General features: G+C 61.9%; 201 protein-coding genes, 3 pseudogenes and 2 riboswitches (2 of these 206 cut by a window edge). Of the genes and pseudogenes, 96 read left to right on the top strand and 108 right to left on the bottom strand.

Going from position 1 to position 230,686, the window contains the following annotated elements; translation table 11 throughout:
* The 5 genes in view from HBO19_RS08395 to HBO19_RS08375 are tightly spaced (at most 31 nt apart) and all read right to left on the bottom strand, a layout consistent with a single transcriptional unit that may run on beyond the window.
* Positions 1-347, bottom strand: partial view of a DUF2797 domain-containing protein gene (locus HBO19_RS08395; RefSeq protein ID WP_178121140.1) — the beginning only. The gene continues 484 nt to the left of window position 1, outside the view; 347 of the gene's 831 nt are visible here — the first part of the coding sequence; it begins with the start codon at positions 345-347; its stop codon lies beyond the left edge, outside the window.
* Positions 344-604 (bottom strand): DUF1315 family protein, encoded by a 261-nt coding sequence (locus HBO19_RS08390; RefSeq protein WP_029291449.1) that lies wholly within the window; start codon positions 602-604, stop codon positions 344-346. Before HBO19_RS08390 ends, HBO19_RS08395 begins: the two co-directional genes overlap by 4 nt.
* A 31-nt stretch (positions 605-635) precedes the next feature.
* A complete protein-coding gene (locus tag HBO19_RS08385) occupies positions 636-1,505 on the bottom strand; it encodes a rhomboid family intramembrane serine protease (RefSeq protein ID WP_169951949.1) in 870 nt (289 codons plus the stop codon).
* The gene (locus HBO19_RS08380; protein WP_170041613.1) at positions 1,498-2,475 is read right to left on the bottom strand and encodes a metallophosphoesterase; all 978 of its coding nucleotides are present in this window, start codon (positions 2,473-2,475) and stop codon (positions 1,498-1,500) included. The genes HBO19_RS08385 and HBO19_RS08380 overlap by 8 nt, the downstream gene beginning before the upstream one ends.
* Positions 2,472-3,362, bottom strand: coding sequence for an NAD(+) kinase (locus HBO19_RS08375; RefSeq protein ID WP_010210870.1), 891 nt, complete (start codon positions 3,360-3,362; stop codon positions 2,472-2,474). Before HBO19_RS08375 ends, HBO19_RS08380 begins: the two co-directional genes overlap by 4 nt.
* Before the next feature lie 154 nt (positions 3,363-3,516).
* On the opposite strand from HBO19_RS08375, the gene HBO19_RS08370 reads away from it, so the two are divergent.
* Complete coding sequence (locus HBO19_RS08370) at positions 3,517-4,464, top strand: DUF1853 family protein (RefSeq protein ID WP_170057271.1); 948 nt, start codon at positions 3,517-3,519, stop codon at positions 4,462-4,464.
* Positions 4,465-4,490: 26 nt separating this feature from the next.
* Here HBO19_RS08370 and HBO19_RS08365 read toward each other — a convergent pair.
* The 13 genes and pseudogenes from HBO19_RS08365 to cobW all read right to left on the bottom strand — a co-directional run.
* Positions 4,491-5,075, bottom strand: a pseudogene (locus HBO19_RS08365) (type VI secretion IcmF C-terminal domain-containing protein); the annotation flags it as partial.
* Positions 5,057-5,233 carry a hypothetical protein gene (locus HBO19_RS28440; protein ID WP_262386243.1) on the bottom strand — a complete coding sequence of 59 codons (177 nt, stop codon included), beginning with the start codon at positions 5,231-5,233 and terminating at the stop codon, positions 5,057-5,059. The pseudogene HBO19_RS08365 and the gene HBO19_RS28440, both read right to left, overlap by 19 nt.
* A 648-nt stretch (positions 5,234-5,881) precedes the next feature.
* Entirely contained in the window at positions 5,882-6,034 is a 153-nt protein-coding gene (locus HBO19_RS08355) for a PAAR domain-containing protein (RefSeq protein WP_346266487.1), read from the bottom strand.
* A 273-nt stretch (positions 6,035-6,307) separates the two neighbouring features.
* The gene (locus HBO19_RS08350; protein ID WP_169951953.1) at positions 6,308-7,087 is read right to left on the bottom strand and encodes a hypothetical protein; all 780 of its coding nucleotides are present in this window, start codon (positions 7,085-7,087) and stop codon (positions 6,308-6,310) included.
* Positions 7,080-7,373, bottom strand: coding sequence for a hypothetical protein (locus tag HBO19_RS08345; protein ID WP_170057270.1), 294 nt, complete (start codon positions 7,371-7,373; stop codon positions 7,080-7,082). Before HBO19_RS08345 ends, HBO19_RS08350 begins: the two co-directional genes overlap by 8 nt.
* Entirely contained in the window at positions 7,333-9,126 is a 1,794-nt protein-coding gene (locus tag HBO19_RS08340) for a hypothetical protein (RefSeq protein ID WP_170057269.1), read from the bottom strand. The genes HBO19_RS08345 and HBO19_RS08340 overlap by 41 nt, the downstream gene beginning before the upstream one ends.
* Before the next feature lie 119 nt (positions 9,127-9,245).
* Entirely contained in the window at positions 9,246-10,133 is an 888-nt protein-coding gene (locus HBO19_RS08335) for a hypothetical protein (protein ID WP_170057268.1), read from the bottom strand.
* Positions 10,133-12,892, bottom strand: a complete 2,760-nt coding sequence (locus HBO19_RS08330; RefSeq protein WP_170057267.1) for a hypothetical protein — start codon at positions 12,890-12,892, stop codon at positions 10,133-10,135. The genes HBO19_RS08335 and HBO19_RS08330 overlap by 1 nt, the downstream gene beginning before the upstream one ends.
* Before the next feature lie 30 nt (positions 12,893-12,922).
* Positions 12,923-15,304: a type VI secretion system Vgr family protein gene (gene vgrG, locus HBO19_RS08325; RefSeq protein ID WP_170057266.1), complete on the bottom strand. Its 2,382-nt coding sequence runs from the start codon at positions 15,302-15,304 to the stop codon at positions 12,923-12,925.
* Between the two features lie 75 nt (positions 15,305-15,379).
* Positions 15,380-16,090, bottom strand: a complete 711-nt coding sequence (locus HBO19_RS08320) for a VWA domain-containing protein (RefSeq protein WP_262386251.1) — start codon at positions 16,088-16,090, stop codon at positions 15,380-15,382.
* A complete protein-coding gene (locus HBO19_RS08315) occupies positions 16,072-17,070 on the bottom strand; it encodes an ATP-binding protein (protein ID WP_170057265.1) in 999 nt (332 codons plus the stop codon). The genes HBO19_RS08320 and HBO19_RS08315 overlap by 19 nt, the downstream gene beginning before the upstream one ends.
* Positions 17,070-20,831 carry a cobaltochelatase subunit CobN gene (cobN, locus tag HBO19_RS08310; protein ID WP_170057264.1) on the bottom strand — a complete coding sequence of 1,254 codons (3,762 nt, stop codon included), beginning with the start codon at positions 20,829-20,831 and terminating at the stop codon, positions 17,070-17,072. The genes HBO19_RS08315 and cobN overlap by 1 nt, the downstream gene beginning before the upstream one ends.
* 3 nt (positions 20,832-20,834) lie before the next feature.
* Positions 20,835-21,902: a cobalamin biosynthesis protein CobW gene (gene cobW / locus HBO19_RS08305; protein ID WP_170057263.1), complete on the bottom strand. Its 1,068-nt coding sequence runs from the start codon at positions 21,900-21,902 to the stop codon at positions 20,835-20,837.
* A 90-nt stretch (positions 21,903-21,992) separates the two neighbouring features.
* Positions 21,993-22,195, bottom strand: a riboswitch (cobalamin riboswitch).
* 664 nt (positions 22,196-22,859) lie between these two features.
* On the opposite strand from cobW, the gene HBO19_RS08300 reads away from it, so the two are divergent.
* The 5 genes from HBO19_RS08300 (at position 22,860) to cobM (ending at position 26,063) form a co-directional block, all read left to right on the top strand.
* Complete coding sequence (locus HBO19_RS08300) at positions 22,860-23,570, top strand: hypothetical protein (protein ID WP_169953289.1); 711 nt, start codon at positions 22,860-22,862, stop codon at positions 23,568-23,570.
* Between the two features lie 51 nt (positions 23,571-23,621).
* Positions 23,622-23,829, top strand: a riboswitch (cobalamin riboswitch).
* A gap of 95 nt (positions 23,830-23,924) precedes the next feature.
* Complete coding sequence (locus tag HBO19_RS08295; RefSeq protein WP_131696627.1) at positions 23,925-24,113, top strand: CbtB-domain containing protein; 189 nt, start codon at positions 23,925-23,927, stop codon at positions 24,111-24,113.
* 11 nt (positions 24,114-24,124) lie between these two features.
* Positions 24,125-24,826 (top strand): CbtA family protein, encoded by a 702-nt coding sequence (locus tag HBO19_RS08290; RefSeq protein ID WP_170057262.1) that lies wholly within the window; start codon positions 24,125-24,127, stop codon positions 24,824-24,826.
* Positions 24,823-25,236 (top strand): cobalamin biosynthesis protein, encoded by a 414-nt coding sequence (locus HBO19_RS08285; RefSeq protein WP_169953285.1) that lies wholly within the window; start codon positions 24,823-24,825, stop codon positions 25,234-25,236. Before HBO19_RS08290 ends, HBO19_RS08285 begins: the two co-directional genes overlap by 4 nt.
* An 80-nt stretch (positions 25,237-25,316) precedes the next feature.
* Entirely contained in the window at positions 25,317-26,063 is a 747-nt protein-coding gene (gene cobM, locus HBO19_RS08280; RefSeq protein WP_170057261.1) for a precorrin-4 C(11)-methyltransferase, read from the top strand.
* 203 nt (positions 26,064-26,266) lie between these two features.
* Here the strand turns inward: cobM and nfuA are convergent, their stop codons facing one another.
* Both nfuA and HBO19_RS08270 read right to left on the bottom strand, forming a co-directional pair.
* Entirely contained in the window at positions 26,267-26,851 is a 585-nt protein-coding gene (nfuA, locus tag HBO19_RS08275) for a Fe-S biogenesis protein NfuA (protein WP_003190728.1), read from the bottom strand.
* A gap of 86 nt (positions 26,852-26,937) precedes the next feature.
* Positions 26,938-29,229: a fatty acid cis/trans isomerase gene (locus HBO19_RS08270; protein WP_170057260.1), complete on the bottom strand. Its 2,292-nt coding sequence runs from the start codon at positions 29,227-29,229 to the stop codon at positions 26,938-26,940.
* A 165-nt stretch (positions 29,230-29,394) separates the two neighbouring features.
* On the opposite strand from HBO19_RS08270, the gene metH reads away from it, so the two are divergent.
* Positions 29,395-33,105 (top strand): methionine synthase, encoded by a 3,711-nt coding sequence (metH, locus tag HBO19_RS08265; RefSeq protein ID WP_170057259.1) that lies wholly within the window; start codon positions 29,395-29,397, stop codon positions 33,103-33,105.
* A gap of 98 nt (positions 33,106-33,203) precedes the next feature.
* Here the strand turns inward: metH and HBO19_RS08260 are convergent, their stop codons facing one another.
* A complete protein-coding gene (locus HBO19_RS08260; RefSeq protein ID WP_170057258.1) occupies positions 33,204-40,274 on the bottom strand; it encodes an NEL-type E3 ubiquitin ligase domain-containing protein in 7,071 nt (2,356 codons plus the stop codon).
* Positions 40,275-40,388: 114 nt separating this feature from the next.
* Between HBO19_RS08260 and HBO19_RS08255 the strand changes: the two genes are divergently transcribed.
* Complete coding sequence (locus tag HBO19_RS08255) at positions 40,389-40,604, top strand: DUF2970 domain-containing protein (RefSeq protein ID WP_169953275.1); 216 nt, start codon at positions 40,389-40,391, stop codon at positions 40,602-40,604.
* A 6-nt stretch (positions 40,605-40,610) separates the two neighbouring features.
* Here HBO19_RS08255 and HBO19_RS08250 read toward each other — a convergent pair whose 3' ends face one another.
* Entirely contained in the window at positions 40,611-41,690 is a 1,080-nt protein-coding gene (locus tag HBO19_RS08250; RefSeq protein WP_170057257.1) for an ABC transporter substrate-binding protein, read from the bottom strand.
* 452 nt (positions 41,691-42,142) lie between these two features.
* Between HBO19_RS08250 and HBO19_RS08245 the strand changes: the two genes are divergently transcribed.
* Both HBO19_RS08245 and HBO19_RS08240 read left to right on the top strand, forming a co-directional pair.
* Positions 42,143-43,801, top strand: coding sequence for a nitrite/sulfite reductase (locus HBO19_RS08245; protein WP_170057256.1), 1,659 nt, complete (start codon positions 42,143-42,145; stop codon positions 43,799-43,801).
* Positions 43,785-44,279 (top strand): DUF934 domain-containing protein, encoded by a 495-nt coding sequence (locus HBO19_RS08240; protein ID WP_169953269.1) that lies wholly within the window; start codon positions 43,785-43,787, stop codon positions 44,277-44,279. Before HBO19_RS08245 ends, HBO19_RS08240 begins: the two co-directional genes overlap by 17 nt.
* 122 nt (positions 44,280-44,401) lie before the next feature.
* Here the strand turns inward: HBO19_RS08240 and HBO19_RS08235 are convergent, their stop codons facing one another.
* Positions 44,402-44,959, bottom strand: coding sequence for an NAD(P)H-dependent oxidoreductase (locus HBO19_RS08235; protein WP_170057255.1), 558 nt, complete (start codon positions 44,957-44,959; stop codon positions 44,402-44,404).
* Between the two features lie 215 nt (positions 44,960-45,174).
* On the opposite strand from HBO19_RS08235, the gene HBO19_RS08230 reads away from it, so the two are divergent.
* Complete coding sequence (locus tag HBO19_RS08230) at positions 45,175-45,399, top strand: hypothetical protein (protein ID WP_170041309.1); 225 nt, start codon at positions 45,175-45,177, stop codon at positions 45,397-45,399.
* A 92-nt stretch (positions 45,400-45,491) separates the two neighbouring features.
* The gene (locus HBO19_RS08225; RefSeq protein WP_169953263.1) at positions 45,492-46,382 is read left to right on the top strand and encodes a LysR substrate-binding domain-containing protein; all 891 of its coding nucleotides are present in this window, start codon (positions 45,492-45,494) and stop codon (positions 46,380-46,382) included.
* Positions 46,383-46,385: 3 nt separating this feature from the next.
* Here the strand turns inward: HBO19_RS08225 and HBO19_RS08220 are convergent, their stop codons facing one another.
* The 3 genes from HBO19_RS08220 to dnaQ form a co-directional block, all read right to left on the bottom strand.
* A complete protein-coding gene (locus tag HBO19_RS08220; RefSeq protein ID WP_169953322.1) occupies positions 46,386-46,937 on the bottom strand; it encodes a GNAT family N-acetyltransferase in 552 nt (183 codons plus the stop codon).
* A gap of 20 nt (positions 46,938-46,957) precedes the next feature.
* Positions 46,958-49,213, bottom strand: a complete 2,256-nt coding sequence (locus HBO19_RS08215) for an Orn/Lys/Arg decarboxylase N-terminal domain-containing protein (RefSeq protein ID WP_170041308.1) — start codon at positions 49,211-49,213, stop codon at positions 46,958-46,960.
* A 189-nt stretch (positions 49,214-49,402) separates the two neighbouring features.
* On the bottom strand, positions 49,403-50,143 hold the full coding sequence (gene dnaQ / locus HBO19_RS08210) for a DNA polymerase III subunit epsilon (protein WP_170057428.1): 741 nt from the start codon (positions 50,141-50,143) through the stop codon (positions 49,403-49,405).
* 201 nt (positions 50,144-50,344) lie between these two features.
* Between dnaQ and HBO19_RS08205 the strand changes: the two genes are divergently transcribed.
* Together HBO19_RS08205 and HBO19_RS08200 are read left to right on the top strand one after the other, a co-directional pair.
* Positions 50,345-50,650 (top strand): DUF2388 domain-containing protein, encoded by a 306-nt coding sequence (locus HBO19_RS08205; protein WP_170057254.1) that lies wholly within the window; start codon positions 50,345-50,347, stop codon positions 50,648-50,650.
* Positions 50,651-50,669: 19 nt separating this feature from the next.
* The gene (locus HBO19_RS08200) at positions 50,670-51,611 is read left to right on the top strand and encodes a glycerophosphodiester phosphodiesterase family protein (RefSeq protein WP_170057253.1); all 942 of its coding nucleotides are present in this window, start codon (positions 50,670-50,672) and stop codon (positions 51,609-51,611) included.
* Between the two features lie 3 nt (positions 51,612-51,614).
* Here HBO19_RS08200 and rnhA read toward each other — a convergent pair whose 3' ends face one another.
* Both rnhA and HBO19_RS08190 read right to left on the bottom strand, forming a co-directional pair.
* Positions 51,615-52,067: a ribonuclease HI gene (gene rnhA, locus HBO19_RS08195; protein ID WP_029291380.1), complete on the bottom strand. Its 453-nt coding sequence runs from the start codon at positions 52,065-52,067 to the stop codon at positions 51,615-51,617.
* Positions 52,068-52,152: 85 nt separating this feature from the next.
* Complete coding sequence (locus HBO19_RS08190) at positions 52,153-52,911, bottom strand: methyltransferase domain-containing protein (protein WP_169953256.1); 759 nt, start codon at positions 52,909-52,911, stop codon at positions 52,153-52,155.
* Between the two features lie 65 nt (positions 52,912-52,976).
* On the opposite strand from HBO19_RS08190, the gene gloB reads away from it, so the two are divergent.
* The 13 genes and pseudogenes from gloB (at position 52,977) to HBO19_RS08130 (ending at position 69,900) form a co-directional block, all read left to right on the top strand.
* On the top strand, positions 52,977-53,744 hold the full coding sequence (gene gloB / locus HBO19_RS08185) for a hydroxyacylglutathione hydrolase (RefSeq protein ID WP_170057252.1): 768 nt from the start codon (positions 52,977-52,979) through the stop codon (positions 53,742-53,744).
* Between the two features lie 98 nt (positions 53,745-53,842).
* Entirely contained in the window at positions 53,843-55,255 is a 1,413-nt protein-coding gene (locus HBO19_RS08180; RefSeq protein ID WP_169953252.1) for a lytic transglycosylase domain-containing protein, read from the top strand.
* A 235-nt stretch (positions 55,256-55,490) separates the two neighbouring features.
* Positions 55,491-57,320: an extracellular solute-binding protein gene (locus tag HBO19_RS08175; protein ID WP_170041305.1), complete on the top strand. Its 1,830-nt coding sequence runs from the start codon at positions 55,491-55,493 to the stop codon at positions 57,318-57,320.
* Complete coding sequence (locus tag HBO19_RS08170) at positions 57,317-59,155, top strand: extracellular solute-binding protein (RefSeq protein ID WP_170057251.1); 1,839 nt, start codon at positions 57,317-57,319, stop codon at positions 59,153-59,155. The genes HBO19_RS08175 and HBO19_RS08170 overlap by 4 nt, the downstream gene beginning before the upstream one ends.
* 1 nt (position 59,156) lies before the next feature.
* A complete protein-coding gene (locus tag HBO19_RS08165) occupies positions 59,157-60,230 on the top strand; it encodes a microcin C ABC transporter permease YejB (protein WP_169953246.1) in 1,074 nt (357 codons plus the stop codon).
* A gap of 1 nt (position 60,231) precedes the next feature.
* A complete protein-coding gene (locus HBO19_RS08160) occupies positions 60,232-61,251 on the top strand; it encodes an ABC transporter permease (protein WP_029291368.1) in 1,020 nt (339 codons plus the stop codon).
* A 1-nt stretch (position 61,252) separates the two neighbouring features.
* Positions 61,253-62,863, top strand: a complete 1,611-nt coding sequence (locus HBO19_RS08155; protein ID WP_170057250.1) for an ABC transporter ATP-binding protein — start codon at positions 61,253-61,255, stop codon at positions 62,861-62,863.
* Between the two features lie 626 nt (positions 62,864-63,489).
* The gene (locus HBO19_RS08150) at positions 63,490-63,879 is read left to right on the top strand and encodes a hypothetical protein (RefSeq protein ID WP_170057249.1); all 390 of its coding nucleotides are present in this window, start codon (positions 63,490-63,492) and stop codon (positions 63,877-63,879) included.
* A 103-nt stretch (positions 63,880-63,982) separates the two neighbouring features.
* A pseudogene (locus tag HBO19_RS28435) lies at positions 63,983-64,601 on the top strand (DNA adenine methylase); the annotation flags it as partial.
* 203 nt (positions 64,602-64,804) lie between these two features.
* A complete protein-coding gene (locus HBO19_RS08145; RefSeq protein ID WP_169953240.1) occupies positions 64,805-65,335 on the top strand; it encodes a sigma-70 family RNA polymerase sigma factor in 531 nt (176 codons plus the stop codon).
* Complete coding sequence (locus HBO19_RS08140) at positions 65,332-66,300, top strand: FecR domain-containing protein (RefSeq protein WP_170057248.1); 969 nt, start codon at positions 65,332-65,334, stop codon at positions 66,298-66,300. The genes HBO19_RS08145 and HBO19_RS08140 overlap by 4 nt, the downstream gene beginning before the upstream one ends.
* 133 nt (positions 66,301-66,433) lie before the next feature.
* Positions 66,434-68,902, top strand: a complete 2,469-nt coding sequence (locus HBO19_RS08135) for a TonB-dependent siderophore receptor (RefSeq protein WP_170057247.1) — start codon at positions 66,434-66,436, stop codon at positions 68,900-68,902.
* 176 nt (positions 68,903-69,078) lie between these two features.
* The gene (locus HBO19_RS08130; RefSeq protein WP_170057246.1) at positions 69,079-69,900 is read left to right on the top strand and encodes an AraC family transcriptional regulator; all 822 of its coding nucleotides are present in this window, start codon (positions 69,079-69,081) and stop codon (positions 69,898-69,900) included.
* 1 nt (position 69,901) lies between these two features.
* On the opposite strand, the gene HBO19_RS08125 is transcribed toward HBO19_RS08130, so the two are convergent.
* Both HBO19_RS08125 and HBO19_RS08120 read right to left on the bottom strand, forming a co-directional pair.
* Positions 69,902-70,489 carry a LysE family translocator gene (locus HBO19_RS08125; RefSeq protein ID WP_169953233.1) on the bottom strand — a complete coding sequence of 196 codons (588 nt, stop codon included), beginning with the start codon at positions 70,487-70,489 and terminating at the stop codon, positions 69,902-69,904.
* 105 nt (positions 70,490-70,594) lie between these two features.
* Entirely contained in the window at positions 70,595-71,191 is a 597-nt protein-coding gene (locus tag HBO19_RS08120; RefSeq protein WP_169953230.1) for an NUDIX domain-containing protein, read from the bottom strand.
* Between the two features lie 186 nt (positions 71,192-71,377).
* Here HBO19_RS08120 and HBO19_RS08115 point away from each other — a divergent pair, with 186 nt between their 5' ends.
* The gene (locus tag HBO19_RS08115) at positions 71,378-72,547 is read left to right on the top strand and encodes a GGDEF domain-containing protein (protein WP_170057245.1); all 1,170 of its coding nucleotides are present in this window, start codon (positions 71,378-71,380) and stop codon (positions 72,545-72,547) included.
* 74 nt (positions 72,548-72,621) lie between these two features.
* Positions 72,622-73,506 carry an alpha/beta fold hydrolase gene (locus HBO19_RS08110; RefSeq protein WP_170057244.1) on the top strand — a complete coding sequence of 295 codons (885 nt, stop codon included), beginning with the start codon at positions 72,622-72,624 and terminating at the stop codon, positions 73,504-73,506.
* 243 nt (positions 73,507-73,749) lie between these two features.
* On the opposite strand, the gene HBO19_RS08105 is transcribed toward HBO19_RS08110, so the two are convergent.
* Positions 73,750-73,959 carry a DUF3079 domain-containing protein gene (locus tag HBO19_RS08105; protein WP_170057243.1) on the bottom strand — a complete coding sequence of 70 codons (210 nt, stop codon included), beginning with the start codon at positions 73,957-73,959 and terminating at the stop codon, positions 73,750-73,752.
* 176 nt (positions 73,960-74,135) lie between these two features.
* Here HBO19_RS08105 and HBO19_RS08100 point away from each other — a divergent pair, with 176 nt between their 5' ends.
* Genes HBO19_RS08100 through HBO19_RS08085 form a run of 4 tightly spaced genes read left to right on the top strand, consistent with a single transcriptional unit; the run spans position 74,136 to position 77,208 of the window.
* Positions 74,136-74,666: an iron transporter gene (locus HBO19_RS08100; RefSeq protein ID WP_169953220.1), complete on the top strand. Its 531-nt coding sequence runs from the start codon at positions 74,136-74,138 to the stop codon at positions 74,664-74,666.
* Entirely contained in the window at positions 74,667-74,990 is a 324-nt protein-coding gene (locus HBO19_RS08095; protein WP_170057242.1) for a cupredoxin domain-containing protein, read from the top strand.
* A gap of 17 nt (positions 74,991-75,007) precedes the next feature.
* Positions 75,008-75,850, top strand: a complete 843-nt coding sequence (locus HBO19_RS08090; RefSeq protein ID WP_169953216.1) for an FTR1 family protein — start codon at positions 75,008-75,010, stop codon at positions 75,848-75,850.
* A gap of 32 nt (positions 75,851-75,882) precedes the next feature.
* The gene (locus tag HBO19_RS08085; RefSeq protein WP_170057427.1) at positions 75,883-77,208 is read left to right on the top strand and encodes a 4Fe-4S binding protein; all 1,326 of its coding nucleotides are present in this window, start codon (positions 75,883-75,885) and stop codon (positions 77,206-77,208) included.
* 196 nt (positions 77,209-77,404) lie between these two features.
* Here the strand turns inward: HBO19_RS08085 and HBO19_RS08080 are convergent, their stop codons facing one another.
* The 13 genes from HBO19_RS08080 to HBO19_RS08020 all read right to left on the bottom strand — a co-directional run bounded on the left by HBO19_RS08080 (position 77,405) and on the right by HBO19_RS08020 (position 94,686).
* Complete coding sequence (locus HBO19_RS08080) at positions 77,405-79,024, bottom strand: methyl-accepting chemotaxis protein (protein WP_170057241.1); 1,620 nt, start codon at positions 79,022-79,024, stop codon at positions 77,405-77,407.
* A 99-nt stretch (positions 79,025-79,123) separates the two neighbouring features.
* A complete protein-coding gene (locus HBO19_RS08075) occupies positions 79,124-79,819 on the bottom strand; it encodes an anaerobic ribonucleoside-triphosphate reductase activating protein (RefSeq protein WP_262376877.1) in 696 nt (231 codons plus the stop codon).
* Positions 79,816-79,971, bottom strand: a complete 156-nt coding sequence (gene nrdD, locus HBO19_RS08070) for an anaerobic ribonucleoside-triphosphate reductase (RefSeq protein ID WP_029291331.1) — start codon at positions 79,969-79,971, stop codon at positions 79,816-79,818. The genes HBO19_RS08075 and nrdD overlap by 4 nt, the downstream gene beginning before the upstream one ends.
* Positions 79,972-80,017: 46 nt before the next feature.
* Positions 80,018-82,018 carry a ribonucleoside triphosphate reductase gene (locus HBO19_RS08065; RefSeq protein WP_170057240.1) on the bottom strand — a complete coding sequence of 667 codons (2,001 nt, stop codon included), beginning with the start codon at positions 82,016-82,018 and terminating at the stop codon, positions 80,018-80,020.
* Positions 82,019-82,114: 96 nt separating this feature from the next.
* Complete coding sequence (locus HBO19_RS08060) at positions 82,115-83,167, bottom strand: PDDEXK nuclease domain-containing protein (RefSeq protein ID WP_170057426.1); 1,053 nt, start codon at positions 83,165-83,167, stop codon at positions 82,115-82,117.
* A gap of 133 nt (positions 83,168-83,300) precedes the next feature.
* Complete coding sequence (gene moaA, locus HBO19_RS08055) at positions 83,301-84,287, bottom strand: GTP 3',8-cyclase MoaA (protein WP_169901275.1); 987 nt, start codon at positions 84,285-84,287, stop codon at positions 83,301-83,303.
* Between the two features lies 1 nt (position 84,288).
* Complete coding sequence (locus HBO19_RS08050; RefSeq protein ID WP_170057239.1) at positions 84,289-85,203, bottom strand: peptidylprolyl isomerase; 915 nt, start codon at positions 85,201-85,203, stop codon at positions 84,289-84,291.
* 10 nt (positions 85,204-85,213) lie between these two features.
* Complete coding sequence (gene narI, locus HBO19_RS08045; protein ID WP_170057238.1) at positions 85,214-85,891, bottom strand: respiratory nitrate reductase subunit gamma; 678 nt, start codon at positions 85,889-85,891, stop codon at positions 85,214-85,216.
* Positions 85,884-86,639, bottom strand: a complete 756-nt coding sequence (gene narJ, locus HBO19_RS08040) for a nitrate reductase molybdenum cofactor assembly chaperone (protein ID WP_170041292.1) — start codon at positions 86,637-86,639, stop codon at positions 85,884-85,886. Before narJ ends, narI begins: the two co-directional genes overlap by 8 nt.
* 3 nt (positions 86,640-86,642) lie before the next feature.
* Positions 86,643-88,181: a nitrate reductase subunit beta gene (narH, locus tag HBO19_RS08035; RefSeq protein ID WP_029291316.1), complete on the bottom strand. Its 1,539-nt coding sequence runs from the start codon at positions 88,179-88,181 to the stop codon at positions 86,643-86,645.
* A gap of 1 nt (position 88,182) precedes the next feature.
* A complete protein-coding gene (locus HBO19_RS08030; protein WP_169953201.1) occupies positions 88,183-91,956 on the bottom strand; it encodes a nitrate reductase subunit alpha in 3,774 nt (1,257 codons plus the stop codon).
* 70 nt (positions 91,957-92,026) lie between these two features.
* Positions 92,027-93,424 carry a NarK family nitrate/nitrite MFS transporter gene (locus HBO19_RS08025; RefSeq protein WP_169953198.1) on the bottom strand — a complete coding sequence of 466 codons (1,398 nt, stop codon included), beginning with the start codon at positions 93,422-93,424 and terminating at the stop codon, positions 92,027-92,029.
* 20 nt (positions 93,425-93,444) lie between these two features.
* Complete coding sequence (locus tag HBO19_RS08020; protein ID WP_170057237.1) at positions 93,445-94,686, bottom strand: nitrate/nitrite transporter; 1,242 nt, start codon at positions 94,684-94,686, stop codon at positions 93,445-93,447.
* Positions 94,687-94,996: 310 nt separating this feature from the next.
* Here HBO19_RS08020 and HBO19_RS08015 point away from each other — a divergent pair, with 310 nt between their 5' ends.
* From HBO19_RS08015 to HBO19_RS07995, 5 genes and pseudogenes are all read left to right on the top strand, one after another.
* The gene (locus tag HBO19_RS08015; protein ID WP_170041289.1) at positions 94,997-96,802 is read left to right on the top strand and encodes an ATP-binding protein; all 1,806 of its coding nucleotides are present in this window, start codon (positions 94,997-94,999) and stop codon (positions 96,800-96,802) included.
* A gap of 11 nt (positions 96,803-96,813) precedes the next feature.
* Positions 96,814-97,461 carry a two-component system response regulator NarL gene (gene narL / locus HBO19_RS08010; RefSeq protein ID WP_169953316.1) on the top strand — a complete coding sequence of 216 codons (648 nt, stop codon included), beginning with the start codon at positions 96,814-96,816 and terminating at the stop codon, positions 97,459-97,461.
* Positions 97,462-97,896: 435 nt separating this feature from the next.
* Positions 97,897-98,148, top strand: a pseudogene (locus HBO19_RS08005) (LysR family transcriptional regulator); the annotation flags it as partial.
* 47 nt (positions 98,149-98,195) lie between these two features.
* Positions 98,196-98,876 carry a Crp/Fnr family transcriptional regulator gene (locus HBO19_RS08000; RefSeq protein WP_169953191.1) on the top strand — a complete coding sequence of 227 codons (681 nt, stop codon included), beginning with the start codon at positions 98,196-98,198 and terminating at the stop codon, positions 98,874-98,876.
* 49 nt (positions 98,877-98,925) lie between these two features.
* Positions 98,926-100,074, top strand: a complete 1,149-nt coding sequence (locus tag HBO19_RS07995) for a PatB family C-S lyase (protein ID WP_169953188.1) — start codon at positions 98,926-98,928, stop codon at positions 100,072-100,074.
* 56 nt (positions 100,075-100,130) lie between these two features.
* Here HBO19_RS07995 and HBO19_RS07990 read toward each other — a convergent pair whose 3' ends face one another.
* The 5 genes from HBO19_RS07990 to HBO19_RS07970 form a co-directional block, all read right to left on the bottom strand.
* The gene (locus HBO19_RS07990) at positions 100,131-100,346 is read right to left on the bottom strand and encodes a TOBE domain-containing protein (RefSeq protein WP_003173733.1); all 216 of its coding nucleotides are present in this window, start codon (positions 100,344-100,346) and stop codon (positions 100,131-100,133) included.
* 220 nt (positions 100,347-100,566) lie between these two features.
* Complete coding sequence (locus HBO19_RS07985) at positions 100,567-102,957, bottom strand: TonB-dependent receptor (protein ID WP_170057236.1); 2,391 nt, start codon at positions 102,955-102,957, stop codon at positions 100,567-100,569.
* A gap of 174 nt (positions 102,958-103,131) precedes the next feature.
* Entirely contained in the window at positions 103,132-104,067 is a 936-nt protein-coding gene (locus tag HBO19_RS07980) for a FecR domain-containing protein (protein ID WP_169953183.1), read from the bottom strand.
* A complete protein-coding gene (locus HBO19_RS07975) occupies positions 104,064-104,582 on the bottom strand; it encodes a sigma-70 family RNA polymerase sigma factor (protein WP_169953181.1) in 519 nt (172 codons plus the stop codon). The genes HBO19_RS07980 and HBO19_RS07975 overlap by 4 nt, the downstream gene beginning before the upstream one ends.
* 107 nt (positions 104,583-104,689) lie before the next feature.
* Entirely contained in the window at positions 104,690-105,634 is a 945-nt protein-coding gene (locus HBO19_RS07970; RefSeq protein WP_169953178.1) for a LysR family transcriptional regulator, read from the bottom strand.
* A 122-nt stretch (positions 105,635-105,756) separates the two neighbouring features.
* Here HBO19_RS07970 and HBO19_RS07965 point away from each other — a divergent pair, with 122 nt between their 5' ends.
* The 9 genes from HBO19_RS07965 to HBO19_RS07925 all read left to right on the top strand — a co-directional run bounded on the left by HBO19_RS07965 (position 105,757) and on the right by HBO19_RS07925 (position 115,232).
* Positions 105,757-107,052 (top strand): MFS transporter, encoded by a 1,296-nt coding sequence (locus HBO19_RS07965; RefSeq protein WP_169953175.1) that lies wholly within the window; start codon positions 105,757-105,759, stop codon positions 107,050-107,052.
* 16 nt (positions 107,053-107,068) lie between these two features.
* Positions 107,069-108,253: an L-rhamnonate dehydratase gene (rhmD, locus tag HBO19_RS07960; protein WP_170057235.1), complete on the top strand. Its 1,185-nt coding sequence runs from the start codon at positions 107,069-107,071 to the stop codon at positions 108,251-108,253.
* An 11-nt stretch (positions 108,254-108,264) separates the two neighbouring features.
* Complete coding sequence (locus tag HBO19_RS07955) at positions 108,265-109,065, top strand: HpcH/HpaI aldolase/citrate lyase family protein (protein WP_170057234.1); 801 nt, start codon at positions 108,265-108,267, stop codon at positions 109,063-109,065.
* A gap of 10 nt (positions 109,066-109,075) precedes the next feature.
* On the top strand, positions 109,076-110,509 hold the full coding sequence (gene aldA / locus HBO19_RS07950) for an aldehyde dehydrogenase (protein ID WP_170057233.1): 1,434 nt from the start codon (positions 109,076-109,078) through the stop codon (positions 110,507-110,509).
* A gap of 69 nt (positions 110,510-110,578) precedes the next feature.
* Complete coding sequence (locus HBO19_RS07945; protein WP_170057232.1) at positions 110,579-111,463, top strand: amidohydrolase family protein; 885 nt, start codon at positions 110,579-110,581, stop codon at positions 111,461-111,463.
* Entirely contained in the window at positions 111,463-111,783 is a 321-nt protein-coding gene (rhaM, locus tag HBO19_RS07940; RefSeq protein WP_170041283.1) for an L-rhamnose mutarotase, read from the top strand. The genes HBO19_RS07945 and rhaM overlap by 1 nt, the downstream gene beginning before the upstream one ends.
* 42 nt (positions 111,784-111,825) lie before the next feature.
* A complete protein-coding gene (gene rhaT / locus HBO19_RS07935; protein WP_169953169.1) occupies positions 111,826-112,884 on the top strand; it encodes an L-rhamnose/proton symporter RhaT in 1,059 nt (352 codons plus the stop codon).
* Between the two features lie 71 nt (positions 112,885-112,955).
* Positions 112,956-113,726: an SDR family NAD(P)-dependent oxidoreductase gene (locus HBO19_RS07930; RefSeq protein WP_169953168.1), complete on the top strand. Its 771-nt coding sequence runs from the start codon at positions 112,956-112,958 to the stop codon at positions 113,724-113,726.
* Positions 113,727-113,918: 192 nt separating this feature from the next.
* Entirely contained in the window at positions 113,919-115,232 is a 1,314-nt protein-coding gene (locus HBO19_RS07925; RefSeq protein ID WP_170057231.1) for a carbohydrate porin, read from the top strand.
* Between the two features lie 131 nt (positions 115,233-115,363).
* On the opposite strand, the gene HBO19_RS07920 is transcribed toward HBO19_RS07925, so the two are convergent.
* Entirely contained in the window at positions 115,364-116,440 is a 1,077-nt protein-coding gene (locus HBO19_RS07920; RefSeq protein ID WP_169953164.1) for a sigma-54 dependent transcriptional regulator, read from the bottom strand.
* Between the two features lie 403 nt (positions 116,441-116,843).
* On the opposite strand from HBO19_RS07920, the gene HBO19_RS07915 reads away from it, so the two are divergent.
* The 7 genes from HBO19_RS07915 (at position 116,844) to HBO19_RS07885 (ending at position 126,292) form a co-directional block, all read left to right on the top strand.
* Positions 116,844-117,902 (top strand): ABC transporter substrate-binding protein, encoded by a 1,059-nt coding sequence (locus HBO19_RS07915; RefSeq protein WP_169953162.1) that lies wholly within the window; start codon positions 116,844-116,846, stop codon positions 117,900-117,902.
* Between the two features lie 14 nt (positions 117,903-117,916).
* Complete coding sequence (locus tag HBO19_RS07910; protein WP_170057230.1) at positions 117,917-119,140, top strand: alpha/beta fold hydrolase; 1,224 nt, start codon at positions 117,917-117,919, stop codon at positions 119,138-119,140.
* A gap of 13 nt (positions 119,141-119,153) precedes the next feature.
* A complete protein-coding gene (locus tag HBO19_RS07905; protein ID WP_169953158.1) occupies positions 119,154-120,356 on the top strand; it encodes an LLM class flavin-dependent oxidoreductase in 1,203 nt (400 codons plus the stop codon).
* The gene (locus HBO19_RS07900) at positions 120,343-121,917 is read left to right on the top strand and encodes an ABC transporter substrate-binding protein (RefSeq protein WP_170057229.1); all 1,575 of its coding nucleotides are present in this window, start codon (positions 120,343-120,345) and stop codon (positions 121,915-121,917) included. The genes HBO19_RS07905 and HBO19_RS07900 overlap by 14 nt, the downstream gene beginning before the upstream one ends.
* Positions 121,918-122,046: 129 nt before the next feature.
* Complete coding sequence (locus HBO19_RS07895) at positions 122,047-124,608, top strand: TonB-dependent receptor plug domain-containing protein (protein ID WP_170057228.1); 2,562 nt, start codon at positions 122,047-122,049, stop codon at positions 124,606-124,608.
* 12 nt (positions 124,609-124,620) lie between these two features.
* The gene (locus tag HBO19_RS07890; RefSeq protein ID WP_170057227.1) at positions 124,621-125,715 is read left to right on the top strand and encodes an LLM class flavin-dependent oxidoreductase; all 1,095 of its coding nucleotides are present in this window, start codon (positions 124,621-124,623) and stop codon (positions 125,713-125,715) included.
* Between the two features lie 118 nt (positions 125,716-125,833).
* Positions 125,834-126,292, top strand: a complete 459-nt coding sequence (locus HBO19_RS07885) for a transposase (protein WP_170057226.1) — start codon at positions 125,834-125,836, stop codon at positions 126,290-126,292.
* Between the two features lie 34 nt (positions 126,293-126,326).
* On the opposite strand, the gene HBO19_RS07880 is transcribed toward HBO19_RS07885, so the two are convergent.
* From HBO19_RS07880 to HBO19_RS07850, 7 genes are all read right to left on the bottom strand, one after another.
* Entirely contained in the window at positions 126,327-128,105 is a 1,779-nt protein-coding gene (locus HBO19_RS07880) for an ABC transporter ATP-binding protein (RefSeq protein WP_170057225.1), read from the bottom strand.
* Positions 128,102-128,938 (bottom strand): ABC transporter permease, encoded by an 837-nt coding sequence (locus tag HBO19_RS07875; RefSeq protein ID WP_170057224.1) that lies wholly within the window; start codon positions 128,936-128,938, stop codon positions 128,102-128,104. The genes HBO19_RS07880 and HBO19_RS07875 overlap by 4 nt, the downstream gene beginning before the upstream one ends.
* The gene (locus tag HBO19_RS07870; RefSeq protein ID WP_170041272.1) at positions 128,935-130,005 is read right to left on the bottom strand and encodes an ABC transporter permease; all 1,071 of its coding nucleotides are present in this window, start codon (positions 130,003-130,005) and stop codon (positions 128,935-128,937) included. The genes HBO19_RS07875 and HBO19_RS07870 overlap by 4 nt, the downstream gene beginning before the upstream one ends.
* The gene (locus HBO19_RS07865; RefSeq protein ID WP_170057223.1) at positions 129,998-131,554 is read right to left on the bottom strand and encodes an ABC transporter substrate-binding protein; all 1,557 of its coding nucleotides are present in this window, start codon (positions 131,552-131,554) and stop codon (positions 129,998-130,000) included. Before HBO19_RS07865 ends, HBO19_RS07870 begins: the two co-directional genes overlap by 8 nt.
* A gap of 2 nt (positions 131,555-131,556) precedes the next feature.
* Complete coding sequence (locus tag HBO19_RS07860; RefSeq protein ID WP_170057222.1) at positions 131,557-132,744, bottom strand: LLM class flavin-dependent oxidoreductase; 1,188 nt, start codon at positions 132,742-132,744, stop codon at positions 131,557-131,559.
* Positions 132,745-132,904: 160 nt separating this feature from the next.
* Positions 132,905-133,636 (bottom strand): class II aldolase/adducin family protein, encoded by a 732-nt coding sequence (locus tag HBO19_RS07855; RefSeq protein WP_170057221.1) that lies wholly within the window; start codon positions 133,634-133,636, stop codon positions 132,905-132,907.
* A gap of 15 nt (positions 133,637-133,651) precedes the next feature.
* Entirely contained in the window at positions 133,652-134,695 is a 1,044-nt protein-coding gene (locus HBO19_RS07850) for an ABC transporter substrate-binding protein (protein ID WP_169953135.1), read from the bottom strand.
* A gap of 351 nt (positions 134,696-135,046) precedes the next feature.
* On the opposite strand from HBO19_RS07850, the gene HBO19_RS07845 reads away from it, so the two are divergent.
* The 3 genes from HBO19_RS07845 to HBO19_RS07835 all read left to right on the top strand — a co-directional run bounded on the left by HBO19_RS07845 (position 135,047) and on the right by HBO19_RS07835 (position 140,009).
* Complete coding sequence (locus HBO19_RS07845; protein ID WP_169953132.1) at positions 135,047-136,279, top strand: acyl-CoA dehydrogenase family protein; 1,233 nt, start codon at positions 135,047-135,049, stop codon at positions 136,277-136,279.
* 114 nt (positions 136,280-136,393) lie between these two features.
* Complete coding sequence (locus tag HBO19_RS07840; protein ID WP_169953129.1) at positions 136,394-138,160, top strand: ABC transporter ATP-binding protein; 1,767 nt, start codon at positions 136,394-136,396, stop codon at positions 138,158-138,160.
* Positions 138,153-140,009 carry an ABC transporter ATP-binding protein gene (locus tag HBO19_RS07835; RefSeq protein ID WP_170057220.1) on the top strand — a complete coding sequence of 619 codons (1,857 nt, stop codon included), beginning with the start codon at positions 138,153-138,155 and terminating at the stop codon, positions 140,007-140,009. The genes HBO19_RS07840 and HBO19_RS07835 overlap by 8 nt, the downstream gene beginning before the upstream one ends.
* A gap of 325 nt (positions 140,010-140,334) precedes the next feature.
* Here the strand turns inward: HBO19_RS07835 and HBO19_RS07830 are convergent, their stop codons facing one another.
* The 3 genes from HBO19_RS07830 to HBO19_RS07820 are packed head-to-tail and all read right to left on the bottom strand — an operon-like array spanning position 140,335 to position 141,879.
* Complete coding sequence (locus HBO19_RS07830) at positions 140,335-140,589, bottom strand: cytochrome C oxidase subunit IV family protein (protein WP_169953125.1); 255 nt, start codon at positions 140,587-140,589, stop codon at positions 140,335-140,337.
* Positions 140,553-141,119 carry a cytochrome c oxidase subunit 3 gene (locus HBO19_RS07825; protein WP_170057219.1) on the bottom strand — a complete coding sequence of 189 codons (567 nt, stop codon included), beginning with the start codon at positions 141,117-141,119 and terminating at the stop codon, positions 140,553-140,555. Before HBO19_RS07825 ends, HBO19_RS07830 begins: the two co-directional genes overlap by 37 nt.
* Complete coding sequence (locus HBO19_RS07820) at positions 141,103-141,879, bottom strand: CbbQ/NirQ/NorQ/GpvN family protein (protein WP_169953120.1); 777 nt, start codon at positions 141,877-141,879, stop codon at positions 141,103-141,105. The genes HBO19_RS07825 and HBO19_RS07820 overlap by 17 nt, the downstream gene beginning before the upstream one ends.
* 302 nt (positions 141,880-142,181) lie before the next feature.
* Here HBO19_RS07820 and nirS point away from each other — a divergent pair, with 302 nt between their 5' ends.
* The 11 genes from nirS (at position 142,182) to HBO19_RS07765 (ending at position 151,053) form a co-directional block, all read left to right on the top strand.
* Positions 142,182-143,750, top strand: a complete 1,569-nt coding sequence (nirS, locus tag HBO19_RS07815; RefSeq protein ID WP_262376912.1) for a nitrite reductase — start codon at positions 142,182-142,184, stop codon at positions 143,748-143,750.
* A 24-nt stretch (positions 143,751-143,774) separates the two neighbouring features.
* Positions 143,775-144,089, top strand: a complete 315-nt coding sequence (locus HBO19_RS07810; protein ID WP_169953116.1) for a c-type cytochrome — start codon at positions 143,775-143,777, stop codon at positions 144,087-144,089.
* 16 nt (positions 144,090-144,105) lie between these two features.
* On the top strand, positions 144,106-144,432 hold the full coding sequence (locus HBO19_RS07805; protein WP_170057218.1) for a cytochrome c: 327 nt from the start codon (positions 144,106-144,108) through the stop codon (positions 144,430-144,432).
* Entirely contained in the window at positions 144,429-145,601 is a 1,173-nt protein-coding gene (locus HBO19_RS07800) for a cytochrome D1 domain-containing protein (RefSeq protein ID WP_170041266.1), read from the top strand. Before HBO19_RS07805 ends, HBO19_RS07800 begins: the two co-directional genes overlap by 4 nt.
* Before the next feature lies 1 nt (position 145,602).
* Positions 145,603-146,061, top strand: coding sequence for an Lrp/AsnC family transcriptional regulator (locus HBO19_RS07795; protein WP_169864180.1), 459 nt, complete (start codon positions 145,603-145,605; stop codon positions 146,059-146,061).
* On the top strand, positions 146,058-146,573 hold the full coding sequence (locus HBO19_RS07790) for an AsnC family protein (RefSeq protein ID WP_169953109.1): 516 nt from the start codon (positions 146,058-146,060) through the stop codon (positions 146,571-146,573). Before HBO19_RS07795 ends, HBO19_RS07790 begins: the two co-directional genes overlap by 4 nt.
* Entirely contained in the window at positions 146,566-147,009 is a 444-nt protein-coding gene (locus tag HBO19_RS07785; RefSeq protein WP_169953107.1) for an Lrp/AsnC family transcriptional regulator, read from the top strand. Before HBO19_RS07790 ends, HBO19_RS07785 begins: the two co-directional genes overlap by 8 nt.
* Entirely contained in the window at positions 146,984-147,502 is a 519-nt protein-coding gene (locus HBO19_RS07780) for an Lrp/AsnC family transcriptional regulator (protein WP_169953105.1), read from the top strand. The genes HBO19_RS07785 and HBO19_RS07780 overlap by 26 nt, the downstream gene beginning before the upstream one ends.
* A gap of 14 nt (positions 147,503-147,516) precedes the next feature.
* The gene (gene nirJ / locus HBO19_RS07775; protein WP_169953103.1) at positions 147,517-148,695 is read left to right on the top strand and encodes a heme d1 biosynthesis radical SAM protein NirJ; all 1,179 of its coding nucleotides are present in this window, start codon (positions 147,517-147,519) and stop codon (positions 148,693-148,695) included.
* 67 nt (positions 148,696-148,762) lie between these two features.
* Entirely contained in the window at positions 148,763-149,596 is an 834-nt protein-coding gene (cobA, locus tag HBO19_RS07770) for a uroporphyrinogen-III C-methyltransferase (RefSeq protein ID WP_170057217.1), read from the top strand.
* Positions 149,593-151,053 carry a cytochrome D1 domain-containing protein gene (locus tag HBO19_RS07765; RefSeq protein WP_170057216.1) on the top strand — a complete coding sequence of 487 codons (1,461 nt, stop codon included), beginning with the start codon at positions 149,593-149,595 and terminating at the stop codon, positions 151,051-151,053. The genes cobA and HBO19_RS07765 overlap by 4 nt, the downstream gene beginning before the upstream one ends.
* A gap of 174 nt (positions 151,054-151,227) precedes the next feature.
* Here HBO19_RS07765 and HBO19_RS07760 read toward each other — a convergent pair whose 3' ends face one another.
* From HBO19_RS07760 to HBO19_RS07750, 3 genes are all read right to left on the bottom strand, one after another.
* On the bottom strand, positions 151,228-152,670 hold the full coding sequence (locus HBO19_RS07760) for an outer membrane protein transport protein (RefSeq protein WP_170057215.1): 1,443 nt from the start codon (positions 152,668-152,670) through the stop codon (positions 151,228-151,230).
* 98 nt (positions 152,671-152,768) lie between these two features.
* Positions 152,769-153,278: an alkane oxidation protein activator PraB gene (praB, locus tag HBO19_RS07755; RefSeq protein ID WP_169953093.1), complete on the bottom strand. Its 510-nt coding sequence runs from the start codon at positions 153,276-153,278 to the stop codon at positions 152,769-152,771.
* Between the two features lie 478 nt (positions 153,279-153,756).
* A complete protein-coding gene (locus HBO19_RS07750; protein ID WP_170057214.1) occupies positions 153,757-155,859 on the bottom strand; it encodes an EAL domain-containing protein in 2,103 nt (700 codons plus the stop codon).
* 432 nt (positions 155,860-156,291) lie between these two features.
* Between HBO19_RS07750 and HBO19_RS07745 the strand changes: the two genes are divergently transcribed.
* Positions 156,292-156,504 carry a hypothetical protein gene (locus tag HBO19_RS07745; protein ID WP_346266482.1) on the top strand — a complete coding sequence of 71 codons (213 nt, stop codon included), beginning with the start codon at positions 156,292-156,294 and terminating at the stop codon, positions 156,502-156,504.
* A 32-nt stretch (positions 156,505-156,536) separates the two neighbouring features.
* Positions 156,537-156,875, top strand: a complete 339-nt coding sequence (locus tag HBO19_RS07740) for a DUF6388 family protein (protein ID WP_169953087.1) — start codon at positions 156,537-156,539, stop codon at positions 156,873-156,875.
* 37 nt (positions 156,876-156,912) lie between these two features.
* On the opposite strand, the gene HBO19_RS07735 is transcribed toward HBO19_RS07740, so the two are convergent.
* On the bottom strand, positions 156,913-157,734 hold the full coding sequence (locus HBO19_RS07735) for an aldo/keto reductase (protein WP_169953085.1): 822 nt from the start codon (positions 157,732-157,734) through the stop codon (positions 156,913-156,915).
* A gap of 57 nt (positions 157,735-157,791) precedes the next feature.
* Positions 157,792-158,829, bottom strand: coding sequence for an AraC family transcriptional regulator (locus tag HBO19_RS07730; protein ID WP_170041262.1), 1,038 nt, complete (start codon positions 158,827-158,829; stop codon positions 157,792-157,794).
* A 217-nt stretch (positions 158,830-159,046) separates the two neighbouring features.
* On the opposite strand from HBO19_RS07730, the gene HBO19_RS07725 reads away from it, so the two are divergent.
* Complete coding sequence (locus HBO19_RS07725; protein ID WP_170057213.1) at positions 159,047-159,985, top strand: transporter; 939 nt, start codon at positions 159,047-159,049, stop codon at positions 159,983-159,985.
* A 56-nt stretch (positions 159,986-160,041) separates the two neighbouring features.
* On the opposite strand, the gene HBO19_RS07720 is transcribed toward HBO19_RS07725, so the two are convergent.
* From HBO19_RS07720 to HBO19_RS07700, 5 genes are all read right to left on the bottom strand, one after another.
* Complete coding sequence (locus tag HBO19_RS07720; RefSeq protein WP_170057425.1) at positions 160,042-161,253, bottom strand: DSD1 family PLP-dependent enzyme; 1,212 nt, start codon at positions 161,251-161,253, stop codon at positions 160,042-160,044.
* A 68-nt stretch (positions 161,254-161,321) separates the two neighbouring features.
* Positions 161,322-162,650 (bottom strand): D-arabinono-1,4-lactone oxidase, encoded by a 1,329-nt coding sequence (locus tag HBO19_RS07715; protein WP_170057424.1) that lies wholly within the window; start codon positions 162,648-162,650, stop codon positions 161,322-161,324.
* Between the two features lie 74 nt (positions 162,651-162,724).
* Positions 162,725-163,090: a c-type cytochrome gene (locus HBO19_RS07710; RefSeq protein ID WP_169953079.1), complete on the bottom strand. Its 366-nt coding sequence runs from the start codon at positions 163,088-163,090 to the stop codon at positions 162,725-162,727.
* A 154-nt stretch (positions 163,091-163,244) separates the two neighbouring features.
* A complete protein-coding gene (locus HBO19_RS07705; RefSeq protein ID WP_170057212.1) occupies positions 163,245-163,997 on the bottom strand; it encodes an outer membrane beta-barrel protein in 753 nt (250 codons plus the stop codon).
* 148 nt (positions 163,998-164,145) lie between these two features.
* The gene (locus HBO19_RS07700) at positions 164,146-164,979 is read right to left on the bottom strand and encodes an arylamine N-acetyltransferase (protein ID WP_169953075.1); all 834 of its coding nucleotides are present in this window, start codon (positions 164,977-164,979) and stop codon (positions 164,146-164,148) included.
* A 160-nt stretch (positions 164,980-165,139) separates the two neighbouring features.
* On the opposite strand from HBO19_RS07700, the gene HBO19_RS07695 reads away from it, so the two are divergent.
* On the top strand, positions 165,140-165,382 hold the full coding sequence (locus HBO19_RS07695) for a DUF6555 family protein (protein ID WP_169953073.1): 243 nt from the start codon (positions 165,140-165,142) through the stop codon (positions 165,380-165,382).
* Positions 165,383-165,456: 74 nt separating this feature from the next.
* Here the strand turns inward: HBO19_RS07695 and HBO19_RS07690 are convergent, their stop codons facing one another.
* Positions 165,457-165,663 (bottom strand): DUF6021 family protein, encoded by a 207-nt coding sequence (locus HBO19_RS07690; RefSeq protein WP_346266481.1) that lies wholly within the window; start codon positions 165,661-165,663, stop codon positions 165,457-165,459.
* A 150-nt stretch (positions 165,664-165,813) separates the two neighbouring features.
* Here HBO19_RS07690 and HBO19_RS07685 point away from each other — a divergent pair, with 150 nt between their 5' ends.
* The gene (locus tag HBO19_RS07685) at positions 165,814-166,335 is read left to right on the top strand and encodes a DUF3087 family protein (RefSeq protein ID WP_170041256.1); all 522 of its coding nucleotides are present in this window, start codon (positions 165,814-165,816) and stop codon (positions 166,333-166,335) included.
* Between the two features lie 28 nt (positions 166,336-166,363).
* Here the strand turns inward: HBO19_RS07685 and HBO19_RS07680 are convergent, their stop codons facing one another.
* Positions 166,364-167,227, bottom strand: coding sequence for a Dyp-type peroxidase (locus tag HBO19_RS07680; RefSeq protein ID WP_169953067.1), 864 nt, complete (start codon positions 167,225-167,227; stop codon positions 166,364-166,366).
* Positions 167,228-167,367: 140 nt separating this feature from the next.
* Here HBO19_RS07680 and HBO19_RS07675 point away from each other — a divergent pair, with 140 nt between their 5' ends.
* The gene (locus HBO19_RS07675; protein ID WP_170057211.1) at positions 167,368-168,993 is read left to right on the top strand and encodes an NADP-dependent glyceraldehyde-3-phosphate dehydrogenase; all 1,626 of its coding nucleotides are present in this window, start codon (positions 167,368-167,370) and stop codon (positions 168,991-168,993) included.
* Positions 168,994-169,132: 139 nt separating this feature from the next.
* Positions 169,133-170,197 (top strand): FUSC family protein, encoded by a 1,065-nt coding sequence (locus tag HBO19_RS07670; RefSeq protein WP_169953063.1) that lies wholly within the window; start codon positions 169,133-169,135, stop codon positions 170,195-170,197.
* Positions 170,198-170,339: 142 nt separating this feature from the next.
* Here HBO19_RS07670 and HBO19_RS07665 read toward each other — a convergent pair whose 3' ends face one another.
* Positions 170,340-171,095, bottom strand: coding sequence for a TetR/AcrR family transcriptional regulator (locus HBO19_RS07665; RefSeq protein WP_057445041.1), 756 nt, complete (start codon positions 171,093-171,095; stop codon positions 170,340-170,342).
* Between the two features lie 354 nt (positions 171,096-171,449).
* Here HBO19_RS07665 and HBO19_RS07660 point away from each other — a divergent pair, with 354 nt between their 5' ends.
* From HBO19_RS07660 to HBO19_RS07620, 9 genes are all read left to right on the top strand, one after another.
* Complete coding sequence (locus tag HBO19_RS07660; RefSeq protein ID WP_169953061.1) at positions 171,450-172,157, top strand: ABC transporter ATP-binding protein; 708 nt, start codon at positions 171,450-171,452, stop codon at positions 172,155-172,157.
* A complete protein-coding gene (locus tag HBO19_RS07655; RefSeq protein WP_170057423.1) occupies positions 172,154-173,353 on the top strand; it encodes an ABC transporter permease in 1,200 nt (399 codons plus the stop codon). Before HBO19_RS07660 ends, HBO19_RS07655 begins: the two co-directional genes overlap by 4 nt.
* Positions 173,346-174,827 carry a TolC family protein gene (locus tag HBO19_RS07650; RefSeq protein WP_169953059.1) on the top strand — a complete coding sequence of 494 codons (1,482 nt, stop codon included), beginning with the start codon at positions 173,346-173,348 and terminating at the stop codon, positions 174,825-174,827. Before HBO19_RS07655 ends, HBO19_RS07650 begins: the two co-directional genes overlap by 8 nt.
* Positions 174,817-176,076, top strand: a complete 1,260-nt coding sequence (locus HBO19_RS07645) for an HlyD family efflux transporter periplasmic adaptor subunit (protein WP_170057210.1) — start codon at positions 174,817-174,819, stop codon at positions 176,074-176,076. Before HBO19_RS07650 ends, HBO19_RS07645 begins: the two co-directional genes overlap by 11 nt.
* A 143-nt stretch (positions 176,077-176,219) precedes the next feature.
* Positions 176,220-177,404 carry an aminotransferase class I/II-fold pyridoxal phosphate-dependent enzyme gene (locus tag HBO19_RS07640; RefSeq protein WP_170057209.1) on the top strand — a complete coding sequence of 395 codons (1,185 nt, stop codon included), beginning with the start codon at positions 176,220-176,222 and terminating at the stop codon, positions 177,402-177,404.
* Between the two features lie 43 nt (positions 177,405-177,447).
* The gene (locus HBO19_RS07635) at positions 177,448-178,614 is read left to right on the top strand and encodes an MFS transporter (RefSeq protein WP_170057208.1); all 1,167 of its coding nucleotides are present in this window, start codon (positions 177,448-177,450) and stop codon (positions 178,612-178,614) included.
* A 1-nt stretch (position 178,615) separates the two neighbouring features.
* Positions 178,616-179,479, top strand: coding sequence for a CoA ester lyase (locus tag HBO19_RS07630; protein ID WP_170057207.1), 864 nt, complete (start codon positions 178,616-178,618; stop codon positions 179,477-179,479).
* Complete coding sequence (locus tag HBO19_RS07625; protein ID WP_170057206.1) at positions 179,476-180,012, top strand: MaoC family dehydratase; 537 nt, start codon at positions 179,476-179,478, stop codon at positions 180,010-180,012. The genes HBO19_RS07630 and HBO19_RS07625 overlap by 4 nt, the downstream gene beginning before the upstream one ends.
* Positions 180,013-180,019: 7 nt before the next feature.
* Entirely contained in the window at positions 180,020-180,952 is a 933-nt protein-coding gene (locus HBO19_RS07620) for an ornithine cyclodeaminase family protein (RefSeq protein WP_170057205.1), read from the top strand.
* Here HBO19_RS07620 and HBO19_RS07615 read toward each other — a convergent pair.
* Positions 180,926-182,359 (bottom strand): FAD/NAD(P)-binding protein, encoded by a 1,434-nt coding sequence (locus tag HBO19_RS07615; protein ID WP_170057204.1) that lies wholly within the window; start codon positions 182,357-182,359, stop codon positions 180,926-180,928. The two genes, HBO19_RS07620 and HBO19_RS07615, sit on opposite strands and share 27 nt — an antisense overlap.
* 92 nt (positions 182,360-182,451) lie before the next feature.
* Complete coding sequence (locus HBO19_RS07610; protein ID WP_170057203.1) at positions 182,452-183,411, bottom strand: AMP-binding protein; 960 nt, start codon at positions 183,409-183,411, stop codon at positions 182,452-182,454.
* Positions 183,412-183,727: 316 nt separating this feature from the next.
* Between HBO19_RS07610 and HBO19_RS07605 the strand changes: the two genes are divergently transcribed.
* The 4 genes from HBO19_RS07605 to nfsB all read left to right on the top strand — a co-directional run bounded on the left by HBO19_RS07605 (position 183,728) and on the right by nfsB (position 187,011).
* Positions 183,728-184,891 (top strand): L-dopachrome tautomerase-related protein, encoded by a 1,164-nt coding sequence (locus HBO19_RS07605; RefSeq protein ID WP_170057202.1) that lies wholly within the window; start codon positions 183,728-183,730, stop codon positions 184,889-184,891.
* 89 nt (positions 184,892-184,980) lie between these two features.
* Positions 184,981-185,832: a glycine betaine ABC transporter substrate-binding protein gene (locus HBO19_RS07600; protein WP_346266480.1), complete on the top strand. Its 852-nt coding sequence runs from the start codon at positions 184,981-184,983 to the stop codon at positions 185,830-185,832.
* A 127-nt stretch (positions 185,833-185,959) separates the two neighbouring features.
* On the top strand, positions 185,960-186,271 hold the full coding sequence (locus tag HBO19_RS07595) for an antibiotic biosynthesis monooxygenase (RefSeq protein ID WP_169953036.1): 312 nt from the start codon (positions 185,960-185,962) through the stop codon (positions 186,269-186,271).
* A gap of 86 nt (positions 186,272-186,357) precedes the next feature.
* A complete protein-coding gene (gene nfsB / locus HBO19_RS07590) occupies positions 186,358-187,011 on the top strand; it encodes an oxygen-insensitive NAD(P)H nitroreductase (protein WP_169953034.1) in 654 nt (217 codons plus the stop codon).
* Positions 187,012-187,064: 53 nt separating this feature from the next.
* On the opposite strand, the gene HBO19_RS07585 is transcribed toward nfsB, so the two are convergent.
* Positions 187,065-187,490: an ester cyclase gene (locus tag HBO19_RS07585; RefSeq protein ID WP_169953031.1), complete on the bottom strand. Its 426-nt coding sequence runs from the start codon at positions 187,488-187,490 to the stop codon at positions 187,065-187,067.
* 131 nt (positions 187,491-187,621) lie between these two features.
* Here HBO19_RS07585 and HBO19_RS07580 point away from each other — a divergent pair, with 131 nt between their 5' ends.
* The gene (locus HBO19_RS07580) at positions 187,622-188,515 is read left to right on the top strand and encodes a LysR family transcriptional regulator (protein ID WP_169953029.1); all 894 of its coding nucleotides are present in this window, start codon (positions 187,622-187,624) and stop codon (positions 188,513-188,515) included.
* Positions 188,516-188,519: 4 nt separating this feature from the next.
* Here the strand turns inward: HBO19_RS07580 and HBO19_RS07575 are convergent, their stop codons facing one another.
* Complete coding sequence (locus tag HBO19_RS07575; RefSeq protein ID WP_170057200.1) at positions 188,520-189,461, bottom strand: p-hydroxyphenylacetate 3-hydroxylase reductase component; 942 nt, start codon at positions 189,459-189,461, stop codon at positions 188,520-188,522.
* Between the two features lie 63 nt (positions 189,462-189,524).
* On the bottom strand, positions 189,525-190,694 hold the full coding sequence (locus HBO19_RS07570; protein ID WP_170041243.1) for a p-hydroxyphenylacetate 3-hydroxylase oxygenase component: 1,170 nt from the start codon (positions 190,692-190,694) through the stop codon (positions 189,525-189,527).
* A gap of 281 nt (positions 190,695-190,975) precedes the next feature.
* On the opposite strand from HBO19_RS07570, the gene HBO19_RS07565 reads away from it, so the two are divergent.
* Complete coding sequence (locus HBO19_RS07565; RefSeq protein ID WP_170057199.1) at positions 190,976-191,521, top strand: hypothetical protein; 546 nt, start codon at positions 190,976-190,978, stop codon at positions 191,519-191,521.
* 105 nt (positions 191,522-191,626) lie between these two features.
* Here HBO19_RS07565 and HBO19_RS07560 read toward each other — a convergent pair whose 3' ends face one another.
* Positions 191,627-192,718, bottom strand: a complete 1,092-nt coding sequence (locus HBO19_RS07560; RefSeq protein WP_170057198.1) for an NADH:flavin oxidoreductase/NADH oxidase — start codon at positions 192,716-192,718, stop codon at positions 191,627-191,629.
* 57 nt (positions 192,719-192,775) lie between these two features.
* Here HBO19_RS07560 and HBO19_RS07555 point away from each other — a divergent pair, with 57 nt between their 5' ends.
* A complete protein-coding gene (locus HBO19_RS07555) occupies positions 192,776-193,111 on the top strand; it encodes a helix-turn-helix domain-containing protein (RefSeq protein WP_169953015.1) in 336 nt (111 codons plus the stop codon).
* Between the two features lie 10 nt (positions 193,112-193,121).
* Here the strand turns inward: HBO19_RS07555 and HBO19_RS07550 are convergent, their stop codons facing one another.
* The 18 genes from HBO19_RS07550 to HBO19_RS07465 form a co-directional block, all read right to left on the bottom strand.
* Positions 193,122-193,967 carry a transporter gene (locus HBO19_RS07550; RefSeq protein ID WP_169953013.1) on the bottom strand — a complete coding sequence of 282 codons (846 nt, stop codon included), beginning with the start codon at positions 193,965-193,967 and terminating at the stop codon, positions 193,122-193,124.
* Between the two features lie 86 nt (positions 193,968-194,053).
* Positions 194,054-196,153, bottom strand: coding sequence for a PQQ-dependent dehydrogenase, methanol/ethanol family (locus HBO19_RS07545; protein WP_170057197.1), 2,100 nt, complete (start codon positions 196,151-196,153; stop codon positions 194,054-194,056).
* Between the two features lie 113 nt (positions 196,154-196,266).
* A complete protein-coding gene (gene feaR / locus HBO19_RS07540; RefSeq protein WP_169953010.1) occupies positions 196,267-197,208 on the bottom strand; it encodes a transcriptional regulator FeaR in 942 nt (313 codons plus the stop codon).
* An 80-nt stretch (positions 197,209-197,288) separates the two neighbouring features.
* Positions 197,289-199,853, bottom strand: a complete 2,565-nt coding sequence (locus HBO19_RS07535) for an EAL domain-containing protein (RefSeq protein ID WP_170041239.1) — start codon at positions 199,851-199,853, stop codon at positions 197,289-197,291.
* 126 nt (positions 199,854-199,979) lie between these two features.
* Positions 199,980-201,881 carry an acyl-CoA synthetase gene (locus HBO19_RS07530; protein ID WP_170057196.1) on the bottom strand — a complete coding sequence of 634 codons (1,902 nt, stop codon included), beginning with the start codon at positions 201,879-201,881 and terminating at the stop codon, positions 199,980-199,982.
* A 4-nt stretch (positions 201,882-201,885) separates the two neighbouring features.
* Complete coding sequence (locus HBO19_RS07525) at positions 201,886-202,104, bottom strand: hypothetical protein (RefSeq protein WP_170057195.1); 219 nt, start codon at positions 202,102-202,104, stop codon at positions 201,886-201,888.
* Between the two features lie 46 nt (positions 202,105-202,150).
* On the bottom strand, positions 202,151-202,822 hold the full coding sequence (gspN, locus tag HBO19_RS07520) for a type II secretion system protein N (protein WP_170057194.1): 672 nt from the start codon (positions 202,820-202,822) through the stop codon (positions 202,151-202,153).
* Positions 202,819-203,250 carry a type II secretion system protein GspM gene (gene gspM, locus HBO19_RS07515; RefSeq protein WP_169953005.1) on the bottom strand — a complete coding sequence of 144 codons (432 nt, stop codon included), beginning with the start codon at positions 203,248-203,250 and terminating at the stop codon, positions 202,819-202,821. Before gspM ends, gspN begins: the two co-directional genes overlap by 4 nt.
* The gene (locus HBO19_RS07510) at positions 203,247-204,356 is read right to left on the bottom strand and encodes a type II secretion system protein GspL (protein ID WP_170057193.1); all 1,110 of its coding nucleotides are present in this window, start codon (positions 204,354-204,356) and stop codon (positions 203,247-203,249) included. Before HBO19_RS07510 ends, gspM begins: the two co-directional genes overlap by 4 nt.
* A gap of 14 nt (positions 204,357-204,370) precedes the next feature.
* Entirely contained in the window at positions 204,371-204,961 is a 591-nt protein-coding gene (locus tag HBO19_RS07505; protein WP_169953002.1) for a prepilin-type N-terminal cleavage/methylation domain-containing protein, read from the bottom strand.
* Complete coding sequence (locus tag HBO19_RS07500) at positions 204,958-205,323, bottom strand: type II secretion system protein (RefSeq protein ID WP_170057192.1); 366 nt, start codon at positions 205,321-205,323, stop codon at positions 204,958-204,960. Before HBO19_RS07500 ends, HBO19_RS07505 begins: the two co-directional genes overlap by 4 nt.
* Positions 205,320-205,769, bottom strand: a complete 450-nt coding sequence (gene gspH / locus HBO19_RS07495; protein WP_169952998.1) for a type II secretion system minor pseudopilin GspH — start codon at positions 205,767-205,769, stop codon at positions 205,320-205,322. The genes HBO19_RS07500 and gspH overlap by 4 nt, the downstream gene beginning before the upstream one ends.
* Before the next feature lie 2 nt (positions 205,770-205,771).
* On the bottom strand, positions 205,772-206,215 hold the full coding sequence (gspG, locus tag HBO19_RS07490; RefSeq protein ID WP_070994271.1) for a type II secretion system major pseudopilin GspG: 444 nt from the start codon (positions 206,213-206,215) through the stop codon (positions 205,772-205,774).
* A gap of 44 nt (positions 206,216-206,259) precedes the next feature.
* Positions 206,260-207,462 (bottom strand): type II secretion system inner membrane protein GspF, encoded by a 1,203-nt coding sequence (gene gspF, locus HBO19_RS07485; RefSeq protein WP_169952997.1) that lies wholly within the window; start codon positions 207,460-207,462, stop codon positions 206,260-206,262.
* A complete protein-coding gene (locus tag HBO19_RS07480) occupies positions 207,462-208,910 on the bottom strand; it encodes an ATPase, T2SS/T4P/T4SS family (protein WP_169953306.1) in 1,449 nt (482 codons plus the stop codon). Before HBO19_RS07480 ends, gspF begins: the two co-directional genes overlap by 1 nt.
* A 5-nt stretch (positions 208,911-208,915) precedes the next feature.
* Entirely contained in the window at positions 208,916-210,859 is a 1,944-nt protein-coding gene (gene gspD / locus HBO19_RS07475) for a type II secretion system secretin GspD (RefSeq protein ID WP_169953303.1), read from the bottom strand.
* 13 nt (positions 210,860-210,872) lie between these two features.
* Positions 210,873-211,316 carry a pilus assembly protein PilZ gene (locus HBO19_RS07470; protein WP_170057191.1) on the bottom strand — a complete coding sequence of 148 codons (444 nt, stop codon included), beginning with the start codon at positions 211,314-211,316 and terminating at the stop codon, positions 210,873-210,875.
* Complete coding sequence (locus HBO19_RS07465; protein WP_170057190.1) at positions 211,289-212,941, bottom strand: lipoprotein UxpA; 1,653 nt, start codon at positions 212,939-212,941, stop codon at positions 211,289-211,291. The genes HBO19_RS07470 and HBO19_RS07465 overlap by 28 nt, the downstream gene beginning before the upstream one ends.
* 232 nt (positions 212,942-213,173) lie before the next feature.
* Here HBO19_RS07465 and HBO19_RS07460 point away from each other — a divergent pair, with 232 nt between their 5' ends.
* Positions 213,174-215,204: a PhoX family phosphatase gene (locus tag HBO19_RS07460; protein ID WP_169952994.1), complete on the top strand. Its 2,031-nt coding sequence runs from the start codon at positions 213,174-213,176 to the stop codon at positions 215,202-215,204.
* A gap of 47 nt (positions 215,205-215,251) precedes the next feature.
* Here the strand turns inward: HBO19_RS07460 and HBO19_RS07455 are convergent, their stop codons facing one another.
* A complete protein-coding gene (locus tag HBO19_RS07455; protein ID WP_170057189.1) occupies positions 215,252-215,986 on the bottom strand; it encodes a tellurite resistance TerB family protein in 735 nt (244 codons plus the stop codon).
* A gap of 295 nt (positions 215,987-216,281) precedes the next feature.
* On the opposite strand from HBO19_RS07455, the gene HBO19_RS07450 reads away from it, so the two are divergent.
* Positions 216,282-216,566, top strand: coding sequence for a hypothetical protein (locus HBO19_RS07450; RefSeq protein WP_170057188.1), 285 nt, complete (start codon positions 216,282-216,284; stop codon positions 216,564-216,566).
* Positions 216,567-216,616: 50 nt separating this feature from the next.
* Here HBO19_RS07450 and HBO19_RS07445 read toward each other — a convergent pair whose 3' ends face one another.
* Both HBO19_RS07445 and HBO19_RS07440 read right to left on the bottom strand, forming a co-directional pair.
* The gene (locus tag HBO19_RS07445; protein WP_169952991.1) at positions 216,617-217,048 is read right to left on the bottom strand and encodes an MAPEG family protein; all 432 of its coding nucleotides are present in this window, start codon (positions 217,046-217,048) and stop codon (positions 216,617-216,619) included.
* Positions 217,045-217,356 (bottom strand): DUF2834 domain-containing protein, encoded by a 312-nt coding sequence (locus tag HBO19_RS07440; protein ID WP_169952989.1) that lies wholly within the window; start codon positions 217,354-217,356, stop codon positions 217,045-217,047. Before HBO19_RS07440 ends, HBO19_RS07445 begins: the two co-directional genes overlap by 4 nt.
* A gap of 112 nt (positions 217,357-217,468) precedes the next feature.
* On the opposite strand from HBO19_RS07440, the gene HBO19_RS07435 reads away from it, so the two are divergent.
* Complete coding sequence (locus HBO19_RS07435) at positions 217,469-218,278, top strand: helix-turn-helix domain-containing protein (protein ID WP_170057187.1); 810 nt, start codon at positions 217,469-217,471, stop codon at positions 218,276-218,278.
* 10 nt (positions 218,279-218,288) lie between these two features.
* Here the strand turns inward: HBO19_RS07435 and HBO19_RS07430 are convergent, their stop codons facing one another.
* From HBO19_RS07430 to eutH, 5 genes are all read right to left on the bottom strand, one after another.
* Positions 218,289-221,126, bottom strand: a complete 2,838-nt coding sequence (locus HBO19_RS07430; RefSeq protein ID WP_170041229.1) for a TonB-dependent receptor — start codon at positions 221,124-221,126, stop codon at positions 218,289-218,291.
* A gap of 97 nt (positions 221,127-221,223) precedes the next feature.
* On the bottom strand, positions 221,224-222,189 hold the full coding sequence (locus HBO19_RS07425) for a FecR domain-containing protein (protein ID WP_169952983.1): 966 nt from the start codon (positions 222,187-222,189) through the stop codon (positions 221,224-221,226).
* Positions 222,186-222,692 (bottom strand): sigma-70 family RNA polymerase sigma factor, encoded by a 507-nt coding sequence (locus HBO19_RS07420; protein ID WP_169952982.1) that lies wholly within the window; start codon positions 222,690-222,692, stop codon positions 222,186-222,188. Before HBO19_RS07420 ends, HBO19_RS07425 begins: the two co-directional genes overlap by 4 nt.
* Positions 222,693-222,819: 127 nt before the next feature.
* On the bottom strand, positions 222,820-223,176 hold the full coding sequence (locus HBO19_RS07415) for a DUF1937 family protein (RefSeq protein WP_170041228.1): 357 nt from the start codon (positions 223,174-223,176) through the stop codon (positions 222,820-222,822).
* 57 nt (positions 223,177-223,233) lie between these two features.
* On the bottom strand, positions 223,234-224,478 hold the full coding sequence (eutH, locus tag HBO19_RS07410; protein WP_169952978.1) for an ethanolamine utilization protein EutH: 1,245 nt from the start codon (positions 224,476-224,478) through the stop codon (positions 223,234-223,236).
* Between the two features lie 387 nt (positions 224,479-224,865).
* Here eutH and HBO19_RS07405 point away from each other — a divergent pair, with 387 nt between their 5' ends.
* A complete protein-coding gene (locus HBO19_RS07405) occupies positions 224,866-225,645 on the top strand; it encodes a DeoR/GlpR family DNA-binding transcription regulator (protein WP_169952976.1) in 780 nt (259 codons plus the stop codon).
* A 4-nt stretch (positions 225,646-225,649) separates the two neighbouring features.
* On the opposite strand, the gene HBO19_RS07400 is transcribed toward HBO19_RS07405, so the two are convergent.
* The 3 genes from HBO19_RS07400 to HBO19_RS07390 are packed head-to-tail and all read right to left on the bottom strand — an operon-like array spanning position 225,650 to position 229,725.
* On the bottom strand, positions 225,650-227,065 hold the full coding sequence (locus HBO19_RS07400) for a glycerol kinase (RefSeq protein WP_169952974.1): 1,416 nt from the start codon (positions 227,063-227,065) through the stop codon (positions 225,650-225,652).
* A gap of 25 nt (positions 227,066-227,090) precedes the next feature.
* Positions 227,091-228,329: an FAD-dependent oxidoreductase gene (locus HBO19_RS07395; protein WP_170057186.1), complete on the bottom strand. Its 1,239-nt coding sequence runs from the start codon at positions 228,327-228,329 to the stop codon at positions 227,091-227,093.
* Entirely contained in the window at positions 228,316-229,725 is a 1,410-nt protein-coding gene (locus HBO19_RS07390; protein WP_170057185.1) for an NAD(P)/FAD-dependent oxidoreductase, read from the bottom strand. Before HBO19_RS07390 ends, HBO19_RS07395 begins: the two co-directional genes overlap by 14 nt.
* A gap of 591 nt (positions 229,726-230,316) precedes the next feature.
* Between HBO19_RS07390 and HBO19_RS07385 the strand changes: the two genes are divergently transcribed.
* Positions 230,317-230,686 carry the 5' portion of a sigma-70 family RNA polymerase sigma factor gene (locus HBO19_RS07385; protein WP_169952967.1) on the top strand. Its footprint extends 146 nt past the window's final position, so 370 of the gene's 516 nt are visible here — the first part of the coding sequence; its start codon is at positions 230,317-230,319; its stop codon lies off the right edge, out of view.

Raw genomic sequence — 230,686 nt, 5'->3', positions numbered from 1 at the left:
GAGTTCGCCAGGTACACCACATGGTCGGTCATGCAGAATTTTTCGCCCCAGGCCGGATCGCGGCAGGTGCCGGCATCGAAATGGCAGCGCTCGGGGCTCATGATGCACAGGTCGCACTGGGCCAGCTTGGTCATGCACGGGTAGCAATAGCCCTGGCTGAAGCTGGTCTTGGTCTTGCGCCCGCAGTGAGTGCAGTGGATCGCACCGAGGTATTCCAGGCGCACATGAGTGCCAATCAACGGGTTGACCGGCACCTCGGTGTCGCCCAGGCGAAAAGCGTATTGAACGGTCGGCGAACCCAGTTGCGCCGACATCTTGCTGACTGCACCACGGCCAATCTCAATCAATGGATGGCATCCGACTTGAACAGGATGTTTTCCACCGGGGTCGACTTCGATTGGCATTCCTGCGGGCCCATGTAGCCGGTGCGCTGGTCTTCCGGCAGGTTTTGCAGCTCCCAGGCGATCATCGCCTGCAACGACAGCTCACGCTGTTCGGCGGTGAGCTTGCGGCCATCGGACCATTTGCCGATTTCCACGGCGAGCTTGAGGCTCTGGTAGATATCCGGGGTGATGTTTTCGATCATTTCAGCAAAAGAGGACATAAGACTCTTCCTTTAAATAATGGGCAGAGATTCAAGCGTTACGTTTATGGCGGCTGTACAACCCGCCGAGCAAACCGGTGATGCAACCCGCCACCAGGCCGCCGACATGGGCCGCATTGGCGATTTCGCCGAAGCCGATCATCGAGACCAGGCCCGACAGGCACAGCACCAACCACACCAGCATCATCACCAGCACGCCACGCGGCAGGCGATACGCCGGGTTGGGCGCGAGCATCTGGTAGATCCAGCAATGGCCGAGCAAGCCGTACAACACGCCAGACAAGCCGCCGAACAGGCCCGGGCCGCCAAAGGTATATTGCGCGTAGTTGGAGGCCAGGCTGAACAGCAACGTCAGGCCCAGCAGGTTGATACTGCCTTGGCGCGCCTCGATCCGCCGCCCCAGTTCCCAGTACCACATGCCATTCATCGCCAGGTGGAGGATGCCGAAATGGATCAGCATCGGCGTCACCAACCGCCACCACTGCCCCGCCGCCAGGCTGTCGGCCAGGGGCGTGAAGTACAGGTATTCACCGGCCACGTGGAAATTCAGGAACGTCAGCCAGCTCATGGCTTGCAGGTTGTCGCCAAGCATCGTGACCGCACCGACGATCAGGCTCAGCAGCAACACACCCGCGGTCAGTGGGCTGTGGCGCAACTGCTGGAGAAAACCGGCGCGCTTGGCTACCGGTTCCTGGGGAATATCCAGCTGCTGGTGCGGATCGCCGGCAGGGAAACGCTGATACAGGCTGCGCACGTCTTCGCTGATCGCGTCCGGCACCCAGAGCACCTGCTCGCCGGCCTCTTCGCTGACGCGATGGGGCACCTGCATGCGCTGCAACAGTTTGACGAATCCAGCCAGGTCAACCGTCAGCGGCAAGCGTAAAACGGCCACGTTACTCATGAATCACCTCAGGGCGCTCGACATCGACCCATACGAACTTGTTGGGGTCCAGGCAGGTTTCCTGATCCAGGCGATACGCCACCAGCTTGCCGTAGAGCACTGCGCTGTAGTCCAGGCAGGCCAAGTTCGGGCGGATCGGCGCCGGTTTGCCGCTGCGCCAGTAGTGGCCGACAAACAGCAGCGGCTCATCCACGCCATAGCGCAGCAGGGAGTTTTTCTCGGTCGAGGACAACGGCGTACGGGCCACCGGGTCGGGCAAGGCATCGGGCTGGAACACAATATCGCCGTAGGTCTTCGGGTCGTCTTCCCAGAACTTGGTGCGAAAGAACGAACGGGTCAGGCCATCGCCACCGGTCAGCGTCAGGCCGTCCGGCAGGCGCATATCGGTACCGCGTAGCAGGCGATCGAAGGCATTGCAGGCAAAGCTGCCCGGCACCGCCGCCGCCTGTAGGAAATGCTCGTCGATACAGCCGTCGGGGAACTGCCCCCGCAGCGGTTCGATCAGCCCCGCATCCCAGCAGGCGTGCACCACGCGAAAACGCCCGGCATCGACAAACAACGGCATGTCGTAGAACCAGCCGAGGAAGTCATGCCAGTCGCCGGGGTGGTGTTCGAACTGGGTCAGGGTCTCGTGGATCAGCCGCGCGTGGCGTGGCGAATGTTCACGCACGTACTGCTTGCCACTGCCGGGCGGCGCCAGGGTGCTCCAGCCCAGGGCGTTGAACTCATGGTTGCCCATGATGCACAGCGCCTGGCCGGCTTCGGCCATGTCGTGGACGATATGCAGTGCCTCGCGGATGCGCGGGCCACGGTCGATGATATCGCCCAGGAACACCGCCATGCGGGAGGGATGGCGCCAGGTGCCGCCCTGCTTGTGGTAACCCATCTGGTCGAGCAGGTGCTCAAGGGTATGAGCGCAACCGTGCACGTCACCAATCAGGTCGTAGCTACGCGCGGGATCGAGCATCAGTCGCCTCCACCCCCCAAGCGGCTGCCCCAGCCCAGCTTGGTGCGGCACACTTCGTAGTAGTTGTGATCCAGCGGGTGGATCAACCGCAGCTTCTGCGCTTTTTTGCTCACGGTGATGGTGTCACCGGGGGCGCAGGTAAAGTGGTTCTGCCCGTCACAGGAGACTTGCGGGTAGATCTGCATGTCTTTGGAGACCACGATTTTCAGCTCACTGTTGCCATCGACCACAATCGGCCGACTCGACAACATATGGGGGTACATCGGCACGATCACAATGGCATCGAGCTTGGGATGCATGATCGGCCCGCCGGCTGACAGCGCATAGGCCGTGGAACCGGTGGGCGTGGCGACGATCAGGCCGTCGGCCTTCTGGCTGCAAACGAACTGGCCGTCGATATACAACTCGAACTCGATCATCCGCGTCGACTTGCCGGGGTGCAGCACCACATCGTTGAGGGCATCGCCCTGGCCGATGGCTTCGCCATGGCGGCGCACTTCGGCTTGCAGCAGGAAGCGGTTTTCTACCAGGTAGTGGCCGTCCAGCACCTTGGCCACTTCGACTTCCAGGTCGTCAGGGCGGATATCGGTGAGGAACCCCAGGCTGCCCCGGTTGATCCCCAGCACCGGCACGTTATGCCGCGCCAGGGCCCGGGCGGCGCCCAGCAGGCTGCCGTCGCCGCCGACCACGATCACCATATCGCAGACTTCACCGAGCATCTTGCGCGATGAGGTCTGCAGGCCGTGGCCCGGCAGAATCTCGGCGATGGTGTCTTCGAGGATCACATGCAGGTGGCGCTCAAGCAGAAACTTTTTCAGCCGGCGGACCGTGTCCAGAACCTGGGTACTGCCCAGGCGACCGATGATGCCGATATTGCGAAATTGCTCCATGGGGCTCCTGCAGGGTTTGGGTCTGGCAAAAAGAACGATTATGGGCGAAAGGCCGCATTAGACAAAATCCTTTGTCGCCACGGGGCCCAGACGACAACGGTTCTCAACACCCGCCACGGTCCCGCAGCGAGTAGGAAACAGCTATGCTCGGACCATGAATCCGTTTCCCGACCTGCAGTACCTGCCCCGTCAATTGCGTCATCCCGAAGTGCGGGACCTGGCGTGGGTGATCCTCGCCCCGCCGATGCTGGAACAAACACCCTGGCCGCAACGCCATCCCCTGGCCGGCAGCGATTGGGTGCAGCAACCCGCGGCACTGGAACAATGGCTGCGGCAACTGGACCAGGACAGCAGCCCCCTGCTGCACTGGCTGAGCCTGGCACGTACCCGGCGCCTGGGCCTGTATTACGAACGCCTGTGGCAATTTGCCGTGCAACACGCGCCCGGCGTGGAATTGCTCGCGGCCAACCTGCCTATCCGCCAGGCCGGCCATACCCTGGGGGAACTGGACATGCTGCTGCGCGACCGTGACGGGGTGCATCATCTGGAACTGGCGATCAAGCTCTACCTGGGCCCGCAAGAGGGCGACGGCCGTGATACCGCGCAATGGCTGGGCCCCGGTTGTCACGACCGCCTGGACCGCAAGCTGGCCCATCTGGCCGACCATCAACTGCCCATCTCGGCGAGCGCGCAAAGCCGGCAGATGCTGGCGGCCCTGGATATTAGGGATTTCACCGCCCATCTGTGGCTCGGCGGCTACCTGCTGTACCCCTGGCCCGGCGAGGCCGAACCGCCCCTCGGTGCCCATCCACAGCATTTGCGTGGGAGCTGGTTGCATCAGCGCGATTGGCTGGATTTTATCAAGGCCAGCCCTCCGGGCCGCTGGCAACCCCTGCCCCGCCATGCCTGGCTCGCGCCGGCGCATTACCCGGCAGGGGAAATCTGGAGTGAGGAGCAGATGCAGCGCTGGCTGGCCGACCTTGATCCGATGGCGCCGGCGCAACTGTTGGTGCGCATGATGCACAACGGTGGGGATTGGCAGGAAGCGGAGCGGCTGTTTCTGGTGGCGGATCTTTGGCCGAATGTACCGGGGACCACCTAAGCCCCACGGCACCATACTCAACGGGCTCAAGTGTCATTTGAGCTGAGAAATATCTGTTGCGGCAACTTGAAGCCTCTCAACTTGAGCACCGCCAGTGGTCCCGCATCCAATTCCGTGCGCAGGTGCCAGGTCAGGCTCAAGCCATCCGGCGCCTTGAGCAGCAGGCGATAGCGGCTGTGATTGTCGTCCAACGGCGTGACCTGGGCGTTTCCCAGCCAGCGGATCAGGTCCCAGGTATCAGAGTAGTCGCCGAACAGACGCTCGCCGGCATGCACGCTGGTCCAGCTCAGGCTCACGCCCGGATAGTCGCTGTGGCCCGGCCAGTGGAAGCGCTGCCAACTTTCCTTCTAGTTGAAATACTGGTGCCGGTCGCCGTTGAGGATGAAGGTGGTCTGCACCACATCGCGCACCGTTTTGCCTTGCAGCTCGAAACTCAGCCCCATGCCGCCGTCGGTGTAGAGCACATCGGCGAGGTCGCTGAGCTGGTTGATGGCGCTGAGAAACGCCGGGTTGAAACGTAACTCTTGGCGATGACGTGGGTCCACAACCCACTGACTGCCCTCCTTGCGCAACACGCCGCTCAATTGCCGCTTTAGAAACTGCTCGATGCGCCAAGCGGGGTTGGCGGCCAGGTGCTAGCCATAGAAATGCCAAAGCGTGGGTGACAGGGTTTGCCAGAGGCCTGGCACAACACCAGGGCGGAGGATTCGACGTTGGCCAGGGTTTTGACCAGCAGATCAGCGTCGGCTTTGTCCGGACGGGCCAGCATCAGGTGGGCCTTGAGCTGGTCGTAGGTCTGCCGGGCGCGTTCAGCGCGCTCGGAATGGTCCGGTTGCAGCTTGACCAGCGCGTTGAGTTGCTGACGAAGATCGGCGGTGGTTGGATCGCGAATCAGACGCTTGCTTTAATAGCCTTAGTAACGCCTGCTCAAGAGTGTCATCCGCATCGCCTGCTATCCGGCTGTGACGCGACACAGTTTGACCTTTCCTGGACGGCTGGGCCGTGATCGCCTTGACCTCGCCGCGCAAGGAACCGAGTAGTGTCGTTACCGACGCATCCAGTTCGCTCAAAGCTGTGTGTAGACTTACACCCAGTACCTGCAGCACACGCCGACCGCACCAAATTTTTTGGATTAAATCCTCTTCACGTGCCTTATCCCACCATCAGCGACCTGCTGTTGAACGAAATACAGCAACACACGCCCGAAGCTCAGTAAGCACCAACACAAGAGCGGCTACACCAAAGCCATGCCCCAGAAATTCGCGGGATGCTCCCGTAACGATTGAGTACCGAACAAAAACGTCCTAAACACCAAGCAGCAAAAGCAGCAGTGGCAGTAGGCCTAACCAAAGCCAACCCCTAGGCTGCGAAGGTCGTGGCGACGGTGCTGGGACTTGATCCAATCTGACCGGCATTACTAACTCGCACTCACTTGAGGCAAAGAAGAAATCAAGGTGCAGCCACACGCGCAACGATGCCCATGAAACGCGACCGGAATGCCGTGGTCGTGAAACGCTGGATGGCCCTCGGCAATCTCCGTTCGACCATGGCCGGGGATCAGACAGTCCACCGGGTCGGGCACCAATGCCTCTGAAATTCATGACAGTGGATCCTGATAGAACAGTGTCGCCGCCAGTTGTTTTGTCACCTATGCGGATAACGTTTTTCATGTTTAATCTCTCTCACGAAGCAATTAAATTACTTACCTTGCGCAGGAGCCACATCTGTCAAACACATTTAAAACCCAAGAGCAATCATCGTTATACGCTTTTAAACATATTGCTTGGCGCATACCATTACGAGCCGAAAACAGCCACCAAACTAACCTCACAGAGCCTACAAATCATTGTCTTTCCGAAAAAGCTATTGACTTACATTGCATCCATTTTTGGACCCTTTTTACTTTTGTGACAAATGAAACTTTGCACCAACCTGCCATGGATTGCTCCACTGCTACCTCATCACCCTTAATCAAGTACACTCTGCTCGGCTCCTGTATCACGGGCTCAGTATCAGAACCATATAAAAACGACTTTTCTTTAACCACACCGCTAATGGGCACAGGCATTCCTGCCACCTCAAACAAAATTGATCGCACAGCTTTACTGACTGAAATCTTATCCTTATAAGGGTATACGTAAGATAACTCCCCAACATTATCTTTCATATCTCCACCCATATCAAAAAAACCTGACCGCAACTCGTCTCTAACTAAAGCGCCGCCTTCAAAAACAAACACACTCACATCATAAACATCACTTATAACATCCCATGCTCTCGGCGCTTCCACACTGTGTATTACAAAAAACATTTCTTCGCTCGCTGCACTCACAAAAATAGCGAAGGCATCATTGATTTTTCCTTTTGTTCCTGCGTATGGAAACTCATACACCAGCCTTGATTTTTCAGATTTGGATAATGAGTAAATTGCGATACCATCAGGATCGCGTGACAACTGCCCCTCCTCCGTAGGAGTCTTTGTAAAAACGAAGCATACTGTTGAACCATTAAAATCCATAGGTTGATAAGCTTGCCCGCCCCCAAGATCATCGCATGTGCGGCCAAACACCGCAGCCGGCAAAACTAAAACACAGAGAATCATAAAAGTTAGTAACTTAAACATTTTTAGTACACTCAGTTTCAAAGTGATGAAAGAAAATAGGTGTAATATCTCGTTTGTATTGTTGCCGCTCAGGCAAACCCGCCAATCCGACATTAATAGGTCGCGTCACAGCAATTACGGCAGCGCTCTCAGACAGAGAAGTATCTTCGGCAATTAACGCAATATTTTTTCCTTGCCAAAACCATAGAGCAGTCTCTATAGCTACCGCAAAGTCGCTCTCTAAAAGTTCCGGCATTACATCAATTTTAAGCCCCGTTTCTTTGGCGCACTTTTTTGTACGTCTCATAATGAGTAAGATGTATCAATCCTCGCCCTCTAAAATCCTTTCCTGGCTGTTCGGTGCTTCCGTAGCAGTGCACACCATATGCAGCATCGTTCCCCAGCAAATTCTCATCTATCCACTTTAACTTCTCCTCTTTACTGACAAAGCTGAGTCCCACCCTAGAGAAACCTGCATTGATTACCGTCGGAGAAAGCTTATAAAGCTTATCAGCTGTGTAGGTTCTTCTTGAGTAATTCAGCGACTCTCGAAAACTCACAACCCCCCCTGTCTCCTTCTTTGCTTGAGCCAATAAATGTGTGATTTGGGCGCAACTATTTACACCATATTTATTGAACATACTCCTGGAAGCACCCACCATTGCACTAATGAATTCAGGATTGACAGCATTGCCGCATATATCCTCAAAAAATCCTCTCGTTAAATTGATCATGGCGCCGCATTTTTTGCAATTCAGAACCCCCTGCACACTAATAAATAAGTGATTAACTAATCCCACCGGATGCAAGTGATAAACCCGGCCATCCACCGGCAACCCCACTTCCGGTGCCACCTCATTCCACCAACTGATCTCCTTGATCCGCTCCTTCTCCGCCACCCAGTTCAAAAGTGGAGTCGAGCCGCTATGCCCCAGTACATCGTCCAGTGCATCCCACTTGTAAGGTTCGTGGCGCCACTCGCTTTCGTAGTGGATGATCAGTTGCGACAACGATTGCGCGTGCGCCGGTAAAGCAATCGCTGCCTGTAACTCTTCAGCCGTCACCACTCCATCACGGTCTCGATCGATGATGTCGTACAGGCGATTTTTCATCCGTCCTTCATCCGACTTATCGGCCAAGTTACCGTAGCGTTCGAGTTGCTCCTGACTGAAACGGCCTACGGCCCGAAAAAAGGACGCCAGGGTTTGCCGAGGGGAGTCATAGTTGAAGACGACGTCGTAGCCCTCCCACGACCATGGACTGAACCACGGTGTAACGCCCACTTCTTCACGCACCCAACCATCGAGTAACACACCGTTCTCGTCGTGGAATAGCCCATCAAGTCGATACCAGTTGCAGGCGCTTCGATCTGGCATTGCGGTGACTACGATTTTTTTGTCTGCCGGCAGGCCATCAATCAGGCTTTTGGGCACCCGCAGATCAGCATCACTGGGCGTGCTGGCAGCGCTGAGTGTGGGTGGTTGTGTGCCGTTGAAACGCTCCTGATGCGTCACCACTGCGGTGCCCTTGGAGAATTTCAGCCAGGTCTTGCTGGCGGCGGGCAGTCGATGGGCCCAGGCACGGCTTGCCTCGATAAATGGCTCCACGTGGTCGGCACTGAACACTTCCAGGTGCAGCTTCTTTTCCGGGTGCTCGGCATTGCCGCCTTGATACTCGCCAATGTGTCCGATCAAATCGCCCGCCTTGATCGGGAAGGGCTGATCGAGCACCACGATGCGGTCAGTTAGCGGTTCCGGGGCGCCTTCCAGCGAGTTGAAATGAACGTATTGATTAACACGCTCCAACTTGCGGAACGGACCTTCACCGCTCACGGTAACTTCCGTGCCGTCGGGTAACTCCATAAGGACGGCGCTTCTGGTGTTGGCTTCTGCGCGGACGCGCAGTGAAGGCGTCGCTTTGACCCGATACTCATCTCCGACGACGGGGACCAGATAATCAACCGAAAGGAAACCGAGCAGTGAGCCGTCGGCTTTTTTCAGCACATCTGGCCCATTAGTGCTTTCCAGCTTGCGGTATTCACCCTCCCCACTGACGGTCACTTCGGAATCCTTTCAAAAACTCCAGACTCATCAAACCGCGTCTACAATACGCACCACTAAAAAGCGCCAGCACCAACCGCTCCTGCAACACGAGGCAAAAACTTAGCCATTTCACACCATCAATTAGAATTAATACGCTCAATCACTCTTAACGGAATTAACCTTTCCTTTCCAGCCTCCCCCATCAAACTAACATATTGCTTATAGTATACCCTCGACTGTTTTTTGTCGGACGACCATAATACATCAGCAATATTTAACTTGAGAACAACTCTACCAGGAGCAACTGCCTCTACCCTTTTCAATATTTCATACGCCATCACTTCCTCACCAGCGAACGCCAACGCGTAGCCAATATCATTGTACGCAACTACAGTAGATCTGCCGACAGGAGAATCCACAAGCAATTGCTGGATTCGCTCACCCCCAAGATAGGCCTTTATTGCATCTACATCTGCATCACTCAGGCGATCTCGAACAACACTACTTGCCAGAGATATAGAGTCCATCGACTTTCCAGCCTCAAGCTCAAGCATTTTCACACTGGCAATTTTACGCTTTGAGTACCAAAAGTGGCTTCTACCTCCACCCTCTAAACGCCCTTCATAACCGGACAAATTTCTGGAGAATTCCGCCTGCCTTACTATTAAGCCTGGATTTCCCTGAGTATAAACGAAAGTCTCATATTGGGCCCCCTCAATACCAACACCAGAATGCTGAACGTTCCAAGCACAAGTAAATAGAAAATAACTTTCCTTTCCTTTTACAGTATAAGCATCAACTAGCGCAGCTTCCCCACCCTCAGGCTCGCACACATCGGGAATATGGTACTGCACTCCATTTTTACCTGACAGGCGGCCTTTTATAGTTCGGCCACGCTCGCCATCCATCGACACGAACTCAACTGTCTGGGCATCATGGAAGCTTGGATTTAAAGAATAGCTCCCACCTTCAGCACAAATTGACGCCGAACATCCAAACAGCACGAATAAAAAAAGCTTACCCATTAAGAATTCAGCTCCAACTCAACCATGCTCCGCAACTCATTAAAAAGAGAAACACGTTCCTCCAACCCAATCACACCCCCATTCACTCGTCTCGAAACATCTGCAACATGCTCAGCAATTCTTTCTTCAGTCCTCAATATGTACGAACGCTCAATCACATCATTCATTCCACTCATGCTCCACCAGACAAAAGCTGACTCAACCCCATACTTCAAATCGGTGACTATTAAATCTGGGTTATCCAGAAAATCTCTAGGATCGGAAGGGTCTTTTTGATTATGTATACGAGAATACTCACGATAATTGTTTTTTCCAGTCAACTGAATAATTCCTCGTCCGCGATATTTATATCCTTCTTGGCTTGCCTCATCTCCATTACCATTCCTATTGGCATAAACATAACTTCCTAAATTAGTTGGATTATTGGCATACATGCCTGAATCACTCCAAAGTTTAGGGCGAAGTCTCGGCAAAGAAACACACTCATCCGTTGAATCATCGTAGCCGGCTTGATTATTTCGACAGCCAAAAATTTTCCTCATGCGAACTGGTGTATAGCTCAAGTTTTCTTCCCGCACCTTAAACCCACTTTCGTGACCAACCTGCGCCAACAGATGCGAAACTCTAAGAGGAGTATTAACACTATATAATTTTGCATATTTATTTAAGATAGGCAATATTGCATCACAATAAGAGTCTTCTATAGTAGATCTCGCTTTTTTTAGCATGGCACGGGTTATTAGTTGACGTTCAGAGGCTGCAGCAAAGTAACTAAGCATGCCTATCGGATGCAGATGATAAACTTGGCCGTGTTTCGGCAATCCAACTCCCTCCGCCACCTCATTCCACCAACTGATCTCCTTGATCCGCTCCTTCTCCGCCACCCAGTTCAAAAGTGGAGTCGAGCCGCTATGCCCCAGTACATCGTCCAGTGCATCCCACTTGTAAGGTTCGTGGCGCCACTCGCTTTCGTAGTGGATGACCAGTTGCGACAACGACTGCGCGTGCGCCGGTAAAGCAATTGCTGCCTGTAACTCTTCAGCCGTCACCACTCCATCACGGTCTCGATCGATGATGTCGTACAGGCGATTCTTCATTCGTCCTTCATCAGACTTATCGGCCAAGTTACCGTAGCGTTCGAGTTGCTCCTGACTGAAACGGCCTACGGCCCGAAAAAAGGACGCCAGGGTTTGCCGAGGGGAGTCATAGTTGAAGACGACGTCGTAGCCCTCCCACGACCATGGACTGAACCACGGTGTAACGCCCACTTCTTCACGCACCCAACCATCGAGTAACACACCGTTCTCGTCGTGGAATAGCCCATCAAGCCGATACCAGTTGCAGGCGCTTCGATCTGGCGTTGCGGTGACTACGATTTTTTTGTCTGCCGGCAGGCCATCAATCAGGCTTTTGGGCACCAGCAGATCAGCATCACTGGGCGTGCCGGCAGCGCTGAGTGTGGGTGGTTGTGTGGCGTTGAAACGCTCCTGATGCGTCACCACTGCGGTGCCCTTGGAGAATTTCAGCCAGGTCTTGCTGGCGGCGGGCAGTCGATGGGCCCAGGCACGGCTTGCCTCGATAAATGGCTCCACGTGGTCGGCACTGAACACTTCCAGGTGCAGCTTCTTTTCCGGGTGCTCGGCATTGCCGCCTTGATACTCACCAATGTGTCCGATCAAATCGCCCGCCTTGATCGGGATGGGCTGATCGAGCACCACGATGCGGTCGGCTAGCGGTTCCGGGGCGCCTTCCAGCGAGTTGAAATGAACGTATTGATTAACACGCTCCAACTTGCGGAACGGACCTTCACCGCTCACGGTAACTTCCGTGCCGTCGGGTAATTCCATAAGGACGGCGCTTCTGGTGTTGGCTTCTGCGCGGACGCGCAGTGAAGGCGTCGCTTTGACCCGATACTCATCTCCGACGACGGGGACCAGATAATCAACCGAAAGGAAACCGAGCAGTGAGCCGTCGGCTTTTTTCAGCACATCTGGCCCGTTAGTGCTTTCCAGCTTGCGGTATTCACCCTCCCCGCTGACGGTCACTTCTGCGCCCTGTGGCAGCAGCGCCAATACCTTGCCGACCCGCGCCTGGTTACGCACATTCAGGCCACGTTGCTCAGGAGGACCTGTGCGTACATCACTAACCGTCATCTTGACCCGCCGAGTCTGCCCCTCGGGCCAAAATGCCGGACGGAGGATGGAAGGGTCATTCCGATAAACCGCCCAGTCCTGCAAGTGCATATACAGGCTATAAAAGATTAGGCTCGGCGGTACGTCGGGGCTCCCTTCAATCTGGGGTGCTTGGAGGCGATGGCGGACCAGCACAAAGTTACGTGAAAATGGCTTGGGTACACACAGTTCTTCAGTGAAGTAAGTGGTGGTCGGCGAGCGTTCATCGATGCGGTAGGCCACCACGTCGCCGTCGGCCAGGCAATGCACGCTGGATTGATCCAAGGTACCGGCCGTGCCGCCGTCGAAATGCACCCCGCCGTGCCACAGGCCATTGCGGCCCAATGGGTAGTAGCCCGTAGCGGCCTTGGCCATTTGGGTTAATTGAAGCAGTGAGTTGCTTTTGCCCTTAAAGGGATGGCACCAATTTTTCAACGGTTGCAGTGTATTGGCATTTGTTTGCGTTAACGCGGGAGCCTCTTCCAACGGTATCTGCGGCGCTGTTGAAGTCAATGCAACCGGCACATAAGCCTGCGCCTTGCGGCCAGGGTTTAGAAGGTTAAAAAACACAGAGAACAAGTTAGCCATGATGTGATTCGCTCCTGGTTCGCAAAGGGATCAGCCAGAGAAATCCACAGGCCCGTTGGCCTTGGATTTATGCTCGGTCAATTGAGGGAGCTGCGGCATATCCAGAGCTTGTTGGGCTGGGGCCAGTAAGTCGAAGTACGCCGACTTGACGAGGTAGTCCCCCTGAGTCCCGTACTCGATGCTGCTCGGATTGAGGGTGATGTAGCTGCCCCCTGCGTTGAGGGTGATCTCCTTTTTCGCCGTGATATGAATCTCGTCCTCGGTACTGGTGATCTCCAAGCCGTGACGCGCGAGTAACTCCAGCTTGTCGTTTTGCGCCTGGATCTTTACCGCCCCCTGATTAGCGATCAGCTTGATCCCCAGCTTGCGCACAAACAGGCTCATCCCTTGACCCACGCCGATAAACAGCCGCTTGACCACGCTGATATCTGCCTCGGCCCCGGCGTTGATCATGAGGTTGTGTTGCGCGGCCAGTTGCAGGTGCTGGCCGCTGGTCATGGCAACACCATCAGGCGCGCTGATCATCAGCACGGACGACTTGAGTTGCTCCAGGTGTTGCTTGAGAAACTTCAACTGCGCCTGTACATCGGCGGGATCTGCGTGGGCTTCCTGGGCGTCTACCGACAACCCATCCAACTGTTCGCCCGCCTGCTGGAGTCGACCAACCGCTGCGCTCATTTCAAGCATTTGGCCCTGCGCTTTGGGCTGTGCGTCAGCGCTGATGAAGATGCCGCTGCCCGCACGGATGGCGGCATGACCATCGGTACGCAATTCGGCTCCCTGGCCTCGCGGTTGGCGCTCACCATCCACCAAATGCCCAAGGTTGAGCTGGCTCTTGCCACTGTGCTCGGTACTCAGCTGGACGTGCTCCTGCCCCCGCGTGTCGTCCATGCGCAGTTTGTTGTTCGCCGGGGTGCGCAGGACGTTGCGTTTGTAGTTGCGCAAGGTCACGTGGTCGACGTGCTGGCTGTCGTGCAGGGCGTGGGCGATGTAGGGGCGGTCGGGGTCGCCTTGTTCGAAGGCCACCGCCACTTCGGTGCCGGCAATCAGCGGTAGGTGCAAGCCGTGGGTGTCGCCGGCATAGGACCGGGCCAGGCGTAGCCAGAGGCTTTCCTGACCCGGCGTCCAGCTGTCGCGGTCGAACAGGAACTGCACCCGGTAGCGCCCTTCCAAGTCGATATGAGCATAGGGGTCGTTGGCCTGGTTGCTGGTGACGCGGGCGGGGATACTGCCAGCGATCAGAGGTTTGTCCTTGAGTGCCGGGCGAAAGCACACGTTTTCTGAGTAGGGGATGGCCTCAAAGGTGGCGATGAAGCTGCTGTCACGGGCGGCGGTGGTTGTCAGGCCGGTGATCACCGCTCCAGGTGTAAAAGCCTGGGGCGCGCCGCCGGTGACTTTGAGCACCTGGCCCGGCGCCAGGGTGGCGCTGCTGGTGACGCCGCTGAGTTGGGTCTGATCGTTGAGGTAGCGTTCGTGGCGCAGGCGCGCGTAGAAATAGCCGCTTTCGCTGAGCAGGTCTTCGTCCTGATCCAGCCGGTCGCCGAGGGCTTTGTAGGGTTCGGCGTAGTGGTAGGCCTCGCCGTAGGTGGTTTTGGCGCCGCGGGTCTGGTCAATGTCGCCGTTCAGGTGCGCGCGGGCGTCGCGGTGGTGGTAGGCGCGAAAATGCACCTGTTGCTCGACTAGCTGATGGTTGGATTGCAGGTTCCACACGCTGTCCTGGTCGCTGCTGCTGAGGCCGGATTGTGGGTGGTAAGGCAGTTCGACGTTGAACTGGTAGAGGCGTTGATCGTCGCAGAACTCGACCACATCAATGCGCAGGCGCTCGTCACTGGTGAAGCGGTACCAGATACCCACTTCCGCCAGCAGGCGGGTGATGAAGGCCAGGTCGCTTTCGCCGTATTGCATGACCTGTTCGCGCTTGGGGTAGTCGCGTTTGAGGCTGAAGAGAAAGTCTTGGCCTTCAAAGTCGTGGCGGCTGCGCAGGATGCTTTCGACGATTTGCGGCACCGATTGGTGCTGGTAGATGCGGAACTGGCGGCTGCGCGCGAGCAGGGCCAGGCGTGGTTGCAAGGTGATTGCATAACCGGCCTGGTCGTTGGAGCCGGACTGGCGCTTGAAGCTGGTGATCACGCCGTGCAGGGTGCGCAGGGGTTTGATCGGGGGTGGCGTCAAAACTAACAAGGGCAGCTTTTTCGGCGGCGCGTGCAGGCTGAAACAGACGTCTTGGCCGAGCAGGGTTTCGGCGGGGAGGTCGCGTTCGGTGCTGGTGAATTCGATGTGATAGGAGAATGGTTCGCTTAGCCGCTCCTGACCTTCGAAGGCGAGGACGTCCAGCGAGGCAGGAACGTTGCGCACCCATAGCGTGTGTCGGCAGTGATCGAAAAAAACGCTCGGTAATACGCTGGAAGTCATCCCTTTACTCCTGAACGCGAGAGAGCTCAGAGAGTAAAGATTTGTTATCGGCGAATAATGTCGGAAGATTCGACTTTACAAGAAGGGTGCTTCCGGAATCTGATTGAGCGTCGACAGGCTATCGATATGTCGATACTCCACCTGCAACCCGGCCGCCAGCTCCTGAGCCTTGCCCAACCGAATCGGCCCACGTTCGATATCAATCAGCAGCCCTGGGCAATCCAATTGCGGCCATCCGGCAATCGCTTTCAGCCGCCCATCCGTAATCACTAACACACGCTGCTGCTCAGCCGGATACCGCTTGCGTCGCGCCACCAGCCAATGCTGCGCCTCGGTCAGCGCCGCCAGCAACGGCGTACCACCGCCCGCGCCCAACTGATCCAGCCAGCCCGCCAAGCCTTTCGCTGCTTTCAACCCCTGAACCTGCCACTTCGGCGCCAACCCGCTGGCCGTCAGCAATGCCATACGTGCGCGCTGTCGATAAGCATCGTCAAACAGCTGGGCCAGCAAGCCCTTGGCGTCGGTTAATGCACAATGCCACCGAGTGGACGCTGACGCATCGACAACTACCAACCAAAGCTCATGGGCCGAGCGGCTGCGCAGGTGATAGCGCAAGTCTTCACGGGATTGCGGCCGCCCACCGAGCAAGGTGCCCGGCCAGTTGACCGAGCCCTGCTGTGCGCTGCGCGCCTTGCCCTGGCGGCCCCTGTCCAGTCGCCCTGCTTTGGGACGGGCATCCGCCCCCGTATCAGGCCGGGGGCGGATGCCTAGGGCTTTTTTGGCCAGCTAGGCACTTCTCGGCGAGCACCCGTGGGCAATGCGGGTGCGGGCATGTTGCCCCATTGGCCCTGGCCGGACGCGCTATCTGAAGGCTGGGGCGCCTGGCCCTGATCGGACCTGCCTGCAGGCGGTGCTTGCTCCTGGCGACGATGGCGCAGGGCAAATTCGGCAACGGCCTCTATATCCTCTTCGGCGATGGCCGCAGCCCCGCGCCACGCCGCATGGGCCCGCGCGCCGCGCAACCACACCAGATCGGCACGCAGGCCGTCGACACCGGCGGCAAAGCAGCGCTCGGTAATCTGCGCCAGGGCCTGGTCATCCAGGGCGATGCTTTCCAGGCGTGCACGGGCCTCGGTGCAACGCGCACGCAGCGCCGCTTGCTGGTCAGCCCACTGCGCGCAGAACGCCCCAGGGTCGCTATCGAAATCCAGGCGCCGGCGAATGATCTGCCCGCGCTCGGTCGGCAAAGTCTGCCCGCTCAATGCCACGTTGAAACCAAACCGATCCAGCAACTGCGGGCGCAACTCGCCCTCTTCCGGGTTCATCGTGCCGATCAGCACAAAACGCGCCGAGTGCCGGTGGGAGATGCCATCGCGCTCGATCAGATTGGTGCCACTGGCGGCGACGTCGAGCAACAAGTCCACCAGGTGATCGGGCAGCAGGTTGACTTCATCCACGTACAACACGCCGCCGTCAGCCTTGGCCAGCACGCCCGGGGAAAACTGCGCACGGCCTTCGCTCAGCGCCGCATCCAAGTCCAGGGTGCCGACCAAACGCTCTTCGGTGGCGCCCAACGGCAAGGTGACGAACTGCCCGCTGGCCAACAGGTCCGCCAAGCCACGGGCCAGGGTGGACTTGGCCATGCCGCGCGGGCCTTCGATCAGCACGCCACCGATCTTCGGGTCGATGGCGGTCAGGCACAGGGCAAGCTTCAGGTCGTCGGCGCCGACCACTGCCGACAGTGGGAAATGGGGGATGTCAGTCATCAACTGTCTTCTTCTATGTCCAGCAACAGGTTTTCCAATGCCGCGCGGTAGGCCCCCGGCTCCTGCCACATACCACGCTGCTGGGCTTCCAGCATGCGCTCGGTCATGTCGCGCAGGGCGTCGGGGTTGTGCTGTTGCACAAACGCCCGGGTGTCGGGGTCGAGCAGGTAGGCATCGGCCAGCAGTGCATATTGGTGATCGTCGATCAGCGCAGTAGTGGCGTCAAAGGCAAACAGATTGTCCACCGTTGCCGCCATCTCGAACGCGCCTTTGTAGCCGTGGCGCTTGACCCCTTCGATCCACTTGGGATTGGCCGCGCGGGAGCGGATCACCCGGTTCAGCTCTTCCTTCAGCGTGCGGATCTTCGGCAGGTCCGGCTGGCTGTGATCGCCATGATAGCTGGCAGCCTTGCTGCCACTGAGGGTTTCCACGGCCGCGAGCATGCCGCCCTGGAATTGGTAGTAGTCATTGGAGTCGAGCAAGTCGTGCTCGCGGTTGTCCTGGTTCTGCAACACGGCCTGCACCTGGCTCAGGCGCTGGGCGAACTGTTCACGGGCCGCAGTGCCTTCATCAGAGCCACCATAGGCGTAGCCACCCCAATTGAGGTAGACCTCGGCCAGGTCTGCGCGGCTTTGCCACAGGCGAGCGTCAATGGCGCCCTGCACGCCCGCGCCATAGGCACCGGGCTTAGCCCCGAAAATGCGCCAGCCGGCCTGCCTGGCCGCAGCCTCTTCATCCAGGCCAGACTTGCGCAGCGCCTCGCGCTCGCTGCGCACCTTAGCCGCCAGGGGGTTTAGGTCGTCCGGTTCATCCAGCGCCGCGACCGCCTGCACCGCAGCATCGAACAAGCGGATCAGGTTGGCGAAGGCATCGCGGAAGAACCCGGACACCCGCAACGTAACGTCAACTCGCGGGCGGTCAAGCAAGCTGATGGGCAGGATTTCAAAGTCATCGACACGCTGGCTGCCCGTGGCCCATACCGGTCGCACGCCCATCAACGCCATGGCCTGGGCGATGTCGTCACCGCCGGTGCGCATGGTCGCGGTGCCCCACACCGAAAGCCCGAGCTGGCGCAGATGGTCACCATGGTCCTGCAGGTGCCGCTCAAGCATCAGGTTGGCGGACTGGAAGCCGATACGCCAGGCAGTGGTGGTGGGCAGGTTACGCACATCGACGGTGAAAAAGTTACGCCCGGTCGGCAGCACATCGAGGCGCCCACGGCTCGGTGCGCCGCTAGGCCCCGCCGGTACGAAACGACCGTCCAAGGCATCCAGCAAGCCGCGCATTTCCGCCGGGCCACAGGCATCCAGGCGCGGTGCGACGACGATGCGCAGGCTTTCGACCACGGATTTCACATCTTCCCAGCCGGGCTCCTCAAGCTGTTCGAGGGGCCCTTCCAGTGCCTGTTCGATCAACCGCGCCGCGTACAGCTCCAGACGCTCGCGAGTATCGCCGGCGGTGCGCCACAACTGCCCGTCGATCTTCTGCAACACGTCGGGGCGGCGCCCGGTCCAGGGTTCGGCCAGGGCGCAATCGAGCGGGTCAAAGCCCAGCTCGAAGGCCTTGGCCAACACGCGCAGCAGGCTTGATTGCGGGCCGCGCCCGTCGCCACGCGGGATGCGCAGCAGGGCCAACAAGGTATCGATACGCAGGCGCCCCTCGGGCGATTCGCCAAAGATATGCAGGCCGTCGCGGATCTGCGATTCCTTCAGGTCACACAGGTAGGTGTCCAGGCGCGGCAGCCACACGGCAGCGTCGGCCTCGTTATCCAGCGCAAGCTCCTGATCGATGCGGGTTTCGCGCACCAGCTTGAGGATGTCCTTTTGCAGCTCCAGGGCCCGTCGCGGGTCGAGCAACTGCGCTTCGTAATACTCATCCGCCAACAGTTCCAGGTTACGCAGCGGGCCGTAAGTCTCGGCGCGGGTCAGCGGCGGCATCAAGTGATCGATGATCACCGCCTGGGTGCGGCGCTTGGCCTGGGCCCCCTCGCCCGGGTCGTTGACGATAAACGGGTAGATATTGGGCAGCGGCCCCAGCAACGCATCCGGCCAGCAGTTCTCCGACAGCCCGACGCCTTTGCCCGGCAGCCATTCCAGGTTGCCATGCTTGCCCACGTGGATCACGCCGTGGGCGCCGTAGGTGTGGCGCAGCCAGAAATAGAACGCCAGGTAAGCGTGGGGCGGCACCAGGTCCGGGTCGTGGTACACCGCGCTGGCATCCACCTGGTAACCCCGCGCCGGCTGGATGCCGACAAAGGTCAGGCCCAGGCGCAGGCCGGCGATCATCATACGCCCGTCGCGGCACATCGGATCGTTATGGGGCGTGCCCCAGCGTTCCAATACAGCCTGGCGGTTGGCCTCGGGCAGGCGATGGAACATCGCCTGGTAATCGTCCAGCCCCAGGCTTTGATGGCAGGGGCGCAGGTCGAGGCTGTCGAGGTCGTTGGTCACACCGCCGAGCAGCTCGTGGATCAAGGCGGTGCCGCTGTCCGGCAAAGTGGGCGGCAGCGGATAACCCTTGGCTTGCAGGGCCCGCAGGATGTTCAAGGCGGCGGCCGGCGTATCCAGGCCCACGCCGTTACCGATACGCCCGTCGCGCGTCGGGTAGTTGGCCAGGATCAGGGCGATGCGCTTCTCTGCATTCGGCACCCGGCCCAGCTCGACCCAGCGCCGCGCCAGCTCGGCCACAAAGTCCATGCGTTCGGGGGCTGCGCGGTAGCACACCACGTCCGACTGGCTGCGCTCGCTGCGCCAGGCCAGGTCCTTGAAGCTGATCGGGCGGCTGATGATGCGCCCGTCCAGTTCCGGCAAGGCAATGTGCATCGCCAGGTCGCGCGGGCCAAGGCCTTGTTCGCTGGCTTCCCAACCGGGTTGGTTGTCCTGGGCGCAGATGGCCTGGATCACCGGGATATTGCGGCGAAACGGCCGCAAATGGGGCGTTTCCGGGCTGGATTGGGCAAAGCCGGTGGTGTTCAGAATCACCGCCGCCTGCACCTCATCCAGCAGATCCTCGACCACCGTCAGGCAGCCGGGCTCCTTCAAACTGGCCACCGCCATTGGCAGCGGATTCAGGCCCGCCGCCTGCAAGCGCTGGCAGAACACGTCGATAAAAGCGGTATTGGCCGCCTGCAAGTGCGAGCGGTAGAACAGCACCGCTGCCACCGGCCAATCGGTGCTCCAGTCCGCCTGCCAGTCACTGAGGCGCGCATTGGCGATGCGGGGGTGATAAATCGCCGTGCGCGGCAGGGTTTGCGGTTCGGCCCAGGGGTAATCGCGGCCCAGGTAGCTACTGGCCAGGCAGCGATAGAAATCCAGCGCATTCGCCAGCCCGCCCTGGCGCAGAAAATGCCACAGGCGCTCACGCGCTTGCGCATCCACGGTGCTCAGGCCGCTGAGTTCGGGGTCGGGACGGTCATCCCCTGGCACCAGGATCAACTGCACGCCCTGCCCGGCCAACTCCACCAGGCGCTGGATACCGTAGCGCCAGTAGCCGATGCCGCCATGCAGGGATATCAGGATGACCTTGGCGTGGCGCAACACCTCGTCCACATACAGGTCCACCGACGCGTGATTCTGCACCTGCATCGGGTTGGCCAGGCGCAGGCTCGGGTAGTCGTCGGGCAGTTGCTGGGCGGCTTCGGCCAACAGCGCCAGGCTGGAATCACCGCTGCACAGGATCACCAGCTCGGCGGGGGTCTGTCCAAGGTCGGCGATGTTGTCATCGGAGACGAAGCCACCGGGCTGGGTCCTGAGCAGATGCATGGGTTAAACGCTGAGGGCAGCGCGCAATTGCGCTTCCAGGCCTGCTGCGTCCAGATCCTGGCCGATCAGCACCAGACGCGTGATGCGTGCTTCGTCAGCCCCCCAGGCGCGGTCGAAGTGCTTGTCAAAGCGCGTACCCACGCCCTGGATCAACAGGCGCATCGGCTTGTTGGGGATCGCGGCGAAGCCTTTGACCCGCAGGATGCCGTGCTGCACCACCAATTGGCTCAGGGCGTCGAGCAGCAGCGCTTCATCAGCCTGGGGCAAGTCGATGGAGATGGAATCGAACGCATCGTGATCGTGATCGTGATCGTCTTCACCTTCGTGGTGATGATCGTGATGGCTATGGCGCCCGTCGATATGCTCCTCGGAGCCGGCGCCCAGGCCAATTAACACGTCCAGGGGCAGGCGGCCGCTGCTGGCCTCGACGATTTTCACCGCTGGCGGCAGTTCTTCGGCGACTTCCAGGCGTACACGGGCCAGGTCTTCGGGGCTGATCAGGTCGGTTTTATTGAGGATCACCAGGTCGGCGCTGGCCAGTTGGTCGGCGAACAGCTCGTGCAGTGGCGATTCGTGGTCCAGGTTGGGGTCGAGTTTGCGCATGGCGTCGACCTGGTCGGGGAATGCGGCGAAGGTGCCGGCGGCTACGGCCGGGCTGTCGACCACGGTGATCACCGCGTCAACCGTGCAGGCACTGCGGATTTCCGGCCACTGGAAGGCCTGGACCAACGGCTTGGGCAGGGCCAGGCCGGAGGTTTCGATGAGGATATGGTCGAGGTCGCCACGGCGCGCCACCAGTTCACGCATCACCGGGAAGAACTCTTCCTGCACGGTGCAGCACAGGCAGCCGTTGGCCAGTTCGTAGACACGGCCGTTGGCTTCTTCTTCGGTGCAACCGATGGAGCACTGCTTGAGGATCTCGCCGTCGATGCCCAGTTCGCCGAATTCGTTGACGATCACCGCAATGCGCCGGCCCTGGGCGTTGTCCAGCATGTGGCGCAGCAAGGTGGTTTTGCCCGAGCCGAGAAAGCCGGTGACGATAGTGACGGGGAGTTTGGCCAGTGTTTTCATCGGATGCCCTTTGGGGCGGGCATACGGGACGACTGGCCCTGCGGCGGCGCAGGTGCTGGATTCGTCACCGGATCACCCCGCCCGGTTGAAATGGAAAATCGGTTGCGAGGCAGGTCTCCTGGCTTGGGGCTTGCTGGCCTTGCGGCTGGCGCTGGCTGCGCCTTCCCGCCTGGTACAGGCAGTGGCGTGGCAGTCAGATAAACCCTTTACAGTTGCGGGGGCAGCCGCGGCTTGAACCGCGTTCCCTTCTTAGCTTCGGCCGCAGCCGAAGAACCTCGAAGGTGCAAGGCTACGCAGTGCCCGGCAACTGGTCAACGTCGCGCAGCTAAACGCATCTAGTGACTCAAGGGTGCACCTCACCTCTGGGGACCCAAAGTGAAACCGTCACGCCGCGAACACTACATAACTATCGCACCTCTCACCAACCCACTGAATACACTGAATATGCATCCACGTTAGCTGGAACGATGACAATCAATCCAACAGAAAACGCAATTCAACCAATATCACTCGCTATAACGCCTAAAATCAATAACCTCCCATCTTTGCCGACACTGAACAATGATGTTTCCCACCGTACTTTGTCGTAGACATCAACCCATAGTATTTCTGATAGACCCTGACCTGGCAGGAGACCAGCTCAACGTTATGACATGGACAATTTTGACTATACGTTTGCTCATACCTGCCCCCTAATCGCCTTTTCAGGAGCGTTACTAGCCAGCACTACAAAGACCTGTACGTAGTGCAGACCGTAAAAGCACCTTATGTAAAAGCCCGCCTTGAATCCAGCCTGGCTATCCAGCCCATACGAGTTAAAGAGGTGCTGTAATTTAATGAAATCCATTTCGCAGTTAGCACGAGGAACAGCAGCCTTGAAAAACATCACTCACTCTCAAGGCAGCTTTCCAAACAATCCAACCCCAAGCCCACCTATTCAATGGGGATACAAACACGATGAAGTCTTCAGCAAGCATTCAACCCAGTGCGCCTATGCTTAACGCACCTCGCACTACACTCCCCAAAGACGCTTCTCCCACCTTAGCACCGACACAAAACATCTCATCGGACATTCCGTATTTTGAGAGCTACACCCACTCGATGCTGGCCGAAAAACTACTGGCCCATTTCATAGATTTGGAAGTCCCAGGCGCTAAAACATCCAACAGCTTTCGCTTGGATGAGCTTAAAAGTATGGCGAGAGGCAAACTACACGACGGACGAGATGCCACACAAGAGCAAGTAGAGCTTGCAAAGCAGGTCATCAACCGCCCAGAACTAGTCAAGTCACTCTTTGGTTCGCACTCCGGTAATGTGACCTGGGACCAAGTCGCTCTTATCGCTGGAGACTTCAAAAGTCTCAGCGATGCAGCCCTGCTGGACCAAGCGAGAATTTACTTTCGCGAATTTGCCAAAGGTCCCAAAGATCATTATGTAAACTTTAACGAACTGCGAGAGGCCGCACGCCAAACAAGAAGCACCCGCCACTTTTCGTACAATGCAACCAAAGTTGCCCAAGAACTTCTTAAGCGGCCTGACCTGCTTTGGGATTTGGATACAAAGCCTGTCTCGCTCTCACGTCCAAGCAAACCAGACAACAGATTTGGGTTGGGCAGTATTTTTTACTCAGAAGATTGGGTTTCCACGTCGCCGCGTCGCCCTGGCTGATCAGGCAGGCGTCAATTCGTCTATTTGACGCCCGCCCTCTGGCCATGCTCTCCTACACATCTTGTTTCGGGTGCCCTTTACAGGGTGAAACGGGAAACCGGTCAATCATGCATGCATGACCAATCCGGTGCTGCCCCCGCAACGGTAAGCGAGCGAAGCGTCACAGCCACTGTGCTTTTGGCATGGGAAGGCGATGCTTTCAGGACTCAGGAGAGCCCCCTCGCAAGCCCGGAGACCGGCCCGAAAAATCAAATAACAAACCCGCGGTGGGCGGGCGCTGTTCAGAACCCTGCGTGCCCGGCTCGCGGGGTTTTCATGCGCTCGTGTCACCCTGCCACTCGAAAGGGACGTGCCATGTCGATCATCAGCAGCACCTCACACACCGCCAGCAGCTCCGCCACCTTGAGCCAACGCCTGACCGCCGCCATCGGCGCGGCGATCCTCGGTGCATGCCTGGTGTATTTCGCCGGGTTCTCGCACATCGAGGCCGTGCACAACGCTGCCCACGATACGCGCCACAGCGCCGCCTTCCCGTGCCACTGAGACCTGCCGCCATGATCAAGCGAATTGCGCAAACCGCAGGTTTCACCGGCCTGCTGGCCGCCCTGTTGCTGACCCTGCTGCAAAGCTTCTGGGTGGCCCCGCTAATCCTGCAGGCAGAAACCTTCGAAAACGCCCCGGCCGCGACCGAGGTACATGAGCATGCCCCTGGCGTTGCGGCCCACAGCCACGACGCCGAAGCCTGGGAGCCGGAAAATGGCTGGCAGCGCGTGCTCTCCACCACTGGCGGCAACCTGGTGGTCGCCGTGGGTTTTGCACTGATGCTCGCTGGCCTCTACACCCTGCGTGCCCCGACCCGCACCGCCCAGGGCCTGCTCTGGGGCCTGGCCGGCTACGCCACCTTTGTGTTGGCGCCGACCCTCGGCCTGCCACCGGAGCTGCCCGGCACCGCTGCGGCGGACCTGGCGCAACGGCAGATCTGGTGGATCGGCACTGCAGCCTCCACTGCCGCCGGCATTGCGCTGATTGTGTTTGGTCGCAACTGGCTGCTGAAGATCCTCGGCGTGGCCATCCTGGCGGTGCCCCATGTGGTTGGCGCGCCACAGCCCGAAGTGCACTCGATGCTCGCCCCAGAAGCTCTGGAAGCACAGTTCAAGATCGCTTCGCAGCTGACCAACGTTGCGTTCTGGCTGGCCCTGGGCCTGATCAGTGCCTGGTTGTTCCGGCGTAACCGCGACGATCAGTACTCGGCATGACAACGGCCAACACCCGGCCGGCCCTTGTGGTCGGCCTGGGTTGCCAGAGTGGTTGCAGCGTCGAGGCGTTATTGGCGCTGTTCAATGAAGCCTTGGCTGGCGCAGGGATCGACCCTCGGCACATCAGCGCACTGGCGAGTATCGACCGCAAGCAGGATGAGCCGGGTTTACTGGCCCTGGCCGCCAGCCTGGGGTTGCCGCTGAAGTTTTTCAGTGCCCAGCAACTGGCGAGCCATGAAGCGCAACTGAGCCACCGCTCTGCCGTCGCCTTTGCCCATACCGGCTGCCATGGCATCGCTGAAAGCGCCGCCCTGGCCCTGGCCACGCAGCTGGCCCAGCGCCCTGCCCGCCTGTTGATCAACCGCCAGAAAAGCCCGCAAGCCACCTTTGCATTGGCGTGCGCCGGCTGAATTCCCGATAATCCCCGTCCTTGATCATGAGCGGTCTTCATCTACAGCCCGCCTTGCCCGCTTTTTCACAGGAATGTCCCATGACCGTCTACTTCATCGGCGCAGGCCCCGGCGACCCGGAACTGATTACCGTCAAAGGCCAGCGGCTGATCCGCAGTTGCCCGGTGATTATCTATGCCGGCTCCCTGGTGCCTGCCGCGGTGCTTGAAGGCCATCAGGCCCAGTTGGTGGTCAATAGTGCCGAACTGCACCTGGAGCAGATCATTGACTTGATCAAGGACGCCCATGAAAAAGGCCAGGACGTAGCGCGCGTGCACTCCGGCGATCCAAGCCTGTATGGCGCGATTGGCGAGCAAATCCGTCATTTGCGCCAGTTGGGGATTGCCTTCCAGATCATTCCAGGGGTGACTGCGGTGGCCGCGTGTGCCGCGCTGCTGGAGGCGGAGCTGACTTTGCCGGATATCGCCCAAAGCGTGATCCTGACCCGCTATGCCGACAAAACCACGATGCCTGCGGGGGAATCCTTCGACAGCCTGGCCAGCCATGGCACCACCATGGCGGTGCACTTGGGGGTCAATCACCTGGAGAAAATCGTCGCCGAACTGCTGCCACATTATGGTGCGAATTGCCCGATTGCCGTGGTGCACCGGGCGACGTGGCCGGATCAGGACTGGGCCATTGGCACCTTGGCGGACATTGTCGAAAAGGTCGCGGCGAAGGGGTTCCGGCGCACCGCGCTGATTGTGGTGGGCCGGGTGTTGGCCAGTGACGGCTTTAGCGAATCCTCGCTGTATCGCGCAGGCCATGCCCACCTCTACCGGCCCTGACACCACGCAAGACAACCTGTGGGAGCTGGCTTGCCTGCGGTAGCGGTGAAACAGTCGATAGATAAGTCGCCTGGCACACCGTCATCGCGGGCAAGCCCGCTCCTACAGTTGATTCTCTTTGTTAGATAGCTCGTGTAACTCATTAATTTAAATCAATAAAAAACGGCGCTCACGGGCGCCGTTTTTTGTTTGCAGCGAACGCCTTAGTAGTAGGCGTTTTCTTTCTGCGTATGGTCAGTCACGTCACGTACGCCCTTGAGCTCGGGAATCCGCTCCAGCAACGTACGCTCGATGCCTTCACGCAAGGTCACGTCGGCCTGGCCGCAGCCCTGGCAGCCGCCACCGAACTTGAGCACGGCGATGCCGTCATCCACCACGTCGATCAGACTGACCTGGCCGCCATGGCTCGCCAGGCCCGGGTTGATCTCGGTTTGCAGGTAGTAGTTGATGCGCTCGTTGACCGGGCTGTCCGCGTTGACGTTCGGCACCTTGGCGTTGGGCGCTTTGATGGTCAGTTGGCCGCCCATGCGATCGGTGGCGTAGTCGACCACCGCATCATCCAGGAACGCTTCGCTGAAGGCGTCGATGTACGCAGTGAAGCTCTTGAGCCCCAGGGCGGTGTCTTCAGGCTTTTCTTCGCCCGGCTTGCAGTAGGCAATGCACGTCTCTGCGTACTGGGTGCCAGGCTGGGTAATGAAGACGCGGATGCCGATACCCGGGGTGTTCTGCTTGGACAGCAGGTCAGCCAGGTAATCGTGGGCGGCGTCGGTAATGGTTATGGCAGTCATGGGAACTCCTCACAGGCTTGCTGGCAGTTTACGCCAATCGCCTCGGCGGTACAAAGTCCTAGTATTTTTGTCAGGCAAATCCACATTTACAGGTTCTCGTAGCGATTCATATCCAGCACACCCTCTTCCACCGGCGTGGTTTCGCGGACGTACTGCGATAAATCGTGGAAATACTCCCAGAACTGCGGGTGGCTGCGGCGAATGCCCCAGCGCTCGACAATCCGTTCAAAACGCTTGGCGTCCCTGGCCAGCTCCATGTCCTCGACGAACTCAGGCACATCCTCGGCCGGCACGTTGAAGATGAAGTTGGGGTAGCTGCTGAGCACGCCCGGGTAGATCGTCAGGGTATCCAGGCCCGGCTGATAGCGATAAGCCTCGCCCAGCATAAACGCCACGTTACTGTGGGCACGGTTGCGCAACAGGCTGTAGACCTCGCGTTTGCCGCTGCGGGTCTGGATGCGCAGCATAGTGGCTTCCGGCAATTGTTCGATCACCTTGAGCCCGGCCGCCGGCCTGGAGGTCAGGCGGCTGAGGGTTTGTTCGGCATCGCGCAGTTGCGGATCGATACCAAGACGCGAGCAATAGGCGCTGATGCAACGGTTGATCGGATCCGGGCTGGCATTCAAATCGCCATAACGGGCAAGCAACTGGTTGGCAAAGTCGCGCTTGGGGTCCTGCGGGTCCAGTTTCAGGCCGGTGGGCTTGTCGTTGTCGATGGCCTCATAGTCCAGCCACAGCTTGACCTTGCCGCTGTTCTGGTACCAGTCATCGAGGTACCTATCGCGCGAGTCCGCCGGCATCAGACGCAGGAAGTTCTGTTCGGCGCCATTACGGATCAGGTCGAAATACAGGCGGGTCTGGGCCTGGTGCGAGACGTTGCCAAACACGTCGAAATTGACCGCCAACTGGTAATAGGTGCGTTCCAGCAACGGATAATCGAACAACCACAGCGTCTGTGGCACTTCGCCAATCAGGCCTTTGGTCACAGAAGCGCTGTCGAAATGGCGGAAGATGCTCAGCAACGCGTTGTCATTGCCCTCCCACAGGCTCGACCAGCCTGGCGCCGGCAGGTCGGCGTAGTTGTCGCGACGCAGGGCCTCATATTCATTGCGTTTGTCGCGATAGGCCAGCCATAGGCCCAACACACTGCCCACGTCATCGTTCTGCCCCGGCATCGCCAGCAACGGCGTGGCCTGGCCGCGATAACGCGCATCGGTGATGTACAGGTCGTGTTCCGGGTCCTGGAACAGGGTCCAGAAGTTGTCGCGGATCACGTCCGTGGCAATCTGCCCACGGCACACCGGCCCGCGAATGAAGGTGCGCACGAAGTATTCGGCGTTATCCAGCATGAACTGGTAGCGCGCCTTGGCCGGGATCGCCTCGAACGTTTCAAACGGATTGGCCCGACGGCCAGGGCCGTAGCCGGGCAGCGCCACTACCTGCCAGTCGCCGCTGTAGAACAGCGCCTTGATCCGCGCCATCTTCGCCGCACTGAACGGGTACGTGATGTGGGTCTTGTGCACGATCACCCCTTGCACCGGCCACAGGCGGTAGTACACCTGGGTGCCGGGGTCGTCATTCGGGCGACGGGTGTTGATCAGGTCGATGGGCTGGCCGCTGGGCGTACGCGAGCGTACCCACTGGAAAAAATGCCCCGGCTCACCGCCCTCGAAATAGATATGGGCGAGGAACAGGTGTTCGAATAACCAACGCGCCACCAGGCTTTCCCGGGCGCCGGGCTGGTTCAGCAGGTTTTCCCATTGCTGTACCTGCAAGGCTTCCTGGGCACTGGGCGCCAGGCCCTGCTCATCAATAGGCGCACCGGACGCCAGCCAGCGTTGCAGGGTCTGGTATTGCTGGTCGGTCAGGCCGGTGACGGCCAGGGGCATGCCTTCCTTGGGGTGCGCGCCGGCGTAGGCGTCGAACTCCCCCGGCAGCGGGCACATGTTTTGGCGGTTGAGGCCCAGCACAATCTCATCGGGCAGCTTGGCATTGGGCGCCAATGGGGTTTTATGGCCCAGTTCCAGCATGCGCGCCATCAGCGCCGCCTGGCTGCCCTGGGCATCCAGTACCGAGGCAAACCCCTGGCGCTGCCAGGCGGCCTTGCCAAAGGCGTCATAAAACAGCCGGGTCGGCTGCGCAGCCTGACTGCGCTCGCCGTCGTACACCGGCACTTTGCTCGCGCCGCGTGCCGCCCCTTCGCCACTGCCCAGGTTGAGCTGGCAGGCGGAGTCGTAGCAGGCGTGGCAGGCCACGCACTTCTCGGTGAAGATCGGTTGGATGTCGCGGGTATAGGAAAGCGCCGGGGCGGGTCCGTTGGCCTGTGCTAGGCAGGCGACCAGTGCCAAGACGGCGCTGGTGATGAGGCGAAATGACATGTATCCGGTCCCGATTCAATGCGTGCGCTGAAAAATTGCCGCGATTCTACCGATGTCGGCCCGCTATCAACATGAGCGATATTCATGCAAAACCCAGGCAGGCTCTAAAAGCGCACAGGTTTGCTATGATCCACGCCCTCCGTAATGCCTGATTAGAGTAGTCCCATGTCCGATCGTAGCACTCGCCTGCAAGCCCTCCACCAAGCCCTCAAGGAACGCATCCTGATCCTCGATGGCGGCATGGGCACGATGATCCAGAGCTACAAGCTGGAGGAAGAGGACTACCGTGGCAAACGCTTCGCCGACTGGCCCAGCGACGTCAAGGGCAACAATGACCTGTTGATCCTGAGCCGCCCGGACGTGATCGGCGGGATCGAGAAAGCGTACCTGGATGCCGGTGCCGACATCCTCGAGACCAACACCTTCAACGCCACCCATGTGTCCCAGGCCGACTACGGCATGGAGGCCCTGGCCTACGAGTTGAACCTGGAAGGCGCACGCCTGGCCCGCCGGGTCGCCGACGCCAAGACCCTCGAGACCCCCGACAAGCCGCGCTTCGTCGCCGGCGTACTCGGCCCGACCAGCCGCACCTGCTCGCTGTCGCCCGACGTGAACAACCCCGGCTACCGCAACGTCACCTTCGATGAACTGGTGGAGAACTACACCGAAGCCACCAAAGGCCTGATCGAAGGCGGTGCGGACATGATCCTCATCGAAACCATCTTCGACACCCTCAACGCCAAGGCCGCGATCTTCGCCGTGCAGGGCGTGTACGAAGAACTCGGCGTCGAGTTGCCGATCATGATTTCCGGGACCATCACCGATGCCTCCGGGCGCACCCTGTCAGGCCAGACCACCGAAGCGTTCTGGAACTCCATCAGCCACGCCAAGCCGATTTCCGTGGGTTTGAACTGTGCCCTGGGTGCCAGTGAGTTGCGGCCATACCTGGAAGAACTGTCGAACAAGGCCAACACCTACGTTTCCGCGCACCCCAACGCCGGCCTGCCCAACGAGTTCGGCGAGTACGACGAGTTGCCAGCGCAAACCGCCAAGGTCATCGAAGAGTTCGCCCAAAGCGGCTTCCTCAATATCGTCGGCGGCTGCTGCGGCACCACGCCGGGGCATATCGAGGCCATCGCCAAGGCCGTGGCCGGCTACGCGCCGCGCCAGATCCCGGACATTCCCAAGGCCTGCCGCCTGTCGGGCCTGGAGCCGTTCACCATCGATCGCCAGTCGTTGTTCGTCAACGTCGGCGAACGCACGAACATCACCGGTTCCGCCAAGTTCGCCCGGCTGATCCGCGAGGACAACTACACCGAAGCCCTGGAAGTCGCCCTGCAGCAAGTGGAAGCCGGCGCCCAGGTGATCGACATCAACATGGACGAGGGCATGCTCGATTCGAAGAAGGCCATGGTGACCTTCCTCAATCTGATTGCCGGCGAGCCGGATATCTCCCGCGTGCCGATCATGATCGACTCCTCCAAGTGGGAAGTGATCGAAGCCGGCCTCAAGTGCATCCAGGGCAAGGGCATCGTCAACTCCATCAGCATGAAGGAAGGCGTCGAGCAGTTCATCCACCACGCCAAGCTGTGCAAGCGCTACGGCGCGGCGGTGGTGGTAATGGCGTTCGACGAAGCCGGCCAGGCCGACACCGAGGCGCGCAAGAAAGATATCTGCAAGCGCTCCTACGACATTCTGGTTAATGAAGTGGGCTTCCCCCCCGAAGACATCATCTTCGACCCGAACATCTTCGCCGTGGCCACCGGCATCGAAGAGCACAACAACTACGCCGTCGACTTCATCAACGCCTGTGCCTACATCCGCGACGAGCTGCCGTATGCGCTGACCTCCGGTGGTGTGTCCAACGTGTCGTTCTCGTTCCGGGGTAACAACCCGGTGCGCGAGGCGATCCACTCGGTGTTCCTGCTGTATGCGATCCGCAACGGCCTGACCATGGGCATCGTCAACGCCGGCCAACTGGAGATCTACGACCAGATCCCGGCCGAGCTGCGCGACGCCGTGGAAGACGTGGTGCTCAACCGCACGCCGGACGGCACCGACGCCCTCCTCGCCATCGCCGACAAGTACAAGGGCGACGGCAGCGTCAAGGAAGCCGAGACCGAGGAGTGGCGTGGCTGGGAAGTCAACAAGCGCCTGGAACACGCGCTGGTCAAGGGCATTACCACCCATATCGTCGAAGACACCGAAGAATCCCGGCAATCGTTCGCGCGCCCGATCGAGGTGATCGAAGGCCCGCTGATGTCCGGCATGAACATCGTCGGCGACCTGTTTGGCGCCGGGAAAATGTTCCTGCCCCAGGTGGTGAAGTCGGCACGGGTGATGAAGCAGGCCGTGGCGCACTTGATCCCGTTTATCGAACTGGAAAAAGGCGACAAGCCGGAAGCCAAGGGCAAGATCCTCATGGCGACGGTCAAGGGCGACGTACACGATATCGGCAAGAACATTGTCGGCGTGGTGCTCGGATGCAACGGCTACGACATCGTCGACCTGGGCGTGATGGTGCCCGCCGAGAAGATCCTGCAGGTGGCCAAGGAGCAGAAGTGCGACATTATCGGCCTGTCCGGGCTGATCACCCCGTCCCTGGATGAAATGGTGCACGTGGCCCGCGAGATGCAGCGCCAGGACTTCCACCTGCCGCTGATGATCGGTGGCGCTACCACCTCCAAGGCGCACACGGCGGTGAAAATCGAGCCCAAGTACAGCAATGACGCGGTGATCTACGTGACGGACGCCTCGCGTGCGGTGGGCGTGGCCACGCAGTTGCTGTCCAAGGAGCTGAAGGCCGGGTTTGTCGAGAAGACCCGCCTGGAATACATCGACGTGCGCGAGCGCACCTCCAACCGCAGCGCCCGCACCGAACGCCTGAGCTACGCGGCGGCCATCGCCAAGAAGCCACAGTTCGACTGGAGCACCTACACCCCGGTCAAGCCTAAGTTTACCGGGGCCAAGGTGCTGGACAATATCGACCTCAAGGTGCTGGCCGAATACATCGACTGGACGCCGTTCTTTATTTCCTGGGACCTGGCCGGCAAGTTCCCGCGCATCCTCACCGATGAGGTGGTGGGTGAAGCCGCCACCGCGCTGTACGCCGACGCCCAGGAAATGCTCAAGAAGCTGATCGACGAACAACTCATCAGCGCCCGCGCGGTGTTCGGCTTCTGGCCGACCAACCAGGTGCAGGAGGATGACCTGGAGCTGTACGGCGACGATGGCCAGCCGATTGCCAAGCTGCATCACCTGCGCCAGCAGATCATCAAGACTGACGGCAAGCCGAACTTCTCCCTGGCCGACTTTGTGGCGCCCAAGGACAGCGGCGTGACCGACTACATCGGAGGCTTTATCACCACCGCCGGCATCGGCGCCGAGGAAGTGGCCAAGGCCTACCAGGATGCGGGCGACGACTACAACTCGATCATGGTCAAGGCCCTGGCCGACCGCCTGGCCGAGGCCTGCGCCGAATGGCTGCACCAGCAAGTGCGTAAAGACTACTGGGGCTATGCCAAGGATGAAGAGCTGGACAACGAAGCGCTGATCAAGGAGCAGTACAGCGGTATCCGCCCTGCCCCCGGCTACCCGGCGTGCCCGGATCACACCGAGAAGGCCCAGCTGTTCCAACTGCTCGACCCCCAGGCCCGCGAGATGCACGCGGGCCGCAGCGGCGTGTTCCTCACCGAGCACTACGCGATGTTCCCGGCGGCGGCGGTCAGCGGCTGGTACTTCGCCCACCCGCAGGCGCAGTACTTTGCCGTGGGCAAGATCGACAAGGACCAGGTGACGAGCTACACCGCCCGTAAAGACCAGGACCTGGCCGTGACCGAGCGCTGGCTCGCACCGAACCTGGGTTACGACAACTGACCGGCTTTTTGTAGACGCGAGCTGACAAGGGCGACGCGGCGCCCTTGGGTTTTTCACGAGCAAGTTCGCGCCTACAGTAGAGCGGCATGCGGCTGTGCTTATAGGTTGAGTGCTGCGCGCTCCTGCTGGGTAAGGCGGATCGCCAGCGCCGCGCGCTGCTCCTTGATCCAGGTGCCCAGCACGGCATAGTCGCGCAGGTAATCCGCACCATTGTCAGGGTAGCGCGCATCCAGCGCGTCGGTCTTGTGCTCCAGCTCGCGGGCCAGGGCTGCGAAGTTCGTGGCGTATTTTTTCTTCAGATAGTTGCGCCAATACTCAAGGCCCACCAGCCTTTCTTCATAGCCCACTGCGCTTTCGCCTTGCACAATCGTCCCATAGGCACGATCCAGGTCGGCCGGCGTCACCTGCGACAATTCGCTGTACAGCATGCCGGCGGGTTGCCGGGGCAGTTCCAGGCGCGCCGCCAGCCCAATGCGCAACGCCAGGCGGACCTCTGCCGGGTCGATATCTGGACGGCTCTCGACAGTAGCCTTGGCGATGCCTTCCACGGCCTCCAGGCGGAGCATGCTACGGGCGAATTTCAGCAGCGTGGCACCGTCCTGCCCACGCTCGGCGATTTTTAGCGCATCAAACTCCAGGACCCGGGTTTCCAGGGCATTGAACATCAGGATCCGCCCATCGCCGCAGGTGACGTCCGGCATCATCGCCGTCGCCCGGGCAAACAGGTCGCGGCGCATGGCCGGGTTTTGGCTGATGGCTTCCAGTACCTTCCACACGCGCTGTGTCAGTTCGGCACGCGCCTCCAGGAAGTCCTCGGTATTGCGCAGTTGCGAGAGGGTGAAGAAAAAATCGACGCTGCCTTCCTGGGCCCTGAGTTCGTCCCAGATCCGGTGCTTTGACGAGTGTGCTGGCACGTCAGTAAACCATTGGGCCTTTTGCACCGGGGCCGTCTCGATATCCGGGTGGTTCAGCGAGTAGTCAGGTGAGTCAAAAGCCCCTTGTTCGTCGCGCTCCCAATACTCCAGAAGCATGACTTCAAGCTGCTCGGTGGAAAACCCCAGGCCGTTGCCGGTCTGGGCCAGATACTCCTGCAAGCGTTCACAGCTTGGCTGGTCCAGGCGGTTGCCCAAGAGGTTGGTCCCCGCCATCAACAGATTACGTTGCGGCTCGAACGCCTCATCCGGCAGGGTCTCGATCCAGTTGTCACTCAGGTCCAGGGTGCGCAGGCGTGGCAACTCGAGCACTGTCATCGGCCAGTCGTCCAGCAAGTTGCGTTGCAGGTACAGGCTGTCGAGCCGCAGCAGGCCGCTTACGTCCAGCTCACTGAGAATATTGTCACCCAGGTCCAGCCATTCGAGCTCGGGCATCTGCGCCAGATTGGCCTGCAACTGCGCCGCGTTCTGCAGTTCATTGCGGCCCAGGTCCAGCCGACGCAGAGCGCGGAACTCACTGAGTGCCTCGGGCAACGCGCGCAAGCCATTGTTGCTGAGCGTCAAGCTGCGCACATGGCTGAAGGCGCGCAGGAAGCCGTTGGAGCCCTCGGCCGTGAGTCGCACGCGGTTCAGGCTCAGCTCGCTGACGTGGGCGAAATATTGAGGCAACGTCGGCAAATCGCCGATAGCCAGCCCGGAAAGATCCAGGCGCCCCACCCCATTCACTCCCGGCCCCACAGACCCGGCGCGCAGGCTGTAGCGCCAGCTCTCCAGCAGCCGATCCGCTGCACGCCGCCGGTCCAACGCGCTGATCCAGCCGCCGTCCAGGTACCCATGCACATCTATCCACTCATTGAGCAGCGGCACCCATTGCGCATACTGCGCTTCCCATTGCGCCAGGCGCTCGTGGATCTGCACCGTTTCCAAGCCGTCGGCGTGTAACTCTTCGATATAAGCCGCTGCTTGCGTGGCGTCCAGTGCCGGGTCCAGGCGTTGCAGGCGCGCCGCGGGCAGCAGCTCGGCGGTTGTGGGCGGCAGCGCAGCCAGCAAATCGGGGCGGCGCAACGCATCCTCGGAAAAATACTCCGGCTCGCCCCCCGTCATACCCTGGGCCAGAAGGTCGCGGGGGATGCCCAGGGGGCTTTCCAGCGGGACGGCCGGATTCTCGCGGGCGTAGCGTCGCGCAAACACCCGGGCTTCTGCGCGGGCCGTCGCACTCAAGCGACAGCCGCGCAAGTCGGTATTGGACAGCAGGAAGTCATGCCCTTGCAGCGCCGCCTCGGGGATCGAGGTCACGGCGCTGTGGCTCAAGTCCAGGCTGCGCAACGGCAGTGCAAGCACACCCTCGGGCCACTCGCTGAGCGCGCTATGGCTCAGGTCGAGGCTGCGCAGTTCGCGCAGCGCACTCACGTCCAGGCGGCTGATGGGGTTGTAGGGCAGTCGCAGCGATACCAGGCCGGTCAACCGGCTCAACCCCGCCTGGATCGGGGCCGTGATGACCAGCCAGTTATGGGACAGGTCCAGATGGCGCAATGAAGGGCATTGGCCCAGTGCCGAGGGCAGATCGGTCAGATTGTTGCGGGCCAGGCCCAGGCTGTCGAGTTGGGGGAAGTGGCCAAGCCAGGTATTGATGCCTTCCAGCGACACGCCTATGTCACTCAGGTTCAGGCTGCGCACATGGGTAAACCCCACGGCGGGCAACTTAGGCAAATCAATCAGGTTGGCGCCTGACAGGTCCAGCATCGCGGCACCAGCAGGTGGCTGGCCCTCGCCAACAATGCGCGGCTCCAGGCCTTCGAGCCAGCAATCAAGGAGTTTTTGCGACGCCACCTGCCGCTCGACCTCAACCCTGCCAATGTTTGAATCGCGATCAGACCATTGCTCAAGGTCATCGACCAACTGGCGGTGTTCTTCGCGCACACTGTTGACGCTCTCCAGACGCTGGCGGGAAGTCAGCCCGCGCGTTTTGAAACTGGCCAAGACACGTTCGACAAAACCCGGGCCACCGGACTGCAGGCTGCCCAGGGCGCCTTCGCAGTAGGCCTGGACCAGCCGCAGCTCTTCGACCAGATGGGCCGGGTTGTCATGCAGGTACGCATATACCCGCATGAACTCCTCAGGCTCAAAGGCCGACCAGTTCATATGCAGGCCGCGCCACAAGCGTTGATGCCCGGTAAACAGTGGCGCAGGCAAGGAGCGCAACGGAGTCTGGGCCACATCCAGAAACTCCAGGTGCTCAAGTTCCAGACAGCCTTGCGGCCAGGTTTCCAGGAGCCCGGACACGGTTAAACGGCGCAACGCGCTCAACCCGCTGACATCCAGGGTTTGCAGGCCGCCGGCCAGGGATAACTGGCGCAGTTCAGGCATGCGTTCAAGCGGGCGCAGCACTTGTGCTGAATAAGTGAGCGACGGGCCGCTAAGCGACAGTTGGGTGATGCCGGGAGCACTCGCCAAATGCTCTGTCAGCGCGTCGAGGTGCTCGGGACGCACATCCAGTTGCAAATGCCGCACGTTGGGAAACGGCCGCAGTAAGCGGCTGGATTCCTGGGCAAGAAATCTGCTCCCGGTGAGGTTCAGGGTGCGGACATGGGAAAAGTCGGCGTGCCACTCGGGCAGCGCCTGCTCCCCTCGTAGACTCAGGGTGCTATCGGCCGGACTGTCCCGATCAAAGCCCTGGCGCCAGCAATCGATGAGGTCGTCAACCGTGCGCTGGCGACTCTCATATGCCCCCGCCCACTGCTCAAGGGTCGCGCGCAAGGCCGTCAATTCGCGCTGGCGGTTGGCAAACAACCGCCAGATTTGCGCATTGCTCTCGCCGTCGCGTCGGCGCGCAGCTATCAGCGCCTGAGCCTGGGACTCGCTGATATTCGGATACACGCTACGGGCATGGGCGATCAACGCGTCATCCATGGCGAACAGCCCGCCCCTTCCCGACAGTTCATACCCCAGGCGCCCGCTCGACAGGCGCCAGGCAGGCCTAGAGCGCGGCGTGCGCAGCTTGAGGATGTCCCGGGCGATGAGCTCGCGCTGCCCACTGGCATAGGTCGCCAGCACCTGCTGCAAATCTGCGGCCTGGCCAGTCAGCCCCAACGACCTGCACGCCTCATCGGGCAACGCGTCGATGATCGACTGGAAAAGATTGCGTCCATGGGCAGGCGCGCTATTGAGTGCGCGGGCGCCTGCATCAAAGGCCTGGAAGCCCTCGCCGCTGCTGACCAGGTATCGGCGCACAACAGCGTGCTCCGGGCCAATGCTGTCCAGCAAAGGGCCGTGAATGCCCTCCAAACGCATCTCAAGGCGCACACCTGAGGGCCATCCGGGCAGGCGCGCGAGGCCCTGCAAGGCGAGTCGGTCGCTGTCGGCATTGGCCAGCCGGTCACGGTGCAGGCCGCTGAGCGCCCGGCTCAAGCGCGCCTGCTGCAAACTGATACGGGCCTGGTGGTCGAGCCGCGCGCTGACATGCCCACTGTCTTGCAGGCGCCTGAATTCCTGTGGACTGGCGCGGTTGAGCAACTCGTCGAGAGCACGCCTGGACAGCGCGGGAAACCGTCGCTGCAGTGGCCTGCCGTCGCTCATGGGCGCGCCATTGCCCTGTAGCCGGGCGTCGAACAGCGCCGTCTGCCGTTGCAGGGCATAGTCCGCCAGGCGCTCATTGAAGGCTTGTTCCCTGGGCTTGCCGCTGCCCAGCAAAGCGGTGATTTCCTGCTCGTCAAGGCCGCTCATAACCACCTGGGCGAGCCTGCCTTGCTGCACATCGGCGCGGCTGATTTTCAGGGTCGGACGACTATCATCCAACGACAACGGGCTGCCATAGCAAACCGAGCGCCCTGTCGGCTCCAGGCGCGCGCCGTCCCACTCATCAGTCACGGGCACCCCAAGTGGGTCGCCACGCTGTGGCGTGCCCAACAGGCGCCAGGCCTGCTCCTCGCCCAGCCTGGTCGATACCGGCTGGCTGCGCTCAACGATGGCGACTGCCTCAAATACCTCCAGCACCCGCCCGGGAGGCCAGCCGGGCATTTCCACGGTGAGGGGCAAGGCATACTCATGGCGGTCCTGCAGGCCGGTGCCGCGGCGCAGGCGCTCGATCAATTCGCCAACGTCCTGGTCGGCCCTGAACCGCTCCAGGGTATCGGCCAGCACGGCGGGCACCGGCAAACCGTCCAGATGCACTTTGCGCAGCAGATCGTCGTGCACACCGCTGACGTTGCCAACCACCCTCAAGGTTTCATCCGAGAAACCCTCGGTAATCGGCCCCAATCGCCGCAGCAGGGTCAGGCGGTCCCAGGTCAGGGGGCGCTCATGGCTATGCCGCCACGCCCCGGCCCCGTTGTGTTCGAGGAGCGGCTGGTACGCCAGCGGATCGCGCGGGTGTTTTATCCGCCATTGCTTGAGCTGCGGGTCAAAGGTCTTTTCGTAGAGCACGTTATCGATCTGCACATGGAGTTTGCCATCGACCTCGTACTGCCCCAGGGCATTGGCCTGACTGCCGGGCGCCAGGGCGGCTTCACTTGGGTACGCGCCCAGGTCGGGCTTCCATAAGCGGACCCGGCCATCCGGTAGCTTCACCGGGACCAGGCCTTCGATAACCGGCTCATGCCTCAACGCGCTCAGGGCCTTGCCGCCCACCGCAGTCACGCCAAGCAACGCAAGGTTTTGCGCCAGGTCGATCAAGTGCGCCCTGGCCGCCCTGCGATCGCCCTCGGCCCACTGCTGCGAAGCCTCGAACACCTCTTTCAACAACTGCTCAGCCATCACGGCCATCATCAGCTCCCCTAGCACTGGCACAAACCCCACCAGCGCACTCAAGCCGAACATCCCGATGTTGAGCAGCATGGCCAGTTTGCGCGTTCGCACCCCGGCGTCGACATCTGCGGTGGGCACGGCATGGCCGGCGGCATCGGCGAGGCACTTGTCCTGGTGCCGCTCATACAGGTAGGTCCACAGGTCGACTTTGTCGCTACCAAATACCTGGTTTTTGAAAGCCAGCGCCACGGGCGCCAAATAGGGGTCCGGGTTGGGCACCTGCGGGGCCAGGGGCAAGGGCGGAAAATTCTTCAGTTTGAACGGGGTTACCTGGCTGAGCAGTTCATAGAACTGGCCGATGCCGGGGAAGTTCGTGCCGATTTTCTCGCGCAGGGTGGCGTCTGGCGCATCCTCGGTGAACTGACTGAAGTAATGCGGGCGCTCGGCATACTCGACGAACTGACTGAAAAAAGCCTGATAGGCCGTGGGGCGCTCCACACGGGTCGAGGCTGAGCCTGGCGTGCTGAAGCGTTGCTTCAAGGTCGCCAGCAGTTGCGCATGATTGGTATAGCGCTTAAGAGGCTGGTATGGGTCCTGGGGGATATACAGGATTGGCGAATCGACATGCTCATCATCGAAGGCCAGAAACAGCACGCAACCGGTCATGCGCAACTTCATCAAGCCCAGGTCGCAGAGCCATACCGGTTGCCCCCCCATCTGCGGCGCGCGTTCGCCGGCGATCACCGATAGCACCATGCGGTAATCGTCTTGGGTAATGTCCTCGTGCAACAGGGCCAACTCGGCCGCCGCCCGCATCGCGGCCTTTTGGCTGGCAATGAATTGTTGGCGCAGGGTGGTTTCGTGGGTGGAAAAAAAGTCCGCGAGGTAGGCCTGGTACTGCCCGCCCAGATCAAGGCGGCGGCACAGCCCTATGAACTGATAGACCGTGAGGCTCCCCAATCGGACCGGCAGCAACGGGGCGACGGCGGCGCCAGGCGATGACACCTGCCAGCGAAAACCCGACGATGAATGAAAGGCCCCCTCTGCGGACTCGGACTCTTCGAAGTTGTGCAGCGCTGCCTGCAGCAGCTCCAGCTGCAAAAAGTCGTAGGTTCGCGCTTCAAGGTTCAGATCGGTGATGTGCAGGGCCTTTCGCAGGCTCAGCCAAGTGGCGACGTGGGGGGCCAAGGTAACGTCGTACTGCTCCTTGAGCGCCTGGAGCAGCAGCGGCCTGGCAAACGTGTCGATGTCCTGCAAGGCAGACAGGCTTTGGTCCAGAGCCGTCTGGGCGGTAAAACTTGCGATAAAACAGTCGTGCAATAGCTCGCGCTGCTCGGGTGTCGCATGCCAATAGGCTGGCGGCAGCGGGCTGTGGTTGTGCTTGAGGGCCATGCGGCGTGAGGTTGTGCTATCGATCAACCATTGCGGCGTGGCGCTGATCAATAACGGGCGATGGATGCTGGGCGTTGCCGGCAATGGGGGCAAGTCGGTCATGATGCGGCTCCGGGAAAAGGAGGCCCAGCACACCATGGGGGTCACGGCCAATCGCGGTAACTACGTCTATCCTGTTGGGAGCAGCAACTCCCCCCAGACCTCGCAGGAGGACTCATGGACGACCCGAACAACAAACCGCCGACCTTCTGGCAGATGCTTCATAGCGTGATGGCTGCTGCATTTGGCGTGCAGAGCGGGAAGAACCGCGCGCGGGATTTTACCCATGGCAAGCCCAGCCATTTTGTCGTGCTGGGCATTTTGTTTACCGCCGTATTTGCCCTGGCGCTCTTTGCCATCGTCAAGCTGGTGCTGCATCTGGCCGGGGTCTAGGCCCGGTCACTTCAACAGCAACTGCATGCTGAAGGGGTATTGGTAGGCCGCAGGCTTGCCCTGGGCCGACAGTGCACGAAAATCCACACCGTCGCCCTCGTGGTTACGCAGGTCCAGCAAGCGCTGGGCCTGTGGCCCGTCAATCAGTTGGAACAGTTTCACCTGGCGCTCGCGCCCGCCATGGCTTTGGATGTCCACGCCCACGGCATCGTCGTGCAGCAGCACCATGGCCCAGCCACCGACCGTAAAGTGCCCGGCCACCAGCGCACTGATCCGCCCTTGCAGCCGCGCCTGGAGGACATCGGGAGAGCTGTTGATCGCGCTGAACAACACGTCCTTGCCGGGTGCACGGCCACTGCCATTCAAGGCCTGCATGGCGCCGAGGGCCATTTCATCATTGGCCGACCAGACCAGGGTAGCCCGGGGGTAGCGCTTGAACATCTGGGTCGCCTGCTCGAATGCGCGCTGGCGGCTCCATTCGCCATACACCAACTGGCGCAGATGCACTTCGGGGTGTTCGCGCAAGGCCCGCTGCAAGCCCTGCTCGCGCGCCTGAGAGGTCGGTGTGTACTTGGCGCCGGAAAACGCCAGCAACTCAAGGGTGCCACCGGACGGCACAGGGCCATGTTGACGCAGCAGCTCCTTGAGCATCAGGTACCCGCCCTCCTCGTCGTTGGTCGTGAGGCTGCCCATCCAGTTCGGGTACTTCCCGGCGTCCAGCAGTTGCATCTGGTTCGGGGTCAGGGCGTTATTGACCAACAGTAGCTTGACCTGGCTACCCTGGGCCATGCGCAGGATCTGCGGGGCGATGTACTGCTCGTTGACCAGCACCAGGTAATCCGGGCGCTGCGGGCCCTGCAATGCTTCGCGGGCCTGCAGCAAGGTGTTTTGCGGATCACGCTCGGAATAACGCACGCGTAAATCCAGGCCGAGGTCCTTGGCCGCGGCCTGCATGAATTGCGCATAGCTGATCCAGAAGGTTTCAGTAGACAGACCTGGGTTGAGAAACACCACCGACGTTGCATGGGCCATCGTCCCGAACGCCATCCCCACCCACCACAAGCACCCGCAGAGAACCTTCAACATTACTGCCCGAACCCCGGAAATTGACAGATCATAATAGTGGCAATAAGCCTTTTGATCTTGGCTATTTAACGGCAGATCGGACAGTTTGGTGGCGATCAGTTCCCTTTACTGATGGCTGACCCAGAACACGGCGGTGGAAACCACCAGGATAATCAGGAACAGAATCGCCCAGGCGTCCACGGTACTGTCGGGTTTACGGGCTTTGGTTGGATTGCTCATCGCATCGCCTCTTGTCGGTTTTATGGCTGATTGCATTAAGACTCGTCCACAGTAAAGTCGATGATTGCCCGCATGACAAATGTGGGTATCGCGATAACCGTTCTCATTAGTCGATTTGGTTCTTTGCATATACTAAAACATCACTTTTGCGCATAAACGCAAGCTGGTATCGTGCGCCGGCTCCGTTGGGAGTGCGCGGCCGTGCGCGCAGATTTGCCGAGAACAGGACCTATATGTACGTATACGACGAATACGATCAGCGCATCATCGAGGACCGCGTCAAGCAGTTCCGTGATCAGACCCGACGCTATCTGGCAGGTGAACTGAGCGAAGAAGAGTTCCGCCCTCTGCGCCTGCAAAATGGCCTTTACGTTCAGCGCTTTGCGCCGATGCTGCGGGTGGCCGTGCCTTACGGCCAACTGACTTCGCGCCAGACGCGCATGATGGCCAAGATCGCCCGTGACTTCGACAAGGGCTACGCCCACATCAGCACCCGCCAGAACGTGCAGTTCAACTGGCCGGCCCTGGAAGACGTGCCGGACATCCTGGCTGAACTGGCCACCGTGCAGATGCACGCCATTCAGACCAGCGGTAACTGCCTGCGCAACGTGACCACCGACCAGTTCGCTGGCGTGGCCGCCGATGAAGTGATCGACCCGCGCCCCTGGTGCGAGATTGTTCGTCAGTGGACCACGTTCCACCCGGAATTTGCCTACCTGCCGCGTAAATTCAAGATCGCCATCAATGGTTCGACGTCTGACCGCGCCGCGATCGAAGTCCACGACATCGGCCTGGAGCCGGTGTACAACGCCGCAGGCGAACTGGGCTTCCGCGTCCTGGTGGGCGGCGGCCTGGGGCGTACCCCGGTGGTCGGCGCGTTCATCAATGAATTTTTGCCTTGGCAAGACCTGTTGAGCTACCTCGACGCCATCCTGCGTGTGTACAACCGCTATGGCCGCCGTGACAACAAGTACAAGGCGCGCATCAAGATCCTGGTCAAGGCCCTCACCCCCGAGGTATTTGCCCAGAAGGTCGACGCCGAGATGGAACACCTGCGCGGCGGCCAGACCACTCTGACCGACGCCGAAGTGCATCGGGTGGCCAAGCACTTCGTCGATCCGGACTACAAGGCCCTGGGCAACCAGGCTGCCGAACTGGCGGCGCTCGACCAGCAGCACCCAGGCTTTGCCCGCTGGCGCACGCGCAACACCCTGGCGCACAAGCAGCCGGGGTATGTCGCAGTGACCCTGTCGCTCAAACCGACCGGGGTAGCGCCTGGCGATATCACCGACAAGCAACTGGACGCCGTTGCTGACCTGGCCGACCGCTACAGCTTTGGCCAACTGCGCACCTCCCACGAGCAGAACATCATCCTTGCGGACGTTGAACAGAGCCAATTGTTCACCCTGTGGGGCGAGCTGCGCGAAGGTGGTTTCGCCACGCCGAACATCGGCCTGCTGACCGATATCATCTGCTGCCCGGGTGGCGACTTCTGCTCCCTGGCCAACGCCAAGTCAATTCCCATTGCCGAATCGATCCAGCGCCGTTTCGACGACCTGGACTACCTGTTCGACATTGGCGAGCTGGACTTGAACATCTCCGGCTGCATGAACGCCTGTGGCCACCACCACGTCGGCCACATCGGCATCCTCGGGGTGGACAAGAAAGGCGAAGAATTCTACCAAGTGTCCCTGGGTGGCAGCGCCAGCCGCGATGCGAGCCTGGGCAAGATCCTCGGCCCATCCTTCGCCCAGGAAGCCATGCCCGAGGTGATCGGCAAGCTGATCGACGTCTACGTCGAGCAGCGCACCGAAGATGAGCGCTTCATCGACACCTACCAGCGCATCGGCATTGACCTGTTCAAGGAGCGCGTCTATGCAGCGAATCATTAAGAACAACCAAGTCGTCGACGAAACCTGGCACCTGCTGCCCAAGGATGCGTCGTTCGATGGCATCTCCAACTGTGACGACCTGATCGTGCCGCTGGCCTTGTGGCGTGAGCACGGACATGCCCTCAAGGCCCGTGATGGTGGCCTGGGCGTGTGGCTGGACGCCGATGAAGAAGCCGAAGAGATTGGCGCCGACGTGGAACACTTCCAGGTCATCGCCCTGAACTTCCCGGCCTTCACCGACGGGCGCAACTACTCCAACGCGCGCCTGCTGCGTGACCGTTATGGCTACAAGGGCGAACTGCGGGCGATTGGCGATGTGCTGCGCGACCAGCTGTTCTACCTGCACCGCTGCGGGTTTGACGCCTACGCCTTGCGCGCCGACAAAGACCCGTATGAAGCGCTGGAAAGCCTCAAGGACTTCTCGGTGACGTACCAGGCGGCTACGGATGAACCGTTGCCGCTATTCCGTCGTCGCTAGACCCTGATGCGAAACAAAAAGCCCCGAAACCTGGCTCGCAGGTTTCGGGGCTTTTTTATGCGCGGCGCAAGGGCCATGGGCGCGAGGGTGAAACCGGCCTAGCAGGCAACGGGCAGATCTGCTCAGCCCTTCTGCTTGGCGACCCAGCGACCGTAGGCATCGATGAACGCCTGCAGGAACGGCTGGGTTTTCTCCGACAGCTTGCCCGACTCATCAAACGCACTGCCCGCGCCACCCAGGTAGGCTTCCGGCTGCTGCATGCACGGCACATCCAGAAACACCAGGGACTGGCGCAAATGATGGTTGGCACCAAAGCCACCAATCGCCCCCGGCGAAACGCTGATGACCGCACCTGACTTGCCGCTCCAGACGCTCTTGCCGTATGGGCGCGAGCCTACATCAATGGCATTTTTCAAGGCCGCCGGCACCGAACGGTTGTATTCAGGAGTGACGAACAGCACCCCATCGGCCGCCGCCACCTGCTGGCGGAACGTGGTGTAGGCCGCAGGCGGCGTTGCGCTATCAAGGTCTTCGTTGTAGAGCGGCAATTCGCCAAGTTCGACGATGCTGAGCTTGAGGTTGGCCGGCGCCAACTGCGCCAATGCCTGGGCGACCTTGCGGTTGATCGACTCTTTTCTCAAGCTGCCGACCAGTACGGCAATCGTGTAGACCTTGCTCATGGGGCCTTCCTGACATCTGACTAAGGGAATTTGTAGTTATAGAGCCTTCGCCGGGCGATCACCAGCAGGTAGTAGCCAATCGGCGGATGTTTTTGTTTGTAGGAAAAATAAGCGGAATATCAACGAATAGTATTTTTTCTATGTAGGTAAACTACCCGCGTTAAAGACGGTCTACAGAACCGCAAATCGGTGTTTTCTCCAGAGGTTCTAAACAGATGGCAGCAGTACTTGTCGGACAATTCCATGCTCGTGACGCGGAAGGCCGCGTTTATTCCGTGCATGAATTCCAGGACTCCACTCCGTCGGACGGTGGTTCAGAACCTGTAATCTCCTACAAACTGGCGATTGGTGACCGGGTCAACAAAGTTGATGACAACACCTTCGTCCTGGTTCAGTCGCAGATCTCCCTGACCCGCGAACCCGAAAACACGCCTGTTTGATCAGGCTGTGCCTCCAGGCAGAAGTCATATGAACGGAGTTGGGTTAGGATTCACCCGGTGAATCCCTTACCTGCTGAACATGGACTTCATGCATGCGTTTACGTCATATCGAAGTGATTCAAGCCATTTTGCAGACCGGACACCTCGGCACCGCCGCCGAATGGTTGCAATTGGCTGTGTCCGATGTGGACGCCACCCTCAAGGACGCTGAACAGCAACTGGGCTTCATGCTGTTCGCCAGCGTCCGCGGACGGTTGCAGGCCACCCGTGAAACCCTGGCCATGCAGGCACAGATCGCCCACCTCTACGAGGCCCTGGAACCGATCCAGCGCCTGGCCAGCAGCCTCAAGCACCATCACGCCCCGCCGTTGCGCACGCTGTGTACGCCGCCCTTGGCCAACCAACTGCTGCCGCAAAGCATCGCGTTGTTGCGCCGCCGTTTCCAGGACACGCCCTGCAACCTTTCCAGCCAACCGACCCGTGACATCGTCAAGAGCCTGTTGCTGCATGAGGCCGACCTGGGCCTGAGCCTGCATGACCCCGAACACCCGCAAATCACCAGCACCGTGCTGGCCCAGGGCAAGCTGCAACTGCTGGCGCCCCATGGCTGGCTCAAGCCACGGCAGAAATACATCGCCCTGCAAGAACTGGCCGGCCAGTCGATGATCGGCCTGGAGGGCCAGGACCCGCTGAGCCAGTTGCTGGACAGTAAGTTGCAAGCGCTGCGGCCGTTGCCAGTGATCCAGACACGGGTGCAGACCTACCAGATGATGCGCAGCATGGTCGAGGCCGGCGAAGGGCTGGCGGTGGTCGATCCGTTCACTGCCAGCGGCGCGCGGGAGGCGGGGCTGGATACCTGCCCGCTGTCACCGCCGATCCTGGTGAGCCTGTATGGGTTGACGGTCAGGGACAGCAGCCCGAGCCCGGCGCTGAATGCATTGCTGGAGATTGTCACGCAGAAGGCCCAAGACCTGCTGTCTTGAGTGTCAGCTGAACAAGCGATACCAGAAAATCGCCACTTCCCGCGTCTGTGGATCAATCCCGCGATAACGCAGGTGGTCGATACCGCCCATGACGTAGCCGCTGCGTTCATACAATCGGCACGCTCCCAGGTTATTGTTCTGGGTCTCCAGCATCATCCCCGGCAGGTTTTTCTTGCGGCTCCAGAACTGCGCCACATCAAGCAGGGCCTTGGCCACGCCATGCCGGCGGGCTGGGAGCACCACCGCCAATTCATCGACATGGGCATAACCGTTCCAATTGGTACTGACGACGATATGGCCCACCGGTCGATCATCCAGATACGCCATGAATACCGCGCTGTCGCTGGCATTGCGGTAGCTGGCGAACTCCTCGGGGTCGATGCCGTAGCATTTGCGGTACGGCAAGATCTGCTCCACCGCCCACTGATCGACAGGCTTGCCCAGTTCGGGCGTGCCATACACGCACACCTCGAAGCTGAAATCATTGCCCCATACGTAGGCGTCAAATCCCTCGTCGGCGACTCGTACACTGAGCCCCGGGTACTTCGGATTCATTACAGCTTGCATAACCATCCTTAACACTTGATGCAATCGACGGTGTAACAACGACCGTTGCCGTCGTCTTCGTGTTGTAAGCCATGCACATCGGCGACAAACCCTGGGAAACTGCTATCGAACTCCCGGGCAAAGGCCAGGTAGTCAATGATCGATCGCGTCGACTCGGTAAAGCGCTCCCCCGGCATGATCAGCGGAATGCCTGGCGGATAAGGCACCAGCATCACGGCTGCGATACGCCCTGGCAAGGCATCGATGGACACGGCCTCGACTTCACCGCGCACCAACTGGTCGTAGGCATCGGCCGGCTTCATGGCGATTTCCGGTAACACCGTGTACATGCGCTTGAGGTGCTTGGCCGTGGCGTTGCTGCGATAGCAGCCGTGCAATTGGTCGCACAAATCCTGCAAGCCCATGCCCTGATAGCGTGCCGGGCCTTGCTGGAACACCGATGGCAGGCAACTGGCCAGGCTGATATTGGCGTCGTAACTGCGCTTGAACTCCAGCAACTCGGTGAGCAGAGTACTCCACTTACCTTTGGTAATGCCCATGGAGAACAACACCAGGAACGAATACAACCCGGTTTTTTCCACCACCAGGCCACGCTCCCAGAGGAATTTACTGACTACCGCTGCCGGAATGCCGCAGTCACTCAAGGCGCCACCCGCCGTCAAGCCGGGCATGACCAGGGTGACCTTGATCGGGTCGAGCAACACATAGTCTTCGGCGATATCCCCAAAGCCATGCCAGTCGGCCTCCGGCTGCAACAACCAGTCAGCGGTCGCAACCCGGTCGATACCGGCCACCGAGGGCGGTTGCCAGATGGAAAACCACCAATCATCGGCGGCGATGTGCTGGCGCAAATTGGCCAGGGCCCGGCGAAAGCTCAGGGCCTCATCGAACATTTCCTGAAGCAGCGAACGCCCGGCGGGCCCTTCCATCATGGCCGACGCCACATCCAGCGAGGCGATGATGCTGTACTGCGGCGAGGTAGAGATATGCATCATGAACGCCTCATTGAAACGATCACGATCCAATTGCCGCGCCCCGCCGTCCTGCACATGGATCATCGACGCCTGGCTGAACGCCGCCAGCAACTTGTGGGTCGAGTGCGTGGTGAACACCAGCGGGCTGTCGGGCGTGCGCGAGGTACCCATGCCATAGCGCCCGGCGAAAAACTCGTGGAAGGCCGCGTAGGCGTACCAGGCCTCGTCAAAGTGCAGGACTTCGACGCTGTTGCCCAATTGCTGCTTGATCAGCTCGGCGTTGTAACACAGGCCGTCGTAGGTCGAGTTGGTCACCACCGCCAGCTTGACCTTGGGCTCGCGACCGCGGGTCAAGGGGCTGGCCTCGATCTTTGCGCGAATCGATTCGCGGCTGAACTCGGTCAGCGGGATCGGACCGATAATCCCCAGTTCATTGCGCTCCGGGCACAAATACAGGGGGATCGCGCCGGTCATGATGATCGAATGCAGCACCGACTTATGACAATTGCGGTCCACCAGCACCAGGTCATCGCGCCCGACCATGGAGTGCCAGACGATCTTGTTCGCAGTGGAGGTGCCGTTGATCACGAAGAATGTGTGGTCGGCGCCAAAGTTGCGCGCCGCGCGGGCTTCGGCTTCGGCCAGGGGCCCGGTGTGATCCAGCAGCGAGCCCAGTTCCGGCACTGACACCGACAGGTCCGAACGCAGGGTATTTTCCCCAAAAAACTGATGAAACGCCTGCCCCACCGGGCTTTTGCGATAGGCCACGCCGCCGCCGTGGCCGGGGGTATGCCAGGAGTAATTGGAGTCGGCTGTGTGTTGCACCAGGGCCTTGAAGAATGGCGGCAACAGGCCATCGAGGTAAGTGCGCGCCGCCCGGGCCACCTGCCGGGCAAGGAACGGCACCGTGTCTTCGAACAGGTAGAGAATGCCGCGCAGTTGGTTGAGCTCGCTCATGGCATCGGCCGGGGCATTTTCCAGGGTGACTTGCTCGCCCAGGGCAAAGATCGGCAGGTTGGGGGCGCGCAGGCGTGCCAGCCGGATCAGCTCCACCATATTTTGCAGCAGATGGGTATTTTCTCCGGCGCCTTCAGCGGCGATCAGCATGCACGCCAGGCCATGATGGGTCGACGCCACCAGCCGGCCTTCGGCATAGTCCACAGCGGAAAAGATGCTGAAACCCTCTTGCTCCAACTCCCGGGCGATACCCCGGACCCGATCACCGGCGACGGTGTCGGCCTTGATGTCGCGGTGCACGATCAGGATCGGGAACTTCAGGTCTTTGTACATGAGGGCTTGGCGTCCTGAGGGCGATGTACTCAGGGTAGAAGCTGGGAGCGAATGTGGCGAATGGAGATAAGGTTTTTGTAGGAGCGGGCTTGCCCGCGATGGCGGTGTGACAGTCAGCCCATTCGTTACTGATCCACCGCCATCGCGGGCAAGCCCGCTCCCACACTTTCAGGCCGTGATGAGCCCGACTCAGTGTTGGGTCAACTGGGTCCACAAGGCTGGCGCACCCGCCGATTTGGCGATGGCTTCCAGGCGTGACGCGTGCTCGGCCATGTCCTGCTCGCTGGCACGGATGATGGTGGTGGGCTTTCGATCTGCCGGCAGACGGCGGATTTCCGAAGGCCGGTTGCCCGAACCCTCGGCCGAACCGTTACCGTCGGAGGCGTTGCCAGCCAGAGACAGGCTGGTCTGCCCGCCGGTCATGGTCAGGTAGACGTCCGCGAGGATCTCGGAGTCGAGCAAGGCGCCGTGCAGTTCACGGCCAGAGTTGTCGACGCCATAGCGTTTGCACAAGGCATCGAGGCTGTTGCGCTGGCCCGGGTGGCGCTCACGGGCCATCATCAAGGTGTCGAGGATCGAGCAATGACGGGTGATGTCGGCCCGATCCGTCTGGCCCATCAGGGCGAATTCGTTGTTGATGAAACCAACGTCGAACGCCGCGTTATGGATGATCAACTGCGCGCCATTGATGAACTCGAAAAACTCATCGGCGACTTCCGCAAAGCGCGGCTTGCCCACCAGGAATTCGTTGGTGATGCCGTGGACGCCAATGGCGCCTTCGTCACTTTCCCGGTCCGGTTGCAGGTACACGTGGAAATGCCGACCGGTGAGGCGGCGGCCCATCAGTTCGACACAGCCGATTTCAATGATCCGGTGGCCATCGGTCACCGGCATGCCGGTGGTTTCGGTATCGAGTACAACGGATCGGATGGCCATCAGGGTTCAGCTCTCAACGGTGTGTGTATTTCAAGGGCCGGGATATTAGCACGCTCTATAACCCAAGCGCCCCATGGACAGCCACCGTGCACCCTGGTCCAACAGTTTTTTACAAGGTTTAGCAAAGCTTGCGCAGTTTGCCTGCACCGCCCTTGTTAGCCTGCGCCGCTCCTTTCTATGCGTAAAAACCAGCCCATGCTCAAGCCAAAACATCTGCTCGCCCTGTGCCTGATCGGCGCCGCCACTGCCCAGGCCACCAGCTTTGTGATGACCACCGACGCCTTGGTCAGCCTCTCGATGAGTGCCACCAAAGGCACCAGCAGCAGCTTCAAGGATGACAAGGTCGTACTGGCGGCAAAGGACGATGCGGCAGCGTTTGTCGCCAGCCAGGGCAAGGTACGCAGCGTTCAGTTGGAATCGGCATTGCAGCATATTCGCCGCACCCTGCCGGATTTACGCGATACTGACGAGCAACTCGCCGGTGCGATCCTGATTCTGTGATAGATGAACGCGAACACCCATGATTGATACCCGATATCCCATTGCATTGCTGGTCACCAGCCTTCTTTTGGCAGGTTGCGCATCCCCGCCCGCCGCCACTGGCCAGCTGCCGCAGATCGTCGCCCATCGCGGGGGCACGGCGGACTTCCCGGAAAATACCTTGCTGGCTATCGACCAGGCCTTGGCCAATAACGTGGATGTGCTATGGCTCACGGTGCAGTTGAGCCTGGACCAGGTACCGGTGTTGTATCGACCGACAGACCTGAGCGCCAATACCGACGGCACCGGCGCCGTGGCCGGAAAAACCCTGGCCCAGTTGCAACAGCTCAATGCCGGCTGGCAATTCAAGCAGGACGGGGCCAATGGCCAGGTGACCTACCCCTACCGTACCCGTCCCGTGCCGCTGCCTTCATTGCAGCAAGCGTTGACCGTAATCCCGGCTACCACGCCGATCATCCTCGATATGAAAGCCCTGCCCGCCGACACCCAGGCCAGGGCCGTGGCCCAGGTACTGGAGCAAAACCATGCGTGGGGCCGGGTGTTGATCTACTCCACGGACGCCAGCTATCAACACGCGTTTGCCCAGTACCCCCAGGCCCGCCTGTTCGAATCCAGGGACCGAACACGCGACCGCTTGGCCAACGTCGCCCTGGCCCACAACTGCCAGCCCGCCCCCGAAGCGGGAAGTTGGGTGGCGTTTGAGTATCAGCGCAAGGCCGAGCTGGTGGAAACCTTCACCCTTGGGGAAGCACGCTCACCGGTGAATGCCAAGCTATGGACAAGGCCTGCCATCGACTGTTTCCAGTCCAGGGGCAAGGTACATATCCTGGCGATTGGCATTAACACCCAAGATGATTATCGAGCGGCGGCGTGCCGTAAAATCGATGCGGTGCTGGTGGATTCGCCCCGCGCGATGCGAGGCGTGAAGCAGCAGCTCGAATGGCCGCTGCGGTGTGACTGACGGTCAGCTCTGTTTGTAACCGCGCACTTCATCCACGCCGCGATTGGCCAACTGGTCGGCCCGCTCGTTGCCTGGGTGACCGATATGCCCGCGTACCCACTTCCAGGTGATGTTGTGGCGGTTGCACTGCTCATCCAGCAACTGCCACAGGTCGGCGTTTTTTACCGGTTCTTTGGCGGCAGTTTTCCAGCCGCGCTTTTTCCAGTTGACCATCCACTCGTTGATGCCTTTCATCACGTATTGCGAGTCCGTCACCAGCAATACATCGCAACGGCGCTTGAGCTCTTCCAGGCCGCGAATGGCGCCCATCAGTTCCATGCGGTTATTGGTGGTGTTGGCTTCGCCGCCCCACAACTCCTTCTCCACGCCCTTGCACACCAGCAAGGCGCCCCAGCCGCCAGGACCAGGATTGCCCTTGCAGGCGCCGTCGGTAAAGAGTTCTACGCTATCGGTCATTACGCTATCCATCAAAGCGGGTTGCCGGTAATCGACCGGCAGCTCCCGAGGTCGAACACTGCGACCTGAATTCCAGAAAAGTGATTTATGGCTCGCTGGAGCGACGGTTGACCTTGGCCAGGGGCATCGGCACCAGCTTGCCCATGGGCTCGCGCCGTACCTGGCTCACCGGCCGCAGCCCGACCACGATCTTGCGGGCCACCAGCAGGTAGAAACCGCCGCCGGACAACTGCCAGGCCCCAGCCCGGCGCTCCCAGCCAGCCAAACGGCCCTGCCACTTGGGCGAGGCAAGCGGCGGACGATAGCACCCGAAGCGGCGTTTCTCCAGCGCGAAGCCCAGCAGGTTCAACCAGTCACTGACCCGCGAGGGCGAGATGCAGCGGGCCTGGCGCAGCGCATCATGGGCGAAGACGTGCCGCAGGCCCCATGAACTCCAGGGGTTGATACCAACGATCAATAAATGGCCGCCCGGGCGCACGGCGCTCGCCGCTTCACGCAGCAAGCCATGGGGCGACAGGCAAAAATCCAGGCCATGCTGCATCACCACTACATCGGCGGCATGCTCGCTCAGGGGCCAGGCCTGTTCCTCGCAGACAATCTCCACCCCCGGCAACGGCGCGCCCAGGCGTACATTGCGCTGCACCTGGGGCGCAGGCGGCGGATTCTGGGCCGAAGGGCCGTAGTGCACCAGGTAGCCGCCAAAGAAGCGCTCCAGCTCTTCTTCGAGCATAAGCCGCTCTTGTTCCAGCAGAAATTGCCCGATCGGCCCGGACAGCCATTCACGGGCTGCGCTGATCAAGGCCAGCCACTCGGGATCGGCCTGGGCGAACGCTTTATCAGTCATTGCATTCTCCAACTCGCCAAGACGTTCTAAGATGCACCAATGTGTTCAGCTTGGCGAATAGAAGAATGATACAGATCAGTGCCCTGCCCGCCTTCACCGATAACTACATCTGGTTGTTACAAGACCATCGCAGCCATCGCTGCGCGGTGGTCGATCCCGGTGACGCCGCGCCTGTGCTGGCGTGGCTTAAACAGTATCCAGGCTGGACCCTCAGTGACATCCTGGTGACCCACCATCACCACGACCATGTCGGCGGTGTGGAGCAGCTCAAGCAAGTCTCGGGCGCCACGGTGTATGGCCCGGCCAACGAAAAGATCCCGGCCCGTGACGTCGCGCTCAACGATAACGACCGTATCCAGGTGCTGGGCTGGGACCTCGATGTGTTCGCCGTGCCCGGACACACCTTGGGACATATAGCCTTTTATCATCACGGCTTGCTGTTCTGCGGCGACACCCTTTTCGCCGCCGGCTGCGGGCGTTTGTTCGAGGGCACGCCAGAACAGATGTACAACTCCCTGGAACGCCTGGCCGCCCTGCCAGTTGATACGCTGGTGTACTGCACCCACGAATACACACAAAGTAACCTGCGCTTTGCCCAGGCCGTGGAACCGGATAACGCAGATATCGCCGAACGTGTAGCAAAAGTCGGCGAACTGCGGGCAGCCGGCAAGATGACCTTACCGTCGACCCTGGCCCTGGAAAAATTGACTAACCCTTTCTTACGTACCGCGGAAACATCCGTTAAACAAAAAGCGGACGAGCGGAATGGCCGCGACAACCGCCCTGGGAGCGAGGTGTTTGCTAGCTTGCGGGCTTGGAAAGATACGTTCTAAGCAGACAGCTTCTGATACGAAATTTCTGAATGGTTGACCGGAACCAAAGCGCTTTCTAGAATCGCCCGACATTTTTGCCCGGAACTAACTTCCAGCCAATGTCGTCATCTATTCGTAAATCCAACCATTCAGACGCATTGACCCGCCTGGCTCAAGCCATTGCGGTGGCCGTTTCCGCAACTCTGGCGGGCTGCCAAACCACTCATTTCGCTGCACAATCCACCGTGCAACCCAAACCCGTTTTTACTGCCAAGATCAAGCAAAAACCCCTGTGGCTCTCAGAGAAGCCAAGCCCGCAGGTGCCCCAGGATGTCTGGGAGCGCATGCGCCAGGGGTTTCAATTGCAGGACGGTGTCGGCGTCAACCCGCGTATCGAGCAACAGCGCCTGTGGTTCGCCAGCAACCCATCGTTCCTGGAGAACGCCGGCGAACGCGGCAGCCTCTATATTCACTACATCGTCGAACGCCTTGAAGAACGCAACATGCCCCTGGAGCTGGCGCTGCTGCCAGTGATTGAAAGTGCCTACAACCCAATGGCCTATTCGCGCAGCGATGCGGTCGGCCTGTGGCAGTTCATCCCCTCCACCGGGCGCTACTTCAACCTGCGCCAGACCCGCGCCTATGATGGCCGCCGCGATATCACCGCCTCCACCACCGCGGCCCTGGACTATCTGACGCGTCTGCATGACATGTTCAACGGCGACTGGCTGCTGGCACTGGCGGCCTATAACGCCGGTGAAGGCACGGTCAGCCGGGCCATCGAGCGCAACGAGAAACTCGGCCTGCCCACCGACTACTGGAACCTGCCGCTGCCCCAGGAAACCAAGGACTACGTGCCCAAGTTCCTGGCGCTGTCCCAAGTGGTGCTGGCCCCTGAGGCCTACGGCGTCAACCTGAACCCGATTGCCAACACGCCGTACTTCGAGATGGTTGAAGTCAAGCAAAGCATGGACCTGTCCCGGGTCGCCGCGCTGGCCGAGATCGACGAAGACGAACTGTTCCAGCTCAACCCGGCCTTCAAGCAACGCACCACCCTGGATGGCCCCCAGCATTTGCTGGTGCCCACCTCCAAGGCGCAATTGCTGGCCAGTAGCCTGTCCTCGATGAACCCCGAGGAATTGTTGAGCCTGCGCCCGAAAAAGCCAGTGTTTGACGAAGTCGAGCACAAGGCCGTGGCCGGCCGTTCGCGCAGCTACAAGGTCAAGAGCGGCGACAACCTGACGCTGATTGCCAAGGCCAACAAGGTCGACGTGCATGACCTGCAGCGTTGGAACAAGCTCAATGGCCAGGCCTTGAAAGTCGGCCAGACCCTGGTGATGCAGGACACCCGCAAGCTGGTGGCCAAGGCTGGCGGCAAGAAGCCGGTGCAGTACAAGGTCAAGAAAGGTGACTCGCTGTACATGGTTGCCAAGCGCTTCAACGTCGAGATGCAACATCTCAAGCGTTGGAACCCTCGCACTGGCCAGGCGTTGAAGCCGGGGCAGATGCTGGTGGTCTCCGGACCAAGATAAACCAAGCGCAAGCAGGCTTGTGTGGGAGCTGGCTGGCCTGCGATTGCATCGACGCGGTGTAACTGATTCACCGCAGTGCGTGCATCGCAGGCAAGCCAGCTCCCACATTTGATCTATGCACCGCTCAAGATCCCGCCGCGCCTGAAAATGGCCTTTTCAACAGTCTTTTTCCAAGTGGAACAAGCTGTTACTGTACCGATCATAAAGCCCAAGCCGCCCGGATCGGATCTCTGACTTGAAGCGTCCCCTCCTTCTACTAATAAGTCTGGCCTTGAGCTTTTGCGCGAATGCGACCATTACCGAAAACCACGGTTATGCGCAGTTCGGTACGCTCAAGTACCCGGCCAAATTCACCCACTTCGATTGGGTAAACCCCGCAGCGCCCAAGGGCGGCACCTTGCGGGTCATGGCCTTTGGCACGTTTGACACCCTCAACCCCTATACTTTCAAGGGCTCAAGCCCGGTCTCCACCGCCAATTTCCTGCAATACGGGGTCAATGAGCTCAACGAGCCGCTGATGGTTGGCACCGGCCAGTACGCGCCGTCCGGCGACGAGCCCACGTCCAGCTACGGCCTGATTGCCCGATCGGTGGAATACAGCGAAGACCGCAGTTGGGTGGTGTTCAACCTGCGCCCGCAAGCGCGTTTCCATGACGGCAAGCCCATTACCGCCGACGACGTGGCGTTTTCCTACCGCACGCTGCTGACCGAAGGCCATCCGCAATACCGCACCAACCTGCAGGAAGTGGCCCGGGTGGATGTACTCAACCCCCACCGCATTCGATTCGTGTTCAAGCGCGCCGGCAACCCGTTGCTGATCCTGCGCCTGGGCGAGTTGCCGGTGCTGCCCCAGCATTACTGGAAAAACCGCGACTTCAAGGCCACCACCTTCGAGCCGCCGCTAGGCAGCGGGCCCTACCGGATCAGCCAGGTCCAACCGGGCCGGCAATTGGTGTTCGAGCGGGTCAAGGACTATTGGGGCAAGGACCTGCCGGTCAATCGCGGGTTCTACAACTACGACAAGGTCGAGGTGGAGTTCTACCGTGACAGCGACGTGGCCTTCGAGGCATTCAAAGCCGGCGAGTTCGACATTTACATCGAACACCAGGCCAAGAACTGGGCCAATGGCTACAACTTCCCGGCAGTCAATCGCGGCGAAGTGATCAAGGCGCAAATTGCCCACCAGATCCCGACCCAGAGCCAGGGCCTGTTCATGAACAGCCGGCGCGCCACTTTCAGCCAGGCCAAGGTGCGCGAAGCGCTGGGGCTGATGTTCGATTTCGAGTGGACCAACCGCACCCTATTCAGCGGCGCCTATAAACGCACCCTGAGCTACTACCCCAACAGCGAATTCTCCGCCAGCGGCCTGCCGGTGGGCCATGAATGGCTGATGCTTTCGCCCTACCGCGAGCAACTGCCGGCCAATCTGTTTACCCAGGCCTTCAGCCTGCCGCAGACGGAGGGGCGCGGCATCCCCCGGGAAACCTTGCGCCGTGCCCTCGGCCTACTGGCCGAAGGTGGCTGGAAACTTTCCGGGCAACGCCTGCTCAACAGCGATGGGCAGCCGCTGCGGTTTGAAATCCTGCTGGTCAACCCGAACCTGGAGCGCATCCTGCAACCGTATGTGGAAAACCTGCGCAGTATTGGCGTCGATGCGCGCTTGCGCACCGTGGACCGTGCGCAGTACAAGCAGCGCCTCGACCAGTTCGACTTCGACATGATCCTGATGACCCTCAACCAGACCCTCAGCCCCGGCCTTGAGCAGTGGCAGTACTTCCACTCCAGCCAGGCCGGGATCAAGGGCAGCAAGAACTACGCGGGCATCGCCAACCCAGTGGTCGATCACCTGCTCGAGCAGTTGCTCGCCGCCCAAACCCGCGACCAGCAAGTCGCCGCCGGCCGGGCCCTGGATCGGGTCCTATTGTGGCAGCACTACAGTATTCCCAATTGGTATCTCAACTATCATCGCCTGGCGTACCGTAACCGGTTCGCCTTCGTGACCACGCCGCCCTACAGCCTGGGCCTGAGCGCGTGGTGGCTGAAAGCATCGGAGAAACCCCAATGATGGCTTTGCGTACTGCGATTATCAGTGGCCTGTTGTTGTGCACCCAGGCTGTTGCTGCCCCTCAACATGCCTTGACCCTGTACGACGAGCCGCCCAAGTATCCGGCCAACTTCAAGCACGTCGACTACGTCAACCCGGACGCGCCCAAGGGCGGCACCTTCCGTGAGTCGGCCATGGGCAGCTTCGACAGCCTCAACCCGTTTATCAGCAAGGGCGTGCCGGCCGATAACATCACCCTGGTCTACGACACCCTGGCCCAGCAGGGCCTGGACGAACCCATCACCGAATATGGCCTGATCGCCGGCAAGATCGAAAAAGCTCCGGATAACAGCTGGGTGCGTTTTTACCTGCGGCCCGAAGCGCGCTTCCACGATGGCCATCCAGTACGTGCCGAAGATGTGGTGTTCACCTTTGAAACCCTGATCAAGCAAGGCACGCCGATCTACCGCACCTACTACGCCGACGTCGCCGAAGTGGTGGCCGAAGACCCGCTGCGGGTGTTGTTCAAGTTCAAGCACACCAGCAACCGTGAGCTGCCGTTGATCCTTGGCCAGTTGCCGGTGCTGCCCAAGCACTGGTGGGCCGGCCGTGATTTTGCCAAGAGCAGCCTGGAGGTCCCGCTGGGCAGCGGGCCGTACAAAGTGGCCGAGGTCAAGCCGGGGCGCTCGATCCGCTACGAGCGGGTCAAGGACTACTGGGGCAAGGACCTGCCGATCAACAAGGGCCTGTACAACTTCGATTACCGCATCAGCGATTACTACCGCGATAACACCGTGGCCCTGGAGGCGCTCAAGGCTGGGCAGTTCGATTACTGGCAGGAAATGACGGCCAAAAACTGGGCCAATGCCTACAATGTCCCGGCCGTGGCCGAGGGCCGGCTGATCAAGGAAGAACTGCCCAACGGCAATCCCACCGGGATGCAGGGTTTTGTGTTCAATATCCGCAAGCCAATGTTCCAGGACGTGCGGGTGCGCAAGGCCATCAGCCTGTTGATGGACTTTGAATGGACCAACAAGCAACTGTTCAACGGCGCCTACACCCGCACCCGCAGCTATTTCGAAAACTCGGACATGGCCGCCACCGGCCTGCCGGGCCCGGCCGAGCTGGCGATTCTCGAACCGCTGCGCGGCAGGATCCCGCCGCAAGCCTTCACCCAGGCCTTCGCTCCACCGAAAACCGATGCCAGCGGCATGATCCGCACCCAGCAGCGCGAAGCCTACCAACTGTTGCAGGAAGCCGGCTGGCGCATCGTTGACGACAAGATGGTCGACACCACCGGCAAGCCGGTGAGCATCGAGTTCATGCTGTTCCAGACCGACTTCGAGCGCGTCCTGCTGCCCTTCAAGCGTAACCTGGCAGACCTGGGCATCGAGCTGGTGATCCGCCGGGTCGATGTCTCGCAGTACGTCAACCGCGTGCGCTCGCGGGATTTCGACATGATGGTCGGCAGCTTCCCACAGTCCTCGTCACCGGGTAACGAGCAGCGTGAATTCTGGCAATCGGGCAGTGCCGACAACCCCGGCAGCCGCAACTACATCGGCCTCAAGGACCCGGCCATCGACGAATTGGTGGAACAGTTGATCAACGCCGACTCACGCAACAGCCTGGTGGCCCACGCCAAGGCCCTGGATCGGGTACTGCAGTTTGGCTACTACGTGATCCCCAACTGGCATATCAAAACCTACCGCGTGGCCTATTGGAATCACCTCGGCCACCCCAAGGTCCCGCCGCGCTACGACGTAGGCATCAACACCTGGTGGATCAAACCCGACACACCGCCGGCCACAACGCCACCCACCGACACCAGCGCCGACCCGGCGAGCGGAGGCGACTGACATGCTGGCTTATATTTTTCGCAGGTTGCTACTGATCATCCCGACGCTGTTTGGCATTTTGCTGATCAACTTTGTCATCATCCAGGCCGCGCCCGGCGGCCCGGTGGAGCAAATGATCGCCAAGCTCGAAGGCTTTGAAGGCGCCACCAGCCGCATCGCCGGTGGCGGTGCCGAAGTGTCGGTGGCCGGCTCCAGCTACCGGGGGGCCCAGGGCCTGGACCCGACGCTGATCAAGGAAATCGAAAAGATGTACGGCTTCGACAAGTCGGCGCCGGAACGCTTGTGGATCATGGTCAAGAACTACGCCCAGCTGGATTTTGGCGACAGCTTCTTTCGCGATGCCAAGGTCATCGACCTGATCAAGGAGAAGATGCCGGTGTCCATCTCCCTCGGGCTGTGGAGCACCCTGATCATGTACCTGGTATCGATCCCCCTGGGGATCGCCAAGGCCACCCGCCATGGCAGCCATTTTGACGTATGGACCAGTTCGGCCATCATCGTCGGCTATGCGATCCCGGCGTTCCTGTTTGCCATCCTGTTGATCGTGGTGTTTGCCGGTGGCAGCTATTTCGACTGGTTTCCGCTACGCGGGCTGACGTCCAACAACTTCGAGGAGCTGAGCTGGGGCGCCAAGATCCTCGACTACTTCTGGCACCTGGCGCTACCGGTCACGGCTCTGGTGATCGGTAACTTCGCCACCATGACCCTGCTGACCAAGAACAGCTTTCTCGACGAAATCAACAAACAGTACGTAATCACCGCCAAGGCCAAGGGCCTGACCAATCACCGCGTGCTCTACGGCCACGTGTTCCGCAACGCCATGCTGCTGGTGATCGCCGGGTTCCCTTCGGCCTTTATCGGCATCTTCTTTACCGGTTCGCTGCTGGTGGAGGTGATTTTCTCCCTCGACGGCCTGGGCCTGATGAGTTTTGAAGCGGCGATCAATCGCGATTACCCGGTGGTGTTCGGCACCCTGTTTATCTTCACCCTGCTAGGCCTGGTGGTGAAACTGATTGGCGATTTGACCTACACCCTGGTCGACCCACGCATCGACTTCGAAAGCCGGGAGCATTGAGATGAATCTATCCCCCCTCAATCGCCGCCGCTTCGAACGCTTCAAGGCCAACAAACGCGGCTGGTGGTCGCTGTGGCTGTTCCTGATCCTGTTTGGCCTGAGCCTGGGAGCCGAGTTGATCGCCAACGACAAGCCGCTGGCCGTGCATTACGACGGCGACTGGTACTTCCCGGCGCTCAAGCGCTACCCAGAAACCACCTTCGGCGGCGAATTCCCCCTGGAAGCCAACTACAAAAGCCCGTACATCCGCGAACTGCTCAAGGCCAAGGATGCCTGGACGCTCTGGGCGCCGATCCCCTACAGCTACCAGAGCATCAATTACGACCTGAAAGTCCCGGCCCCGGCCCCGCCGTCGGCCGACAACCTGCTGGGCACCGACGACCAGGGCCGCGACGTGCTCGCACGGGTGATCTATGGCTTTCGGGTCTCGGTGCTGTTTGCCCTGACCCTCACGGTATTGAGTTCGATCATCGGCGTGGCGGCCGGGGCCTTGCAGGGGTTCTATGGCGGCTGGGTCGACCTGGCCGGCCAGCGCTTCCTGGAAATCTGGTCGGGGCTGCCGGTGCTGTACCTGCTGATCATCCTTGCCAGCTTCGTGCAGCCGAACTTCTGGTGGCTGCTGGGGATCATGCTGCTGTTTTCCTGGATGAGCCTGGTGGACGTGGTGCGCGCCGAGTTCCTGCGCGGGCGCAACCTGGAATACGTGCGCGCGGCCCGGGCCCTGGGCATGCAGAACGGCGCGATCATGTTCCGCCATATCCTGCCCAACGCCATGGTCTCGACCATGACCTTCATGCCTTTCATCCTCACCGGCGCGATTGGCACCCTGACTGCCCTGGACTTCCTGGGCTTCGGCCTGCCCGCCGGCTCGCCATCCCTGGGCGAGTTGGTGGCCCAGGGCAAATCCAACCTGCAGGCGCCATGGCTGGGCATCAGCGCCTTTGCGGTGCTGGCGATCATGTTGAGTTTGCTGGTGTTTATCGGCGAGTCCGCTCGCGATGCCTTCGACCCGAGGAAATGAGATGAATCAGGACAATCTGATCGAAGTCCGCGACCTCAGCGTCGAGTTCGTCACCGGCGAGCAGCATCAGCGCGTGGTGGAAAACATCAGCTTCGATATTCGCCGTGGTGAAACCCTGGCCCTGGTCGGCGAAAGCGGTTCCGGCAAATCGGTGACCGCCCACTCGATCCTGCGCCTGTTGCCCTACCCCCTGGCGCGGCATCCATCCGGCACCATCGAGTATGCCGGGCAGGATCTGCTGACCCTGAAAGAAAAGCCCTTGCGCCAGATTCGCGGCAACCGCATTGCGATGATCTTCCAGGAGCCGATGACCTCGCTGAACCCACTGCACTCCATCGAAAAGCAGATCAACGAAGTACTGGGCCTGCACAAGGGCATGACCGGCAAGGCCGCAACCCTGCGCACCCTGGAATTGCTCGACCTGGTGGGCATCCCCGAACCGCACAAGCGCCTCAAGGCCCTGCCCCATGAGTTGTCTGGCGGCCAGCGCCAGCGGGTGATGATCGCCATGGCCCTGGCCAACGAGCCGGAACTGCTGATCGCCGACGAGCCGACCACCGCCCTGGACGTGACCGTGCAGTTGAAGATCCTCGAACTGCTCAAGGAGTTGCAGGCGCGCCTGGGCATGGCGCTGCTGCTGATCAGCCATGACTTGAACCTGGTGCGGCGCATTGCCCACCGCGTGTGTGTGATGCAGCGCGGTTGCATTGTCGAGCAGGCGTCCTGTGAGGCGCTGTTCCGCTCCCCGCAGCACCCTTACACCCAGGAACTGCTGGCCGCCGAGCCCAGTGGCGGGCCGGCGACCAATGCGATTGGCCCGCCGCTGCTGGAAGTCGACGACCTCAAGGTCTGGTTCCCGATCAAAAAAGGCTTTTTGCGCAACACCGTCGACTACGTCAAGGCCGTGGACGGTATCCACTTCAGCCTGCCCCAGGGCCAGACCCTGGGCATTGTCGGTGAAAGCGGCTCGGGCAAATCCACCCTCGGCCTGGCGATCCTGCGGCTGATCGGCAGCAAGGGCGGGATCCGTTTTGAAGGCCAGCAACTGGACCAACTAACCCAACAACAGGTACGGCCATTGCGCCGGGAAATGCAGGTGGTGTTCCAGGACCCGTTTGGCAGCCTGAGCCCACGCATGTGCGTCAGCGAGATCGTCGGCGAAGGCTTGCGCATCCATAAGATCGGCACCGCTGGCGAACAGGAAGCGGCGATTATCGCGGCGCTCGAGGAAGTGGGGCTGGACCCGCAGACCCGCCACCGTTACCCCCACGAATTCTCCGGCGGCCAACGCCAACGCATCGCCATCGCCCGCGCCCTGGTGCTCAAGCCACGCCTGATCCTGCTGGACGAACCGACCTCGGCCCTGGACCGCACGGTACAGCGCCAGGTGGTGGAACTGCTGCGCAACCTGCAAGCCAAGTACAACCTGACCTACCTGTTCATCAGCCACGACCTGGCGGTGGTCAAGGCCCTGAGCCATCAGTTGATGGTGGTCAAGCAGGGCCAGGTGGTGGAACAGGGGGATGCCAAGACGATCTTCGCCGATCCGCAGCACGCCTATACCCGGCAGCTGCTGGAGGCCGCGTTCCTGGTGCCAACTTCGCGTATCTGATCTGGCTTGATGCTGGGGGGCGGGATCCACCGCTGCCTCCCACATTTGATGTTTAGGACTGAGATAAATACCAGGGGTGGTGTGAGATAAACCTGGGACACTCCGGGATAAAACGGTCCGTGGTGAGCGGAGTTCTGAAATAGAGTTGCAGCCAGTGCAATGAAAATGACCACGCTACGTAACGAGGCCGCCGCCAAACCGTCGAGACCGGCACCGACAAACGCACGGGCGAAATCAGAACCGCCCAGGTGACGCTGGTGCGCACCACCGACGCGGCAGGAAAACCCATCACGTTCCGCACGGACCCAGGCTTTAACCATGCCCCTGGTACCGGGTTGGCGGACATGTTCAAACGCAAACAAGAGGCCGCCTAGGAGACTGCAATGATCACTGTCGAACTCAATAGCCCCCGCCTGCCGGAGCTGCTGATGCGCAGCATTGCCGCCGAGCTGGCCAGCCAGACCAACGCTGAAAGAGACGAATGGTAGGGAATTTGCTCAAAATAACAGCCTGGCCTGTCAATTTTGACAGTAGCCGGCTTTCCATTAGTGTTGTGTCATCTCTCCTGCAGTGCCTCATTTTTGCAGGCAATACTCACGAATCCAGTTTTGGCAAGGAGAGCGAGCATGGCAAAGCCTACTACAACGACTAATTACACTGGCGTCATTACATCAATTGGTGACTACCCTCAGATAGCTATAGTTTGGGGAGAGCCAGAAAAACCTCCTACGAAGTCTGCGCTCGTAAAACCCGATGGAGGAAGTAAAGATGTGATTTTCGATATAGGTTCCAACTATGGACCGGAGGATTTTGATGGCGACGCTATAGATCCATTTCCTTTACCAGAAGAACCGAGTGTTATTACAAAGTCCGATTTAGGACGGCCCACTGTGGAAGGCTCTATATCACCCTGGCCTAGCTTGCGCAGTAGTTACTTTAAGGTAGGAGATCGAGTGAGCTTTATCATCACAGATGGACCTTTAGGCGCTATACCTAATTCATTACGGAAAATTTAGTCACCTTTAACCGGCAGTTTTCTAAGAAATATCAACACTCTTTAAACTCGTTTAAACGCCCTGGGCCACTCATTGGCCCAGGCTGTGCGCATCACTTCCAGCCAGCGCACTGTTCTTCCTACGGCCGGTACCGGCAGACGTCGAAGTGCTAAATGACGTTAACGGCGATCTAATCAACCTTTACCGAGTTGTACAGAACCAACTGGAAGAGTTTGTCAGGCAGTTCAAGTAGGCTTTGTCGAGCCGCCAGGTGTTTAAGTGGTTGCAAATAACCAGACCGGGAACGCTGACTGATATCCAGCGGGCCGCCAGATTCTATTACCTACAGCAGTCTGCCCTCGGGGGCCGCGTTGATGGTCAGACCTACGGTACGGCGACTACCACGTCACCAGGACTGAACTTGCTACGGAGCGAGGAGACTCTATCAGCAGCGCATCTTGGCTGGCAGGAGGTAATGAAGAAGTGTGACCGTGAACATACGCTGTTCTACTGCGACCCTCCGTACTGGCAGACGCGGGGCTAGGGTGTTCCTTTCGGTCTGGAACAGTATGAGGCCATTATTAGCCTCAATGATCATCCTGACATTCGCAGGGTATTTGCCGGCTTTCACATGGAGAGTACCGATATCAAGTACACGGTCGGGGGGTGGTGCGGGGAGTGATGCAAAGGAGGTTCTGATCTTTAGCTGGGATATTCAGGCCGAGCCTGCCGGCCTGTTTTGATATTCTGTTGCAATGGGTGCAAAAAAATCTGAAGTCATTTATCTCAGATTAAAGCGCGAGTTTTTGGCGCTCGGCATCAATTTGATCTGTGCAGATCTGCAGGCAATCTCTTTCGCAAAAGCAAACCAATATCATTTGCGCTGGCCGCAGGCCTTTGCTTTAATCGCGACCAATTCCTATTCACGTCATGGCATCAGCGCCGGTTGGATATTGTGTCGACTTCCCCCACGCCATTCAGTCAGCTCTACGGCAGCCACCACTCCTGGCTGCTCGGCCTGTTGCGCCGGCGCCTGAGCAATCGCTGGGATGCCGCCGATCTGGCGCAAGACACCTTTATCCGCGTCCTCAAGCGCCCACCCGACCAGGCCGACGCCGTGCGTGAGCGCTCCTACCTGGCAACCATCGCCCGAGGCCTGTGCATCGACCATTGGCGCCGCCGTCAACTGGAACAGGCCTGGCTGCAAAGCCTCGCCGAGCGCCCGCAAGCGGTGCAGCCATCGCCGGAACAGCGGGCGATCATCGTCGAAACCCTGTACGAAGTAGATGCCATGCTCGCGCGCCTGCCGCGCAAGGTCAGCGACGCCTTCCTGCTGGCGCAACTGCATGGCCTGACCTACAAGCAAATCGCCGTGCAACTGGGGGTCTGTGAGCGCATGGTGAAAAAATACATGGCCCAGGCGCTGTTGCACTGTGCGGTGCTGGAAGCCGAACTCGACGGGTTGCTGGTGGAATGAACTCCAGCGCAAAACTCAGCCACGCCAGCCTGCAGCAGGCAGCCCAATGGTATGTGCGCCTGCAAGACCCGCAAGGCGACACCCAGGCGCAGCAGCATTGGCAAACATGGCTGGGGCAGAACCCCGAGCATCAGGCCGCCTGGCGTTACGTCGAGCGCGTCAGCCAACGCTTCGCGCCCCTGACCGACGAACCCATCGGCGCTGGCCGCGCGCTGCGCAGCAGCCGGCGGCAAACCCTCAAGACACTACTGGTGCTGGGCGCAGGTTCAGCATTGGCCTGGGGCACCTGGCGCAGCACCGCCCTGCCCCGGGTGGTCGGCGGCTGGAGCGCCGACTACGCCACGGCCAGCGGCGAGATCCGCGATGCCGTGCTCACCGACGGCACCCATATCTGGCTCAACGCCCTGAGCGCCATGGACGTGCGGTTCGACGCCCGGCAGCGCCTGCTGCAACTGCGTTTTGGCGAAGTGCTGATCGACACCGCCAAGGACCTCCAGCGCCCGTTCCTGGTCGACACCGAGCACGGCCGCCTGCGCGCCCTGGGCACCCGCTTCAGTGTGTTGCAAGGCGAGGACGGCACCCACCTGAATGTCTTCGACGGCCGGGTAGAAGTGCGCACCGCCGATAGCCAGCAGGTGCGCATTATCGAGACCGGGCAACAGGCGGTGTTCGATCGGCGCACGATCCGCAGTACGGTCGCGGCATCCGCCACCCGCGAGGCGTGGAGCCGGGGTGTGCTGCTGGCCGACAACCTGCCCCTGGGCCAATTGATTGGCGAACTGAACCGCTACCGGCCCGGCCACCTGGGTTGTGATCCGGCCGTGGCCCACCTGCCAGTGATGGGCTCCTTCCCGCTCAAGGACAGCGAGCATGCGTTGCGGCTGCTGGAGGCGGCGTTGCCGATCCAGGTAGACAGAGTGCTGCCGTGGTGGGTCAACGTAGGCCCCAGACACACCGCCCTGTAGGAGCTGGCTTGCCGCTTCCTACAAAAGATTGATCGGGGCAACATTTTTTCACTCCCGCAGTTCCCCTTTTCGACGTTCGTTCGGTTAACCCAGCAGACGCTTTCACATTCGCCGAATCCGTAGGGAACCTTCCATGCCGCAACCCGCTGCTTTCACGCTGCGCCCCCTGGCGCTGGCCATCACCGCGACCCTGCTCTGCCTGGGCCCGCTCAATGTGCAGGCGGTGGAAACGCCGTCTACCCAGCAAACCACGCGCAGCTACAACATCGGCGCTGGGTCGCTGGTCAGCGTGCTGAATCGCTTTGCCGAGCAGTCCGGGGTGTTTATCGCCGGCCACAACAGCCTGGCAGCCGGAAAGACCAGCCCTGGACTCAGTGGCAGCTACACCCCGGCCGCCGGGTTGCAGCGGTTATTGCAAGGCAGCGGTTTGCAGGCCCAGCCCCAGGGCGAGAATGGCTATGTGCTGGAACTGGCGCCGCTCAATACCGGCGAACTGGAGCTGGGCGCCACCACCATCTCCGGCGTGGCCCTGGGTGCCACCACCGAAGACAGCCATTCCTACACCACCGGCTCGATGGCCTCGGCCACCGGCCTGCCGCTGTCGATCCGCGAGACACCGCAGTCGGTCACCGTGATCACCCGCCAGCAGATGGATGACCAGGGTTCCAACAACATCGCCGACACCCTGCGCCGCGCCCCTGGCGTCAGCGTGCAGAACTACGACAGCGAGCGCTGGGAGTTCTCCAGCCGCGGCCTGCCGATCACCAACTTCCAGTACGACGGCGTCAACTCCACCTATGACGGCGTGTACGACTACGGCACCACCAGTACCGACATGGCGGTGTACGACCACCTGGAAATCATCAAGGGCTCATCGGGCCTGATGAGCGGCTCGGGCGACCCTTCGGCCACGGTCAACCTGATCCGCAAAAAGCCCACCAAGGACTTCAAGGCCTCGGTCACCGGCACCGTGGGTTCCTGGGACAACTACCGCACCGAAGGCGATATCTCCGGGCCGCTGACCGAGTCGGGCAATGTGCGCGGGCGCTTTGTCGGGGTTTACCAGGATCGCTCGTCGTACCTGGACCACTACCAGCACACCAAGGACATTGCCTACGGCATCCTCGAAGCCGATCTGACCCCCGACACCCTGCTGACCTTCGGCATCGACCAGCAGGATACCCGCTCCCGTGGCGCCAGCTGGACCGGGTTCCCGATGTATTTCAGCAATGGCAATCGCACGAATTTCTCGCGCTCGTTCAACCCGGCTGCCGACTGGAGCCGCCGCGACTTCCAGAACCAGACGATCTTCGCCTCGGTCCAGCAAAAGCTGGCCAACGACTGGTCGCTCAAAGTCAGCCTGGACCGCAAGCGCAGCCAGCACGACACCCTGCTCGCCTCCGCCAGCGGTGGCAACCCGGACCAGGTTACCGGCGAAGGCATGTACATGTTCATGGGCAAGTACAAGGGCGACCAGGTGCAGAACACCCTCGACGTCAACCTCAACGGCCCGTTCAGCCTGTTTGGCCGCGAGCATGAGTTGATCATGGGTTTTATGGCGACCCGTTCAAAACAGGATGTGCCGGTCTACGGCTCGATCTACCCACCAGTGGGCGGCAGCATCTATGACTGGCGTGGCGAATACGCCAAGCCGGACATCCCGCGCAGCGGCCAGAACGATATTGTGCAACGCCAGACCGGCGCCTACCTGGCGACCCGCCTCAAACCTACCGATGACCTGTCGGTGATCCTGGGTACCCGCGTAAGCAATTTCAGCAACACCGACACCACCGACTTCTACGCTGCAACGACCGCCGATGCCCGCAGCAGCTACAAGCAAACCGGGGTGGTGACGCCCTACGCCGGAGTGGTCTACGACCTCAACGATATCTGGTCGGTGTACAGCAGCTACACCAAGATCTACCGGCCACAGAACAGCAAGGACGCCGATCGCAAGTTGCTCGACGCAATTGAAGGCGACACCTACGAAGCCGGGCTCAAGGCGGCCTTTTTCGATGGCCGCCTGAATGCCAGCTTCGCCGCGTTCCGCATCGAACAGGACAATGTCGCGCAATACGTCTCGGGCTTTGAAAGCGACTCGATCTATCGCCCGATTGCCGGTGCCACCACCAAGGGCTTTGAAGTGGAACTGGCCGGCGAAGTGCTGGACGGCTGGAATGTCTCGGCCGGCTACACCTACCAGCACACCCGCGATGCCAACGACGATTACGTCTACAGCTCGGTGCTGCAAACCACCACGCCGCAACAAGTGGTGCGCCTGTTCAACACCTACCGCCTGCCTGGCGCGCTGGACAAGGTGACGCTCGGTGCCGGGGTCAACTGGCAGAGCGAGTTCTTCGGCAATGTGTTCCAGCCCAACCCGAATGACACGGTCAACTTCGGCCAATACACACGCATCACCCAGGACAGCTACTACCTGGTAGACCTGATGGCGCGCTATCGCTTCAACGAGCACCTGAGTGCCACCTTGAACGTGAAAAATGCCCTGGATAAAAAGTACTACACCGGCCTGGGCAACTTCGGCACCGGCTTCTACGGCGAGCCGCGCAGCCTGCAACTGGCGACGCGCTGGGACTTCTAAGCCCTGGATACGCCCCCTAAAAATGTAGGAGCTGGCTTGCCCGCGATGGCGGTAGAGCAGTCGCCAAATCCCCCGACTGAACCACCGCCATCGCAGGCAAACCGGATCCTACATAAGGTCGGCGCTGTATTTATGTGCAATCATCGGGCTCCTACAAGATCTTCGGAGATTGCATCATGTCGCTGCCCGACCTGGCCGCCCCGCGCTTCTGGCGTGATGCCAGCCTGCCGTTTATCGAGGCGCGCACTATCGATGACGGGCGCAAGGTCTGCTACACCCGGCATGCCCACGATCATTTCTCGATTGGTGCGATCACCGCCGGGCAGAGCCTGTATATCCATGGCCCGGACACGTTCCAAATCCATACCGGCACCGTGGTGCTGATGAACCCCGGCGACGTGCACGCCTGCAATCCCGTCGACGACCAGCCCTGGTCGTATCACATGCTTTATATCGACACACCCTGGCTGACCGACCTGCAACACCAGTTGGGGTTTGCCTGCGACTTGGACTTTCGCCGCTTCAGCACCACCCATACCGATGACCCGCTGCTGTTTGCCGGCCTGCTTGAGCTGTACGCCGTGCTGACCGACGAGCACGCCGAACAGCTGCACAAACACAGTGCCGTGGTGAGTTTTTTCACGGAGGTACAGCTGCGCCTGAACCCCGCTGCGACGCGGCTACGGGAGGTCAATCACAAGCTCGAACGCGCCGCCGAGTACATCCGCGAACATTGCACCGAGGCGCTGAAACTCGACGAGATCTGCCAGGCCGCGCAGCTGTCGCCGTCGTACCTGATCCGTGCGTTCAAGCAGTCTTACGGGATGACACCCCATGCATTCCTGGTCAACCAGCGGATCCAGTTTGCCCGCAACCAACTGCGCAACGGCCAGTTGATTGCCGATGTGGCACTGGCCGCAGGCTTTGCCGACCAGGCGCACTTCCAGCGCACGTTCAAGCAACACCTGGCCGCCACGCCTGGGCAATATCGCGGCTGACTCAGCCCAGCAACAGGTACGCCACACTGAGCACCAGCAACAGCGCCATCGCCCGGTTGAACAGGCGCATGCCTCGAGCATTGCTCAGGTAACGACGCAAGAACGTGCCCACATATGACCAGCACGCCACCGACAGGTAGCAAATCACCAGGTACACCGCCGCCAGTTGCCAGACCCGCGTGGCCTCGCCATCGGCCGCAAACAGCCCCATGCCCGCCACGCACGCCAGCCAGGCCTTGGGGTTGAGCCATTGCATGACCGCGCCATACAACATCGACGGCGCAACGCCGGCCTCTTGGGCATCCAGCCGGCCGTCATCGATCGCCAGCTTGTAGGCCATGTACAGCAGGAATACCACCCCACCCCACTGGATGCCCTGGGTCAAGATCGGCCAACGCACCAGCAGTTCGTGCAGGCCCAGGCCGATCAATACCAACAACACCGTGAACCCCAGCGCCGCGCCGGCCACGTGCTTCTGGCTGGCGACAAAACCAAAGCGCGCACCCGAGCCAAGGGCGACGATATTGACAGGGCCGGGGGTGATAGAGGTCGCCAGGGCGAAGGCGGCCATGGACATGAGCACACTCATTGCACTTCCTTTTTGTAATGACAGGGGGACGAGGCCTGTACGCTACGTTCCTGTAGCCAGTGCGTATTGAAGAAAATGCCCCTGTAGACGCCGGCAAGCCGGCGCCTACGCAAGCGTCAGGGTCGCCTTGAGCAGCCGCAGCTCCAGGTATTGCAGGAGCATGATGGTCTTGCCATCGACAATCTCACCGCGCGTTACCATGGCGATGGCCTCGTCAAACCCCAGCTCCAGCACGTCGATATCCTCGCCCTCCTCTTCAAGCCCACCGCCTTCGCCCACACGGTCGCCGGGCTGGTACTCACCGATAAAGAAATGAATGCGCTCGGTCACCGAACCGGGGCTCATGAATGCCGAGTAGATTTTCTCGACATGCCCGATGCGGTAGCCGGTCTCTTCCTCGGCTTCCAGGCGGATACGCTCTTCAGGGCTGGCGTTGTCCAGCAGGCCCGCGGCGGTTTCGATCAGGTAGCCGTCGTGGCCATTGACGAAGGTCGGCATGCGGAACTGGCGAATCAGCAACACCGTGCGCTGCAAGGTGTTGTACAGGAGGATGGTCGCGCCATTGCCGCGGTCGTACACCTCGCGGGTCTGGGCTTGCCAACTGCCGTCGCGGCGGCGCAGGTCGAAGCTGTACTTTTTCAGCAGGTACCAGTTGTCCGAGAGCAGCTCTTCGCCGGTGATGCGTACGGGGCTGTTGTCCATGGGAAGTCCTTTTGGTCGCAGGGGGGGCGCAGCATGTCGGGGACGTGCGCTCAACGTCAAGCTGTCCTTAGGCCAGCATTGATCCGCGTTATCCGGCTACAATTGCGCCCTTTCTGCACCGGATGACCGCTTTGGCGTGTGTCTGCCGGGGGTTATCTCGACAGTGCATCTTGCGGGGTCAAGGACATGATGCTGCACATACCGACGCTCTTGATGGTCGCGGTCTTCGTTTTTTGCCTGATGGGCCTGCTCACTGTCCACGCCTGGCACCGTGTGCGCGAGCCCACCCTGGGCTATTTGGGGGTGATGCTGATGCTGGCGTCCCTCGGCACCGCCTTGATCGTGGTGCGCGGCGTGGGCGTGGATTTTGTCGCGCTGGTCCTGGGCAATGTGGTGCTGTTGCTCAGCGCCGCCATGAACTGGACCGCCATGCGCCTGTTCGTCCATGGCAAGCCCTATCTGCCGGGCATCCTCGCAGGCCCGGCGCTGTGGCTGGTGATGTGCCTGGTGCCGCCGTTTTATGGCTCGATGTCCAGCCGGGTGACCCTGTACTCCCTGGTAGCCGCCAGCTATGGCGTGCTGTCGGCGCTGGAGTTGTGGCGCCATCGCCGACACCTGGAAGTAGCCTATCTGCCGGCTGTGGGGCTGATGCTGTTTCACACGACGTTTTACTGCGTGCGCGCAGTGATCGACCCCGGCATGCCGATCAAGAATGAAAACACGCTGGTGGGCGAAGGCGTGCCGTTCTTCTCGTTCATGTTGTTCGAATCGATGCTGTATGCGATCGGCATCGCCTACGTCACCCTGGCGATGGTCAAGGAGCGCGCCGAGCTCAACTTCAAGGCCGCCGCCTTCACCGACGTACTGACCGGTATCGACAATCGCCGGGCCTTCATGCTGCATGGCGAAAAACTTCTGGCCGACAGCCAGCAACACGGCAAGCCGGTGACTTTGCTGTTATGCGACCTCGACTATTTCAAGCGCCTCAACGACAGTTTCGGGCACCCCATGGGCGACCAGGCGTTGATTGCCTTCAGCCAACTGACCTCGTCGATCCTGCGCAAGCACGATCTGTTCGCGCGCATCGGCGGCGAAGAGTTTGCCTGCCTGCTGGCCGATACCGATGAGCAAGGCGCCGTGCAGGTCGCCGAACGCATTCGCCAGCGGTTTGCCGAACTGGACCTGCTGGCGCCGGGGTTCCTCAGTGTGAGTATCGGGGTGGTGACCACCACTGCGGGCTGCCACGATCTGTCGCGGCTGTTGTCCCAGGCAGACCAGGCGCTGTACCGCGCCAAGGACCAGGGACGCAACCGCGTGCAGACCGCCTGCAACACTTTGCAAGCAATCGCTCCCTGACGGCTGTCTGAATAATCCCTTCACTGGCAAGGCATCTGGTAAAAATCCTGCTTTGCGCCTGTCCTGGAACCGCCATGTCCTCACGTTTTCTCTCACGCCTGCGTCTGCGCTGGCTGCCCATGCTGTGCATGGCACTGCTGATCCTGGGCCTGCCGGTGGGCTGCAATGTGCTGCAACACAAGGAGCGGGAACTGGTGTTTCGTATCGAGCCCGGTACTGCCAGTTGGTATCGCGGCCTGCCCAGCGATGTGCAGGAGTTCGAACTCAAGCCGGCCAGCTTCAAGTCCGGGCAGAGCCTGCATGGCTGGTGGTGGCCGGCGGCGAAAAAAGACGCGCCGGCGATCCTCTACCTGCACGGGGTGCGCTGGAACCTCACCGGCCAGTTGTTTCGCATCGAGCAACTGCACGCCCAGGGCTACTCCGTGCTGGCCATCGACTATCGGGGCTTTGGCCAGAGCCGGGGCGACCTGCCATCAGAAACCAGCGTTTACCAGGATGCACGGATTGCCTGGGAGCGCTTCCAGGTGCTGCAACCGGACCCGGGCAAGCGCCTGATCTACGGCCACTCCCTGGGCGGCGCCGTAGCCATCGACCTCGCGGCCGAACTGGGTCAGCAGGCAGCCGCGCAACAGCTGCCGCCACCGGTACGTGGGCTGGTGATCGAATCCACCTTTACCTCCCTGGCCGATGTTGCGGCGGCGGTGGCCAACACCTCGCTGCCGGTGCGCTGGTTGCTGTCGCAGAAGTTTGATTCCATCGACAAAATCGCCGATATCCACATGCCCTTGCTGGTGGTACACGGCCTCGATGACCGCTACGTACCGCCGCGTTTCAGCCAGCAATTATTTGATGCCGCCCAAGAGCCCAAGCATTTGCTGCTGGTGCCGGGAGCCAGCCACAACAACAGCCTGAGCCTGGGGGGGCGCAGCTATCGCCAGGCACTGCAGGGTTTGCTGTAAAAGTGCGAATCCGGCACCGATTTCAACGATGCGTGTCAAGCGCAAGCCGCGCGCCAAGAGGCTTGCAAATGATCCTGATCAAATATTGACCGCAGCTAGAATCGCCAGTGCTGCCGGGGCCACGCAAGGTTATCCACAGAGATACCCACGGTTTTCGTGGACAACTCTTTTTGCATTTAACCGTTTTTTATCCGCCACCACCTGCGTACCCGGCAACGGCGCCGCACATTGCCCCCTTCGCGGTCAGTTGGCCTGCGGCACCTTATCCGTGGCAATCGGCAACTCAATCCCCCAGTCGCCATGCAGGTACCAGTCCTCACCGATCATCTCGGCCGGATGCATGGTGCGGTCGGCGCCGTTGCCGCAGGCCAGCGCAGTGGTCGCGCAATAACGGTCGCAGCCCCAGCAGATACGCTCGGGGTGTTTGGGGTTGAGCGGGAACGGCTTGGCCATGAGCAGGCTCCACAGCGGTGGGCGGTGATTTGATCCTACGGCCAGCGCCTGCCCACAGCCTTGACCAACGTCAAGAATGGTTGTGGCCACAGACCTGGAAACTTGACGGGAATCATTATTATTTACAGCAAAGCTTTCTAGACTCGGCTTCTCATTTGCCCTGTCAGGAAACACCCATGCGCATCCCCTTCACGCTGTCACTGGCCCTGCTGCTGTCGACTGGCGCGGCCGTCGCCAAGGAATACCCGATCGGCGAGCCACAAATGTGTCCCGGCCTGGAAGTCGGCGCGGTCTATCTGCAACCAATCGAAATGGCGCCACCGGGCATGATGCGCGCCACTGCCGATTCGGATGTGCACCTGGAGGCCGACATCCGCGCCACCGCCGACAACCAGCAGGGTTTCCAGGAAGGCAGTTTCGTACCCTACCTGAACGTAACGTTCCGCCTGCAGAAACAAGGCGGTGCCAGCCCGATCATCGGTGAATTCCACGCCATGGTGGCTAACGACGGGCCGCATTACGGCGACAACGTCAAACTGCTCGGCCCTGGCAAATACCAACTGACCTTCACGGTGATGCCGCCCAGCGGTCATGGCTCACTGGGGCGGCATACCGACAAGGAAACGGGCGTAGCCCCTTGGTTCGAGCGCTGCGAAGTGCATTACGAATTCGTCTATGCGGGGATCGGCAAGAAAGGCGGTTACTGAATGCGCAATCCCCTCGCCTTGTGCGCGCTGCTGGCCTGTGGCACGGCCCTGGCGACGCCCTTGCCCACCTATGAATTAACCCTGCAAGACGGCCACTTCAACCCGGCGCAACTCAAGGTGGCGGCCGGCCAGCGCTTCAAGATCGTGCTGAAGAATATCGGCCAGGGCCCGGCCGAGTTCGAGAGCACGCCGCTGCGCGTGGAAAAAGTGCTGTCGCCGGGGGTGACCACCTTTGTCGTGATCCACCCGCTCAAGCCCGGCACCTATCCGTTTTTCGACGAATTCAACTCACAGCTGCCCGAGGGCAGCATCCTTGCCGAATAACGGCCCGGGAGCATTTGATGAATCAATCGATGTTTATCGTCTGGCGCGAAAGCGTCGAGGCGTTGCTGGTGATCGGCATTCTCCAGGCCTGGATCAGCCAACAGCCCGAGGGCTCGCGCCTGGGGCGCTTCCTGTGGGCCGGTGTGGCGCTGGGCCTGCTGTGTTCCGCCGGGTTGGCCGGCTTGATGCTGTGGGCCGGCGAAGCCATGAGCGGCCCCAGCGGCGAATGGTTCCAGGCCGGCATGACCTTGCTGGCAAGCCTGTTGATGGTACAGATGGTGTTCTGGATGCACCGCCACGGGCCAAACCTGCGCCATACCCTGCTGCGCGACGCCGACCAGCGCGCGGCGCGCCAGGGCGGCCTGGGGTTGTTGTTGCTGGCGTTGTTGGCGGTCAGCCGCGAAGGCAGCGAAAGCGTGGTGTTCCTGTACGGTGCCGGTGCCCAGCTACACGGCCCGGCACTGGGCCTGTTCGCCGTTGGCGGCGTGCTCGGCCTGGTGTTGGCCGGGCTGACGGTGATGCTGCTGCGCAGCACGCGGCGGCTGATCTCCTGGTCGCGGTTTTTTGCTCTCAGCGAGGTGCTGTTGCTGCTGTTGGCGGCGGCCCTGCTGGTGGCCGCCGTGGAACGTATTGGCGGGCAGCTGTTGGCCATGGACATGCCCGATTGGGTCTACACCCTGGTGGGCGAAGCCTGGTGGGACAGCACTGCCCTGCTCAGTGACAGCCACGGCCTGGGCGCAGTGCTCGCCGGCTTTGCCGGGTACCGCGCGACGCCCAGCGCAGTCACCCTGCTGGTGCTGGCAGGCTATTGGCTGCTGGTCGGCCAAGGGCTGTATCGCGCCCGACGAGCGCCGTTGTGAGCAGCCCCTGGCTGCAACGCCTGGGGGATGGCATGCGCCGCCATGGGCGGTTGATTCGCGGCGTGCAATGGGCGGTAGTGCTGTTCTACGCAGGACTGCTGGTCGTGCCCGCGTTGCTCGCGCTGCCCAGCAGCCAGGCGCGCCTGCTGGACAACCTGACCCTACTGGCACAGTTCCTGTTCTGGGGCGTGTGGTGGCCGTTCGTGGTGCTGTCCATCGTGCTGTTTGGCCGCGTGTGGTGCGGCGTGCTCTGCCCCGAAGGCTCCTTGAGCGAATGGGCCAGTCGCCATGGGCGCGGCCTGGGTATCCCCAACTGGATCCGCTGGGGCGGCTGGCCCACCGTGGGTTTCTGCCTGACCACCCTCTACGGCCAGTTGATCAGTGTGTACGACTACGCCCAGGCCGCCTTGCTGATCCTCGGCGGCTCAACGGTGGCCGCAGTGCTGGTGGGCCTGCTGTTTGTGCGCGGCAAACGGGTGTGGTGCCGCTACCTGTGCCCGGTCAGCGGTGTTTTCGCCCTGCTCGCGCGCCTGGCGCCGGTGCACTTCCAGGTCGACGAGCAACGCTGGAAAGCCAACGACGGCCCGCGCCTGCCCTTGCCCAACTGCGCGCCGCTGCTGGACATCCGCCGCCTGCAAGGCGCCAGCGATTGCCACGCGTGCGGGCGCTGTAGCGGGCAACGCGGCGCGGTGCAGTTGATTGCCCGTTCATGCAACAGCGAAATCCTCCAGGCCCCGCGCAAACCCGCGCAGCCCTGGGATACGCGCTTGTTGCTATTTGGAGTGATCGGCCTGGCGATGGGCGCCTTCCAGTGGACCGTCAGCCCTTGGTTCATCACGTTCAAACAGTTCGTCGCACAGTGGCTGGTGGAACACGATTGGCTATGGCCGTTGCAGGACAGCGCGCCCTGGTGGTTGTTGACTCATTATCCCCAGGCCAACGACAGCTTCAGTTGGCTGGATGGCTTTTGCATCGTCGTGTACCTGGGCGCCAGCAGCCTGTTGATCGGCGGCGCATTGATGGGGCTGGTGCGCCTGGCCGCAGGCTTGAGTGGGGACCGTGCACGGTATTGGGCCCTGGCGCTGACCTTGACGCCCCTTGGCGGTGCGGGGCTGTTCCTCGGGCTGTCGGCAACCACGGTGAAGTTGTTGCGTTATGAAGGGTTGTTACTGGAATGGGTGCAACCGGCGCGCGGCGCATTGCTGGCCGGGGCTGTCGCTTGGTGTGTGTGGCTGGCGTGGCAACAGCTGGCCGAAACACCCTTGGCGCGACGCTGCGCGGCCTCGGCTTGTCTGCTACTGGCTAATGGGCTGGTAGCGTATGGCTGGTGGCTACAGTTCTGGGGCTGGAGCCTGTAGGACGCCGTTCAGTTAAGCGAACGCAATGCTCAAAGCAGCGAAGATCAAATGTGGGAGCGGGCTTGTCGGATCGCCGCATCGCCGCGAAGACGTCGGCCCAGCAACCATTGATGTTGACTGACCCACTGCTTTCGCGAGCAAGCCCGCTCCCACAGGGGATCTGCGCTTAACTGAACGACATTAGGGAGGCCCAGCGCTAAACGCGGAACCTGGCGACCGTCAGGTGCAACTCGCTGGCCATCTGTGCCAATTCATGCCCCGCCGTATCGGTATGCCGGGCCCCCAGCAACACCTGCTCGGACAGGTTGCGAATGCCCACCAGGTTGCGATCCACCTCCCGCGCCACCAGTGCCTGCTCTTCAGTGGCGCTGGCGATCATCAGGTTGCGTTCGTTGATCTGCGAGATCGACTGGGTAATCGCTTCCAGGGCTTCGCCCGAACGCTGTGCCACGCCCAAGGTGGCCCGTACCAGGTCACTGCTGCCCTGCATCGCGGTCACGGCCTGTTCGGTGTCTTGGCGGATATTGCCGATCATCTGCTCGATCTCCTGGGTCGAGGCCTGGGTGCGATGGGCCAGGGCCCGCACCTCATCGGCCACCACCGCAAACCCGCGCCCGGCGTCCCCGGCCCGTGCCGCTTCGATGGCCGCGTTGAGCGCCAGCAGGTTGGTCTGGTCGGCAATGCTGCGGATTACTTCCAGCACGCCACTGATGTCCTGCACCCGCCCGGCCAGCTGCTGGATCCGCACCGAGGTGCCACTGACGCCGTCGGCCAGGGTGTTGATCGAGGCGACCGTTTCCTGCACCTGATCGCGCCCCAACTGGGCGGTCTGCGCCGACAAGCGCGAGGCTTCACTGGTGCTCACCGCATTGCGCGCCACTTCATCGACCGCCGCCGTCATCTCGTTGACCGCCGTGGCGGCCTGTTCGATCTCCATGCCTTGCAACTGCAAGCTGCTGCTGGTCTGGCTGCTGACCGCGCTCAACTCCTCGGAAGAGCTGGCCACACGATCCACTGACGCGGCGATCTGGCGCACCATTTCGTTGAGGTTGTGCTGCATCTGCTGCATGTTTTTCATCACGCTGCCGTCAGCGCTGCCCGCCGTTGGTACCGGGGTGGTCAGGTCGCCCTGGGCAATCTGGCTCAACACCCGCGCCGCCTCGTCGGGCTCACCGCCCAGGGGCCGGGTCACGCTGCGGGTGACAATCACCGCTGCCGCCACCACCAGGGCCACGCACAGCAGGAACAGCCCGAGCATGTTGCGCCGTGCCTCGCTGTACAGGGTCTGCGCCGCGTGTTCGCGCTCGGTAAAGATCTGCCCCTGCAGGGCCATCATCGCCTCCAGGCTCTTGAAGACGGCCTGCTCGGCAGGTTGTACGTTCTGCTTGAGCTGCGCCACACCCTCGGCATGGGCGCCCTGGCGGATCAGCGCCTGCACCTGGGTAAAGGCGCCGACATAAGCTTCGCGACGCTGTTTCAGATCGGCATAGGCCGCCTGGCCCGTCGGCGTGTTGAACAATGGCTCCAACTGGGTGAAGGCATCGGTGATGCGTTGCCGGGTGGAGGCAATGGCCTGTTGCGCGGCCTGGTTGTCCTGGTCGATCAGCAAGTCACGGGTGTTGCGGCCGTTGTCGCGCACACCGGTGGCAATCACCATGATCGGGGCGATTTTCGGCCAGTCCTGCTGCACGATCAGTTCCGATTGCTCCTTAAGGGTGCCCAGGTCGTGCAAGGCATAGAACGCCATGCCAGCCAGGGCCAAGGGTGCGATGGCAAAGCCGATCGCGATGCGGCGGGCGGTGGTTAATCGAGTCATGTCATAAGCTCCCTGATGAATACCTGCCCACGAGGGGCAGCATCTTTGATAATCCGGTGGGAGTTCAATCGCCACGCTTGAAAGGGCTCCGCGAAGGGATCAGCCCCGTAAAACAAATGCCGGGAACAATGCCCGCATTTTCTCCCATAGTTCAGGCAGCAAGGCCTGTGCCGAAACGCTCGGCAGTTGCTCATCGAGCATGCGCGCGGTGCGCACCAACTGTACGGCGAAGCGCTTGACTCCCCGTTCTTGCAAACGCTGGGCCAGCTGCAACAGGCGCTGCGGGTCGATCAGGTGCCAATGCACGGTGGTGCGGCATTCATAGTCCACGCCGCTGTGCAGCAGCAGGTCGAGGCTGCGCCAATTGGCGGCGCCGCTGCCCTTGACCTGGGTGATCAACTGGCAGTCCTCGGCCAGGGCCTTGACGTCGAAGCCAACCCAGTCGGCATGGGCCAGGGCATGGCCGAACGCACCGGGCTTGATCCCGGCACTGTGCAGGCCGATACGAAAACCCATCTCGCGCACTTCGTCCATGGCGGCCGGCAGGCCTTCCTGCAAGGTCGGTTCACCACCGCTGAACACCACGGCGTCCAGCAGGTCCTGCCGGCGTTGCAGAAACAGCAAAACCCGGCGCCAATCCACCTCATCGCTGCCGCGAGGGGGGATCAAGTCCGGGTTATGGCAGTACCGACAGCGCCAGGCACAACCCTGGCAAAACAGCACGCAGGCGAGCATGCCGGGGTAGTCGAGGGTGGTCAGGGGCACCATGCCCCCGACCCGTAGCGCTCGACTCATTGGCGCCCGGCCGCAGCGGCACTTTCGGTAAAGTGCGCGCGCTCACGGTGCTCCGATTGTTTGCCGGGGTTAAAGGCCGAAACCGGTCGGTGGTAACCCATGACACGGGTCCAGACTTCACAGCGTTGGCGTTGTGGCTGGGTGGTTTGCATGGTGAATCTCCTTGGGGTTGGAATACGTTGGGCCCTTGGCCGGCTCCTACAGGGTTTTGTCGAAGGCTATAACCTCGTCGCACTTGGGGCAGAATTCATGTTCGCCTGCCAGGTAGCCGTGTACCGGGCAGATGGAGAACGTCGGCGTCACCGTCAGGTACGGCAGGCGGAAGCGCCCCAGGGCCTTGCGGACCAGTTGCTTGCAGGCCTGGGCCGAGGAAATCTGTTCGGCCATGTACAGGTGCAGCACGGTGCCGCCGGTGTATTTGCACTGCAGCTCGTCCTGCAGCTCCAGGGCTTCGAAGGGGTCTTCGGTGTAGCCCACCGGCAGTTGCGAAGAGTTGGTGTAATACGGCGCGTCGAGGCTGCCGGCCTGGAGGATCGCGGGGAAGCGCTTGAGGTCTTCCTTGGCAAACCGGTAGGTGGTGCCTTCGGCCGGCGTGGCTTCCAGGTTGTACAGATGGCCGGTGTCTTCCTGGAAGCGCAGCAACGTGGCGCGCACATGGTCCAGCACCTGCAACGCAAACTCGCGGCCACGGGCGGTATGCGTGCCCTCCTCGTCCCCGGTGAAGTTGCGCAGCATCTCGTGCATGCCATTGAGGCCGATGGTGGAGAAGTGATTGCGCAAAGTGCCCAGGTAGCGCTTGGTGTAGGGATACAGACCGGCGTCCATGTGGTGCTGGATCACCTTGCGCTTGACCTCCAGGCTCTCCATCGCCAGTTCCATCAAGTGGTCCAGGCGCTGCAGCAGGCCACTGGTGTCGCCCTTGAACAGGTAACCCAGGCGCGCGCAGTTGATCGTCACCACGCCCAATGAACCGGTCTGCTCCGCCGAGCCGAACAACCCGCCGCCACGCTTGAGCAACTCGCGCACGTCCAACTGCAAGCGGCAGCACATCGAGCGCACCTGGTTGGGCTGCATATCCGAGTTGAGGAAGTTCTGGAAGTACGGCAGGCCGTAGCGCGCGGTCATCTCGAACAGGCGGTCGGCGTTTTCGCTGTCCCACGGGAAGTCATGGGTGATGTTGTAGGTGGGGATCGGGAAAGTGAACACCCGACCCTTGGCGTCACCCGCCTGCATCACTTCGATATAGGCGCGGTTGATCAGCTCCATTTCCGCTTGCAGGTCACCGTAGGCAAACGGCATTTCTTCGCCACCAATGATCGGGATCTGCTCGCGCAAATCCTCGGGGCAAACCCAGTCGAACGTCAGGTTGGTAAACGGCGTTTGCGTGCCCCAGCGCGACGGCACGTTGAGGTTGTAGATGAACTCCTGCACCGCCTGGCGGATCTCGGGAAACGTCAGTTTGTCCTTGCGCACAAAGGGCGCCAGGTAGGTGTCGAACGAGCTGAACGCCTGGGCGCCGGCCCACTCGTTCTGCAGGGTGCCGAGGAAGTTGACCATCTGCCCCAGGGCACTGCCCAGGTGCTTGGGCGGCCCGGCTTCGACGCGGCCGGGCACGCCATTGAGGCCTTCGTGCAGCAGGGTGCGCAGGGACCAGCCGGCGCAGTAGCCAGCGAGCATGTCCAGGTCATGGATATGCAAGTCGGCCTCGCGATGGGCCTGGCCGATCTCCTGGCTGTAGACCTCGTCCAGCCAGTAATTGGCGGTGACCTTGCCCGACACATTAAGCACCAGCCCGCCCAGGGAATAGCCCTGGTTGGCATTGGCCTGCACCCGCCAGTCTTCACGGTCGAGGTACTCGTTCATCGACGTAGCGACCTCCACCAGGGTCTTGCGATCCCGGCGCAGGCGCCCATGCTGCTCGCGGTAGACGATATAGGCGCGCATCGCCATAAAGTACCCGGCATCCATCAAGACCCGCTCGACACTGTCCTGGATCTGCTCCACATCCAGCCGGGTGATCCCACGCAACCGGGCGAGCACCGCGCCCAACAACAGGTCGACCTCGGCGTCCTGATACTCGCCGGTGGCGTTACCGGCGGCGATCATCGCCTGGCGGATTTTCTCGGCGTCAAAGGCGACCTGAGTGCCATCGCGCTTGTGTAGGCGGGTACTGACCAGCGGGCTTGAGGTGATCTGCATTGGGGGCTCCAAACACTACATATAGATTTAATAGTTCGCATAAACACAATATGCAGTGATGGTACGCAGTGAACGGGGACTTGCAATTGATCAGGGTCAAGTTTGCGAAGACGTATCGTCACAGGCCAGTTCACGTTCAATCTGTTCAATGCTGGGCAAGCTGATTTGGAGTTCTGCCGGGAGGGAGTCGACCAACTGGTACTCCGCCACCCCGATGGGTCGAGCGCTGTCACGCAAGGCATATTCAGCCACTATCTTGTTTTTGCTTTTGCACAGCAGCAGGCCAATGGTGGGGCTGTCTTGTGGGTGCTTGAGTTGGGCATCCACGGCCGCGAGGTAAAAACCCAACTGCCCCAGATGTTCTGGTTTGAACTTGCCGGCCTTGAGCTCAATAGCGACGTAACAGCGCAGTTTCAGGTGATAAAACAGCAGGTCAATAAAGAACTCCTCGCCGCCCACATCCAGCAGTACCTGCTTGCCGACAAAGGCAAAGCCTGCCCCCAACTCCAGTAGAAAGTCGGTGACATGCTTGATCAGTGCGCTTTCGATCTCGCGCTCCTGCGCGTCCAGGGTCAGTCCCAAAAAGTCGAAACGATAGGGATCTTTCAGCGACTCGCGGGCCAAGTCAGACTGGGGCTTGGGCAGCAGGGTTTCGAAGTTGCTGACAGCATTGCCACTACGCTCCAGCAAACGGGTCTCGATTTGCATGACCAGAATGTTGCGTGACCAGTTGTGTTCAATGGCTTGGGCGGCGTACCAGCGGCGGGTTTCGGGGCCTGGCACTTTATCCAGCAGGACCAAATTATGACCCCACGGCAATTGTGCAGCAGCCTGTTGCACAAATTGAACATCAGGCCAAGCCTCGGCAAATGCACGCATGTACTTGAGGTTACGCGGCGAAAAACCTTTCATATCAGGAAAAGCCGAACGCAAATCCCGCGCCCGACGCTCAATGACTTTGGCTCCCCACCCCTGCTGCGCCTGTCGGGTCAATATGTCCTGGCCAATCTGCCAGTACAGCAGCACAAGCTCGCGGTTTACCGCCAGGGATGCACGAATCTGGGCAGAGTGGATGCGGTTTTTCAGTTCTTTCAACCAGTCGCCATATCCCTCAGGTGGTGTGGTGAGGCCATCATCTGATCGATTCATTCCGGGTTCCTTGTCGATATTGCTCGTTGTAGAAACCGGCAATGGTAACGACCGAAAAAAGCCACGCGGGCCAGCACAATGCCCTTGATACAAAATGACGGGAACTACTATGCAACAGGGTTCCAGCACCTCCTCACCCCCCACTCATATTCATAAACCGCACCACCTGCACCTCGCCCTGCCCGGTGAAATCATGGCGCAATGGCTTGCCCCGCAACGCCTTGTGCAGTGCCTCCACCAGCGGCCGGTCGTCCAGCGGGTAGCGGCGCAACAACGCACGAAAATCCACCGCATTGTCCTGCCCCAGGCACAGCAGCAACTGCCCCTCCACTGTCATCCGCACCCGGTTGCAACTGGCACAGAAGTTATGGGAGTTGGGCGAAATAAAGCCTATGCGCGTGCGCGGATGCCGGGCCAGGCGTACGTAGCGTGCCGGGCCGCCGCTGTTTTCGGTGCTGTCGAGTAAGCCATGATGCTCGGCGATCACCGCCCGCACCTGCTCGCTGGAGCAAAAGGATTCGCCCCGCGAGCGCCCCACATCCCCCAGCGGCATCTCTTCGATAAAGCTGATATCGATGCCCTGGTCGATGGCGTACTGCACCAGCGCCGGGACTTCATCGAAGTTGCGTCCCTTCATCACCACGCAGTTGAGCTTGACCCGCTCGAACCCGGCATCCTGCGCCGCCTCGATGCCGTCCAGTACCTGGCGCAGGTCACCGTTGCGGGTGATCGCGCGAAAGCGTTCGGGATCGAGGCTGTCGAGGCTGATGTTCATGCGCTTGACTCCGGCCTCCACCAGCGGCCGCGCCAGGCGGCCCAGTTGCGAGCCGTTGCTGGTCATCACCAGTTCGCGCAGGCCGGGCAACGCAGCGATATGGCGGCACAGCTCGACAATGCCCGGACGGATCAGCGGCTCGCCCCCGGTCAGGCGGATCTTGCGCACACCCTGGCTGACGAACACCGTCGCCAGCCGTTGCAGTTCCTCCAGGGTCAGCACCTGCTGGCGCGGCAGGAAGGTCATGTTTTTCGCCATGCAATACACACAGCGAAAATCACAACGATCGGTCACCGACAGCCGCAGGTAGTCAATGGAACGGCCCACACCATCCACCAGGCTCATGTCACTGCACCAACGGCGAGTCGGCGCCCTGCAACGCGATGCCACGCACATCGGCCGCGCCAATCAGGGTTTGCAGGTATTGCACCAGGGCCTTCTGCCACACCCCTTGCTGCAACTGGGTGCGGATCGCCGTGGCCACCGCCTCGTACGGCAGCGGCTGGCCTTCGATGCGCTGATCGACGCAGATCACATGCCAGCCGTAGCGACTTTCCAGAGGCTTACTGGCCAACCCCGGTGCCAAGGTGAACAACTGACGCTCCAACTCCGGCACGGTCTGGCCCTTGCTGACTTGCCCGAGCGAGCCGCCCTGGGCCTTGGACGGGCACGCCGAATACTTCAGCGCCAGTTCGCCAAAGGCACCGGGCGACTCTTCCAGGCTCAGCAACAGCACCTCGGCCTGGGCATGGGCCTGATGGCGCGCCTCGGCATCGTCCGGCGCACACTCCAGCAAAATATGCCGCACGGCCAGCAACGGCGCGCTGTGAAAGCGCCCGCGATTGCTCTCGAAGTAGCGCACACAGGTGGCCTCATCGCAGTCCGGCACCGTCACTTCGCGCTCCAGCAACAGGCGGGTCGCCGCCTCTTCCTCGTTCTCGCCGGCGCCGACTTCCAGTTGCACACCCAGCTCGCGGATCCGCTGCTGCAACAGCTCACGAATCACCAGCGCGCGGGCGGCGAGAAACACCGCCTCCTCGCGGCTTTCGGCCGGGTGATATTGCAACTCCTGGGCCATATTTTCCGGGGTGATCAGCACCCCGTTGACGCTGACAATCGGCCATTCCTGCTCGCTGCTGGCGATCAGTTGCGGCTCAACCGCCACCTCGACCTCGGGCACCACCACGTCCACAGCCTTGGCCGAAGAACTGCAACCGCCACCGCCAGCACCGCCGCCACCACATCCGCATCCTGTAGTCATGACGTTCTCCTCACTTCTGCCGCACGATTTGATAACGACGACCCAGGTACCAGATCGGCGCGCTGACCATATGCACCAGCCGGGTAAACGGGAACAACACAAACAGGGTCAGGCCCAGCGCCACGTGCAACTTGTAGATCAGGCTGACCGGGGCAATCGAAGCTGCCGCTTCCACCGGCCGCAGCAACACCACGTTCTGCGCCCAGTCCGCGAGCATCACCATCACCGAGCCGTCCATATGCCCGGTCGAGGCGACGATGGTCAGCAAGCCCAGCACCAACTGCGCCAGCAACACCAGCAGGATCAGGATGTCCGACGGGCTCGACGTAGCCCGAACCCTCGGGTCAGTGAGGCGGCGCTTGACCAGCAGCAGCAGGCCCACCAGGCACAGCAGGCCGAAGAAGCCCCCGGAGACCATCGCCAGCAGTTGCTTGTGCTCGGTGCTGATCACATGGTGATAGATCGACGCCGGGGTCAGCAGGCCGACAAAATGCCCGGCCAGCACGAACAGCACGCCGATATGGAAGAAGTTGCTCGCCACGCGCATCCCACGGTTATTGAGCATCTGGCTGGAGCCGGCCTTCCAGGTGTACTGGGACAGGTCAAACCGCGCCCAACTGCCCAACAGGCAAATGGCCAGGGCGACATACGGATACACGCCAAATACCAGCAAATTCCACTTAGACATTACCCACCTCCTTGGCTGGCACGGCGGCCAGCCCCTCGTGCTGAAAATCCACCCAGTGCAAGGGCACCGCACTTTCTTCGCGGGCCTTGCCCGGTGCGCTGGGCATTGCGCTGCAACGGTCCTGCTGCTCGGCCTGCATAAAGTCCACCGCCTCCTCTTCCCAGACCTTGTCCAGGGCTTCGAGGGAGTCGTCGCGTACTTCGGCGGCAACCTGGGCACGCAACTCGGCAATCGCCTGGTGCGGCTCGGCGCCGCTGATCTGCAACAGCGCACGGAAACAACTGGCGTAAGCGCTTTCACGCTCATCCAGGCGCGCCGCCAGCAGGGCCAGCAGGTGCGCCACATCCGCCAGTCCCTCGCGGGCCTCGATGTCTTCGCGGGTGGACAAAAACTCCAGGTACAACGGGATGTAGTCCGGCAGCTCCTTGACGCCAATGGCAAACCCGGCTTCCTGGTACTGGGCCATCATGTCGACCATGGCCTGGCCACGGTCCCGCGACTCGCCATGCACGTGTTCGAACAACAGCAGCGACAGCGAGCGGCCCCGGCCGAACAGCGCGCCGTAATGCTCCTGGCCATCCATCAGGTCATTGCTGCAGATCAGCTCCAACAGCTCGAACAGCGCGCCACGTTGCTTGGGGCTGATTTCCCGCGATTCGATAATCGCCTGCTCCAGTTCATCGCGGCCGTTCACCAGGGTTTCGGTGGGATAGTCGAGCAGCAACGAGATCACTTTAAGAATGCGCATGGCTCAGTCCTCCCAGATCTGGACGGTTTTCAGCACGTCGCGGCGGTTGGCCTTCTTGGCGCCGAACATGTTGGTGTCGGAGCTGCCACTGCAGCCGCTGCCGAAGCTGAAACCACAGCCGGAACGCTCGGCAAACGCATCGCTCATCGCGTCTTCACGGTGCGCGCTGGGCACCACAAACCGGTCCTCGTAGTTGGCAATCGCCAGGTAGCGGTACATCTCTTCCACCTGGGCCACGCTCAGGTCCACGTCGGCCAGCACTTGCAGGTCCTCGACGCCGTCCACTTGCTGCGAGCGCTTGAAGGCGCGCATGGCCAGCAGGCGTTTCAGCGCACGCTTGACCGGCTTTTCGTCACCGGCAGTCAGCATATTGGCCAGGTAACGCAGGGGGATGCGCAGGCTGTCGACATCCGGGATCACCCCGTTCATGCCCACGGTGCCAGCGGCGGCCGCGTTCTGGATCGGCGAGAGTGGCGGCACGTACCAGACCATCGGCAAAGTGCGGTATTCCGGGTGCAGCGGCAGTGCGAGCTTCCAGTCCACGGCCATTTTGTACACCGGCGAACGCTGGGCCGAGTCGATCACCGACTGCGGTACACCATCGGCCAGGGCCTGGCGGATCACCGCCGGGTCATTCGGGTCGAGAAAGATTTCCAGCTGCTTCTCGTACAGGTCGTGCTCGTTGGCGGTGCTGGCGACTTCGCTGATGCGGTCGGCGTCATACAGCAGCACACCGAGGTAGCGGATGCGCCCGACGCAGGTTTCCGCGCAGACGGTAGGCATACCGGCTTCGATCCGGGGGTAGCAGAAGATGCACTTCTCGGATTTGCCGCTCTTCCAGTTGAAGTAGATTTTCTTGTACGGGCAGCCGCTGATGCACATGCGCCAGCCGCGGCATTTTTCCTGGTCGATCAGCACGATGCCGTCTTCTTCACGCTTGTAGATCGCACCGCTGGGGCACGACGCCGCGCACGCAGGGTTCAGGCAGTGCTCGCACAGGCGCGGCAGGTACATCATGAAGGTGTTTTCGTACTCGCCATAAATGTCGGCCTGGATCTGGTCGAAGTTCTTGTCCTTGCGGCGCTTGGCGAACTCGGTGCCGAGGATTTCTTCCCAGTTGGGGCCCCACTCGATTTTTTCCATGCGCTTGCCGGACACCACCGAACGCGGGCGTGCGGTCGGTTGGTGCTCGCCCAAAGGCGCGGTGTGCAGGTGCTGGTAGTCGAAGTCGAACGGCTCGTAGTAGTCGTCCAGGCTCGGCAGGTCCGGGTTGGCAAAGATGTTCGCCAGCACGCGGAACTTGCCGCCGATGCGCGGGTTGATCGAGCCGTTGGCGTTGCGGATCCAGCCGCCCTTCCACTTGTCCTGGTTTTCCCACTCCTTGGGGTAGCCGATGCCCGGCTTGGATTCAACGTTGTTGAACCACGCGTATTCCATGCCTTCGCGGCTGGTCCACACGTTTTTGCAGGTGATCGAGCAGGTGTGGCAGCCGATGCACTTGTCCAGGTTCAGGACCATGCCGATTTGTGAGCGGATCTTCATCTCAGTTCTCCTCGATATCGGTCGGCAATGGACGCGGCAGATCATCACCGCTGGAACCATCGAGCCAATCGACCTTGACCATCTTGCGCACCACCACGAATTCATCGCGGTTGCAGCCGACTGTGCCGTAATAGTTGAAACCGTAGGCCTGCTGGGCATAGCCACCGATCATGTGGGTCGGCTTGAGCACCACGCGGGTCACCGAGTTGTGGTGGCCACCACGGGTCTTGGTGGTTTCCGAACCCGGTACGTTCACGATGCGTTCCTGGGCGTGGTACATCATCACCATGCCTTCCTTGACCCGCTGGCTGACCACCGCACGGGCGGTCAGCGCGCCGTTGACGTTGAAGCACTCGATCCAGTCGTTGTCCTCGATCCCGGCGCGCTTGGCGTCGATTTCCGAGAGCCACACAATCGGGCCGCCACGGCTCAAGGTGAGCATCAGCAGGTTGTCGCTGTAGGTGCTGTGGATCCCCCATTTCTGGTGCGGCGTGATCCAGTTCAGGACGATTTCGGTCTCGCCATTGCTGCGTTTGTCCTTCACCCCTTCGATGGTGCGGGTGTTGACCGGTGGCCGGTAGCTCATCAACTGCTCGCCGAACGCCTGCATCCACGGGTGATCCTGGTAGAACTGCTGGCGGCCGGTGATCGTGCGCCATGGGATGTTTTCATGGACGTTGGTGTAGCCGGCGTTGTAGCTCACGTGCTCGTCTTCGAGGCCCGACCAGGTGGGGCTGGAGATGATCTTGCGCGGCTGTGCCTGGATATCGCGGAAGCGGATCGCTTCGTGGGCCTTGGAAATCGCCAGGTGGCTGTGGTCGATGCCGGTGAATTCCGACAGCGCCGCCCAGGCCTTCAAGGCGACCTTGCCGTTGGTTTCCGGAGCCAGGGACAGAATCACCTCGGCCGCATCAATTGCCGTGTCGATTTTTGGCCGGCCGTGGCTGATGCCCGCGTCGCCTTCGTGGTGGTTGAGTTCGCCAAGGAACTCGACTTCCTCGTCGGTATTCCAGTTGATGCCCTTGCCACCGTTGCCGAGTTTTTCCAACATCGGGCCCAGCGATGAGAACTGCTTGTAGATGTTCGGGTAATCCCGTTCCACCACCGCCATGTTCGGCGCATTCTTGCCCGGTACCGGCGCCACGCCGGCGCTTTTCCAGTCAGTACCGCCAAACGGCTGGGCCAGTTCACCAACGCTGTCATGCATCAACGGCACGGTCACCAGGTCTTGCTCCACGCCCAGGTGGCCGACCGACATGGCCGAGAACGCCTTGGCGATGCCTTTGTAGATTTCCCAGTCCGAACGCGATTCCCACGCCGGATCAATCGCCGCCGACAGCGGGTGAATGAACGGGTGCATGTCCGAGGTGTTCATGTCGTCTTTTTCGTACCATGTTGCAGTCGGCAACACGATGTCGGAATACACGCAGGTCGAGGACATGCGGAAGTCCAGGGTGGTCACCAGGTCCAGCTTGCCGATGGCGCCGTCTTCGACCCACTCGGCCTCGGTTGGCTTGCATTCGGTGCTGTGGCCGATGTCTTCGTTCATCACCCCGTTCTTGGTGCCGAGCAGGTACTTGAGCATGTACTCGTGGCCCTTGCCCGACGAGCCGAGCAAGTTGGAACGCCAGATAAACATGTTGCGCGGGAAGTTCACCGGGCTGTCCGGCTGCTCGCAGGCAAAGCGCAGGCTGCCGTCCTGCCAGGACTTGACCACGTAGTCTTTGGGGTCCATACCGGCTGCCGCCGCGTCGCGGCAGATGTGCAACGGGTTGGTATTGAGTTGTGGCGCGCTGGGCAACCAGCCGGCGCGTTCGGCGCGGATGTTGTAGTCCAGGGCGTGCTCGGGGAACTGCGACTTGTCGGCCAGCGGCGAGAGGATGTCGTGCATGCTCATCTTCTCGTGGCGCCATTGCGAGCTGTGGCCGTAGAAGAAGCTGGTGCCGTTCATCTGGCGCGGCGGACGGTTCCAGTCCAGGCCGAATGCCAGGGGCAGCCAGCCGCATTGCGGACGCAGTTTTTCCTGGCCCACGTAGTGCGCCCAACCACCGCCGGTCTGGCCGACACAACCGCAGAGCATGAGCATATTGATCAGCCCGCGGTAGTTCATGTCCATGTGGTACCAGTGGTTCATTGCCGCGCCGACGATGATCATCGAGCGCCCACGGGTCTTGTCGGCGTTGTCGGCAAACTCACGGGCGATCTGGATCGCCTTCTCGCGGCTGACCCCGGTGATTGCCTCCTGCCAGGCTGGCGTGCCCGGTACGCTGGCGTCGTTGTAGTCCTTGGCCACGTTGCTGCCGCCCAGGCCACGGTCGATGGCCAGGTTGGCCGCCGACAGGTCGAACACCGTCGCCACTTTGGCCACCGTGCCATCGGCCAGGGTCACGCTGTGCACCGGCACCCGACGGAACTGCACGGCGTCGCCGGCCACGTGCTGGAAGTAGTCGTGGGCTTCACCGGCAAAATACGGGAATGCCACTTCGGCGACGTCCTCGCCGATCAGGCTCAGCTTGAGGTCGATCTCGCGGCCTTCACCGCCTTCTTTGGCCAGGATGTTCCACTTGCCCTTCTCGCCCCAGCGATAGCCGATGGCGCCTTGTGGCGAGACCAGTTCACCGCTTTCGTCGAGGGCGATGGTTTTCCATTCCGGGTTGTTGTCCTGGCCGAGGTTGTCCACCAGGTCCGAGGCGCGCAGGAAGCGGTCCGGCTGGAAGCCTGCACCCGGCGCAAAACCGGTCATGGGCTTGAGCATTACCAGCACCGGCAAGTCGGTGTAGCGCTTGGCGTATTCGGTGAAGTACGCGCTCGGTTTATCCAGGTGAAATTCCTTGAAGATCACATGGTTGAAGGCCTGGGCCAGTGCCGCGTCGGTGCCCTGCTTGGGGTTGAGCCACAGGTCGGTGAGCTTGGCTACTTCCGAATAGTCAGGCGTGATGGCCACGGTCTTGGTGCCCTTGTAGCGCACCTCGGTGAAGAAGTGCGCGTCCGGGGTCCGGGTCTGCGGGACGTTCGAGCCCCAGGCGATGATGTAGTTGGAGTTGTACCAGTCGGCCGATTCCGGCACGTCGGTCTGCTCGCCCCAGACCATCGGCGAGGCTGGCGGCAGGTCGCAGTACCAGTCATAGAAACTCAGGCACACGCCGCCGATCAGCGACAGGTAACGCGAACCTGCGGCGTAGCTGACCATGGACATGGCCGGGATCGGCGAGAAGCCGACGATGCGGTCCGGGCCATATTGCTTGATGGTGTAGACGTTGGACGCGGCGATGATTTCGTTGACTTCATCCCAGTTGGAGCGGATGAAGCCGCCCATGCCACGCTTGCTTTTATAGGAGTCAGCCTTGGCCTTGTCCTCGACAATGCTCGCCCAGGCCTCGACCGGCGACAGGGTCAGGCGCGCCTCGCGCCACAGCTTGAGCAATGGCTTGCGGATCTTCGGGTACTTCAGGCGGTTGGCGCTGTAGATGTACCAGCTGTAGCTCGCGCCACGGGGGCAGCCGCGCGGCTCGTGGTTAGGCAGGTCGTTGCGGGTGCGCGGGTAGTCAGTCTGCTGGGTTTCCCAGGTGATCAGGCCGTTCTTCACGTAGATCTTCCACGAGCACGAGCCGGTGCAGTTCACTCCGTGGGTGGAGCGCACGATCTTGTCGTACTGCCAGCGCGAACGGTAGACGTTCTCCCAGTCGCGGGACTCCTTACGGGTCTCGCCGTGACCTTCGGAGAATTCGTCTTGCTTGCGATTGAAGAACCGCAGTTGATCGAGTAAATGACTCATGGTGCTTTCCTCTCAGGCTTGCTGCGGGGTTCTGTGCCCCGCCCACGCAAGGTTTGAATTCGGGGTCGACTCAGCAGGGGGTCTCGGCGCCTTTGCGCGCATACCACCACCAGGTCACGACGATGCAGGTCAGGTAGAAGCCGACAAACATGTAGAACGCCATGGCCGGGCTGCCGGTGTAGGCCATGGACGAGCCAAAGGTCTTGGGGATGAAGAACGCACCGAAGGCGCCCATGGCCGAGCTGAAGCCCAGCACGGCGGCCGACTCCTTGCTGGCATCCTTGAGGGCTTGCTCACGCACGGCGGCGGGTTTGCCGGCGCTGGCTTTTTCATGCTGGGTGCGGAAGATCACCGGGATCATGCGGAAGGTGGAGCCGTTGCCGATGCCGGTGGTGATGAACAGCAGCATGAACATGCCGAGGAAGCCGTAGAAGCTGCCGCCCTCGCCGTTCAGGGGCAAAAAGTGCAGGACGCCGAACACCATCACGATCATCAGCACGAAGTTCCACAAGGTCACCCGCGCACCGCCCAGCTTGTCGGCCAGCCAGCCGCCCAATGGGCGCACCAGGGCACCTACCAGCGGACCGAGGAACGCGAATTTCAGGGCGTTGACGTCCGGGAACGAGGTCTTGATCAGCATTGGGAAAGCGGCCGAAAAGCCAATGAAGGAACCGAAGGTCGCCAGGTACAACCAGCACATCAGCCAGTTGTGCTTGCGCTTGAAGATCACCGCCTGCTCGCTGAACGAGGCGCGCGCGCTGGACAGGTCATTCATACCGAACCAGGCAAACAGGGTCACGGTGATGATGAACGGCACCCAGATAAACCCGGCGTTCTGTAGCCACAACTGGCTGCCGTCTTCCAGGGTTTGCGGCTGGCCGCCGAGCAGGCCGAACACGCCGAAGGTAATCACCAGCGGCACGCAGAACTGCATCACCGACACCCCCAGGTTACCCAGGCCGGCGTTCAGGCCCAGGGCCGTGCCTTGCTGGGACTTGGGGTAGAAGAAGCTGATGTTGGACATGCTCGAGGCGAAGTTGCCGCCACCGAAGCCGCACAACAGCGCGATCAATACAAACACGCTGTAGGAGGTGCTCGGGTCTTGTACCGCGAAGCCCATCCACAGTGATGGAATCAGCAGCGACGCGGTGCTCAGGGCCGTCCAGCGGCGGCCACCGAAGATCGGCACCATGAACGAATAGAACACGCGCAACGTGGCGCCAGACAGGCCCGGCAACGCCGCCAGCCAGAACAATTGGTCGGTAGTGAAGCTGAAGCCGATGGCGTTCAGGCGCACGATCACCGTGCTCCACACCATCCACACAGCGAAGGCCAACAGCAGCGCCGGGATCGAGATCCACAGGTTACGGGTCGCGGTCTGTTTGCCGCTGGCGCCCCAGAAAGCCGGGTCTTCAGGGCGCCAGTCGTGGATCACCGGGCCCGAGTCGGGCTTTTGCGCGATAGTCATGCAGATTCTCCTTGGAGAGGCTAGGCCGCCGCTTTACCAAGCAGCGGTTGCTTGCGGATTTCGCTGAAGTACATCCAGGTCAGGGATACCCAGACCACGCCGTACATCAACATGAAGCAGGAGGAGCGCACGCCGGTGAGGTCCACCAGGCCGCCGAACATGATCGGCAGGACAAAGCCGCCAAGGCCGCCCGCCAGGCCGACGATGCCGGACACCGCGCCCATGTTTTGCGGGTAGTCATTGGCGATGTACTTGAACACCGAGGCCTTGCCGAAGGCGAAGGCGATGCCCATCACAAACAGCAGCACGGTGAACAGGGTGGCATTGAGGCCGATATGAAAATCCAGCGGGCCGTTGACGGTCTGCACCTGCAATTGGGTCTGCGGGTAGCTGAGCAGGAACAGGCAGATCCAGCTGACCCACAACACCCACCAGGTCACGCTCTGTGCGCCCCAGCGGTCGGACATCCAGCCGCCCACAGCGCGCAGCACGCCACCGGGCAGGGAAAAACACGCGGCCAACAGCGCAGCGCTTTGCAGGCTGAAGCCGTATTCCTGCACGTAGTACTTGGTCGCCCACAGCGCCAGGGCCACGTAGCCACCGAACACAATCGAGTAGTACTGGCAGTAGCGCCACACGGCCGGGTCCTTGAGGCACAGCAGTTGTTCGCGCAAGGTGGCGCCACCGGCACTGCGGTGGGCCTTGTTCTCGCTGGTGAGGAACCAGAACAGCAGCGCGGTGATAAACAAGATTGCGCTGAACACCTTTGGCACCAGGTGCCAGGTACCCAGGGCAATCAGCGCCGGCGCCAGAAACTTGGTCACCGCAGCCCCCGCGTTACCAGCGCCGAACACGCCCATGGCAAAGCCCTGGTTGTCCTTGTCGAACCACTTGGCGACGTAGGCGATGCCCACCGAAAACGAGCCGCCGGCCAGGCCGACAAACAGCCCCAGCACGAGGAATTGCCAGAAGGCGGTGGCGTAGGTGATCAGGTACAGCGGCAGCACGCAGGCGAGCATCAAGACAAAGAACACGATGCGCCCGCCGAAGCGGTCAGTCAGCAGGCCCAGGGGCAGGCGCACCAGGGAGCCGGTCAGTACCGGGGTGGCGGCCAGCAGGCCGAACTGGGTTTCGTTGAGTTGCAGCAGCTCTTTGATCGGCACGCCGAGCACGGCGAACATCATCCAGACCATAAAGCACACGGTGAAGGCCAGTGTACTCATGCCCAGCACCAGGCCCTGTCTTACACGGGGTTGAGTCACGGTTTGCGCTCCCAGAAGTGATTCCATGAGCGCAGGTTAGGGGCGACGTCCTCCAGGAACTTGACCCAGATCAACGTCCACCTGGGGGGTATTGGCCTATGCTTGGCCCATCTACCTCTTAAGAGGTAGACCAAATAACAAGAGAAAGTCTTTATTTATCAATGGATTGGTCTCTTGTGCCGGCTTTTTCCCGTGGGAGGGTTCGCCGGCAACTCTTTAGAGGTAGTGCGCCAGGGAATGCAGAATCCAATACTGTTTCCTATGCCAGGTGCCGCCATGCTGTTGTCCTTACCCCTTCGATTACGCCGTGATGTTTAACTGGCTGCGCAGCTCCCTGCCCGCACGCGCCGGTGTCGCGGTGATCCTGATTGCGATCCTGGCCCTGGCCAGTTCCCTGAGCGCCGGGCTGATCGCCTGGTTCAGCCAGGGCGACGGCGCGGCCATCAACACCGCAGGCTCGGTGCGCATGGAGACCTACCACCTGAGCTGGAAACTCGCCGACCACGCCCCCGCCGACGAGATCCTGGCCATCACCCAGAGCCTGCAACGGCGCCTGGACAGCCAGTCCTTGAAAGCGGTACTGGAAGACGGCCCCCACAGCGCCCTGCAACAGAGCTACCGGCAAATCCAGCAACACTGGAACCAGGAACTGCGCCCGGCCATCGAGCGCGGCGACGGCGCGCTCTTTCGCGAGCGCGCACCGGCCTTTGTCGAACAACTGAACCAGTTCGTCAGCCTGTTGCAGCAACAGAGTGAGCACAAACAAGGCTGGCAACAGCTGATCCAGGGCCTGGCGCTGTTCAGCACCCTGATCATCCTGCTGCTGGGGCTGTATGAATTGCAGTACGGCGTGGTCACGCCCTTGAAGGAACTGGTGGACGCCACCCGGCGCTTTCGTGAGGGTGACTACCAGACCCGGGTCAATCACCGCTCCCAGGACGAACTGGGGCAACTGGCCCTGAGCTTCAACACCCTGGCCGAAACCATCGAGCAATCCCATCGCACCCTGGAAAGCCAGGTGCAGCACAAAACCCTCAACCTGCAACAGGCCAACGCCGCCCTGGAACTGCTCTACGAGAGCAGCCGCAGCCTGGCCACGCGCCTGGCCAACGCCGAAGGCCTCGACGAATTGATCCGGCGTTTCCAGAAACGCCTGCCGGGCCTGCGCCTGTCGCTGTGCCTGCAAGGGCACTTCCTCGCCCCGGCGCAGCAGATGCTCGCGCTGCATGGCGGCAACAGCCGCAACGTCTGCGCCATCGGTGACTGCGCCACCTGCGAGCGCCACCACGTGGCCCCGCCCCAGGTGTTCAGCATCAGCAACCAGGGCGCGGAACTGGGCGAACTCAAGGCGCATTTTGTCGACGGCCATGCCCCCCAAGCCTGGGAGCAACAACTGATCCAGGCCCTGGCCAACCTGATTGGCACCTCGCTGTCCCTCAAGCGCCAGCGCGAGCAGGACCACCGTTTATTGCTGCTGGACGAACGCACCATCATCGCCCGCGAACTGCATGATTCCCTGGCCCAGGCCCTGTCCTATATGAAGCTGCAAGTCAGCCGCATGCAGACCCTGCTGCGCCGCGACGAACCCAAGGCCACCCTGGAAACCGTCACCGGTGAACTGCGCGAAGGCCTGAACAACGCCTACCGGCAATTGCGTGAGTTGCTCACCACCTTTCGCCTGCAAATCCACGATGCCGGGCTGGTCCAGGAGCTCAAAGACACCGCCGAGGAGTTCTCGCGGCGTGGCGAGTTCCAGGTGCACCTGCATGTGGATGCCCTGGCCTTCCAACTGTCGGCCAGTGAACAGATCCACCTGTTGCAGGTAACCCGCGAAGCGCTGTCCAACTGCCTGCGCCATGCCCACGCCGAAAACGCCTGGCTGCAACTGCGCCAGAACGGCGAAACCGTGAGCCTGAGCATTGAAGACGATGGCCGCGGCTTCAGCGAGCCGGTGGACCAGCGCGAACACCACGGCCTGACCATCATGGACGAACGGGCTCGCAGCCTGCACGGTCAACTGGACATTTCCTCCCGCGAGCCTCAGGGCACCCGGGTGCACTTGCTGTTTCGCCCGGAATTCCTCGGGCACTCTTTACCAGAAGGTAGCTTGTCATGAACACGGCGCTCATCACCCCATCTGTACGCCACCGCATCCTGCTCGTCGACGACCACCCGATGATGCGCCACGGCATGCGCCAGATGCTCGAACTGGAAGACGACCTGCACGTGGTGGGCGAAGCCGGCAATGGCGAGGAAGCCCTGGGCCTGATCGAGTCGCTGCAACCGGACCTGGTGCTGCTGGACAACAACATGCCGCAGATGAACGGCCTGGAAACCCTGCGCCAGCTGCGGGCCATGGCCTATGGCGGCAAGGTCTTGCTGTTTACCGTGTCCGATGCCGAAGACGACATCCGCGACGCCCTGCGCCTGGATGCCAACGGCTACCTGCTCAAGGACATGGAGCCGGAACTGCTGATCCAGTACATCCGCGATGCGCTGCACGGCGCCCTGGTGATCAGCCCCGGCCTGACCCGGGTGCTGGCCCAGGCCTTGCGCTCGCCCCAGCCCCACGCGGCGGTGGAACTGACCGAACGCGAGCGGCAGGTGTTGAAGACCATTGCCGGGGGCTATAGCAACAAGGTGATCGGGCACAAGCTGGGGATTACCGAGGGCACGGTGAAAGTGCATGTGAAGAATCTGCTGCACAAACTGGGGCTGCGCTCGCGGGTGGAAGCGGCGGTTTGGGCGATGGAGCATTTGCGTCAGGCTGGGTAGGGACTGATGCACCGCCATCGCAGCATAGGTATCTACACATCTCTTTAGTGATTCTCAGGTTTGTGTACATATCCGTTGCTGCGGTCACGGCTACTATTGGTTCCGCCCTTACGGCGGCTCACTTTGGAAGAGCGCCAAAGGAAGCAAAGCGCTCTTGCCCCACCACTCGGAGCCTGGCCCAGGCCCGGCGGGCAAGCCATTCCCCTGTGGGAGTGGGCTTGCCCGCGATGGCGCCCGCAAGAAAACATCAGAGTGTCAGGCATTCATTTTTCATCGTTAACGACCATCGCGAGCAAGCCCGCTCCCACAGGAGCGCGCGTGCAATTTGAAGATCAGGTCGGCTCTAAGGCCGCCTCGCTTTCACCGTCAACGCCCCCACTCACCGTCCCCACCATCACCATCACCGAAGGCCGCTGCGCCAATATCACCCACGCCATCAGCATCGCCAGCTACGGCACGATTATCGGCTGTGTCAGTGCCGGCAGCGGCGCCGCGCTGGTGCCCCGGGGGATCTACGAGCAATACCGCCAGGGCGCCAACTGGCAAGGCCAGGTGTTCGCGGAACTTAAGCGCATCGACAACCGGTTTTACTGGCATGCCAACGCAGGTTGCCATCCGGCGCGCGATGCATTTTCGGCACTGCTGCAGGGCCACTGCCTCCACGGGGCTACCTCCAACGAGGCATAGGCCCCACAGGCCTCACGCTCTACCATGGGCGGGAGCGGAGGTACGCCATGCTGACCCACCCATCCATCGTTTTAACCCTACGCCGGCATCATCTGTTCAGCCCGTTGCCGGAGAAGATTTTCCAGGACATCTGCACCCTGGCCAATCTCAAGCGCTTGCCCGCCCACATCACCTTGATGCACCAGGGCGACCCCGCCGAGCGGTTTTTCCTGCTGGTCAGCGGCCAGATCAAGTTGCACCGGGTCACCGGCGAAGGCCAGGAACATCTGGTGGAGGTCATTCGCCCCGGCCAGACCTTTGCCGAAGCCCTGCTGTTCAGCCAGGCCAAGGCCTACCCGGTAAGTGCTACGGCGCTCAAGGACAGCGTGCTGGTGAGTATCGAGGGCCATCACTACCGCAAGGCCCTGGAGGACCAGCCGCAGATCTGCCTGGCGATCCTCGGCACCATGAGCATCCACCTGCATCAGCGCCTCAAGGACATCGACACCCTGAGCCTGGCCAATGCCAGTCGCCGGGTCATCAACTTCCTGGTACAAGAGCGCGATCTGGCCAGCGGTGATGTGGTGCTGCAAGTGCCCAAGCGCCTGGTAGCCTCCAAACTGGGGATTCAGCCAGAGACGTTTTCGCGGATTCTGCATCGTTTGGTAGACGCCGGCCTGATCGAGGTGCAACGGCGCACCATCCGCATCCTGTGCGAGGAGCAGTTGATGACCTATCAGGCCGGCTGACTTAGAATCGACGTGATTCTTCGCCCGCCTTCCTGACACGAGCGCCCCCATGAGCTTTGATTTCGACACGATCCACCCTCGCCTCGGCACCGGCAGCACCAAGTGGAGCCGCTACCCCGAAGACGTCTTGCCGATGTGGATTGCCGACATGGACATCGCCGCCCCACCGGCGATCCTCACGGCCCTGCACGCGCGCCTGGACCAGCAAATGCTCGGCTACAGCGTTGCCCGGCCAGAAGTGCGCGAAGCGATCATCAGCGACCTGTGGGACAAGTACGCCTGGCGCGTGCAGCCCGATGAACTGTTATTCCTGCCGGGCGTCGAGCCGGGTTTCAACATGGCCCTGCACGCCTTCGTCCAACCGGGCCAGTCGGTGGTCTTGCAGACTCCCAACTACGCGCCGCTGCGCCATGCGGCCGGCAACTGGAACCTGCCGAAGATCGAAGTGCCGTTTGAACTGAGCGCCCAGGGCGAATACCTCACCCCCCTGCCCGCCTTGCGCCAGGCCTTGAAAGGTGCCGGTGCCTTGCTGTTGAGCAACCCCCACAACCCCCTGGGCAAGGTGTTCGCCCGCGAGGAATTGCTGGCGGTGGCCACTGCCTGCCTGGAACAGGGCACGCTGATTATCTCTGACGAAATCCATGCCGAGCTGTGCTTTGACGGGCGCCGGCATATCCCCACCGCATCGCTGAGCGCAGAGATCGCCCGGCGCACCATTACCCTGATGTCGGCCAGCAAGGCCTACAACGTCGCCGGCCTGAAGACCTGCTTTGCGATTGTCCAGGATCCAGTCATCCGCGAGCGCTTCAACAAGGCACGCTGCGGCATGGTCGACAGTGTCAGCCCCCTGGGCCTGGAAGCCACCTGGGCGGCGTACAGCCAATGCGGTGAATGGTTGAAGGCGTTGCTGACGTACTTGCAAGGCAACCGCGACTACCTGCTGGATGCAGTGCAAAAACGCCTGCCGGGGGTGACCATGCATGCCCCGCAAGGCACTTACCTGGCCTGGCTCGATTGCAGCGCCCTGGGCCTGGAAGACCCGCAGCGGTTTTTCCTGGAGCAGGCCAAGGTAGGCTTGAGTGCAGGCGTGGAATTTGGCGATGACAGCCAGCAGTTCGTGCGCTTGAACTTCGGCTGCCCGCGGGCGTTGCTCGAAGAAGGTATTTCACGCCTGGAACGCAGCCTGAAAAACCGCTGAACACCCGTGTAGGCGCGGGCTTGCCGGCGCCTATAAAGGTATGCGCAAGTTTGGGTTCAGAGCTTGGCGATGGACACTTCGGTGGATTTGACGAAGGCAATCACTTCGCTGCCCACCTTCAATTCTAGGTCGCGCACCGAACGGGTGGTGATCACCGAAGTGACAATCCCGGACGCGGTCTGCACGTCGATTTCGGACACCACCTCGCCCAGCAGAATTTCCTTGATCACGCCCTTGAACTGGTTGCGCACGTTGATCGCTTTGATGGTCATGTCGGTTTTCCTTTTACGGTTGGGTCAATCCGCACGAATGCGCAGGCCCTCAAAATGCGCCATTCCCACCAACAACAAAAGGAATAAATAACTATTTATTTATTCCATATAGACATATGAAAAACCCTGTAGGAGCCGGCTTGCCGGCGATGGGGCCCGTGAATCATGTGCTGAGTTCAAGGACGCCATCGCCGGCAAGCCGGCTCCTACATGGGTTTGGTCAAAAACCTACTGTTGCCGACACCAGCCATGTGCGCGGCGTAGACAGGGTCAGGCCAGGCGCGCTGTCGCTGGAGGTTGCAGCCGAGGCCCAATAGGTGGTGTCCAGCACGTTCTCCACGGTAGCGCGCAGGGTCACCGGGTTTTCCTTGACCTTGAAGGTATAGCGCGCCCCCAGGTCATAGCGTTCCCAGCCATCGATCTTCTGCTGGTTGGCTGCATCCAGGTACTGCGCGCCGGTGTGAATCGCCCGGGCGGTCAGGGTCAGGCCTTGCAGGCGCGGGATGTCCCATTCGGCCCCCAGGTTGACGTTGGCAATCGGCGAACCGGTGCCGCGCTTGCCGTCAGTCAGGCCCTGGGCGGTCTTGGTCTGCTCGCTGTCGAGCAGCATCACCCCGCCGAGCAGGCGCACGCCCGCCAGGGGCTCGCCAAACACGTTCAATTCCACACCCTGGTTGCGCAACTCGCCGTTGGGTTTGAAGAAGCCCTGGCTGTCGATGCCATAGGCCGGCTGTTTGATCTGGAACACGCTGGCGGTCAGGCCAAAGCTGCCCATGTCGTACTTGGCGCCGACTTCCACCTGCTTGCTCTTGGTCGGCGGGAAGATCGCGTTTTCATTGCGCACCCCACTCGAAGGCGCGGTCTCGCCCTGGCTCAAGCCCTCCATGTAGTTGGTGTACAGGGACAACTGGTCGGTGACTTTCACCACCAGGCCCAGGGCCGGCGAGGTCGCCTGTTCGTCGTACTCCGGCTGATCCTTGATGCCGTTGCTCCAGGAGGTGACCTGGACCTTTTGCAGGCGCGCGCCGAGGGTCAGCAGCACGCGCTCATCGAACAACGCCAGGGTGTCGGCCAGGGCCAGGCTGGTGAAGCGGTTTTCGGTGTGGGTGCTGGTGTCCCAGCGCACAGCCTGGCCTGGGTGGGGCAAGACCACCGGGTGGTAGAGATTGCTCTTGCCGGGGGTGTAGCGCTCGCCGGCATTGTCGAAATCCATGTTGAACTGATTGAGGCTGACATTGAGGGTGTGCCCCACCGGGCCGGTGTCGAACCAACTGCGCGCACCGACAGTGACGGTCTTGACGTCTTCGTCGCGGCGGAAACTGCGCGGCACTACGGTGAAGTCGCCATTGCTCTGGGTCGCCTGCACGCCATGGCGCAGGAAGTCGTAGTTGCCTTTGCGTGCGCCGGCAGCGGCGTAGACCATCAGTGAATCACTGACATCGAACTCGCCACGCACCGCGCCAAAAGTGTCCTTGGTATGGGAATAGGTCCAGGACTGGGCGAAGTTGTCGCGGATATCGCGGGCCTTGGGCATCACGCTACCCTTGGCGATCTCCACGCGTTCCTGGGGTGCATCGGCGGTGCGTTCCTGGCGCCCGAGGTCGAGGGACAGGCGCACCCGCTCCTTGCGATAGTCGAGGCCGATCACCGTCATTTCGCGGTCAACCTCCTGATGGTCCCACTCGGTATCGCCGGCTTGCTTCACGCCATTGAAGCGCACGCCAAACTGCTGCTCATCGCCAAACCGCCGGCCGATATCCACCGCGCCACCGAACTGCCCGGCCGAGGCATAACTGCCGGTGAACTCGGTGAGCGGTGTGTCGGCGGCGCGCTTGGGCTCGATATTGATCCCGCCGCCGATACTGCCCCGGGGCGCAATGCCACCGAGCAAGGCACCGGGGCCCTTGAGGATATCGACGCGTTCGACCATTTCCATGTCGATGGCGTAGGTCGGCAGCACGCCGTACAGGCCGCCGTAGGACACATCACTGTTGAACAAGCTGAAACCGCGCACCGAGAACTGCTCGAAACGCCCACCCGCCGGGTTGGTGATGCGCACCGAAGGGTCACTGGCAACCATCTCGCCGAGGGTGCGCGCCTGCAGGTTTTTCACGGCCTTGGCGGTATAGGAGGTGAGGTTGAACGGCGTATCCATAAAATCGCCGTCGCCGAGCATGCCCTGCGCACCTTTGCGCGTGACCTGGTCACCGGCGTAGGTTTGGGCGACGGGTGTGTTCGCCACCCCAAGAATCGAGGTGGCTGGCAACTGATAGGCATCGCCCTGGGGGGCGGGGATCAGGGTGTAGGCACGCTCCCCCACTGCCTGCAATTGCAGGCCTGAGCCTTGCAGCAGCCGGGCGAAACCTTCCTCGACGGCAAACTCACCAGAGATCCCGGCGCTTTGGCGGCCACTGACCAGGGCCGGGTCCACCGACAGATTGACCCCGGCCAACCCGGCAAAGCGGGTCAAGGCACTGCCCAGGCTACCGCCGGGCACTTGGTAACTGCGCCGGGCCGCGTCCTCGGCCCAGCTCACAGGAATGAACAACGGGCTGGCACTCAGGCTCAGCACCAGACTCAGGCGCAACAACGATGGCGGGACGACGGGCATTAAAAGGCTCTCTGTTTTCGTTCACTTGCCTTGGATGACAGGCGAGACGAAAAAAAGGGACACGGTCTTACCCTGTGGGAGCGGGCTTGCCCGCGATGGCTGAGTGTCAGTCGATACATGGGGTGACTGATGCACCGCGATCGCGGGCAAGCCCGCTCCCACATTGGGGGGTGGTCAAACCGGGGTTTTGCGCGATGCCAGCGTGACCCAATAACGGGTGCGAAACTGCACGTGTAGCCCGTGGGTGGTGGCCAGCAGGCTGAGGATGCGGTCGGTGTCGTCCAGGCGGAAGCTGCCGGTCACGCGCAGGGTTTCCAGGCGCGGGTCCCAACGCAGCACGCCCGGGCGATAGCGATCCAGCTCGCGCAGGAAATCGCCCAGCCCTTGGTTCTGCGCGGTCAGCACCCCATCGCGCCAGCCCAGTTGCAGCACGTCGAACGGCAGCGGCGCGCCCAACCCCGACGGTTGTAAGCGTATTTGTTGCGCGCTGTGCAGCCAGGTACTACGCCCGGATCCATCTTGCACTTGCACCTGGCCCTTGAGCACCGACACCAGGCACGCGTCCGCCAGTTGGCGCACGCAAACCTCGGCCTGGCTGGCGATGACCTGGCCATAGCGGGTGTGTACGGTCAGCGCCGACGGGCCAGGCACATTCAGCGCCATCTCGCCATCGACCAGGGTCAGGCGTCGCCGAGGAAGGTCCACATCCACCGCGCTGGCGGTGTTCAGTTGCAGGGCGCTGCCATCGGCCAACGGCACGCGTTTGCGCTCGCCGGTGGCGGTATGCAGGTCGGCACGCCACACGTCGATGGGCAACTGGCGACTGAGCAACCAGGCCGCCGGCACCAGTGCCGCCACGCCCAGGGCGCGCTTGAGCACCGCGCGCCGGCCAGGTTGCGGGCGGTCGAGGCTGGCCATGGCCAGGGAGGATGGCAACTCGGCAAACCGCTGGCGCAGCAACTGCGCCTTTTGCCAGGCTTGTTCGTGCTGGGGGTGACTGTCGCGCCATTGCTGCAAACCGTCATGGTCACGCTCGCCGGCCGTGCCGGATTCCAGCAACGCCAACCACTGCGCGGCTGCCCGCGCTACATCCGGTGCGGTGCGGCTCACAGTTCCACCAGTAGGCAATGTTCGTAGGCCTGGGCCATATAACGCTTGACCGTACGTTCCGAAACCTTGAGACGCTCGGCAATCTCCCGGTAGCCCAGGCCTTCGAGCTGGCTCCAGAGGAACGCCCGGCGCACCGGGGCCGCCAGACCGTCGAGCAGTTCGTCCAGGGCGTGCAGGGTTTCCAGCAGCAACCAACGCTGCTCCGGCGAGGGAGCGCAGTCTTCGGGCAAGCGTGCCAGGGCATTCAAGTACGCCTGCTCCAGGCTGCGGCGCTGATGAAAATTGACCAGGAGGCGCTTGCCCACTGTCACCAGATAGGCCCGTGGTTCCTGCAATTGCGCCACCGGCTGGGCGCTGGCCAGTACCCGCAGGAACGTATCCTGGCTCAGGTCGGCAGCATCCCAGGCATTGCCCAGGCGCCGGCGCAGCCAGCTTTCCAGCCAGCTGCGGTGGTCGCGGTACAAGGTGCTCAGGCTGGGTTCGGCGGTGATCGTTGGCGATACAGCATCATTCATGGCAAGCGAACCCTGGGCGGCGCGAGTGAGTCTCAAATGAGATTCATTCTATTTAATATCCCTGGCGCATACCATGTTCTTTTTCCCGGATAGACGGGCGGAGGCGGTTAATCAAGCGCCCTGGCCTTGTAACGCAGCAAATCTATAAACAACCCCAACTCACGGCTCACCGGTTCACCCTTGCGCAGCAAGATGCCAAATGGCGCAAGCGTCACCTCCAGCTCCACCGGTAACTGCACCACCAGGCCCATCTTCAGGTAATCGCGCAGTGCGCTTTCGGAAAGCACCATGATCGCGTCGGTCAGTTGGATCAGTTGCTGCATGGAATACACCGAGCTGCATTCAATGATGTCCGCCGGCAGCGGCAGGGCCAGGTGCTGCAACGCTTCGTCAAAACCGATGCGTGCCGGGCTGCTTTCCGGTTGCAGGATCCACGGCCAGTCGCTGACCAACTCGGCCAACGGCAGGCTCGCACGCTGCGCCAGCGGGTGCCCGGCGTGCACCACCACCAGCAAGCGCTCGTTGCCCAGCGGCTCGAAGCTGTAGTGTTCGCTGTCGGTGGCGGCGTTGCGCCGGGCGATGGCCAGGTCGATGCGCCCCTGTTCCAGTAACTGGATCACCTGGTCGCTGGTGTCGCCCATGATGCGGATGCGCAGTTGCGGGTTGAGGGATTTGATCTGCGCAATCGAGTCCATCACCAGGTCCGGCGCAGCGCCCATGATGGTGCCGATTGCCAAGTAGCCATAACCGCCCTGCTGGCGCGCCATCAGGTCTTCGGCGCAGCGGTCGAGGCCACTGAGGGCCGATTCGGCAAAGCGGATCAACTCCTTGCCCAGCGCCGTCGGGCGCATGCCACGGGGCAGGCGCTCGAACAGGTCACAGGCAAACATGTCCTCGATCTCGCGCAGCATGCGGGTGGCAGCCGGCTGCGACATGTTCAGGGCCTGGGAGGCACGGTGCAGGTTCTGGCTGGAGCTCAAGGCCACCAGCATATGCAGATGCTTGTAGCGCAGGCGGTTGAACAGGCTGCGGGAAATCAGCGGACTACTCATTTTTTTCCTTGTTATCGATACCCTGAGGTTATCGCTTGTAAGCGAGATTCGATTTGTAGCGCATTGCTCGGCCGCCGTACAGTCCGGCCCATAAGAACAAAGCCTTACAAAAGGATTTCCAGATGACCACCCTGCCCGCGTCCCTGCTCGCCAAGATTTCCTGGCGGCTCCTGCCCTTCTTGCTGCTGATGTACATCATGGCCTTCCTCGACCGCGCCAACGTCGGGTTCGCCAAACAAGCCTTCCAGGCCGACACCGGTCTGAGCGACGCCGCCTTCGCCTTTGGCGCCGGGGTGTTTTTTGTTGGCTACGCGTTGCTCGAAGTACCGAGCAACCTGATCCTGCATCGCGTCGGCGCCCGCCTGTGGATGTGCCGGATCATGGTCAGTTGGGGCCTGGTCTCGGCGGCCATGGTGTTTGCCCATAACGAAACCAGCTTCTACATCCTGCGCTTCCTGCTGGGCGTGGCCGAAGCCGGTTTTTTCCCCGGCGTGATCCTCTACCTCACCTATTGGTTTCCCCAGGCCGCGCGTGGCAAGGCCATGGGTTTCTTCTATTTTGGCGCGCCCCTGGCCTTTATTTTTGGCAGCCCGCTGTCTGGCCTGCTCCTGGAAATGGACGGTTTCGTCGGCCTGCACGGCTGGCAGTGGCTGTTCGCCGTGGAAGGCCTGATGGCTTCGGCGGTGGGCATCTGGGCCTATTGGTACCTGGACAATCGCCCCGCCGACGCCAAGTGGCTGAGCCTTGAAGAGCGCCGCCAGATCCAGGACCTGCTGGATGCAGAAGACCAGCACAAAGGCTCCCATGGCCGCAGCCTGCTCGGCGTGCTGTGCCAGCCGTCGGTGCTGTACCTGTGCCTGATCTACCTGCTGATCCAGGCCAGTGTCTACGGCGTGGTGTTTTACCTGCCAACCCAGGTCAGTGGCCTGCTCGGCACCAAGGTCGGCCTGATGGTCGGGTTGGTCTCGGCGATTCCCTGGGTCTGCGCGCTGTTCGCCGCGTGGTGGATCCCCGGTTATTCGGACCGCAGCGGCGAGCGCCGGCGTACCGCGTCCCTGACCCTGGTGATGGCCGCCGCCGGCATCGCCTGCTCGGTCACCTTCGCCAACCCGTTGCTGGGCATGCTCGCCCTGTGCTTTGCCGCCAGCGGATTCATCGCGGTGCAGCCGGTGTTCTGGACCTTCCCCTCCAGCTACCTGGCCGGTAGCGCGGCCGCGGCGGGCATTGCCCTGATCAACTCCTTTGGCGCACTGGGCGGGTTTATCGCGCCGGTCCTGAAAAACTGGGCGGAAACCGCCTTCCACTCCCCGGCAGCCGGCCTGTACCTACTGTCTGCCACCACGGTACTGGCTGCATTGCTGGTGCTGGGTATCCACTCCCCCGGCCACACAGCGTCGAACACGCCGGCCACTGTTTAACTCCAGGAGTCACACCATGGGCAACATCACCATCAAACACGTGCGCGCCTTTGTCTTGCGTGGCGGCGGCGCGGATTACCACGACCAGGCCGACGGCCACTGGATCGACGACCACATCGCCACACCCATGAGCAAATACCCCGAGTACCGCCAGAGCCGCCGCAGTTTCGGCATCAACGTGCTCGGCACGTTGGTCGTGGAAATAGAAGCCACCGACGGCACTGTCGGGTTTGCCGTGACCACCGGCGGCGAGCCTGCGGCCTATATCGTCGAGAAACACCTGGCGCGCTTCCTTGAGGGCGCGCGGGTGACCGATATCGAGAAAATATGGGACCAGATGTACCAGTCCACCCTGTACTACGGGCGCAAGGGCCTGGTGATCAACACCATCTCCGGGGTCGACCTGGCGCTGTGGGACCTGCTCGGCAAGATCCGCCAGGAACCGGTGCATCAATTGCTCGGCGGCGCGGTGCGCGATGAATTGCAGTTCTACGCCACCGGCGCGCGCCCGGACCTGGCGCAGAAGATGGGCTTTATCGGCGGCAAGATGCCCCTGCACCACGGCCCGGCCGAAGGTGAGGAAGGCCTGCGCAAGAACCTCGAAGAGCTGGCGAGCATGCGCGAACGGGTCGGCCCGGACTTCTGGCTGATGCTCGACTGCTGGATGAGCCTGGACCTGAACTACGCCACCAAACTGGCGATTGGCGCCCACGAATACGGCCTGAAATGGATTGAAGAGGCCCTGTCCCCCGACGATTACTGGGGCTATGCGGCCCTGCGCAATAACGTGCCCAAGGGCATGCTGGTCACCACCGGCGAACACGAAGCCACCCGCTGGGGCTTTCGCATGCTCCTGGAAATGGGCTGCTGCGACATTATCCAGCCGGATGTGGGCTGGTGCGGCGGCCTGACCGAATTGGTGAAAATCTCCGCCCTGGCCGATGCGCACAACGCCATGGTGGTGCCGCACGGTTCCTCGGTCTACAGCTACCACTTCGTCGCCACCCGCCAGAACAGCCCGTTTGCCGAGTTTTTGATGATGGCGCCCAAGGCCGACGAAGTGGTGCCGATGTTCCACCCGCAACTGCTCGGCGAACCGGTCCCGGTCAATGGCCGCATGCGTTTGTCGGTGCTCGACAAGCCAGGCTTCGGCGTAGACCTGAACCCTGATTGCCAACTGCATCGTCCATATAACCGCTAAGGAGCCTCGCCATGCACATGCCTCATAACGCGTTCAAGGCCGGCCTGCGCCAGGACGCCAGCCAATACGGGATCTGGGCCGGTTTCGCCAGCGGCTACGGCGCGGAAATCGTCGCCAGTACCGGGTACGACTGGATGCTGATCGACGGCGAGCACGCGCCCAATACCGTGCCCAGTGTGCTCAGCCAATTGCAGGCGGTGGCGCCCTACAACACCGCGCCCGTGGTGCGTGCGGTCAGCGGCGATGCCAACCTGATCAAGCAACTGCTGGATATCGGCGCGCAGACCCTGATGATCCCCATGGTCGAAACCGCCGAGCAGGCCCAGGCCCTGGTGCGCGCCATGCGTTATCCGCCCCACGGTATACGTGGCGTGGGCGGCGGCCTGACCCGCGCCACGCGCTGGGATGGCGTCGAGAACTACCTCACCACCGCCCACCAGGAGCTGTGCCTGATCGTGCAGGTGGAGTCGCGCCTGGGCGTGGAAAACGTCGAGGCGATTGCCGCGGTCGAAGGGGTGGATGCGGTCTTTATCGGCCCCGCCGACCTGTCCATCGGCCTCGGCCATGCGGGCAACCCTGGCCACCCCGAAGTGCAGGAACGCATCCAGCACGCGGTCAACGCCACCCTGGCGGCGGGCAAGGCCTGCGGCATCCTCGCGCCCAATGAAGAAGACGCGCGCCGCTACCAGGCGTGGGGCTGTCGCTTCATTGCGGTGGCGATCGATATCAGCCTGCTGCGCCAGAGCGCCCTGAGCACCCTTGCCCGCTACCGCCCTGCCGCCGACGCGAAAGCGCCGTCGCGCACTTACTGAGGAGCCTGCCATGTCATCAGTTCCGGTCTACCAGAACTTCATCAACGGCCGCTTTACCCCAAGCAGCGCCCACATCGACGTGCTCAACCCCGCCACCGGCGCGCTGCTGTCCAAAGTGCCGGCCGCCACTGCCGAGGATGTCGACCAGGCCCTGGCCGCCGCCCGCGCCGCGCAACAGCACTGGGCGCGCAAACCGGCCATCGAACGCGCCGGGCACTTGCGGCGCATCGCCGCCAAGCTGCGGGAAAACGTCGCCCACCTGGCCCGCACCATCACTCTGGAACAGGGCAAGATCAGCAGCCTGGCTGAGGTTGAAGTCAACTTCACCGCCGACTACCTCGACTACATGGCCGAATGGGCGCGCCGCATCGAAGGCGAGATCATCACCAGCGACCGGCCCAACGAAAACATCTTCCTGTTCCGCAAGCCCCTGGGCGTGGTAGCGGGGATCCTGCCGTGGAACTTCCCGTTCTTCCTCATCGCCCGCAAGATGGCCCCGGCGCTGTTGACCGGCAATACCATCGTGATCAAGCCCAGCGAAGAAACGCCGAACAACTGCTTTGAATTCGCCCGGCTGGTGGCCGAGACCGACCTGCCGGCGGGGGTGTTCAACGTGGTGTGTGGCGACGGCCAGGTCGGCGGCGCCCTCACCGCCCACAAGGGCGTGGACATGATCAGCTTTACCGGCAGCGTCGCCACCGGCTCGCGGATCATGACCGCCGCAGCACCTAACATCACCAAGCTCAACCTGGAGCTGGGTGGCAAGGCGCCGGCGATTGTCCTGGCCGATGCCGACCTGGAACTGGCGGTCAAGGCCATCCGTGATTCGCGGATCATCAACAGCGGCCAGGTATGCAACTGCGCCGAACGAGTGTACGTGCAGCGCAGCGTCGCCGACCAGTTTATCGAGCGCATCAGCGCGGCGATGGCCGCCACCCGCTACGGCGACCCACTGGCCCAGGCCGATGTGGAGATGGGCCCGCTGATCAACCGCCAGGGCCTGGACAACGTCAACCGCAAGGTGCGCACCGCCCTCGCCCAGGGCGCAAGCCTGGTCACGGGCGGACAGATTGCCGACCTCGGCGCAGGCTTTCACTTCCAGCCCACGGTATTGGCCGGTGGCCGCGCCGACATGGATATCATGCGCGAAGAAATCTTCGGTCCGGTGCTGCCCGTCCAAATCATCGACGACCTCGACGAAGCCATCACCCTGGCCAACGACTGCGACTATGGCCTGACCTCCTCGATCTACACCCGTGACCTGGGCAAGGCCATGCATGCGGTGCGCGAGTTGGCCTTTGGCGAAACCTACGTCAACCGCGAGAACTTCGAGGCGATGCAGGGCTTCCATGCCGGCGTGCGCAAATCCGGGATCGGCGGCGCCGATGGCAAGCACGGCCTGTACGAATACACCCATACCCATGTGGTGTACCTGCAGAGCTGAGGTGGGGCAACGGGCGCCGACACGCGAGTGCCGGCCCCAACAACCACCCCTTCCAACAAGGATTACGCAATGAGCATTGCCAACCTCTACAACGGCCCGATCATCGACAGCCACCTGCACCTGTTCGACCCACGCCGCCCCCAGGGCATCCCGTGGCCCGAGCCGGGCAACCGTTTGTACGCCGCGCATCTGCCCAAGGATTACTGGGTATTGGCCGCCGAACACCAGGTGATCGGCGCAATCGCCGTGGAAGCCAGCCCGTGGCGCGACGACAACCATTGGTTGCTGCAAACCCTGCGCAGTGACCCTCGGATGCTTGGCTTTGTCGGCAATCTCGACCCGCTGCACCCACAGTTTGCGGGCGACCTTGCCGCGCTCGCCTACGAGCCGCTGTTCCTGGGCCTGCGCTACGGCAACCTGTGGCAGCGTGATTTGCTGGTGGACCAAACCCGTCCAGGGTTCATCGACGGCCTGCGCCAGCTCGCCGATTGCGGGCGGTGCCTGGACAGCGCCAACCCTGAGCCACGATTGATCAAGGGCCTGCTGCACCTGAGCGATGCCCTGCCGCAGCTGCGCATCATTGTCGATCACCTGCCCAATGCCCAGGTCCCTGCGGGCCAGGAAGCGGCCTACCACGCCGACCTGCTGCGCTTGGCCGAACGGCCCAATGTGTTCGCCAAACTGGCAGAAATCCCCCAGCACGGGCCCGACGGCTTGATCGTCGACACCGCGTTCTACAACGACCGCCTGGCCGTGCTGTGGGACGCGTTTGGCGAAGACCGCTGCTTCTTCGGCAGCGACTGGCCCAACAGCGACCACCTGGCCGATTTCGCCAACACCCTGGGCCTGGTCAAACGCTGCATGGCTGATCAGCCCCAGGCCGTGCAGGAAAAATTCTTCCTGCACAACGCCGTGCGTATCTACAGCCCGACACTGCCACCTGGAGGCCTCTGATGCCGACCCGTGCCTTTCGCATGAACCTCAACCCCGGCATGGCTGCCGAGTACCGCCGGCGCCATGAGCAGATCTGGCCGGAACTGGCCCAGGCCCTGCGCGATGCCGGCGTGCTGGACTACCGGATCTTCCTCGACGCGTCCACCAACGCGCTGTTCGCCGTGTTGACCCATACCGATGAGCACGGCCTGGACGCCCTGCCCGGTACCGCGCTGATGCAACGCTGGTGGCAATACATGCAAGACATCATGCCCAGCCACGCGGATAACGCACCGGTCAGCGTAGATCTTGAACCGATGTTCAGCCTTACGCCCGACTGAGCCATTGGCTCCTCATCACAACAATAAAAAGGATTCGAACACGTGGAAATCATTCTCCTCGGTGTGATTCTGCATTTGATCGGTGGCTTTGCCTCGGGCAGTTTCTACATCCCCTACAAAAAAGTTGGTGGCTGGGCCTGGGAAAGCTACTGGATCACCGGCGGCCTGGTGTCGTGGCTGATCGTGCCGCTGATTGCCGCGCAATTGACCGTGCCCGGCTGGGTCGAAATCCTGCGCAACGCCGACACCAGCACCCTGCTCTGGACCTATATGTTCGGCGTGCTGTGGGGCATCGGCGGGCTGACGTTCGGCCTGACCATGCGCTACCTGGGGCTGTCTTTGGGCATGTCGCTGATCATGGGCCTGACCTCGGCCCTCGGCGCCCTGATGCCCGCCTTGTACCGCGACCTGTTCACCCACGAGACAGAGGGCACCCTGACCTCGATGCTTGCCTCACAAGGCGGGCATTGGGTGCTGTGGGGCGTGGCCGTGTCGCTGATCGGCATCGCGGTGTGCGGCAAGGCCGGGCTGATCAAGGAACGGGAAGTGTCCCAGGCGGTAAAGTTCGCCAGCGTCAGCGAGTTCGCCCTGGGCAAGGGCATGCTGGTGGCGGTGATTTCCGGGGTGTTGAGCGCCTGCTTCAGCTACGGTATTTCCGCCGGGCGCCCACTGGCCGCCGCCGCCGTGGAACATGGCGCCAACAGCCTGTTCCAGAACAACGTGACGTTCATGGTGATCATGTGGGGTGGCCTGACCACCAACGGCATCTGGTGCCTGTGGCTGAACTGGCGCAACCGCACGTTCCACAACTACACCGACCGCAACGCCCCGCTATTGCGCAACTACCTGCTGGTGGCGTGCGCCGGGACCTTGTGGTTCTTGCAATTCTTTTTCTACGGCATGGGCGAAAGCCGCCTGCAGAACGACGCCAGCTCGTGGGTGTTGCACATGTCTTTCATCATCATTGTGTCCAATTGCTGGGGCCTCTACTTTCGCGAATGGCACGGCACCAGCACGGCCAACAAGGGCGTGCTGGTGGCCGGGATCGCGGTGATCCTCGGCGCCATTGCCATGGTTGGCTACGGTAATTACCTCGGCTGAGGCCGCAATGCCTTTTTGTCGGGGCGAGCTTGCTCCTACAACAGCGTTATATTTTTTCCAGGAGATTTCCCATGTTGCTAGCAGACAAAACCGTGATCATCACCGGCGCCTCCCGTGGCATCGGCCGCGCTGCCGCCCGCGAATGTGCACGCCAGGGCGCCCGTGTGGTGATCGGCCATAGCGCCAGCACGCAAGGCACCCAGGCCGCGCTGTCGTTGATCGAGGAGATCCGCGCGTTCGGTGGCCAGGCCATTGAAGTAGGCGGTGATGCCGCCGACCCGGACACCGGAGACAAGCTGGTGGCGGGGGCAGTCGAGGCCTTCGGCAGTGTCGATGTGTTCGTCAACAACGCCGGGATCTGCCCGTTCCATTCGTTCCTCGACATGCCGCGCGAGGTCTACCTCAAGACAGTCAATACCAACCTCAACGGCGCCTACTTCGCCGTGCAGGCGGCGGCCAACCAGATGAAGAACCAGGGCCGTGGCGGCGCGATCATTGCCGTCAGTTCCATCAGCGCCCTGGTAGGTGGCGGCATGCAGACCCACTACACCCCGACCAAGGCCGGCCTGCATTCGTTGATGCAATCCTGCGCCATCGCCCTGGGGCCGTATGGCATTCGCTGCAACTCGGTACTGCCGGGCACCATCGCCACCGACATCAACAAGCAAGACCTGGCTGACGCAGAAAAACTCGCCTACATGACCTCCCGCACACCCCTGGGCCGCCTGGGCGAACCGGACGACGTCGCCGGGCCGATCGTGTTCCTGGCCTCGGACATGGCGCGCTACGTAACCGGCGCCTCGTTGCTGGTGGATGGCGGGTTGTTCGTCAACTTGCAGTAACCCCCGACACCGCCCCCACACACCAAAGATCCAATGTGGGAGCGGGCTTGCTCGCAATAGCAGTGTGTCAGTCAGCCGATTCATCACTGAACCACCGCCATCGCGAGCCAGCCCTCTCCCACACTGGAGGTCTGTGTGTACCTGGAATTTGTGTTTTACCCCGGATAACAACAATAAAACCAAGGAGCACTCATGCGCATCAACCTCCCCCTGGCCCTGCTATGCAGCACGGTTTCCACCTGCGCCCTGAGCGCCGGCCTGCTGGACCCTGGCTCCCCGGCCATGCTCGGCGACTGGAACGGCCTGCGCCCGCGGCTCGCCGAACAGGGCTATGACTTCACCCTCAAATACGTCGGCGAAGTGGGCTCCAACCTCGGCGGCGGCTATGACTCCCATATGACTGCGCGCTGGAGCGATCAACTGATCCTCGGCGTAACCATGGACCTGCAAAAACTCTGGGGTTGGCAGGACGCAACCTTGCGCATCGGTATCGGCGAGCGCCATGGCAAGGACATTACCAATGACCGCGTACATCACCCCGACGCCACCGGCCTGACCTCGACCATGGAAGTGTTCGGCGGCGGCAATGCCTGGCGCCTGTCACAGCTCTGGTACGAGCAGAAGTTCTTCGAGCGCAAGCTGGCCGTGAAACTGGGGCGCTTCGGCCATGGCGAGGACTTTGACCAGTTCCCCTGCGAGTTCCAGAACGTGACCCTGTGCGGTTCCCAGGAAGGCAACTGGAATGGCGTGTGGAACAGTTTCCCCATCAGCCAATGGGCGGTGCGTGCCAAATACCAGTTCACCGACGTGTTCGCGGTGCAGGTTGGCGCCTACGACAAAAACCCTGGCAACGCCGAGGCGAGCAATGGCTTCAAGCCGTTCATCAGCGGCTCCCAAGGCACCAGCTTCCCTGTCGAAGCCATCTGGAAGGGGCGCATCGGCGGCCTGAGTTCGGAATACCACGCCGGCTACTACTACGCCAATGCCGACACCCAGGACATGCTCAAGGACGCTGACGGCAACTATGCAGCCAGCAGCCAGAAACCCTACCGGATGTATTCGAGCAATGCCGGCTGGTGGTTGTCGGGCCAACAGCAACTGACCACTGTCGATGGCAACGACAAACGCGGGCTCAACGTGTTTGCCAACCTTGCCATGAACGACCCGGACAAAAGCATGATCAAGAGCCTGGTGCAGGTCGGCCTGATCTACCGAGGCCCCTTCGACGCGCGGCCGCATGACACTTTTGGCGTCGGTGCGTCGAAACTTAAGGTCAGTGACCGCTATACCGACAACACCCAGGCACTCAACGCACGCACGGGTGTGACGGGCATAGGGGATCTGCCTGAGCAGCGGCGCGAATACAGCTACGAGGTCAACTACGGCGTGCAGGCCACCCAGTGGCTGATGGTGCGGCCTAACCTGCAATATGTGAAATATCCGGGTGGGGTGACGCAAACCCGTGGAGCGGTGGTGGGTGGGGTGCAGTTTATTGCCGATTTCTGAGGGTTGGGGGAATGCAAAATTGCATCCCCCTTGCAAGAGTGGGCTTGCCAGCGATAGCGGTCAGTCAACCAATACCACCATCGCGGGCAAGCCCGCTCCCACAGGTTCGGCTGCCAGGCAGCCCAACCTCATCACTGCCCCTCAAGCAACGCCGGCTTGCCCAACTCCCCTATCTTCTCCAGCCGCGCCCGCACGATATTGCGGCTGATATTGAGCAAGCGCCCGGTCTGCAATTGGTTGCCATGGCAGTAGCGATACGCTGCACGAAACACGGTTTCTTCAATGTGCTCGTAAAGGTCCGGGATGTTCTGCTCGAACAGTGCATTGAGCGCCGCTTCCAGGTCCACCGGGCCGCTGGGGGCCGGCAGGGCGTGGTTGGCTTCGTCCTGGCGGATGCCGGACGAGCGCATGTCCACCAGGTGCAGGTCCGCAGGCTGCACCCGTTGGTTGCGGCACACCAGCAAGGCGTGGTGGATGGCGTTCTCCAGTTCGCGAATGTTGCCCGGCCAGCTGTGCTCGAGCATTTTGCGCTCGGCTTCCGGGCTCAGGCTTGCGCGGTTGTAGCCCAGGCGCTGGCAATGTTCTTCGAGGAAAAACTCCGCCAGGGGCAGGATGTCGCCGGGGCGTTCGCGCAGTGGCGGCAGGCGGATGGTCGCGACGTGCAGGCGGTAGAACAGATCCTCGCGAAAATGCCCGGCGACCACCGCGTCGGCCAGGTTGACGTTGGTGGCGGCCACCAGGCGCACATTGATCGGGATCGGCGTGCGCGAGCCCAGGCGCACCACTTCGCGCTCCTGCAACACCCGCAGTAACTTGACCTGCATGTTCAACGGCAAATCGCCAATTTCATCGAGGAACAACGTGCCGCCGTTGGCCGCTTCGAACCAACCGGCCTTATGGGTGGTGGCGCCGGTGAACGCACCTTTTTCATGGCCGAACAACTCGCTCTCCACCAGGGTTTCGGCAAAGGCCCCGCAGTTCACCGCCACAAACGGTTCGCGGCCGCGCCGGCTCAGGTTATGGATGTGCCGCGCCACCAGTTCCTTGCCGGTGCCCGTTTCGCCAATGATCAAGGTATTGGCCTCGCTGGGCGCCAGGCGCTCGATCCGCGCCAGCAATTCCTGGGAGCGCGGGTCCTTGAACACCAGCACGGTGGCACGCACCGACTTGGTCAATTCGCGGGCATTGGGATGAGTGATCAACGACATGGTGCATTCCTGGCAGTAAAAGCGCGTGCTCAATAGTGCATGAAGTTTTCTAGACCATTTAATTATTAATTCGTATTTATATATTCCCACATCGCATATACCAACACTGCACGCCACGGCTGCTGCTGGAGCAGCAACCGGCCAGCAGTTGCCTGTCTATCCATCAACAACCGGGCGTGCGCCAGCGCCCCGCGGTAAACGCTACAGGCCACGGTTGTTGGGGCTCTGAGGGCATTCGAGCGACGCTGGCATGCAATCTGCTCTCTCCCTGCCAACACCCTCCCCTGGAGGAGCCGGCTTGCCGGCAATGGCGTGCGGTTAAACGCTGCAAGGCTCAACGGCCTCATCGCCAGCAAGCCGGGCTTCTACCAGGGCAGGTCTTCAAATTGGCAGGGGAATCTCGATGAATAAATGGATCGCCGCATTGTTCGCTGTGCTGGTCAGTACGCTCGCGCTGGCGCAGCCGCCAGCCTCGGTAAAAATCGCCATCGTCGCCTACACCCAGGGCGGCAAGCCGGTATTCGGTGGGATCGCCGGGCGGGTGATCGAGGATGGCTGGCTGGAAACGCAACTGCGCGAGCGCGGGGTCAAGCTGCAATGGATCGCCCTGCCCCACGCCGGCGCCGGCCCGCAGATCAACGAAGGCTTCAGCAACAACACCCTGGACTTCGCCGTGCGCGGTGACCTGCCCTCGGTGATCGCCGGAGCCGGTGGCGTGCCGGGCAAGTTGATCGTGCCCGGCGGCAGCGGCAATAACATCTACCTGGTGGTGCCCGCCGGCTCCAGCGCCAACAGCATCGAAGACCTCAAGGGCAAGCGCCTGGCCCTGCACCGTGGCCGCCCCTGGGAGTTTGCCTTCAGTAACTTCCTGGCGAGCAAGGGCCTCAAGCTCGACGACTTCAAGATCGCCAACCTCAACCCGCAAGTCGGCGCGGCGGCGGTGTCGGCCGGCAAGGTCGATGCAGCGGTGCTGTTGAGCGAGGCCTATGCCCTGGAAGACAAGGGCGTGGGCAAGATCATCTGGTCGACCAAGCAAGGCAGCAACGACTGGCGGCTGATCTCCGACCTGTGGGGCACCGACGCCTTTGTGCAGCAGCACCCGGATATCACCCAATTGCTCGCCACGGCCTGGGTCAAGGCTGCCTGGTGGATTTCCCAGACGCAGAACCAGGACGCCTATTACCAATTGTCTTCGCGCGCCGGCACCGCTGAAAGCGTGCTGCGCCGTGATGACCAGGACGACCCGGTGGCCTGGCAAGAACGCTGGGCGCCGAAAAGCGACGCGCAGCTCAAGGCCCACTACCAGGCGCTGACGGCCTACGCCCTGGCCAACCACCTGATCCGCGACCACTACGACATCAGCCCGTCCCTGGCCACCGGCTTTACCCGCCAGGCCCTGATCGACCTGCAACTCACCGACTACTGGCCTGCCCTGCGTGGCCAGGTCAGCACCCAACCTTGATAGGGAAATTACCGATGAATCTGCCCCGCTCCTTCGCCTTCGGCCTCAGCATCCTGGCACTGTCCATGAGCGCCCTGGCGGCCGACGTGCACGCGCCCAAGCCCGACCCACTGCAAGGCGATGGCCGTGTCTCGGCGTTCTACACCTGGGAAAAAGTCATCCCGGCCACCCCCGGCAAACTGCTGCGCAGCGAACCCCTGGAAAAAACCCTGAGCCTGCCCAATGCCGCCAGTGCCCAGCGCATTCTCTATACCTCCACCGATGGCATCGACAACAAAACCCCGGTGGTGGTCTCCGGCACCCTGTTCCTGCCCAAGGGCAAGGCTCCGGCCGGCGGTTGGCCGGTGGCCAGTTGGGGGCATGGCACGGTCGGGGTCGCTGATGTGTGCGCGCCGTCGTGGCAGGGCCGTTCGTACCGTGACGTGCAGTACCTCAGCCGCTGGCTGGATGAAGGGTTTGCCGTGGTCGCCACCGATTATCAGGGCCTGGGCGTCCCCGGCGGGCATCCGTTGCTGAACAATCGCATGGCCGCCTACGGCATTCTCGATGCGGCCAAGGCCGTGGTGGCGGGTGTGCCTGGGCTGGCGAACAAGGTGCTGATTGTCGGCCAGTCCCAGGGCGGCGCCGGCGCGTTTGCCTCGGCCGCATATGCCGCCACCTATGCGCCCGACCTTGGGATCAAGGGCAGCATCGGCACCGGGGTGATCTACACCGTCGGCGCGAAAAACGTGGGTGAACAGGACCCCAACAAGGTCGACGCGTCCCTGGCCTACGGCTTCTATACCTTGCTCGCGGCCCAGCAATATGACCCGAGCATCGACCCCCGGGACTTCTATACCGACAAGGCCCTGCCGCTGTTCGAGCAGGCGCGCACCAGTTGCCTCGCGGCGCTGGTCAGCGACGTCGAAGGCATCGGCCTGACCCCGGCCAACGCGAAGAAAGACTACCAGGGCAAGCAGCTCGCTCCGTGGCTGGCGCAAGTGTCGTACCCCACTCTGAAAACCGCACAGCCGGTATTTATCGGCACCGGTGCCGAGGACAAGACCCCGGCGGCGTCCACCCAAGTGGCACTGATGCAGGACGCGTGCAAAGCCGGCTCCATCGTCGAGGGCCACCTGTACAAGGGCCTGGGCCATAGCCCGACGGTCAATGCCTCGCTGAAGGACTCCGTGCCCTTCGCCCACAAGGTCATCAACGACCAACCGATCACGCCGATCTGCAATCCCAGCGTGCAATAAGCCGGAGGTTTTCATGAGCATCGAATTCTTCACCCGCCTGCCACTGCACGGCGAGACCCAGTTTTTGCCCGGCGACCCGCGCAACCGTGGCGACTGGCATCGGGGCGGCGCCAGTACCGGCGCGGTGTCTGGCTTCAGCGTCGGCGATCACTTCACTTATATCGACTACCTCGGGCAAATCGCCAAGGCCGCCGAAATCAATGGCTTTGGCGGCGCGCTGATGGTCAACGCGCCCACCGGCGAAGAACCGTGGACGGTGTGCTCGCTGCTGGCCCGGGAAACCCGCACCCTGCAGTTTGTCACGGCGTTCCAGCCCTACCACTACACCCCGTGGGTCGCGGTGCAACAGGCTGCCACCTACCAGCGCGCCACCGGCAACCGCCTGGTGTGGAACATCATCAACGGCGGTTCGGACGCCATCCAGCGCCAGGTCGGCGATTTCAGCGACCACGACGAACGCTATGAGCGCGCCACCGAGTTCATGGATGTGGTCAAGGGCTATTGGCACAACGAGACCTTCCACTACGACGGCAAGTTCTACAAGGCCGATGGTGGCGGGCTGCGCGGGCCGTTGAAGAAGGCCGAGCTGCCACTGATCTGCACCGCCGGCTCGTCCATCGCCGCCCGCGAGTTTGCCGCCAAGCATGCCGATTTCTACCTGATGCGCGCCGAGCATCCCGATGAAATCGCGGCATTGATCGCAGACTTGCGCGAGCGCGCCTTGAGGTGGGGGCGCACGGATATCCGCTTTGGCCTGTCGATTGACGTCATCACCCGCGAAACCGAGGAACTGGCGCGCACCGAAGCCAAGCGTTTCTTCGACGAGGGCATCGCCCGTGGCGCGGTCAAGGCCGTGGCCGCCCACGCGGGCCTGCGCACCGCGCGCAAGTTGAGCTACGAGCAAGGCTTTGCCGAGAAAAACGAAACCCAGGGCTTCGAGGACTTTTTTATCCATCCCAATGTGTGGACTGGCTTCGGCTACATCGGCATCCCGCCTGGCTGTGCGCTGGTGGGCAGCTACGAGAACGTGGTGGCGCGGATCCGTGAGTACAACGCCATTGGCATCGACCTGTTCTTCCTTGCCGGCTACCCGCACCTGGAAGAGGCCTATCGCCTGGGCGAGCACATCCTGCCGCACTTTCGCAATGAACGCGCCGAACTAAGCCGCGCCCCGGAACCCGTGCGCGCGCTGCACTCGGCCAATGGCGGAGCCTGACACCATGACCTTACTGCTCAGCCGCCGGGACTTTCTCGGCTACAGCGCCACCGTCGGCGGCGGCCTGCTGCTGGCCGGTTGCGGTCCCGCCGACACACCGGCAGCCGGCATTGCCAATGACCAGCCGCGTTACGGTGGGCGCCTGCGCCTGGGGATCCTCGACGGCAACCAGAGCGGCAACCTCGATGCCCACAAGCCCATTGGCAGCGGCATCGTGCGCGGCTTTGCGCTGTACAGCAAACTGTGGGAATGGGACGAGCAGATGCAACCGCGCCTGGCCCTGGCCGAGCTGGCAGAGCCGAATGCCGACGCCAGCGCGTGGACCCTGCGCCTGCGCCCGGGCCTGGAGTTTCACAATGGCAAGACCATCGACGCCGATGACCTGATCTTCTCGATCCGCCGCCTCACCGACCCGCAGCTGGCTTCGCCCTATGCCGCGCTGTTGCACTGGGTGGACCGCGACAACCTGGTCAAGCTCGACAACCGTACCGTGCGCCTGAACTTTCGCGACGGGCGCAGCTACCTGCCGCTGGCGGAAACCTGGGTCAACTTCGGCGGGATCGTGCCGGTGGATTACCACCCCGTCACCAACCCGGTGGGTGCCGGGCCCTACAAACTCAAGAGTTTCACCCCCGGCCAGCGCTCGCTGTTTACCCGTTTCGAGAACTACTACAAGGATGGCAAGCCCTACGCCGACGAGCTGGAAATCATCGACTTCAAGGATCAGGTGTCACGCCTGGCCGCCCTGCGCGCCGGGCAGATCGACATGGCCAACGTGCTGCCCACCGAGCAGTTGCCGATCCTGGCCAAGGACCCGCGCCTGCAGGTGATCAAATCGGTGAGCGGCAATTGGCTGTCGTTCGATATGAACCTGGACAAGCCGCCGTTCAACGACCCCAGGGTGCGCGAAGCCTTGCGCCTGATGGCCGACCGCGAAGAACTGGTGCGCCGCGCCCTCAACGGCCAGGGCCGGGTGGCCAATGACCTGTATGCGCCCAGCGACCCGACCTTCAACCACAGCCTCGGCCCGCGCCCCTACGACCCGCAACGGGCAGCACAACTGCTCAAGGCAGCGGGCCAGGAGAACCTTGAAGTGGAGCTGATCACCACGCCCGGCACCGGTTTGAGTTCGGCCCTGGTGCTGGCCGAACAAGCCAAGCGCATTGGCGTGACCCTCAAGGTCAAGCAGGTGGACCTGGCGACCTTCCAGGGCCCGCAGAAAAACGACTGGGCGCTGAGCACCGGCGGCAGCATCGGCGCGCCGTTCCTCGCCAGTGCGATTCACACCGATGCACCGTTTGCAGTGTCCAATAAAACCCACTTCCACGACCCGCAGTTCAGCGAACTGTTCCTGGCCGCCATGGCCCAGCCCGACCTGGAAAAACGCAAGGCACTGGTGCATCAGGTGCAGCAGATCCAGTACGAGCGCGGTGGCATGTTGATCTGGGGCTATGCCGACCTGCTCGACGGCGTGTCCACCCGCGTTGGCGGCGCACAGGCCGAAGAGTCGCTGTTCAGCACCTGGCGCTTTGAAAAACTCTGGCTCAAAGACAGCGCCTGACGCCCCTGTAGGAGCCGGCTTGCCGGCGATGGCGTCCTTGAAAACACAGCAAACCTCAAGGGCCTCATCGCCGGCAAGCCGGCTCCTAGAGGGGGCCATCCTTTTATTTTTTGATGAGGCATTTTTGCCATGCACGCTATCGCCTTGCGTTTACCCCTGCTGCTGGCGGCAGGCCTGCCAATCCAGGCCTTTGCCGCCGATACCCAACTGCAAACCGTGACCGTGCAGGCCAGTGCCAGCGCGTCCGAGGACGACGCCCTGCCCACCCGCCCACCGACCTCGGTCTATGGCGGCACCGAAACCAAGGTGCTCGACACGCCACGCTCAGTTGTGCAGATCAATGCCGAGCAGTTGGCCAACGACTCGATCCGCAGCGCCGACGACCTGGTCAAATATGCCCCCGGCATCACCCGCGGCGGTGGGCAGAACGCCGGGATTGCCCCGCAGTTCCGCGCCCAGGGCTCAGAAGTGTTCCAGGATGGCCAACGCGCTTATGGCGTGCGCCATCCGGCCAATTTCAACGCCTATGAAGGCGCCGATATCGTCGCCGGGCCTTCGTCGGTGACCTATGGCTCGGTGTCCGGCAGTGGCGGCTACGTCAACTACCTGAGCAAGAAACCCGACTTCAACCAGTTCAAGACCAGGCTCAGCGGCGAAGTGGGCTCGTGGATACCCGATGGCACCTCACGCAGCAGCGGCAAGTTCAGTGTCGATAACACCGGCCCGCTCAGCGACAACCTGGCCTATCGCCTGAGTATCACCAAGCAGCGCCAGGAGGATTTCTACGACAACGTCGACAACAATTTCGACGCGTTCTACGGTGCCCTGGCCTGGCGCAATGACAATGTGCGGGTGGACTGGAACGCCAGCTACGACGATTACTACGACTACAACATCACCCACGGCTGGAACCGCGCAACCCAGGACCTGGTGGACCACGGCAAGTATTACGCCGGCCGCGCCACGCCGATTATCCAGAACGGCAACACCCTGTGGTCGCCGGTCCTGGCCTCGGGGGCCGCCGATGCCCCGACCCTGGGCTGGGTGCAGCGCCAGCGCAATGCCCAGGGCCAATACGCCGTGGTCGATGGCAGCTTCCAGAATGCCTCGCCCAACACCCAGGCCAACCCCGGCAGCCTGCGCGGCTGGGTATATGACCCCACGCTGGCAGGCAATGGCGAACGCTCGTTATCGTCGCAAACCGGGCAACGCAAGGAGGACGAAAGCAGCTCCCGGCGCTTTACCACGCAACTGCGCATCGAGGCCGACCTATCGCCGACCATCACCGTCGCCAACAGCACGTTCTACCAGCGCTCCCGGGACACCACCGACGCGGTGGGCGCGTTCCAGGTGCAGTCCAAGGACAATATCTTCGACAACCGCTTTGAGTTTCGCTCACGCAATGAAACCCGCCTCGGCCCCTGGACCCTGCGCGATGACAGCAACAGCGGGCTGATTTACCGCCGTGAGTCCAACCAGTCGATTGCCGCCAACAACAGCTTCGGCTCGACCATCAACGCCTATGACCTGACCCAAAACCCGTCCGGCAAGAACCCCGGCGACCTGCTGGGCCTGACCGGTGCCAACCCGGCCGGCGGCAATGGGGCGTGGATCGGCCAACCGGGCGTCGCGCAATACTCCAACTACTACGGCTGGTTGAGCCTGCCGGCGATGTTCCCGGCCGGGCATGGGTTGTACGCCGAGTCGGTAGCGCCCTACACCGCCGAAAGCACCTGGGTCACCAAAACCCTGTTCAGCCAGCACAACCTCAAATATGGCGATTACCTGGGCTTGAATATCGGCGCCAGCCGCAGCTGGATCGAAGCCGAGATCGAGAACCCGTTCGTGCTGGCCGGTGGCAATCGGCGTCAGGACAGCGACAACTACCGCCTGTTTGCCTTCCAGGTCAGCCCCTACGTCAAGCCCACGGACAACACCACGCTCTACTACACCTTCGACCGTTCGCTGGCCGTCAACACCGGGTTCTTTTCCAACGGCCTGGGCTGGGGCAGCGGCACTGGCGCCAACCAGCTCAACCCGCTGGCGTTCCAGAGCCTGAGCGTGTTGCACGAAGTGGGGGTCAAGGTCGAGGCCGTGCCCAACGAGCTGTTCATGACCCTGGCCGCCTTCAAGCAGGCCCGGGACCAGGCGCCCGACAGCAATAACAACATTGCCAGGCTGATCATCAAAGGCGTCGAGGCCACCGTGCGCTACCAGCCCGACGAACATCTGCGCAGCGGCCTGAACCTGTCCAAGCTCAATGCCTACAACGAATTCACCTCCCAGGCCGGCTTTGCCTCCGCCGGGTTCATCCCCGACAACGGCACCGTGTTTGGCGATAACAACAGCCTCAACCAGCGCGCGTCCGGGCGCTTTGATGCGGTGCAGATCCCCGAATACACCGCCAGTGGCTATGTGGATTATCGCTTCGACTCAGGCTTGGGTGCCGAACTGTCCGGCTGGTGGACCAGCAGTTGGTACTTGAACCTGAGCAAGACCGTGAAGATCCCCAACGAATACAACCTCGACCTTGCCGTGTACTACCGCCAGCCGCAGTGGAGCACCACCTTGCGCGTGCTGAACCTGACCAACGAGCTGAACTTCGTCAGCGGCCTGGCCGGTTCCACCAATACCTTTTTGCAACCCATGCCTGGCCGCACGCTGCTGGCCCAGGTCGACTATCAGTTCTGACCGGAGCACCCCATGTCCATTGAATTTGTCGGCATGATTTTCCCTCGCCAGTGGTCCGAGACCCGTGGCGTTCGCAGCCCCGACTTTGACCTCGATTTTATCCGCCACCATGCGCGCGCCCATGAGCATGCGGGCTTTGACCGCGTGCTGATCGCCAGCGGCCCCGGCAGCGCCGACAGCTTGCAGATCGCCGCGTATGCGGCGGCCCACACCGAGCGCCTGGGTTTCATGATCGCCCACCGGCCGGGCCTGACCCCGCCGACGGTCGCCGCCCGCTCATTCGCCACCCTGGATCACACCACCGGTGGCGGGCGAATCCGCCTGCACGCGATTACCGGGATCACCGCCGAACCCCAGGAAGGTGACTTCCTGCTGGACAAGACCGCGCGCTACAAACGCACCGATGAGTACTTGGAGATTGTGCGGCGCACCTGGACCGCCGAAGAGCCGTTCGACTTCGAGGGCGAGTACTTCAACATCAAGGGCGCGTTCTCGCCGGTCAAGCCCTTGCAGCAGCCCCATATCCCAATCTCGTTTGGCGGCTCGTCGGACATTGCCTATCAGATTGCGGTCAAGCACGCGGACCTCTACGCGCTGTGGGGCGAACCGTTGAGCGGCGTCGCCGAACAGATCGGCAAGCTCAAGGCCGCCGCCAGCGCGGCGGGGGTGCAGGCGCCACGGGTGAGTTTGTCGGTGCGCCTGATTCTGGGCGCGACCGAGGAACTGGCATGGCAACGGGCCGAGCAGATCCTCGCGCAGATCAAGGCCAACCCGCAGTTTGCCGCAGGCAGCCCGTGGCAGAAACGGATCAAGGGCACCGGCTCCGAACGCCTGCTGGCCGCCGCCGCCCAGGGCGACCGCCACGACCGCGCCCTATGGATGCCCACCGCCACCGCTGTCGGTGCCTACGGCGACACCACCGCCCTGGTCGGCACCCCGGAAACCGTGGCCCAGGCGTTGCTCGACTATGTGGACCTGGGAGTGACGACCTTTCTCAACCGGGGTTACGACCCGTTGTACGACACAGTGGATTACGGACGCTGGATCATTCCGGCGGTGCATGAAGAGGTACGGCGGCGGCAAGCCGCATATGCATTTGCATTGTAGGAGCCGGCTTGCCGGCGATTGCGCCCTTACGGACACATCCTGCGTCAATGCCACACCTCACTCTTGCATTCCCCGCACTAGCCTTTCCCGTCTGTATTTCCAACAGGAGGACAAAGGATTGTCCACACTTCCTCACGCTAAAAATCTGCGCAATGGCCGCTATTCTCAATCTGGTCAGATCTACCTACTTACCGCCGTCACTCAACATCGCGCACCGGTCTTTGCCGACTGGTGTGTTGGCCGATTGGTTGTGCATGAATTTCGCCACGCACAGATCGAAGGCCTCGCCGACTCCCTGGCCTGGGTGGTGATGCCTGATCATTTTCATTGGCTGATCGAACTCAAGCAAAGCATTCTCCCTGCGCTGATGCTTGCCACCAAATCCCGCAGCGCTCGCGCGGTGAACGCGCGTATGGGCCGGTCAGGTCGGTTCTGGCAGAAGGGTTTCCATGATCGAGCGATTCGCCGTGAGGAGGACCTTGCGACAGTCGCCCGCTACATCGTCGCCAACCCGTTGAGGGCCGGGTTGGTAACGCGGGTGCATGATTATCCGTTGTGGGACGCAATATGGATTTGAATGTACCGACGCGATCGCCGCGCAGCGGTGCCCATCAGCCCAATGTCGGCGAATGCTCAAGCAACGTGCGGGTATACGCCGCCTGGGGCTGGTCCAGCACCTGGTCCACCGCGCCCTGCTCCACCACCCGCCCCGTTTTCAGCACCAGCACCCGGTCGGCAATCGCCCGTACCACGCCCAGGTCGTGGGTCACGAACAGCAACGTCAAGCCGTCACGCTGTAGTTGGCGCAGCAGGTCGAGGATCGAGGCTTGTACCGAGACATCCAGCGCCGAGGTGATTTCATCGCAGATCAGCAGGGTCGGCTCACACAGCAGGGCCCGGGCAATGGCCACGCGCTGGCGTTCGCCGCCCGACAGGCTGTGGGGATACAGGTCGGCCACCGAGGCTGCCAGCGAGACACGCTTGAGTACGCCATGCACTCGTTCGCGGGCAGCTTGGCCGTTGATCGCGAAAAAGTGCTGCAGCGGTGCGCTGAGGGTCTGGTACACGGTTTGCCGGGGATTCAAGGCGCGGTACGGGTTCTGGAAGATGTATTGGATCTGGTGGCGCAGCCCCGCGTCCCGTTGTCTCGCCTGGAGGGGCAAGGGGCGCCCGGCATAATGCAGCTCGCCCTCGGCGTTCTCGCCAAGACCGGCGACGGCCCGGGCCAGGCTGGTCTTGCCGGAGCCCGACTCACCCACCAGCGCCAGGCATTCGCCCGGCCGCAGTTGCAACGACACCTCGAACAACACCTGGCGGTCATAGGCGACGTTCAGGCCGGATATCTCCAGCAACGGCGCAGCGGTTTGCCCATGACTGTCGGCAATCGGTGTCAGGGCAATGACCTGCGGCGGTTGGTCATGGGGGTCGAAACAGGCCACCGTGTGGCCCTGCGCAAACGCCTGCAACGCAGGCTCGGCCAGCGCGCAACGTGGGCCAAAACGCGCGCAGCGCGGGCCGAACCCACAGCCCTGGGGGCGTTGCCCAGGCGCTGGGGCGTGGCCGGCGATGGCCTGTAATTCGCGGCGCCCGGCCACATCGGGGATCGCCGCCAACAAGCCTCGGGTATACGGATGGGACGGCAGGCTGAACAGTGCGGCGCGGCTGGCGGATTCGACGATACGCCCGGCATACATGACCATCACCCTGTCCACCAGATCCTTGATCACCGCCAGGTCATGGGACACATACACCGCCGCCACGCCCTGGCTTTTGCACAGCCGGCGCAACGTGGCGAGGATGTGCGCCTGGGTGCTGACGTCCAGGGCCGTGGTCGGCTCATCCAGCACAATCAGGCGCGGGCGCAGGACGAAGGCCAGCGCCAGCATCACCCGCTGTTGCTGACCACCGGACAATTGATGGGGAAAGCGCCGCAGGAACTCATGGTCGCCGGGCAAGCCCACGTCGATCAGGGTCTGGGCAATGCGCTGCTGTTGTGTGGCGCGATCGAGAGGGCGTTGATGGGCGGCCAGGGTTTCGGCCAACAATGTGCCAATGCGCAACGCCGGGTTCAGCGCGGTGGCAGGGTCCTGGGCAACGTAGCCGATCAGGCTGCCACGGGCCTGGCGCAAGGCTTCGCCGTGCAGCTCCAACAAGGCCTGGCCGGCCACCTGCACTTGCCCGCCAACGATGCGTGCGCCGCGCCGGGCATGGGCCAGCAAGGCCGTGGCCAGGGTGGTCTTGCCCGAGCCGGACTCCCCCACCAGGCCCAGAATTTCACCGGCCTGCAGGGTGAAGGACACCCCGGACACCACATCCACCTGGCCCGGCAGTTCCACCCGCAAGTCCTGGACCTGCAACACCCGGGTGTCGATTTCGGTAATGGCGTTCATGGCTGTTTTTCTCCCATCCGCGCACTGCTGCGGCCGATGCCTTCGGCGAGGATATTGGTGCCGTAGGCAAATACGCCGATCAGCAGCGCCGGCGCGAGCACGGCCCAGGGCTGGACCAGCAGCCCGGCCTGGTTTTCGTTGATCATCAGGCCCCAGTCCGCCGTCGGCGGGGCCACGCCATAGCCGAGGAAGCTCAGGCCCGAGAGCATGCCTACACCCCAGGTCAGCATGTTGCCCAAGTGCACCAACAACGGCGTGAGGATGTTCGGCAGGATCTCCTGGAACAGAATGCGCCGTCGGGAATAGCCCATCATCTGCGCCGCCTCGACAAACTCCTGCCCCGCCACGGCCACCGCGCTGGCCCGCGCCAGGCGGATCACCCCAGGGATGAACGCGATCGACACCGTGAGCACAATCAGCCACGGCGCACGCCCGAGCATCGACACGATCAACAGCACCAGGATCAGGTCGGGAAACGCCAGGCAGACGTCTGCCGACCAGGTAATCAACTGATCCAGGCGCCGCCGCGACAGGCCCGCGAGCAAGCCCAGGGTGGTACCGATGGCCAGGGCGATGACCGCCGCGGCCACTGACATCCACAACACCGACAGGCCGCCACTGAGCAAGCGCGACAGCACATCGTGACCAAGAAAGTCGTAGCCCAGCCAGGCCCCGACGGCCGGCGCACCGTACACCGGGCCGACCATGTCCGTCGGGCCGTGCGGTGCCAACAGGGGGCCGACCAGGGCCACGGCCACCACCAGCAGGGTAATCACCAAACCTTTGCGGGCCTGGGGTTCAGCCAGCCAGCGCCAAGTGCCAGGGGTCGTCATGCATCACCTCGGGAGCGCCGCCACCACGGGGTAATGCCCCGGCGGTTGCGCTGGATCATGGTCACACGGCGGGCCGTGCGCAGTTTGGGGGTCAGCAGCACCGTCAACAGGTCGGCCAGCAGATTGATCAGCACCACCGCCAGGGTGATCACCAGCACAATGGCCTGGATCATCGGCAGGTCGCGCATCTGGATCGCCGCATTGAGGGCAGTGCCGATGCCGGGGTAGCTGAAGATCACCTCGGCCAGCACCGCGCCGCCGATCAGCGTGCGCAGGGTCAGGGCCACACCCTGGATCGCCGGCACCAGGGCATTGGGCAAGGTGTGGCACCAGACAATGCGCCACCTGGGAATACCGCGCAGGCGCGCGGCGATCACGTAGTCGGATTCCAGCGCGTCAATCAGCGCCGCGCGCACCATGCGCGTCAGATAAGGCAGCGCCGACAGGCTCAGGGCCAACACCGGCAGGATCAGGAACTTAAGTTGGCGCCATAGCGACAGGTCCGGATCGAGGATCGACACGGCCGGCAGCCAGCCCATATGGGGCATGGAAAACAGCAGCACCAGGCCGATGGCCAGGAGAAACCCCGGCGTGGCCTTGAGGAAAATCAACAGCGACAGGCTCCAGCGGTCCAGGGTGCTGTCCCGGCGCAAAGCCAGGGACACGCCAAGCACCAGGGCTGCCGGCACCACCAGCGCGATCACCCCGGCAAGCAACGCCAGGGTGTAGCCAAACCGCCCCCAGAGGATGCTGGCCACCGGCGCGTTGGAGTCCAGCGACACCCCCAGTTCACCGCTCAAGGCGGCGCCCAGCCAGCGCACGTATTGCCAGAGGATCGGCTGGTCCAGGCCCAGTTGGCGTTGCAGGGTAAGGATACTTTCCAGCGGCGCATCCGGGCCGAGGATCACCCGCGCCGGGTCGGATGGCAGTGCCTGGGTGGCGATAAACACCACCAGGCTGATGACCCAGCCGGTAAGCAGGCCGTAGCCCAGGCGCCCGATAAACCAGGACAGCCAGGCCGGTGTACGTGGGGCGCGGTGTGGGGTGACGCAGGACGACTCAGACATGGTTCAACCACAACTCATCAAAGCGCCAGGAGGCAAAGGTAGTCTGTTCCGGGCCCAGCCCGCCAACCCGTACCGAGGCGGCATCCAGCACATCGTTGAAGCCCCAGATCAGCAGGCCACCGCGCTCGTGCTGGATCTGCTGGGCCTCGTGCACCAGGCCTTTGCGCAGCGCCAGGTCGGGTTGGGCCAGGGCCTGGCGGTACAGGTCGGCGAAACGGGGGTCATGAAAGTTGCTGCGGTTGTAGATCGCCAGGGGCGCGTCGTTGTGCAACGCCGACGCCAGGAAACCCCGGGCCGGGGTCGAGCCGGGCGACACTTGCCATTGTTCCCGCTGCGGGCCGTTGAATACCGCGCCGTCAACCTGGGTCACGCGCACCTCGACCCCGGCCTTTTTTGCCTGCTGGGCGAACACCAGTGCCGCATTGACGCCGGGGCCCGGGGTGCTGGTCAGTTCCACGCGCAGATCGCTTTGCCCGGCCTGGCGCAGCAGTGAACGCGCTTGCTCCAGGTCATACGGGCGCTGGGCCAGCGTGTGGTTGTAGGTCGGGTCGTGGGGCGAATACAGGTCGTTGGCGATTCGCCCAAAGCCGTTGAGGCCACGGTCCACCAGTTCCTGGCGATCGGCCAACAAGCGGAAGGCCTGGCGCACCCGCACATCGTCAAACGGTGGCTTGGCCAGGTTGAGGTTCAAGCCGGTAAACGAGGTACTTGGCGAGACACACAGGCTCAACCGCGCATCGGCCTTGAGCAAGGCGCTGTGTTCAGCCTGCACCCCACTGGCGACGTCAATTTGCCCGGCGCGCAGGGCTGCGACGCGCGACACCTGATCCTTGAATTCAATGATTTCCAGCTCGTCGGCGTATGGCTGGCCGGGCTTGTAGTAGTTTTCAAAGCGGCTGTAGAGCGAGCGCTGGCCAGGAATAAAACGCTTGAGCTTGTAGGGCCCGGCGCCGACCGGGTTGGTCACCGGGTCGTAGTCGGTGGGGACAATGCCGCCAAAGCTGATCAGGGTTTCATCCAGGGGGAAAAAGCTCTGCCCCTGCTTGAAGCGGATTTCGATGGTGCGCTCATCGAGCTTGCGCAAAGCATTGCGGTCAATCGCCCCCACCAGCCCGGCAAACGGTGACGCCAGCTTGGGATCGGTCAGGCGCAGCAGCGAGAACAGCATGTCATCGGCGCCAATGGTCTTGCCGTGATGAAACTCCAGGCCCGGCTTGATGCGGATGGTCCAGGCGCTGGCATCGGCATTGGGCTCGGCGAATTCGGCCAGGGCCAGGCGGGTGCTGACGTCGGTGTTCCATTCCCAGAACTTGCTGTACAGCGCCCAGCCCCGGATGATCCCGCCGCCCACCGGCTTGTGGGCATCGAGGTTACCGGACTGGTCGCCGTCGATAATGCCGATACGCAGGCGTCCGCCACTCACCGGTTTGCTCGACAGCAGCACCGCGCCCTGGCTGGCCGGGCCTGCGTCGCAGCCACCGAGCAGCAAACCGCCGCCCAGCGCCAGGCTGCTGCCGAGGAAGGCTCGGCGGGAAAATCCATCACCCATACTCAGGCCTCATCCAGCTGCACGAGCTTGTGGGTGACGCCCAGACGCGGCACGTCAAAGCCGTGGTCCAGCTCCAGCAGCGGGAACAACAGGTCCGCCACGCGGTGCGCTTCGTCAATCAGCGGGAAACCGGAAAGGATAAAGGCCGAGGTACCCTGGGCCTCGTACTCGCGGATACGCTCGGCAACCTGCTCGGCGCTGCCCACCAGGTAAGTGCCCGCCGCAGGGCCGAGGATATTGAAGCCAAACAGGCTTGGGCCGAGCCATACGTTGGGGTAGATCTCCAGGTCGCGGGCGGTGGGCAGGCGGCCCGCACGAACGGTCTCGAGGTTGCGCTGGGTCTGTGGATCGTCGCTGTGGAACTCATCGAAGCTGACGCCGGCCGGCAACTGGCGTTCGATGGCGTTGCGTGCGGTTTGCAGCGAGGTGCGTTGCAGCAGTTTCTCGGCGTGGGCCCACGCCTCTTCTTCGGTCTCGCGCACGATGATTTGCAGGCGCGTGCCAAAGGTCAGTTCGCGGCCGATTTTTGCGGCTTCGGCGGCCACCTTGCGAAACTTGTCGCCCAGCTTGGGCGGGGTATTGGCAAAACTCAGGTAGACGTCGAGCAACTGCACCGAATGGGCCACGCCGGGCCCGGAAGTACCGGCGCCCCACAAGGGGATCCCGGGTTTCTGGCGCGGCGGATGCCAGCCACCCAAAGGATGATTGGCGGCGCCGGGGGCACGGGGGGCGAGCTTGACGTACTGGCCGTCGAAACCGCTGGTATCGCCGGCGTAGAAACCCTGGAACGCCCGCCAGTATTCGAGGCTGAAGGCATAGCGTTCGTAGTGGGGGTAATGCACGCCGAGGGTGGCCAGGCCGGCGTCGTTGCCGTTGACCACGTTGAACAGCAGGCGGCCGTTGGAGAACTGGTCGAAGGTCAACGCCCACTTGGCCAGGACCGCCGGCGACAGCTCGCCGGGGTGTTGCGCCACCAGAAAACGCAGGCGCTGGGTCGCGTCGATCAGCGAGGCGGCGACCACCAGGCTTTCGTTGGGGCTGGAGCCGAGCAGCGAACCGTAGAAGCCCAGGCGGTCACTGGCGATGGCCAGCTGCTTGAGGTGTTCGAAGTCGGTTTTCCAGCGGCCTTCGGGCTCCCAAGGGTATGGCCCATCGGGGGTGGTGAGGTACCAGAGGATTTTTACAGCCATGGCAAAGCATCCTTGAAAACATTCTATAAAACGCCAGGCAATCGGCGTTCGGCATACCGGCTTCATCGCTGGCAAGCCAGCTCCTACAAAGGTGATGCGACGCCGGCCCACTGTAGGAGCCGGCTTGCCGGCGATAGCGGTAAACCAGCTCCCACAAGGGTCAGGTGCGGCGGTCGATGGCCGGGACCAGGCCCAGGGCCGTGGCTTGCTCATACAGGCCGCTCATTTTCCATTGCTGGGTCAGCACCCCAGGGCCGTAGGCGCGGGAGCCACCCAGGGCGTCGGCGAGCAATTGCAGTTGCGCGCCCTCCTCCAGCAACACAATGAATTCTGCGGTGGCGCGCAGGCCCTGCTTGCCCCACACCGTGGCGCCGCCGTTGGCTTCGAGGATCGCCAGGTTGAAAGGGTTCTCGGCGATTTTGTCGAGGATGAAGTCCACTTCCTGCTGGCGTCGGTCGATGTACACCGGCAGCTCGCGGGCCAGTTGGTAACGCTGCACCGGCACGTAGTGGAACGGCAAGGTGCGGTGGGTCTGGGCCCAGGCGCCGAGGTACGGCGAGTGCACGTGGGACACGGTGGTCACGTCCGGGTGCTGCACGAACAGCTTGGTGTAGCGCCCTGCCCCGCCCTTGCCTTTGCCGTAGATCAGGTTGCCGGCAAAGTCGCTGACCGTGGCCTGTAGCGGCTTGCGGTAGTTCCAGGGCCCACCGTAGTTGACGGACACCAGCAGCTCTTCGCCGGGTACGCGCTCGACAAAGCCGACCGTGCCATTGGCGGTGATGGTGTTGGTTTCGCGGAACACGGTGAAGGCCTCTTCGGCTTCCAGCAGCACCTTGTCGATGAAGTCTTGCAGGGGCTGGCTGATGGGTTGAGCGAGGACAATCGCAGTCATGGGGTTTCTCCAGGTTCAGGCGCGGCGCTTGGCCAACAGTTCATGGGCAGCTTGCAGGGGGCGCGGGTCGACCCAGTCGGCGATGGCGAAATCGCGCTCCAGGAAGCCGTGCAGGTAGAGGAAATCTTTCTGGACGCCGAGAAACTCCAGACGCTGGGCCGACAAATCCGGCGCCAATGTGGTGTGGAAGTCGCCGCGATAGGCCTCGGCCACACCGGCACTGCCGGCGCGGGTTTCTTCTTCGAGGATGGCGTTCAGGGCCTCACGGTTGTTCGCCGCCCAGTCGGCGGCGCCAAGGGTTTGCGCGAGGAAGCGCACCACCAGGTCGAAATGGTTGTCCAGCAGGTCCTGGTGGACCGTGATCGGGCGTGGCGTGCCGTTGTTGATGCGGTAGCGCGGCTCGGCGATCAGGTCCAGGTCAATGCCCACCACCAACCCCAGGCGGCGCGCGGCATCGGCGGCCGATGCGCCCTTGACGTACACCGCATCCACCTCGCCACGCACCAGGTAATCCAGGCCGGACCACAGGCGCTGCAAACCCTGCTGCGGGTCGGGCGCCTGTTGTTGGTCCTGCAACGCCACTTCCACCAGCTGTACATCGTCAAAGCCCAGGCCGGCCAGGCTCAGCGCGCCTTTGTAGCCATGCAGGCTCATGGCCCGGGCGATGCTGCCGGGACGGTTGTCGCCCCAGGCCGGCAGCGCCAGGCGCTTGCCTTTGAGGTCTGCGGGGCGGCTGATGCCGGAGTCCGGGCGGACCAGGATGGTTTGCCACTCTTCAATCCAGGTCAGGCCGATCAGCCGGCTTGGTGCACCACCCGCGCGGGCGGCCAATGCCGGGACGTTGCCGCCTTCGCGAAACAGTCCCGGCAGGTCGTGATCGTAATGGTGACGGCCCAGTTGACGAGCCTCCTGCAATGTGGCGACCGGCAGGCCGTCGGCGGCGAATTCCTCGCTCAACCAACCCAGCTTGTAGGCGATCCCGGAAGCGGTCGGCACCGGGCAACGGGTGAACCAGATCTGCTCCAGGGTGGGCGTGGGCAAGACAGCGCAAAGGGTCATAGGCAGCTCCATTGAATTGGGCAAGGCAGTTGCCGGGAGCTATTGCAGAGGCCGTGCCAAATGGCCAAAGCCCCGCTGCGCAAGGGCTTGGCGCAAACGTCAGGCAGAGGGCTGCTGGCCTGCCAACAGCACTGCTGCTGACCCAGCAGCCGGCGTGACGCGGTTGCTGCTCCAGCAACACCCCGCCCGCCGCAAGCCCGCATTTAGGCGTTGGCGCAGAACTTGCTCAAGCCCCTTCAACACCGCACTCCCCTGTAGGAGCCGGCTTGCCGGCGATGGCGTCCTTGATAACGCCATCGCCGGCAAGCCGGCTCCTACAGGGGGCGGGATCTAGCATAAGGATGAGTAGCAATGACCACGTTTGAACAGGCACCCACGCGCCAACTGCACAGCGAGGCTGAGGCCATCGCCGTCGCCCGGGAGATCGCCCTGGAGATCGCCCGGATCGCCGCCGACCCCCAGCAAAACGGCCAACTGCCTTGGCGCCAGGCCCAGCTGTTGTCCGAAAGCGGCCTGACCGCCATCGGCGTGCCCAAGGCCTTTGGCGGGCTGGGTGCCTCGGTGCAGACCATCGTCGAAACCGTACGCCTGGTCTCGGTGGCCGATGGCGGCGTCGGCCAGTTGCTGCAAATCCATAACGTGATGCTGCGCGGGATTTTCAGCGGCTACAGCGACGCCGTGCGCGATCGACTGATTGCCGATGTACTGGCCGGCAAACGTTTCGGCAACGCCCTGGCGGAAGTGGGCGGGAAAAACAAGTTCGCCCTCAAGACCCGCGTCGAACGCCGCGCCGACGGCAAGCTGGTGCTCAATGGCAGCAAGTTCTACTCCACCGGTTCCTACCTCGCCGAGTGGATCTCGCTGACCGCAGCCAGTGACGATGGCGGCGCCAGCGTGCTGCTCAACCGCAATACCCCGGGCCTGACCCTGCTCGATGACTGGGAGGCCTTCGGCCAAAAAAATTCGGTCAGTGGTACCGTGCGCTTTGACGCTATCGAACTGGACGAAGCCTTCGTCTCGCAACGCAAGGGCCCGATGAAACGCACCGGGCTGACCTTCCCGCAGATCCTCCACGCCGCCATCGACACCGGGATTGCGGCCGGCGCGCTGGGCGCCGCCGTCGATTACCTCAAGCACAACGCCCGGCCATGGGTGGAAAGCGGCGTGGACCACGCCAATGAAGAACCGCACATCATCAAGCAGGTCGGCGAGTACGCCGTGGCCTTGCGCGCGGCCGAGTCACTGTTGCGCGACGCCGCGCGGGTGTTCGACCAGCATGAACTAGACCCGGAAAACAAAGAGCTGCAAGACGAGTTGATCCTGTCGGTGGCCACTGCGCGGGCGCATTCGGACGCTGCTTCGCTGAAGATCTCCAGTGATATTTTCTCGCTGCTGGGCGCCAGCTCGTCCCTGAGCAAATGGAACCTGGACCGCTTCTGGCGCAATGCCCGGGTGCACACCACCCATGACCCGATCCGCTGGCGCTTGCACCACGTGGGCAACTACTACCTCAACGGCGTGGACCCGGGCGAATACACCGCGATCCTCAATGCCAAGCAGACCCAGGGCGCTACCACCCGCTAACCCCCTCCCTGGCAGGAGCCGGCTTGCCGGCGATGGCGCCCTTGAAACCGGCGCATGGCTTGCGGGCCCGATCGCTGGCAAGCCAGCTCCTACAGGGTTTTGATTGAGCTTTTCATGAGCGAAAAACATCCTCTTTTACGCAGCCTGGCGATCTACCGGGAGATGCCCTGGCGCTTCTGCCTGGTGGCCGCGCTGTATGTGGCGATCAACCTCGGGCTGGTCTGGCAGCAGTGGCTGATCGGCCATGCGGTCAACGATGTCAGCGCCGGGCACGCGGTGGTACGCCAGGCGGATGGCAGCCTCGACGCCAGCCTTGGCTGGTACTGGCTGGGGTTGATGCTGGCCGTGGCGCTGGGGCGCGGGGTGTTGCAATACGCGGCCAGCGTGCTGTCCCTGGTGCTCAGCCAGGAGCTGCTGACGCGCCTGCGTGAGCGCATTCTCGACCAGGTGCAGAACCTGCACCTGGGCTATCACTGGCAACACGGCATGGGCGAGATGATCACCCGTACCACCCGCGATGCCGACAAGGTGCGCGATGCGCTGATCAGCTTTTGGCGCCAGGTGGTAGAAACACCGCTGGTGGTGCTGGCCACGGTGGGCTTGTTGAGCTGGTATCACCCGCTGCTGGGCCTGGTGCCGTTGCTGTTGACCGTCACCGGCCTGTGGATTTTCGTGCGCCAGACCGAGCGCCTGGTGAGCCTGGATCGCGCCGTGGGCGCGGCCTACGACCGGGTCAACCAGGACCTGAGCGAAGGCATCGGTGGGGTGCGGGTGATCAAGTCATTTGCCCTGGAGCAGCAGCGCATCAACGGCTTCTCCAGCCAGGTGGCGGTGTTTGCCAGCCTCGCACGCCAGGCCCTGGCCTATTCCAGCTCGCGCATCCCCCTGCCCCAGGCGGTGGTCGCGTTCGGCCATGTGTGGATCCTGGTGTACGGCGCCCATCTGGTGGCGGCCGGGCAGTTGAACATCGGTGAACTGGTGACCTCACTGCTGATCGCCACCACCCTGGTGTTTCGTATCGAGGGCATTGGCCGGGTGATGCAAACCTTCGCCGACGCCCGGGCCAGTGCCGAACGCATCTGGCAGTTGCTCGACGCGCCGCTGGCAATTGGCGACGGCAGCGCGAGCCTGCCCGCCAGCCCCCTGGGCTTGCGCCTGGAGCACGTCAGCGTCAGCGCGCCGGGGGGTGGCCGCGACATTTTGCAGGATTGCTCGCTGACCTTGCAGCCTGGGGAAATCGTCGCCCTGGTGGGCGCCACCGGTACCGGCAAGAGCCTGCTGGCCAGCCTGTTGCCGCGCCTGACCGACGTCAGTGCCGGGCGCGTGCTGCTGGGTTCGGCGCAGGACGGTTGGCAGGATATCCGCAGCCTGAACCTCGCACAGTTGCGTCGCCGCGTGCATGTGGTGCCCCAGGAGAGTTTCCTGTTTGCCGGCAGCCTGGCGGCCAACCTGCGCCTGAGCGCACCCAGCGCCACCGATGAACAACTGCACGCGGCGCTGCGCATGGCAGCAGCCGATGACGTCTTGCAGCGCTTGCCCCAGGGCCTGGAAACACCCCTGGGCGATCGCGGCGTCACCTTGTCGGGCGGTCAGCGTCAACGCCTGTGCCTGGCGCGGGCGCTGCTCGGTGCGCCAGACATTCTGTGCCTGGACGACGCCACCAGCGCCCTCGATGCAATCAGCGAGCGCCTGGTGCTGCACAACCTGCGGCAACTGCGCGGCACCACGGTGCTGGTGATCTCCAGCAAGCTCTCGACCATCCTCCTGGCCGACCGGGTGCTGATGCTCGAAGGCGGCAAGATCGCCGCCGAGGGACCCCATGCCCAGCTGCAACACACCAACGCGCACTACCGCGACCTGCTAGGGATCGACCATGGCTAATCCAATCGCCGGCAAAGCCTTGAGCGATATCGAAATCGAAGAAATGCTTGCCAAAAAGGCCCTGGACCGCAGCATGTTCAAGCGCCTGCTGCCGTTGCTGCAGCCGATCCGCCGGCAGATCCTGGCAGTGATCGGCATTGAAGTGCTGCTGGTGTTCACCGTGTTCCTGCGCCCCTGGTTTGTGCGTGAACTGCTGGACCGCGGCCTGGTACAACAAGCCGAGCACTGGTTGCTGGATGAGCGCCTGGTGCTGTGGCTGGGCCTCGGGTTGGCCGCCAGTTGGCTGCTGCGTTTCCTGTTGGCCGGGGTGTCGCAGTTCGTCGCCGGGGGCGCGGCGATTGGGGTGCTCAACGCCCTGCGCGTGCGGGTGTTTGCCCATGTCCAGGGCTTGAGTGTCAGCTACTTCGACCAGACCCGGGCCGGGCGCATCATTTCCCGGGTCGATCGCGATGTGGATGCCCTCGAACCGCTGCTGATCCAGGGCCCGCCGGAACTGCTCGGGGCCCTGCTGCGGTGTGGGCTGGCCTCGGTGATGCTGTGGCGCATCGACCCGCGCTTCTTCCTCAGCCTGGTGGCGACGGTACCGCTGCTGGTGTTGGCGACCTGGAGCTTCAAGCGGATATCCCAGCGCAACTGGGCCAGGGTCGCGGAAAACCGCAGCCGCTTTACCGCACACCTGGTGGAAAGCGTCAGCGGCGTACGCCTGTTGCAACAGTGCGCCCAGCAAGGGCCGAACCTGCGGCGCTATCGTGGCCTGCTGGATGACTTCAACCACGCCTTGATTCGCGGCAGCTTGCGCTCCAGCTGGTTTGCTCCGTTTACCGCGCTGCTCAGCTCGGCGGGGATTGCCGTGCTGTTGCTGGTGGGCGCCTATGGCCTGGCGGCGGGTGATGTGACCGTGGGCCAGGTCGCGGAGAGCCTGTTTTATGTGTTCTTGTTCCTCGGGCCGTTGCAGGAGCTGTCCGACCTGTTCGAGCGCTACGCCACGGGGTCGGCCAGTGCCCAGCGGATTTTCCTGCTGCTCGATACCCGGGCGCAGATCACCGACTGCGCCGCGCCTGCCACCTTGGCGCGGGCGCGGGGTGAAGTGCACTTCCAGGGGGTGGGGTTCAGCTATACGCCGGGGGCGCAGGCACCGGTGATCAACAATCTCGACCTGCACATCCCCGCCGGCCAAGTGCTGGCGATTGTCGGCCCTTCCGGGCATGGCAAAAGTACCTTGGTGCAACTGCTGACGCGCTTCTACGAGGTACAGACGGGGGCGGTGCTGCTTGACGGCATCGATGTGCGCGAACTGGCGCAACACACCCTGCGGCGCAACGTCGGGGTGGTGCTGCAGGACAACGTGTTGTTCAGCGGCAGCATCCTCGACAACCTGCGCCTGGCGGCACCGGACGCCGATGACAGCCGACTGATCGCCGCAGCCCGCGAACTGGGCGCCGACGAAGTGCTGGAGCGACTGCCCCATCAATATCACACCGAAGTCGGCCCACTGGGTGCACACCTGAGTCACGGCCAGCGGCAACTGGTGTGCCTGGTACGCGCGTACCTGGCGGATCCTGCGGTGCTGGTGCTGGACGAGGCGACGTCGGCGGTGGATATCCATACCGAGCGGCGCATCCAGCGGGCCTTGCGACGGTTGTGCGAGGGGCGCACGGCAATCATCATCGCCCACCGCCTGGCGACGATTCGGGATGCGGATCGCATTGCGGTGGTACGGCATGGACAGGTGGTGGAGCTTGGGCCGCATCGGCAGCTGATTGAACAAGGGGGGGCGTATGCGGCGTTGTACCAGTCGTATCTGCGAGGCGCGCAAGGGGTGGTTTCCGTGGCGGAAACGGTGATATAGGCGCGGGCAAGCCAGCTCCTACAGGGGGCTCTCACTTGGGCAGAGAATTTGGCCACAGCACAAATCACATGTGGGAGCTGGCTTGCCGGCGATGGCGGTGGGTCAGGCTGCCTGTTCTTCGGCTGATGTATTGCTATCGCGGGCAAGCCCGCTCCTACAGGGGACGCTGGCTTGGGTAGAGAATTTGGCCACACTGCAAATCACATGTGGGAGCTGGCTTGCCGGCGATGGCGGTGAGTCAGGCAGTATGTTCTTCGGCTGATGTATTGCTATCGCGGGCAAGCCCACAGGTAAGCGGCGCGGCAGTTTCGATAAATGTGCGCCCTTAATGCATCACCACAATCCCCATCACCAACACCACCGGCCAGGCCAACATCGCGGCCCGCCACCCCGGGGGCGCATGCCGCAGTTCCATAAACCCATCGGTAATCATCCAGGCCTTGGCCACTGCTGCCAACACCACTATCCACCACAGCCCCGCAGCGCCCGACATGACCGTGCCTACGCTCAGCAGCACCAACGCGCCCCAGCAGGCCAGCAGCCTCACAACACGTACACCAGGGGAAACAACACCACCCATACCAGATCCACCATGTGCCAATAGAGCACCCCTGACTCGAACCCCGACTGGCGCCCCGGTCCATAAGCCCCACGCCAGCAGTGCCACGCCAGCCATACCAGGATCGCCATCCCCAACAGGACATGCAGGAAGTGAAACCCGGTCAGAATCCAGTACAGGGTAAAGAACGTGCTGTGCTCCAGTCCCAGTCCGGCAGCGGCCAGGTGCCCGTACTCGCCGAGCTTGATCCACACATACACCACCGCCACCGACAGCCCCAACAGCAGTAACCCACTTGCCCGCCGAGGCTGGCCGGCAAGCCGTTGTTGCTGCGCCAACGCCGCCAGCAGGCCGGCTGTCAGCAGGCTCAAGGTCATAGCCAGGCCGGTGGAGGTATCCAGCTGTGCGCGGCCTTCGGCAAAGGCTTGAGGCTGGAGCATCTGGGCCGCCGCAAAGGCGAGGATCAGCAGCGCAAACACCGAGAGTTCGGCGAGGATGAAGAACCACATCGCCAGGTCGCCCGGCAGGCGCCGTTCAACTGAAGTGAACATCAACCACGTCCATCAGGGCCGCAACGGTTTGCGGATCATCGCTCAGCGCTTCAGCCAGGCACGCCATGCACGCTTCACGCGGGTGCATGCCAGCGGCGATCAGGCGCGCGGTGAAGATCAGCAGGCGCGTCGACGCCACCTCTTCCAGATCATGCTGGTCCAGCCGGCGCAAGGCCTGCCCCAGGCGTACCACCTGGGCCGCCAGCGCGCTGTCTACCTGGGCTTCGCGGGCGACGATGCGTTCTTCTTCCAGGGGCGACGGATAGCCAAAACGCATCGCGACGAAGCGCTGGCGGGTGCTGGGTTTCATGCCCTTGAGCAGGTTCTGGTAACCGGGGTTGTAAGACACCACCAGCATGAACGACGGCGGCGCCTTGAGGACTTCGCCCGTGCGTTCCAGGAACAGCTCGCGACGGTCATCGGCCACCGGGTGCAGGACCACGGCGGTGTCCTGGCGCGCCTCGACCACTTCGTCCAGGTAGCAGATACCCCCTTCACGCACCGCGCGGGTTAGCGGGCCATCCTGCCACCAGGTGCCCTGGGCGCCGATCAGGTGACGGCCGATCAGGTCGGCGGCGCTGAGGTCGTCGTGGCAGGCCACGGTGTACAGCGGCAGTTGCAGACGATGAGCCATATGCTGGACGAAGCGGGTCTTGCCGCAGCCGGTGGGGCCCTTGATCAACACTGGCATGCGGTGGCGCCAGGCGTGTTCGAACAACTCATGCTCGTTGTTGACGGCTTGGTAGAAGGGTTCGGTCATGGTGCACCTTGCATGGGCAACGGGTTTGACGGCCACGCTACGGGGCCCTGCGACAACCTGGCAAGCCGTACTCAAGGCAAACTTGATCGCCGTCAAGCGGTCATTCACCCGCCTCGACATAGTCTCTGCTGGCACTAAGAACCTGCGTTCTACCCGGATCGCAAAGGTCTTGCCTGAGGAGAGATGGAATGCTGACTCGCAACAAAACACCCTTCGTACTGACGCTGGCCAGGCTCAGCTGCGCGCTGGCCCTGGCCCTCTCAACGCAGGCCTTCGCGGCTGCACCTGCACCGGCGACGGCCATGGTCAAGAGCCCCGGCGCACCCGACTTGAGCCAAGCCGAGTTCGATGCCTCGAAGCAGATCTACTTCGAGCGCTGCGCCGGCTGCCACGGTGTGTTGCGCAAGGGCGCCACCGGCAAGCCGCTGACCCCGGACATCACCCAGGCCCGGGGCCAGGCGTATCTGGAAGCCTTGATCACCTACGGCTCCCCCGCCGGCATGCCGAACTGGGGCACCTCCAATGCGCTGACCAAGGCGCAGATCACCAGCATGGCAACCTTCATCCAGCACACCGCGCCGACGCCGCCGGAATGGGGCATGGCCGAAACCCTCAAGACCTGGAAGGTACTGGTCAAGCCCCAAGACCGCCCGAAGAAGCAGCTCAACACGCTGAACCTGGAAAACCTGTTCTCCGTCACCCTGCGTGACGACGGCAAAATCGCCCTGATCGACGGCGACAGCAAAAAAATCGTCAAACTCATCGACACCGGCTACGCCGTGCATATCTCGCGGATCTCTGCTTCGGGCCGCTACCTGCTGGTGATCGGCCGTGACGCCAAGATCGACATGATCGACCTGTGGCCCGCCGAGCCGACCAAGGTCGCCGAGATCAAGGTGGGCATCGAGGCCCGCTCGGTGGAGACCTCCAAGTTCAAGGGCTATGAAGACAAGTACGCGATTGCCGGTTCCTACTGGCCGCCGCAGTTCACCATCATGGACGGCGAGACCCTGGAGCCCAAGCAAATCGTCTCGACCCGTGGCATGACCGTGGACAAACAGGAGTACCACCCGGAACCGCGTGTGGCGGCGATCATCGCCTCCCACGAATGGCCGGAGTTCATCGTCAACGTCAAGGAAACCGGCAAGGTGATGCTGGTCAACTACCAGGACATCAAGAACCTCACCATCACCACCATCGACGCCGCGCCTTTCTTGCATGACGGCGGTTGGGACAGCACCCACCGCTACTTCATGACGGCCGCGAACAACTCCAACAAGGTCGCGGTGATCGACTCCAAGGAGCGCAAGCTCACCGCCCTGGTGGATGTGGGCAAGACCCCGCACCCCGGTCGTGGCGCCAACTTTGTGCACCCGCAATATGGTCCGGTATGGGCCACCAGCCACTTGGGTGACGGTGGGGTTTCGGTGATCGGCACCGACCCGGTCAAGCATCCGCAGTACGCCTGGAAGCAGGTGACCTCGCTCAATGGCCAGGGCGGTGGCTCGCTGTTTATCAAGACCCACCCCAACTCGCGGCACCTGTACGTCGACACCACCCTCAACCCCGACACCAAGCTCAGCCAGTCGGTGGCCGTGTTCAATATCGACAAGCTCGACGCCGGCTACACCGTGCTGCCGATTGCCCAATGGTCGGGCATCAAGCAAGGCGCCCTGCGCGTGGTGCAGCCGGAATACAACAAGGCGGGCGATGAAGTGTGGTTCTCGGTGTGGAACGGCCAGGAAGAGGAGTCGGCGCTGGTGGTGGTCGATGACAAGACCCTCAAGCTCAAGAACGTGATCAAGGACAAGCGCCTGATTACCCCGACCGGCAAGTTCAATGTCTACAACACCCAATTCGACATTTATTGAGCTTCATCAACAAGAGGCAACCCAATGAAAAATATCCTGCTTGCACTCGCGGCCCTGGGCGCGGCGTTGAGCCTGTCCACGGCCGTTGCCGAGGATGGTGCGGCGCTGTTCAAGAGCAAACCCTGCGCTGCCTGCCACACCATCGACAGCAAGATGGTGGGGCCGGCGCTCAAGGAAGTCGCGGCAAAAAATGCCGGCGTCAAGGACGCTGACAAAACCTTGGCCAGCCACATCAAGAACGGTACCCAGGGTAACTGGGGACCGATTCCGATGCCGGCCAACCCCGTCACCGACGCCGAAGCCCTGACCCTCGCCCAATGGGTGTTGAGCCTGAAATAAGCACAAGGAGCACGCCATGCAAGTCTCGATAATCGGTTCGGCCATGGCGTTGCTTTTCCTCATTCCCGCGCCGGTGCACGGAGCACCGGTGCCTGCGCGCCAGGTCCAGCTGGAACACCTGCTGACCCAGGACTGCGGGGCCTGTCACGGTCTGCACCTGACCGGTGGCCTGGGCCCGGCCCTGACGCCCCAAGCCCTGGCCGGGCAGACCCGCGATGCCCTGATTGCCACCGTGACCTATGGCCGCCCTGCCCTGGCGATGCCTGGCTGGGCGCCGTTGCTCAATGCCGGCGAAATTGCCTGGCTGGTGGATCGCCTCCTGCAAGGAACCCCTGCGCCATGATCCGTCCCCTGTTTGTGTGCATTGCCGGCCTGTTGCTCACGGCCTGTGTCCAGCCACCGCTACGCGGCACCGGCGACCTGGGCCTGGTGGTAGAGCGTGCCAGCGGCAGCCTGCTGATTATCGACAGCAGCCACCAGGCGCGCCTGGCCCGGGTCGAGGGGCTGGGGGATTTGTCCCACGCCTCGGCGGTGTTCTCCCGGGACCAGCGCTACGCCTACCTCTTTGGCCGGGACGGCGGGTTGACCAAGGTCGACCTGCTGACCCAGCGCATCGACCAACGCCTGATCCAGGGCGGCAACAGCATCGGCGGCGCGATCAGCCAGGATGGGCGCCTGATTGCGGTCTCCAACTACCAACCGGGCGGGGTCAAGGTGTTCGACGCGGTGACCCTGCAACAGGTGGCCGATATCCCGGCCACGCCCGTCGCCGACGGCAAACGCTCGCGGGTGGTGGGCCTGGTGGATGCGCCAGGGCAGCGCTTTGTGTTCAGCCTGTTTGACACCGACGAGATCTGGAGCGCCGATTTCAGCCAGGGCAACACCCCGGCCATCACCCGCTTCAGCGGTATTGGCCGCCAGCCCTATGACGCGCTGATCACTGCCGATGGCCGTTACTACATGGCCGGTTTGTTTGGCGAGGACGGCATGGCCCAGCTCGACCTGTGGCACCCCGAACTGGGGGTCAAGCGCGTGCTGGCCGATTACGGTCGCGGCCAGGAAAAACTGCCGGTGTACAAGATGCCGCATCTGGAAGGCTGGGCCGTGGCCGACAACCAGGCGTTCGTGCCCGCCGTGGGCCGGCACCAGGTGCTGGTGATGGACGCACGCACCTGGCAACAGACCGCCGCCATCGCCGTGGCCGGCCAGCCGATTTTTGTCACCGCACGGCCCGATGGGCGCCAGTTGTGGGTCAACTTCGCCTACCCCGACAACGATCGGGTGCAGGTACTCGACAGTGAAACCCACCAGGTGGTCGCGGACCTGCGCCCCGGCCCCGGTGTGCTGCACATGGAATTCACCGGGCGCGGTGAGCAGCTGTGGTTGTCGGTTCGCGACGGCCAGCAGGTGCAGGTCTGGGATCCTTATCGTTTGACCTTGCTCAAGACCCTGCCGGCCGACAGCCCCAGCGGCATCTTCTTCAGCAGCCGCGCGCAAAAAATGGGGTACTGAGATGGAACTGGATGAACTGACCGCACGCCTGATCGACCGCTATCAACACGGCATGCCGCTGTGTGCCGAGCCTTACCTGGAAATGGCGCAAACCCTGGGTTGCAGCGAGCGCGAGCTGATGGCCTGCCTGCAACGCCTGGAACTGGCGGGCGCGCTGTCGCGGGTCGGGCCGGTGTTCGATCACAGCCGTGCCGGCGCCAGTACCCTCGCCGCCCTGGCTGTGCCCGCCGAGCGCCTGGAGCAAGTGGCGGCGCGCATCAGCCGCTACCCCGAGGTCAATCACAACTACGCCCGCGAACATCACTACAACCTGTGGTTTGTGCTGACCGGGCCTAATCGCCGCCATCTGGAACAGATCCTGGAAGAGCTGGAAAAGGACACCGGCCTGATCCCCCTGGACCTGCCCATGCTTACCTCCTACCGCATCGACCTGGGTTTCGCCCTGGGAGTCCACCCGTGATCGCGCCGCTGAACCATGAACAATTGCTTGACCTGCGCCAGTGCCTGGAGCGCGGGCTGCCGCGCGTGTCGCGGCCCTATGAAGACCTCGCCGAGCAGATCGGAGCCCATCACCTGCAAGTGCTCAAGCAGATGCAGCAATGGCAGGAACAGGGTCTGTTCCGCCGCGTCGGCCTGGTGCTCAACCACCGCGCCCTGGGCTATGTGGCCAATGCGATGCTGGTGCTGGATGTGCCCGATGCACTGATCGATGAAGTCGGCCAGCGCCTGGGCCGCGCGCCGGGCATCACCCTGTGCTACCAGCGGCCACGGCGCTTGCCGCACTGGCGCTACAACCTGTTCTGCATGGTGCACGGGCGTGAACGCGCAGCGGTACAGGCGCAGATCGAGGCGCTGCTGCAACAGCATCTGCTCAGCGACCTGCCCCACCACCTGCTGTTCAGCACGCGCATGTTCAAGCAATGCGGCGGGCGTTTTGCGCCGCCGCCGTCACAGGTATGGGCCCATGGATGAACTCGACCGGCAACTGATCAATCGCCTGCAACGGGGCCTGCCGCTGGTGCGTGATCCATGGCAGGCAGTGGCTGATGAGCTACGCAGCACGCCCGACGCGTTGCTCGACCGCCTGCACCTGCTGCTCGAAGACGGCGTGCTGACACGCTTCGGGCCGATGTTCGACATCGAGCGCCTGGGGGGCGCGTTCACCCTGGCCGCCCTTGCGGTGCCCGAATCACGTTTTGAAGAGGTCGCGGCGCAACTCAACGACCTGCCGCAAGTGGCCCACAACTACCGGCGCGAGCATCCCTGGAACATGTGGTTTGTGCTGGCCTGCGCAACCTGCGACGACCTCGACCAGACCCTGGCGCATATCCACACCCTGACCGGGCTTGAGGTGCTTAACCTGCCCAAGGAGCAAACCTACCATGTCGGCCTGTATTTCCCGGTTTGACGAGAACCTGGCCCAGCGCCTGATCCATTTGACCGAAGCCGGCCTGCCGCTGGTGGAAGACCCCTGGACCTGGCTCGCCGAGCAACTGGGTATCAGCGTCGAATCGACCCTGGACCTGCTCAAGCGCCTGCAAGGGGAAGGCGCCATCCGCCGGATCGCCGCCGTGCCGAACCACTATCGCCTGGGCTACCGCCACAACGGCATGACCGTGTGGGATGTGTGCGACGAACAGATGCCGCGCCTGGGCGAACTGATCGGCGCCCAGCCCTTTGTCAGCCACTGCTACCGCCGCCCCCGGCGCGCGGACTGGCCGTACAACCTGTTCGCCATGGTGCATGGGCGCAGCCGTGAAGAAATCGACAGTTACCGCGAACACCTGCGCTTCCTGCTGGGCGATGCCAGCCGGGCGGACGAGATGCTGGTGAGCAGTCGCATCCTGAAAAAAACCGGCTTGCGCCTGAGCTCTCCCCTCGCTCCTGCACGTGCGCGCTGAAGAAGGAACATCTTATGCTTAGGATCAGTCATTACCTGCGCACCCTGGCCGGCCAATGCCCACCACCGCGCAGCGCCAAACCGGGCAGCCAGCGCGCGCCGGTGGTGATCTGGAACCTGCTGCGCCGTTGCAACCTGACCTGCAAGCACTGCTATGCCACCAGCGCCGACAGCGTGTTCCGCGATGAACTGGACACCGAGGCCGCACTGAAGGTGATCGATGACCTGCACGAGGCCGGGGTCAAGGTGTTGATTCTCTCGGGCGGCGAACCCCTGCTGCGCGAGGACCTGTTCCAACTCAGCGCCTATGCCCGTGCCAAGGGCTTTTTTGTTGCGCTGTCGAGCAATGGCACGCTGATCGATGAAGGCAACATCCAGCAGATCGCCGCCGCACGCTTTGACTATGTGGGCATCAGCATCGATGGCTTGAAGGCCACCCACGATGCATTCCGCCAGTGCGAGGGTAGTTTCGAGCGCTCGATGCACGCCATCAACCTGTGCCGCCAGGCGGGTATCCGCGTCGGCCTGCGCACGACCCTGACCCAGGAAAACCACGCGCAGCTCCCGCAATTGCTGGCCTTGATGCGTGAATACGATGTGCAGAAGTTTTACCTCTCGCACCTCAACTACAGTGGGCGCGGCAAACGCAGCCGGCAACTGGACGCGCACCAGCAGATGAGCCGCGAGGCCATGCTGATGATTTTCCAGCAGGCCTGGGACGACATCCAGAATGGCGTGGCCAGTGATTTTGTCAGCGGCAACAACGACGCCGACGCCGTGTTGCTGCTGCAATGGGTGCACCAGCACCTGCCGGAACACTACCCGCAACTTGAACACCTGCTGCATGCCTGGGGCGGCAATGCCTCGGGCAGCGGCATTGCCAATATCGACAACACCGGCGAAGTGCACCCGGACACTTACTGGTGGCAATACTCGGTGGGCAATGTGCGCCACACCTCGTTCCGCGAGATCTGGCTGGAGCGCCCCGACCCGTTGCTGCTGCGCCTGCGCCAATACCCACGCCAGATCGGTGGCCGTTGTACCGAGTGCCGCTGGCTGGGGATCTGCAACGGCAACACGCGCACCCGCGCCTGGGCCGACGGCGACCTCTGGGGCCCGGACCCCGGTTGCTACCTCAGCGATGCAGAGATCGCCCGTACACCGCCCACCTTGATTCCTTGCTCGGCACGCTGAACCCCCGGCCGGCCACCTGGTGACACAACCGGGGGCCGCCAACCTGATGATGAACCAAGGAAGTCTCATGCACTCATCCCACGCATTACCCTCCGTGCTGCACAGCCCCTTCCACCCCGGCGAAGTCGCCCTGGTCGGCGCCGGCCCCGGTGACCCGCGCCTGCTCACCCTGCGCGCCTGGAGCCTGCTGATGCAGGCCGATGCGGTGGTGTTCGATCGCCTGATCAGTGCCGATCTGCTGGCCCTGATCCCACTGACCTGCGCCCGGCATTACGTGGGCAAGGCCAGCGGTTATCACAGCCTGCCCCAGGCGCAGATCAACGAACTGCTGGCCGAACTGGCCCAGCAGGGGCAGCGGGTGGTGCGGCTCAAGGGCGGCGACCCGTTCGTGTTTGGCCGCGGTGCCGAAGAGCTGGAGTACCTGCTGGCGCAAGGTGTGTCGTGCCAGGTGGTGCCCGGCATCACGGCGGCATCCGGTTGCAGCGCCTATGCGGGCATCCCGCTGACCCATCGTGACCTGGTCAACTCGTGCCGCTTCGTCACCGGGCATTTGCAGCGCGACGGCGAATTGAAGCTGCCCTGGGACAGCCTCGCCGACGGCAGCCAGACCCTGGTGTTCTACATGGGCCTGTCGAACCTGGCGATGATCGCCGAGCGCCTGATCGGTGCCGGCCTGCCCGCCGACACGCCAGCGGCGCTGATCTGCAACGGCGCCCGCGCCGACCAGCAGGTGCATCGCGGCACCCTGCGCCTGCTGCCAGCCCTGGCGCTGATGTGCGAGCCCGGCGTGCCGACCTTGACGGTGATCGGGCAGGTGGTCGACCTGTTTGCCGACGCCGCCCTGCACTACCCCGCCAGCCTTGTGCCCGGCCACTTCGCGGCGTCCAGGGTGGCGGTATGAAACGCCTGTGGCTGGTGCCGCTGCTCTGGGCCAGCGCCGCCCACGGCGCACCGGATGCCGCCGCCGATTACCAGCAGCATTGCCAAAGCTGCCATGGCCTCAACCGGGTCGGCAGCAGCGGCCCGGCGTTGTTGCCCGAGAGCCTGGGGCGAATCAAGCCGGCCGAGATGCGCCAGGTGATCGAACACGGCCGCCCGGCCAGCCAGATGGCGGCATTCGCGCCGCTGCTGACGGCGCAACAGATCGACGCCCTGGTGAGTTTTCTGCAACAGCCGCCGGCCACCCCCGCGACCTGGAACGAACAGGATATCCGTAGCAGCCATCGCCAATTGGCCGACCTCAGCCAACTGCCGAGCACCCCGCAACACCACGCCGACCCGCTGAACCTGTTTGTGGTGGTGGAGTCCGGCGACCATCACATCGATATTCTCGACGGTGATCGCTTTGAAGTGCTCGACCGCTTTGCCTCGCACTTTGCCGTACATGGCGGGCCAAAGTTTTCTCCGGACGGGCGTTTTGTGTACTTTGCTTCGCGCGACGGCTGGATCAGCCTGTATGACCTGCACAACCTCAAGCTGATCGCCGAGGTCCGCGCCGGGCTCAATACCCGCAACCTCGCGGTGAGCAAGGACGGGCGCTGGGTGCTGGTGGGCAATTACCTGCCGGGCAACCTGGTGGTGCTGGATGCGCGCGATCTGTCGCTGGTCAAGACCTTACCGACAAACTCGCGGGTCAGCGCGGTGTACACCGCTCCTCCGCGCAACAGCTTTATCGTCGCCCTCAAGGATGTGAATGAGGTTTGGGAGTTGTCCTATGCGGCGCCCAGCCCGAGCTTCGAACCCCGGCGCATCCAGGCCCAGGATGTGCTCGATGATTTTTCCTTTTCACCTGACTATCGCCAACTGCTCGCCACCTCGCGCAAGGCCGGCGGCGGGCAAGTGATCGACCTCGATTCCGGGCAGGTGGTCACCGACATTGCGCTGGCCGGCATGCCGCACCTAGGCTCGGGGACTTACTGGCAGCGCAACGGGCAGTGGGTGTTTGCCACGCCGAATATCAGCAAGGGGCAGATCTCGGTGCTGGACCTCAAGACCTGGAAGCTGATCAAACAGATCCCCACCCTCGGGCCGGGGTTCTTTATGCGCAGCCACAGCAACTCGCGCTATGTGTGGAGTGATGTGTTTTTTGCGCCCGGCAATGATTCGATCCACTTGATCGACAAGCAGACCCTGGAAATCGCCCACACCTTGCGGCCCATGCCGGGCAAGACGGCGGCGCACGTGGAGTTCACCCGGGATGGGCGTTACCTGCTGTTGAGCATCTGGGATCGCGAGGGTGCGTTGATCGTGTATGACAGCCAGACGCTGCAGGAGGTCAAGCGGATTCCCATGAACAAGCCTTCGGGCAAGTACAACGTGGGGAACAAGATCGAGTTTGCTGAGGGGACTTCACATTGATATGGGGGTGGGTGACTGGCGATAGCGGTGTACCCGCCAAGAGGGATGGTGAGTGGGCTGCAGCTATCGCGGGCAAGCCCGCTCCCACAGGGGATCTGTGCCGGGCACAGAAGTTTGGCCACACCACCGACCCACTGTAGGAGCTGGCTAGCCCGTGCTCGCAGGGGATCTCGCTCAGAAGGCGTAGGTAGCGCCCAGGCTAAGCACTTCGCCTTTGATCTGGGCTTTTCCCTCTAGCGACGCGGCGCCAAGACGGTCAATGTTCTTGGTCTTGAGCTTGACACTTTGCACAAACTGCCGCGAATAAGCGCCGTCGATGCTCAAGCCCGGAATCGCCCGGATGTGGTAGCCAAAACCCAGGGACGCAAATACCCGATCACCATCCGGGATCCGTGGGTCGCGGGTGGAGTTGGGGGTTGGGGTCTGGTCAAATGCCACGCCGCTGCGCAGGGTGAACTCGTCGGTGAGGGCGTAGTCGCCACCGATGGCGTACGTCCAGGTGTTTTTGTAGTTGTACGGAATCGATACCAGGGTGCTGCCATCCGACTTCAAGGTCAGCGCCTTGAACGATGACCATTGGGTCCAGGTGGCACTCAGGCCCAGGGTCAAGCGCTCAGAAAACCGGTGGACCCAGTCCAGGGACGCATTGGCCGGGATGTCCAACTGTGCCGAGGCATTGGCACCACCGGGATACAGATGCAGGCCCGGATAGGCCAGTTCGACCAGGGTCTTGCCATCGAGTACCGGGGTGGTCATCAGGTCCCTGGAAAGTGCATCGGCATGGATATTGTATTTACCCTCCAGCTTGTTACTGATCTTGGCGTGGTAGTTCAGGCCGAAGGTGTCGTGCAACGTCGGCTTCCAGGCCATGCCGGCAAACCAGCCCAGGGAGGTGTTGTCGACCTTGACCCGCATCAAGGCGCTGCCCTGGCCCGCCGGAAAGGGAATGTTGCCCAGGTCCGGCGACTGCGCGGCGGCGGCATACAGGTCGACGTTCTGGCTCACGAAGCCTTTGGTGTGCTGCACAATCGCACCGCCGCCCACGGCAAACTGCTCATTGACCTTGAACGATAACGAACCGGTCAGGCCCACGGTTTCGATCTTGGTGTCCACCGCAAAGTCGCGGCCTTTCCAATCTTCGTCCCACGTCGTGCGTGCGCCCATGGGCACCACTTGGCTCAGGCCGAAGGCAAAGCGCTCGTTGAGCGGTATCACCACAAAGCCGCTCGGCACCCAGGCGTCGAAGCCGCCTTGGCCACCGTTGCCGGTACGGGGGGTGGACGTCGTGAGGCCAGTGTCCGGGTCGAACACCGTGCTGGACGCCGGATTGCCCATGTAGTCATGTGCCGAGCCTTTGTATTTGATGTCGATGTCGGCGTAGTTGAGGGTGAACTGCGAGATGCTCTGGTCAATGAATGCCATCGCCGCCGGGTTGTTGTAGGCCGCCGAGGGATCGTTCTGGAACATCGCCCCTCCACCGAACGCCCGCCCCCAGCCGGCAGTACTGGCCGTCGGCGTCATGAATGCGCCCGCCTGGACCTGACTGCCCCCGGCCATCAGCCCAGCCCACATTGCCAGGCCGAGACATACCCGGGCCTGCTGCTTCTTGTCACTCATGCTCGACTCCTTTTTGTTATCCGCCGTACAACAGGCGCCTCTATCGAGGCGCCTGCCTTTCACGGGTGATCAGCCCTTTGCACCAGAGAGTGAGTTGCTCACGGCCCTACGCTGAGCGTCGGCACCCTGACGCTCAGGGATTGGACGGCGCAGTTGCCGGACAGCGGTTGGTTTTTACCGGTCAGGGTGCGGGTCGCCTGGTCCCATTCACCATTCAACGTACCCGCGCCGCAGTTGGATGCCGGGAATGCCACGGTCCAGCCCACGTTTGACACGGTGCCAGTGCCGGTGCCGGTGCTCGCGTTATAGCTGGTGGCGGTCAACACCCAGCCAGGAGACGGAATGTTTTTCAGCTTCGGCAGATTGCACAGGCCACCGCCGGTCAACGTGGCCGACGTCACGGTGGCGACACCACCGCTGACATTGCCGCCGAACACGATGCCGCACGAAATGGGAGCTCCCAGGGAAGATGGCGACGTTACAACAATGGTGCCTGGATCAGTGGTAAACGGGCCTTCCGGGGTGATCGACACAGCGCTGGCCATGGAAGCTGCGCCAAACAGCAGAGCAAAGGAACTTATACAAACGAGGGTCTTCAAGCTTTTCATTATTTTTCCTCACATAAATAGCGAACTAAGTCGCCGGGATAATGGCCATGATCAAGCGCCCACGGTAAACCGCAAGACGCTCTTTCCAGCCAAATTCAAATTCAACTAACGATATACTTACACTTGTTTAAGCAACAACTTCCCGAGTCAAAGCCGCATTGAGTCCGCCGTAATGATTAATCGGCAGATCACTAAAAGCCAAACTTTGCGCAGGTGTAACTTAAAATCCTTGCGCGCCTCAACTGCCATGCCTGCCGCACTAAAAACCAAGGCATAGACACTGAGCAAGGACACAGCCATTAAGTAAGTTTCAATTTAAAATTCTTTTTCAAAATTCGTATTAAATAATCTACCTGAAAAAACGCCGCACACCAGAGGGCATTTTCCATTTGCGACTAGTCCTACGAATTAGCTGTGTATGCAGTAGGAAGCCCCATTAAAACGGACACTTCAATACGTGGGTTATATGTAGAAGGACTTATACGCCGGCCTGCGCATTACCATTGGCCGCACATTTGCGCACAAAGTCTTGTACCCCGTCACAGGGCAATGCTTTGCTGAAATACCAGCCCTGGATAATCAGCTCTGCCCCGGCGTGGCCCCTGCCCGACTGCACGAAGGCCAATTGCTCGGCCGTTTCCACCCCTTCAACCACCACTCCCAGGTTCAGCGCTTCGCAAAAGCGCAACATGCCGATCAATACCTGGGCGCCCTTGGGGTCCTGCTGGGCCACGACAAAGCTGCGGTCGATCTTGATGTAGTCCACCGGGAACTGGTGCAGATAACTCAGCGCGGAAAACCCGGTGCCAAAGTCGTCGATATAGACCTTGGCCCCAATGCCCTGCAGTTTTTCGATCATCTGCCGGGTCATCTGAATGTCGCCCACCAGCGCATCCTCGGTAATCTCCACCGACACCTGGCCGTTGGCCTGGGACAGGATTTGCACCAGTTGCCGGCCATACGCCGGGGCGGTCAGGGTGGCACTGGAGACATTGATAGTGATCGGCAGCGCAAAGCCGATTTTCTGCCACTTCAGGTATTGGCGTACGGCCTGGGAGGCGACCCACAAGTCCACGTCAGGCATCAACCGGGCCTGGGCCAGCCACTGGAGGAACTCCCAGGGCGAATGCACCTTGCCTTGGCCATCGCGGGCCCGCATCAGTGCTTCGCAGCCAGTGCACAGGCCCGTCAGGGAGGACACCTGGGGTTGGTACTCCAGGTAGAACTCGTAGTCGCTGATCTGCTGGATCCTGCTCAATTCAATGGCCTGGCGTGCCAGCGCCTTGTGCGACGCCAGCACCGGGTCCAGTTCCAGCAGGCGGCCTTTTTCTTCGAGCCCGTGAAAGGTCATGTCAAATGACTTGAGGTAAACCGTACCGCCCTCTTGCGCCTGGCGATGGATCGCGCGCACGTAGGGCGCATAGACGAGCGTGCCCAAGCCCAGCAGCACCAGTTGCAACGCCACCGCAGCCAGGTCGCCCTGGGTGCTCAAGTAGGCATTGAGCAGCACCGGCGCGGTAAATGGCACGCTGGCCACCGCAGGCGATACCCAGCCGGCCTGCACCACCAGTAACGCCAATACCGTGTTGATCACCGGCACGGCTAAAAAGGGTATGAACAGGCGCGGGTTGAGGATGATCGGCAAGCCGAACAGCAACACCTCGCTGACGTTGAACAGTGACAGCGGCAGGCTGGCCACTGCCAGCAGGCGCATGGATTGGGTCTTGGAAAACAGCAGGATCGCCAGCAACAGGCACAGGGAACCGCCAGCCCCGCCAATAAAGGCAAAGCAGCCCAGCAGGCCGCCGTTCAACAGGTACAGGATCGGCTCCCCCGCCGCCAGCGCCGTGCTGTTGAGCACCACGGCCTGGTCCAGTGCGTCAAACAGCGGTTGCATCGCGTACACACCATGGATGCCAAAAAACCACAGCAGCGAGTTGATCGCCGTGACAAACATCCCGCTGCCATAAGGCGACTGCAACGCATCAAGCATTACCGGGCCCTGGAACTGCACCACATGGGGTACCTGCAACAGCAACGACAAGATCACCACCAGCAGCAATGCGGTGATTGCCCCTGGCACCACCATGTTGACGGTGCCCTTGAGGTTGTGCCCCACCAGGTCTTCGTTGACCAGGCGGGTCCAGCGCCACCGATGCAGCCAGGCAATCGCCGGGACATTGATCAGTGGCGAAGCAATAGCAATAAACAGAACGAAGGTTGCCGACGCCCGTGGATAATCGCGCAGGACAAAGGTCGCAATGACCACATGCGCCAGGCACAGGAAGGCCACCGGCAACTGTGGCAAGCGGTGCTGGATCGCCAGCATATAGCCGATGGAAGCCGCCACCAGCAGCGGCATCACTGAACTGATCTTGGCATGCAGGCCCGCCAGGAAGGCCACCAGCGGCGGGGGAAAATCGAGGATACGCGCACATTCAGACAACAGCAGGAACCCTGCCGAAACCAGCAGGCACGGCAAGATCCATAGCAAGCCTTCGCGGATGGCCCGCAGCGACTCTGTGCTCGCCAAAGCCGCCAGGCGCCGGGTGAAGAAGAGTTTGAACAGCGTTTGCGCCATGATTATCTCCTTGCCCTGGGGCCATCCCAGCGGGGCCAGCCCCTCGACCAGAGTCTTCAACGATGGCTTAACGCTACACGTGCAGGCCGCGAAAATGAAAGGACTTTGCCGCGTCTGGCGGCGATGCGCCGTCTTGCGGGGCCAGTTGGCGTGCAGACAAGGGTGTAATTTCCTACGCTTTTTGAAACAATAGTGCGCTTACGGGCCTTGCGCCCACGCGTCTGGAGCAGGTTTTCGGAACCAACTGCAGCCCGCACAGGTCATCAGCTTCGTGGGTCTGTCGACCCCCAGGCCGGTATCGAACGACTCGAGCCACGGACCACTTTTACACCCAAGGGGTCGCTACGCCGACTGCCCCAGGGATCTCAGGGAGATGTATTGAACATGCAACGCAGGATTTCAAATCGCGCACGACCTCTGGTTTTCACTGTAGTGCTCTGGTTGTGTGGGGTCGCCGTACTGTTTTTGATCAAGGCCGCGGTCGAAGCCGTCGAAGGGCCTATCAGCAAAACCTGGGTCGACTTGACCCTGGTGCTCGCTGCGTACCTGTTTTTCTTTATGCTCGATCCGCTGCAACAGTGGACGGCCAATCGCCTGCGTAAACGCGCCCGCCGCAAGAGCCGCTACGAACAAGCCTCGTCCTGAGGTCGGGCAACCTGTACTGCTGGAGTAACCCCTTGTCTGAACCTGGCGAAAACCTTCGGCTTGCCCTGGATATTTTCCTGGAGCAGCGCCCCGAGCTGCGCGCCGAACTGGACACGCTGAACCCCTTGGCCGCCCAGGCCAAGCGCGAAACCATGGCCCAATACCGTGCCGAACGCCTGCACGAAGCCTTTGAGGCCGAGGCCGAGGCGCAGAACCTGTTCGCCTGGGAGCTGACGCTGCAGCTGATCAGCCAGTCGCCGCAGGAGTTCGAGACCAAGCGCCTGGAAGTGCATAAGGAAGTGGCCCAGATGGCAGGCCTGGAGTGGGCTGAGTACTGTCAGTTACATGGCCTGGCTGACCGTAGCGGGTAACCTTTGCGGGCAGCGAAAACGGCATCGCGTCGCGACATCACACCATTGCCAGCGGATGCTTGCGTATCGGCGCACCGAATACCCGGTCGATGGCGTCCAGGTCATGCTCGTCGAGCACCAGCCTGGCCGCCGCCGCGTTGAGGCGCACGTGCTCGGGGGTTACGGCCTTGGGGATGGCGATAACGCCGTCCTGGCGCAATACCCACGCCAGGGCAACCTGGGCCGGTGTCACCCCATGGCGACGGGCAATCTGCTTGAGGGTGGGGCTGGCCAGCAGCTGGCCACCCTGGGCGATTGGGCAGTACGCCATCAACGGCAGGTTGTGTTGTTGCCACCAGGGCAACAGGTCGAACTCGATGCCGCGTTGTTCGATGTTGTAGAGCACCTGATTGGTGGCGCAGGCAGGTGATGCCAACTCTTGAAGGTCCGAGACGTCGAAGTTGGACACACCCCAGCGCCCGATTTTGCCGGCGTCACGCAGCCGTTCAAAGGCTTCAACCGTTTCTGCAAGGGGGTATTGCCCGCGCCAGTGCAGGAGGTACAAGTCGATGTGGTCGGTACCCAGGCGCTTGAGGCTGGCTTCGCAGGCGCGGGGAATCCCGGCTTTGCTGGCGTTGTGGGGGTAGACCTTGCTGACCAGGAACACCTGCTCGCGGCGCCCCTGGATCGCCTGCCCGACCACTTCTTCAGCACCGCCCTCGCCGTACATCTCGGCGGTGTCGATCAGGGTCATGCCTTCGTCGATGCCCAGTTGCAGCGCAGCGACTTGTGCCGTTCGCTGTCCAGGGTCTTCACCCATACGCCAAGTGCCTTGGCCGATGACCGGAACCGGGGTACCCGCCAGATCGATGGTGCGCATGCCAACCTCCAGATAAGTGTGCGTTGCCCTAATGTGGCACTGAGCGGGCTGCGGGGTTCAATGCAAATCCGTGGGCATGCCCCGAAACGCACTGGGGCTGAGCCCCGTCCAGCGCTTGAACGCCCGGCGAAAACTGCGTACGTCACTGTAGCCGACCTCTTGGGTAATACGCTCGATGGACAACCCGGGGTTGCCCAGCAGCCCCATGGTGCGGGAGCGACGTACCTGTTCGAGCAAGGCTTCGAACGTCAGCCCATGGTCGGTCAGGCGCCGGCGCAGGGTGCGCCCGCTCATGTTCAGGTCACGGGCAACTTTTTCTAGCTGGCTGCCCTGCAAGTCGCGGGAAATGGCGCGCTCCACCGCCTGGATCAGGTCCATTTTGCGGTGCAGTTCGGCACTTTCCAGTTCCAGCAGGCCAAGGGCCTGACGCAATGCCAGGGCATGGTGGTTGGGCAACGGCACATCAAGCCACCGGGTCTCCAGGACCATGCGGTTATGCAGGCAGCCAAAGCGCACATCGTCACCGAACAAACGCTGGTACTCGCCGGCATACACCGGCGGCGCATGCATGAATTCCATGCGCAATGGCTTGAACTCGCTGCCCACCAGGGTGCGACCGTAGATCATGAGGCTGGCGAAGAACTCCTCGGCGGCAAACACCTGGACCTCGGCATAGGGCAACAGGCATTCGACATCCACCATGACCTCCTGCGCACCTTCATGGGTGCGTGAGGTGGCGATACCGCCGGAGGTGTGTTGGTGGCGCTCGCCCACGGCAAAGGCATCGCGCAAGGTCTTGCACAACGAGATGACATGCCCCAGCAGGCCCAGGGTGCCCAGCACGTTCTGATTGCCGACACACAGGCCCAGGCCCTGCTCGGGCAGGATCTTGAGGGCACGCTGGATCATCGCCACCGCCTGGCGATAGGAAATGCGTAGCGCCGGGTCTTCCAGGTCGGCCAGGGTAAACCCCAGGCCACGGCACAGATGCTCGGCATTGGCGCCCTTCTGCGCCACGACCTGCCCCAGGGTCTGCAGGAGAAAAGGCGACACCAGCGCCAATTCGTAGTGTGGATCAACGGTTTTGCTGTGCATGGATCTGCGATTCCCGACTCTATGCCCGGTTATTGTTTTAGAAACATCCTGACAATCATAGGTGCTTGCAAGGCTCGCCGCACTCTGAATGAGCGGTGTCCGGCAAAGCCCCCTTATGTGGCCGCCAATACCCTGCCCACTGGGGCGCCAAGGGCTTATTTGTATGGGCCAGGCCCCGGTGAGGGCCGACCTTCCAACAATAATAATGAGCCCAGCCATGAACCCAACCCGCGCGCTTGCCCCCCTGCCCCTTGCCCTGGCCCTTATCAGCCTGCCGACCCTGGCCACGGAGGGCGGCGTGGACAATATCGGTACCGGTACCGATGGCTTTTACATCCTGCCCCTGGATGTCGATCACCTGCCGGACCACATGTTCGCCTTCAACCTTTACTACAACCACTATGAAGCGACGAAACTGGACATCAGCTCCCTGGGGGGCAAAGTAGCGCAGGTAAAGATCCGCTCGGACGCGATCATCCCGCGCCTGGACTACCTGAGCCCGCTGCGGGTGTTTGGCGGGCGGCTGGGCGGCTACATTGCCCAGCCATACCTCAAGCAACAAGTGGCGCTGTTCGGCATGTCGGACCAACGCGAAAGCATGGGCGACACCACCATCGCGCCGATCATCCTGTGGGACCTGGGCACAAACCTGACCCTGGGCGCCGCCGTGGAAATCACTGTGCCTACCGGTGAGTACGATGCCTCGCGCCTGGCCAACACCAGCAACAACTTCTACACCTACAAGCCGCTGGTGTCGGTGACATGGCTACCCAACGAGCGCACTGAACTGTCGATCAAGACCACCTACAGCTTCAACCAGGAAAACCACGACACCGACTACCGCTCCGGGCAGATTTTCCACTTCGACTACTCGGCCAGCTACAAAGTGAGCGACAACGTCAGCCTGGGCATCAATGGCTACTATCTCAAGCAGACGACTGACGATAAGCAGTACGGGCGCACTGTCACCACTATCTACGGCGAAGACGTCGACGATGGGGTGCGGGGCCAGGTGTTTGCGGTGGGGCCGGCGGTGTACTTCACCTTTCTCAAGTACGCCAGTGCGGAGATCCGCTGGGCCAAGGAATTTGATGTAGAGAACCGGCCGCAAGGCGACATGTTGTGGGCCAAGTTGACGATCCCGTTTGCGTTGTAGCCGCCCTGCAACAAGGCCTTTGCCACAGGCCGGTTCCTACACAGGCGTGCGCAGTTTCAACCCGTGTAGACCGGCCAGCTGTCGACAATTTTGCCGCCGCGCACCGCCAGCAGATCGCCAAACTGCAACAGCACCGACTCAGTCTGAGTCGGGCGCAAGAACACCTGATCGTCGATGTTTAAGCCAACCCCCGGCGAACCATTGACCATCTCCTGATTGGAGCTGCGGCCATATAAGCCATTACTTTGCAGCCCCAGGGGCGACTCGAACTCAGCCATCCAGTTACCGCCATAGATAAAGAACGTCGCGCGCTGGTTGCGATCCCACCAAGACAACAACCGGGACTTGTCATCCAGCGCCGGGATGTTGACCGCGCCGGTGCTTTTGAGCACCGGCGTGGCGATGTAGGCCGCCGGGACGTGCTCGCTGAGGGAGGGCAAATCATAATGCGTCGGTTTGAGCATGGCGGTGCCCACAGAGACTTCGCTGCTCAACTGCTCCTGCTCATGCATCCCATAGCTGGGGCTGCCAGCGGTATTGAGCGTCAGGCCATCACGCCACAACGCGGCAAACTGCTGGCGGGTAAAGTCGACAAAACCGTGGTAACGCTGCATGACCTTGTCGAACAACGCCTGGGGCGAGCCCAGGATACCCGGCACGCCCATGCCGACAAACGGGTCATAGCCCATGAACCCTGCAAACTCCAGATGCTGGGGATGCGCACTGATCAGTCCGAGCATCTGCCCCAGCACTGCGTTGTCGCTGATACCGCCGCGATGCAGGCCCACATCCAGCTCGATATTGATCCGCAGCCGTGTGCCCAGGCCCTGGGCCAGCGCCAGGTATTGCTGCAGGCGCTGTGGCGTATCCAGCAGCCACTGCAATTGCCGGGCGGGGTCGAAAGGCCCCTGGTGCCCTTGATAAAACAGCTCGGCAGAACGCACCGGCAACGGCTTGCCCAGCAGGATATCGGCGTCGGGGAACACCTGGGCATCATGGTTCAGAAAGGGTTGGTGAAACGACATCAGGCGCTGTGTGCCGGCGCGCTGGGCAATGTAGGCCAACAGCCCCGGCGCAGGCAGGGATTTCTCCACCAGCCGCAGGTGCTTGCCGCCGCGCCGCACTGATTGCATCACGATGTCGATGTTGTGATCCAGACGATCCAGGTCAATCAGCAACACCGGACGCATCGGCCCATGGGCCTTGAGCTGGTGGTTCAACTGGCGAAAATACGCGCTGTACGGCGCGCCCCGATCAGCCGGACGCAGCAGCGCCGCGCCCGCCACCAGCAAGGCTCCGGCGCCGAGGGTGCCGGCCATGAAGTTTCTGCGGTTCATCAGGCAACTCCCAGGATGGATGACAGGTGCGCGTTGAGGAACTTGCCGCCGGGATCGAGGGCCTGGCGCACCCGCGCGAACTCATTCCAGCGCGGATACAGGCCCTGCAAGGTGCGGGCATTGAGGCTATGCAATTTGCCCCAGTGCGGCCGGCCGGCGTATTTCCAGAAGATCGGCTCGACCGCAGCGAAGAAGTTGTGATGGTCCATGGTGTAGTGCTGGTGCACCGAGATCGAACAACTGTCGCGGCCTTCAAACATGCTCAGGGGAATATCGTCGGCCTTGACGTAGCGGTACTCGATGGGAAACCAGGTACGCAGGTCCTTGTCGCGGATCAACTTGAGGATTTCCCGCAGGCAGGCCGGGCCATGTTCGGCGGGCACCGAATACTCCATCTCGTTGAAACGCACATTGCGCACGTTGGCGTAGACCTCGAACGATTCGGCCACCCGGTCCTGGAAGCTGGCGAAATAGCGCAGGCTGTTGAGCAGTGTGCGGCGGGTTGCGGGGAAGTCGCTGGCATATTTGTCGAGGTTTTCGATTATCGACACGAACTCATTGCCGCCCACCTCTGCCGGGTCGATTGGCGGGGTCGGGGCTTCGCTGGTTTCGTTGAGGGCGATGGACAACGCGTAGTCGGAATGGGTCACCACCAGCATCTCCCAGTGCTGGTTCTCCCGGGTGTTGTTTGCCACGTCCTCCAACAGCTCCTCGGTGCGGGCGATCCATTGGCGCTCCCGCAGGCGGTAAGGCGTGCGGTTTTGCATGCGCACGCGGGTGGCCACGCCAAGCGCGCCCAGGGACACACGGGCGACGTTGAACACCTCGTGCTCACGCCCAGCGTCGCACTCCAGCACCTCGCCCTGGGCCGTCACCAGTTGCAGGCCGGTGACACCGGCGGAATACGAGGTAAAACCGACCCCGGTGCCATGGGTCGAGGTGGAAATGGCGCCGGCCAGGGTCTGGTAGTCGATATCCGCCATGTTCGGCAGCGCCTGGCCGACCGCCTTGAGCGCAGGCCCCATACGGGACATGGGCGTACCGGCGGCAAAGGTGGCTTGCAGGCTGCCGGGGTCGTGATCGAGCAAACCATTGAAAAAACTCAGCGACAGTAACGTGCCATCTGTCGGTACCAAGGCGCTGAATGAATGGCCCGAACCCACCGGGCGGACCTTGCCCGGGGCGTGGCGGATGACCTGCACCAACTCATCCAGGTCCTTGGGCGCCAGGCGCTCCAGGGGCAGGCAGGCTTGTGCACCCGACCAGTTGCGCCACGGGATCAAGCGCGGCGCCCGGGCCAACTGGGCCAGCGCCGGGTTGCTGCTGATTGCCAGGAACGCGCCGACTGCGGCCGAACGCTGCAACAGTTGCCTGCGTGAAAGCACCATCACCTACCCCATTATTATTGAATGTGAACACCGGCCATGAAGCTGATCAGCCCCAGGAACTGCTCCTCGGAACACTGCATGCACAGACCCATCGGCGGCATGCCGTGGTAGCCGTTGAGGGTATGGTCCAGCAGCGTGTCTGCGCCCTGGGCAACACGTGGGGCCCAGGCCTGGCTGTCGCCGGTCAGTGGCGCGCCGGATGCAGGGTTGGCGTGACAGAGTTTGCAACTGGTGTCGTAGAGCCGGGCCAGCGCCAGGTCGGTGGGCACGGCGTTGCTCGCCGTGGCGGGCGGGGGATGTTGCGGTTTGTCGTTACAGGCTGACAGCAGGCCCAGCAAGGCCAGCAGCAACCCCATGCGACGGGGGGTTGTAGACCACATAGCCACCCTCTCTTGTTGTGTGAACAGCAGGGTTCACACTAAGTCAGTGGCGGCGCGGTGTTGAGGGTATTGGGGGACACAAAGGGGGGCTTGGGCGGACAGGGTCGGGCGACCGGCGCTCCATCACAGACCGCCGGCGCCCGCGACAACTGGCTTAGAACGCCAGGCCGACCTTGAAGCCGTACTCATCGCGCTTGAGCTTGGTGTTATCGGCTACTTCGGAATCCTCATCGAGCTTGTACTCGGTGCGGGTGTAATACAGGCCTGCCATCACTGGCAGGTCGCCGTTCTGGTTCATCAGCAGGCTGACTTCGGCGTAGGGATTGGTGCGGTCCTTGAGGTCCACGGTGTCGCTGCCGATGCCGTCGACCTTGAGCTTGGCGCGGCCGTCGAGGGTGTGGCGCGCACCCAGTTCGACGCGCATGGTCATGCTGTCGAACTGATGGTTGTAACCCACCGCCGCCTTGGCAAACGGCGACTTGCTGGTGAGTTTCATGTCGTAGTCGCCAGAGTCCGGCTCATAACGGGTCCAGCTGTAGCCACCACCGACCAGCACATCGACGAAGTTGCGCGCATCCAGGGCGGCGCGCCAGCCCAGGTCGAGATCGGCCTGGCCGTCTTTGAGCTTGTTGTCACTTTTCTTGCCGAACTTGGCGTCTACACCGGCCTGGTAGATGAAGCCGGATTCGGCAGTCAGCTTGTTGCCGAAGTTATAGAACAGCCCGGCTTGCGGCATATGGTCCTTTTCGCTTTCGCTACCGCCTTCGAGCTTGAAGTCGTTGTAGCTGCCCAGGATACCGAAGGTGGAAATCGGGTCGGTGGACGGTGCAGCAAAGACCACGGCCGGCGCGGCAACCAGGGCCAGGACCGAAGAATTCTTGAGGATTTTTCCGAATAGTTTGGACATCGTTTTACATCTCCTTTTGAGGTGGGCAAATTATTCAGGAATCGGTTCGAACCCCCTGTTTTGCAAAAGGTTCGATTTAATTTGCCTTGGATTCGGAGGTAAAACGCTTCAGCGAAGGCTCTAGATCAAGCCTCTATACAAATTCGCATCAAGTCTGGGCCAATATTTGCGCCAGTCGCAGGCGTAGTTGCGGGTGTTCGGGTACGCGCAAACCAAACGCCTGCTGTAGCAGCGCCAACAGTTCGTCGACATCGCTGATCGTGCGTTTCTCGCTGTCGCGGCCCAGGTGATGAACCGCATAGTTGCCATTGTTCAAGGTGCGGCGCAGCCCCGGTGCGATCAACGCCACTTTCAACTGCCTGCGAAATGGCGAGTCGGGGTGAGTGGAGACATACCAGTTGCCCACTTCATAGTCGTAGTGCGACTGCGACTGCAGGTCGAACACGTACAGCCCACGCCACTCCTCGCCTACCTGGGCCCACAGGGTGTAGCTGCCGGCATTCAAGGTCAGGCGATAGGGTTCATGGGCGGTGGCCTGTGGCGCCAGGTTGTCCAGTTGCAAGGGGCTGCTTGGCACCATGCCACCAAACCCGACATCGCTGATGTAGCGCACACCCTCAAGGGTCACCAGGCTCAGGCGATGGGTGCGCGCGGTATGCGCATCAGGCGGCCCGCCGATCACCACCCGACCGGTGATTCCTCGCGCCTCGAAGCCCAGCTCTTGCAACAAGGCCAGGAACATCTGGTTCAGTTCATAGCAATACCCCCCCCGCCCGTCGAACAGGACTTTTTGCTCGATGCTGGCCAGGTCAAGGGGCACCGGCAGGTGTGACAGGACCGAGAGGTTCTCGAAGGCGAAGGTACTGACATGGCGCAATTGCAACTGCGCCAGGGTCGCCAATGTGGGCGCGGGCGGGGTGTCATACCCCAGGCGTTGCAAGTACAGGCGGCTGTGGGTCAGGCTCGGTGAATCCTGGGACATGGCGCGATCCTTGGGCGCGGGGCGAAGGTTCCACTAATACCCGTAACCGTTGCTGCTGCCAATACTGATCTGTGGCAATGAGTCGTAGGGATGTGGCACAAACTTTCTGAACCTTTCTGAACCTAATTGCATCAACTCCATATCAAAACAGGGAGGCAATATGGGCACGGCAACGATCTACACCATCCACTACAGGCTGCACGGCGAACCCAAGTCCTTTGTGGTGCGGGCGGAGGTGATGAACAACGCCGAGGCATGGCATTGGGCCAGCTGTGATGCGGGAGTGGCCCATGTCGGGCGTATTGGCCGTCCTGGCCATGAGCGCACCAAGAAGACTACCCGGCCATGGGCGGAGAAATACGGCATCACAGAGGTTACTTGGCTCGCGCCCAAGCATTTGTAGGGGATGGTTTGTCGGCGACGGGCAATAGCTAAAGGGCCTCATCGCCGACAAACCGGCGCCTACAGTTGTGGGGGCTATTTGGGTTTCAGGTTGCCCAGGGGGTCATAGGCCGGCTGCTTGCCGGCTTTATGCTGCTTGTCCCGCGGGGCAATGGCCGGGCCGACGGGGTCAACCTGCGGGTCGGCCACGTCCGGGGAGTCTGGATCAAAATCCAGGTCGTGCTGGTCACTGGCGTGTTCCGAGGAATGCGGGCCAGCGGGCTTTTTCGATTGTTCAGTCACAGCCATCTCCTTCGCTTTGCTCACGATGCACACACTTCTTAGAGAAAACCCCGACCGCCATCGTTCAACTTTCTCACGCCCGTCGACAAACCGTGAGAAGATGCCGCGCCGCGCAATACCCCTACTTAGCTCATGGAGACTGCACCCCGCATGTTTGAGATCAAACCTGTCGATCCGCAAACCTATCGCCAGCAGACCCGCCGCAGCACGTTGATCGTCGCGGTGATCTTCATCGCCCTGGCCATGTTGTTGTCGAGCCTGGCGGTGATGTTGTTTGGCGAGCCTGGCGGCGACAACTTTCGCTTCAATGTCGGCGGTGTGGTGGCGGGTGTGGTGCTGACCATCGCCCTGGTACGTGGCCCGCTCTGGTCACAGGCTTGGCTCGCGCCGGCGATCTATGGCTGGCAGCTCAAGCGCAGCCTGATGCGGGTGACCAATGTGATGCACAAGGTGACCGAGCGGGTACAGGCCAACGATCCGACAGCGATGAAGCTGCTGCGGTTCTATCACCTGGGGCTGACGCAAATGCACGAGCTGGACGCCAATACCAGCGCCCAGGCACAACTGGTCGCCGAGGTCGAGAAACATAAGGCGCAGATGAAGGCGCTGGGGATCAAGGCCGAGCAAACACGCCTGGATCCAGCGTGGTTGAAGGCCTTGAAAGACAACTGATCGCTAGCCGCTCTCGGCGGCAAGCGGGTCAGGCGCAGATCGCGCTAAGGTCCAGGTGCCCGTCCTTGAGTGGCGGGCACCAGTAGTAACCACCGGTCAACGGCGTGCTGATGCGGTACAGGCCGTCGACAATCCCGTCTTCCAGGCCGCTCATGCGGCGCAACTGGGCTTCAAAGGCATCGAAGGAATGGCCGAACGCGAGGAACATCAACCCCGCCTGGCCGTTTTCGGCCCAGGGCATGGAGCGGCGCACCACAAAGGCCTCGGGGGTGAAGCTCTCCTGGGCGGTGCGCTTGACGTGGGCCGACTCGGGGGCGTCGTCCAGCTCTTCGTTATCGCCATGGCGACGCCCGATGATGTGATCACGCTCCTCGGCCGGTAAGGCGGCGAACCCGTCCAGGTCATGTTGCCACTGCTGGATCGCGGCAAAGCTGGCGCCGCTGCCGGCGACGGCGGCTTCGATTGCCGCGTCGTCGTGGGGGTTTTCGGTGCCGTCTTCGTAGTCGGTCAGGTCAAAACCGGTCTTGTAGCGGAAACCTTCAGTCATCTGCACCAGGCGAAACGCCGGCGCCAGGGCCTTTTCAAAGGCCCGGCTGCGCAACAGCAATTCACCACGGTCTTCACCATGCAGCCAGCACCACAGCGCCTGCTGGGTGGACGGGTTGTTGGCACCCGGCGCCGAAACGTGTGGGAAGCTGCGCAGCCCTTCGATGCGAGCGCCGAGTGCATTGACCAGCGGCTCACCCAACCCCACCACCACTGCCGAGTCGGCCAACTGTACCAGCGCGTCGAGCGCAGCCGGCACCGCGTCGATGGACTCGATGGCAAAAAACAGATGGCGTGCCTGCAACGGCACCGGTGCGGCAAGAATGCCCGGCTGGTACTGACTCATATGAACTCCTTCAAGAAAGCCGCGTAGTTTACCCGGCACCGCCCCACTGTGCGTAGGGAAATACGTGTAAGCCTTGCAACAGAGCCCTCGGATGGAGGAATCTCTGACTCAAGCTGTGCAACCACTCCAGGGGTAGCGACATGACCACCAATCACCTGCTTGCCAATCTGTTTCCCACCGCCAATGACATTCCCGAGCAATTTCGCCTCGCCGCCCCCATCGAACAGCGCGACTACCTGGTCGACGGCCAGTTGCGCATCTGGAACGGTCCCTTGGCCCAGGTGCGCAGCCCGGTCCAGTTGGCGGGCGCTGACGGCGACACGCCAGTGATTATCGGCAGCACGCCCTTGCTGGACGCCGAAACCGCCCTGCTCGCCCTCGACGCCGCAGTGCGGGCCTATGATCGTGGCCAGGGTCAATGGCCTACGATGCGGGTGGTCGAGCGGATCCAGCATGTCGAGGCGTTTTTGCGGCGCATGCGCGAACAGCGCGATGCCGTGGTGAAACTACTGATGTGGGAAATCGGCAAGAACCTCAAGGATTCACAGAAAGAGTTCGACCGCACCTGTGACTACATCACCGACACCATCAACGCCCTCAAGGAGCTGGACCGCCGCTCCAGCCGCTTCGAGCTGGAACAGGACACCCTGGGGCAGATCCGCCGCGTGCCCATGGGCGTGGCGCTGTGCATGGGCCCTTACAACTACCCGCTCAATGAAACCTTCACCACGCTGATCCCGGCGCTGATCATGGGCAACACCGTGGTGTTCAAGCCGGCCAAGCTCGGCGTGCTGTTGATCCGCCCGTTACTGGAAGCGTTCCGCGACAGTTTCCCGGCCGGGGTCATCAATGTGATCTACGGCAGCGGGCGGGAAACCGTCAGTGCGCTGATGGCCAGCGGCAAGGTGGATATCTTTGCGTTTATCGGCACCAACAAGGCGGCCAGTGATTTGAAGAAGCTGCACCCGCGCCCCCATCGCCTGCGTGCAGCCCTGGGGTTGGATGCGAAAAACCCCGGCATCGTGTTGCCAGAGGTCGACCTGGATAACGCAGTCAACGAAGCACTCACCGGTTCGCTGTCTTTCAACGGCCAGCGCTGCACCGCATTGAAAATCCTGTTTGTGCATGAGTCAGTGGTCGAGCGCTTCATCGAGAAATTCAACCAGAAACTCGCCACCCTCAAGCCGGGCATGCCATGGGAGGACGGCGTCTCACTGACGCCGCTGCCGGAAGTGGGCAAGGTGGATTACCTCAACGGCCTGGTGGCCGATGCCGTGCAACACGGGGCCAGGGTGGTGAACGCCAACGGCGGTGCCAGCCGTGGCTCGTTCTTCTACCCGGCGGTGCTGTACCCGGTGAACCCGCAGATGCGCGTGTATCACGAGGAGCAGTTCGGCCCGGTGGTACCGATCGTGCCCTACCGCGACCTGGACACGGTGATCGACTACGTCCTGGAATCGGATTTCGGCCAACAGCTGAGTATCTTCGGCACCGACCCGGCACACGTCGGGCGCCTGGTGGACACCTTCGCCAACCAGGTGGGCCGGATCAATATCAACGCCCAATGCCAGCGCGGCCCCGACACGTTCCCGTTCAATGGCCGCAAGAATTCGGCCGAGGGCACGCTGTCGGTGCATGACGCCCTGCGGGTGTTCTCGATTCGCACCCTGGTGGCAACCAAGTTCCAGGACAACAACAAAGCACTGATCAGCGATATCATTCGCGACCGGGCGTCGAGCTTCTTGACCACCGACTATATTTTCTAAACTGCTCCCATGTCGGAGCGGGCTTGCCCGCGATGCAGGCGCCTCGGTGTATCAGTTGCTCCGGGGTGATGCTATCGCAGGCAAGCCAGCTCCCACATTGGACCGCATAACATCTAAAGATGAGGCCTGCTTAAGCCCGATGAATCTGCCGCCCTTCGCCCGCCGCCTGTTGCGGCCCCTGCTCGACCCATATCGCCGCTATCGCCATGCCAAACTGATCCACGCCGTACGGGTTTCCATCGGCCTGCTTGCGACCATCCTGCTGACCACCGGTATCAACCTGCCCCATGGTGAATGGGCCTCGGTGACCATGCTGGTGGTGATTGGCGGCTTGCAGCACCACGGCAATATCGGCAAGAAAGCCGTGGAACGGGCCTACGGCACGCTGATCGGTGCCAGTGTGGGCCTGTTGCTGGTAGCGCAACAGGCGTACTTCGGCCAGCCATTGTTGACGTACCTGTTGATGTCGGTGGTGTGTGGCTTCTTTTCCTATCACGCCATCGGCAAGGGTGGGTACACCGCGTTGCTATCGGGGATCACGGTATTTATCGTCGCCGGCCACGGGGATAACCCGCTGTCCGATGGCCTGTGGCGTACGGTCGACATTTTGATCGGCATTGCCCTGGCCCTGGCGTTTTCCTTCGCCCTGCCGCTGTATGCGGTGTATTCCTGGCGCTACAACCTGGCCAGCGCCCTGCGCGATTGCGCCGCGATCTACAGCCGGATCATCAGTGGCCAATCGGTTACCGATGATGAGCATCTCAAGCTGCTCAATCGTTTGAATGCGGCAATGTTGCAACTGCGTTCGCTGATGCCCTCGGTGTCCAAGGAGGTGCGGATTTCCATGACCGAGCTGGATGCGATCCAACGCCACCTGCGGATGTGCATCAGCACCCTGGAAATACTTGGCAATACGCGCCCCGATCCACGGGATGAACAGGCGATGGCGCGCTTGCAGCTGGCACTCAAGGCCGAGCATCGGCAGATTCGCGTGCAGTTGATCGGGATGGCGCGGGCCCTGCAATCGGGAGCCACGCAACGCTTGGAACGAACCAACCTTGCTGCGCCTGATCCTCAAGCCCCCCTGGAGGCTCCAGTGCACAGCGCGTTGGATGGCTATCGGCTATTGACCGCGCAACTGGCGGCAAATGTCGACGCGATGCACGCCCGGTTGGCGAAAAGCGCCAAGGCGTGGAAGATCTGAAAAAACGTTGTGAATTAATATTGGATCCACATTTTTTTCACGTTTTATTCACATCCGCAGACGTACTGTGAAGCCTCATCCGTTACAAACGTTGCATATCAAGCCCGCCGCCCCAGCGGGCTTTTTTTTGCGTGCCATTTGATCAGCGCGCGACTTTGCCCGTTGCCGGCAGCGCGGACTGGCCACGAATCGCCCGCTGGGTATCAAGCACCCGCGCCAGCGCCGTTTCGGCTTCCGGGCTTTGCTGCGGTACACGAATGGCCGCCGAGACCAGCGTGATCAGCTTGGCCATCACCTCCGCATCCGTAGCCGGGCGCCCCAGGCTCATGGAGTTCATCAGCAGGCGCAGTTCGGTGCCGGCCATCACCCCGGAAATCGCCTTCAAGGCAAATTGCAGGCGCACCCCCAGTTCATTGCGCGGCAGGTCGGGCAGCGCCAGGGCGAAGGCTTCAAAGAAGCGCTGGAACACCGGCTGGTAGTGGACCTTGAGGTATTCCTGGATAAACGGCGATGTATCGCTATAGACCCGGCCAAGGAAGCGGATGAAAGAGCGCCCTTCGCCGCTGGCCGGATCACTGCGCTCCAGGCCCATGGCCGGGGCGAACAGCACGCCGAGCAAGGTATCGCAATCGAGCGGGCCGTCAGACTCTGCCTCGCAGCGGGCAAGCAATTCCAGGCGCTGCTCGTTGAGCGGCTCCAGGCGTTGCATGAGTAATGTTTTCATCAGGGAGTCCTTGTCCCCGAAATGATAATTTACCGCGGCGAGGTTGACCTGAGCCTTCTCAGTGATTTGCCGCAATAACACGGCGTCGTAGCCGTATTTGATGAAGAGAGCCTCTGTCGCATCCAGCAGTCGAGTCTTGGTTACATTTGGAGCGCTGAGTTTCTTCGCGACCATATAAGTTCCACGGGGGAAATATGTTTTAAAAAAAAATTTGATTTTTTATACCGGGGCGGGTGCTCGAAAGCAAGTAGTGACACTGCACCATACTATCCAAACGCACTGATGGTTACCCTCGCAACGGTTTGCCAAGGGTTGGCCCGGGCGTTTTCAAGCCACCGGTATCGGCTCTAGCAGCAGAAAAACCGCTCTATCTCTGTGGCTGGCGAAGCCGCTGGATCACGGTTACTATTCAAACAATATTTTTAAAACAAGAATAAAACCCAGCTGTTGGCAGCCGCCACGCAGGCCCTGAAGATGTTACAAAAATTTTCAGGAGCAGGTCGGATTGCCGCAGCGCAAGGCGTAGTCATGATGACAGATACCCCAACGCTCCCAGGCTTTATTTCCCTGCAAGGCATCGGTAAAAGCTATCAATTGGCCGGACAGCACCTGGCCATTCTCAATGATGTCAGCCTGTCCATCGCCCGTGGAGACAGCTGCGGCATCCTCGGCGCTTCGGGCTCCGGCAAAAGCACCCTGCTCAATATCCTCGGCCTGCTGGATCTGCCCGACTGCGGCGCCTATCGCTTCGCCGACCATGACATTTTCCACGCAACGCCAGATCAACTGGCCGCGATCCGCAACCAACAGATCGGCTTTGTGTTCCAGAGCTTCAACCTGCTGCCGCGCCTCAGCGCCCTGGACAACGTCGCCCTGCCCCTGGCCTATCGCGGCGTGTCGCGCCAGGAATCGGTGGCGCGGGCCCTGCATATGCTTGAGCAGGTAGGCCTGGCCGAACGGGCCCACCACCGCCCCGCCGACCTGTCCGGCGGCCAGCGCCAGCGGGTGGCCATTGCCCGGGCGCTGGTGGGCGCACCGGCGGTGATTCTGGCTGACGAACCCACCGGCAACCTCGACAGCCACACCGCCCAGGACATCATGGACCTGCTGCTGGCCCTGAACCGCGAGCAGGGTGTCACCTTGATCATCGTCACCCACGACGCGCATATCGCCGCACGCCTGAGGCGCCAGATCCTGGTGCGCAACGGCGTGGTCCATGAGGCTGAATGCGTATGAGCCTGCGGGTCGAACAGAGCCTGAGCCAGTTGTTGCATGAAGCATTTGTCAGCCTGCGAACCCTGGGCAAGCGCTCGATCCTGGCTTTGCTGGGGATCGTCATCGGCAGTTCATCGGTGGTCGCGCTGATCAATATCGGGCATAACGCCGCCGAAGATGCGGCGATGATTTTCAAGGACATGGGCACCGACACCCTGGTGGCGCAGTTCCCACCCAAGGGCAACAGCACCGCGCATATGCCCACCCGCCTCGATCTGCAAGCCGTACGCGAGGCGGTGCCGGGCATCGCCCACATCGGCGCGATTTCCTCGTTCAGCGGGCCGGTCGTCTTTCATGGCCGCACCACCAACGCCGGCTTGGTTGGTAGCACCCCAGGTCTCAAGGACGCCATGCGCCTGGTGCTGCGTGAAGGGCGCTTCCTGTCCGAATTCGACAGCGGCGAAACCTTCGCGGTGATCGGCGACCAGATCGCCCAGGCGTTAAGCGCGCCCGGTGACCCGTTGCGCCTGGGCGACCGGGTGCGGGTCAACGACTATCTGTTCCTCATCATCGGCATCCTGCAGAACCAGCCACGGTCGATGCTGATCCCGGTGCAAACCAACGAGTCACTGTTCATCCCTGCCCCAGGCATGCTGCGCATCTATTCCTCACCCCAGGTCGGCAGCGTGGTCCTGCGCGCTGCAGCCGGCCAGGACATGGAGCGCATCGCGGCAGGCGCCACCAAGGCCTTGGGCGCGCAACTCACGGAGCACACCGTCGAGATCCAGATCCCCCAGCAAATGATCGACGGCATGACCCGGCAAAGCCGCACATTCGCCTATCTGCTGCTGGCCCTGGGCGCCATCTCCCTGGTGGGCGGCGGGGTCGGCGTGATGAATGTGATGCTGATGAATGTCTCGGAACGCCGCCGGGAAATCGGCATCCGCATGGCCCTTGGCGCTCGCCAGCGCGACATCCGCAACCTGTTCCTGCTCGAAGCCGTCACCCTCACCGCCGTCGGCGCACTGTGTGGCGCGGTACTGGGCATGGGGGCAGCCTATCTATACGCCTGGCTGTCGGGCTGGCAGTTTTCCCTGGCCGTGTTGGCGCTGCCCCTGGGAGTGGGCAGTACGTTGCTGGTGGGGTTGTTTTTTGGGATCTACCCGGCCGTTTCGGCGTCACGCTTGCAGCCGGTGGAGGCCCTGCGCGATGAATAAGCCCTTGTTGTGGCTGATGGCCCTGCTGAGCCTGCCCTGCGTGGCCGCCGATATCGTGATCCGTCCTTCAGCGCCGACCACCACGCGCAGCGGCTATGAGCGCAGTGTCTCGCTCAATGCCCAGCTCACTACCCTGACCCTGGGCGACGCGGTGTACCTGGGCCTGCGCAACAACCCGGCGATTCGCAGCGCGTACCTGCAACGGGTGGCGCAGAAGTTCGACCTGCGGGTGGCCGAAGATGCCTTCAACCCCAAGCTGGTGCTCAACAGTACCTACCGCACCACCCAAGGCAGCGACGACCGCGCCCGCAATGCCAACCTGTCACCTACCACCAGCTTGCTCGGCGAGTACGGCACCCGCCTGAGCATGGGCTGGACCCAGCAACTGAACAACGCCAACCGCGCCGGGCGCTACCGCAGCGATGGCCTGGACCTGGCCATCATCCAGCCGCTGATGCGCGGCGCCGGCTGGGACGCCACCACCGCCCCGCTGCGCCTGTCACGCCTGTCCGAGCAGGCCAACCGCCTGAACCTCAAGGCCAACGTCGCACAGACCATCAGCCAGATCATCGCCACCTACCGCGACTTGCTGCGCGCCCAGGAGCAACTGAGCATCACCCAGGAAGCGCTCAAGCGCTCCAACACCCTGCTGGACGTAAACAAGGCACTGATCAATGCCGGGCGCATGGCCGAGTTCGAAATCGTGCAGACCGAGGCCGACATCGCCTCCCAGCAACTGGGGGTCGAGGAAGCCCAGAACCAGCTGGACATGAGCCGCCTGGCGTTACTGCGCCTGCTGGCCCTGGACCTGGCGACCCCGATCCGTGCCACCGAAGCCCTGGAAGCCACCCGCATGGATATCGACAAGCGCGAGGCCTTCAACCTCGCGCAAAACCAGCAGCCCGAATATCTCCAGGCGTTGCTGGGCAGCCAACAGGCCGACCTCAACCTGGTACTGGCCAAGGATTCCGGGCGCTGGCAGGTCGACCTGGTGGGCGGCGCCAATCAGATCCGGGCCAACACGGACAACGACGCCGGCAGCACCAGCAACCGCCGCTGGGACAGTTACGCCGGGGTCCAGGTGCGCATTCCCATCGGCGATATCAGTACCCGCCAGGCCGAAGTCCGCGCACGGGTCGATGTGGAAAACCAGGCGATCCTGATCACCGACGCGCGCCAGGAACTGGAGCGCAGCGTCAATAACGTGGTACGCGACCTTGGCACCCGCTGGCGCCAGTATGAAATTGCCCAGCGGGCCGTGGACCTGTCCCGGCGCAAGATCGAGATCGAGCGCGACAAACTCGCCGCCGGGCGCTCCACCAACTTCCAGGTGCTGAGCTTCGAAGCGGACTTGCGCAACGCCGAGAACGCCCGTCTCAACGCCCTGATTGCTTACCTCAATGCGCAGACCCAGCTCGACCTGACGCTGGGCATGACCTTGGAAAGTTGGGAAATTGCCCTCAATGACTACTAGAAAAGCCCTGCTGGGCGCTGGACTGTTGATACTGCTGGGCGCGGGCGGATTCGTACTGCTGAGTCGCACAACGCCCGCCGCCAACCAGACCGCTACGGCCGAGCAATGGCAGGAGGTCAAGAGCGACGTCCTGGTGCATCAGATCGGCCTGGTCGGCAAGATCGAACCGGAAGCCACCGTCATCCTGACTGCGCCCTTTGACGGCAACGTGCAAGCCAACCTGGTGCAAGAGGGTCAAAGGGTCGAAGCCGGCCAGGTCCTGTTGCGCATGGACCCGGCCACCCTGGAAGTACAACTGCGCGAAGCGCTCTCCGCGCAGCTCAAAGCCCGGCGTACCGTGCAGGAAATGCAGGACTGGGACAGCGGCCCCACCGTCAGCCGCGCCCGGCGCAGCGTGCGCACCTCGCAAATGAGTGCCGACAACACCCAGCGCAAACTGGTTGAAAGCGACAGCCTGTTCAAGCGCGGCATCATCCCGCGCAACGAACTGGACGACCTCAAGCAACAGGCCCAACAGCAACAGTTGGATCTGATCGCCGCGCGCAGTGAACTGCAAACGGCCCTCGAACAGGGCAAGGGCGAGTACCGCCAGATTGCGGATATGGAGCTGACCAATGCCACGGTCAAGTACGAAGCCCTGCGCAAACTGCTCGACGGCCAGGAGCTCAAGGCGCCGTTTTCCGGGATCGTCGTGCCCCCACCGGGCAGCTCCACCCCCCAAGGCGGCACCAGCAACAACGCGCCGGTACAGGCGGGGAGCAAGGTGAGCCAGGGCCAGGTGCTGTTCGGGTTGGCCAATATCGAACGCCTGAAAATCGTTGCCAAAGTCTCGGAACTGGATATCAACCAACTGCATCAGGGCCAGCCGGTGGAAGTCATGGGCGACGGGTTTGATGGCGAGCGCCTGAGCGGCTCAGTCAGCGTGGTCAGCGGCCTGGCGATCGCCAATGACAGCCAGGGCAGCGCGCAATTCCCGGTGACCTTGTCCATACCCAAACTGACCGAGAAACAGCTGCAAAGGGTCCGCCTGGGCATGAGCGCACGCCTGACCATCGTGACCTACAACAATGCCCAGGCGATCATCGTGCCGGCCCAGGCGATCAGCCAGGGGGACGACGGACTTTCGGTGCAATATCGGGCTGCCATGAACCAACCGGTAGAGCGGGTGAAAATCACCACGGGACAATCGACAGCCCAAGGGGTGGAAGTGTTCGGGCTCAAGCCTGGGTTTATCAAAACGGGCTTGTGAAGCCCTGTGCACGGTGCCGGAAAAACATTTGAGGAATTTGCCTACACAAATACAGGAAAACTACCACGTCATAACATATTGTAAAAAAATACTCCTTAGAAAAGTATGGTCATCCGTTTTGCCTTGGGCGACAGGTGCGCAATATGAATCGTTATTCAAACATCAAAAAAATGCTGGCCGGCGGTGATTTATTTTGGAGTCGAACACAAGAAGCCCGAATGAGCGCAATTGTCGCCGATAACCTCAGTGACGGTTTCATGCAAGTCGATGACCACAAATTCATAAACATGTGCTCTTACTCCTACCTTGGCCTGGACTCCAATATCGAAATCTTGAAGGGCGCAATAGCTGCATTAGACTCGTCGCAAACCTTAAACTCCTCCACTTCCCGCGTTCGAATTTGTTTACCTCTATTGGAAGAGGCAGAACTTGCACTGTCAGATCTGTTCTGCGTCGAGGTGCTGACTACGGTTTCATGCGCTTCAGCCGCCGCAGCAATGCTTCCTTTACTTGCTGCAGGTGTATTTACACAAAATATCCCGCCGCTAATGGTCTTTGACCAATCCGCACACTTCTGCTTGAGCTTGATGAAGGCCGTTTGTGCAGATGAATCCGAAGTCATGACAGCACCGCACAATGACTTGAACTTTCTGGAAGACTGCTGCAAGCAAAAGCAACGGGTTGCTTACATCGCGGATGGCGTCTATAGCACGGGAGGATGCGCCAACATATCGGAACTAATGATCCTGCAAGACAAGTACGGCTTATTTGTTCTGTATGACGAAGCTCATGGCCTGTCGGCACAGGGCGTAAATGGCTGCGGATTAGTTCTCAATACAATGGACGCACTCAACAGCAATACCATGATAATTGCATCATTGAACAAGGGCTTTGGTGCATCTGGCGGGGCGATCTTCTTTGATGCGTCGATTAGCAAATCTGCCTTATTGCGATTTGGCGGCCCTCTCTCTTGGTCCCAACGAATCAACACAGCTGGTTTGGGTGCAATCATCGCGTCCGCAAAAATACATAAATCCACAGAACTGCAACGCCTGCAAAACAAATTGACGACCAATATCCAACTGTTCGACACACACATCAAGACCACCTTGGCAGGAGATGGATTACCTATCAGGTTGATTCCCATGAGTGATGAGCAACATGCAATCACCACTGCGACAAAACTCATGAAGCTTGGGTTTTATACCTCACCGTTATTTTACCCTGTCGTGCCCAGATCAACTCCAGGCCTGCGCGTCATGCTCAGGGCAAACCTGGCCTCAGACGACTTAAACCAGTTTTGCACAGCGGTAAACTCAATGCTGTAGATGCAACCCCGTACCTTAGGACGTCGTAATAAAGGGAATTTACATGTCATCATCCACCCAGCGGGCACTCCTTCTCGCATGTTGCACAACCATAATCGCCCAGCTTGGTGTAACACTATATATACCTGCAACAACCCAACTCGCCCCGCAACTAAATATAGAAGAAGCAAAGGGTTATAAAATTCTACTATTTTATTTGGGTGGCGCTGTACTACCGATAGCTTTTATGTCACGCCTCATTAGCAGTTTCGGGCGCTACACTGCAGTTCTCGTTTGCTGCGCAATCTTACTCATAGGTAGCGCACTATCTTTATTCAGTTTTGGCCCCGAGGCATTCTTTTTCTCCCGATTCACGCAAGGTTTAGGTGCTGGTGGAGGTGCTCTGATCGGCAGGGCACTGTTAACGGACATCTCATCAGGGGCGGCCCTTGCGAAAAACCTGTCTGTATTATCCTATTCATTTATTCTTGCACTTATCGGCGGGCAAGTAGTGGGCGGCTTTCTGGTGTCTAGCCTTAACTGGATTGCGCTGCCATGCCTAATGATCATCGCAGTGATACTTATCAGCGCACTAGCGCTTAACATACGCAGCCACCTTTACAAACTGGACACACTGGCAAAAGAATCCGCATTAACGCCGAAATACTATGCCATTGCAACCCAGCCCAGCTTCTATCTACCCGTCATTTTAGGAGGCTGCGGCTATGGGATTTTTATTGTCTATCAAGGTATCGGGGCGTATGTATTTCATTCAAACTTCCGCTGGAATAGCGCCGACTATGGCACCTTCGGCTTGTGGCTGGGGCTGGCTTATTACTTAGGTGCATTCACGGTAAGGCGAGCCTTGAGTGCTGTCAGTGTTTGCCAATTATCAATTTTTGGCGCCTGCCTATTAGTTGCCTCGAGCAGCGTGTTGTTTTTGGCCGCCTGGCAAAACATGTCAATCCACTTGGTTATTGGCGGCTACTTGGTTATTTGGTACGCCCAGGCGACGCTCTACCCATGTACAGCAGCCATGGCAGTAAACGGGTTACCCGGCGCCAATCCAATGATGCTATTTAGCTTCCTGCAACAATTGGTAGCATTAACATTTGGCGCTCTTGCGACTTTTTTTATCCCTTACGGTATTCAAACTGTGGCACTGCTCACGGCATGCCTCAGTGGACTTGGTGTAGTCACAGCACTTCTCATTCTGAAAAGAGAGGCTTGATATGGACACATTGACTAGAAGTTGGCTATGCATGCCCGCGAGCCAAAAGCATATAGAACGGAAAATCATTGAATCTAAAGCCGACATCGTATTACTGGACTTGGAAGACTCAGTCCCCATGTGCAAAAAGCAATTTGCACGCGAGCAACTGCTGGCATTGGACCACTCTATTCGCAACCGACGCAATCTAGCGATAAGAGTTAACACACTCACCAAATCCGAAGGCATCAGAGACCTGGTTTTCTTGTTGGACCACAACATCACCCCCGAATATTTAATCATCCCCAAAGTAGAGTCAGCCGGCGAACTGAAAGTCCTTAATGAATTGACATGCGCTACTGGCCAACGAGTAAAAACCTTTGCAATCATCGAAACGTTAAAAGGATTGCGCTGCATCGACTCCATTATCAATGAAAGAACAAGCCTGCGCGGCTTGATTTTAGGTAGTGCTGACCTCTCATCAGAGATCAATTTCAAAATTGCAGAGCGCGCACTTACCCAAATCAAGTGCGATATAGCCATCGCCGCCCTCAGCATGGGGCTAATGGTCATTGACTCGCCCTGTTTCAAACTGAACAACGAAAAAGCGCTGAGAGCAGAAATCGAACTGGCCAAAGAATTTGGCTATTCGGGGAAAATTGCCATTCATCCAACTCAGGTAGAACTGATAAATAGATTATTTACCCCGACAGCAATCGAACTGAAAAAAGCACGAGCCATTATCAAATGCCTCGAAGCAGCCGAACCAACAACAGCAATATCCACCTTAGATGGGGAAATGCTCGGCCCCCCTTTCGAAATCATGGCCCGCAGGCTTTTGGCAATTAACGAATCGCTCTCAAGAACCAATAGGAAGCCAGCATGAACATCAATCAATCGCTCCCCGGCAGCAAGGCACTAAGTAAACTAACCAAAGTCGGTCCCGGACGCTATCGTGAGGATCATGGGCTTGGCTTCGAAGACTTTATCATTGGCGACATATTTGAACACCGGCCAGGCCGCACGGTGACAGAAGCGGATAACGTCTGGATGTCGTTAATCTGTATGAATAACCACCCCGCCCACATCAATGCAGAATATGCAAAGCACACCGAATTTGGACAAATACTGGTATCGAGCCTGGTGACCTTTTCAATTGTTGGCGGGATGAGCCTGGCGAGCACGAGCGCAAAAGCAATTGCCAATTTGGGCTGGGATAATATCCGTCTGATAGCCCCGGTTTTTGTTGGCGATACCTTGTATGCAGAAAGCGAAGTCATCCACAAACGCCCCTCCGCCAGTCGCCCCGGGCAAGGCATAGTTACGGTCCGGACAAAAGGGCTCAAGGCCAACGGGCAAATATGTTTATCCTACGAGCGCAGCTTTCTGATTGCTCTCGACCAAGTACCCTTGGGGTGATTGGCCTATGAAAATCCTCGATGAGTCTTTGATAAAAAACACCATCAGTATGGAAGAGGCGATTGACGTACTCCGTGAAAACTATCGGTCATACAGCAGTTCAAGCGACAACAACCCTGCGCGAACTATCGTGAGAGTCCAGGAAAAACATGCAACGTTTGGAGTAATGCCCTACTACTCTCACGCTCACAATCTATTTATGGTGAAGATTGTATCTCATCACTTGCTCAACAAAGCCTATGGACGACCATCTATAGATGGAGTGATTGTTATACAAGATGGCGCTACAGGGCAGATAAAAGCGCAAATGGATGCAGCAGCCATAACCGCTCTACGCACCGGTGCCACTGCAGGATTGGCGACTGATTTGTTGGCAATGGCCCACTCCAAAAAAGTTGCCGTCATCGGCGCAGGTGCTCAGGCAATGGCGGTATTTGAGGCTGTGTTGAGCGTCAGAAAGGTAAAGCAGGTGGCCGTCTGCTCTACAAGCCAGACAAGTACAGAGCGTTTTATAGCTGACGCAAAAAACCGGTTCGTCCGTGAGATTGAATACATCAGCCACCATAGCGTGCGCCAGGCAGTCTCAGGCGCCGACATCATCTGCACGGCGACCACTTGCGCAGCCCCCTTGTTCTCTGCCTGCGACGTAGCAAAGGGCGCCCATATAAACGCGATAGGCAAGCACACACTGGTGTCGCGTGAGTTCCCGTTGGAGCTTCTGCACCGGGCGATCTTAATGGTGGAGGATCGAAAAGCCGCGATTGAAGAGGCTGGGGATTATCACCAAAACTCAATATCCATTGCTCAAATGCTGAACAGCCAGTATGCCGTTCACCAACGCGAGACCACGATTTTTTCTTCGGTCGGGACGGCTTTTCAGGACGCGTGCATCTGCATCGCAATCCTGAAGAAGCTAAAGGTGGTAAGCGGAGGCTCCTAAACGACATGCCAGTGCCTTGGCCTGGATTGCCACATCCGTCACCGCCGTGCTCTCCCACCACATCCCACGCAGCGGTGGGCCCATGGCGAAGAGTCGCTCACTGGCCACTCCCTGCGCGTCCAGCACCGCCCCCGAGGCATGCGCTGCAATCCCCAACGCCAATGGCCCGGGTTTGATCAAGCCGCGTGCCAGCAGTTGCCGGGGCAAAGGCCGGGCCACGCGGCGCCAGTCATATTCGATCCCGCTGGAGTTGATCAACGCCGCGCCACTGACGTGGGTGATGTGCTGTTCGCCCCGACGGCGCAGGCGCAGGGTCACCACGCCGTTTACTGTGGGCTCCAGGCCCAGGAACGACGCAGCGTGGATCCGCAGGCGCCCTTGCTCGTGCAACCGCGCCACTAACGCCGCACTCAGGGGTGGCGAGCGATGGTGATGGCTCTCCCACCAGGGTCGCACATGGCGCACGAACTGGCGTTTCTGGCGTTCGCTGGCCTGGCTCCACAAACGGCCGATATGGGCACGCACGGTATCCAGTGGCGCTTGCCAGTCGATGCCCTGGGCCTGGGCGCTGTGGCATTGACGGCGCACTGCCCGCAGTAATTGCAGCGGGCTGCGCAGGCGGTGATCTTCAGCGAGAAAATCCGCCCAGGCCGGTGGTTGTCGGCGCACATGGGGCAACAGGCCATGGCGCGAAAAGATCTCGATCGGCCCGCGATGGCCGGCCTGCTCCAGGGACACCACGGCATCGACCATGGTCAGGCCGGAGCCGATGATCAGCACCGTCGACTGTGGGTCCAGTTGCGTCATCGCCTGCACATCCCACGGGTCAACCGCCGCCGCATTCAAGCCGCTGGATTGGGTTTGTGGCGTGCGCGCCGCGGGGAACATCCCCGTGGCCAGTACCGCCTGGGCGCCGCGCAGTTGCTGGCCGTCATCCAGGGTCAGGCGCACACCGGCCGGCTCCACCTGCACGTCGACGACCTCGGCGCGAACATGCTCCACCGTCGACGCCGACCCCGCCCGGGCCTGCGCCAGGCGCTGCTGCGCGTACAGGCCAAAAATCCCCCGGGGTGGGAACAGCTCGCTCACAGGCACATGTTGCTGGTCCGACTCTGGCCAACCGCCGGCGGCGATGTACTCGGTCAGCCACTGGGTCAAGTCATCGGCGTTGTCCGGGTCCACGCTCATGCGCGCCGCGTTGCCATTGAGGGTGTGTCCCAGCTCCACCGCGCTATAGGCTTCACCGCGCCCAAGCTCCGGGCGCGGCTCGATCACCAGAATCTGCCGGGTGCCAGGCAAACGCAGCAACTGCACGGCCAGCATCGTGCCGCTCAGCCCCCCACCGATGATCAGCACATCGGCGTTGCGGATGGCCTTTGTCGCCTGTCCGCGTTCGGTTTCACTCATGTAAATGCGCCCTTACCGTATGCCCGGATAAATATCATGCCAATTGCCTGGCGCCCAACACCTGGGACGCCGCCGTGTGACGCATTGCCCGATCATGCACTATCGCGTTTGAGTTCATCCAGCCATTGACCGCCTTGGCGCACACTGGAGGCCTGCCAGATAAACTGCAATCGCTGCAAACCCAGGCGCCGTCGCAGCTGGTTTCTGATCAACTGGTGCAGGCCGCTCTGCGGGTGGGCTAGGGCCCAGTCGTGCAAGCGCCGGCGCCAGGTACTGCGGGGCTCAAGGCTGCCTTGGATCTCGTCAGCCAGGTGCTGCAACCTGGCCGGCGACAACAGCAAACCGGTGGGCGCCACCTCGCTGCGGTCACGCCGGGCAGAGCCGGGACTTTGCGCAAAAGCCAGGCCCTGGCCGCTGTTGAGCCATTGTTCGAACAGCACCGCAAGGCCACCTTGCCAGTGCGTGCCCTCCTCGCTCCATAACGCGGTTTCGCCGCTGGGCTGCCACCAACGATTCAGGCGTTGCAGCGCCTCCACCGGGCCGAGCAGCCGGGCGAAGCCAACTACCTCGCTGCCAGGCACTTGCTGATCGCTGATCAACACCTGCGGGGCGGCGCTGCTACCAACGACCATGAGCCAATGCTGCAACTGCTGACGGTCCGGGACATAGGCATGGCTGGGGCGCACCCGCCAGATTTGCCCGTGCAGCGCACTGGGTTGCAGGGTGTCAGACAGCGTCAACACCTGCCCGCCAATGGCCTGGGCCGCCAGGGCCAGCAGCAACAGATTGGGCTCGAAGGGCCCGCTCACCACCAACCGCGAATACTCGCCAAACCCGTGCTGGCGCAGCCCATCGGCCAGGCGCTCCACATCACGCAGGGCATCGATCCAGCGCCAGGCATACCACCGGCCATGCCGCTTGTGGCGCAACGCGCAGTGCAACGGGCGGACCTGGGCCCAGCGCTGCAATTGCTCCAGGGCCTCGGGCAGGCCCGCTACCCACTCGGCGGGCCATTTCACAGCCTGCGCTGGTCGTAGTTTATGCACGCTCATAGGGACTGCTCCTATCGTTGGAAGGCGCGTGCGGTGGTCCGTGCTCCGCGGTCTTGCGTTAAACAGCCAGGCAAGCGCCGTTGCAGGAGTCACGCCAAGATTGAAAACCCCTTGAATCCTTGCATCGCAATGGCCCCGTGAACACTCCACTGCCCCGTAAACCAGCAAACTGTTGATTGACTGTTGGCTGGCAAACAACACCTGCACTTTCTCGATTGCGATGAAACTGTTAGCGCCATTAATGGCTTTTTCCACATGCCGGGAACGCACACCATGGGCCACAACGCGCCCTTACCTGCTGATCCTGGAGCTCTTCATGCACCTCAAGCACCCCTTTATCTGGTCGGCCCTGGCCCTGACGATTGCCCTCGACAGCCATGCGGCCCAGCGCTCGTCGTTGCCCAGTGAACAAACCGTTGGCGTCATCGAGCAGGTGTTCGCTTTCCACGACGCCATGCCTACTGGCGTCAGCGTTGCCGAAAACGGGCGGATTTTTGTCAACTTTCCACGATGGGGCGACGCGGTGCCATTCACCGTTGGTGAACTGCGCAATGGCAAGGTCGTGCCCTATCCTGACCTGGCCATGAACCAGGCCGACCCGAACGACCCGGCCAAGGGTTTTATCAGCGTGCAAAGTGTGGTGGCCGATGGTCGCGGGCGTATCTGGATCCTGGATACTGCCGCCCCCGGCTTCGCATCGCCAACACCAGGCGGCGCCAAGCTGGTGGCCGTCGACCTGGCCAGCAATAAAGTGGTCAAGACCCTGGTCTTCCCGAAAAACGTGATGCTGCCCAGCACCTACGTCAACGACATGCGCTTTGACTTTCGGGTGGGGGACGAAGGCGTGATCTATATCACCGACTCCTCGCTCAGCGGTCCCGGGGCGATCATCGTCATGGACATTGCCAGCGGTACCGCCATCCGCCGCCTCAGTGGCGCCACCTCGACCTCCGTAGACCCGACCTTCGTACCCAAGGTCGAAGGCCAGGTCTTGCAGGTTCGCAACGCCGACGGCAGCACCCGGCCCTTTGCAGTAGCGTCCGATGGCATCGCCCTGTCGGCTGACGGCCAGACCTTGTACTTCTGCCCGCTGTCCAGCCGCCATCTGTACTCGGTACCAACCGCGCTCCTGCGTGATCCTTCGGTCAGCGAAACGCGGCTCGACATGGCAGTCCAGGACCTTGGCGAAAAAGGCGCCTCCGATGGGCTTGAAGCAGACGCTTCCGGAGCCCTCTATGCCGGCGACTATGAACACAACAGCGTGCGCAAACGCCTGGCGAATGGGCAGTGGCAGACCATCGTCCACGACCCGCGTGCGCTCTGGCCCGACACCCTGTCGATCGGCCCCGACGGCTATCTGTATTTCATGGCCAACCAGTTGCATCGCCAGGGCATTTTTCACGCAGGCAAGGATCTGCGCCAGAAACCCTACAGCCTGCTGCGGGTGAAGATTGACGCGGCGCCGGCACCCACGCACTAGGCAACGGACCAGCCCCCCTCACCGCTCATCATCGTGAAGGCACAACCATGGGTAAAACCACACCAAGGCGTCCGGGTAAAAAACTGCCCGTGACCCATCTAGACTTCGCCCGGGCCAACATCGCCAACGGCTCACGGCGTGTACGGCTGGGCGTCACCGACCTGTCGTTCCACCGCGCTACTGCAGCGGTAGTCGCGCAGGTCATGCAACACATGGGGCTGACCGTGGAGCGCCAATATGCCCTGCACGAAGACAACTTCAAGCGACTGCGCGAAGGCACGATCGACATGATTGCCTCAGCCTGGATTCCTTTCAGCCACGGGATCTACAAGCAGACGATCGACGCGGTGACGCCTACCCGTGAACTGGGCCTGCATTACGAGCCCTATGCATTGTGGGGGGTGCCTGACTACGTGAGCGAGCACGAAGTGGCCTCCATCGAGGACCTGCTCAAACCTCAAGTCCGCGCCCGGATGAACCCACTGATCCAGGGCATCGGGCCAGGCGCCGGGATTACCCGGTTCTCGCTGAAAATCATGGACGAGTACGGCTTGGCCCGCGCCGGGTACCTGTTCCGTACAGGCACCCAGGATGATTGCATTGACGCCTTTGAGGCCCTGTATCGCCAGCGGCGATGGGGCATCGTCCCGCTGTGGCATCCACAGTTCCTGCATCATCGCTATCACATCCGCGACCTCAAGGACCCCAAGGGTTTGCTCGGCAGCGTCGACCGCGCCGTACTGCTGGCGCGCGAGGATCGCCTGGCGCTGCTGACGACCGCCGAGATCCAGGTGCTGGACAATATTCGCCTGTCGAACGCCATCGTTGCCGAGCTCGACGATGCCTTCAATCGTGGCGAACAGTCGGCTGACGAAGCCGCGAGCGACTGGCTGGCAAGGCACCCTCAAACCTTGCGTGGCTGGTTGGCGCCGCTGGCCTGAACAGGCGCGTCTTTCAATGCACTTCACGCATTCTGAATTCGCCACGGGCGGGCTACAAGCCTTTGTCCACGGGGAATAACTTGGCGTTGCAGGCTTTCTGCAATGCCCCACCAAAGAGGATTCCACCATGCTCTATCTAGTGTTCAGCGGCACCATCAAAGCCGGTAAACAGGCCGAATTTTTTCGTGATGTAGCCGCCGTTTCGCAAAAGCTCACGCACCAGCATGACAAGGCCGTGGTCTATCAGTGGCACCAGGACGAAGAGAACCCCAACAAGTTTTTCCTCAATGAACAATGGCAAAGCGTCGAGGACCTGCACGCGCATTTTGAAACCCTCTACAAGGCCTTCGGCCCGGCCAAGCCTACCGAGCGCCTGCCGGCGAAGATCCTCGCCTACCTGGATGAGGCACAAGTGAATTTCTACCAGGCCATTGCCTGAAAGCAGCCCGGTCCACCCCCGCTTCAAGGGGGTGGACACCACAGCAACTCAATTCAAAACCTTCAGCTAACAGAGGGGATCTAATGATGGACATGCTCACGCTTTCCAAACGCCGATACACCGCCAAACTCTTCGATGCTTCACGCAAGATTCCCAAAACCACCCTGGAGCCCTTGCTGGAACAACTGCGCAACAGTCCCTCGTCGGTCAACTCGCAACCCTGGCACTTTGTGATCGCTGAAAGTGAGCACGCTAAGGCGCGCATTGCCCACAGTGTGGAAGGTGCCTTTGGCTTCAACCAGGCAAAAATCCTCGACGCCTCCCATGTGCTGGTGCTGTGTACCCGCACCCAGATGTCCGAGGAGTACCTGCAGGCCTTGCTCAGTCAAGAGGCCAGCGATGGGCGCTTTCACGACGCGCAAGCCAAGGCAGGCCAGGACCGAGGACGACGCAACTTTGTCAACCTGCATCGCTACGACCTCAAGGACGTCCAGCACTGGATGGAAAAACAAACGTATCTGGCCCTGGGTACCCTGTTACTGGGGGCTGCGGCACTGGACCTTGATGCAACACCCATGGAAGGTTTCGACAGCAAGGTGCTGGATACCGAACTGGGCCTGCGCGAACGCGGGTTTACCAGCACAGTCGTGGTGAGCCTGGGTTATCGCAGCAACGAAGACTTCAACGCGCGCCTGTCAAAGTCCCGGTTGCCTGCCCAGGTTCTGTTCGATTTTATCTGATCGCCGTGACAATCAGCGCGCTTGCGCGGGGCCCGGCAGCCCCGCGCAAAGTGCTAGGCGCCGTTGGTAAAAATGCCGAGCTGCCTGGCCATGAACAGCTCATTGCGCTCGACGATTTCCTCGACCACCTTGCCTTGGGCATTGAAGCGAAAATAGGTCAGCGCGCTCCAGGCCAAGTCCTTGCCGCTCACATCAAAGCCATGCCAGGTGTTCGAGCCCTTGGCGTGATGCATCAGCGCTACCACCACCACATCGCCGGCCACGACCTCTTTCTGGAAGGTGGTCACGATCGAGTCGTAGCGCTCGGTGACGTTCAGGCGCAAGGCCTGTTTGAAAGGTTCGACACCGATGATAGGCGCCGGGCAATCGGGGCGATGAACCACCACATCATCGGCAAAAAACTGCGCGACACGCTCAACATCCTTCCCATCGACGCAATACTTGAAGTACTTCTTCACTGTATCCAGATTCTTGCTCATTTCGACTCCGATCAAGTTTTTCCCTGCACCCAACGGCTAGACTGCCTGGGGCAAAAAAAGGTTAACCGGCACCACACACCCGAAAAACTCTGTAGATGGAAAACACACTTGCGCGCAGCGGAGCAATGCTGATGGATCGCTGGACCGAATATGAGTTGTTTGTAAAGGTCGTGGAACTGGGCAGCGTGACCAAGGCCGCCGACGCCCTGGACCTGTCCAGTGCCGCCGCCAGCCGGCACCTGGCGGCCTTGGAGAATCGCCTGGGCGTGCGGCTGATAGAACGCAGTACCCGGCGCTTGTTCGTCACCGAAGTCGGCCAGGCGTTCTATACCCAGTCCAAGGCGGCCCTCACGGCGATGCAAGGTGCGACCGAGGCGGTCAGCGCAAGCAAAAACCATCCGGCCGGGGTGTTGCGCGTGACCGCGTCCTTGTCCCTGTGCCTGCAACACATCCTGCCGCTGGTGCCCAGGTTCAAGGCGCAATATCCGGATGTGCGCCTGGATATCGTGGCCGAGAACCGCTACCACGACATCATCGACGACAACATCGACGTCGCCCTGCGCACCCGTGACAGCGAGCCCGACTCCAGCCTGGTGATCCGCCGCCTGACCGACACCCGTCGCCTGCTGGCCGCAGCGCCAGACTACCTCGAGCGCTGCGGCCACCCGGAACACCCACAGGCCCTGGCTGACCACCCACTGTTGCTCTACACCTATGCCAGCGATCCCTACGAGCTGACTTTCCAGCGCAACGACCAGACCATCACCGTACCCGTCACTCCTGCGCTGGAGTCCAACGACGGTTATCTGTTGCGCTCCTTGGCGCTGCAAGGCCTGGGCATCCTCGCACAGCCTACCTACGTGATACACGACGATATCGTCGCCGGGCGCCTGGTGCCGGTCTTGTGCGACTGGCACCTGCCCCGCCTGGAAATCAACCTGGTCTATCCCTCACGACGCCACCTGCCGGCCAAGACCCGAGTGTTTATCGACTTTATCGTCAAGCATTTCCAGCACCTGGACTGAGCAATCAGTGCTGGATCACCGCCTTGAGCACCGTCTTGAAGGTCTCCAACTGCTCATCGCTGAATTGGCTGAAGACCTGGTCCTGCTGCTCGCGGGCGATGGTCCACAGCGACTCGGTTTCGTCGATGCCCTTGGGGGTGAGTTTGACCCGCTCCTGATCGTCGCGTACCAAAGCCTTGCGCTTGAGGTTGTTCACCGCCTCTTCGATCTCGCGTGCCGGCATTGCCACTTCGCGCTGCAACTGGGCCAGGCTCGGGCCAGCGTCGTTCTCCAGCACCATCAGCATCCGCGCCTCACTGGTGCGCAGGCCGGTGCTCAGTTGGCGCGGTTGGTAGCTGGCCTGATAGGCCCGCAGCGCCTGGGTCATCAGGTAGTAAAGGTTATGGCTCAGGCGGCCCTGGAAATGACTGCTCGGTGCCTGGCCTTCCTCGCGCTTGGTCATGCGGGTGTGCGGCAGCACCATGGAATAGGCGCCCTGGTGATACAGCAGGGGCGAGCGACCACAGTCGTCGAACGCGACCACTTTGCCAATCATGATCCAGTGGTCACCCCCGTCTACCTGCTGGAACTTCTCACACTCAAAGCGTGCCGAGCAGTCAGCCAGAATCGGCGCCCCGCCCTCGCCGGCCTGGTACTCGACTTCGGCAAAGCGATCCTCCTTGGGCCGGGCGAAGTTGTTGGACAAGTCGATCTGATCGGCGGCCAGCACGTTCACCGCAAAGTGGCTGGCCGTCTCGAACACTTCGTGGCTGGTCGAGCGTTTATCGATGCTCCACAGGATCAGCGGCGGGTCCAGGGACACCGAGTTGAAGCTGTTGGCGGTCACACCGACTTTGCGCCCGCTGGCATCAGCCGCCGTAACCACCGTGACACCGGTGGCGAAATTGCCCAGGGCGCGGCGAAACGCGCGGGTATCGAATGCGCTGCTTGGATTTTCAATAGACATGCAAGACTCCCGGGCAGGCCGATGGCCCTGCCCTGATTGTTCTTATAGGTAAAGAGTGGTCGGTCAGACCATTGCCGGGTCCGGCTCCAGGCCCATCAGTTCACGCCCCAGGATCTGTGCGCAAACGTCGTAGTCGGTATAGGCATGCGCCCCGGTGAGATGAGCGTCGCGGAACAGCCGTTGCAACTCGTTGGATTCAAACCAGGCGCCACCGCCTGCCGCCTCCATCAACCGGTCCACCGCCTGGATGCACATTTTGGTGGCGTAGCCCTGGTTGGTCCGCCAGAACGCCAGGGTGCCGCGACTGGGGTACTCGTGGCGTTCGCTGTGCTCGGCGATCTCCTCCCAGCTCTTTTCCAGCAACGCCCGGGCAGCGGCCACCTGGTGGGTAGACTCGGCCAGGCGCATCAGTGCAGGGGTCGCTGCGCCGACCGCCGCACCCGTGTAGGCACGCACACGGTTTTTGGTTTTTTCGCGGAACACCTCGAGCATGCGCTCGGCGATCCCCAGGCTGACGGTAGAGAAGCCGCTGGCAAAATACGGACGGTACGGGGCGAAGAAAATCCTGCTGTCGGGGTACAGGCCAAAGCCGGCCGACTGGCCTTCCATCATGTCCCTGGCCTTCTGGATACGGTGCTCGGGGACGAAGGCCTGGTCGACGATCAAGGTCTTGCTGCCGCTGCCACGCATGCCCACGGCAAACCAGTCGTCACGAATCGTGTAGTCACTGCGCGGCAGCACGGCGAAGCAATAATCCTGGGTGCCTTGGGCATTTTTGCGACGAAAGCCCATGATCGCCCACTCGGCATGGTCACACCCCGAACTCCAGCCCATCTCGCCGCTGAAGGTCACGCCACCTTGCACTTCTTCGGTACGACCGAACGGCGCGATACTGCTGCTGGCGGTTGCGTCGGGGTCTGTGCCCCAGACCTCGTCCTGCAACTTTGCCGCAAACATTGCCATCTGATGGCTGTGAGTACACAGCAAGCTCATCGCCCACGCGGTGCTCGCGCAAGCGCCGGCCAACAGCGCGATGCACTGGGCAAACTGCGGCAGTGAAATTTCCATGCCACCGTATTTTTTTGGCAAAAACGCGCGATGCATGCCGATCCCCTTGAGCAACGCGATGTTCTCGGCAGGCACGCTCCGATCATGCTCGGCGGTGAAGGCATTGGCAGCAATGGTGGGCAAGACCGACTTGAGGTCTTCCAACAGAGGATTTGGCTTTTTCATGGGTGCTCTCTTTATTATTGGATATGCCCATTCCTGGCCAGCCTGCACCCCGCTCACGGGACAGGAGGCTTAAAACAACCGGGAACGTTCGTAACGACGCGACCAGTATGTGGCGCTTGGTCGCAGCGCAAAATGCACGTTCCGGATGGAAGATTGTACTTTTCATGGCCGTCATGAAAGGTCACTGGATAAGCAGACACCTGTGAAATATGACAGTAGACGTTTAAGGCACACCAGCCTTAGCTTGGCATCGACAGTTACTTAAAAGATTGGGTGCTGAGATGAACCACAAACAACTTTATGAATTCAGAGATATGGACGGTGCTGGCAACCCTGAAGTTGTAATGTCTCGCTATGACGAAGGCAATTATAACTTGGATGCCCCCAATGCCCGCGTAGTGATCTATTCGAGTAATGACAACTGGAAGTACGACGCGGTTGGCGGGACCAATGATGCAGATGGCGACGGAAAACATGACGACGAGGATAGAAGCTATTACATAAATGCCGCCAATTTTGTAACGCAGATGGTCACATTGAGCCCATTCCATGAGGGCAAGCGACTGTTTGACCGTATCTTGATTGCCTTTGATGGCAGCAATGTAAAAGATGTCAACATCATGCACTTTAATAAAGGCAACCGAGACCTTACCCGGCCTGACTTTACGGTGACCGCGGCAAATCCAGATCAATATTGGAGTTACCGCAGCATTATCGCCACAAGTCGAAAAGATGCCGACGGCGATGGAGATATCGATCTGGACGATGATCTGATTTACCGCCGGCTAGCGACATCCTTCGCGTCAATGCGAAATTTGAAACCGTAGTTATTGTAGGAGCTGGCTTGCCGGCGAAAAAAACCAGGCACCGCATTCATCCTGGTGCCCAGTGATATCGTTGACGACCATCGCCGGCAAGCCAGCTCCTACAGCTTAGCGATAGCGCTCAAGCCAATGCGCGTAAGGCGCCGGCAGGGTCCAGGAGGCCTTGTCCACCCCCAGTTCCTTGGCGGCAAAGTACGCCCAGTGTGGGTCGGCCAGGTGCGCACGGCCCACGGAGACCAGGTCCAGATGTCCAGCCTGTAGCGCTCCTTCGGCCAACTGCGGCGTACCAAAACCCCACGCCGAGGTGACCGGCAGACCGGCTTCGCGGCGCACGCGCTCGGCGATTGGGCCCATGAACGCCGGGCCCCAGGGGATATTGGTGTCGGGGATGGTGAAGCCAACGCTGACGCTCAACAGATCCAGGCCGCCATCTTTGAAACGACGGGCCAATTGAATGGATTCTTCCAGGGTCTGTTCGTCGCGCCCGTCATATTCGATAACCCCGAAACGCGCGGTCAACGGCAGGTTTTCCGGCCAGACTGCACGCACGGCCGCCAGGGTTTCCAGCATGAAGCGGCTGCGGTTGTCGAGGCTGCCGCCGTAGGCATCGGTGCGCTGGTTGGAGTGCTCGGAAAAGAAGCTCTGGCCCAGGTAACCGTGGGCGAAATGCAGTTCGATCCACTCAAAGCCAGCGTCACGGGCACGGCGTGCGGCATCGACGAAGTCTTGCTGTACCCGGGCGATGTCTTCCAGGGTCATGGCCTGGGGGACTTTCGGCAGGTTGGCACCAAACGCGATGGCCGAAGGTGCCAGGGTTTGCCAGCCACGGGCGTCGTCTGCGGGGATATGGTCGTCACCTTCCCATGGGCGGTTGGCGCTGGCCTTGCGCCCGGCGTGGGCGATCTGGATGCCGGGCACCGAGCCTGCCGCCTTGATCGCTTGCACCATGGGCACAAAGGCTTGGGCATGGGCATCGCTCCAGATCCCCGCGCAACCTGGAGTGATCCGACCTTCAGGGGCCACGGCGGTCGCCTCGACCACCACCAGGCCGGCGCCGCCCCGGGCCAAACCGGCAAGGTGGACGTGATGCCAGTCGTTGACCAGGCCGTCTTCGGCCATGTATTGGCACATTGGCGGAATGGCGATGCGATTGCGCAAGGTAACGTCTTTGAGCGTGAAGGGTTCGAATAATGCAGACATGAAAAACTCCTGAAACGAAAGTAACGTTTGATTCGATAGTTCGATCTTAATCGAACTATGGTAATCAATGCCAGCCCTGTTATCATTCGCTTCATGCGAGCCTTTAAACACCCCTCCCCCGAAGACCTGACCCTTGAACGCCTGCTCTACGCGTTGAGTGACCCTGTGCGCCTGGACATCGTGCGCTGCCTGGCCGGGGTGGAAGAAGCCAGTTGCGGCGAGCTGGACGGCGGGCGGCCGAAGTCCAGCATGTCTCACCACTTCCGGGTTTTGCGTGACGCCGGTCTGGTGCATACGCGCAGCGTGGGCACCACCCATATGAACTCGTTGCGGGCCGATGTGTTGGCTGAGCGATTTCCAGGGTTGCTTGAGAGCATCCTCTCCCAACAATAAGGCCCCGGTGTCAGTAGAAATACGCCAGGCGAAACTGCAGCGAATTATCGATCTTCACCCCTTCGCGCACCGATGTGTCATGCATCAGTTGCCCTAATACCTGTACTTGCTTGCCCAACATCGTGGCCACGGTAAAGCCCAGCGTGCCATTGCTGCGGCTGGTGGCCAGGGTTTGATGGTCCAGCGTCTCGCGTGCGCCCCAATTGTGGCGATAGGACACAGCCGCATATGTCTCGGGGGTGAAGTTGTAGCGCAGGTGGTTGTGCAGTTGCAGCAGCGGGTCCTTCTTGGCATCGGTGGCGCGCTGCTCGCCGTAGAACTCGGTCTCGGCAATCACATCCCAGGTGATTTTGTCGGTCAGCCCCTTGATGTAGCCCACCTGGAAATCCAGGGCCCAACGGTTGCTGCTCAGGGCAAATCCCTGGTTCTTGTCGCTGCCCGTGGGCGCGGTGACAAACGCCGACCAACCCAGGTGTTCGTTATTGGCCAGGTCCGCAATGGTCCACACCGTGCCGCCAAACGTGATGTCGCCCAACCCCGAGTTCTTACTGTCGCTGGCGCCGATCTTCTGGTAGCCGAAGGGAATGACGATCTGCGGGTCCCAGGTCAGGCCGGTGTTGAAGAACTCGGTGAAGTGGATCAGGCGCAACACGCCCACGGTCATGTCCAGGTCAAGGTTGTCGGCGACTTTCTTGCCGCCGGAGTAAACCTTGTCACCCCGCGGGTTCTGCTGGTACAGCACCACCACATCGGTGCCTTGGGGCAAGGCCGTGTAGTCGCCGGGGTCCGGCTTGACGTCGGCATGGGCCAAGGGAACCAGGCTCAAGAGCAGGGTCAGGATGCTAAGTGTTTTCATGGCAAGTACCGTTATTGTTATTGGAGGCAACACTCGGCCATGGCGCCGCCCAAAGGCGTCGCCTGGCACACATGAGATAAACGGGATCAGTGAACGGCGCTGAGATCGGCCTGCAGATCCTGGGTACGCTTGACCAGGTATTGGCGCAGCAACTCCATGTCTTCGCGCTGCAAAATGTCGGAGAAGTTCGGCATGCCTTTATTGATCAACGCGCCGCTGACAAAGGCTGGAAATGCCGCATGCTTGTTGTCATCCAGGTAGCGCAGGTCTGGCACCACCCCGCCGCTGATCGCGTTCAGGCCATGGCAGCCGGCGCACAGGCCGTTGAACATGTCACGGGCCTGGGCCAGTTGCGCCGGTGTCGCCGTGAGTACCTGGCGGGTAGTCGGCAGCACTGGCGCGGCCTTGGGCGGTGGCAGCTGGCCTGTGGCACCCAGTTTGAAGGCAATCACCCGCGACTCGGCCCGCACCTTGCCCTTGTTGGTCAGCGGGCCGGTCAACAGCGGCAGGATCCCGCCCCAACCCACGGAAAACGCCACGTACTGCTCGCCGTTGACCGTATAGGTAACCGGCCCCGCCATCACGCCGGAGTTGGCCCGGTGCTCCCACAGTGGCTTGCCGGTATCGGCGCGGTAGGCCACCACCCGCCCATCGGCCGTGCCCTGGAACACCAGGTTGCCAGCCGTGGCGAGGGTGCCGCCGTTGCCGGCGCTGACGTAGGGTTGCTTCCAGGCAGCTTCTTGCTTGACCGGATCCCAGGCGATCAGCTCACCGCTCCAGGCATCACGGATCTGGTTGAGGGCTTTCGGGTCTTCCGGCAGGTCCGGCACATCCAGGCCAAAGTTGACCACCGATTTATTCGGCAAGAACTGCGGGGCCTTGGCCGCCTTCAATTCGGCCAGGGTGTACTGCGCCGGAATGTACACGTAGCCGGTCTTCGGACTGTAGGACATGGGATGCCAATTGTGCCCGCCGAGGAAACTCGGCTGCACCACCTTCGGCTCCTTGGAATAGTCCGCTGCGCCGGTAAGGATCGGCCGCCCGGTTTGCAGGTCGATGCCACTGGCCCAATTCACGGGCACGAAGTTCTTCGCCGACAGCAGTTTGCCATTGGTGCGATCCAGGACATAGAAGAAGCCGTTTTTCGGCGCCTGCATGATCACCTTGCGCACGCTGCCCTCAATCTGGATATCGGCGAGGATCATGTGCTGGGTCGCGGTAAAGTCCCACTGGTCCTGCGGGGTGACCTGATAGTGCCAGACGTACTCGCCGGTATCCGGGCGCAGCGCCAGGATCGACGACACATACAGGTTGTCGCCCTTGCCATTGCTGCGAAACCGATAGTTCCACGGCGAGCCATTGCCAGTCCCCACGTAGAGCAGGTCCAGTTGCGGGTCGTAGGCCATCGAGTCCCAGACTGTGCCACCACCGCCCCACTTGACCCAACCGTCGCCATCCCAGGTGCTCATGGCCTTGGCCATCGCCGCATTTTCTGCTGGCAGCTTGGGGTCGCCCGGCACAGTGTAGAAGCGCCACACTTGCTTGCCGGTATCGGCGTCGTAGGCGGTGACGTAGCCGCGCACACCGAATTCGGCGCCGCCGTTGCCGATCAATACCTTGCCCTTGACGATGCGCGGCGCGCCGGTGATGGAGTAGCTTTTGCTGCGATCGATGATGGTGTCGACGCTCCACGCCGGCTGGCCAGTGCCCGCATCCAGCGCAATCAGGCGCCCATCGAAACTGCCCACATAGACCTTGCCCTGCCACACTGCCACGCCGCGATTGACCGGGCCGCAGCAGCCTTGGCTGAGGTTTTCGGCGGGTACTTTCGGATCGTACTTCCACAGCAACTCGCCGGTGGCGGCATTGATCGCATAAACGATGCTGAAGGCCCCCGTGGTGTACATCACCCCGTCGACCACCAGCGGCGTGGCCTCGGTGCCGCTGTCGATATCCAGCTTGGTGGTCCAGGCCATGCCCAACTGCCCGACATTACCGGCATTCACGCGGTCCAACGGGCTGTAGCGTTGCTCATCGTAGGTGCGGCCGTGGCTCATCCAGTTACCAGGCTCACGGTCGGCGGCGATGATGCGCGGCCCATCGACCTGGGCCGGGCCGGCCAGGGCCAGGGTGGCGAATGCGGTCGCCAGCAAAGGCATGCCTAGGCGCAGGCTGCGTATTTTCATTGTTATTGTTCTCCAACATTAATCGGATCTGGCCACTCTATTAGAGGGCCTGCCACGCCCGCCCACTTGACTGAGGCTGCCAAAGCCCTTGGCATTCCCTGCCAAGGCGCTGCCTATGCCGGCTGCTGGCGAAAGTCCCGGGGCGCATGTTGGAAATGCCGCTTGAACGCCCGACTGAAATGCGCGGCGTCGACAAACCCCCACTTGAAGGCGATCTGGGTGATCGACTCATGCCGCAAATCGCGGGCGCGCAGGTCCTGTGCCACCCGCTCCAGGCGGCGTTGCTGGATGTAGCGCGCAATACTTTCATGGCGCTGCTCGAACAACCGGTAAAGCTGGCGCACCGAGACATTCAGGTGCCGCGCCAGGTATTCGGGGCCAAGGTCGGTCTCTTGCAGGGAGGCTTCCACCAGGCGCGTGGCCAGGCCATAAATATCGTTATGGCCCACGCAGGCAAAGCCCGGCTGGCCCTCGGCGCGCTCGTCCAGGCCGGCAGCCGCCAGGCCGATCAAGGCCTGCTCTACGGCCGAGCCATCGTTCTCGCCGCCATAACCTTCACTCAGTTGCGCGTCCTCCAGGGAGCGCACCAGTGCACGAATCGTATGGGTGGCGACGCTATTGCGCGCCAGCTTGCCAAACAGCCGCTGCTGGCCGAATTGCCGGGCGACCTCGGCGCGCGACAGATGCACCGAGGTATTTTGCACCAGCCCCTGGGGCTCGATCTCGAAGGCCTGGGCCGAGTCCACCAGGGCGATATCGTCCGGCCCCAGATCGATTACCCGGTGCTGCTGGCGGATGCGCTGATGGCCGCTGCCCTGCAGGATCAGAAAACAGTGGCGGTCATCGTCCCCATCGCCGTGGGTGTGCTGGCGGCTGATCAGCCCGGCATTGGTGCGGATATGTGCCAACTCCAGGCCACACACGTCCTGGCCGTGGACGCTGCCAATGAACAGACTGTGTCGATCTGAACGTGCGGTGCTGAAATTGCCGCATACCGCACGCAAGTCACGATTCCAGTTGGCGAACTCAACGCAAGGGTTCAACAAGGCAGGCATACCCCCTCCCACAGACCGTTTATAGTTATATTGTTAACATATTATCTATATGCGGTCAGTGCAAGCAGGGCAAGGGGCTGCTAGTCAGTGCGGCCGGTGATCAACGCACTGATTGCCTGGGCATTCACCGGCACGCTGAGGTAAAAACCCTGCGCCTCATCGCACTGCACATCCTTCAGTGCCTTGAGCTGGTCGATGGTTTCCACGCCTTCGGCGGTCACCGTCAGCGAGAGCGCGCGGCCCAGGCCGACAATCGCCTGGATGATCGATTGATCGCCACCGCTGGCGGTCAGGCCACCAACAAAGCTGCGGTCGATCTTCAGCCCGTCGAAGGGGAATGAACGCAGATAACTCAACGACGAATAGCCGGTGCCAAAGTCGTCCATCAGCAGGCGCACACCTAGGGCCTTGAGGCCTTGCATGGTGCTCAAGGCGACCTTTTCGTCGTTGAGCATCACACTTTCGGTCAACTCCAACTCCAGTCGCGCCGGGTTCAAGCCCGTCTCCATCAGCACCGCCTTGACCCGCGCCACCAAGTGCCCGCGCTGGAACTCGGTGGAGGACAGGTTGACCGAGATCATCACATCGTCAGGCCAGCCAGCGGCTGCCTGGCAGGCCGCGTGAAGCACCCAGTTGCTCAATGGCAGGATCAGCCCGGTTTCTTCGGCGATAGGAATAAACACATCAGGGCCCAGCAGCCCGCGCCGCGGATGCTGCCAGCGCACCAAGGCCTCGGCGCCGGCCAGGCGCTTGCCTTCGATACGGTAGCGCGGCTGGAAATCCAGGCGCAGTTCGCCGTTCTTGATCGCATGGCGCAGATCGGCTTCCAGCTGGCGCCGCTCGATAATGCGTGCGTTCATGTCGCCCGCATAAAAACGCCAGGTATTGCGCCCGCTTTCCTTGGCTTCGTAGAGCGCGATATCGGCGTAGCGCAGCAGCTCTTCGGCCAGGGTCGCATCCGCCGGCGCCATGGCAATGCCGATGCTGGCGCTGATAAACACTTCATGCTCGGTGATATGAAACGGTAGCTCGATACAGTCGATCAGCCGCCGGCAGAGGCCTTCCACCTCCAACTGCGAGCTCATGCCCGCCACCACCAACATAAATTCATCGCCCCCAATGCGCGCCACCAGGTCGTCACCGCGCAGGCAGCCCTGCAAGCGCCGGGACACCTGGTTAAGCACCTCATCGCCAGCGGCGTGGCCCAGCAAGTCATTGACCGGCTTGAAGCGGTCAAGGTCGATACTGAGCATCACCAACGGCCTTTCCAGGGTCGGCACCGCCTTGAGCTTGCCCTCGAGAAATTCCTGCATGCGCGTACGGTTGGCCAGGCCCGTCAAGGCATCGTGTTGCGACAGGTACTCGATACGCCGCCGGGCCTCGACCTCTTCGGTGATGTCACTGGCGGTGCCCCGATAGCCCTGGCCGGGGATCTCGCGCACCGACAACCGGCAGATACGCGGCTCGCCTTCACCCGACAGGTAGTTGCACTGCACGATGGCATTCGGGCGATGGGCGTGGTCCTTGAACCAGCTGGACAACAGGCCCTGATCCGAGGCCAGCAGCTCATCCGCCGCCGTCCCCAGGCAGTTGGCCCCTTTGAGGCCGGTGATCACGTCGAAACGCTCCGACAGGTAGGTAAACCGCAAGTGGGTATCCACTTCCCAGATCCAGTCGGAGGCCGCCTCGGCCACATCGCGAAAGCGCTCCTCGCTGACCACCAGCGCCGCGCGACTGGCTTGCAGGGTGGCGTAGTTACTGTCCATGATCCGCGCGGCGGCGGTGCTGCGGCGCTGGATAACCCAGGCCATCAGGGCGAAGATCAGGCCGGCGAACGTGACCAGCGGCACGACCAGCACCAGCAACTGGTGCCCCGGGTCGTCCGAGGTCCATTGCACAACGCCGGCGTTGTCCCGCAGGCTCAGGCTCGGTGCGCCCGCCGCTACCCTGCCAGCCGGGGCAACCTGCAGACCCTGCACACCAAAGTCCTGGCCCAATGCGGCCAAGCGTTGCGGCGCCAGCTTGGCAATGAAGATCAACACAGAGGCCGGGCCGCTATCGGCCTTCACGCTCGGATCGGTGCCCGGCGTCAGCGCAGCGGCGGCCAACACCGCAGGTGTCCCGTCGGCCTGTACCAGCCGGGTCACCGACTGGCTGTTGGCGGCAGCCTGCCGGGCCTGGGCCAGCAGGGGCTCGATGGGTATGTGCAGCCAATCCTGCACGGCAACGGTCTGCAACTGGCCGTCAACCACCGAATACACCGTGCGGCCCGTGGGATCGACAACAAACACCCCCTCGAAACCCAGGTCGGCAAACAGCGTCGAACCCAGGTTTTGCCGCCCAAACGCCCAATCCACATCCACCTGCTGATGCAGGTGTGTGTAGGCGTCCCCCCAAAACGCGTAGTCCTTGACCGTAGAGGCGGCGATGCGCTCAACCGACAGCAAGGCGTTTTCGATATCGATCCGGCTGTGCTCGCTGGCATCCTGATTCAGATGATCGGCAATGGACACCAGCAGCACCCCGACCAACAAAAACATGGCCAGTAGCAGCAGTGAACAGGCGAGCAGATAAGCCCGTGCGGTAGAGAGATTGGAAACCTTGCCTTCCAGCGACGACTTGGGGCCAACGTTGAGCTTTTCCATAGCGCTCCAGGCGCCAGGGCGCCCTAACAACCCGCACCGAAAACCACACGACGCACACGCAGGTGCGCGACTGCCTGCCCATAGACGATAGACAACTTTTGCGCTTCGAACAGCCCGAAAACCGCCCTATGCGCAATGCACCACATAACGCACGGCAAACCCGCCCAGGCGCTGATCCAATTGCTCGCGCTGGATCGCGCTAAGGTTTGGTACATGAATATCCACGCGCTGCCCGTGGCGCTCGTCACTGTGGGCTTCCACCCGGCTTGCCGCCGCGACCTGCCACACCTCATCCTCGAACACCCGCCGGATCGCATCCAGGCGCAAAGCGGGCTTGAAGGTCTTGCCCACGGCGGTCAGCGGAATCTGCTCCACCAACCAGATGTTCTTGGGCACCGCCGCACGTTCATGAATGTGCTGTGTGGCGTGCTCCAGCAACTGGGCCTCGCTAGCGTGCTCGCCAGCCTTGAGCTGCACGTACACCACCGGCAGTTCCCCGGCCCTGATATCCGGCTTGCCGACTGCGGCGGCCAGCGCTACGCACGGATGGCGATGCAGCGCCTCTTCGATCATCTGCGGGTCGATATTATGGCCACCGCGAATAATCAGATCCTTGCTGCGACCGGTCAGCCAGATATAGCCATCGGCATCGATGCGCCCCAGGTCGCCGGTATTGAACCAGTCACCATCCAGCCAGATACCTGCGTTCTTGTCCGCTTGCAGATAGCCCTTGAACACCGTCGGGCCGCGCAGGCACAGGGTCCCCGGCTCATCGGTCGCGGCGTCACGCCAATAGTTGCCGGCGCTGTCGAGCACCACGATCTTGACCTGGCAATACGGCAGGCGCAGGCCAATGGAACCGGGCCGCCGCTCGCCCTCATAAGGGTTGCAGGCCGTGGCGCAGGTGCCTTCGGTCAAGCCATAACCTTCGATGATGCGCAGCCCCGTGCGGGCTTCGAACTGGCGGATCAGTTCCACCGGCATTGGCGCTGCACCGCAGAGCGCAAAGCGCAGGCTGGAAACGTCGATACCGTCATTTGGGATCTGCAGCAGTGCCGCATAGATGGTGGGCACCCCACTGAAACTGCTGACCCGGTAGCGCTCCACCAGCTTCCAGAAGTCCTTGATCAAGGCCGGGTTACGGTAACCCTGGGGCCCGGCCAGCAACACCTGGGCTCCGTAATGGAATGCGGCGAGACCGGTGACCATCACCCCGTTGACGTGAAACAGCGGTAACCCGCATAGCAGCACGTCGTCCGGTACATAGCGCCCATGTAAGCCAATGATCTTGGCCATCGCCACTTCGTTGAAGTGGCTGTGGGGGGCCAGTTTCGGGGTGCCAGTGGTGCCGCCCGTGTGAAAGTAGGAGGCGATGTCGTCCGGCTGGATAACCCGCCCGCTTTCCAGGTGATCGGCCGGGGCGGCGGCTAGCAGTTCATCGAAGTCCAGGACGCCTGCGGGCATCGGTGGCCGCTGGGCTCTTACAGCGCTGCGTTGCGGCTCCGGCAACAGGTTGGCGAGGTCAACCGTCACAATCGTGGGCATCTGTGGCAAAAAGTCTGCCAGGGCCGCCACTTTCTGCCATAGGTCGGTACCGGGGAACGGTGCCAGTGTGACCAGCACCGAGGTATTGGAAGCACGGATCAGCTCTGCAATGTGCTCAGGCTCAAGCAACGGGTTGATCGCATTGACGATCCCCGCCGCCTCTGCACCCCAAATCACAAAGTGCGTCTGGGGCAGGTTAGGCAGCAGGAAAGATACCGCCTGGCCCGGGCGCAAGCCCAGACGATGCAAGGCGTTGGCGGTTTGTGTGACCTTGGCAAAAAGCTCGGCATAGCTGATGCGCCAGGGCTGATCCTCGATGCTGCCCGTCGGTAGAAAACACAAGGCTGGCAGATCGGCAAAGCGTTCGGCGGCACGCTGCAACAACTCATAGGTACTGCCAGGCAAGTCGCGCTCGGCCAACGGGTATTGTTGCTCGAAGGCTTGGATGTCGCTCAACCGGGCAAGGGAAACAGGACTGTTCATGGGTTTAATGTTCTTCCGTGTTTTTTACAAAGGGCGCCAGGGTCGTGTGCTGGCACTGCTCGGTGAAACGCAGCAGACCCGGATCCAGCAACCCCTTCTGCTCACTGCAAAGTTGCGCTGCCAAGTCCAAGGCCCCAGCGTAGACCACGGTTTTGCACAACTCCAGTGGGTCGGCCTCGACATGCACGCCCAACCGCACCAGGCGCCCTACCGCCTGGGCCACGTGGCGATGTAGCCAAAGGTCGGCTCGAGTCCCGGCAAAACGGCGCCTACTGGACTAACGGTTTACCCAGCACCTTGCTGAAGCTTTGTGCAGCCGGTTGCAGCCAGCGGGCCTGCACCAGCAACGGGGTCACGGCGGCCCCCGGTTCAATCTGCCCGTCCACCTGCACGCGCTGGGAGTCGACTTGGATCTTGAAATGGTGCTCGGCCGCCAGTTGCAGGTCCGCCAGCAATCGCAGGCCATCCCTGCACTGCAACTCGATCCGGGTATTGCCCAGCTTGACCAGCCACGGGCTCAACAGCGCCAGGTCGTGCCCCAGCAATTCACCGTCGGTGTTACGGCAACCCGCTCCGGCGCCATTGACCTGCAATCGCCCGTCCCAACGCCCGTCCAGCACGAACATCGGTGGCGGCAAGGCGCTGACCGCACGCGGGGCCAGTTGCGCCTGCCAGTTCCACGGCCAGCCATGGATCGACAGCTCCCAGATGCGTTGCGCAAAGCCCAGGTTCACCTGCGCCGCCCACGGACGGATCTTCCAGTCCACCGGCGCCAGGGCACCGACGCGCGCTGCGCGGCCAGTCCACAGGCTGCCCACGACGCCGCTGGGCTGCCAGCCGGCCGGCCAGGGCAGCTGGCGGGCAACGAAGGCAGCCGGCAGCTCCAGCAGCACGGTCAGGCTGAACACCACAATCGCCCACAGGATCACCGCGCGACTCATGGCCGCGCCGCCACTTCCAGGCTGAAGGCATAGCCCTGGCCGCCACCCTGCTCCAGGCTCCACTGCACGGGTCGCCCACCCTGCTCCTGCACCGTCCGCAGCAGCAGTTGCAGGGCCTGGGGCCCCGGCAGCTCGCCTTGCAATTGCCAGCGATCGCCTTGCTGTTCAACGCGGGTCAGCACCCATTGGCGCGACACCGCCAGGGCCTGCCACTGTTCGTTGGAAAACGCCGCTGGCGGTACCAGTGCGCCGGCCTGTTGCGCCAACGCCTGCCACTGGCGTGCATCCTGCCAGGCCGCCAGCAGCGGCCGGGTCAACAGCACCAGCAGCAACAGCACGACGGTCGACCAGCCAGCCAACAGGCCATAGCGGCGCTTGGGCGGCAGTTGGTTGAAGTGGGCCAGGTACTCCTGCATCCGGGCTTTCATGGTTGTTCTCCCAGATCAAAACTCAGGTGCAATTGACCGGCGACACTTTGCGCCTCGTCAGTCCATTGCGCGCCGGCAGCCTGGGCCATGGCATGCCATTCGCCGGGCAGCGGCCGGGGGCCATTGCCGCGCAAGGCCAGGCGCCAACGGCTGCCGTCAAACTCGATGCGCGACACCGACCAGCCTGGCTGCTGTTGCAGCCAGCCGGAGAGCGCCTGCTCCAGGGCGACGATCTGTTGCTGGCGCACCTGCCAGTCGCTCGCCTCGCCCTGCACTCGCGCCAGCGCCACGCGCGCCTGTTGCGGGTTGTTGGCAGGCCCGGCCAGCGCCCGGACCTGGGCTTTCCAAACGTCGACCTGGCGCAGGCTCTGCACCAGATACACCGCGCCCCAACACGCCGCCAGCGCCACGCAAGCCAGCAGCAAGCGGCGCTGTACGCCGCTCATCAGTGGCGCTCGAGTCACCCGTGTGCGCGGCCCCCGCGTCCCTTCCAGCACACTGGGCAACTGCTCCAGGCGCGCCAGGCGTGACGGCCAATCGCCCTCTTGGGTCTCGCCAGGCAGGTCGCGCCAGGCCTGGGGCAGGCGCTCACCCAATACCGGCGGCCACACCAACCATTGCCGGGAATGCGCCTTGAGGTAGCGCACCGATTCGCGCCGCCACTCCACTACCTGCCCTGGCTCTGCTGGCGGCAACAACTGCAAATCCGCCCAGCCATGGGTGATGTGCAGCCCCAGCGCAGCACACTCGGCCAGCCATTGCTGGACCTGCTCGCGATGCATCACCAACAACTCCAACTGCCCGGCCTCGCGGGACAGGCAACTGACCAGCAACGCTTCGGCGGGCTGCTGCGCATATTCTTCAAACAATTGCGGCCATTCGTGACGCTTGAGCCCCGGCGGCGCCGGCAGGCAGAAATGGCTGCAATCGAGCGCTGGAATAATCAAGGCGCCCGGCAGTTGCAACAGCGCGGACGGTGGCGGCCAGGTGCCGCTTGCGCAAGCCTGTTGCGCGCTGTAGTGCAACCACTGCCAACGGCCCTCGGCGGTGGCCGGCGGGCGCACCAGCAACCATTCCCGTGGCTTGGCCCGCAGACGCTCAAACATGCCTGCGCTCCGGCTCATGGCTGGGTATCGGGCAAGGCGAAAGTACAGACATAAGGGGCTCCATGGTGCTCGAACTCGATCCGCACGCCGCGATTGGGCTGGGCGGCAACAGTAGAAGGAAAGGCCAGCCAGCGCGTGCCCTGGTAAAAACTGAATGTGGCGCGCTCGACCGGCGCCAATGACGCCTTGAGTTCCCAGCGCGGCTTGTCGGCGGCGTACAGGTCGGCCGAGACCAACAGGTTCAAACGCTGCTGGCGCGCATCGAACAGCAGGCGCTGGCGTTGCACGCGCGACGCGCCCTCTGCCGGCGGCCAGGCACCCAGGGCCACCCACTGCAGTTGCCCAAGGCTCGGCTGCCACTCCAGCCAGGCCAGGTCCAGGGGCAAGCGCTGCTCGTACAACTGGCGCAACACCAGGGCGTCGAAGCGGCGCTCCAGGGCCATGCAGAACTCCAATACCTGAGGTTCGCTGCCCGGCTCCTCCAGACGCTCACGCACTTTGACCCAGCCATTGACCAAGGCCGCCAGCAACACCCCGACCACCGCCGTGAGGGCCATCGCCACCAATAGCTCGATGAGGGTCAAGCCGCGCTGCGCCGCCTTCATGGACGCACCAGGAACAGGCTGAACTGACCCAGGGGCTGACGCTGCTGGGGATCGGCAAATAAGCTCAACTCACCCCGGCGCAAGCGATTGACCCCGGTATTGCCCAGGGTCAGTTGCCAATGACAGGTGGCATGCCCCTGGCGCAACTCGCCGCTCACTGCATTGATCTGCGGCCAGTACTGCTCCACGCCAAACCGCGTTTCCAGCTCCCGTGCGCACAAACTGCCGAGGCGATGTTGCGCCACGGCCTGGTGGGTAGCGATGCGCTGGCGCAACAGCTGGCTGACCATCACCGCCATCAACGCGGCAATCCCCAGGGCGACCATGACTTCAAGCAAGGTAAAACCACGCTGGCGCTTCATGGCAGGGTCGCGATATGCAAGGTGTTGTCTGCTTGCCATTGCCAGCGCTCGCGGCCCTCGGCCCAGCGCCAGGTCAGTGATACCGGGCGGGCCAGCCCCGACGGGGTGAACATCACCTGGGGCTCGCGGCTCACCGGCCAGTCAGGTTGCAAGCCGGCTGGCCAGGGTGCGCCGCGCGACGCTTGGACCTGCCACCCAGGCGCTGCGCGCCCGGCCTGCCAGCGCACAAACTCCGGGCTGCGACCGTTCCAGCGCAAGCCCAGCAACTGCCCGGCATGCCGGGCCTGGGCGGCCTGGCTGCGCGCTTCGCTGGCCAGTTGAGCCAGGGCCTGGCGCATCGGCGCCTGGCCGGCATCCAGATAGGCCACCCCCAGGGCACTGAACAAGCCGACGATCAACAACACCACCAACATTTCCAGGAGCGAAAACCCGCGACTGCGCTGCATGCCTAGAGGTCCCAGTTACCGATATCGGCATCGGTGCCTTCGCCGCCTTGCTGGCCGTCGGCTCCCAGTGAGAACAGATCCACCCGCCCATGCTGCCCAGGCGTGCGGTAGCCATAGGCATTGCCCCATGGGTCCTCGGGCAGGCGGCGGATGTAGCCGTCGGCACGCCAACTGCGCGGCAAGGGCTCCAGGCTCGGCTTGCTGACCAGCGCCTGCAAACCCTGCTCGGAGGTGGGGAACCGCAGGTTGTCGAGGCGGTACATGTCCAGTGCCTGCTCCAGGGTCGCCAGGTCGGCCAGGGCCTTCTGGCGCATGGCTTTGTCCTGGCTGCCAAGCACGCTGGGGGCGACCACCGCGATCAGCAGGCCGATGATAAAAATCACCACCATGATTTCCATCAGGGTGAAGCCGCGTTCGCGACGCTTGACCGCACGATTGCCAGGCATGGCGTGCTTTTCCATTTCATGTTCTCCGTTTTCAGGTTGTCTGTTCAAAGGCTCAGGCCCTGATTGAGCTGCATGATCGGCAACAGCACCGCCAGCACGATGAACAGCACCACCGCGCCCATCAGCAGAATCATCAGGGGTTCGAATAACGCCAGCAGCAGGTCGACCTGGCGCGCAAACCCACGCTCCTGGTTGTCGGCGACGCGCTCCAGCATGTCGGGCAAGGTGCCGCTGGCCTCGCCGCTGGCGACCATGTTCAGTAGCATCGGCGGGAAATGCCCACTGGCACTGAGGGCGCGGTACAGGGTCACACCGCCTTCGACCTGTTCACGCACCGCTACCAGGGACTGGTGGATCTGCCGGTTGCCGACCGTAGCGGTGGCCACCTCCAGGGACTCGAGCAACGGCACGCCACTGCCGAGCAGAATCGCCAGGCTGCGCGAGACCCGCGCGCTTTCCAGCACCGACAGCAGCACACCAATGCGTGGCAAGCGCAACGCCAGGCTGTCGCGACGCAAACGCCATACCGCCTGGCGCAGCAACACCCGCGCGCCCAGCGCCAGCAGCAAGCCCAGCCCCAGCAACCACGGGCCGAGCATCACCAGGCCCTCGCTGGCGCCGATCAGCACCCGGGTAATCAGCGGCAGGCTTTGCCCGGTGTGGCTGAACTGCTCGGTGAGCTTGGGCACCACAAAAGTCATCAGGCCGATCACCACCGCCAGCGACACCAGGATCAACACCGCCGGGTAGATCAACGCCGTGCGCGCCTTGTGCCGTTGTTTCTGCACCTGTTCCAGGTGCTCGGCCAACCGCTCCAGCACCGGCGCCAATTTGCCCGAGCGCTCGCCGGCCTCGACCAGTGCGCAATACAGCGTATTGAACTGCCCACCCTGGCGGCGCAGGCTCTGGGCCAGGCTCAAGCCTTCGCCCAGGGCGCCGCGCACCGCCACCAGCAGGTTGCGAATCGCCGGTTCCGCCAACTGGCGTTCCAGGGTGGCCAAGGCATCCACCAAGGGGATACCAGCGCTCAACAGCGTGGCCAACTGGCGGGTCAACTCGCACAGCTGTCCATGGTTCAAGCGTTGCCCGCGCGGGCTCGACAGGCTTGCGCCCTGCACCTGCAACTCACGGGCAAACAGGCCCTGCTCGCGCAGCAGTTGCCGGGCATGGCGCTCGCTTTCTGCCTGGATGCTGGCTTTGCGGCGATTGCCGCGCAGGTCCAGCGCCTGGTAGCGGTAGGTCGGCATCAGTCGCGCACCGCACGCAGGACCTGCTCCAGGCTGGTTTCGCCACGGCGCAGGCATTCGGTGGCCATGGCGGTCAGGCTCTGGCGCTTGTCGGCGAGGTATTCGTGCATGGCCGCTTCGCTGGCGCCGTCGTACAGCAGGCTGATCAAGCCGGCATCCAGGGTGATGAATTCATAGAGGCCGATCCGCCCGTGATAGCCACTGCCCTGGCAGTCGTCGCAGCCCTGGGGGTGAAAGCTCTGATCCAGCGTCGCCAGCTCCGGCCACAACTGGCGCTCGGCGGCCTGCAACGGCGCCGGCGTTGCGCAATGGCACAGGCGCCGCACCAGACGCTGGGCCATCACGCCCTTGAGGCTGGAGGCGATCAAAAAGGGCTCGATGCCCATGTCGCGCAACCGCGTGACGGCGCCCACCGCGCTGTTGGTGTGCAGCGTCGACAGCACCAGGTGCCCGGTAAGGCTGGCCTGCACGGCGATCTGTGCGGTCTCCTGGTCACGGATTTCGCCGAGCATGATCACGTCCGGGTCCTGGCGCAGGATCGCCCGCAGGCCGCTGGCGAAAGTCATGCCGGCGCGCGGGTTGATCGCGGTCTGGCCGATGCCGGTAATCGCGTATTCCACCGGGTCTTCGACGGTGAGGATGTTGCACGAGCCGTCGTTCAGCGCATTGAGGCTGGCATACAGCGTGGTGGTCTTGCCCGAGCCGGTGGGCCCGGTGCTCAGCAAGATCCCGTTGGGCCGCGACAGGCAAGCGCGCAGGGCCTGCTCGACGGCAGCGGGCATGCCCAGGTTGTTCAGGTCCAGCAGGTTGGCCTGTTTGTCCAGTACGCGCATTACCACGCGCTCGCCGTGGATGCCAGGCAAGGTCGAGACCCGGATATCCACCTCGCGCCCGCCGGAGCGCAAGGTGATGCGCCCGTCCTGGGGCTGGCGCTTCTCAGCGATATCCAGGCGCGCCATGACCTTGATCCGCGACACCAACATGGCCGACAAGGCCCGTGGCGGGCGCAGGATTTCGCGCAGATGGCCGTCCACCCGCAGGCGCACCACCAGGCTCTGCTCGAAGGTCTCGATATGGATATCCGAGGCGCGCAAGCGCAGGCCTTCGGCGAACAGGCCGTTGATCAGGCGGATCACCGGCGCTTCGTTGTCACTCTCCAACAGGTCTTCGATCCGTGGCAGTTCGTTGATCAGGCTGTCGAGATCGACCTGCTCGCCGATGCCCTCGATCAACGCCGCCGTGGCCGACTCCCCGGCCTGGTACAAGGCCCCCAGGCGCAGTTCGTATTGCGCCGGGTCGAGGTGCTCGACCAGCGTCGGCAGGCCATGCACGCGCAATACTTCCTGCAAGGCGTCGGTGTCGACATCCTCGCGCAGGCACAGGGTCCAACCCTGCGCGCCCGGTGCCCGTGCCAGGCCCGCCTGGCGCGCCAGTCGATAGGGCAACAACGTACTCACCACACGCCCTCGTCGAGGCGCTCGCGGCTGGCCGGGAACAGGCGCAGCAAGGCGTTGTTATCGGAGATCGCGGGCAATGCCAGGTTCGAGTTGGCCTTGAGGTTGCGGTATTTCTCGCTGCTCAATTGGGCCAGGGTCTCGCCGTCGCGCATGATCCGCGGGCGGATGAACACCATCAGGTTCTGCTTGGTGCGCTGGCTGGCGTTGGAGCGAAACAGCCGCCCGACCCCAGGGATATCGCCGAGCCACGGCACACGCTGGTCACTGTTCTTGGCTTCGTCGCCGATCAGCCCGCCGAGCACCACCAGGCCGTTGTCTTCGACCATGACCTTGGTCTTGATCTCGCGCTTGTTGGTGATCACATCGCTGGCGCCGGTGCTGTCGGCAATCGACGAGACCTCTTGCACAATGTCCAGGCGCACGGTGTTGTCGATATTGATCTGCGGCTTGATCCGCAGCTTGATCCCCACTTCCTTGCGCTCGATGGTCTGGTAGGGGTTGGTGTTGTTCTGCGTTACCGAGCCCGTCACAAACGGTACTTCCTGGCCGACCAGGATCGATGCTTCGGCGTTGTCCAGAGTCAGCAGGGTCGGGGTCGAGAGCAGGTTGAAGCCACTTTCGCTCTTCAGCGCATTGAGCAGTGCGAGGAAGTTCAGCCCGCCGCCGTTGAGCTTGCCAAAGCCTGCGGTGGCGCCGGGCACATTGGCCAACAGCTTGCCCAGGCCTGCGGTGTCGCCGCTGGCAGCGGCGCCCGCCAGGCCGGCGATGCTCGTCCCGCCGTTGGTGAAGTTCACCGCGCCGCCGCCAAAGGAGTCGCCCAAAAACAGCCATTGCACGCCCAGCTCCTGGGCGCGGGTGTCGGATACTTCGGCGATGATTGCTTCCACCACCACTTGGGCGCGGCGGATATCCAGTTGTTCGACGATGGTGCGGTAGGCGGCAATTTCGCTGTCCGGGCCGACCATCACCACGGCGTTGGTGCCCTCCTCAGACTCCATGCGAATCCCCGAGGCGCTGACCGCCATCTGCTTGGGCGCGCCTTCCGTGGGCACGCCCTCGCCTCCGGCGCCTGGGGTGTCCTGGCTCAAGCCGCGCAACACCTTGACCACTTCGGCGGCATTGGCATGACGCAGGTACATCACCACGGTGTTCGATGGACGCAAGGCAGTCTGCGGCTGATCCAATTGCTTGAGCAGCGCACGCACCCGTTGGCGGCTGTCGGCACTGCCGCGCACCAGCAACGCATTGCTGCGCGGGTCGGCAACCACCTGCGCGCCATCGGCGCCCTGCTCGCGGGCCAGCAGGCGGGTCATCAATTGCGCGGTGTCGTTAGCGCTGGCGTTGACCAGGGGCAGCACTTCCAGGGGTTCCTGGCTGACCTGGTCGAGTTGCTGCAACAGCGCGTCGATACGGTCGAGGTTGCTGCGCCAGTCGGTGATCACCAACAGGTTGGCCGACGGGTACGGGCTGATCACTCCCACCCGAGGGTCAATCAGCGGCTTGAGGATATTGAGCATCTGTTCACTGGCGGCGTTGCGCACGCTGAATACCCGGGTGGCCATGCCATCGTTGGCTTGCACCGCCTGGCGCGCAGACTCCACCGGTACCGGCTCCAGGCGCGCGGCCTGGTCCGGCACAATCTTCACGCTGCCATTGGGCAGGTTGACCGCAGCAAAACCCTGGGCGCGCAACTGGGCGAGGAAGATGTCGTAGATGGCCTCGCTGCCGAGCATATCCAGGCTGCGCACCGTGACCTTGCCCTTGACCCGTGGGTCGATGATGAAGGTGGTGTTGGTGATGCGCGATACGCTGTCGATGAAGTCGGTGAGTTCGGTGTCGATGAAGTTCACTTCATACAAGGCCGGCGCTTCTTCGGCGTGGGCCGGGGTCACGCTCAAGGCCAGGCACAGTGCGCTCAGGCCCAGGCATTTATTGATCATGTGCATCGTCGGTTCATTCCTTGCGCTTGAGGCCGATCACCGGTCGCTCATTCGGCCATGGCAAGCGCTCGCGCTGCCCTTGATTGTCGAAAATCAGCCCGCGTTCATCGATGTCCTGCAAGACGATGCCCGGGGCCAGGCGCTGACCCAGGGTCAGCGTGCGTTCTTGTTGCTGATAGCGCAGCACCAGGACCGTGGCACGCAACGGCGTGGCCTTGAGGCTGCCCAGGTAATCAACCTTGAGCGTGGTCAACGGCAGGTCGTCGCTGGGTGCCTGGCGCGGTGTCCAGTGGCTGCTCAACAAGTCGGCAACCGGCGCCGCTGGCGCGGAAGGCACGACCGGCTGGGCGATGCCGTGCCACAGTTGCAACACACATTGCGCTGCGAGCCAGGCCAGCAGTGTTGCCAGCAACAGGTTGCCCCCACGGCTCAACTGACCAGGCTCCGTGGATGCCATCCCGGATGCCCCTGCACATAGCGCACATCTGGCAGTTGCAACGGCGCCAGTTGCCAGTCCGCCGGCTGCTCGCGCAACCAGCCTTCGAGGTGTTGCCACAGCGGTTGCCCGGCATCGGCGGCAAAGCCCAGGCCAAAGGTGCGGCAGGTGCCGAGCGGTTCGGCAAACTCACTGACCCGCTTGCCGCCAGGGCTATAGGTGACCTGCCAGGGCTGGCCGAGCCAGCGCGGCAGGTCCTGGCTGTTATCCAGCAGCAGTGGCTCGCCAAACAGTTGCTCGGCGCCGTTTTCCAGGACCTGGCGCACCTGCTGCGCCGGGACATCCACGACCGGCGCTGGGTAACTGGCACTCAGGCTGATCAGGTGTTCGCGGGTAATCATCTGGCCGCGGGCCAGGGGGCTGTCGTAGCGCAGGCCTGGCAGCAGCACTGCGCTCTTGGGCTCGCGGGCCAGGGCCTGGTGCAACAGGCGATCCCAACTGCCGGCGCGCACATCGCGGCGCCAGAGATTTTCCGGGGCCTTGGCCAGGGGTTGGTCGAGCCAGGCGGCGTGGGCGGCGCGCTGTTGTTGCAAGCGTGGTTGCAGGCGCTGGGCGTGGGCCTGGGCGGTAGCGTCCAACGCGCTGGCCTGGGCGGGAAAGAAGCGCGCATCGAAGCGCCATTGCCCCGCCTGCGCCTGGCAGCGGATGCGGAAGGCGCCGCTGGCCCGGGTCCCGCCCAGCACCACCGGTACGCGCTTGCCGGAGCTTTGCAGGATTTCTACCGGCTGCGGCCACAGGTCCTGGCCACGGGCGCACAACATCAAGTCCACCTGGCCCAGGCGCTCGGCCAGCCAGAACCCCGGCCCGGTGCCGACATCGGCCAGGGCCACCACCAGGTCGGCTTCTTCACGGGCCTGGGCAAGCACCGGTTGCAGGCTGTGCAACCACTGTTTCAAGGAGGCTTGCTGGTCCCGCGCATACGGGTCGGTGATGCCGACTACGGCGATGCGCACGCCGCCCCGGCGGAACACCTGCATGCCTGGGGTAGCCAGGCGTTGCGCACTGGCGCTGGCCAGCCCGGCGCCGAGTACCGGGTGGCCGAATTGCTGATACAGGCCCTGGCATTGTTCGGGCCACAGCACGCGTTCATCGCTGCTGACCCGCACTTCACTGCCGAGCAATTGGCTGCCCTGGACCCCGGACAGGCCACGGGTCAGGTACGCCAGGCCGCTGCCGTTCCAGCACTGGCCGTTTTCCAGGGTCAGGCTATTCTCAGGCCCTGCCTCATCACGCAGGCGTTGCAACACGGCACCGAGTACCGCGTAGCCACCGGTTTGCACACCGTCACTTAAGGAGGCATCCAGCAGGCCATCCAACTGGCTACCGTCAGCCTGGCGAAAACGCGCATTGGCCCCGGTGATCCACGGCGCCTGGCCGATCCGTGTTGCCGGCCCCAGGCGTGTGGCGGGCACCACCGGGCGACCCGGCAGGCGTGCATCGAGGGTGTCGGCGATATACAGCAGGTCGACCGGCTGGCTGTCCGCAGGCCCCGCCGCAGCCCACCGGCTAGAGCAGCCGGCCAGCCACGGCGCACAGGCCCCCAGCGTCATCCATCCCAATACATCGCGCCGCACCATTGAAGCCATTGTTCTCTCACCCTAGGGCTAACTCTGCTTTAAGGGCGGCATAGTGGGGGTCAATTAATGACGGTTTAATGTCAGTTTTTTAACAGGAGTGAAATATGCACCCTTGTAACAAAAGGAAATAAAAGAAATACACTTAAATACATTTTTAACAAAACCGACCGCGAATCATCACATTCGACTCTTAGAGTTCGGGCTCCTTTCAAAAATCGTGATCTACAAAGGACCTGATGAAATGAGTCGAGAGACTGGCGACAACCAGAATCGCAACCTGAGCCTCAATGAGCCGATGGAATCGGTACTCACTGCCTACCTGAGCCGCCGCAGTGTGGTACGGGGCGGACTCGGCGCCGCGATCGCCATGATTGCCGGCACCGGCCTGACGGGCTGCTTTGACAGCGGCGGTGGCTCTGACCACGACACCCCGACCGAGCCCACCAAACCTGCGCTGAAGCTGGGTTTCAACTCGATCCCCGGCTCGCGCACCGACGGCTGCACCGTGGCCGCCGGCTACACCGCGCACATCCTCGCGCCATGGGGCACGCCGCTCAACAGCAATGCGGCACCGTGGAAAAGCGATGGCACCAATACCTCGACCGACCAGGCCAACTCGGTCGGCATGAACCACGATGGCATGCGTTTCTTCCCGATCAATGGCAGCTCCACTGACGGCCTGATCGCGATCAACCACGAATACATCGAACAGTCCGAACTGCACCCCAACGGCGCGACCCTGATCGGCGGCGTACGCCCGGTGGAAGAAGTGCGCAAGGAAATCAACGCCCACGGCGCGGGCGTGATGCGCGTGACTAAAGTCAACGGCCGCTGGCAGGTGATGGAAAACGACCCGCTGAACCGTCGCTTCACCTCGGCCACGCTGATGGACCTGGCGGGCCCGATGAAAGGCACCGAGCACGTCAAGACCAAGTTCTCGCCGACCGGCACCCAGACCCGCGGCACCAACAACAACTGCGGCAATGGCTACACACCGTGGGGCACCTACCTGACTTGCGAAGAAAACTGGCCAGGGATTTTCGTCAACCGCAGCGGCAACCGCCCGGCCGACCAGGTGCGCATCGGCGTGGGCACCAGCAACGGCAACTATCGCTGGGAAAGTGTCGCGGGTGACCCGAGCGAAGTGAACGGCGAGTTCAGCCGTTTCAACGTCACCCCAAGCGGCGCCACGGCCACCGACGACTACCGCAACGAAGCCAGCACCTATGGCTACATCGTCGAGATCGACCCGTACAACGCCGCAACCCGTGCGGTGAAACGCACCGCGCTCGGCCGTTTCCGCCATGAAGGGTGCTGGCCGGGCCTGACCACCGCCGGCAAGCCGGTGGTGTTCTATAGCGGCGATGACTCGCAGAACGAGTACCTGTACAAATTCGTCTCCACCGCGTTGTGGGACCCGGCAGACGCCAACCCCAGCGACCGCCTGGCCACCGGCGCCAAGTACATGGACAGCGGCAAACTCTACGTGGCGCGCTTCAATGCCGACGGCAGCGGCAACTGGTTGCTGCTCGACGTGGCCAGCCCGACGCTCGATGGCAGTACCCTGGGCGCGAAGTTCACCGACCTGCCGGGGATCATCCTCAACACCCGTGGCGCGGCCGACGCCCTGGGCGCCACGCCGATGGACCGTCCGGAATGGACCTCGGTCAACCCGCTCAATGGCGACGTGTACCTGACGCTCACCAACAACACCAGCCGTACCGTGGCCAACGCCGCCAACCCGCGGGTGAACAACAAGCACGGGCACATCATCCGCTGGCATGACGCTGACAACCAAGTGGCCTTCACCTGGGACATCTTTGTATTTGGCGCCAACGCTGCCGGCACTCCGGACCTCAACCGCTCGGGCCTGACCGCACTGAATCAGTTCGCCAGCCCCGACGGCATGACATTCGACAGCCGTGGCGTGATGTGGATCCAGACCGACAACGGCGAAAAAACCCTGACCGACTACACCAACGACCAGATGCTGGTGGTGATTCCCACCAATATGGTCGACGCCCAGGGTAAGCAAGTGCCGGTCAACGCACAGAACCAGGCAGACCTGCGGCGCTTCTTCGTTGGGCCCAATGGTTCGGAAGTGACCGGGGTGACCTTCACGCCGGACAACAAGACGGTGTTTATCAACATCCAGCATCCAAGCAACTGGCCATCCACTAACGTGGCAACCGACGTCACCGTAGGCAAAGTACGGGCGCGGGCGTCCACGGTGGTGATCCAGCGGGCAGATGGGGGGGAATTGGCGATCTGACCAACATGCAGGAGCCGGCCAGGCTCCTGCTTCGCTGTCTTTGTGGATCAGGCCTGTTTGGCTTGCTGTTCAAGGTGCAGTTGCAATTCAGGCTTGATACCCAGGGCATCGGCCAATTCATTGAGGTAGTTGCGCTCGGTGACCTGCTGGTCATCCACCAGCATCACACTGGCCAGGTAGACCTCGGCGGCCACCGCCGGGTCATTGGCATATTCGGCAAAGTCGGTTGCATCCAAGGGCTTGGCGACTTGATCGTCGAGCCATTGTTGCAAGTCCGGATCGTCGGTGTGGCGTCCGAACTCCTGGGAGATCAACGCGTTTTCCTTCTCATCAATCCGCCCATCCGCCTTGGCCGCCGCGATCAATGCGCGCAGTACCGCATGGCTATGGGCATCGACCTCGGCGCCAGAGAGTTGATCAACCGTCTGCAAGGCCTGCTGCGGCGCAGAGGCCTGCTGGCGTTGCCAGGCTTGATACGCCTGGAATGCCATCATCCCCAACGACGCCAGGGCCGCATAGTTGGTGCCGCCGCTACGGGTCGGGGTCGAACCGCCCGCCTGGGTCCCGCCCAACATACCGCCCAGGCCACCGAGCAGATCGCCCAGGCCGCCACCGCCCGACGCAGAAGGAGCGGAGCCGCCGCCCCGGAGCAAACCACCGAGCAGGCCGCCCAACCCACCGAGCCCTCCCGCGCCGCCCTGGGGTGCCGCCGAACCGCCTTGCTGGGACATCGAGGCTTGACCTGCACGTAGCAGTTGTTCCAGTAGAGCACTGGTGTTCATGGTATCGCCCTCCTATGGGCTGTGCGCCAGACAACCAACAATAGTCCCTGGCGCCTATAACGCCAAGACCGCCCAGCAGGCGCTGGTTTGCCGAGCTGACTGCCCCCCCGCAAACCCGGCGCAGGCCTATCACAACCGTGAGAATTGTTCAGATTCAGCGCGCCACGGCTTGCGGTGAACGTCAGCCCGCCCGTGGGGTCGGAAATATAAGGGCACGGCTTCAATCGGCCTGGCCTTGAGCGCGAGCATCTACAGATTTGCGGTGCCGCGAACCCTCACAGAAGGAGACGCTGACATGGTCACTCACTTCAAGGTCGCAGGGCACCTCGCTTGCGGCCATCACGGCAATAACCTCACGTCCACGGTGGAACTGAACCGGGTCAAATGCCGCACCTGCCGCAACACCGATGCCTATAAGGAAGCCCGCCGCAACCAGCGCAACGCGTCCCGCCGCGCATCGCGCAAAGCCAAGTCCAACACCACCAGCAATGATTGGCGCAGCGCCTGGACCCAACGCCTGACCGCCCTGCCCGGCCTGCAACGCCTGCCACGCGGATTCAGCCGCCAGGCCTTCGTCTAGCCCCTATAGGAGCCGGCTTGCCGGCGATCGCGGCGTATCCGGTCGATACCCTATCGAATAGGCAACAGCGCCGCACCGATCAACCCCGCCAACCCCAAGAGGCACGCCAGGCCAACGCCATAGGCCAGGGTGCGCCAGGGTTGGCGGCGGCCCAGGTACAGCAAGGTATGCAGTACCCGCGCCACGGTGAACAGGCCGAACAGCCAGGCCGTCGCGGCGGCGTTGGTATCCAGCGCCAGGCATAACCCGCCTAGGACGAAAAACAGCGGAATGTTTTCCAGGTCATTGGCCCAGGCTTTCGCCGCCCGGCTGACCGGCGCAAGCTCCTGCGCAATGGCCGGGCGCTGGAAGAAACCGGCATCCTCAGGATTGCTGAACGCACGGTGCCGGAGGCGGAAAAAACCCTGGTAACAGGAGATCGCCAACATCTTGATGAACAACACCAGCACACACAGGGCAAACAGATGCACGAGGCTGGTCATCGCCGGTCCCTGGCAAAGCCGTGGACCACGATATACAGCAGCGGCCCCACCGAGACAAAGATCGCCGTCAGCAGCCAATACGGCAGCACACTGGCCAGCGACCGGCCCTTGGCGCGGGCGTCGCGGTACATCCACACACACGCCAGGGCCGCCATCAGGTACAGGTCGATCACCACCTGGGCGGTGTCGGGCCTGGATAGCAGCTCAAGGCCAAACGCCAACAGCGACTGCTCGGCCCAGAGCAAGGTGCCCAGGGTGTACAGGGAAAACGCCAACAGGCTGGCAAGGGCGATATAGGGTCTGTGCATAGGGTCCACCACGCAGGATTGGGCAAGCCGCAGATTAGTGATAACGTCGCCGCCATCTCAATGACCTGCGAGGTCATGGACGCCCCCCGCCCCGCCCTGCCAGAGTCCATCCATGAACCGCCCACCGTTCCCCCGCGCCAACCCCGAGACCGACGCCGGTACGCAACTGCGGCTGTTGCGCCGCCAGGCGAAGTTGAGCCAATTGCAGCTGGCGCTGATCAGCGGTATTTCCCAGCGCCACCTGAGTTGCATCGAAACCGGCCGCGCCAAGGCCAGCCCTGGCACCTTGCATAACCTGCTCAGCGCCCTCGAGGTGCCCCTGGAGCAGTGCAACAGCCTGTTCCTCGCAGCCGGCTACGCCCCGCGCTACGAAGCCACGCCGCTCGCCGCGCCGGCAATGGATGCCATTCGGGATGCCATCAGCCATGTGCTGAAGGCCAACAACCCGGCGCCGGCCATCGTGCTCGGGAGCCACTGGCAAGTGCTCGCCGCCAACGCCAGCACCCAGGTGCTGTTCGACCTGGTGGGTTTGGCGCCAGACGCGGCACAAGGCCTGAACCTGCTGACCACCCTGCTGCAACCGGGTGGCCTGGGCGACTACCTGCTCAATGCGGATGAAATCCGCAACCTCGCCTGGCAACGGGCTGCCCGTGAAGCATTGGGCAACCCGACCCTGGCCACGCTGCTGGAAAGCCTGCCGGTGCCGCAAGGCTCGACCCCCCTGGCCAATGAACTGCCGCCACTGGTGCTGACCCGCGTCAATTCGCGCCATGGCGAGCTGGACTTCATGTCCACCTTCACCACCTTCGGCATGCCCCAGGACATCACCGTCACCTCATTGCGCATCGAGCACCTGATCCCGGCCAATCCCCACACTTGGCAGGTGATGACCGCGGCCTACGAACACTCCCTGAGCCACTAGGCGCCGCTGATCAGAACTTGGTCACCACCCCCATGCGCAACGTACGCCCCGGTGCCGGCATGAAGCTCTGGGCCAGCGGGTCCAGGTAGTAACGATTGGTCAGGTTATCCAGCGACACGTTGAACTGGGTGTGGTCTTGCCATTTGTAGTCGAGGAACAGGTCCACCAGCGCCACTTCGCGGTAGACCAGTTGCGGCGTGGTGGCGCCGGTCTGCCAGGATTTGTCGGCGGTGACGGTCGGGCCCGAGGTGTAGGTCAGGCGCCCGCCCACGGTCAGGGCCTGGTCAAAGAAGCGCAGCCCCGTGGTCAGGTTGCCGGCGACCCGCGGCGGGTTCTGGGTATTGGTGTACGAGCCCATGAAGCTGCCTGGGGTGCAGTTGGGGGTGTTGTCAAGCTTCTGCCAGCGAGTGGAACTGGCCCGCAGGCGCGCGGCGAAGGCCGAGTCGCAGGTTTCGGTCTTGAGGTAATAGGTCGACGACAGGTCGGCAAAGACCCAGCCGGCATCGTATTTCGATTGCAGCTCCAGGCCGCTGGTCTTGAAGCTGTCGGTATTGCTGAAGTTCATCAGGCCCATCAGGCCGGGGCTTGGGTCGTAGTAACGGGTCACGTAGTTCTTGATGGTGTTGTTGAAGTACGCCAGCTTGATCGCCGCCGTGTCGTTGTCCGCCAGCAGGCCTTTTTGCAGAGTGCTTGCGCCGATTTCCCAGTTGCTCGAACGCTCCGGTTTCAGGCCCTTGCCAGGCATGGTCTGCAAGGTGCCCTGGCTGGTTTCGAACAACGAGGGCATGCGCAGGCCCTGGGTGTACGAGGCGTAGATGAAGGTATCGGGCGCGATCTCGTAGTTGATGCCGATGGCCGGCGAAAAGGCGCCCTTGCTGTCGCGCTGCTTGCCCGAATAGGTGTAGCCGGTGACCACTTCGCCCACCTGCGACGGATAGACCCGTGTGCCAACGCCCCCGTAGTCGTTGTAGCGCGGGCCATCGAACGGGTTGTTGGTGTCGCTGAACACAATCCCGTTGTTCAGGCGCGGGTCGGTGGCATCGGTGTATTGGCCGTTGGCGTCGGGGAACCACAGCATATTGCCGTAGCTGCCCGGCTTGATCACGTTCACGTAGCGCAACTCGCGCTCCTCGCGCTGGGCGGTGGCGTGCGGCACATGATCCTTGGTGCGGTAGTAGGTATAGCGCCCGCCACCCCACACCGTCAGCTCGTCAACCGGCTTGTACTCGAGCTTGCCGTTGAGGCTGAACTCCTTGCGCGAACCATCACGCAGGCTGCGGTTGGCGTTGATATCGTTCTGTGTGGTGACCACGCTCTTTTGCGGCTGCAGTTCCTCGAGCTGGAACGAGCCGCCCAGGTCCAGTTTGAAATCGCCATAGTGCGTGTCAAAACGCGAGGTATTGGCCAGCTCGCCACCGATGCGCCGGTCGTGCTGGCGCGTCCAGTTGCGGTCCGAACGATAGGCCTGGGATTTGGGCGCCAGCACCGAGGTCAACTGGCTGGTCTTGGCATCGGTCATCCACAGGCTGGTCGTCAGGTCCACCAGCATATTGCCCGTGGGCAGGTAGTGATAACGGGCGGTGTAGGTGTCGATCTTGGTGCTGCCGCGCGGGTACTGGTAGATACCGCCAGTGCCGAAACGGAAGATGTCCGAGGGCATGATCTCGCCTATGCGCCCATCGTAACGACTGTAGCCGAAGTCGAAAGTGTGGTCGTCGGCCGGGCGCAGGGTGGTCTTGAGCAGGATCGACTCGGTCTCTGCCGAGGAGTTGAGCACCTCTTCGCCGGCGTTGTAGGTGGTGGCCACCGTCATGTTTTCGCGGCCATAGCGGTCAAAGGTGCGGTAGCGGTCCTGGCCGTGCTTGCCGGAGAAGTAGTTGCCCTGGTTGCGATGGGCGTAGGCGGCCACCACATCGAACAGATCGTGGGTATAGGCAAACGCCGCGCTGCCCGATTCCGAGTCGGAACCGAACAGGCCGCCACGGTTCTGGTGCGGCTCGGAGTACAGGTTCTCGGTGGTCGAATGGCCGTTGCGCGAGGCCGGCTCGACGCCGTTGTTCCACAGATCGCCCTTCAGGCGCAGGCCCACGTTCTTGCCGTCACGCAGGATGTCATCGACCCCCAGGGTGCGGATCGCCACCGTGCCGCCGATGGCGCTGGACGTCAGGCTGGGGCCTTTGTCGATGGCGACATCGCTGATCAGGTCGGGGTCGATGTAGCTGCGCTGTTGCGTGCCCGCATAGCCGCGATAGACATCCAGCGCCTGTTGCGAACCGTCGACCGTGACCGCCACCCGGCTTTGCCCCTGGATCCCGCGGATATTCACATCCAGGCCACCGCCATTGCGGCTGTCACCCACCTGCACCCCCGGTTGGCCCTTGAGCAGGTCGCCGACGGAGATCACGCCAAAGCGGCGCACTTCTTCGTTGGAGATATACACCGACGAACGTGGGGCGGTGTACACCGCTTTTTTCTCGAGGTCATCGCCAGTGACTTTCTGCGACGGCAGCACCAACGCACTGGTCGCTGGATGCAGTTCGAAGCTGCCATCGGCCTGGCGCTGAAAACTCAAGCCGGTGCCTGCCAGCAACTGCGCCAGGCCGGCCTCGGTGCTGAAATCTCCGTGCAGGCCGTTGCTGCGTTTGCCCGCCGTCAGCGTCGAACTGCCCGCCATGCTGATACCCGCCTGCACGCCGAAACGCGAGAGTGCCTGGTCCAGCGGGCCGGCTTCGATGCTGTAGGGTTGGCGCTCGGCCTGGGCGAAAACTACCGTGCTGTACAGCGGTTGCAGGCTGAGTAACAGCAGACCCAATGTGCGGGTGCGCAAGACACTTGCGGGAGAAATCATGCAGGGCTCCTAGAGGTGAAGGCCCACCTGTTTCGGTGGGTTATCCCTATAGGCCAAGCGAGTTTTGAAAAACTGCGCAGAGAACGTAAATAAATGTTCAGGCCGGCACCACAGTCACCCAATAGCGGGTACGCCGCTCGATACGCACCGGCAGTGCATGGGCCACCAACGCCAGCGCGGCATCGGTGTCGTCGAGCTGGAAGCTGCCCGTCACGCGCAACCCCGCGACCTGCTCGCTGCATCGCAAGACGCCCGGCCGGTAACGGGACAACTCGGCCAGCAGCACATCCAGGCGCATGCGCTCGGCAGGCAGAATCCCGCGCAGCCAGGCCTGGGCCAGAAATCCATCGGTTTGCCGTGGCGTACCCACACCCTGGCGATCGACCTGGGTCTGCCAGCCTGCCGCTACTGATACCGGTGCCGGGTGGCGCGGCGAACTCACCTCCACCAGCCCGCGCAATACGGTAATCCACGTGCCCTGCTGATCATGGCGCACCAGCAGATTGGCATCGTGGCTGCGCAGCAGCGCATCCGCTGTGAGCAGTTGCAGTGGGCGCGACTCAACGCGCGCATCCAGCGCCACCTCGCCCTCGATCAACTGCACGCGGCGCAGCTGCGCGCTAAAGTCCAGGCTGACAGCGCTGGCAGTGTTCAACCACAGAGAACTGCCATCGGCCAGGGTCCAGCGGCGGCGCTCGCCGGTAGCCGTGCGGTAGGTGGCAAAGGCTGCGCGCAGAAGGGTCGATTCCGCGCCCTGCCAGGACAAACCACCGAGCAAGCCCAACCCCAGCAAGCACTTGAGCACCTGCCGGCGCCGCGCCGGATCAGCCCCGGCTGCCTCCAGCGCGCGTCGTGCGGTGACATCCGCCAACAGGCTGGCCCCCGGCTGAAGCATCAGCGGCAAGCTGGCGACGCGTTGCCAAGCGTATTCGTGCTCGGCACTTGCCTGGCGCCAATGCTGCAACGCCTGTTGCTCGTCCGGGCTCATCATCCCGGACTGCAACCGGACGATCCAGTCGATGGCCGTCTCGCGGACTTTCGGTGCAACCGGCTTGCCATTCATTCGAAACGGCTCGCGTAGCACACACTGAAAGCCTTGCCCATCGCCCGCTGCACCTGGGCCACGCTCAAGTTCAACTGCGTGGCGATCTGCGGGTACGTCAGGCCGTCGAGCTGGGACAAAAAGAAGATCTTGCGCACCTGCATCGACAGCCCCACCAGCAGCGAGTCCAGCTGTAGCAAGGTCTCGATCATCAAGTAACGGGTTTCGGGCGACGGCTCCTCACCTTCCGGACGGGCGGCGAGCGCCTCCAGGTAAGCCCGCTCAATCGCCTGGCGCCGCCAGCGGTTAATCAGCAAGCCATTGGCGATCGCGGCCAGAAATGCCATGGGCTGGCGCAGCTCCCGCACGTCCTGCTGCGTGCGCAACACCCGGATGAACGTGTCGTGCGCCAGGTCCTCGGCATCGGCGCTGTGCCCCAGGCGACGCCGCAACCAGCCGCGCAGCCAGAGATGGTGACGGGTGTAGAGTTGTTCGACGGGCGAGACGAGACTGTCGTCGTACATGTCAGGTCCAATGAGCAGTTAATGATAATACTTCTCATTTTAATATCCTGACCTGACGCTTGTACAGTCTCGACTGCTAACTCGCGGGCAAGCCCGCTCCCACAGGGGTTTTGCGTTGCCGGGGGAATTAGTTGAACTCGGCGTGGACCTCGGACCACAAGCTGACCTTCTGCCCACGGTTCTTGAAGAATTCGATCTCGCGCTTGATCCCGGAACTCAGGTCCCAGCCCGGCAGGTCAAGGATGATCAGTTCTTCCATCATGTCCATGAACAGCGCATCCACCGGCGCCCACAGCTTGCCGATGGTGGCGCTGTCCTTGCCTTCGAACGCGAGGTTGATCGGGTGCGACATGGACACCTGGCTGAACACCCCATGACCCGACTCGATGATGATGGCCGCCACCTTGTTGCACTGGATAAAACGCTCGTGGGTCACTGACGCATCGGCATGGCTGTAGGGGCAGGCCAGAAAAATCTTTCTCATTGTTACCTCAAGGCAATGCAAGGGCACGCGCCCTTGCCGTGGATTAAAGAGTCAGGGTCACACCGCCTGCGCAGCCGGCACGCCGGCCTCATCGGCCTCTTCGCGCTCGCGTTCCTGCGCTTCGTAACGCTGGGCGGCGGGCACCGAGATCTTGATCGCGATCGCCACTGCGAGCAGGCCGCCAAACAACTTGGCCAGCAGGATCGGCATGATCAGCGTCGGCTGGAAGTTCGCGGTAAAGGCCAGGTGGTCGCCAATGGTGGCCTGCGCACAGACACCCAGGGCCACACACAAGACCTTGTCCCGGGCATTCATCTTCTTGAACAGGTGGTAGACCGCGATGATGTTGGCAAACACCATGACAAACGCCGCCGCGCCATCGGCTGACAGCCCGATGTGCTTGCCCAGCACTTCCATGGGTTTCTTGCAGTAGCGGTTGAACAGGTAGCAGATCGGGAACGTACCGGCGAGCATGATGCCGATGTAGCCGGCAATCTCGATGGCACGGAACAGCTCCTTCTCGTCGGCGAACATCGGGTCGAAGCCCCACACACCGAAGTTCTTCATGAAGAACCCGGTGAAGTGCTCGACGATGGCCAGCGCCAGGACGATCTTGATAAAGGCATCCATCAACTTACCGAACACCAGGAACCCGGCCACCATCCACGCCGCCCGGTAGCGCAGGCCGGCGGCCAGCAGGAAGCAGAACACAAACAATGGCGCGAGCAAGCGCACGCAGTCGACAAACCCCAGGCTCAGGTAATGCAGGGCCGGCGAGGTGGTGGAAACGATATCCCGCACCGGCAGGTTGAAGGCGGTGATCATCATCAACGACGCAAGCACCGCAAACGGGATGCTGATCAAACCGGCCATGGCCCCCAGCGCCAGGTACTTGTGGTCCTTGCGTTCGAGCATCATCAGGCCGACCGGGATCAGGTAGACGATGGTCGCGCCGGAGGTATAGCCAACGATCATGGCGGTGATCCACATGTCGCGGTTCGCTGCCAGGGCATCGGCCAACTGGTAGCCGCCCATGTCCACGGCGATGATCGACAGCGCCGCGATCGACACGTCGGAACCCATCGCGCCGAAGTACGGCCCCAGTGCGACCTCGATGAATTTGGACAGGTACGGGATCGCCACCATGATGCCCGCCTGCGCCAGGAACACCGGGCCAATGGAGTGGATGCCGTTGACAAACTCCTTGCCCAGGCCGCTGTCCGGCTTGATCACGGATGCAAACGCGCCAACCACCGCGCCGATCATGATCAGGTAAATAACGTAATTGCCGAATTCCGCCATTGCTTTCGCTCCATCTGTACTGAATCAATTGTTGTTGTAGGAGTACGCCCCAGTTCGGTCGCTCCATTGGCCAAACGCGTTTTACAGCCCCATTTGTGGCGCTTTCACACCCTATTACTAACCACTTCCCATGCCAATCGTGTGTTTTTTGTGGTTTTGCGGGTTAAACACACTGGAATCGGTCAACTCTATTGCGTAATCTCTGATCACACCTTTCAAGGCAGCGGACTCTACGGCCGTGAACGGCAAACGCCAATACCAAGTTCACACCACCTCCACTGGCGCCCACGCGCCCCGCCGCTTACTGGCGGGGCATCATTTGAGTGCCTCGGTAACAGCACTGCGCCGCCGTGGCGCATTCACGTAGCATCAAGAGGATGGTTGCCCATGCGCCCCAATGAAAGACGCCAACATATCCTTGAACTGCTACGCCAGCGTGAACGCATCTCGGTCGACGAGTTGGCGCGCACCCTCGGCACTTCGCAAGAGACCATTCGCCGCGACCTCACGGCCCTGGCCGAAGATGGCCAGGTCACCAAGTTCCATGGCGGCGCCTCGCTGCCGCCCAGCGGCGAGCACGAGAACGCCTTCCAGACCCGGATGAATGAATTCTCCCAGGAGAAACGTGCAGTGGCGCGCTTCGCCGCCGGGCTCTATGCGCCGGGCGACAGCCTGCTGATCGATACCGGTACCACCACCCTGTTCTTTGCCCGTGAACTGGCAAGGCTCAACCGCATCACCGTGATCACCAACTCCTTGTTGATCGCCGCCGCCATTGGCGCCAGCGGTAATCGCGTGTTCATGATCGGCGGCGAATACCGCCCCGAATCGGAACAGAACATCGGCGCCCTGGCCATGGAGCAGATCGCCCGGTTCAACGCTGAGCATGCGGTGGTCACCATTGGCGCCTTGAACACCGACGGCGCCTTTGACTTTTCCATCGAGGAAGCGGAAATCACCCGCGCCATGATCGCCCGCACGCGCTACCTCACGGTGATTGCCGACTCCTCGAAAATGGGCAAGCGTGCGCTGTTCCAGGTATTCCCCCTGGAGCGCATCGACCGCCTGATCATCGACCGCAAACCCTTGGGCGAACTGGCCAAGGCCCTGGCCGAAGCCCAGGTTGAAGTCCTGGAAGCCCCTGCCCTGACCCGGCCGGAGTGGTAAACGCTCAGCGCCAGTCGCGGCAGCGCGTCACCGCATCGCTGAACGTGGCCCGCCACTGCTGGGCCTGGGCGGCACTGACTTTGGGGTGATAGCTGGTGCTGGTATTGCGCGGCGGCTTGAGCGCCACGCCCAGGCCTTTGGCTGCCAGCGCTGCGCAGCCGAATGCGGTCAGCTCATCGAAGCGCTGGGTGACGATGCAGCGCTGCAAGGCATCGGCGAGAAACTGCGCAAAATAGGGGCTGCGCGCCAGGCCGCCATCGATGGACAGGTGATCGGTGACGCTGAGAAACCCGTCCATTGCGCTGATCACTTCCACACTGCGCAATGCCACACCCTCAAGCACGGCCTGGCACATATCCTGGCGCGTGGTGCTGCCATTCATGCCGACCCACAGGGCTGCCGCGCTGCGGTCCCAGTGCGGGCAAGCGAGGCCGGACAACGCCGGCACAAACGCCAGTTGGCGGCCAATGGCCGGTGCTTCGTCGAATGCCGCCAGCTCCGAAAAATCGCTGAACAAGCCAAGCCGCCCGGCCCATTCCACGGCTGCGCTGGCATCGTAGACACCACCGTCCATGGCGTAAGTGGGCTTGCCGTCGATCTGCCAGGCGATGGTCGCCAGCAGGCCCTTTTCCGGGGCGCGGATGATCTGCTCGCCGGTCACGGTCAGGGCAAACGCCCCGGTCCCGTAGGTGATCTTGGCGTCGCCCTCATTGCGGCAACCATGGCCGTAGAGCGAGGCTTGCTGGTCGACAATCGAGGCGGTGACCGGCGTGGCGCCGATCTCGCCAAAGTGCCCGACGGTGTCGCGGATCTGCGGCAGGGTTTCCATGGGCACGCCAAACAGCTCGCAGAGCTGGCTGTCCCACTGCCCGGTCGCTAGGTTCATCAGCGAGGTGCGCGAAGCGGTGGTGACGTCCGTGGCGAAGACCCCGGTCAGGCGGTCGAGAAAGTACGCATCGGTGGTGCCCAGGCGCAGCCGCCCGGCGCGCAATGCGCTCTGCGCGGCTGGCAGGTTGCGCACGATCCAGGCCAGCTTGCTCGCCGAGAAATACGGGTCCAGGGGCAAACCCGCACGCTCCAGGGTCAGGGCCTCGCCGCCGTCGCCGCGCAACTGGGCGATTTCGGCCCAGGTGCGATTGTCTTGCCAGACGATCACCGGGGATAACGGCTCGCCGGTCTGGGCGTCCCACGCCAGGCAACTCTCGCCCTGGTTGGCAAGGCCGATGGCGTCCACCTGGCCGGTGGCCTCCAGGCAACGCTGCAGGTTACTGAGCAGCTCCAGTGGATCGTGCTCCACCCAACCAGGATGGGGATGGTGTTGCTGATGGCGCAACGAGAGCTGGATATCAGCTGACCCATTGTCACTCACCACCAACACGCGGGTGCTGGTGGTGCCTTGATCGAGCGCGGCAATCCGCATGTTTAAGACTCCTCGGCAGGTCTTGTTAGTGGCCGACAAAGTCGACTTCGAGTTGCTGTACGCCCTGGGGCAGCTTGAGGCTGGCGATGGGTATCAATATCCGCCGCTCGGGCAGCGAACTGCCGGCGCGGGCCCAGATTTCCTGGCCATCGGCCCGTACCACCAGGCGCCCTTTCACCCCACGGTTGACCCGCAGTTGCAGGTGCTGCATACCGGCCACTGTGGACGGGCTCAGGCGTTGCGGCACGCAGAGCTTCAAGGCGCCCTTGCAGGCGATCTCGATGCTCGGCGCAGCAGGCGGCAGTTGCCCCTGCAGATCGCGGGCGATCATCGTAGCGATCTTATGGCCTTCGCGAAACGACCAACCTGCCGTCTCGACGGGGCGCAGCAGATTCCCCGCGGCAAAGTAGGCCGGATCGGAACAGCGCCCGTATTGATCGACATGCGGGCCGCCGCTTTTCGGGTCCAGCCGCAGCTCGCTCAAGCGCACCAGGCTCGACTCGGGAGTGAACTGGCCGGTAAGCAGCACGCCGTCACAATCGAAGGTCTGGGTCTGCCCATCGGCCAGGCGCACCGTTGCGCCCTCTACCCGCCCGGTGCCGTGGATTGCCAGAAGTTGTGCACCGAAATGCATCGGCACCCCGCACAACCGCGGAAACAGCGACAGCGGCCAGCGCGCCGTGGCCCGCAGGTTGGCCTCGATCATCGCCACCGGTTGGATTCCGGCACGCCGGCAACTCATGACCGCCGACAGGCTGACCAGCTCGGTGCCGACGATCAGCGGACGCTCAAAGGGCTTGAGATGCTCCAGGTACAGGTAGGACTGGAACGCGCCGGTATTGATCACCCCCAGCGGGCGATCGCCGCCCAGCAGGCGCGCCGAGCGTGGTGTTTCCCGGGCCCCGGTGGCAATCAGCACGCGTCGCGCCTGGATCACCCTGGCGCCCTCCGGGCTCACCAGTTCCAGCCGCCCGCCCAGGCCCATCTGCGTCACCGAGTGCTTGACGCGAATCTGCACCCCGGCCTTCAACGCCTGCGCGACGTTTTTGCGCGCATAGCCAGGCCCTGTATAGACGCGGCCGTATTCGCGCAAACCAAAGGGCGGGTGCCCACAATGACGTGGGATACCACCCGCCTCGGGCTCACGCTCAAACACCACCACCGTGCCAACGCCCAGCTTGCGCAGGGTCATCGCCGCCGACAGCCCCGACGGCCCGCCACCGATAATCGCGACATCAATGTTTTCGACTTCAATGGGCTTCATGACAAACACCTGTGGCAAGGGGAATGGCCAGGTGGCCAGCGCTCAGCTCGGCCACCCGCGCCCCACAATAAAAGCCCTGGCAGCGCCCCATGCAGGCCCGCGTGCGGCGTTTCAGGCCGCCCAGGTCACCGGGCGGCAGCGCGCTGGCCAAGGCATTCTGGATTTCCCGCTGGGTCACCATTTCACAGTGGCAGACGATTTCGCCGTAGCCCGGCCGGTGGTAGTCGCGGGGCAAATGTTCGGCGAGATTGGGCAGCACCGGCCATTGCAGGATTGAGGCGGGGACTGGCGTGTGCTCGCGCTGATACAGGCTGAACACGTGCCGGGCAATGCCCAGCGCCGCCGTCAGGCCGGTGGAGCGGATGCCGCCGACGCTGATCCAGTTCTTACCTTCGACCCGCTGCACCCGATACTCTTTCTTTTCCGTGGCCGGGCGCAGCGCGGCATAGGTGGCGGTGACCGGCATGCCGTCGAGCGCAGGAATCCGCTCGACGGCCGCGTCCACCAACTGGCGCAGCACGTCGCTGTCCAGGCCTGCGTGCAGGCGGTCTTCCTGTTCTTCGGCGGTAGGCCCCACCAACAAATTGCCGTAGACGGTGCGGGTCAGGACGATGCCCTTGGTACGCTCGTTGGGCACCGGCAGGATGATGTTGCCCAGGTAGCGCGTGGCCGCCTTGTCGAACACCACGAACTGGCCTTTGCGCGGGTGGATGGAGAAGCTCGACGCGCCCAGCAACTGCTGCTCCAGTACATCGCCGAACAAGCCGGCGCAGTTGATGATCGTGCGTCCCCGGATAAACCCGTTGGTAGTCTCCAGGGCCCACAGTTCGCCATCGAAATAACCGCCGTTGACCTCGGTATTGAAGCGCACCTGTGCCCCATGCGTCATGGCCTGGAGCAGATACCCAAGCGGCGCCGACCACGGATCGATAAGGAATTCACCAGGCACCTGGACCGCCCCCAGGGCGCTTTGGGCCAGGTGCGGTTCAAGGCTGCGCACCCGCTCGCGGCCGATCAGGCTGACATCGGCAATCCCATTGGCGTGTGCCTGTTCGACGATGCCGTGCAGCTTGTCCAGGTCGTCCTCGTTCCAGGCCACCACCAGCGCGCCGGTCTTGAGCAGGGGCAGCGACATGTTCTGGTGGATGTCCAGGTATTCCTGGTAGCCGTCCTGCATGCATTGCAGCTCCAGGCTGCCGGTTGGCGCATCGAAGCCGGTGTGCAGGATCGCGCTGTTGCCTTTGCTCGCACCAGAGAGGATGTCCGGGCTTTTTTCCAGCAACAGCACCCGCGCGCCCTCCAGGGTAAAGCGCCGGACCATCGCGCATCCCACAACGCCACCGCCAACAACGATGACGTCGTAGATGCCGCTCTGGTTCGGGAAGGGTTTCGTCATTATCAAGCCTATGGGTGAAGTAAGCGCAGAGGTTGCCGTGAGTGGGTGCAGGGCATATGCCACTGACCGAAACGGGGTTGGAATGACCGATTGGCCATCACGGTTCCCTCACTGCCCAAGGACTGCGCGCCAAGGCATGCAGCCGCCGCCATGCCAGCGCCTAGTGTTTATGGGTACCCGGGCTTTAAACACGACGTGGAAAAGGCTGACCGGTTCGGTGCACACAGAGCTGATTCTGTCAAAAAGACGTTACTGTCGATTCGCTCAATACGCGAAAAACGCTACATAAATACACAACCACTTAGAACTAAGTTACTTTTCAACACTTTTTAGGCATGACCCCGACCGCTATTCCACGGCCATATCGCGCTCAGAGCGCGATACTCAGTCAAAAAAACCAACAAATATTGACCGATATGCAAAATTAACCACATTAAATTCGCCGACCGACGACGTAAGGCCGTCTTTTCTCGAGTCCTTCTATAAAAGACGTTGAACGGGCCGGTTCTGAGACCGAGGCCCCCTCGCCCATTGCAGCCGCCAGTCAGAAACAACTAGAATAAGATTAATTCCCACTTACGAATTTTTCGCATGAAACCAGCCCAGCCCGCCGAAGCCGCGACGCTTGAAGCCCTGTACCGCGGCTACCACGGCTGGTTGCTGAGCTGGCTGCGCCGGCGCGTGAATTGCTCCCAGCACGCGGCAGACGTGGCACATGACACGTTCATCCGCCTGCTGTCGGCCAGCCCCTACGTGGCGCCCCGCGAGCCCCAGGCCTATCTCGCCACGGTGGCCCGCCGCCTGTTGATGGACAGCAATCGCCGGCGCCGCCTGGAGCGGGCCTATCAGGAAGAACTGGAACGCTGCGCCCAGTACCTTGAGCAAGCGCCCTCGCCCGAGCAGATCCTGCAGGCGGTACAGGTGCTCGAAGCGATTGACCGGGCCCTGGCGCGGATGAAAC

The organism is Pseudomonas sp. WS 5021 (assembly GCF_012985535.1).
Taxonomy (GTDB): Bacteria; Pseudomonadota; Gammaproteobacteria; order Pseudomonadales; family Pseudomonadaceae; genus Aquipseudomonas.
The sequence above is the reverse complement of the archived record's forward strand: the minus strand, read 5'-3'. Positions and strand labels throughout refer to the sequence as shown.

Coding starts and splice junctions, on each gene's coding strand:
- HBO19_RS08390 (WP_029291449.1), bottom strand. CDS start 604: ATGTCCTCTTTTGCTGAAATGATCGAAAACATCACCCCGGATATCTAC.
- HBO19_RS08385 (WP_169951949.1), bottom strand. CDS start 1,505: ATGAGTAACGTGGCCGTTTTACGCTTGCCGCTGACGGTTGACCTGGCT.
- HBO19_RS08375 (WP_010210870.1), bottom strand. CDS start 3,362: ATGGAGCAATTTCGCAATATCGGCATCATCGGTCGCCTGGGCAGTACC.
- HBO19_RS08370 (WP_170057271.1), top strand. CDS start 3,517: ATGAATCCGTTTCCCGACCTGCAGTACCTGCCCCGTCAATTGCGTCAT.
- HBO19_RS28440 (WP_262386243.1), bottom strand. CDS start 5,233: ATGCTGGCCCGTCCGGACAAAGCCGACGCTGATCTGCTGGTCAAAACC.
- HBO19_RS08350 (WP_169951953.1), bottom strand. CDS start 7,087: ATGTTTAAGTTACTAACTTTTATGATTCTCTGTGTTTTAGTTTTGCCG.
- HBO19_RS08345 (WP_170057270.1), bottom strand. CDS start 7,373: ATGAGACGTACAAAAAAGTGCGCCAAAGAAACGGGGCTTAAAATTGAT.
- HBO19_RS08335 (WP_170057268.1), bottom strand. CDS start 10,133: ATGGGTAAGCTTTTTTTATTCGTGCTGTTTGGATGTTCGGCGTCAATT.
- HBO19_RS08330 (WP_170057267.1), bottom strand. CDS start 12,892: ATGGCTAACTTGTTCTCTGTGTTTTTTAACCTTCTAAACCCTGGCCGC.
- vgrG (WP_170057266.1), bottom strand. CDS start 15,304: ATGACTTCCAGCGTATTACCGAGCGTTTTTTTCGATCACTGCCGACAC.
- HBO19_RS08315 (WP_170057265.1), bottom strand. CDS start 17,070: ATGACTGACATCCCCCATTTCCCACTGTCGGCAGTGGTCGGCGCCGAC.
- cobN (WP_170057264.1), bottom strand. CDS start 20,831: ATGCATCTGCTCAGGACCCAGCCCGGTGGCTTCGTCTCCGATGACAAC.
- cobW (WP_170057263.1), bottom strand. CDS start 21,902: ATGAAAACACTGGCCAAACTCCCCGTCACTATCGTCACCGGCTTTCTC.
- HBO19_RS08300 (WP_169953289.1), top strand. CDS start 22,860: ATGAAGTCTTCAGCAAGCATTCAACCCAGTGCGCCTATGCTTAACGCA.
- HBO19_RS08295 (WP_131696627.1), top strand. CDS start 23,925: ATGTCGATCATCAGCAGCACCTCACACACCGCCAGCAGCTCCGCCACC.
- HBO19_RS08290 (WP_170057262.1), top strand. CDS start 24,125: ATGATCAAGCGAATTGCGCAAACCGCAGGTTTCACCGGCCTGCTGGCC.
- HBO19_RS08285 (WP_169953285.1), top strand. CDS start 24,823: ATGACAACGGCCAACACCCGGCCGGCCCTTGTGGTCGGCCTGGGTTGC.
- cobM (WP_170057261.1), top strand. CDS start 25,317: ATGACCGTCTACTTCATCGGCGCAGGCCCCGGCGACCCGGAACTGATT.
- nfuA (WP_003190728.1), bottom strand. CDS start 26,851: ATGACTGCCATAACCATTACCGACGCCGCCCACGATTACCTGGCTGAC.
- HBO19_RS08270 (WP_170057260.1), bottom strand. CDS start 29,229: ATGTCATTTCGCCTCATCACCAGCGCCGTCTTGGCACTGGTCGCCTGC.
- metH (WP_170057259.1), top strand. CDS start 29,395: ATGTCCGATCGTAGCACTCGCCTGCAAGCCCTCCACCAAGCCCTCAAG.
- HBO19_RS08260 (WP_170057258.1), bottom strand. CDS start 40,274: ATGACCGACTTGCCCCCATTGCCGGCAACGCCCAGCATCCATCGCCCG.
- HBO19_RS08255 (WP_169953275.1), top strand. CDS start 40,389: ATGGACGACCCGAACAACAAACCGCCGACCTTCTGGCAGATGCTTCAT.
- HBO19_RS08250 (WP_170057257.1), bottom strand. CDS start 41,690: ATGTTGAAGGTTCTCTGCGGGTGCTTGTGGTGGGTGGGGATGGCGTTC.
- HBO19_RS08245 (WP_170057256.1), top strand. CDS start 42,143: ATGTACGTATACGACGAATACGATCAGCGCATCATCGAGGACCGCGTC.
- HBO19_RS08240 (WP_169953269.1), top strand. CDS start 43,785: ATGCAGCGAATCATTAAGAACAACCAAGTCGTCGACGAAACCTGGCAC.
- HBO19_RS08235 (WP_170057255.1), bottom strand. CDS start 44,959: ATGAGCAAGGTCTACACGATTGCCGTACTGGTCGGCAGCTTGAGAAAA.
- HBO19_RS08230 (WP_170041309.1), top strand. CDS start 45,175: ATGGCAGCAGTACTTGTCGGACAATTCCATGCTCGTGACGCGGAAGGC.
- HBO19_RS08225 (WP_169953263.1), top strand. CDS start 45,492: ATGCGTTTACGTCATATCGAAGTGATTCAAGCCATTTTGCAGACCGGA.
- HBO19_RS08220 (WP_169953322.1), bottom strand. CDS start 46,937: ATGAATCCGAAGTACCCGGGGCTCAGTGTACGAGTCGCCGACGAGGGA.
- HBO19_RS08215 (WP_170041308.1), bottom strand. CDS start 49,213: ATGTACAAAGACCTGAAGTTCCCGATCCTGATCGTGCACCGCGACATC.
- HBO19_RS08205 (WP_170057254.1), top strand. CDS start 50,345: ATGCTCAAGCCAAAACATCTGCTCGCCCTGTGCCTGATCGGCGCCGCC.
- HBO19_RS08200 (WP_170057253.1), top strand. CDS start 50,670: ATGATTGATACCCGATATCCCATTGCATTGCTGGTCACCAGCCTTCTT.
- rnhA (WP_029291380.1), bottom strand. CDS start 52,067: ATGACCGATAGCGTAGAACTCTTTACCGACGGCGCCTGCAAGGGCAAT.
- HBO19_RS08190 (WP_169953256.1), bottom strand. CDS start 52,911: ATGACTGATAAAGCGTTCGCCCAGGCCGATCCCGAGTGGCTGGCCTTG.
- gloB (WP_170057252.1), top strand. CDS start 52,977: ATGATACAGATCAGTGCCCTGCCCGCCTTCACCGATAACTACATCTGG.
- HBO19_RS08180 (WP_169953252.1), top strand. CDS start 53,843: ATGTCGTCATCTATTCGTAAATCCAACCATTCAGACGCATTGACCCGC.
- HBO19_RS08170 (WP_170057251.1), top strand. CDS start 57,317: ATGATGGCTTTGCGTACTGCGATTATCAGTGGCCTGTTGTTGTGCACC.
- HBO19_RS08165 (WP_169953246.1), top strand. CDS start 59,157: ATGCTGGCTTATATTTTTCGCAGGTTGCTACTGATCATCCCGACGCTG.
- HBO19_RS08160 (WP_029291368.1), top strand. CDS start 60,232: ATGAATCTATCCCCCCTCAATCGCCGCCGCTTCGAACGCTTCAAGGCC.
- HBO19_RS08155 (WP_170057250.1), top strand. CDS start 61,253: ATGAATCAGGACAATCTGATCGAAGTCCGCGACCTCAGCGTCGAGTTC.
- HBO19_RS08150 (WP_170057249.1), top strand. CDS start 63,490: ATGGCAAAGCCTACTACAACGACTAATTACACTGGCGTCATTACATCA.
- HBO19_RS08140 (WP_170057248.1), top strand. CDS start 65,332: ATGAACTCCAGCGCAAAACTCAGCCACGCCAGCCTGCAGCAGGCAGCC.
- HBO19_RS08135 (WP_170057247.1), top strand. CDS start 66,434: ATGCCGCAACCCGCTGCTTTCACGCTGCGCCCCCTGGCGCTGGCCATC.
- HBO19_RS08130 (WP_170057246.1), top strand. CDS start 69,079: ATGTCGCTGCCCGACCTGGCCGCCCCGCGCTTCTGGCGTGATGCCAGC.
- HBO19_RS08125 (WP_169953233.1), bottom strand. CDS start 70,489: ATGAGTGTGCTCATGTCCATGGCCGCCTTCGCCCTGGCGACCTCTATC.
- HBO19_RS08120 (WP_169953230.1), bottom strand. CDS start 71,191: ATGGACAACAGCCCCGTACGCATCACCGGCGAAGAGCTGCTCTCGGAC.
- HBO19_RS08115 (WP_170057245.1), top strand. CDS start 71,378: ATGATGCTGCACATACCGACGCTCTTGATGGTCGCGGTCTTCGTTTTT.
- HBO19_RS08110 (WP_170057244.1), top strand. CDS start 72,622: ATGTCCTCACGTTTTCTCTCACGCCTGCGTCTGCGCTGGCTGCCCATG.
- HBO19_RS08105 (WP_170057243.1), bottom strand. CDS start 73,959: ATGGCCAAGCCGTTCCCGCTCAACCCCAAACACCCCGAGCGTATCTGC.
- HBO19_RS08100 (WP_169953220.1), top strand. CDS start 74,136: ATGCGCATCCCCTTCACGCTGTCACTGGCCCTGCTGCTGTCGACTGGC.
- HBO19_RS08095 (WP_170057242.1), top strand. CDS start 74,667: ATGCGCAATCCCCTCGCCTTGTGCGCGCTGCTGGCCTGTGGCACGGCC.
- HBO19_RS08090 (WP_169953216.1), top strand. CDS start 75,008: ATGAATCAATCGATGTTTATCGTCTGGCGCGAAAGCGTCGAGGCGTTG.
- HBO19_RS08085 (WP_170057427.1), top strand. CDS start 75,883: ATGCGCCGCCATGGGCGGTTGATTCGCGGCGTGCAATGGGCGGTAGTG.
- HBO19_RS08080 (WP_170057241.1), bottom strand. CDS start 79,024: ATGACTCGATTAACCACCGCCCGCCGCATCGCGATCGGCTTTGCCATC.
- HBO19_RS08075 (WP_262376877.1), bottom strand. CDS start 79,819: ATGAGTCGAGCGCTACGGGTCGGGGGCATGGTGCCCCTGACCACCCTC.
- nrdD (WP_029291331.1), bottom strand. CDS start 79,971: ATGCAAACCACCCAGCCACAACGCCAACGCTGTGAAGTCTGGACCCGT.
- HBO19_RS08065 (WP_170057240.1), bottom strand. CDS start 82,018: ATGCAGATCACCTCAAGCCCGCTGGTCAGTACCCGCCTACACAAGCGC.
- HBO19_RS08060 (WP_170057426.1), bottom strand. CDS start 83,167: ATGAATCGATCAGATGATGGCCTCACCACACCACCTGAGGGATATGGC.
- moaA (WP_169901275.1), bottom strand. CDS start 84,287: ATGAGCCTGGTGGATGGTGTGGGCCGTTCCATTGACTACCTGCGGCTG.
- HBO19_RS08050 (WP_170057239.1), bottom strand. CDS start 85,203: ATGACTACAGGATGCGGATGTGGTGGCGGCGGTGCTGGCGGTGGCGGT.
- narI (WP_170057238.1), bottom strand. CDS start 85,891: ATGTCTAAGTGGAATTTGCTGGTATTTGGCGTGTATCCGTATGTCGCC.
- narJ (WP_170041292.1), bottom strand. CDS start 86,639: ATGCGCATTCTTAAAGTGATCTCGTTGCTGCTCGACTATCCCACCGAA.
- narH (WP_029291316.1), bottom strand. CDS start 88,181: ATGAAGATCCGCTCACAAATCGGCATGGTCCTGAACCTGGACAAGTGC.
- HBO19_RS08030 (WP_169953201.1), bottom strand. CDS start 91,956: ATGAGTCATTTACTCGATCAACTGCGGTTCTTCAATCGCAAGCAAGAC.
- HBO19_RS08025 (WP_169953198.1), bottom strand. CDS start 93,424: ATGACTATCGCGCAAAAGCCCGACTCGGGCCCGGTGATCCACGACTGG.
- HBO19_RS08015 (WP_170041289.1), top strand. CDS start 94,997: ATGTTTAACTGGCTGCGCAGCTCCCTGCCCGCACGCGCCGGTGTCGCG.
- HBO19_RS08000 (WP_169953191.1), top strand. CDS start 98,196: ATGCTGACCCACCCATCCATCGTTTTAACCCTACGCCGGCATCATCTG.
- HBO19_RS07995 (WP_169953188.1), top strand. CDS start 98,926: ATGAGCTTTGATTTCGACACGATCCACCCTCGCCTCGGCACCGGCAGC.
- HBO19_RS07990 (WP_003173733.1), bottom strand. CDS start 100,346: ATGACCATCAAAGCGATCAACGTGCGCAACCAGTTCAAGGGCGTGATC.
- HBO19_RS07985 (WP_170057236.1), bottom strand. CDS start 102,957: ATGCCCGTCGTCCCGCCATCGTTGTTGCGCCTGAGTCTGGTGCTGAGC.
- HBO19_RS07975 (WP_169953181.1), bottom strand. CDS start 104,582: ATGAATGATGCTGTATCGCCAACGATCACCGCCGAACCCAGCCTGAGC.
- HBO19_RS07970 (WP_169953178.1), bottom strand. CDS start 105,634: ATGAGTAGTCCGCTGATTTCCCGCAGCCTGTTCAACCGCCTGCGCTAC.
- HBO19_RS07965 (WP_169953175.1), top strand. CDS start 105,757: ATGACCACCCTGCCCGCGTCCCTGCTCGCCAAGATTTCCTGGCGGCTC.
- rhmD (WP_170057235.1), top strand. CDS start 107,069: ATGGGCAACATCACCATCAAACACGTGCGCGCCTTTGTCTTGCGTGGC.
- HBO19_RS07955 (WP_170057234.1), top strand. CDS start 108,265: ATGCACATGCCTCATAACGCGTTCAAGGCCGGCCTGCGCCAGGACGCC.
- aldA (WP_170057233.1), top strand. CDS start 109,076: ATGTCATCAGTTCCGGTCTACCAGAACTTCATCAACGGCCGCTTTACC.
- HBO19_RS07945 (WP_170057232.1), top strand. CDS start 110,579: ATGAGCATTGCCAACCTCTACAACGGCCCGATCATCGACAGCCACCTG.
- rhaM (WP_170041283.1), top strand. CDS start 111,463: ATGCCGACCCGTGCCTTTCGCATGAACCTCAACCCCGGCATGGCTGCC.
- HBO19_RS07930 (WP_169953168.1), top strand. CDS start 112,956: ATGTTGCTAGCAGACAAAACCGTGATCATCACCGGCGCCTCCCGTGGC.
- HBO19_RS07925 (WP_170057231.1), top strand. CDS start 113,919: ATGCGCATCAACCTCCCCCTGGCCCTGCTATGCAGCACGGTTTCCACC.
- HBO19_RS07920 (WP_169953164.1), bottom strand. CDS start 116,440: ATGTCGTTGATCACTCATCCCAATGCCCGCGAATTGACCAAGTCGGTG.
- HBO19_RS07915 (WP_169953162.1), top strand. CDS start 116,844: ATGAATAAATGGATCGCCGCATTGTTCGCTGTGCTGGTCAGTACGCTC.
- HBO19_RS07910 (WP_170057230.1), top strand. CDS start 117,917: ATGAATCTGCCCCGCTCCTTCGCCTTCGGCCTCAGCATCCTGGCACTG.
- HBO19_RS07905 (WP_169953158.1), top strand. CDS start 119,154: ATGAGCATCGAATTCTTCACCCGCCTGCCACTGCACGGCGAGACCCAG.
- HBO19_RS07900 (WP_170057229.1), top strand. CDS start 120,343: ATGGCGGAGCCTGACACCATGACCTTACTGCTCAGCCGCCGGGACTTT.
- HBO19_RS07895 (WP_170057228.1), top strand. CDS start 122,047: ATGCACGCTATCGCCTTGCGTTTACCCCTGCTGCTGGCGGCAGGCCTG.
- HBO19_RS07890 (WP_170057227.1), top strand. CDS start 124,621: ATGTCCATTGAATTTGTCGGCATGATTTTCCCTCGCCAGTGGTCCGAG.
- HBO19_RS07880 (WP_170057225.1), bottom strand. CDS start 128,105: ATGAACGCCATTACCGAAATCGACACCCGGGTGTTGCAGGTCCAGGAC.
- HBO19_RS07875 (WP_170057224.1), bottom strand. CDS start 128,938: ATGACGACCCCTGGCACTTGGCGCTGGCTGGCTGAACCCCAGGCCCGC.
- HBO19_RS07870 (WP_170041272.1), bottom strand. CDS start 130,005: ATGTCTGAGTCGTCCTGCGTCACCCCACACCGCGCCCCACGTACACCG.
- HBO19_RS07865 (WP_170057223.1), bottom strand. CDS start 131,554: ATGGGTGATGGATTTTCCCGCCGAGCCTTCCTCGGCAGCAGCCTGGCG.
- HBO19_RS07860 (WP_170057222.1), bottom strand. CDS start 132,744: ATGGCTGTAAAAATCCTCTGGTACCTCACCACCCCCGATGGGCCATAC.
- HBO19_RS07855 (WP_170057221.1), bottom strand. CDS start 133,636: ATGACTGCGATTGTCCTCGCTCAACCCATCAGCCAGCCCCTGCAAGAC.
- HBO19_RS07850 (WP_169953135.1), bottom strand. CDS start 134,695: ATGACCCTTTGCGCTGTCTTGCCCACGCCCACCCTGGAGCAGATCTGG.
- HBO19_RS07845 (WP_169953132.1), top strand. CDS start 135,047: ATGACCACGTTTGAACAGGCACCCACGCGCCAACTGCACAGCGAGGCT.
- HBO19_RS07840 (WP_169953129.1), top strand. CDS start 136,394: ATGAGCGAAAAACATCCTCTTTTACGCAGCCTGGCGATCTACCGGGAG.
- HBO19_RS07835 (WP_170057220.1), top strand. CDS start 138,153: ATGGCTAATCCAATCGCCGGCAAAGCCTTGAGCGATATCGAAATCGAA.
- HBO19_RS07830 (WP_169953125.1), bottom strand. CDS start 140,589: ATGGGTGGTGTTGTTTCCCCTGGTGTACGTGTTGTGAGGCTGCTGGCC.
- HBO19_RS07825 (WP_170057219.1), bottom strand. CDS start 141,119: ATGTTCACTTCAGTTGAACGGCGCCTGCCGGGCGACCTGGCGATGTGG.
- HBO19_RS07820 (WP_169953120.1), bottom strand. CDS start 141,879: ATGACCGAACCCTTCTACCAAGCCGTCAACAACGAGCATGAGTTGTTC.
- nirS (WP_262376912.1), top strand. CDS start 142,182: ATGGTCAAGAGCCCCGGCGCACCCGACTTGAGCCAAGCCGAGTTCGAT.
- HBO19_RS07810 (WP_169953116.1), top strand. CDS start 143,775: ATGAAAAATATCCTGCTTGCACTCGCGGCCCTGGGCGCGGCGTTGAGC.
- HBO19_RS07805 (WP_170057218.1), top strand. CDS start 144,106: ATGCAAGTCTCGATAATCGGTTCGGCCATGGCGTTGCTTTTCCTCATT.
- HBO19_RS07800 (WP_170041266.1), top strand. CDS start 144,429: ATGATCCGTCCCCTGTTTGTGTGCATTGCCGGCCTGTTGCTCACGGCC.
- HBO19_RS07795 (WP_169864180.1), top strand. CDS start 145,603: ATGGAACTGGATGAACTGACCGCACGCCTGATCGACCGCTATCAACAC.
- HBO19_RS07785 (WP_169953107.1), top strand. CDS start 146,566: ATGGATGAACTCGACCGGCAACTGATCAATCGCCTGCAACGGGGCCTG.
- HBO19_RS07780 (WP_169953105.1), top strand. CDS start 146,984: ATGTCGGCCTGTATTTCCCGGTTTGACGAGAACCTGGCCCAGCGCCTG.
- nirJ (WP_169953103.1), top strand. CDS start 147,517: ATGCTTAGGATCAGTCATTACCTGCGCACCCTGGCCGGCCAATGCCCA.
- cobA (WP_170057217.1), top strand. CDS start 148,763: ATGCACTCATCCCACGCATTACCCTCCGTGCTGCACAGCCCCTTCCAC.
- HBO19_RS07765 (WP_170057216.1), top strand. CDS start 149,593: ATGAAACGCCTGTGGCTGGTGCCGCTGCTCTGGGCCAGCGCCGCCCAC.
- HBO19_RS07760 (WP_170057215.1), bottom strand. CDS start 152,670: ATGAGTGACAAGAAGCAGCAGGCCCGGGTATGTCTCGGCCTGGCAATG.
- praB (WP_169953093.1), bottom strand. CDS start 153,278: ATGAAAAGCTTGAAGACCCTCGTTTGTATAAGTTCCTTTGCTCTGCTG.
- HBO19_RS07750 (WP_170057214.1), bottom strand. CDS start 155,859: ATGGCGCAAACGCTGTTCAAACTCTTCTTCACCCGGCGCCTGGCGGCT.
- HBO19_RS07735 (WP_169953085.1), bottom strand. CDS start 157,734: ATGCGCACCATCGATCTGGCGGGTACCCCGGTTCCGGTCATCGGCCAA.
- HBO19_RS07730 (WP_170041262.1), bottom strand. CDS start 158,829: ATGCACAGCAAAACCGTTGATCCACACTACGAATTGGCGCTGGTGTCG.
- HBO19_RS07725 (WP_170057213.1), top strand. CDS start 159,047: ATGAACCCAACCCGCGCGCTTGCCCCCCTGCCCCTTGCCCTGGCCCTT.
- HBO19_RS07710 (WP_169953079.1), bottom strand. CDS start 163,090: ATGTGGTCTACAACCCCCCGTCGCATGGGGTTGCTGCTGGCCTTGCTG.
- HBO19_RS07705 (WP_170057212.1), bottom strand. CDS start 163,997: ATGTCCAAACTATTCGGAAAAATCCTCAAGAATTCTTCGGTCCTGGCC.
- HBO19_RS07700 (WP_169953075.1), bottom strand. CDS start 164,979: ATGTCCCAGGATTCACCGAGCCTGACCCACAGCCGCCTGTACTTGCAA.
- HBO19_RS07695 (WP_169953073.1), top strand. CDS start 165,140: ATGGGCACGGCAACGATCTACACCATCCACTACAGGCTGCACGGCGAA.
- HBO19_RS07685 (WP_170041256.1), top strand. CDS start 165,814: ATGTTTGAGATCAAACCTGTCGATCCGCAAACCTATCGCCAGCAGACC.
- HBO19_RS07680 (WP_169953067.1), bottom strand. CDS start 167,227: ATGAGTCAGTACCAGCCGGGCATTCTTGCCGCACCGGTGCCGTTGCAG.
- HBO19_RS07675 (WP_170057211.1), top strand. CDS start 167,368: ATGACCACCAATCACCTGCTTGCCAATCTGTTTCCCACCGCCAATGAC.
- HBO19_RS07670 (WP_169953063.1), top strand. CDS start 169,133: ATGAATCTGCCGCCCTTCGCCCGCCGCCTGTTGCGGCCCCTGCTCGAC.
- HBO19_RS07665 (WP_057445041.1), bottom strand. CDS start 171,095: ATGGTCGCGAAGAAACTCAGCGCTCCAAATGTAACCAAGACTCGACTG.
- HBO19_RS07660 (WP_169953061.1), top strand. CDS start 171,450: ATGATGACAGATACCCCAACGCTCCCAGGCTTTATTTCCCTGCAAGGC.
- HBO19_RS07655 (WP_170057423.1), top strand. CDS start 172,154: ATGAGCCTGCGGGTCGAACAGAGCCTGAGCCAGTTGTTGCATGAAGCA.
- HBO19_RS07650 (WP_169953059.1), top strand. CDS start 173,346: ATGAATAAGCCCTTGTTGTGGCTGATGGCCCTGCTGAGCCTGCCCTGC.
- HBO19_RS07645 (WP_170057210.1), top strand. CDS start 174,817: ATGACTACTAGAAAAGCCCTGCTGGGCGCTGGACTGTTGATACTGCTG.
- HBO19_RS07640 (WP_170057209.1), top strand. CDS start 176,220: ATGAATCGTTATTCAAACATCAAAAAAATGCTGGCCGGCGGTGATTTA.
- HBO19_RS07635 (WP_170057208.1), top strand. CDS start 177,448: ATGTCATCATCCACCCAGCGGGCACTCCTTCTCGCATGTTGCACAACC.
- HBO19_RS07630 (WP_170057207.1), top strand. CDS start 178,616: ATGGACACATTGACTAGAAGTTGGCTATGCATGCCCGCGAGCCAAAAG.
- HBO19_RS07625 (WP_170057206.1), top strand. CDS start 179,476: ATGAACATCAATCAATCGCTCCCCGGCAGCAAGGCACTAAGTAAACTA.
- HBO19_RS07620 (WP_170057205.1), top strand. CDS start 180,020: ATGAAAATCCTCGATGAGTCTTTGATAAAAAACACCATCAGTATGGAA.
- HBO19_RS07615 (WP_170057204.1), bottom strand. CDS start 182,359: ATGAGTGAAACCGAACGCGGACAGGCGACAAAGGCCATCCGCAACGCC.
- HBO19_RS07610 (WP_170057203.1), bottom strand. CDS start 183,411: ATGAGCGTGCATAAACTACGACCAGCGCAGGCTGTGAAATGGCCCGCC.
- HBO19_RS07605 (WP_170057202.1), top strand. CDS start 183,728: ATGCACCTCAAGCACCCCTTTATCTGGTCGGCCCTGGCCCTGACGATT.
- HBO19_RS07595 (WP_169953036.1), top strand. CDS start 185,960: ATGCTCTATCTAGTGTTCAGCGGCACCATCAAAGCCGGTAAACAGGCC.
- nfsB (WP_169953034.1), top strand. CDS start 186,358: ATGGACATGCTCACGCTTTCCAAACGCCGATACACCGCCAAACTCTTC.
- HBO19_RS07585 (WP_169953031.1), bottom strand. CDS start 187,490: ATGAGCAAGAATCTGGATACAGTGAAGAAGTACTTCAAGTATTGCGTC.
- HBO19_RS07580 (WP_169953029.1), top strand. CDS start 187,622: ATGGATCGCTGGACCGAATATGAGTTGTTTGTAAAGGTCGTGGAACTG.
- HBO19_RS07575 (WP_170057200.1), bottom strand. CDS start 189,461: ATGTCTATTGAAAATCCAAGCAGCGCATTCGATACCCGCGCGTTTCGC.
- HBO19_RS07570 (WP_170041243.1), bottom strand. CDS start 190,694: ATGAAAAAGCCAAATCCTCTGTTGGAAGACCTCAAGTCGGTCTTGCCC.
- HBO19_RS07565 (WP_170057199.1), top strand. CDS start 190,976: ATGAACCACAAACAACTTTATGAATTCAGAGATATGGACGGTGCTGGC.
- HBO19_RS07560 (WP_170057198.1), bottom strand. CDS start 192,718: ATGTCTGCATTATTCGAACCCTTCACGCTCAAAGACGTTACCTTGCGC.
- HBO19_RS07555 (WP_169953015.1), top strand. CDS start 192,776: ATGGTAATCAATGCCAGCCCTGTTATCATTCGCTTCATGCGAGCCTTT.
- HBO19_RS07550 (WP_169953013.1), bottom strand. CDS start 193,967: ATGAAAACACTTAGCATCCTGACCCTGCTCTTGAGCCTGGTTCCCTTG.
- HBO19_RS07545 (WP_170057197.1), bottom strand. CDS start 196,153: ATGAAAATACGCAGCCTGCGCCTAGGCATGCCTTTGCTGGCGACCGCA.
- feaR (WP_169953010.1), bottom strand. CDS start 197,208: ATGCCTGCCTTGTTGAACCCTTGCGTTGAGTTCGCCAACTGGAATCGT.
- HBO19_RS07535 (WP_170041239.1), bottom strand. CDS start 199,853: ATGGAAAAGCTCAACGTTGGCCCCAAGTCGTCGCTGGAAGGCAAGGTT.
- HBO19_RS07530 (WP_170057196.1), bottom strand. CDS start 201,881: ATGAACAGTCCTGTTTCCCTTGCCCGGTTGAGCGACATCCAAGCCTTC.
- gspN (WP_170057194.1), bottom strand. CDS start 202,822: ATGAGTCGCGCGGTGATCCTGTGGGCGATTGTGGTGTTCAGCCTGACC.
- gspM (WP_169953005.1), bottom strand. CDS start 203,250: ATGAAAGCCCGGATGCAGGAGTACCTGGCCCACTTCAACCAACTGCCG.
- HBO19_RS07510 (WP_170057193.1), bottom strand. CDS start 204,356: ATGTTTGAGCGTCTGCGGGCCAAGCCACGGGAATGGTTGCTGGTGCGC.
- HBO19_RS07505 (WP_169953002.1), bottom strand. CDS start 204,961: ATGAAGGCGGCGCAGCGCGGCTTGACCCTCATCGAGCTATTGGTGGCG.
- HBO19_RS07500 (WP_170057192.1), bottom strand. CDS start 205,323: ATGAAGCGCCAGCGTGGTTTTACCTTGCTTGAAGTCATGGTCGCCCTG.
- gspH (WP_169952998.1), bottom strand. CDS start 205,769: ATGCAGCGCAGTCGCGGGTTTTCGCTCCTGGAAATGTTGGTGGTGTTG.
- gspG (WP_070994271.1), bottom strand. CDS start 206,215: ATGCCTGGCAATCGTGCGGTCAAGCGTCGCGAACGCGGCTTCACCCTG.
- gspF (WP_169952997.1), bottom strand. CDS start 207,462: ATGCCGACCTACCGCTACCAGGCGCTGGACCTGCGCGGCAATCGCCGC.
- gspD (WP_169953303.1), bottom strand. CDS start 210,859: ATGATCAATAAATGCCTGGGCCTGAGCGCACTGTGCCTGGCCTTGAGC.
- HBO19_RS07470 (WP_170057191.1), bottom strand. CDS start 211,316: ATGGCATCCACGGAGCCTGGTCAGTTGAGCCGTGGGGGCAACCTGTTG.
- HBO19_RS07465 (WP_170057190.1), bottom strand. CDS start 212,941: ATGGCTTCAATGGTGCGGCGCGATGTATTGGGATGGATGACGCTGGGG.
- HBO19_RS07460 (WP_169952994.1), top strand. CDS start 213,174: ATGAGTCGAGAGACTGGCGACAACCAGAATCGCAACCTGAGCCTCAAT.
- HBO19_RS07455 (WP_170057189.1), bottom strand. CDS start 215,986: ATGAACACCAGTGCTCTACTGGAACAACTGCTACGTGCAGGTCAAGCC.
- HBO19_RS07450 (WP_170057188.1), top strand. CDS start 216,282: ATGGTCACTCACTTCAAGGTCGCAGGGCACCTCGCTTGCGGCCATCAC.
- HBO19_RS07445 (WP_169952991.1), bottom strand. CDS start 217,048: ATGACCAGCCTCGTGCATCTGTTTGCCCTGTGTGTGCTGGTGTTGTTC.
- HBO19_RS07440 (WP_169952989.1), bottom strand. CDS start 217,356: ATGCACAGACCCTATATCGCCCTTGCCAGCCTGTTGGCGTTTTCCCTG.
- HBO19_RS07435 (WP_170057187.1), top strand. CDS start 217,469: ATGAACCGCCCACCGTTCCCCCGCGCCAACCCCGAGACCGACGCCGGT.
- HBO19_RS07430 (WP_170041229.1), bottom strand. CDS start 221,126: ATGATTTCTCCCGCAAGTGTCTTGCGCACCCGCACATTGGGTCTGCTG.
- HBO19_RS07425 (WP_169952983.1), bottom strand. CDS start 222,189: ATGAATGGCAAGCCGGTTGCACCGAAAGTCCGCGAGACGGCCATCGAC.
- HBO19_RS07420 (WP_169952982.1), bottom strand. CDS start 222,692: ATGTACGACGACAGTCTCGTCTCGCCCGTCGAACAACTCTACACCCGT.
- HBO19_RS07415 (WP_170041228.1), bottom strand. CDS start 223,176: ATGAGAAAGATTTTTCTGGCCTGCCCCTACAGCCATGCCGATGCGTCA.
- eutH (WP_169952978.1), bottom strand. CDS start 224,478: ATGGCGGAATTCGGCAATTACGTTATTTACCTGATCATGATCGGCGCG.
- HBO19_RS07405 (WP_169952976.1), top strand. CDS start 224,866: ATGCGCCCCAATGAAAGACGCCAACATATCCTTGAACTGCTACGCCAG.
- HBO19_RS07400 (WP_169952974.1), bottom strand. CDS start 227,065: ATGCGGATTGCCGCGCTCGATCAAGGCACCACCAGCACCCGCGTGTTG.
- HBO19_RS07395 (WP_170057186.1), bottom strand. CDS start 228,329: ATGAAGCCCATTGAAGTCGAAAACATTGATGTCGCGATTATCGGTGGC.
- HBO19_RS07390 (WP_170057185.1), bottom strand. CDS start 229,725: ATGACGAAACCCTTCCCGAACCAGAGCGGCATCTACGACGTCATCGTT.